The organism is Streptomyces sp. NPDC054047 (genome assembly GCF_055585065.1).
Genome location: NZ_JBVJKV010000007.1, coordinates 54,555 through 278,093 on the forward strand (window position 1 = coordinate 54,555; position 223,539 = coordinate 278,093).

At 71.1% G+C, this 223,539-nt stretch carries 203 protein-coding genes and 5 pseudogenes (2 of these 208 running past the window's edge); 106 read left to right on the forward strand and 102 right to left on the reverse strand.

Going from position 1 to position 223,539, the window contains the following annotated elements; genetic code table 11:
* The 4 genes from ACZ6ZP_RS24800 to ACZ6ZP_RS24815 form a co-directional block, all read left to right on the forward strand.
* Positions 1–217: the final stretch of an ATP-grasp domain-containing protein gene (locus ACZ6ZP_RS24800; protein ID WP_361467366.1), read on the forward strand. It extends 947 nt beyond the left edge of the window; only the last 217 of its 1,164 coding nucleotides appear in the window; the start codon falls outside the window, past its left edge; the stop codon is at positions 215–217.
* Between the two features lie 153 nt (positions 218–370).
* Positions 371–3,109 carry an alpha/beta fold hydrolase gene (locus tag ACZ6ZP_RS24805; RefSeq protein WP_469408426.1) on the forward strand — a complete coding sequence of 913 codons (2,739 nt, stop codon included), beginning with the start codon at positions 371–373 and terminating at the stop codon, positions 3,107–3,109.
* Between the two features lie 15 nt (positions 3,110–3,124).
* Positions 3,125–4,087 (forward strand): NAD-dependent epimerase/dehydratase family protein, encoded by a 963-nt coding sequence (locus tag ACZ6ZP_RS24810; RefSeq protein WP_469408428.1) that lies wholly within the window; start codon positions 3,125–3,127, stop codon positions 4,085–4,087.
* 1 nt (position 4,088) lies between these two features.
* Positions 4,089–6,056 (forward strand): aminotransferase class I/II-fold pyridoxal phosphate-dependent enzyme, encoded by a 1,968-nt coding sequence (locus tag ACZ6ZP_RS24815; RefSeq protein ID WP_469408429.1) that lies wholly within the window; start codon positions 4,089–4,091, stop codon positions 6,054–6,056.
* A 6-nt stretch (positions 6,057–6,062) separates the two neighbouring features.
* Here the strand turns inward: ACZ6ZP_RS24815 and ACZ6ZP_RS24820 are convergent, their stop codons facing one another.
* The gene (locus tag ACZ6ZP_RS24820) at positions 6,063–6,512 is read right to left on the reverse strand and encodes a cupin domain-containing protein (protein WP_383826028.1); all 450 of its coding nucleotides are present in this window, start codon (positions 6,510–6,512) and stop codon (positions 6,063–6,065) included.
* A gap of 131 nt (positions 6,513–6,643) precedes the next feature.
* Between ACZ6ZP_RS24820 and ACZ6ZP_RS24825 the strand changes: the two genes are divergently transcribed.
* The 3 genes from ACZ6ZP_RS24825 (at position 6,644) to ACZ6ZP_RS24835 (ending at position 11,009) form a co-directional block, all read left to right on the forward strand.
* On the forward strand, positions 6,644–8,425 hold the full coding sequence (locus tag ACZ6ZP_RS24825) for a carbamoyltransferase family protein (protein WP_351169500.1): 1,782 nt from the start codon (positions 6,644–6,646) through the stop codon (positions 8,423–8,425).
* Positions 8,426–8,592: 167 nt separating this feature from the next.
* On the forward strand, positions 8,593–10,071 hold the full coding sequence (locus ACZ6ZP_RS24830; protein ID WP_469408432.1) for an esterase: 1,479 nt from the start codon (positions 8,593–8,595) through the stop codon (positions 10,069–10,071).
* Positions 10,072–10,199: 128 nt separating this feature from the next.
* Positions 10,200–11,009, forward strand: coding sequence for an SDR family NAD(P)-dependent oxidoreductase (locus ACZ6ZP_RS24835; protein WP_351169494.1), 810 nt, complete (start codon positions 10,200–10,202; stop codon positions 11,007–11,009).
* Between the two features lie 27 nt (positions 11,010–11,036).
* Here ACZ6ZP_RS24835 and ACZ6ZP_RS24840 read toward each other — a convergent pair whose 3' ends face one another.
* Positions 11,037–12,149 carry a hypothetical protein gene (locus ACZ6ZP_RS24840; RefSeq protein ID WP_469408433.1) on the reverse strand — a complete coding sequence of 371 codons (1,113 nt, stop codon included), beginning with the start codon at positions 12,147–12,149 and terminating at the stop codon, positions 11,037–11,039.
* A 100-nt stretch (positions 12,150–12,249) separates the two neighbouring features.
* Here ACZ6ZP_RS24840 and ACZ6ZP_RS24845 point away from each other — a divergent pair, with 100 nt between their 5' ends.
* Genes ACZ6ZP_RS24845 through ACZ6ZP_RS24855 form a run of 3 tightly spaced genes read left to right on the forward strand, consistent with a single transcriptional unit; the run spans position 12,250 to position 13,672 of the window.
* Entirely contained in the window at positions 12,250–12,444 is a 195-nt protein-coding gene (locus ACZ6ZP_RS24845; RefSeq protein ID WP_361467386.1) for a hypothetical protein, read from the forward strand.
* Positions 12,441–12,833 (forward strand): winged helix-turn-helix transcriptional regulator, encoded by a 393-nt coding sequence (locus ACZ6ZP_RS24850; RefSeq protein WP_351169485.1) that lies wholly within the window; start codon positions 12,441–12,443, stop codon positions 12,831–12,833. The genes ACZ6ZP_RS24845 and ACZ6ZP_RS24850 overlap by 4 nt, the downstream gene beginning before the upstream one ends.
* Positions 12,833–13,672 (forward strand): aldo/keto reductase, encoded by an 840-nt coding sequence (locus ACZ6ZP_RS24855; RefSeq protein ID WP_351169482.1) that lies wholly within the window; start codon positions 12,833–12,835, stop codon positions 13,670–13,672. Before ACZ6ZP_RS24850 ends, ACZ6ZP_RS24855 begins: the two co-directional genes overlap by 1 nt.
* Here ACZ6ZP_RS24855 and cynR read toward each other — a convergent pair.
* The gene (gene cynR / locus ACZ6ZP_RS24860; protein WP_351169479.1) at positions 13,650–14,540 is read right to left on the reverse strand and encodes a transcriptional regulator CynR; all 891 of its coding nucleotides are present in this window, start codon (positions 14,538–14,540) and stop codon (positions 13,650–13,652) included. The genes ACZ6ZP_RS24855 and cynR overlap by 23 nt on opposite strands.
* 124 nt (positions 14,541–14,664) lie before the next feature.
* Here cynR and ACZ6ZP_RS24865 point away from each other — a divergent pair, with 124 nt between their 5' ends.
* A complete protein-coding gene (locus ACZ6ZP_RS24865) occupies positions 14,665–15,255 on the forward strand; it encodes a carbonic anhydrase (RefSeq protein ID WP_361467394.1) in 591 nt (196 codons plus the stop codon).
* 58 nt (positions 15,256–15,313) lie between these two features.
* Positions 15,314–15,784, forward strand: a complete 471-nt coding sequence (gene cynS, locus ACZ6ZP_RS24870; protein WP_469408435.1) for a cyanase — start codon at positions 15,314–15,316, stop codon at positions 15,782–15,784.
* Positions 15,785–15,801: 17 nt separating this feature from the next.
* Here the strand turns inward: cynS and ACZ6ZP_RS24875 are convergent, their stop codons facing one another.
* The gene (locus tag ACZ6ZP_RS24875) at positions 15,802–16,338 is read right to left on the reverse strand and encodes a GNAT family N-acetyltransferase (protein WP_469408436.1); all 537 of its coding nucleotides are present in this window, start codon (positions 16,336–16,338) and stop codon (positions 15,802–15,804) included.
* Positions 16,339–16,434: 96 nt separating this feature from the next.
* On the reverse strand, positions 16,435–17,754 hold the full coding sequence (locus ACZ6ZP_RS24880; protein ID WP_361467401.1) for an aminotransferase class I/II-fold pyridoxal phosphate-dependent enzyme: 1,320 nt from the start codon (positions 17,752–17,754) through the stop codon (positions 16,435–16,437).
* Positions 17,755–17,851: 97 nt separating this feature from the next.
* Between ACZ6ZP_RS24880 and ACZ6ZP_RS24885 the strand changes: the two genes are divergently transcribed.
* Entirely contained in the window at positions 17,852–19,141 is a 1,290-nt protein-coding gene (locus ACZ6ZP_RS24885) for an MFS transporter (protein WP_351169464.1), read from the forward strand.
* Between the two features lie 123 nt (positions 19,142–19,264).
* Here ACZ6ZP_RS24885 and ACZ6ZP_RS24890 read toward each other — a convergent pair whose 3' ends face one another.
* On the reverse strand, positions 19,265–20,332 hold the full coding sequence (locus ACZ6ZP_RS24890) for a YncE family protein (protein ID WP_351169461.1): 1,068 nt from the start codon (positions 20,330–20,332) through the stop codon (positions 19,265–19,267).
* Between the two features lie 210 nt (positions 20,333–20,542).
* Between ACZ6ZP_RS24890 and ACZ6ZP_RS24895 the strand changes: the two genes are divergently transcribed.
* Positions 20,543–22,048: an alpha/beta hydrolase gene (locus ACZ6ZP_RS24895; protein WP_351169458.1), complete on the forward strand. Its 1,506-nt coding sequence runs from the start codon at positions 20,543–20,545 to the stop codon at positions 22,046–22,048.
* Here the strand turns inward: ACZ6ZP_RS24895 and ACZ6ZP_RS24900 are convergent.
* From ACZ6ZP_RS24900 to ACZ6ZP_RS24925, 6 genes and pseudogenes are all read right to left on the reverse strand, one after another.
* Complete coding sequence (locus tag ACZ6ZP_RS24900; RefSeq protein ID WP_469408683.1) at positions 22,036–22,263, reverse strand: hypothetical protein; 228 nt, start codon at positions 22,261–22,263, stop codon at positions 22,036–22,038. The two genes, ACZ6ZP_RS24895 and ACZ6ZP_RS24900, sit on opposite strands and share 13 nt — an antisense overlap.
* 47 nt (positions 22,264–22,310) lie before the next feature.
* Positions 22,311–22,880: pseudogene (locus ACZ6ZP_RS24905) on the reverse strand (phosphotransferase); the annotation flags it as partial.
* Positions 22,881–22,969: 89 nt separating this feature from the next.
* Positions 22,970–23,914 carry an aldo/keto reductase gene (locus ACZ6ZP_RS24910; RefSeq protein WP_361467414.1) on the reverse strand — a complete coding sequence of 315 codons (945 nt, stop codon included), beginning with the start codon at positions 23,912–23,914 and terminating at the stop codon, positions 22,970–22,972.
* Positions 23,915–23,959: 45 nt separating this feature from the next.
* Entirely contained in the window at positions 23,960–25,456 is a 1,497-nt protein-coding gene (locus ACZ6ZP_RS24915; protein WP_361467417.1) for a GMC family oxidoreductase, read from the reverse strand.
* On the reverse strand, positions 25,453–26,409 hold the full coding sequence (locus ACZ6ZP_RS24920) for an adenosine kinase (RefSeq protein ID WP_366464073.1): 957 nt from the start codon (positions 26,407–26,409) through the stop codon (positions 25,453–25,455). The genes ACZ6ZP_RS24915 and ACZ6ZP_RS24920 overlap by 4 nt, the downstream gene beginning before the upstream one ends.
* A complete protein-coding gene (locus ACZ6ZP_RS24925) occupies positions 26,399–28,471 on the reverse strand; it encodes a radical SAM protein (RefSeq protein ID WP_366464074.1) in 2,073 nt (690 codons plus the stop codon). The genes ACZ6ZP_RS24920 and ACZ6ZP_RS24925 overlap by 11 nt, the downstream gene beginning before the upstream one ends.
* Positions 28,472–28,876: 405 nt before the next feature.
* On the opposite strand from ACZ6ZP_RS24925, the pseudogene ACZ6ZP_RS24930 reads away from it, so the two are divergent.
* Positions 28,877–30,340: pseudogene (locus ACZ6ZP_RS24930) on the forward strand (alpha-amylase); the annotation flags it as partial.
* Positions 30,341–30,475: 135 nt separating this feature from the next.
* Positions 30,476–33,625: pseudogene (locus ACZ6ZP_RS24935) on the forward strand (alpha-amylase family glycosyl hydrolase); the annotation flags it as partial.
* A gap of 57 nt (positions 33,626–33,682) precedes the next feature.
* Here the strand turns inward: ACZ6ZP_RS24935 and ACZ6ZP_RS24940 are convergent.
* The 13 genes from ACZ6ZP_RS24940 to ACZ6ZP_RS25000 are packed head-to-tail and all read right to left on the reverse strand — an operon-like array spanning position 33,683 to position 51,085.
* On the reverse strand, positions 33,683–34,603 hold the full coding sequence (locus ACZ6ZP_RS24940; protein ID WP_351169440.1) for a sugar nucleotide-binding protein: 921 nt from the start codon (positions 34,601–34,603) through the stop codon (positions 33,683–33,685).
* Positions 34,600–35,640 carry an ROK family protein gene (locus ACZ6ZP_RS24945; protein WP_351169437.1) on the reverse strand — a complete coding sequence of 347 codons (1,041 nt, stop codon included), beginning with the start codon at positions 35,638–35,640 and terminating at the stop codon, positions 34,600–34,602. The genes ACZ6ZP_RS24940 and ACZ6ZP_RS24945 overlap by 4 nt, the downstream gene beginning before the upstream one ends.
* Positions 35,621–35,992, reverse strand: a complete 372-nt coding sequence (locus tag ACZ6ZP_RS24950; protein WP_351169434.1) for a cupin domain-containing protein — start codon at positions 35,990–35,992, stop codon at positions 35,621–35,623. Before ACZ6ZP_RS24950 ends, ACZ6ZP_RS24945 begins: the two co-directional genes overlap by 20 nt.
* Positions 35,989–37,173 carry a sedoheptulose 7-phosphate cyclase gene (locus tag ACZ6ZP_RS24955; protein WP_361467430.1) on the reverse strand — a complete coding sequence of 395 codons (1,185 nt, stop codon included), beginning with the start codon at positions 37,171–37,173 and terminating at the stop codon, positions 35,989–35,991. The genes ACZ6ZP_RS24950 and ACZ6ZP_RS24955 overlap by 4 nt, the downstream gene beginning before the upstream one ends.
* Positions 37,133–39,262 carry a 4-alpha-glucanotransferase gene (gene malQ / locus ACZ6ZP_RS24960; protein WP_469408440.1) on the reverse strand — a complete coding sequence of 710 codons (2,130 nt, stop codon included), beginning with the start codon at positions 39,260–39,262 and terminating at the stop codon, positions 37,133–37,135. The genes ACZ6ZP_RS24955 and malQ overlap by 41 nt, the downstream gene beginning before the upstream one ends.
* The gene (locus ACZ6ZP_RS24965) at positions 39,259–42,372 is read right to left on the reverse strand and encodes an HAD-IIB family hydrolase (protein ID WP_469408442.1); all 3,114 of its coding nucleotides are present in this window, start codon (positions 42,370–42,372) and stop codon (positions 39,259–39,261) included. Before ACZ6ZP_RS24965 ends, malQ begins: the two co-directional genes overlap by 4 nt.
* The gene (locus ACZ6ZP_RS24970; protein ID WP_469408443.1) at positions 42,369–43,481 is read right to left on the reverse strand and encodes a sugar phosphate nucleotidyltransferase; all 1,113 of its coding nucleotides are present in this window, start codon (positions 43,479–43,481) and stop codon (positions 42,369–42,371) included. Before ACZ6ZP_RS24970 ends, ACZ6ZP_RS24965 begins: the two co-directional genes overlap by 4 nt.
* On the reverse strand, positions 43,474–45,576 hold the full coding sequence (locus ACZ6ZP_RS24975) for a glycosyltransferase (protein WP_469408445.1): 2,103 nt from the start codon (positions 45,574–45,576) through the stop codon (positions 43,474–43,476). Before ACZ6ZP_RS24975 ends, ACZ6ZP_RS24970 begins: the two co-directional genes overlap by 8 nt.
* Positions 45,577–45,578: 2 nt before the next feature.
* Positions 45,579–47,060, reverse strand: a complete 1,482-nt coding sequence (locus tag ACZ6ZP_RS24980; RefSeq protein ID WP_469408447.1) for a hypothetical protein — start codon at positions 47,058–47,060, stop codon at positions 45,579–45,581.
* A gap of 8 nt (positions 47,061–47,068) precedes the next feature.
* Complete coding sequence (locus ACZ6ZP_RS24985) at positions 47,069–47,890, reverse strand: ABC transporter permease (RefSeq protein WP_361467446.1); 822 nt, start codon at positions 47,888–47,890, stop codon at positions 47,069–47,071.
* Entirely contained in the window at positions 47,887–48,702 is an 816-nt protein-coding gene (locus ACZ6ZP_RS24990) for an ABC transporter permease (protein WP_351169411.1), read from the reverse strand. The genes ACZ6ZP_RS24985 and ACZ6ZP_RS24990 overlap by 4 nt, the downstream gene beginning before the upstream one ends.
* A complete protein-coding gene (locus ACZ6ZP_RS24995; RefSeq protein WP_383825984.1) occupies positions 48,699–49,796 on the reverse strand; it encodes an ABC transporter ATP-binding protein in 1,098 nt (365 codons plus the stop codon). The genes ACZ6ZP_RS24990 and ACZ6ZP_RS24995 overlap by 4 nt, the downstream gene beginning before the upstream one ends.
* Complete coding sequence (locus ACZ6ZP_RS25000; RefSeq protein WP_469408450.1) at positions 49,793–51,085, reverse strand: aspartate aminotransferase family protein; 1,293 nt, start codon at positions 51,083–51,085, stop codon at positions 49,793–49,795. Before ACZ6ZP_RS25000 ends, ACZ6ZP_RS24995 begins: the two co-directional genes overlap by 4 nt.
* Positions 51,086–51,340: 255 nt before the next feature.
* On the opposite strand from ACZ6ZP_RS25000, the gene ACZ6ZP_RS25005 reads away from it, so the two are divergent.
* The gene (locus ACZ6ZP_RS25005; RefSeq protein ID WP_351169402.1) at positions 51,341–52,411 is read left to right on the forward strand and encodes a glucose-1-phosphate thymidylyltransferase; all 1,071 of its coding nucleotides are present in this window, start codon (positions 51,341–51,343) and stop codon (positions 52,409–52,411) included.
* Between the two features lie 47 nt (positions 52,412–52,458).
* Positions 52,459–53,469, forward strand: coding sequence for a dTDP-glucose 4,6-dehydratase (gene rfbB / locus ACZ6ZP_RS25010; RefSeq protein ID WP_399981841.1), 1,011 nt, complete (start codon positions 52,459–52,461; stop codon positions 53,467–53,469).
* On the opposite strand, the gene ACZ6ZP_RS25015 is transcribed toward rfbB, so the two are convergent.
* Entirely contained in the window at positions 53,466–54,500 is a 1,035-nt protein-coding gene (locus ACZ6ZP_RS25015; protein ID WP_351169397.1) for a LacI family DNA-binding transcriptional regulator, read from the reverse strand. The two genes, rfbB and ACZ6ZP_RS25015, sit on opposite strands and share 4 nt — an antisense overlap.
* Positions 54,501–54,833: 333 nt before the next feature.
* On the opposite strand from ACZ6ZP_RS25015, the gene ACZ6ZP_RS25020 reads away from it, so the two are divergent.
* The 8 genes and pseudogenes from ACZ6ZP_RS25020 to ACZ6ZP_RS25055 all read left to right on the forward strand — a co-directional run.
* On the forward strand, positions 54,834–56,105 hold the full coding sequence (locus tag ACZ6ZP_RS25020; RefSeq protein WP_351169394.1) for an extracellular solute-binding protein: 1,272 nt from the start codon (positions 54,834–54,836) through the stop codon (positions 56,103–56,105).
* A complete protein-coding gene (locus ACZ6ZP_RS25025) occupies positions 56,106–57,116 on the forward strand; it encodes a carbohydrate ABC transporter permease (protein WP_351169391.1) in 1,011 nt (336 codons plus the stop codon).
* Between the two features lie 5 nt (positions 57,117–57,121).
* Entirely contained in the window at positions 57,122–58,000 is an 879-nt protein-coding gene (locus tag ACZ6ZP_RS25030) for a sugar ABC transporter permease (RefSeq protein WP_351169675.1), read from the forward strand.
* Between the two features lie 46 nt (positions 58,001–58,046).
* Entirely contained in the window at positions 58,047–59,696 is a 1,650-nt protein-coding gene (locus ACZ6ZP_RS25035) for a glycoside hydrolase family 13 protein (protein WP_469408452.1), read from the forward strand.
* Positions 59,684–60,742: a LacI family DNA-binding transcriptional regulator gene (locus ACZ6ZP_RS25040; RefSeq protein WP_351169385.1), complete on the forward strand. Its 1,059-nt coding sequence runs from the start codon at positions 59,684–59,686 to the stop codon at positions 60,740–60,742. The genes ACZ6ZP_RS25035 and ACZ6ZP_RS25040 overlap by 13 nt, the downstream gene beginning before the upstream one ends.
* A 417-nt stretch (positions 60,743–61,159) precedes the next feature.
* Positions 61,160–62,557, forward strand: a pseudogene (locus ACZ6ZP_RS25045) (alpha-amylase); the annotation flags it as partial.
* Positions 62,558–62,719: 162 nt separating this feature from the next.
* Positions 62,720–65,425: a pullulanase-type alpha-1,6-glucosidase gene (pulA, locus tag ACZ6ZP_RS25050; protein WP_469408455.1), complete on the forward strand. Its 2,706-nt coding sequence runs from the start codon at positions 62,720–62,722 to the stop codon at positions 65,423–65,425.
* Positions 65,426–65,585: 160 nt separating this feature from the next.
* Positions 65,586–67,568 (forward strand): annotated as a pseudogene (locus ACZ6ZP_RS25055) (alpha-amylase family glycosyl hydrolase); the annotation flags it as partial.
* On the opposite strand, the gene ACZ6ZP_RS25060 reads toward ACZ6ZP_RS25055, so the two are convergent.
* The gene (locus tag ACZ6ZP_RS25060) at positions 67,561–67,992 is read right to left on the reverse strand and encodes a GNAT family N-acetyltransferase (RefSeq protein WP_468615813.1); all 432 of its coding nucleotides are present in this window, start codon (positions 67,990–67,992) and stop codon (positions 67,561–67,563) included. The pseudogene ACZ6ZP_RS25055 and the gene ACZ6ZP_RS25060 sit on opposite strands and share 8 nt — an antisense overlap.
* A 56-nt stretch (positions 67,993–68,048) precedes the next feature.
* Positions 68,049–69,044, reverse strand: a complete 996-nt coding sequence (locus ACZ6ZP_RS25065) for a helix-turn-helix transcriptional regulator (protein WP_469408457.1) — start codon at positions 69,042–69,044, stop codon at positions 68,049–68,051.
* A 96-nt stretch (positions 69,045–69,140) separates the two neighbouring features.
* Here ACZ6ZP_RS25065 and ACZ6ZP_RS25070 point away from each other — a divergent pair, with 96 nt between their 5' ends.
* Positions 69,141–69,539, forward strand: a complete 399-nt coding sequence (locus ACZ6ZP_RS25070; protein ID WP_469408458.1) for a VOC family protein — start codon at positions 69,141–69,143, stop codon at positions 69,537–69,539.
* A gap of 13 nt (positions 69,540–69,552) precedes the next feature.
* Here ACZ6ZP_RS25070 and ACZ6ZP_RS25075 read toward each other — a convergent pair whose 3' ends face one another.
* Entirely contained in the window at positions 69,553–70,449 is an 897-nt protein-coding gene (locus tag ACZ6ZP_RS25075) for an MBL fold metallo-hydrolase (RefSeq protein ID WP_469408460.1), read from the reverse strand.
* Between the two features lie 202 nt (positions 70,450–70,651).
* Between ACZ6ZP_RS25075 and ACZ6ZP_RS25080 the strand changes: the two genes are divergently transcribed.
* The 6 genes from ACZ6ZP_RS25080 to ACZ6ZP_RS25105 all read left to right on the forward strand — a co-directional run bounded on the left by ACZ6ZP_RS25080 (position 70,652) and on the right by ACZ6ZP_RS25105 (position 76,926).
* Complete coding sequence (locus tag ACZ6ZP_RS25080) at positions 70,652–70,861, forward strand: hypothetical protein (RefSeq protein WP_469408461.1); 210 nt, start codon at positions 70,652–70,654, stop codon at positions 70,859–70,861.
* Positions 70,848–72,233: an amidase gene (locus ACZ6ZP_RS25085; protein WP_469408463.1), complete on the forward strand. Its 1,386-nt coding sequence runs from the start codon at positions 70,848–70,850 to the stop codon at positions 72,231–72,233. Before ACZ6ZP_RS25080 ends, ACZ6ZP_RS25085 begins: the two co-directional genes overlap by 14 nt.
* A 72-nt stretch (positions 72,234–72,305) precedes the next feature.
* A complete protein-coding gene (locus tag ACZ6ZP_RS25090; protein ID WP_383825961.1) occupies positions 72,306–72,866 on the forward strand; it encodes a TetR/AcrR family transcriptional regulator in 561 nt (186 codons plus the stop codon).
* 275 nt (positions 72,867–73,141) lie between these two features.
* Entirely contained in the window at positions 73,142–74,020 is an 879-nt protein-coding gene (locus tag ACZ6ZP_RS25095; RefSeq protein WP_351169361.1) for an MEDS domain-containing protein, read from the forward strand.
* A complete protein-coding gene (locus tag ACZ6ZP_RS25100; RefSeq protein ID WP_469408465.1) occupies positions 74,020–74,442 on the forward strand; it encodes an ATP-binding protein in 423 nt (140 codons plus the stop codon). The genes ACZ6ZP_RS25095 and ACZ6ZP_RS25100 overlap by 1 nt, the downstream gene beginning before the upstream one ends.
* Before the next feature lie 156 nt (positions 74,443–74,598).
* Positions 74,599–76,926, forward strand: a complete 2,328-nt coding sequence (locus ACZ6ZP_RS25105; RefSeq protein WP_469408466.1) for an FdhF/YdeP family oxidoreductase — start codon at positions 74,599–74,601, stop codon at positions 76,924–76,926.
* Here the strand turns inward: ACZ6ZP_RS25105 and ACZ6ZP_RS25110 are convergent.
* On the reverse strand, positions 76,895–77,575 hold the full coding sequence (locus ACZ6ZP_RS25110; protein ID WP_399981810.1) for a class I SAM-dependent methyltransferase: 681 nt from the start codon (positions 77,573–77,575) through the stop codon (positions 76,895–76,897). The genes ACZ6ZP_RS25105 and ACZ6ZP_RS25110 overlap by 32 nt on opposite strands.
* 83 nt (positions 77,576–77,658) lie before the next feature.
* On the opposite strand from ACZ6ZP_RS25110, the gene ACZ6ZP_RS25115 reads away from it, so the two are divergent.
* Positions 77,659–78,279, forward strand: coding sequence for a helix-turn-helix domain-containing protein (locus ACZ6ZP_RS25115; RefSeq protein WP_351169349.1), 621 nt, complete (start codon positions 77,659–77,661; stop codon positions 78,277–78,279).
* 9 nt (positions 78,280–78,288) lie between these two features.
* Here the strand turns inward: ACZ6ZP_RS25115 and ACZ6ZP_RS25120 are convergent, their stop codons facing one another.
* On the reverse strand, positions 78,289–80,346 hold the full coding sequence (locus tag ACZ6ZP_RS25120) for a phosphocholine-specific phospholipase C (protein WP_469408467.1): 2,058 nt from the start codon (positions 80,344–80,346) through the stop codon (positions 78,289–78,291).
* Between the two features lie 215 nt (positions 80,347–80,561).
* Here ACZ6ZP_RS25120 and ACZ6ZP_RS25125 point away from each other — a divergent pair, with 215 nt between their 5' ends.
* Both ACZ6ZP_RS25125 and ACZ6ZP_RS25130 read left to right on the forward strand, forming a co-directional pair.
* On the forward strand, positions 80,562–81,731 hold the full coding sequence (locus ACZ6ZP_RS25125; RefSeq protein WP_469408469.1) for a damage-control phosphatase ARMT1 family protein: 1,170 nt from the start codon (positions 80,562–80,564) through the stop codon (positions 81,729–81,731).
* Between the two features lie 349 nt (positions 81,732–82,080).
* Positions 82,081–83,760, forward strand: coding sequence for an ABC-F family ATP-binding cassette domain-containing protein (locus ACZ6ZP_RS25130; protein ID WP_469408471.1), 1,680 nt, complete (start codon positions 82,081–82,083; stop codon positions 83,758–83,760).
* Between the two features lie 18 nt (positions 83,761–83,778).
* On the opposite strand, the gene ACZ6ZP_RS25135 is transcribed toward ACZ6ZP_RS25130, so the two are convergent.
* The 4 genes from ACZ6ZP_RS25135 to ACZ6ZP_RS25150 all read right to left on the reverse strand — a co-directional run bounded on the left by ACZ6ZP_RS25135 (position 83,779) and on the right by ACZ6ZP_RS25150 (position 88,307).
* Positions 83,779–85,020: a DUF6545 domain-containing protein gene (locus ACZ6ZP_RS25135; RefSeq protein WP_469408472.1), complete on the reverse strand. Its 1,242-nt coding sequence runs from the start codon at positions 85,018–85,020 to the stop codon at positions 83,779–83,781.
* A complete protein-coding gene (locus ACZ6ZP_RS25140; protein WP_361467507.1) occupies positions 85,020–85,625 on the reverse strand; it encodes an ImmA/IrrE family metallo-endopeptidase in 606 nt (201 codons plus the stop codon). The genes ACZ6ZP_RS25135 and ACZ6ZP_RS25140 overlap by 1 nt, the downstream gene beginning before the upstream one ends.
* Positions 85,626–85,783: 158 nt before the next feature.
* On the reverse strand, positions 85,784–87,001 hold the full coding sequence (locus ACZ6ZP_RS25145) for a cytochrome P450 family protein (RefSeq protein ID WP_469408474.1): 1,218 nt from the start codon (positions 86,999–87,001) through the stop codon (positions 85,784–85,786).
* On the reverse strand, positions 86,994–88,307 hold the full coding sequence (locus ACZ6ZP_RS25150; RefSeq protein WP_469408475.1) for a cytochrome P450 family protein: 1,314 nt from the start codon (positions 88,305–88,307) through the stop codon (positions 86,994–86,996). Before ACZ6ZP_RS25150 ends, ACZ6ZP_RS25145 begins: the two co-directional genes overlap by 8 nt.
* 205 nt (positions 88,308–88,512) lie before the next feature.
* Here ACZ6ZP_RS25150 and ACZ6ZP_RS25155 point away from each other — a divergent pair, with 205 nt between their 5' ends.
* Complete coding sequence (locus ACZ6ZP_RS25155) at positions 88,513–89,265, forward strand: hypothetical protein (RefSeq protein ID WP_383825937.1); 753 nt, start codon at positions 88,513–88,515, stop codon at positions 89,263–89,265.
* A gap of 159 nt (positions 89,266–89,424) precedes the next feature.
* Entirely contained in the window at positions 89,425–90,714 is a 1,290-nt protein-coding gene (locus ACZ6ZP_RS25160; protein ID WP_469408477.1) for a hypothetical protein, read from the forward strand.
* Positions 90,715–90,755: 41 nt separating this feature from the next.
* Here the strand turns inward: ACZ6ZP_RS25160 and ACZ6ZP_RS25165 are convergent, their stop codons facing one another.
* The 3 genes from ACZ6ZP_RS25165 to ACZ6ZP_RS25175 all read right to left on the reverse strand — a co-directional run bounded on the left by ACZ6ZP_RS25165 (position 90,756) and on the right by ACZ6ZP_RS25175 (position 92,423).
* Positions 90,756–91,211, reverse strand: a complete 456-nt coding sequence (locus tag ACZ6ZP_RS25165; protein WP_361467518.1) for an RDD family protein — start codon at positions 91,209–91,211, stop codon at positions 90,756–90,758.
* Positions 91,212–91,363: 152 nt separating this feature from the next.
* Positions 91,364–91,924 (reverse strand): DoxX family protein, encoded by a 561-nt coding sequence (locus tag ACZ6ZP_RS25170; RefSeq protein WP_351169316.1) that lies wholly within the window; start codon positions 91,922–91,924, stop codon positions 91,364–91,366.
* Between the two features lie 82 nt (positions 91,925–92,006).
* Positions 92,007–92,423 (reverse strand): hypothetical protein, encoded by a 417-nt coding sequence (locus ACZ6ZP_RS25175; RefSeq protein WP_469408479.1) that lies wholly within the window; start codon positions 92,421–92,423, stop codon positions 92,007–92,009.
* 242 nt (positions 92,424–92,665) lie between these two features.
* Between ACZ6ZP_RS25175 and ACZ6ZP_RS25180 the strand changes: the two genes are divergently transcribed.
* Positions 92,666–93,034: a hypothetical protein gene (locus tag ACZ6ZP_RS25180; RefSeq protein WP_351169310.1), complete on the forward strand. Its 369-nt coding sequence runs from the start codon at positions 92,666–92,668 to the stop codon at positions 93,032–93,034.
* 29 nt (positions 93,035–93,063) lie between these two features.
* Here ACZ6ZP_RS25180 and ACZ6ZP_RS25185 read toward each other — a convergent pair whose 3' ends face one another.
* On the reverse strand, positions 93,064–94,626 hold the full coding sequence (locus ACZ6ZP_RS25185) for an alpha/beta hydrolase (RefSeq protein WP_469408481.1): 1,563 nt from the start codon (positions 94,624–94,626) through the stop codon (positions 93,064–93,066).
* Between the two features lie 306 nt (positions 94,627–94,932).
* Between ACZ6ZP_RS25185 and ACZ6ZP_RS25190 the strand changes: the two genes are divergently transcribed.
* A complete protein-coding gene (locus ACZ6ZP_RS25190; RefSeq protein ID WP_366463545.1) occupies positions 94,933–95,304 on the forward strand; it encodes a cupin domain-containing protein in 372 nt (123 codons plus the stop codon).
* On the opposite strand, the gene ACZ6ZP_RS25195 is transcribed toward ACZ6ZP_RS25190, so the two are convergent.
* Both ACZ6ZP_RS25195 and ACZ6ZP_RS25200 read right to left on the reverse strand, forming a co-directional pair.
* Complete coding sequence (locus ACZ6ZP_RS25195) at positions 95,301–96,383, reverse strand: oxidoreductase (RefSeq protein WP_351169304.1); 1,083 nt, start codon at positions 96,381–96,383, stop codon at positions 95,301–95,303. The genes ACZ6ZP_RS25190 and ACZ6ZP_RS25195 overlap by 4 nt on opposite strands.
* A 151-nt stretch (positions 96,384–96,534) precedes the next feature.
* Positions 96,535–96,963 carry a MarR family winged helix-turn-helix transcriptional regulator gene (locus tag ACZ6ZP_RS25200; RefSeq protein WP_351169301.1) on the reverse strand — a complete coding sequence of 143 codons (429 nt, stop codon included), beginning with the start codon at positions 96,961–96,963 and terminating at the stop codon, positions 96,535–96,537.
* 223 nt (positions 96,964–97,186) lie between these two features.
* On the opposite strand from ACZ6ZP_RS25200, the gene ACZ6ZP_RS25205 reads away from it, so the two are divergent.
* From ACZ6ZP_RS25205 to ACZ6ZP_RS25215, 3 genes are all read left to right on the forward strand, one after another.
* Complete coding sequence (locus tag ACZ6ZP_RS25205; protein ID WP_351169298.1) at positions 97,187–97,531, forward strand: hypothetical protein; 345 nt, start codon at positions 97,187–97,189, stop codon at positions 97,529–97,531.
* Between the two features lie 146 nt (positions 97,532–97,677).
* The gene (locus ACZ6ZP_RS25210) at positions 97,678–98,946 is read left to right on the forward strand and encodes an aspartate aminotransferase type Ic (RefSeq protein WP_399981780.1); all 1,269 of its coding nucleotides are present in this window, start codon (positions 97,678–97,680) and stop codon (positions 98,944–98,946) included.
* Positions 98,947–99,212: 266 nt separating this feature from the next.
* Entirely contained in the window at positions 99,213–100,127 is a 915-nt protein-coding gene (locus ACZ6ZP_RS25215; RefSeq protein WP_469408483.1) for a hypothetical protein, read from the forward strand.
* Between the two features lie 57 nt (positions 100,128–100,184).
* Here the strand turns inward: ACZ6ZP_RS25215 and ACZ6ZP_RS25220 are convergent, their stop codons facing one another.
* The 3 genes from ACZ6ZP_RS25220 to ACZ6ZP_RS25230 form a co-directional block, all read right to left on the reverse strand.
* On the reverse strand, positions 100,185–100,676 hold the full coding sequence (locus ACZ6ZP_RS25220; protein WP_469408484.1) for a hypothetical protein: 492 nt from the start codon (positions 100,674–100,676) through the stop codon (positions 100,185–100,187).
* Between the two features lie 87 nt (positions 100,677–100,763).
* Positions 100,764–101,363 (reverse strand): GNAT family N-acetyltransferase, encoded by a 600-nt coding sequence (locus tag ACZ6ZP_RS25225; protein WP_366465191.1) that lies wholly within the window; start codon positions 101,361–101,363, stop codon positions 100,764–100,766.
* Positions 101,364–101,398: 35 nt separating this feature from the next.
* Positions 101,399–101,728 carry an ArsR/SmtB family transcription factor gene (locus tag ACZ6ZP_RS25230; RefSeq protein ID WP_351169283.1) on the reverse strand — a complete coding sequence of 110 codons (330 nt, stop codon included), beginning with the start codon at positions 101,726–101,728 and terminating at the stop codon, positions 101,399–101,401.
* 138 nt (positions 101,729–101,866) lie between these two features.
* On the opposite strand from ACZ6ZP_RS25230, the gene ACZ6ZP_RS25235 reads away from it, so the two are divergent.
* The gene (locus ACZ6ZP_RS25235) at positions 101,867–102,193 is read left to right on the forward strand and encodes a putative quinol monooxygenase (protein ID WP_366465192.1); all 327 of its coding nucleotides are present in this window, start codon (positions 101,867–101,869) and stop codon (positions 102,191–102,193) included.
* On the opposite strand, the gene ACZ6ZP_RS25240 is transcribed toward ACZ6ZP_RS25235, so the two are convergent.
* Positions 102,163–103,185, reverse strand: coding sequence for an NAD(P)-dependent oxidoreductase (locus ACZ6ZP_RS25240; RefSeq protein WP_383825912.1), 1,023 nt, complete (start codon positions 103,183–103,185; stop codon positions 102,163–102,165). The genes ACZ6ZP_RS25235 and ACZ6ZP_RS25240 overlap by 31 nt on opposite strands.
* 69 nt (positions 103,186–103,254) lie before the next feature.
* Between ACZ6ZP_RS25240 and ACZ6ZP_RS25245 the strand changes: the two genes are divergently transcribed.
* Positions 103,255–103,851, forward strand: a complete 597-nt coding sequence (locus tag ACZ6ZP_RS25245; RefSeq protein ID WP_351169274.1) for a TetR/AcrR family transcriptional regulator — start codon at positions 103,255–103,257, stop codon at positions 103,849–103,851.
* Between the two features lie 31 nt (positions 103,852–103,882).
* On the opposite strand, the gene ACZ6ZP_RS25250 is transcribed toward ACZ6ZP_RS25245, so the two are convergent.
* Together ACZ6ZP_RS25250 and ACZ6ZP_RS25255 are read right to left on the reverse strand one after the other, a co-directional pair.
* Complete coding sequence (locus ACZ6ZP_RS25250; protein ID WP_351169271.1) at positions 103,883–104,317, reverse strand: STAS domain-containing protein; 435 nt, start codon at positions 104,315–104,317, stop codon at positions 103,883–103,885.
* Positions 104,318–104,404: 87 nt separating this feature from the next.
* The gene (locus tag ACZ6ZP_RS25255) at positions 104,405–104,986 is read right to left on the reverse strand and encodes a dihydrofolate reductase family protein (protein WP_469408487.1); all 582 of its coding nucleotides are present in this window, start codon (positions 104,984–104,986) and stop codon (positions 104,405–104,407) included.
* Positions 104,987–105,362: 376 nt separating this feature from the next.
* Here ACZ6ZP_RS25255 and ACZ6ZP_RS25260 point away from each other — a divergent pair, with 376 nt between their 5' ends.
* Together ACZ6ZP_RS25260 and ACZ6ZP_RS25265 are read left to right on the forward strand one after the other, a co-directional pair.
* The gene (locus ACZ6ZP_RS25260) at positions 105,363–105,872 is read left to right on the forward strand and encodes a GNAT family N-acetyltransferase (protein ID WP_469408671.1); all 510 of its coding nucleotides are present in this window, start codon (positions 105,363–105,365) and stop codon (positions 105,870–105,872) included.
* A gap of 94 nt (positions 105,873–105,966) precedes the next feature.
* Entirely contained in the window at positions 105,967–106,926 is a 960-nt protein-coding gene (locus ACZ6ZP_RS25265) for a GNAT family N-acetyltransferase (RefSeq protein WP_366464448.1), read from the forward strand.
* A 10-nt stretch (positions 106,927–106,936) separates the two neighbouring features.
* Here ACZ6ZP_RS25265 and ACZ6ZP_RS25270 read toward each other — a convergent pair whose 3' ends face one another.
* A complete protein-coding gene (locus ACZ6ZP_RS25270; protein WP_469408489.1) occupies positions 106,937–107,875 on the reverse strand; it encodes an oxidoreductase in 939 nt (312 codons plus the stop codon).
* 73 nt (positions 107,876–107,948) lie between these two features.
* On the opposite strand from ACZ6ZP_RS25270, the gene ACZ6ZP_RS25275 reads away from it, so the two are divergent.
* Together ACZ6ZP_RS25275 and ACZ6ZP_RS25280 are read left to right on the forward strand one after the other, a co-directional pair.
* Complete coding sequence (locus ACZ6ZP_RS25275; RefSeq protein WP_361467609.1) at positions 107,949–108,569, forward strand: acyl-CoA-like ligand-binding transcription factor; 621 nt, start codon at positions 107,949–107,951, stop codon at positions 108,567–108,569.
* 67 nt (positions 108,570–108,636) lie between these two features.
* A complete protein-coding gene (locus tag ACZ6ZP_RS25280; protein ID WP_351165730.1) occupies positions 108,637–109,323 on the forward strand; it encodes a ribonuclease H family protein in 687 nt (228 codons plus the stop codon).
* Positions 109,324–109,354: 31 nt separating this feature from the next.
* On the opposite strand, the gene ACZ6ZP_RS25285 is transcribed toward ACZ6ZP_RS25280, so the two are convergent.
* Both ACZ6ZP_RS25285 and bla read right to left on the reverse strand, forming a co-directional pair.
* Positions 109,355–110,986 carry a penicillin-binding transpeptidase domain-containing protein gene (locus ACZ6ZP_RS25285; RefSeq protein WP_383821691.1) on the reverse strand — a complete coding sequence of 544 codons (1,632 nt, stop codon included), beginning with the start codon at positions 110,984–110,986 and terminating at the stop codon, positions 109,355–109,357.
* Between the two features lie 180 nt (positions 110,987–111,166).
* Entirely contained in the window at positions 111,167–112,111 is a 945-nt protein-coding gene (bla, locus tag ACZ6ZP_RS25290; RefSeq protein WP_469408491.1) for a class A beta-lactamase, read from the reverse strand.
* A 168-nt stretch (positions 112,112–112,279) separates the two neighbouring features.
* On the opposite strand from bla, the gene ACZ6ZP_RS25295 reads away from it, so the two are divergent.
* The 3 genes from ACZ6ZP_RS25295 (at position 112,280) to ACZ6ZP_RS25305 (ending at position 115,065) form a co-directional block, all read left to right on the forward strand.
* A complete protein-coding gene (locus ACZ6ZP_RS25295; RefSeq protein ID WP_361467565.1) occupies positions 112,280–113,182 on the forward strand; it encodes a LysR family transcriptional regulator in 903 nt (300 codons plus the stop codon).
* 53 nt (positions 113,183–113,235) lie between these two features.
* Positions 113,236–114,138, forward strand: coding sequence for a serine hydrolase (locus ACZ6ZP_RS25300; protein ID WP_351166248.1), 903 nt, complete (start codon positions 113,236–113,238; stop codon positions 114,136–114,138).
* 141 nt (positions 114,139–114,279) lie between these two features.
* Positions 114,280–115,065 carry an SAM-dependent methyltransferase gene (locus ACZ6ZP_RS25305; RefSeq protein WP_469408492.1) on the forward strand — a complete coding sequence of 262 codons (786 nt, stop codon included), beginning with the start codon at positions 114,280–114,282 and terminating at the stop codon, positions 115,063–115,065.
* 80 nt (positions 115,066–115,145) lie between these two features.
* On the opposite strand, the gene ACZ6ZP_RS25310 is transcribed toward ACZ6ZP_RS25305, so the two are convergent.
* Complete coding sequence (locus ACZ6ZP_RS25310; protein WP_351165742.1) at positions 115,146–115,493, reverse strand: hypothetical protein; 348 nt, start codon at positions 115,491–115,493, stop codon at positions 115,146–115,148.
* A gap of 264 nt (positions 115,494–115,757) precedes the next feature.
* Between ACZ6ZP_RS25310 and ACZ6ZP_RS25315 the strand changes: the two genes are divergently transcribed.
* The 7 genes from ACZ6ZP_RS25315 (at position 115,758) to ACZ6ZP_RS25345 (ending at position 126,185) form a co-directional block, all read left to right on the forward strand.
* The gene (locus ACZ6ZP_RS25315; protein WP_351165745.1) at positions 115,758–116,780 is read left to right on the forward strand and encodes a LacI family DNA-binding transcriptional regulator; all 1,023 of its coding nucleotides are present in this window, start codon (positions 115,758–115,760) and stop codon (positions 116,778–116,780) included.
* A 222-nt stretch (positions 116,781–117,002) separates the two neighbouring features.
* Positions 117,003–118,448, forward strand: a complete 1,446-nt coding sequence (locus tag ACZ6ZP_RS25320; protein WP_361467613.1) for an extracellular solute-binding protein — start codon at positions 117,003–117,005, stop codon at positions 118,446–118,448.
* On the forward strand, positions 118,448–119,404 hold the full coding sequence (locus tag ACZ6ZP_RS25325) for a carbohydrate ABC transporter permease (protein ID WP_361467568.1): 957 nt from the start codon (positions 118,448–118,450) through the stop codon (positions 119,402–119,404). The genes ACZ6ZP_RS25320 and ACZ6ZP_RS25325 overlap by 1 nt, the downstream gene beginning before the upstream one ends.
* An 18-nt stretch (positions 119,405–119,422) precedes the next feature.
* Positions 119,423–120,298, forward strand: a complete 876-nt coding sequence (locus tag ACZ6ZP_RS25330; protein WP_469408495.1) for a carbohydrate ABC transporter permease — start codon at positions 119,423–119,425, stop codon at positions 120,296–120,298.
* A gap of 79 nt (positions 120,299–120,377) precedes the next feature.
* Entirely contained in the window at positions 120,378–121,985 is a 1,608-nt protein-coding gene (locus ACZ6ZP_RS25335; protein ID WP_469408497.1) for a glycoside hydrolase family 13 protein, read from the forward strand.
* A gap of 49 nt (positions 121,986–122,034) precedes the next feature.
* Positions 122,035–123,951: a glycosyl hydrolase family 28-related protein gene (locus ACZ6ZP_RS25340; protein ID WP_469408498.1), complete on the forward strand. Its 1,917-nt coding sequence runs from the start codon at positions 122,035–122,037 to the stop codon at positions 123,949–123,951.
* Between the two features lie 32 nt (positions 123,952–123,983).
* Entirely contained in the window at positions 123,984–126,185 is a 2,202-nt protein-coding gene (locus tag ACZ6ZP_RS25345) for a discoidin domain-containing protein (protein ID WP_469408501.1), read from the forward strand.
* A gap of 60 nt (positions 126,186–126,245) precedes the next feature.
* On the opposite strand, the gene ACZ6ZP_RS25350 is transcribed toward ACZ6ZP_RS25345, so the two are convergent.
* Positions 126,246–128,501, reverse strand: a complete 2,256-nt coding sequence (locus tag ACZ6ZP_RS25350) for an MMPL family transporter (RefSeq protein WP_469408502.1) — start codon at positions 128,499–128,501, stop codon at positions 126,246–126,248.
* A gap of 216 nt (positions 128,502–128,717) precedes the next feature.
* Between ACZ6ZP_RS25350 and ACZ6ZP_RS25355 the strand changes: the two genes are divergently transcribed.
* On the forward strand, positions 128,718–129,482 hold the full coding sequence (locus ACZ6ZP_RS25355) for a TetR/AcrR family transcriptional regulator (protein ID WP_366464442.1): 765 nt from the start codon (positions 128,718–128,720) through the stop codon (positions 129,480–129,482).
* Between the two features lie 9 nt (positions 129,483–129,491).
* Here the strand turns inward: ACZ6ZP_RS25355 and ACZ6ZP_RS25360 are convergent, their stop codons facing one another.
* A complete protein-coding gene (locus ACZ6ZP_RS25360; protein WP_469408503.1) occupies positions 129,492–130,673 on the reverse strand; it encodes an MFS transporter in 1,182 nt (393 codons plus the stop codon).
* Positions 130,674–130,746: 73 nt separating this feature from the next.
* On the opposite strand from ACZ6ZP_RS25360, the gene ACZ6ZP_RS25365 reads away from it, so the two are divergent.
* The 6 genes from ACZ6ZP_RS25365 (at position 130,747) to ACZ6ZP_RS25390 (ending at position 137,938) form a co-directional block, all read left to right on the forward strand.
* Positions 130,747–131,505 carry a DeoR/GlpR family DNA-binding transcription regulator gene (locus ACZ6ZP_RS25365; protein ID WP_366464444.1) on the forward strand — a complete coding sequence of 253 codons (759 nt, stop codon included), beginning with the start codon at positions 130,747–130,749 and terminating at the stop codon, positions 131,503–131,505.
* 4 nt (positions 131,506–131,509) lie between these two features.
* A complete protein-coding gene (locus ACZ6ZP_RS25370) occupies positions 131,510–132,154 on the forward strand; it encodes an HAD family hydrolase (RefSeq protein WP_351165763.1) in 645 nt (214 codons plus the stop codon).
* 579 nt (positions 132,155–132,733) lie between these two features.
* Positions 132,734–134,143: a family 2B encapsulin nanocompartment shell protein gene (locus ACZ6ZP_RS25375; RefSeq protein ID WP_351165765.1), complete on the forward strand. Its 1,410-nt coding sequence runs from the start codon at positions 132,734–132,736 to the stop codon at positions 134,141–134,143.
* A gap of 97 nt (positions 134,144–134,240) precedes the next feature.
* Entirely contained in the window at positions 134,241–135,518 is a 1,278-nt protein-coding gene (locus ACZ6ZP_RS25380; protein ID WP_468615764.1) for a family 2 encapsulin nanocompartment cargo protein terpene cyclase, read from the forward strand.
* Between the two features lie 14 nt (positions 135,519–135,532).
* Entirely contained in the window at positions 135,533–136,417 is an 885-nt protein-coding gene (locus ACZ6ZP_RS25385; RefSeq protein ID WP_351165769.1) for a geranyl diphosphate 2-C-methyltransferase, read from the forward strand.
* A gap of 198 nt (positions 136,418–136,615) precedes the next feature.
* Positions 136,616–137,938, forward strand: coding sequence for a cytochrome P450 (locus ACZ6ZP_RS25390; RefSeq protein WP_351165771.1), 1,323 nt, complete (start codon positions 136,616–136,618; stop codon positions 137,936–137,938).
* Here ACZ6ZP_RS25390 and ACZ6ZP_RS25395 read toward each other — a convergent pair.
* Entirely contained in the window at positions 137,935–138,321 is a 387-nt protein-coding gene (locus ACZ6ZP_RS25395; protein WP_469408504.1) for a tautomerase family protein, read from the reverse strand. The genes ACZ6ZP_RS25390 and ACZ6ZP_RS25395 overlap by 4 nt on opposite strands.
* Before the next feature lie 129 nt (positions 138,322–138,450).
* Between ACZ6ZP_RS25395 and ACZ6ZP_RS25400 the strand changes: the two genes are divergently transcribed.
* The gene (locus ACZ6ZP_RS25400) at positions 138,451–139,368 is read left to right on the forward strand and encodes a LysR family transcriptional regulator (protein ID WP_469408506.1); all 918 of its coding nucleotides are present in this window, start codon (positions 138,451–138,453) and stop codon (positions 139,366–139,368) included.
* A 329-nt stretch (positions 139,369–139,697) separates the two neighbouring features.
* On the opposite strand, the gene ACZ6ZP_RS25405 is transcribed toward ACZ6ZP_RS25400, so the two are convergent.
* From ACZ6ZP_RS25405 to ACZ6ZP_RS25420, 4 genes are all read right to left on the reverse strand, one after another.
* Positions 139,698–140,327, reverse strand: a complete 630-nt coding sequence (locus tag ACZ6ZP_RS25405) for an alpha-ketoglutarate-dependent dioxygenase AlkB (RefSeq protein WP_399981722.1) — start codon at positions 140,325–140,327, stop codon at positions 139,698–139,700.
* A 91-nt stretch (positions 140,328–140,418) separates the two neighbouring features.
* On the reverse strand, positions 140,419–140,685 hold the full coding sequence (locus ACZ6ZP_RS25410; protein WP_351165781.1) for a GlsB/YeaQ/YmgE family stress response membrane protein: 267 nt from the start codon (positions 140,683–140,685) through the stop codon (positions 140,419–140,421).
* A 545-nt stretch (positions 140,686–141,230) separates the two neighbouring features.
* A complete protein-coding gene (locus ACZ6ZP_RS25415; RefSeq protein ID WP_351165783.1) occupies positions 141,231–141,653 on the reverse strand; it encodes an SRPBCC family protein in 423 nt (140 codons plus the stop codon).
* A gap of 115 nt (positions 141,654–141,768) precedes the next feature.
* The gene (locus ACZ6ZP_RS25420; RefSeq protein WP_361474652.1) at positions 141,769–142,521 is read right to left on the reverse strand and encodes a hypothetical protein; all 753 of its coding nucleotides are present in this window, start codon (positions 142,519–142,521) and stop codon (positions 141,769–141,771) included.
* A gap of 221 nt (positions 142,522–142,742) precedes the next feature.
* On the opposite strand from ACZ6ZP_RS25420, the gene ACZ6ZP_RS25425 reads away from it, so the two are divergent.
* On the forward strand, positions 142,743–144,788 hold the full coding sequence (locus ACZ6ZP_RS25425) for a SpoIIE family protein phosphatase (protein ID WP_469408509.1): 2,046 nt from the start codon (positions 142,743–142,745) through the stop codon (positions 144,786–144,788).
* 82 nt (positions 144,789–144,870) lie between these two features.
* Here the strand turns inward: ACZ6ZP_RS25425 and ACZ6ZP_RS25430 are convergent, their stop codons facing one another.
* The 4 genes from ACZ6ZP_RS25430 to ACZ6ZP_RS25445 form a co-directional block, all read right to left on the reverse strand.
* Positions 144,871–146,391 (reverse strand): catalase, encoded by a 1,521-nt coding sequence (locus tag ACZ6ZP_RS25430; protein WP_351165790.1) that lies wholly within the window; start codon positions 146,389–146,391, stop codon positions 144,871–144,873.
* Positions 146,392–146,699: 308 nt separating this feature from the next.
* Entirely contained in the window at positions 146,700–148,430 is a 1,731-nt protein-coding gene (locus ACZ6ZP_RS25435; protein WP_469408511.1) for a thiamine pyrophosphate-dependent enzyme, read from the reverse strand.
* A 49-nt stretch (positions 148,431–148,479) separates the two neighbouring features.
* Positions 148,480–150,063, reverse strand: a complete 1,584-nt coding sequence (locus tag ACZ6ZP_RS25440; protein ID WP_366462851.1) for an FMN-binding glutamate synthase family protein — start codon at positions 150,061–150,063, stop codon at positions 148,480–148,482.
* A 114-nt stretch (positions 150,064–150,177) separates the two neighbouring features.
* A complete protein-coding gene (locus ACZ6ZP_RS25445) occupies positions 150,178–151,005 on the reverse strand; it encodes an alpha/beta fold hydrolase (protein ID WP_383821733.1) in 828 nt (275 codons plus the stop codon).
* A gap of 78 nt (positions 151,006–151,083) precedes the next feature.
* On the opposite strand from ACZ6ZP_RS25445, the gene ACZ6ZP_RS25450 reads away from it, so the two are divergent.
* The 4 genes from ACZ6ZP_RS25450 (at position 151,084) to ACZ6ZP_RS25465 (ending at position 155,747) form a co-directional block, all read left to right on the forward strand.
* Entirely contained in the window at positions 151,084–151,686 is a 603-nt protein-coding gene (locus ACZ6ZP_RS25450; protein WP_351165800.1) for a sigma-70 family RNA polymerase sigma factor, read from the forward strand.
* A gap of 127 nt (positions 151,687–151,813) precedes the next feature.
* Positions 151,814–152,311, forward strand: a complete 498-nt coding sequence (locus ACZ6ZP_RS25455; RefSeq protein WP_351165803.1) for a cupin domain-containing protein — start codon at positions 151,814–151,816, stop codon at positions 152,309–152,311.
* Between the two features lie 656 nt (positions 152,312–152,967).
* On the forward strand, positions 152,968–155,001 hold the full coding sequence (locus ACZ6ZP_RS25460; protein ID WP_383821737.1) for an RICIN domain-containing protein: 2,034 nt from the start codon (positions 152,968–152,970) through the stop codon (positions 154,999–155,001).
* Positions 155,002–155,114: 113 nt separating this feature from the next.
* Positions 155,115–155,747, forward strand: coding sequence for a hypothetical protein (locus tag ACZ6ZP_RS25465; protein ID WP_469408674.1), 633 nt, complete (start codon positions 155,115–155,117; stop codon positions 155,745–155,747).
* 75 nt (positions 155,748–155,822) lie between these two features.
* Here ACZ6ZP_RS25465 and ACZ6ZP_RS25470 read toward each other — a convergent pair whose 3' ends face one another.
* Positions 155,823–156,653: a hypothetical protein gene (locus ACZ6ZP_RS25470; RefSeq protein WP_469408514.1), complete on the reverse strand. Its 831-nt coding sequence runs from the start codon at positions 156,651–156,653 to the stop codon at positions 155,823–155,825.
* Between the two features lie 166 nt (positions 156,654–156,819).
* On the opposite strand from ACZ6ZP_RS25470, the gene ACZ6ZP_RS25475 reads away from it, so the two are divergent.
* Positions 156,820–157,500: a DNA alkylation repair protein gene (locus ACZ6ZP_RS25475; protein ID WP_469408516.1), complete on the forward strand. Its 681-nt coding sequence runs from the start codon at positions 156,820–156,822 to the stop codon at positions 157,498–157,500.
* On the opposite strand, the gene ACZ6ZP_RS25480 is transcribed toward ACZ6ZP_RS25475, so the two are convergent.
* The gene (locus ACZ6ZP_RS25480) at positions 157,410–157,868 is read right to left on the reverse strand and encodes a hypothetical protein (RefSeq protein WP_469408519.1); all 459 of its coding nucleotides are present in this window, start codon (positions 157,866–157,868) and stop codon (positions 157,410–157,412) included. The two genes, ACZ6ZP_RS25475 and ACZ6ZP_RS25480, sit on opposite strands and share 91 nt — an antisense overlap.
* A gap of 327 nt (positions 157,869–158,195) precedes the next feature.
* On the opposite strand from ACZ6ZP_RS25480, the gene ACZ6ZP_RS25485 reads away from it, so the two are divergent.
* From ACZ6ZP_RS25485 to ACZ6ZP_RS25495, 3 genes are all read left to right on the forward strand, one after another.
* On the forward strand, positions 158,196–158,924 hold the full coding sequence (locus tag ACZ6ZP_RS25485) for an SDR family NAD(P)-dependent oxidoreductase (protein ID WP_351166256.1): 729 nt from the start codon (positions 158,196–158,198) through the stop codon (positions 158,922–158,924).
* A 98-nt stretch (positions 158,925–159,022) separates the two neighbouring features.
* Positions 159,023–160,168, forward strand: coding sequence for a galactonate dehydratase (dgoD, locus tag ACZ6ZP_RS25490; RefSeq protein ID WP_399978929.1), 1,146 nt, complete (start codon positions 159,023–159,025; stop codon positions 160,166–160,168).
* A 97-nt stretch (positions 160,169–160,265) separates the two neighbouring features.
* Positions 160,266–161,087 carry a helix-turn-helix domain-containing protein gene (locus ACZ6ZP_RS25495; RefSeq protein ID WP_469408521.1) on the forward strand — a complete coding sequence of 274 codons (822 nt, stop codon included), beginning with the start codon at positions 160,266–160,268 and terminating at the stop codon, positions 161,085–161,087.
* A 38-nt stretch (positions 161,088–161,125) separates the two neighbouring features.
* On the opposite strand, the gene ACZ6ZP_RS25500 is transcribed toward ACZ6ZP_RS25495, so the two are convergent.
* Both ACZ6ZP_RS25500 and ACZ6ZP_RS25505 read right to left on the reverse strand, forming a co-directional pair.
* Entirely contained in the window at positions 161,126–161,254 is a 129-nt protein-coding gene (locus ACZ6ZP_RS25500) for a hypothetical protein (protein WP_361466052.1), read from the reverse strand.
* A gap of 38 nt (positions 161,255–161,292) precedes the next feature.
* Positions 161,293–161,745 (reverse strand): Lrp/AsnC family transcriptional regulator, encoded by a 453-nt coding sequence (locus ACZ6ZP_RS25505; RefSeq protein WP_469408522.1) that lies wholly within the window; start codon positions 161,743–161,745, stop codon positions 161,293–161,295.
* A gap of 111 nt (positions 161,746–161,856) precedes the next feature.
* On the opposite strand from ACZ6ZP_RS25505, the gene ACZ6ZP_RS25510 reads away from it, so the two are divergent.
* Positions 161,857–162,477: a LysE family translocator gene (locus tag ACZ6ZP_RS25510; RefSeq protein WP_351165818.1), complete on the forward strand. Its 621-nt coding sequence runs from the start codon at positions 161,857–161,859 to the stop codon at positions 162,475–162,477.
* Between the two features lie 10 nt (positions 162,478–162,487).
* Here the strand turns inward: ACZ6ZP_RS25510 and ACZ6ZP_RS25515 are convergent, their stop codons facing one another.
* Complete coding sequence (locus ACZ6ZP_RS25515) at positions 162,488–163,045, reverse strand: GNAT family N-acetyltransferase (RefSeq protein WP_351165820.1); 558 nt, start codon at positions 163,043–163,045, stop codon at positions 162,488–162,490.
* Between the two features lie 95 nt (positions 163,046–163,140).
* Here ACZ6ZP_RS25515 and ACZ6ZP_RS25520 point away from each other — a divergent pair, with 95 nt between their 5' ends.
* From ACZ6ZP_RS25520 to ACZ6ZP_RS25530, 3 genes are all read left to right on the forward strand, one after another.
* Positions 163,141–163,782, forward strand: coding sequence for a TetR/AcrR family transcriptional regulator (locus ACZ6ZP_RS25520; protein WP_351165822.1), 642 nt, complete (start codon positions 163,141–163,143; stop codon positions 163,780–163,782).
* 112 nt (positions 163,783–163,894) lie between these two features.
* Positions 163,895–164,269, forward strand: coding sequence for a PadR family transcriptional regulator (locus tag ACZ6ZP_RS25525; protein WP_366462858.1), 375 nt, complete (start codon positions 163,895–163,897; stop codon positions 164,267–164,269).
* Entirely contained in the window at positions 164,266–164,874 is a 609-nt protein-coding gene (locus ACZ6ZP_RS25530) for an HAAS signaling domain-containing protein (RefSeq protein ID WP_366462859.1), read from the forward strand. The genes ACZ6ZP_RS25525 and ACZ6ZP_RS25530 overlap by 4 nt, the downstream gene beginning before the upstream one ends.
* A 177-nt stretch (positions 164,875–165,051) precedes the next feature.
* On the opposite strand, the gene ACZ6ZP_RS25535 is transcribed toward ACZ6ZP_RS25530, so the two are convergent.
* Together ACZ6ZP_RS25535 and ACZ6ZP_RS25540 are read right to left on the reverse strand one after the other, a co-directional pair.
* A complete protein-coding gene (locus ACZ6ZP_RS25535; RefSeq protein ID WP_351165829.1) occupies positions 165,052–165,654 on the reverse strand; it encodes a response regulator transcription factor in 603 nt (200 codons plus the stop codon).
* Positions 165,651–166,784, reverse strand: coding sequence for a sensor histidine kinase (locus tag ACZ6ZP_RS25540; RefSeq protein WP_469408526.1), 1,134 nt, complete (start codon positions 166,782–166,784; stop codon positions 165,651–165,653). The genes ACZ6ZP_RS25535 and ACZ6ZP_RS25540 overlap by 4 nt, the downstream gene beginning before the upstream one ends.
* A gap of 207 nt (positions 166,785–166,991) precedes the next feature.
* Between ACZ6ZP_RS25540 and ACZ6ZP_RS25545 the strand changes: the two genes are divergently transcribed.
* On the forward strand, positions 166,992–167,876 hold the full coding sequence (locus tag ACZ6ZP_RS25545; protein ID WP_469408528.1) for an ABC transporter ATP-binding protein: 885 nt from the start codon (positions 166,992–166,994) through the stop codon (positions 167,874–167,876).
* A gap of 78 nt (positions 167,877–167,954) precedes the next feature.
* Complete coding sequence (locus ACZ6ZP_RS25550; protein ID WP_468615729.1) at positions 167,955–168,674, forward strand: ABC transporter permease; 720 nt, start codon at positions 167,955–167,957, stop codon at positions 168,672–168,674.
* 23 nt (positions 168,675–168,697) lie between these two features.
* On the opposite strand, the gene ACZ6ZP_RS25555 is transcribed toward ACZ6ZP_RS25550, so the two are convergent.
* The 3 genes from ACZ6ZP_RS25555 to ACZ6ZP_RS25565 all read right to left on the reverse strand — a co-directional run bounded on the left by ACZ6ZP_RS25555 (position 168,698) and on the right by ACZ6ZP_RS25565 (position 171,565).
* Positions 168,698–169,477, reverse strand: coding sequence for an NAD(P)H-dependent oxidoreductase (locus ACZ6ZP_RS25555; protein ID WP_351165836.1), 780 nt, complete (start codon positions 169,475–169,477; stop codon positions 168,698–168,700).
* 118 nt (positions 169,478–169,595) lie between these two features.
* Positions 169,596–170,213 carry a DUF6817 domain-containing protein gene (locus ACZ6ZP_RS25560; protein WP_361466030.1) on the reverse strand — a complete coding sequence of 206 codons (618 nt, stop codon included), beginning with the start codon at positions 170,211–170,213 and terminating at the stop codon, positions 169,596–169,598.
* Between the two features lie 335 nt (positions 170,214–170,548).
* The gene (locus ACZ6ZP_RS25565; RefSeq protein WP_351165840.1) at positions 170,549–171,565 is read right to left on the reverse strand and encodes a LacI family DNA-binding transcriptional regulator; all 1,017 of its coding nucleotides are present in this window, start codon (positions 171,563–171,565) and stop codon (positions 170,549–170,551) included.
* Positions 171,566–171,816: 251 nt separating this feature from the next.
* Here ACZ6ZP_RS25565 and ACZ6ZP_RS25570 point away from each other — a divergent pair, with 251 nt between their 5' ends.
* The 5 genes from ACZ6ZP_RS25570 (at position 171,817) to ACZ6ZP_RS25590 (ending at position 177,899) form a co-directional block, all read left to right on the forward strand.
* Positions 171,817–173,184 carry an extracellular solute-binding protein gene (locus ACZ6ZP_RS25570; RefSeq protein ID WP_351165843.1) on the forward strand — a complete coding sequence of 456 codons (1,368 nt, stop codon included), beginning with the start codon at positions 171,817–171,819 and terminating at the stop codon, positions 173,182–173,184.
* Between the two features lie 83 nt (positions 173,185–173,267).
* The gene (locus ACZ6ZP_RS25575; protein WP_351165845.1) at positions 173,268–174,176 is read left to right on the forward strand and encodes a carbohydrate ABC transporter permease; all 909 of its coding nucleotides are present in this window, start codon (positions 173,268–173,270) and stop codon (positions 174,174–174,176) included.
* 2 nt (positions 174,177–174,178) lie between these two features.
* A complete protein-coding gene (locus ACZ6ZP_RS25580; RefSeq protein ID WP_351165847.1) occupies positions 174,179–175,066 on the forward strand; it encodes a carbohydrate ABC transporter permease in 888 nt (295 codons plus the stop codon).
* A 57-nt stretch (positions 175,067–175,123) separates the two neighbouring features.
* A complete protein-coding gene (arfA, locus tag ACZ6ZP_RS25585) occupies positions 175,124–176,644 on the forward strand; it encodes an arabinosylfuranosidase ArfA (RefSeq protein ID WP_366462867.1) in 1,521 nt (506 codons plus the stop codon).
* Between the two features lie 55 nt (positions 176,645–176,699).
* Positions 176,700–177,899 (forward strand): sialidase family protein, encoded by a 1,200-nt coding sequence (locus ACZ6ZP_RS25590; protein WP_469408531.1) that lies wholly within the window; start codon positions 176,700–176,702, stop codon positions 177,897–177,899.
* 55 nt (positions 177,900–177,954) lie between these two features.
* Here the strand turns inward: ACZ6ZP_RS25590 and ACZ6ZP_RS25595 are convergent, their stop codons facing one another.
* Complete coding sequence (locus tag ACZ6ZP_RS25595) at positions 177,955–179,532, reverse strand: carbohydrate-binding protein (RefSeq protein WP_469408533.1); 1,578 nt, start codon at positions 179,530–179,532, stop codon at positions 177,955–177,957.
* Positions 179,533–179,816: 284 nt separating this feature from the next.
* Between ACZ6ZP_RS25595 and ACZ6ZP_RS25600 the strand changes: the two genes are divergently transcribed.
* Positions 179,817–180,275, forward strand: coding sequence for a hypothetical protein (locus ACZ6ZP_RS25600; protein ID WP_351165854.1), 459 nt, complete (start codon positions 179,817–179,819; stop codon positions 180,273–180,275).
* A 21-nt stretch (positions 180,276–180,296) separates the two neighbouring features.
* The gene (locus ACZ6ZP_RS25605; RefSeq protein WP_366462870.1) at positions 180,297–180,809 is read left to right on the forward strand and encodes a hypothetical protein; all 513 of its coding nucleotides are present in this window, start codon (positions 180,297–180,299) and stop codon (positions 180,807–180,809) included.
* Between the two features lie 49 nt (positions 180,810–180,858).
* Here the strand turns inward: ACZ6ZP_RS25605 and ACZ6ZP_RS25610 are convergent, their stop codons facing one another.
* The 5 genes from ACZ6ZP_RS25610 to ACZ6ZP_RS25630 all read right to left on the reverse strand — a co-directional run bounded on the left by ACZ6ZP_RS25610 (position 180,859) and on the right by ACZ6ZP_RS25630 (position 184,404).
* The gene (locus ACZ6ZP_RS25610; RefSeq protein ID WP_361466008.1) at positions 180,859–181,269 is read right to left on the reverse strand and encodes a VOC family protein; all 411 of its coding nucleotides are present in this window, start codon (positions 181,267–181,269) and stop codon (positions 180,859–180,861) included.
* Between the two features lie 76 nt (positions 181,270–181,345).
* Positions 181,346–181,738 (reverse strand): AraC family transcriptional regulator, encoded by a 393-nt coding sequence (locus ACZ6ZP_RS25615; RefSeq protein ID WP_351165860.1) that lies wholly within the window; start codon positions 181,736–181,738, stop codon positions 181,346–181,348.
* Positions 181,739–181,883: 145 nt separating this feature from the next.
* A complete protein-coding gene (locus ACZ6ZP_RS25620; RefSeq protein ID WP_351165863.1) occupies positions 181,884–182,780 on the reverse strand; it encodes a PRC and DUF2382 domain-containing protein in 897 nt (298 codons plus the stop codon).
* 329 nt (positions 182,781–183,109) lie between these two features.
* Entirely contained in the window at positions 183,110–183,523 is a 414-nt protein-coding gene (locus ACZ6ZP_RS25625; protein ID WP_351165865.1) for a hypothetical protein, read from the reverse strand.
* Positions 183,524–183,741: 218 nt separating this feature from the next.
* On the reverse strand, positions 183,742–184,404 hold the full coding sequence (locus tag ACZ6ZP_RS25630; protein ID WP_361466000.1) for a hypothetical protein: 663 nt from the start codon (positions 184,402–184,404) through the stop codon (positions 183,742–183,744).
* A gap of 220 nt (positions 184,405–184,624) precedes the next feature.
* On the opposite strand from ACZ6ZP_RS25630, the gene ACZ6ZP_RS25635 reads away from it, so the two are divergent.
* Positions 184,625–185,092 carry a hypothetical protein gene (locus ACZ6ZP_RS25635; RefSeq protein ID WP_469408538.1) on the forward strand — a complete coding sequence of 156 codons (468 nt, stop codon included), beginning with the start codon at positions 184,625–184,627 and terminating at the stop codon, positions 185,090–185,092.
* Positions 185,093–185,095: 3 nt separating this feature from the next.
* On the opposite strand, the gene ACZ6ZP_RS25640 is transcribed toward ACZ6ZP_RS25635, so the two are convergent.
* The gene (locus tag ACZ6ZP_RS25640) at positions 185,096–186,037 is read right to left on the reverse strand and encodes a YihY/virulence factor BrkB family protein (RefSeq protein ID WP_351165871.1); all 942 of its coding nucleotides are present in this window, start codon (positions 186,035–186,037) and stop codon (positions 185,096–185,098) included.
* Between the two features lie 360 nt (positions 186,038–186,397).
* Here ACZ6ZP_RS25640 and ACZ6ZP_RS25645 point away from each other — a divergent pair, with 360 nt between their 5' ends.
* The 4 genes from ACZ6ZP_RS25645 (at position 186,398) to ACZ6ZP_RS25660 (ending at position 191,156) form a co-directional block, all read left to right on the forward strand.
* Positions 186,398–186,991 carry a hypothetical protein gene (locus ACZ6ZP_RS25645; RefSeq protein WP_351165873.1) on the forward strand — a complete coding sequence of 198 codons (594 nt, stop codon included), beginning with the start codon at positions 186,398–186,400 and terminating at the stop codon, positions 186,989–186,991.
* A 310-nt stretch (positions 186,992–187,301) separates the two neighbouring features.
* Positions 187,302–188,108: an ABC transporter ATP-binding protein gene (locus tag ACZ6ZP_RS25650; protein WP_469408676.1), complete on the forward strand. Its 807-nt coding sequence runs from the start codon at positions 187,302–187,304 to the stop codon at positions 188,106–188,108.
* Positions 188,105–189,085 carry an iron-siderophore ABC transporter substrate-binding protein gene (locus tag ACZ6ZP_RS25655; protein ID WP_351165877.1) on the forward strand — a complete coding sequence of 327 codons (981 nt, stop codon included), beginning with the start codon at positions 188,105–188,107 and terminating at the stop codon, positions 189,083–189,085. The genes ACZ6ZP_RS25650 and ACZ6ZP_RS25655 overlap by 4 nt, the downstream gene beginning before the upstream one ends.
* A 4-nt stretch (positions 189,086–189,089) precedes the next feature.
* Entirely contained in the window at positions 189,090–191,156 is a 2,067-nt protein-coding gene (locus ACZ6ZP_RS25660; protein WP_469408540.1) for an iron ABC transporter permease, read from the forward strand.
* Between the two features lie 23 nt (positions 191,157–191,179).
* Here the strand turns inward: ACZ6ZP_RS25660 and ACZ6ZP_RS25665 are convergent, their stop codons facing one another.
* Positions 191,180–191,623 (reverse strand): NUDIX hydrolase, encoded by a 444-nt coding sequence (locus tag ACZ6ZP_RS25665; RefSeq protein ID WP_469408543.1) that lies wholly within the window; start codon positions 191,621–191,623, stop codon positions 191,180–191,182.
* A gap of 157 nt (positions 191,624–191,780) precedes the next feature.
* Here ACZ6ZP_RS25665 and ACZ6ZP_RS25670 point away from each other — a divergent pair, with 157 nt between their 5' ends.
* Positions 191,781–192,530 (forward strand): SDR family NAD(P)-dependent oxidoreductase, encoded by a 750-nt coding sequence (locus tag ACZ6ZP_RS25670; RefSeq protein ID WP_361466073.1) that lies wholly within the window; start codon positions 191,781–191,783, stop codon positions 192,528–192,530.
* 56 nt (positions 192,531–192,586) lie between these two features.
* Here the strand turns inward: ACZ6ZP_RS25670 and ACZ6ZP_RS25675 are convergent, their stop codons facing one another.
* The 5 genes from ACZ6ZP_RS25675 to ACZ6ZP_RS25695 all read right to left on the reverse strand — a co-directional run bounded on the left by ACZ6ZP_RS25675 (position 192,587) and on the right by ACZ6ZP_RS25695 (position 196,974).
* A complete protein-coding gene (locus ACZ6ZP_RS25675; protein WP_351165885.1) occupies positions 192,587–193,021 on the reverse strand; it encodes a VOC family protein in 435 nt (144 codons plus the stop codon).
* A gap of 208 nt (positions 193,022–193,229) precedes the next feature.
* The gene (locus tag ACZ6ZP_RS25680) at positions 193,230–194,777 is read right to left on the reverse strand and encodes a SulP family inorganic anion transporter (RefSeq protein ID WP_361465990.1); all 1,548 of its coding nucleotides are present in this window, start codon (positions 194,775–194,777) and stop codon (positions 193,230–193,232) included.
* Positions 194,778–194,831: 54 nt separating this feature from the next.
* Positions 194,832–195,473, reverse strand: coding sequence for a carbonic anhydrase (locus ACZ6ZP_RS25685; RefSeq protein ID WP_351165890.1), 642 nt, complete (start codon positions 195,471–195,473; stop codon positions 194,832–194,834).
* Between the two features lie 275 nt (positions 195,474–195,748).
* On the reverse strand, positions 195,749–196,438 hold the full coding sequence (locus ACZ6ZP_RS25690; RefSeq protein WP_469408544.1) for a 2-phosphosulfolactate phosphatase: 690 nt from the start codon (positions 196,436–196,438) through the stop codon (positions 195,749–195,751).
* 95 nt (positions 196,439–196,533) lie between these two features.
* On the reverse strand, positions 196,534–196,974 hold the full coding sequence (locus ACZ6ZP_RS25695) for a hypothetical protein (RefSeq protein WP_469408545.1): 441 nt from the start codon (positions 196,972–196,974) through the stop codon (positions 196,534–196,536).
* Positions 196,975–197,111: 137 nt separating this feature from the next.
* Between ACZ6ZP_RS25695 and ACZ6ZP_RS25700 the strand changes: the two genes are divergently transcribed.
* Complete coding sequence (locus ACZ6ZP_RS25700) at positions 197,112–197,684, forward strand: GNAT family N-acetyltransferase (protein ID WP_351165896.1); 573 nt, start codon at positions 197,112–197,114, stop codon at positions 197,682–197,684.
* A gap of 38 nt (positions 197,685–197,722) precedes the next feature.
* On the opposite strand, the gene ACZ6ZP_RS25705 is transcribed toward ACZ6ZP_RS25700, so the two are convergent.
* Positions 197,723–198,220, reverse strand: coding sequence for a DUF5709 domain-containing protein (locus ACZ6ZP_RS25705; RefSeq protein ID WP_351166262.1), 498 nt, complete (start codon positions 198,218–198,220; stop codon positions 197,723–197,725).
* A 134-nt stretch (positions 198,221–198,354) separates the two neighbouring features.
* Positions 198,355–199,665 carry a PP2C family protein-serine/threonine phosphatase gene (locus tag ACZ6ZP_RS25710; RefSeq protein ID WP_351165898.1) on the reverse strand — a complete coding sequence of 437 codons (1,311 nt, stop codon included), beginning with the start codon at positions 199,663–199,665 and terminating at the stop codon, positions 198,355–198,357.
* A 250-nt stretch (positions 199,666–199,915) separates the two neighbouring features.
* Here ACZ6ZP_RS25710 and ACZ6ZP_RS25715 point away from each other — a divergent pair, with 250 nt between their 5' ends.
* Complete coding sequence (locus ACZ6ZP_RS25715; RefSeq protein ID WP_351165900.1) at positions 199,916–200,098, forward strand: hypothetical protein; 183 nt, start codon at positions 199,916–199,918, stop codon at positions 200,096–200,098.
* Positions 200,099–200,222: 124 nt separating this feature from the next.
* Complete coding sequence (locus tag ACZ6ZP_RS25720; protein WP_469408547.1) at positions 200,223–201,245, forward strand: PHP domain-containing protein; 1,023 nt, start codon at positions 200,223–200,225, stop codon at positions 201,243–201,245.
* Positions 201,246–201,336: 91 nt separating this feature from the next.
* Here the strand turns inward: ACZ6ZP_RS25720 and ACZ6ZP_RS25725 are convergent, their stop codons facing one another.
* The 4 genes from ACZ6ZP_RS25725 to ACZ6ZP_RS25740 all read right to left on the reverse strand — a co-directional run bounded on the left by ACZ6ZP_RS25725 (position 201,337) and on the right by ACZ6ZP_RS25740 (position 205,919).
* Positions 201,337–203,433 carry a xanthine dehydrogenase family protein molybdopterin-binding subunit gene (locus ACZ6ZP_RS25725; RefSeq protein WP_469408548.1) on the reverse strand — a complete coding sequence of 699 codons (2,097 nt, stop codon included), beginning with the start codon at positions 203,431–203,433 and terminating at the stop codon, positions 201,337–201,339.
* 32 nt (positions 203,434–203,465) lie between these two features.
* The gene (locus ACZ6ZP_RS25730) at positions 203,466–204,461 is read right to left on the reverse strand and encodes an FAD binding domain-containing protein (protein ID WP_399978874.1); all 996 of its coding nucleotides are present in this window, start codon (positions 204,459–204,461) and stop codon (positions 203,466–203,468) included.
* Positions 204,458–204,991 (reverse strand): 2Fe-2S iron-sulfur cluster-binding protein, encoded by a 534-nt coding sequence (locus ACZ6ZP_RS25735; protein ID WP_383821779.1) that lies wholly within the window; start codon positions 204,989–204,991, stop codon positions 204,458–204,460. The genes ACZ6ZP_RS25730 and ACZ6ZP_RS25735 overlap by 4 nt, the downstream gene beginning before the upstream one ends.
* A gap of 112 nt (positions 204,992–205,103) precedes the next feature.
* Complete coding sequence (locus tag ACZ6ZP_RS25740) at positions 205,104–205,919, reverse strand: SAM-dependent methyltransferase (protein WP_351165912.1); 816 nt, start codon at positions 205,917–205,919, stop codon at positions 205,104–205,106.
* A gap of 234 nt (positions 205,920–206,153) precedes the next feature.
* On the opposite strand from ACZ6ZP_RS25740, the gene ACZ6ZP_RS25745 reads away from it, so the two are divergent.
* The 3 genes from ACZ6ZP_RS25745 (at position 206,154) to ACZ6ZP_RS25755 (ending at position 208,673) form a co-directional block, all read left to right on the forward strand.
* The gene (locus ACZ6ZP_RS25745) at positions 206,154–207,059 is read left to right on the forward strand and encodes a glycoside hydrolase family 16 protein (protein ID WP_361465970.1); all 906 of its coding nucleotides are present in this window, start codon (positions 206,154–206,156) and stop codon (positions 207,057–207,059) included.
* Positions 207,060–207,161: 102 nt separating this feature from the next.
* Positions 207,162–208,127: an LLM class F420-dependent oxidoreductase gene (locus ACZ6ZP_RS25750; protein WP_366462882.1), complete on the forward strand. Its 966-nt coding sequence runs from the start codon at positions 207,162–207,164 to the stop codon at positions 208,125–208,127.
* Between the two features lie 123 nt (positions 208,128–208,250).
* The gene (locus tag ACZ6ZP_RS25755) at positions 208,251–208,673 is read left to right on the forward strand and encodes a hypothetical protein (RefSeq protein ID WP_351165920.1); all 423 of its coding nucleotides are present in this window, start codon (positions 208,251–208,253) and stop codon (positions 208,671–208,673) included.
* Positions 208,674–208,682: 9 nt separating this feature from the next.
* On the opposite strand, the gene ACZ6ZP_RS25760 is transcribed toward ACZ6ZP_RS25755, so the two are convergent.
* The gene (locus tag ACZ6ZP_RS25760) at positions 208,683–209,294 is read right to left on the reverse strand and encodes a TetR/AcrR family transcriptional regulator (RefSeq protein ID WP_469408550.1); all 612 of its coding nucleotides are present in this window, start codon (positions 209,292–209,294) and stop codon (positions 208,683–208,685) included.
* Positions 209,295–209,419: 125 nt separating this feature from the next.
* Here ACZ6ZP_RS25760 and ACZ6ZP_RS25765 point away from each other — a divergent pair, with 125 nt between their 5' ends.
* On the forward strand, positions 209,420–210,871 hold the full coding sequence (locus ACZ6ZP_RS25765; RefSeq protein WP_469408551.1) for an amidase: 1,452 nt from the start codon (positions 209,420–209,422) through the stop codon (positions 210,869–210,871).
* On the opposite strand, the gene ACZ6ZP_RS25770 is transcribed toward ACZ6ZP_RS25765, so the two are convergent.
* The 7 genes from ACZ6ZP_RS25770 to ACZ6ZP_RS25800 form a co-directional block, all read right to left on the reverse strand.
* Entirely contained in the window at positions 210,865–211,308 is a 444-nt protein-coding gene (locus ACZ6ZP_RS25770) for a hypothetical protein (protein WP_469408552.1), read from the reverse strand. The two genes, ACZ6ZP_RS25765 and ACZ6ZP_RS25770, sit on opposite strands and share 7 nt — an antisense overlap.
* 46 nt (positions 211,309–211,354) lie before the next feature.
* Positions 211,355–212,767: an NADP-dependent succinic semialdehyde dehydrogenase gene (locus ACZ6ZP_RS25775; protein WP_351165927.1), complete on the reverse strand. Its 1,413-nt coding sequence runs from the start codon at positions 212,765–212,767 to the stop codon at positions 211,355–211,357.
* A gap of 20 nt (positions 212,768–212,787) precedes the next feature.
* Positions 212,788–212,976 (reverse strand): DUF6479 family protein, encoded by a 189-nt coding sequence (locus tag ACZ6ZP_RS25780; RefSeq protein ID WP_351165929.1) that lies wholly within the window; start codon positions 212,974–212,976, stop codon positions 212,788–212,790.
* A 166-nt stretch (positions 212,977–213,142) separates the two neighbouring features.
* A complete protein-coding gene (locus ACZ6ZP_RS25785; protein ID WP_468615900.1) occupies positions 213,143–213,976 on the reverse strand; it encodes an aldo/keto reductase in 834 nt (277 codons plus the stop codon).
* A gap of 137 nt (positions 213,977–214,113) precedes the next feature.
* Complete coding sequence (locus ACZ6ZP_RS25790; RefSeq protein ID WP_351165935.1) at positions 214,114–214,686, reverse strand: HPP family protein; 573 nt, start codon at positions 214,684–214,686, stop codon at positions 214,114–214,116.
* Positions 214,687–214,919: 233 nt separating this feature from the next.
* A complete protein-coding gene (locus ACZ6ZP_RS25795) occupies positions 214,920–215,438 on the reverse strand; it encodes a GtrA domain-containing protein (protein ID WP_469408553.1) in 519 nt (172 codons plus the stop codon).
* A gap of 144 nt (positions 215,439–215,582) precedes the next feature.
* Positions 215,583–217,163 (reverse strand): MFS transporter, encoded by a 1,581-nt coding sequence (locus ACZ6ZP_RS25800; RefSeq protein ID WP_469408555.1) that lies wholly within the window; start codon positions 217,161–217,163, stop codon positions 215,583–215,585.
* A gap of 115 nt (positions 217,164–217,278) precedes the next feature.
* On the opposite strand from ACZ6ZP_RS25800, the gene ACZ6ZP_RS25805 reads away from it, so the two are divergent.
* Positions 217,279–218,193 carry a TetR/AcrR family transcriptional regulator gene (locus ACZ6ZP_RS25805; protein WP_469408556.1) on the forward strand — a complete coding sequence of 305 codons (915 nt, stop codon included), beginning with the start codon at positions 217,279–217,281 and terminating at the stop codon, positions 218,191–218,193.
* 4 nt (positions 218,194–218,197) lie between these two features.
* On the opposite strand, the gene ACZ6ZP_RS25810 is transcribed toward ACZ6ZP_RS25805, so the two are convergent.
* From ACZ6ZP_RS25810 to ACZ6ZP_RS25820, 3 genes are read right to left on the reverse strand one after another with little or no spacing between them, the layout of a single operon-like run.
* Positions 218,198–219,529 (reverse strand): enolase C-terminal domain-like protein, encoded by a 1,332-nt coding sequence (locus tag ACZ6ZP_RS25810; RefSeq protein ID WP_469408558.1) that lies wholly within the window; start codon positions 219,527–219,529, stop codon positions 218,198–218,200.
* Positions 219,530–219,587: 58 nt separating this feature from the next.
* Positions 219,588–220,925, reverse strand: coding sequence for a gluconate:H+ symporter (locus ACZ6ZP_RS25815; protein WP_469408559.1), 1,338 nt, complete (start codon positions 220,923–220,925; stop codon positions 219,588–219,590).
* A gap of 48 nt (positions 220,926–220,973) precedes the next feature.
* Positions 220,974–221,942 (reverse strand): 5-dehydro-4-deoxyglucarate dehydratase, encoded by a 969-nt coding sequence (locus ACZ6ZP_RS25820; protein ID WP_469408560.1) that lies wholly within the window; start codon positions 221,940–221,942, stop codon positions 220,974–220,976.
* 104 nt (positions 221,943–222,046) lie between these two features.
* Between ACZ6ZP_RS25820 and ACZ6ZP_RS25825 the strand changes: the two genes are divergently transcribed.
* The 3 genes from ACZ6ZP_RS25825 to ACZ6ZP_RS25835 form a co-directional block, all read left to right on the forward strand.
* A complete protein-coding gene (locus ACZ6ZP_RS25825) occupies positions 222,047–222,856 on the forward strand; it encodes an IclR family transcriptional regulator (RefSeq protein WP_469408561.1) in 810 nt (269 codons plus the stop codon).
* A 74-nt stretch (positions 222,857–222,930) separates the two neighbouring features.
* Positions 222,931–223,224 carry an ArsR/SmtB family transcription factor gene (locus ACZ6ZP_RS25830; protein WP_351165952.1) on the forward strand — a complete coding sequence of 98 codons (294 nt, stop codon included), beginning with the start codon at positions 222,931–222,933 and terminating at the stop codon, positions 223,222–223,224.
* Positions 223,221–223,539: the 5' portion of a VOC family protein gene (locus ACZ6ZP_RS25835; protein WP_469408678.1), read on the forward strand. The gene runs 71 nt beyond the window's last position; 319 of the gene's 390 nt are visible here — the first part of the coding sequence; its start codon is at positions 223,221–223,223; the stop codon falls past the right edge of the window. The genes ACZ6ZP_RS25830 and ACZ6ZP_RS25835 overlap by 4 nt, the downstream gene beginning before the upstream one ends.

A 223,539-nucleotide genomic window follows, 5' to 3' on the forward strand; every position in this document is an offset into this window, starting at 1 on the left:
CGGATACCTGCTCCTGCGCCGCTCCAGCGACGGCACGCTGACCCAGCAGGATTTCGAGCGCAACTTCACCTTCGACGAGATCGAATATCCTCTCTCGCCCGACGGGGCCATCGGGCCCTACGGTCGCTTCGGACAGGCGATCGTTTCCGACCCGGACGAACTGAAGCTGCAGAAGACGATCGACGAAATCGTGCGCTTCAACGAGGTCGGCGGCTGACCCAAGTCCCGCACCCGCGGGCGGTTTCTGCGAGAAATTCTGGATCTGCGAGAAATCCCGAGCTCGGCACGTCATATCGGGCGCCGCGGCGCGCCCAGGCCTGAGCCGGTTCTCAGCCATGGTGCTTTTCTCTGATCGGAGGTCGTCATCCCTATGCCGGACCAACGTCATGTCTCGACGCTCCCGCAGCTGCTCGAGCGAGCGGCGCGGGACACATCGCGAGGCATCACCTTCATCGGCGGCTCGTTCCTCTCGTACGCGGAATTGCGGGAGTGCGCCTGCCGGATTTCCCAAGGGCTGCGCGACAACGGCACTTCCCCGGGCGAGCGGGTGCTCATTTCCGCCCATGACCCCGAGAACTTCTTCCGGGCCTTCTGGGGATGCGTCCTGGCCGGTGTCGTGCCCTGCCCGGTCGCGCCGCCGGCCGACCCCGCCCGGTGGCGTGCGCAGCTGGAACACCTGCGCACACTCCTGGGCGACCCCCTGGTGATCACGTCCAAGGAGTCCCACGGCGACCTGCCCGACATCGGCCTGCGGGCCGTGACGGTCGAGGAGTTGAGCCACGCCTCCGCCGAGCCCAGTCAGCCGCATGCGCCCGCCCCGGACGATCTCGCCGTCCTGATGCTCACCTCCGGGTCCACCGGAGCGAGCAAGGCGGTCAGGCTCACCCACGCCAACCTCCTCGCCGCGCAGGCCGGGAAGGCGGGTGCGCTGGACCTGGGGCCCGACGACACCTCGCTGAACTGGATATCGGCCGACCACATCGCCGCGATCGAGGCGAACCTGCTGCCGATGTTCAACGGGGCCGACCAGGTCATGGCGACCCCGGCCACGGTCCTCGCCGACCCGGTGGAATTCCTCCGGCTGCTCGCGGCCCACCGGGTGAGGGTGACGTTCACGCCCAACTTCCTGTTCGGGCAGATCAACCAGGCTCTCGCCCAACGTCCCGTACCACTGGACGAGTTGGACCTCTCGCAGGTGCGGCACATCATCTCCGGCGGCGAGGCCACCGTGACCGGCACCGTCCGGGCATTCCTCGACGCCCTTTCCCCCTACGGACTGCGCCGCGACGTGATCGTGCCCGCGTTCGGGATGACCGAGACGTGCGCGGGCAGCGTCTTCAACCGTGAATTCGCCACCCGCGACCTGGAGACGGAGTTCCCTCCGCTGGGCCGTCCCGTGCGGGGACTGCGCATCCGCATCGTCGACGGCAACGGCACGGTGCTGGCCTCCACCGACGGTCCCACGGCGGGCGACCCGGGTGAGGTGCAGCTGAGCGGCACGATGGTCACCGACGGGTACTTCGGCAACGACCGGGCCACCGCCCAGGCGTTCACCCCCGACGGCTGGTTCCGCACCGGCGACCTGGGGTGCCTGGACGCCGGGGGCCGGCTGACGCTGGTCGGCCGGACCAAGGACTCCGTCATCGTCAACGGCGTCAACTACTACAGCCACGACCTGGAAGCGGTCCTCGACGAGCTGGACGGGGTCGGGCGCGGGCAGGTCGCGGCCTTCCCGATCCGGCCCGAGGGCGCCGACTCCGAACAGCTCGCCGTCGCGTTCGTCCCCGCGGGCGACCCGGCCGACGACTCGGCCGTCTACCGGGCCCTCGTGGCGATCCGCAGCTCCACGGTGATGCACTGGGGCTTTCGGCCCCAGCTGATCCTGCCCGTCGCCGAGGCGGAGATACCCCGCGGCAACCTCGGCAAGATCCAACGCTCGCGGCTGCGCGCGGCCGTCGAGGAGGGCGCCCTGGACGAGGCCGCCCGCCGGTCGGACGCGGTGAGCACCCGCTTCCTGGGCGGCTACGTGGCGCCGGAAGGCGACGTCGAGATCGCCCTGGCCGATGTCTACGCGCGCGTACTGAACAGCGAGAAAGTCCCGGCGACCGCCAGCTTCTTCGACCTGGGCGGCACCTCGCTGGACGTGCTGCGGCTCAAACTGGAGATACAGACCGAGTTCGGCATCGACGACGTGCCGATGTCCACGCTCCTTCAGGCCCCCAGCGTGCGCGCCCTGGCCGGCCGCCTGACCGCCGCGCAGGGCGCCGGCGGGGACGGTGCCTACGACCCGCTGGTGCCCCTGCAGGTCACCGGGGACGGAACGCCGCTGTTCTGCGTCCATCCCGGCCTGGGGGAGGTGCTGGTTTTCGTCAATCTCGCCAAGTACTTCACCGGCGAGCGGCCGTTCTACGCGCTGCGGGCGCGCGGGTTCGGGCAGGGCGAGAGCCACTTCACGTCGTTCGACGAGATGGTCACCACCTATGTGGACGCGATCCGGCGGGCCCAGCCGAGCGGCCCGTACGCCGTGGCGGGCTACTCCTACGGCGGCGCCGTCGCCTTCGAGATCGCCAAACGGCTGGAGGCCGACGGCGACGAGGTCAAGTTCGTGGGCGTGTTCAACCTGCCGCCGAGCATCTCCGGCCGCATGAACGAGATCACCTTCACCGACGGTGCGATCAACCTGGCGCTGTTCCTCGAACTGATCGCCGCCGCCGACATCGAAGGGCTGACCGCCACCCTGCGCCCCCTGCCCGAAGCCGACCAGCTGGCCCACCTCGTCGACCACGCGCCGAAACGGCGCCTGATCGAACTCGACCTCACCGTCGAGCGGTTCACCACTTGGGTGCACCTGGCGCAGAACATGGTGCACCTGGGCCGCACCTACGAACCCTCGGGGACGGTCGACGACGTACGCGTCTTCTACTGCACCCCGCTCAAGGGCACCAAACAGGCATGGCTGGACGGCCAGTTGCGGCACTGGGACGACTTCACCCGCAACCCCAACCAGTACATCGAGGTCGACGGCGAGCACTACACCCTGATGAGCCCGCAGCACGTACAGACCTTCCAGGCAACCTTGCGGCATGAACTGACCCGAGCGCTCGGCTAAGGACGGACACCGGAAATGCAAGGCAAGAAGATTCTCGTCACGGGCGGCACCGGACAGGTCGCGATGCCCGTCGCCGAAGCGCTCGCCCCGGACAACGAGGTGTGGTGCCTGGGCCGGTTCGGCGACCCGGCCGCCCGCAAGGCCCTGGAGAAGATGGGCGCCCGCACCTTCACCTGGGACATGGCAGCCGACGAACTGACCGACCTGCCACGGGACTTCACCCACGTCCTGCACTCGGCGGTGCACCGGGGCGACGGCAAGGACTTCGCGGAGACCGCGCGCGTCAACGCCGCGGGCACCGCACGCCTGATGACCCACTGCTCCGGCGCCGCGGCGTTCTTGTACGTCTCCTCCGGAGTGGTCTACAACCGCGCCGACAGCACCCACCGCTACGGCGAGAACGACGCCGTGGGCGGGGCGGTGCCCTGGCTGCCGACCTACCCCGTCGGCAAGCTCGCCGCCGAGGGGGTGGCGCGGGGCCTGGCCGAAGCGCTCGGCCTGCCGACGGTGATCGCCCGGCTCAACATCGCCTACGGCCCGTACGGCCACGGCGGCGTACCCATGATCTTGTTCAAGGAGATGCGCAGGGGACAGCCGTGCGCGGTGCCCCGGCAGGGCCAGAACTACTGCAACCTGCTGCACACCGACGACCTCGTCCGGCAGGTGCCGCTGCTGTGGGGCGCGGCGCACACCCCCGCGCGGGTGGTGAACTGGGGCGGGGACGAGGAGGTCGGCATGACCGACCTGCTGGAGTACATGTCCGCGCTCACCGGTGTGCCTCTCCAGCTGGACCGCAGCGACTACAGCCGCGAGACGGCCATCTTCGACCACGACGTGCGCCGGGGCCTGATCGGCGACTGCTCCGTCGGCTGGAAGGCGGGCATCGCCCGCACCCTGGCCGAGCTGTTCGAGGAGTACCGCGACCGCATCGACGCGTACGCCGGCGAGCAGGCGGCGGAGCAGGGAGGGGAGCGCTAGTATGCGCAGGCCCACAGACGCAGAGGCGCTCCAGCAGGTGCTGAGCGCCGCCCTCGGGTCCCCCGAACCGGTGGGCTTCCTGCCCCAACTAGGCGCAGGGCAAGGCGCGTTCAGCTCCCTGGACCCCGCCGTGCTGGAGCGCCCCACCCTGGTCGGCGGAGCGGCCCTGTACAGCCCCGCCGCCCCAACTCCCACCGTATCCACGGTCGATGAGCTGGTGCGCCGCGCCAAAGCACTGGACGTGCCCCAGATCCTGGTGCCCCACGTGCGCCGCACGGACGATCCCAGCGCGCTGCGGGCGGCCGGGTTCGTTCCCGTCGCCGCCGGTGCCGAGTGCGTCGTGCGGCTGACTGGGGAAGTGGACGAACTCCTGCGCGCCCGCGTCGGGGGCGCCCGGCAGCGCGCCCTGCGCCGCTGTCACGAATCGCTCTCCCGCGACCTCACCTGGGAGCGGATACCTCTGAGCGAAGTGGGCGGGGCGCCGTGGGCGCGCGATGCGTTCGTGGAGCTCCACTGGCGCCGGGCGGAGCGCCTCGGACAGGGCCACGACCCGTACAACGCGAAGGCCCTCGACGCACTGGCGGACGGCGCGCTGGGTGACCGTACGCAGCTGCTCGTGCGCCGCCGAGGGGACAGCGTCGTCCAGGCCGTGCTCACGGCCACCTCCTACAACGGCCGGGGGCTCTACCACCTGACGCAGGCCGTCGACCCCGACGACCCCGCCGGGGGCGCCGACCTCCACGCGGCGGCTCTGTACGGGCTCTACCTCGACGCCCGGCGCTCCGGGCTGCACTGGGTCCACCTCGGCCCGGGGGAGAGGCACGGCAAGCGCGACCTGGGAGCCGACCTGTTCGTCCCCCTCGACCACTGGCTGCGCGCCGACGGCCTGACGGTTCCACAAGAGGCGGAAGCGGGGCCGGCGCTGTCGCGTTTCGCGGCCGACCCCGTCACGACCGTGCCGGTCCCGGGTCCGGCACGCTCCCGCCACCAGCCGCGCTTCGACACCATCGACCTGTCGAGCAACACCAACCCGTTCCTGGGCACCGCGAGCCAGTACCCCCACCTCGACACGGCGGAGCTCGCCGACACCTACCTGTCCACGATCGCGAAGCTGCCCGGCCACGAGGGCGCCGGCGCGCTGACCGCGGACCATCTGCTCTTCTCCAGCGGCTCGGTCGACGGCGTCATGCTGCTCCTGGCGGCGCTGGCCTCGCCCGGTGAGGCCGTGTGCGTCACACCGCCCACCTTCCCGCTCTACGCCCACTTCGCCCGCCTGCTGCGGCTGCCGCTCCTCGAAGTGCCCCTGCGCGGCGAGGACCTGTCCGAGCTCGACACCGAGCGGATCCTGGTGGGCGACCCGCGGGTGACCATCCTGTGCGATCCGAACAACCCCGTGGGGACCAGGCTCGATCCGGCGCAGGTGCGGGCGCTTGTCACCGGCGCGCGGGGGCTTGTCGTGATCGACGAGGCGTACGTCGAGTTCAGCGAGAAGCCCTCGTACGCCGGTCTTGTCGCCGAGCACGACAACCTCATCGTGCTCAGGACCCTCTCCAAGGCGTGGGGGCTGGCCAGTGCGCGCTGCGGGATCGCGCTTGCGCAGCCCGGCATCATCGACGCGCTGCGCAGGGTGCAGGTGCCCTTTGGGTTCACCGACGCGTCGCAGAGTGCCGTGCGGGAGCGGCTGACCGACGCGCGGCGGGCGCTGGCCAGCGTCCGGCACATCCGGGCCGAGCGCGACCGGATGGCCCGGACCCTGGCCGAGCACCCCGCGGTGGAACGGGTGTTCCCCTCGGAGGCCAACTTCCTGCTGGTCCGTCTCCACAAGCACGAGCGCGTCATGGAGGAGCTGCACAACGCGGGGATCACGGTCGCCGACGTCGGCTTCCTGATCCCCGGCACCTGCCGGATCTCCATCGGCAACCGGCGCGCGAACGAAGCGGTACTCGCCGCGCTGTCCGCCGCGGTGTGAGAGGGATCAGGAGCCGGCGAGGTCACCCGGCAATTGAAGGGGTTTGTTCGCTCCGTCTTTCATCTCGACCACCAAGTACGACAGGACTTCGTCGCCAATGTTCTTCAGGTCGTGGAGGTGGTAACGCTCTTCGGTGAAAGCGAAGTGCTGGGTCTGTCCACGGACGTACGAAATCTCTCGGCTGCTGCCGTCACTCGCGTGCTGGCGCGCTCGGCCGTCGGTGAGGGCTATCCACGTGTAGTCAAGTACGTGCCGGTGAACGGGAATGCGTTCTCCCGGCTGGAGGTGGGTCTCCCAGATGCGCACCGAATCCGTCTCTTTGACCAGAGACTGGCCGATGCGGCCGTTGTGGGAATTGGTCTCGAAATCCTTGTGCAGCGGAGGGCTCCAGCGATCGAAGCCGTCGGCGACGATTGTGCTGGTCAGAGGGGAGTCAGTGGACGAAGTGTTACCCACGAAGCGGATCCTTTCGGTCACCTGTGCACGTCGACGGCACTCTATCTGAAGGGTGCGCGAGTCAAGTAGCTTTCCCTGCACCGCCATTGTCCGATGAGAAGCAATTGTCCCGATGAGAAGGATGAACGCCTGTGATCGTGCTCGGTTACAACGGATTCACCAAGGGTGCGGAACTTTTCGGACGTCTTTACGGTGCGACCGGCGTCGGCCGCAATCTTCTGGTGGGTCACGACGCCGCGGCCGCTCTGACCATCGACGGAGAAGTGGTCGCCGCCGTCGAGGAGGAACAGCTGAGCCGGGTCAAGAAGACCTCCGATTTCCCCGCCAACGCGATCAAGTGGTGCCTGGAATCCGCCGGAGTCGCACTCGACCAGGTCGACGTCTTCGCATTCCCCTGGCGCTTTTCACCGGCCGTGGGCGAGGAGATGATCGAGCGGATATCCGGCGCAGACATGCCGGTCGCGGCGAAGTTCGACGCACTGCGGCGCACGGGTGAGCTCTACACCGGCATGCTCAGCCGCGAGGCGGTGTACGGCGACTTCGTCCAGCGCACCGGCTACGCGCTCGACCCCAACAAGCTCGCCCTGGTGCCCCACCACCTGGCCCACCTCATGTGCGGCGCCTACCTGTCCGGCGGGGGAGACGCGGCCTTCCTGGTGAGCGACGGCCGGGCCGAGACCCTCTCCTCCGTCATGGGTGAACTGCGCGACGGCGTGGTCCGCCTCTTCGACGAGGGCACCGTCGACATGGCCAGCTCGCTCGGCGTGGCCTACGGCAGGATCACCCGCTATCTGGGGTTCGTCCCCAACAACGACGAGTACAAGGTGATGGGCCTGGCCGCCTACGGCCCGCCCCCGCAGCACAACCCCCTGCTGGACCACGTCGTGCGGCTGCACGAGAACGGCTCCTACACCCTGTCCGTCCCCAGCGACATCGGCGCCTACTACGCGCTGTTCGACACCCTGTTCGGCGGCGACAGCGAGAAGCGCGAGGAGTTCGACTTCCGCGTCAAGGTCGCCGGTCTGGCCCAGCACATGGTCGAGGCCGTCACCGCCCATCAGCTGCGGGCGCTCAGCGCCGCGTCCAGCCTGGACACGCTGCTCTTCGAGGGCGGTCTGGCCCTCAACTGCGTGGCCAACACGAAGATGTTGGAGCGGTCCTCGTTCACCGGCATGGAGGTCAGTTTCGGGGCCAGCGACCCGGGCGTCGCCATCGGCGCGGCCGTGTACACCTCCGGCCTCAGGAACCGGCCCGCGGAGGCGGTCACCACCCCGTACCTGGGTCCCTCGTACGACGAGCGGCAGATCCTGGACACCCTGGCGCAGTACGCGGACCGCGTCACGTGGCAGGAGGAGCCCGACGCCCCCGCGGTCGCCGAGAGGACCGCGGAACTGCTGGCCGAGAAGAACGTGGTGGGCTGGTTCCAGGGCCGCGCCGAGTTCGGCCCGCGCGCCCTGGGCAACCGCAGCATCCTGGCCAACCCGGCCTTCCCCGACATCAAGGACATCATCAATGTGCGGGTGAAACACCGGGAGCCCTTCCGTCCGTTCGCGCCCGTCGTCATCGAATCCGAGGCGCCCCGGGTCTTCGAGATGGGCAAGAAGACCTCGTCCCCGTACATGACGTTCGTCTTCCCGGTGCGCAAGGAGTACCAGGAGCGGATTCCCGGCGCCTGTCACGTGGACGGCACGGCGCGGGTCCAGACGGTCGACGAGCGGCAGAACCCCGCGCTCACCCGGTTGTTGCGCGCCTTCACGGCACGGACGGATGTGCCCTGCCTCCTCAACACCTCGTTCAACGTGGCCGGTGAGCCCATCGTCTGCTCACCGCGCGACGCGCTGGAGTGCTTCCTGGCCACCGAGATCGACTACCTGGTGATCGACCGGTTCGTGGTCACCAAGAAGGGGCGCTGAGCCGGGGGCCGCTCGGCACGTCTCCTGTCGAGGTGCGAAACCATGGAAACGAAGGTCGCGTACAACCCTTCTGCCCCATGCGGTGTCGAACAGGGCGCCGGACAAGGAACGGGCCCTTTCCGGACACCCTCGCGCCTGCCCGGCCACTTCCTTCACAGGAGCCGCTCGTGCGCAAGAACCGTTCGGCCGCCCTCGCCGCGGCCTCATTCCTCCTTCTCACCGGGGCATGCATCGCCGCCGCCCCGTCCGCTGTCGCCGGCACCCCCGGGGGTACGCGCGCCAGCGACCGCAACAGCGACTTCAACGGCGACGGATACGAGGACGTGCTGGTCGGAGCCCCCGGGGCCACGGTCAGCGGCCAGAAGGGCGCCGGTCTCGTCACCGCCCAGTACGGCTCATCCAGAGGCATAGGCACCACCTCCGTCGCCCGGTTCAGCCAGTCGACGGCCGGTGTCGCCGGCGCCGCGGAGGCGGCCGACGGCTTCGGGACGGCCGTCGCCACCGGCGACCTGGACGGGGACGGCTTCGACGACGCGATCGTCGGCATCCCCGGCGAGGACATCGGTGACACGGCGGACGCCGGTGGCGTCGCGATCCTGTGGGGCTCGAAGGACGGCCTCAGCGGGGAGAACAGCGACTGGCTGGAGACCCAGGAGCCCACCAAGGGTGAGCAGTTCGGCCTGAGCCTCGCCGCGGCGCACCTGACCGGCGAGACGCCGGGCGACGTGCTGGCCGTACTGGACCGTGACGACCTGGAGCTCTTCGCGTACGACGCCGCACCGCAGACCGAGGGGCAGGCGCCGCTGCGGCGCCAGGCGACCGAGCGCCTCTCCGCTGCGGCCGACGGACGCGACATCCTGCCGGAGTCGCTGACCACCGGCGACTACGACGACAACGGCTACGCGGATCTCGTCGTGTCCGGCGTGAGCGTGGGCGACGAGCCGGGGCACGGCTGGTCCGCGTACTTCTCGGGGAACGCCGACGGCCTCGCCTACGAGCACGATCTGCGCGGCGGGCCCGTGGCCGCGTCCGGCGACATCAACCACGACGGCTACGACGACCTGGTGACCGGCGAGCCCAACTCCCCGAACGACGGCGGCGAGACGATGACCGGCGGCCTGGTCGGCGTCCGCTACGGCGACGCGAACGGCCTCAAGGACGAGGCCAAGTGGTGGACCCAGGACAGCCAGGGTGTGCCCGGCACCGCCGAGCGCGGTGACGGCTGGGGCGCCGATCTGTCCGTGGCGGACACGAACGGCGACGGCTACGCGGACGTCGCCATCGGCGCACCGGGCGAGGACATCGGCACCGTCGCGGACGCGGGGGCGGCCTGGGTGCTGCGCGGCTCGGACGTCGGCCTGACGTCGAACGGCGCCAAGTCGTGGGACCAGAACTCGGCGGACATCCCCGGTGTGGCCGAGAAGGGCGACAAGTGGGGCGCCCAGGTGCGCCTGACGGACCCGAACCGCGACGGCCGCTTCGGTCTGCTCGCCGCCGCGCCCGGTGAGAACGCCGGCGACGGAGTGGTGTGGGTCCTGTCGGCCGGAACCGGCGGCATCACCGCGGCGGGCTCCTGGACGTACGGGGCGGAGTCGCTGGGCGCGCCGGGCACGGGAGCGGCGTTCGGCGCGGCGATCGACGAGTAGGCGTCGGCGGCCCGGGCGGCGCGACCGCCCCGAACGGGCCATCCGGCAGGCCATCCGAACGTGGTCGTGAGCGGCCTACGTATGATCACGGTCATGTGCTCACGACTGCGTTCGGAGGCTGAACAGGCATGACAGAGAGCCGAGTTGTCGTCGTCACGGGCGGCGGAACGGGCATCGGCGCCGCCACGGCCCGGCAGTTGCGCGCGGCCGGGCACCGCGTCGTCGTCTCCGGGCGGCGCCCCGAGCCGCTGCGCCGCGTCGCCGAGGAGACCGGGGCGCTGGCCCACCCCGCCGACACGGGCGACCCCGCGGAGGTGGCCGGGCTCGTCGCTGCGGCCACGGAGGCCTACGGCCGTATCGACGGGCTGGTGCTCAACGCCGGGGTCGGGCGCAGCGGAGCGGTCGGCGACCTCTCGGACGAGGACTGGGAGGCCGTACTGCGCACCAACCTCACGGGGCCCTTCCTCCTGCTGCGGGCCGCGCTTCCCCACCTCGTCGAGGCGCGCGGCTCGGTGGTCGCCGTCGCCTCGGTCGCAGCCCTGCGCAACGGCGTGGCCAACGCGGCGTACGCCACGTCCAAGGCGGCGCTCCTCCAGCTGTGCCGCTCCCTGGCCGTCGACTACGGCAAGGCCGGGCTGCGCGCCAACACCGTGTGCCCCAGCTGGGTGCGGACCGAGATGGCCGACCGGCGGATGACCCGGTTCGCCGAGGAGGCCCACCTGGGGGACGGCGGCGCGGACGCGGCGTACGAGGAAGCGACGCGGCTCGTCCCGGCGGGCCGGCCGGGAGAGCCGGCGGAGGTCGCCGAGGCGATCACCTGGCTGCTCTCGCCCGCCGCGTCCTTCGTCAACGGCGCGACCCTGACCGTCGACGGCGGGGTGACGGCGGTGGACCCCGGAACCTCCGCGTTCGACTTCAGCATCGCGCCGCGCGCCTAGGAGCCCGGACGGGGTCGGGCCCGTGGGTCAGACGAAGCGCTCCACGCGGAGCTGCGCGGGTGGGTACGGCGAGAACGAGGTCGTGCCCACCGACCAGTAGCCGCCGTCCGTTCCGGGGATCGGGGCGATGGCCTGGGGCAGATAGGTGGACGGCGTCTCCGGGCCGCGCTCACTGACCCAGGCCGTGCCGTCCCAGCGCAGGTAGTGGGCGCGCTTCTGGTCCCAGAAGTCCCAGCCGGAGATCCGGTCGGGCCGCCCGGTGGCGTCGGCCGTGATGCCGCTCAACAGGCCCACGGTGAAGGGGGACTTGACGTTGGTCCACCGGGCGCCGTCCCAGTGCTCCAGGGTGACGCCCGGCGGTTTGCCGGGCGGTCCGCCCACGCCGTACGCGAATCCGGTGAGCCAGATGTCGTCGTGCGCGACCGGGAGCAGTCCGGTCACCGCGGCGCGGATGCCCAGCGTGCGGGGCAGCACCGTCCAGGCGCCGTCCCAGCGGGCGATGATGTCGCCGTGGACCCACACCTCACCGCCGGATGTCACCTGGACGCCGGACGGCGTGGGCGCGGCCTCGTCCGGCAGTGGCCGGCACCAGCGCCACGTCGTGCCGTCGCCGCGCATCAGTCCGGCGCGGTCACCATGCCGCCCCGACACCCAGAACCGGCCGCCGGGAGCGGACGTGACATCGGTCAGCCGCGTCCCCGGCTCGCCACGGCCGGGGAAGTCCGTCTCGCGCCAGGTCGTGCCGTCCCAGGCGAGGAGCTGGTCGTGGCCCGCGGTATTCGTGCCGATGGCGAAGGCGGCGCCGCCCGGATCAGCGGCGACCGCGCGCAGGCCGCCGCGGTGGGCCAGGTGGGAGAGGTCGGTCGGCGACCAGGCGGAGCCGTTCCAGCTGAGGGCGAGCGGGGTGCCGAGGGTGCTTCCGTTGCGCCCCTGCTCGCCCACGGCCCAGGCGCGTCCGGGCCCCGTGGCGGCGACGGCGAGCAGGTGGGCGGCTTCCCGCCCGCCCGGGGCGGCGACCTGCTGCCAGGCCTGGGCGGCAGCGGTGGCGGGCCGGGCGGTGGCGGCGCCGGATAAGGGCACGGGCAGGGTCAATCCCGCGCCGGTGACGGCCAGTCCACGGACAAAGAGGCGTCTTCGCATGAAGGGGGCCCTTCTTGAGGTCGTCTCGGGGGCAACACCCTGAACCGGGTGGGCTGAGCCGTCAATGCACGAGGATGCGCAATTCGTGGCAGGCTCTGGCATGGAACAAGAACCGTCCGTGTGGGAACTGCTCCTGCTGTTCGTCGTCATCGGTGGCTCCGTCACCCTCGCGGGAGGGGCCGTGGTGCTGTCCGTGGTCGGGCTCACCGTCTGGGGGCGCCACCTTCTGCGCAGGCGGCGGGAGGCCGCGTCGACGTCCGGAGAACCACCCACTTCCCTGAAGGGGGACTCATGAGTGCCAACTCGGCCCCGGCGCGGCTCGCGACGCCCGTCGGCGCGCAGGTCTGCCCGGTCGGTCCGGTCGTCGACATCGTGTTCAGCCGCTGGACCACGCCGATCCTCTGGACGCTCCACGAGTACGGCCGGATGCGGTTCGTGGAGCTGCAGCGCGGTATCGCCGGCATCACGCCCAAGGTGCTGACGCAGCGGCTGCGGCAGCTGGAACGGGACGGCCTGGTGGTGCGCACGTACTACCCCGAGGTGCCGCCGCGCGCGGAGTACGAGATCAGTGAACTGGGGCGCAGCCTGGGGCCGTTGTTCGCCACGCTCGCCCAGTGGTCCACGGAGAACCTGGACAAGGTGGAGCGGGCCCGGACGGACTTCGACGACGGCGGGGAGCGTTGATGAGCACCTTCCGCATCGGCGGCGAGATCGAGGTGCGCCGGATCGGGTTCGGGGCGATGCGCCTGGCGACCGAGGCCGGGGCGGCCAGGGAGGCCTCCATCGCGGTGGCCCGGCGGGCCGTCGAGCTGGGCGTCACGCTGATCGACACGGCGTACATGTACGGATGGGGCGCCAACGAGGAGCTGCTGGTCGAGGCGCTGCATCCCTACCCGGACGACCTGCTCATCGCGACCAAGGTCGCCATCGAGCGGACGAACCCGGGCGAGGAAGCAGCGGTCAACGGGCGGCCGGAGTTCCTGCGCGAGCAGGTCGAGCAGGCCCTGCGCAGGCTTCGCGTCGAGCGGATCGGGCTGCTCCAGATGCACCGCCTCGACCCGAAGGTGCCGCTCGCCGACCAGCTCGGCACCCTGCGGGAGTTCCAACTCGACGGCAGGATCGGCCACATCGGACTGTCCGAGGTCACCGTCGACGAACTCGACGAGGCGCGGCGGATCGTCGACGTGGCGAGCGTGCAGAACCGCTACAGCCTGCTCGACCGTGAGCACGAGGCCGTGCTCGACGCCTGTGACGCGGCGGGGATCGCCTTCCTGCCCTGGCGGCCGGTCCATCCGGCGGCCTCGACCGCGACCGCCGAGATCGCGGCCGTGGCGGCCGAACTCGACGCCACCGCCGCGCAGGTCGCCCTGGCCTGGCTGCTCGAGCGCTCACCGGTCGTGCTGCCGATCCCGGGCACCGCCTCGCTCGACCACCTGGCGGAGAACGTCGCCGCGGCGAGCCTGCGGCTGAGCGCCGAGCAGCGCGAGCGTCTGGACCGGTTCACGCCTCCCACTGCCGGATGAGCCGGGTCAGCGCCTGCGCCGCGGCACTGGTGTAGGCGCTGTCGCGGCGCAGGAGCACCACCGTGCGGGCGGGCAGTGCGGGGGTGAGCGGGACGGGGTGCAGGTGAGTGTTGTCGCGGGTGAGGGCGTCGGGCAGGACCGTGGCAAGGTCGGTGCGGTGGACGATCTCCGTCAGGGCGTTGATCGAGTTGGCCTCCACGGTGATGCGCGGCTGGATGTGGTGGGCTTTGAGGTAGGCGTCGATGTGGCCGCGGGTGGCGAAGTCGCCGCTGAGCAGGGCCAGCTCGAGCCCATCTGCCATCTCCCGCACCGGCAGCGCCCGGTCGCGTCCGGTGTGCGGATGGCTCGGGCCGACGACGAGGCCGAGGGTCTCGGTGAACAGGGCCGTCGCGGTGATGCCGGGCAGGTGGTGGTCCGCGCCGAAGGCGATCCCCAGGTCGAGTTCGTCGGCGAGCAGCGCGGCTTCGATGCCGTCCTGGTTCATCTCGCGTACGTCGAGGCTGATCGCGGGATGGCGGGCGTGGAACTGGGCGACGAGCGGCCCGATGAGGTAGGCGGTGAACGTCGGGGTCATCGCCAGACGCAGATGACCGCGGGTCAGGTCCTGTACGTCGAGCACGGCACGCTCGGCTGCGGCGAGGTCGCGCAGGGCGCGGCGCGCGTAGGGGACGTAGGCCTCACCGGCGTCGGTCAGGCGCACGCCGCGGCCGGTGCGGTCCAGGAGCTGGACGCCCAGTGACTTCTCCAGCTGCTTGATCTGCTGGGAGAGGGTCGGCTGGGAGATGCGCAGGTCTTCGGCGGCGCGGGTGAAGTTGCCGTGTTCGGAGACGGCGAGCAGATAGCGCAGGTGGCGCAGTTCCAGGGCCATGCCCCCAACTATAGATGGCATCGATGACAGGCATGGCAAATACGTCTTGGACACTATAGATCCAGGTCATGCAGGGTGGATCTCGTCAGCCCCACCGGGGCCGACGCCACCGAAGGGAGTGACCATGCAGGACCTCACCGAGGGGGTCGCGCGATTCCGGCGCGACGTCTTTCCGGCGAAGGCGGACCTCTTCACCCACCTCGCGGACAGCCACCGGCCGACGACGCTCTTCATCAGCTGCTCCGACGCCCGCGTGGTGCCGGAGCTGCTCACCCAGAGCGAGCCGGGCGAGCTGTTCGTCGTCCGGACCGCCGGCAATCTCGTGCCCGCCCACACGCCGGGGCCGGACGGCGTCGCGGCGAGCATCGAGTACGCCGTCGCCGTCCTGGGAGTGTCGGACGTCGTCGTCTGCGGGCACTCCGCCTGCGGGGCGATGACCGCCCTCGCTCAGCGGCACGACCTGGACGCCCTGCCGGCCGTCGCCGACTGGCTGCGCCACGCGGACGCCTCCTTGGCCCGTGCCACCGGTGAGGGCGGTACGGAAGAGCTGGACGTCCTCGTACGTGAGAACGTGCGCGCCCAGCTGGCGAACCTCGCCACCCACCCCTCGGTGGCCCACGCCCTGCGCAGGGGCACGCTCACGCTGCACGGCTGGGTCTACGACATCCCCACCGGCACGGTCGAGGTGCTCGACTCCGCCGCCCGCGCCGCCTGAGCACCACGCGACATCCCACCCCAACCCCACCCCACCCTTCACGTAAGGAAGTCTTCTCATGCCGCACGCCCAGTTCGCCCCCGCCGCCCGCCAGGCCCTGGCCGTCACCGCCGTCGAGGCCAAGGTGCGAAAGGACCTGTCCTGGCAGCGGATAGCCGACGTCACCGGCTACTCGGTCGCCTTCGTCACCGCCGCCGTACTCGGTCAGCACGCCCTGCCGGAGCCGGCCGCGCAGGCCGTCGCGGAGCTCCTGGGGCTGGACGCCGACGCGGCGACGCTCCTCCAGACCATTCCCACGCGCGGCACCATCCCCGGCTCCGTCCCCACCGACCCGACCATCTACCGCTTCTACGAGATGCTCCAGGTCTACGGAACCACCCTCAAGGCCCTGGTCCACGAGGAGTTCGGCGACGGCATCATCAGCGCGATCAACTTCAAGCTGGACGTGAAGAAGGTCGCCGACCCCGAGGGCGGCGAGCGCGCCGTCATCACCCTGGACGGCAAGTACCTGCCGACCAAGCCCTTCTGATCCGCCCCGCCCTCGGCTCAGGCTGTCGGGCGGTCGATCCGGTAGAGGTAGTGGGCGCGGTCGTCGATGGGGTTGTCGGGTTCCAGCGACACCTCGGCGACCCGCCGCAGGCCCGCCTTCTCCAGGGTGCGCCAGGACGCGCGATTGTCCGCATGCACGGGGACGATGACCGCACTGGCCTCGGGGTGATCGGTCCAGGTGGCTCGGATGATCGACTGGATCATGCGCGTGCCGAGCCCCTGGCCGACGCGCGACGGATCTCCGATGAGGTAGTCGATGGACATGGCCCCCCGGGGAATCTCCGCCTGGTCGGCCAACTGGTCGACGTCCTCGGGATAGTCGGCGAAGCGGTAGCGCTGCACGAGGCCGAACGGTTCGCCGTCGAGCAGCATGAGCAGATCCTGCGACGCCTCCTCCCCGCGGGCCGCCGGGCCGAAGTCGCGTACCACCGCCTCGGGTGAGGTCTCGTGGTTCCACCAGCGCGCGACGTGCGGCTGCTCCAGCCACCGCCGCAGCAGGGGGAAGTCCGTTTCGGCGAGTCGACGCCAACTCATCATCGGGGCACCTCGGTCAGCGGAACCAGGGGGAGCGGAGGGACGGCAAGCTGCGTCCATTGTCCCTCTCGCCGCGGATTCGACCTCGCCGCGGACTCAACCCCCGTACGTGGCCTCGGACTCGCCGAGCACCGCGGCGAAGTCGGCGGCGAGCGGCGCCGTGTCCGCCACCTGAAGCATGGCCGTGGTGATCCGCACGGCGGTGGGTGCGGCGATGCGGAAGCGCGAGCCCGCGGCCACCCACCAGCCCCGCGAGCGCAGCCCGTTGACCACCGCGGACTCGTCGTGCACCGGCACCCACACGTTCATCCCGCTCGCCCCGCGCGCCGCGATCCCGCGCCGCGCCAGCTCGCCGATCAGCGCCTGACGCCGCTCGGTATAGGCATCCTCGGCCCGCGCCACCAGCGCCCGCGCGGCGGGATCGGTCATCGTGCGCTCGACCGTCTCCTGCAGTACGTGACTGACCCACCCCGACGTGAGCAGCATCCGCCCCTCGTGCCGGGCCAGCGTGGTGGCGTCGCACGCCAGGGCCGCCCACCGCAGGTCGATGCCCAGATGCTTGGACACGGTCCGCACCTGGGCCCAGCGTTCGAGCCCGCCGGCGGCCAGCGTGTGCGAGGGCGCCCCCGCGATGTCCGCGTTGTGATCGTCCTCGACGACCAGCACCTCCGGGTAGCCGCCGAGGACTTCGAGCAGGGCGTCGCGCCGCGCCTCGGAGAAGCAGCCGCCCACGGGGTTCTGCCCCCGCGGGCTGCACACCACGGCCCTGGCCCCGGCCCGCAGCGCACCGCGCAGCGCCTCCGGTCGGATGCCCTCGTCGTCCACCGCCACCGGCACCATGCGCAGCCCCAACGCCGGTACCAGGTCCAGGAGATGGTGGAACCCCGGGTCCTCCACGGCCACCGCGTCGCCCGGTTTCAGCTCCACGGACAGCAGCCGCGCCATGCAGTCCAGCGCCCCGTGCGCGAAGGTCACCCGGGCGTCCGGCACCCCGTCCCGCGCGAACCACCGCCTGGCCAGTTCCTCAAGCCCCGCCCGGCGCGGCGAACCGCGGTGCGAACCGCTGACGGGGTCAACCCGCCCGGGCGGCAGGAGCACCGGAAGCAGCGCCGGGTCCGGATGCCCGCCCGCCAGGTCGCGCACCCCCTGCGGCACCTTGGGCGGTCGGCGCGCGCCGACCGCCGGGGCCTGTGCCACCACCGTCCCGCCGCGCCCGCGCGTCACCACGATGCCGCGCTGCCGGAGCTCCTTGTAGGCCGTCGCGACCGTCCCCGCGCTGATCCCGAGATCGTCGGCGAGCCTGCGCACCGGGGGCAGCGCGTCGCCCGGCGCCAAGCCGCCCTCGGCCACGGCCTGTTCGACCGAGGAGGTAATGCCCTTGGCGGTCGTACCACTGATCGCATATTGTGCTGCCACGTAAGCAAGTCTGTACCAGTACAAATGCGGGAGTCAAGCCGGACGTCGCCAAGTCCCGCCGCAAGCCAGCAGTCACATCGCAAGCCAAGGGGGAGTGGTGAGCCTCAGTCGTGGGCGGGCCGCGCTGTACGCACGCATACCAGGGGGCATCGACGGCCGCCGCATGCTCTGGATCGCTCTGATCAACAAGGCGGGCACCGGCCTCTGGATGGGGGCGGCGGCCCTCTACTTCACCTTGGTCACCGGGCTCTCCGTCACCGAGGTCGGCGTGCTCATGGGTGTCTCGGGGGCCGTCGGCATCGCCGGCGCCCCGCTCGCGGGCCACCTCGCCGACCGCTTCCCCGTCACGCGCGTCCTCATCGGCGCCCAACTCCAGCAGGCCGTCGCCCTGTTGGCGCTGCTGACCACGGACAACTTCTCGCTGCTCCTGCTGTACTCGGCCGTCAGCAGCCTCGCCGACCGCGGCGCCAACGTCCTCACCAAGCTGTACGCCGCCCGCATCGCGGGCCCGGACCGCACCAAGTACCAAGCCGTGCAGCGCTCCGTCTCCAACGCGGGCTGGGCCATCGGCGGTCTGGCCGGAGCTTCGGCCCTGGCCGTCGGCACCACCCACGCCTACCAGGCCCTGCTCGTCGGCAACGTGATCAGCTTCCTCGTCGCCGCGGTGTTCACCCTGCGCTGCACCGAACCGCCGTCCCCCTCCCGGGTGGTCACCGGTTCCACGGGCCCCGCCGTCCCCGCCCGGTCGTCCAGCCCCTGGCGCGACCGCCCCTATCTGCTGTTCACCGCCACCGAGGCGGCGCTCTTCCTCGACGACGCGGTCCTCCAGGTCGGCATGCCCCTGTGGATCGTCCACGCCACCGACGCCCCGCACGGTCTCGCGCCGCTGCTCATGGTCCTCAACTGCGTGCTCGTCGTCTGCTGCCAGGTCCCGCTCTCCCGCTTCGGGAGTACGCCGAGCAAGGCCCGCGGGCTCCTGGTGCCCCTGGCCGCCTGCTTCGTCGTCGGCTGCGCCGCCATGACCGCCTCGGTGGCGGGCGGCACCTGGACTGCCGTGGCCGCCCTCAGCTGCGCGGCGATCGCGTTCACCTTCGCGGAGATACTGCACGCCATCGTGTCCTGGGAGCTGTCCATCGCGCTGGCCCCCGACGACGCCCAGGGGGCCTATCTCGGGGTGCACGGTCTGTCCTCGTCCGCCCAGCGCAGCGGAGGGCCGCTCCTGGTCACCGCCGTGATCGCCGCCGGACCCCTCGCCTGGCCGCTGCTCGGCGCGGGCGTCATCGCGACGGTCGCGGCGCAGAGCCGACTCGTACGCAGGAGGCTGCACCGGCCGGACGGCTCCGCGCAGGCACGCGGTGCGCTGAGCGGGCGCGGCGGGCGTGCGTGAACCCGTCCGTGACGGCGTCCGGCCCGCCACGGTCGTGTGGCGGGCCGGACTTTGTGGCGGGCCGGACTTGAGGAGGCCTTCGGTTCGCCGGTCCGGGGGTCCGGGCGTCCGGTTCCTCGGGTCTCAGCGGCCGATGCGGATGCGGTGCGCCTTGTCCTGGCCCTCGGGGCCGGTGCCGGACTTGTCGACCACGAAGGCCGTGCCGCCCGTCACCTGGACGTGGTTGGGGTTGGCGCCGGTGGCCAGGGTCTCCACGACGGTGCCCTTGGCGGGGTCGACGACCGTGACGGTGCCGGGGGTCCGGTTGGCGACCAGGACGTTGCCCGAGCGCCGGTCGGTGGCGACGGACAGGGCGCCCGCGCCGGTCGGCACGGACTTCGTCACGACGCCCTTTTTGAGGTCGACGACCGAGAGGCCGCCTGCGGCCTGGTCGGCGGTGTAGGCGGTGCGGCCGTTCTTGGACAGCGCGATGGAGATCGGGCCGTCGCCGGTCGGGATCAGGCGGGGGCTCTCGCTTTTCCGGGTGATCTCGATGATCCGGTCGCCGTTGAGGTCGGCGGCGTAGGCGGTGCCGGTCCGCTCGTTCACGGCGAGGCCGGTCGGGCTCGATCCCTCGACCGTGACGCGCTTCTTCTCCTTGAAGGTGCGGGTGTCGAAGGCGACGACGGTGCCGTCGCCGAAGCTGCTGGCCCACGCCGTGTTGTGCTTGGCGTCCACGATGACCTCACGGGCGTGGTTCACGCCGGGCAGCGAGGCGAGGTGCTTGCCGGTGCGCTGGTCGTAGACGGCGACGGAGTTGTCGCGGGTGTTCGTCGTCCAGACGGTGTTGTGCTCGTCGTCGACGGCGACCCCGTAGACGGCCTCGACGGCGCCGGTCTCGGCGTTGGTGACCGGAGGCGTGTACGTGTCCTTCACCTTCAGCGTGCGGGGGTCGACCTTCAGCAGGCTGGAGTTGGTGACGGGCGGCCGGCCCACCGCCGCGGTGGCCCACAGCACGTTGTTCCGCTCGGAGTACGCGGACTGGTAGAGCCCCTTCACGAGCGGCGCGGACTCGACGGTCGAGCCGGACGCTTTGCCGGTGGTCTGGCCGGGCTGCGCGGAAGCGGTACCGGTCAGGGCCAGCGCGCTGCCCGCGGCGAGGGCCACGGCGACTGCGGCGGTACGGCGGATGCGGCAGGTGAGTGAGGTCATGCTGCGTCAATCTCCTTGACTGAGGCGCCTCCAGGAGAGGCGATCACTCGATAACTTAGCTTAGCCTAACCTAAGTCACACGCCTTTCATTGTGTGGCGCCCGCCACATGCGACCCCGCATCACCTAGGGGAAACGCTAGGGCAAACCCCCATCTCCATAGGTCAGTTGGGAGGATGCGGCGGCCGTACGCGATCGGCGAGGCTCTTCCCATGACGAAGATCAAGCGAAACGCGGCCCTGCTCGCCGCCTCCGCGGCCGTCCTCAGCCTCACCGCGCCACTGGCCGCGACGGCCTCGACTCCAGCCGCCTCCGACACTCCTCCCGCCAAGGCCGAGCCCCTCGACTGGCAGCCGTGCGAGGGCGGCGGCATCGACCCCCGTCAGGAGTGCGCGACCGTCAAAGTCCCCCTGGACTACGCCGACCCGCGGGGCAAGCAGATCGGCATCGCCGTCTCGCGCATCCCCAGTGAGAACCCCGCGGCACGCCGCGGCGCACTGCTCCTGATCCCCGGCGGTCCCGGCGGCTCCGGCATCGACAACCCTTCGGGCAAGGGCCAGAAGCTCCCGCAGGCGGTCCGTGACGCCTACGACCTGATCGGCTTCGACCCCCGCGGTCTCGGCCGCTCGACGCCGGTCAGCTGCGGCCTCGACCACGCAGACCTCGCCACTTCGAGGCTGCGTCCCTGGCCCGCCGCCGACGGTTCCATCACCGAGAACATGAGCGCCGCCCAGCGGTTGTCGGACGCCTGCGCACGCAACGGCGGCGAGCTCCTCCGCCACATCAGCACCGCCAACGAGGCCCGCGACCTGGACCGTGTCCGGGCGGCGCTGGGCGAGCGGAAGATCTCCGCTTGGGGCGTCTCCTACGGAACGTACGTCGGGGCCGTCTACAGCCAGCTCTTCCCGCACCGCACCGACCGCGTGGTCCTGGACAGCAATGACGACCCCGACCCCACGCGCGTCTCGCGGGCCTGGCTCGCCGGGCACGAGCAGGGGGTCGAGGACACCTTCCCGGAGTTCGCCAAGTGGGCCTCGAAGCCCGGCAATCCGAACCGCCTGGCCAAGACGGCGGCCGAGGTGCGCCCACTCTTCCTGCGCCTGGCCGCCGAACTCGACCGCGAGCCGATCCCGTGGCCCGGCGCCAACCCCGAGGAGCTCAACGGCAACGTCCTGCGCCAGACCATGCTGAACGCGCTCGACGACCCCGACGACTTCACCGGCCTGGCCGAACTGATGCGGGCCGCCCGGAAGGGCACGGTCCCGCCCGTGCCGCAGGCACCGCCCGCGCAGGTGCTGCAGAACGCCGTCGCGGTGGGCTCCGCGGTCCTCTGCAACGACATCGAGTGGCCCAGGTCGGCCGGCGCGTACGCGAAGGAGGTCGCAGCGAGCCGCTCCAAGTACCCCCTGACCGCCGGGATGCCGAGGAACGCGATGCTGTGCGCGGCCTGGCCGTACCGGCCGAAGGAGGCTCCGGTGCGGATCACCGACAGCGGCCCGTCCAACATCCTCCTCGTCCAGAACGAGCGTGACCCGGTGGCCCCGATCGCCGGCGCCCTCAACCTCCGCAAGGCCCTGGGCAAGCGGGCCATCATGGTGACGCTCGACTCGACCGGCCACGACGCGTATCTCGACAACGGCAACGCGTGCGGCGACCGGACCGTCTCGCACTACCTGGCGACGGGGGAGCGGCCCGCTCGGGACACCTACTGCGCGTAGGGGCGGCAGGCCAGGAGCTCGGCGGTGTCGAGAAAGGGCCGTCCGAGCTCCTCCGCCCCGAAGTCGAGCACATAGAGCCCGGTGGACACCCGCTCAAGGAAGCCCCACTCCCAGATCGCCTCCTCGTCCACCCCGGTCCGGTCCGCGAGCAGAGCGCAGTACGAGCGGACCAGCCCGCCGGCCGCGGCCCCGTCCCCCCCTTCAACTCCGCGCACCAGTCACGGAGTACGACCCCCAGGTCGTACGCGCGCTCGGCGAGGAACCCGTCGGGATCCACGAAGACGAAGCCCGCTTCCGCACCTTCGCGCGGGGTGGGGGCCCGCAACGTGTTGCCGGGATGCGGGTCACCGTGCGCGACGACGCAACGGTCGGGGTCGAACGCGGCGGCACGACGCCCGGCAAACACCAGCGCCAGGCTCACGACCCGCTCCGAACAGGGCCGCCCAAGGCTCTCCCACAGCCGCCCGACCGTCTCACCCAGGACGCTGGCCTTCTCCGGTCCCGGATCGACGGCACGGGGCACCGACCAGGCCCGCCGGAGCATGGCGCACAGCGTCTCGATCTGCTGCCGAGGGGCCGGCCCCGGCCGGTCCATCGAAGGCCCGAGCGCCTCCTGAAGCATCGCGTGACGTCCGAGATCGTAGGCGAACAGCTGCGCATAGCCCCGCCCCCGCGCGAGGCGAAGGGTCCGCACCTGCCCCGCGAAGTCCGCTGCGGGCAGCGAGAGCTTGAGCACCGCGTCCCGACCGTCGCGGGTCCGCGCCCGCGCCACGTAGGAGGAGGTACCACCGGGCAGCGGCTGCCCGACGGTGATGGACCAGCGCCGCTCCATTTCGCCGATGCGGGCGGGTAGTTCGGCCAGCCACTCTTGCCCTGCCGGTCCGAGGCTGTGGGCCTTCTGGCGTACGAGGGCGTTGGCGGCTACGGCAGCGGGTTCCCCCGGGCGGTGATCCACAGGTCGTACCACTCCTCGTGGGTGAGTTCCGGTTCGCGGGTTACGGCGTCGCGGCAGGCGAGGATGCGGGCGGGGCGGCTGGTGCCGATGACCGGGGTGATGGCTGCGGGGTGGCGTTGGAGCCACCACAGCAGGATGGTCTCCGGTGTCGTCCGCTTGCGGGCGGCGAGCGCGGTGACCAGCTGGGCGGTCGGGGAGTCGCCGCCGCCGGTGTAGCGGCCCCGGGCGAGGGCTCCCCAGGCCTGCAGTTGGATGCCGTTGGTCGTGCAGTATTCGAGCGTTCCGTGCGGGAAGCCGCTGCCGGCCGCGGCGGGTGTGTTCACCAGCACGCCGCCCTCGACCCAGTCACGCCTCTCCAGGCTCATCTCCAGCTGGTTGGCCACCAGCGGTACGTCGAGGTGCGTCTGTAGGTGCGCGATCTGCGCGGCGCTCATGTTCGACACGCCGAACCGGCGGACCAGGCCCTGTCCGTGCAGCGATGCCAGCGCCTTCGCGATCTCCTCCGGGCCGGTCAGCGGATCGGGCCGGTGCAGGAGCAGTACGTCGATCACGTCGGTGCGCAGGCGGGTGAGGCTCTCCTCGACGCGCTGGACGATGCTCGGCCCCCGCAGGTCGTACAGACCGGGCCGCTCACCGTCGGCGAGACGGATACCGCACTTGGTCTGCAGGACGATGCGCTCGCGCAGGCCCGGCGCCCTGGCGAGCACTTCGCCGAAGACCGCCTCGGACTTGCCGTGCCGGTAGATGTCGGCGTGGTCGAAGACCGTGATGCCGGCCTCCAGCGCGGCGTCCACCGCGGCCTCGGCCCCGGCGATGTCCTCGGCGGCGTACGGCCGGGTGTCCCAGGTGCCGCCGAGCCCCATGCACCCGTACAGCACACGGCTGGTGCGCACGTCGGTCTGCGATGCCATGTCTCCTCCTCCGTGTCGCTCCGTGATGGACTCGGCCATCGTCGCTCAGTTCCGCAGGGAATCGGCCAGCATTTCCGCGACGGCGAGCACGGGAAGCTGGGTGTTCGCCGCCGGGACCGTCGGCAGGACGGAGGCGTCCACGACCCGCAGGTTCGCCACGCCGCGCACGCGCGCCTCCCCGTCGACCACGGCGAGAGGGTCCTCGGGCCTCCCCATGGCGCAGGTGCCGACGGGGTGCCAGTACGTGCCCGCCCGGGCGCGGAGCTCCTCGTCCGGAAGGCTACGAGGGGAGTGCCCGTCGGCCGGGCCCGCCAGGGACTTCAGGGCTGTGGAGGCCGCCAGCTCCTCGACGATCGCCAGGCCTGCCCGCATGACCGCGATGTCGTGCCCCTCCGGATCGGTGAGGAACGCGGGGTCGATGTCCAGATCCTCGGTGGGATCGGCCGACCGCAGCCGGACCCGGCCGCGGGACGCGGGCTTCATGAGGAGTGCGGAGATGCCCGCCTCGTACTGGCCTAGCGGCAGCCTGCCGAACAGGGGCGGGCCCGCGGAGGGGTTGATGTGCAGGTCCCAGGAGCCTTCGGGGCAGCGCGGGCTCGCCGCCCTGATCAGCATCCGGTTGACGTACAGCTCGCCCGCTTCCTCCTTGGCGGCCAGGCTCGCGTTCAGGCCCCTCGTCGGGGTCAGCGGCACGAAGACGCCGGGCTGGTCGATCAGATGCGCGCCGACGCCGGGCAGGTCGATCTCGGGCCGGATGCCGGTCTCCGTGAGGTGGTCGGCGGGTCCGATGCCGCTGCGCATCAGCACGGCGGGCGACCCGAACGTGCCACTCGCCAACAGGTACGTGTCGCCGTGCACGGTCGTCCGGCGTCCGTCCACGGCGACGTCCACGCCGTGCACCCGGCCCGCCCGCACGGTCATCCGGTCCACGACGGCGCCGCCGATGATCGTGAGGTTCGGCCGCGGACGTGCCGCGTGCAGATAGGCGAAGGCCGCGTTCCAGCGCAGCCCGCCCACCGCGTTGAGCAGCGGGGTTCCGTAGCCGGGGCCGCCGCCCCGCGCGGCCATGTCCACTTCCCCGTAACCGAGTTCGCGGGCGCCGCTCAGCGCGGCACGGCTCCAGACGGAATGCTCATGGTCGGGCACCGGCCGCAGCTCCATCTGCTCCACGGCCCTGCGGCGGAAGGGCTCCATCGCGGAGGCCGTCCACCGCGGGCCGCCCGCCCCGGCCCATTCCGCGTGGTCGGCCTCCGACCCCCAGGTGTTCCAGCAGCCGTTGATGCACGAGGAGCCGCCGAGGATGCGGGCGCGGATGCGGTGGACGGGGGCGTGGCGCTCCCACACGTCGTCGCGCGGCAGCGCGCGGGCGTTCAGCACCTTCTGCGGCCAGGCCTGCCGTTCCGGTCCGTAGTCCTGGCCCGCCTCCAGCAGGCAGACCGTCCGCCCGGGGTCCTCGCTGAGGCGGGCCGCGAGGACGCAGCCCGCCACGCCGCCGCCGAGGATGACCACGTCGTAGCCTGCCCGGGCCGCCGCGCCGCTCATGCGCGTTCCTCGGTGCCGCCGTGCGACTTGGCGTCCTGAGCGAGGAGTTGCTCCCGGGAGATGACGTCGGCCCGCGTGGCCGGGACGGTGCACGCGTACGCGCCCGCGATCGCGCCGTAGCGGGCGCACCGCAGGGGTGACTCGCCCGCCAGCCAGCCGAAGAGGTAGCCCGACGCGAAGGCGTCACCGGCGCCGTTGGAGTCCACCACCGGTGCCGGGGGCGTGACGGTCGGTACGTGGGACAGCTCGCCGTCGACCAGGAGATGGGCCCCCTCGGCCCCGGCCGTCGCGACGACCACCTGCGCCCGGCCCCGCGCGGCGATCTGCCGCATGGTCTTCTCCGGGTCCGCCAGGGCCGCGGTCGACAGGAAGACGAGGTCGGCCTCGTAGGCGAAGGCCTCGTGGTACGGCTCGACTCCGTCCCAGTTGTGCAGGTCGGTCGAGACGCTCACCCCCGCCGCGCGCAGCGTGGGCAGGGTGAAGGCGCACGGGTAGGTGAGGGAGACATGGGCGTGCCTGCTCACCGCGGCGAGGGCCTCGACCGTCGCCGGAGGCAGCCGGTCCGCCTCCTGGGAGCGGCTGTCGTCGTACAGTGAGAGGCGCCGTCCGTCGGGGCCGACGAGGTTCACCGCGCGCTTGGTGCCGCCGGGCTGGAGCACCTCGGTGAGCGGGATGCCCCGCTCGCGGTGCAGTGCGCGTACGAGGTCGCCTTCGTGGTCGGCGCCGATCATGTCGAGGTGATGCGTGCGCAGGCCCAGGGCCTGCACGCCCATCGCCACGAAGTCACCGGTCTGCCCGGCCCGCATGTCGATCGCGGGCACCATGTAGCTGTCGGCGAAGGGGAGCGGCAGTTCGGGGACGTAGACGATCGAGTCGACACCCGCGCCGCCGAGCACCAGGACGTCGATCCCGCTCTCGGAGATCTCGTTCGCGGACTGGTTCTCAGGGGGCACAGGCGCTCCTCGGCCGGGTCTCTTCGCGGTGACGGATGGATTCCCCGCGCCTGCGGATCGCGTGCGGATCGCGCAGTTCGTGGGCGAGCAGCAGGCGGGCGAGCTCGGCGCGTCGCTGCTCGGGGGCGCCGCGCAGGGACGTGGCGAGCCGTTCGGCGGTGGCCTGGTCGATCGTGTCCTCGTGGGCGAGGAGCCGGGCCATGTCCGCATCGTTCTCGGCGGCAGGGGCGGCAGGAGTCGCCGGCTGCGGGGGGCTCGTGGCCCGGAGCAGCGGCTCGGCGGCCTCGGCCGGCAGGAGCGCCGCGTACCGGGGCAGGTCGGCATCGGCCGCGATCAGCAGCAGGTGCTTGGCCGTCAGTGCCGCCTCCGGGAAGGGCTCGCCGCCCGCGAGCGGGGCAAGGGTGTCGGGGGCGAGGCCGAGGACGCAGCCCGCGTACAGCAGTATCTGCCGGACGCGCGTGCTCTGGGGCGCGTCCGGCAGCAGCGTGGCCGTCCGCTCCAGGAACCCGGCGATCAGCGCGACGGACCCGGTGGTGTCCAGGGTCTGGCCGCCGCGGAAATAGCGCCCCAAGTACGCCTGCCACCAGGCGAGATGCACCTCGTAGAGCTGCGCGACGGTCTGTTCGTACGTGCTGCGGGGCAGCAGTCCCTGCGCGGTGAGTTCGTCGAGCAGGGGCACCAGCTCGCGGTAGACCAGGCGCATCCAGGTGTGCGGGGAGCGCTGGATCCCCCAGCAGTACTCGCCGGTGTGGTCGGCGAGCAGTTCGGCCAGGCTCAGCTCTCCGGCGATCAGTTCGGAGCTGATGCCGGAGGGGGTGACGTCGAAGCGGTAGAAGAGGTCGGAGGACGCGGGCGGCCGTGGGTCGGGCAGCTCGCGGTCGATGAACCGCTCAAGGTCCTCGAAGCCGTGCAGGAGTTCGCCGGAGGCGGGCGTGAGGCGGGGGTGCAGGGGGTTGACGAAGCGCGTCTTGATCTTGGAGATCTCCTCCGAGAGCGCCTGGTAGAGGAAGATCTTGTCGAAGCGGTAGCTGAAGGAGAGCCCGATGTAGGGGAAGACCGTGCAGCTGCGGCATTCGCTGCGCTGCCCCACCTCTTCGTCGCGTACGCGGCGGAACTCCTCGTCCTGCACCAGTTCCAGCAGATCGCGGTCCCAGGCCAGGGAGTTGTCGAAGGCGTGGTAGCAGGGCAGGACCAGGCGGCCGTCGGGACCGACGGTGAGGATGCGCTTGTTGGCGTAGCAGTCGGTGGGCGCGAGCGGGTCCAGGGCCTCCATGTACTTGCGGAAGTGCAGGTTGATCACCGTGAACGGCTGGTAGAGCAGGCGCATCAGCTCGGCGGTGATCGACTCGGAGCCGGTGGCCGGGGCTGGGACGGCGCGCGGCGCCGGTCCCGCGGTGAGCGGCTTGCCGTTCTGCTCGATCAGGGCGATCTTGAGCTTGCGCGCGGTCCGGTTGGTGTCGCGGACGGTGTCCTGCTCGTCGAAGTACTCGAACATCGTGGAGAAGTAGATGGTGACCCGGTTCTCCTGCGCGAAGCGCAGCAGGTCCGCCACCTCGTCCACGTTCTCCCGGGTGACCACGCAGATGAGCTTGAGGTTGCCCGCGTTGGTGGCGGCCACGCGCTGGATCACGTCGAGGGCGCGGTCCAGGGTGGGCACGCCGCGGATGGCGCGGTACCGGTCGGGCTTGAGGGTGTCCAGCGAGACGTTCATGGTGTCGACGTACGGCACGATCGCGTCGATGTGCTTGGCGAAGCGGATGCCGTTGCTGGTGATCTCGACCGCCATGCCGAGCGACTTGGCGTACTGGACGATCTCGTCGATGTGCGGGTGCAGGACGGGCTCGCCGCCGGTGAAGTCCACGTAGCGCACGCCGAGTTGGTGCAACTGGTCCAGGATCTCGCGGGCCCGGTCGGGGGTGAGCTCGTCGTAGCCCTTGAACTTGTCGTCCTGCCAGACGTTGCAGTACCCGCAGAGCGAGTTGCAGCGGAAGGTGATGTAGAAGCGGGCCGACTGCAGGGAGCTGGGCGGGGCTGTGGTGGCTGGTGCCGGGGTGGCTGTCACGGCCGTCTCTCCATCCATGCGGTGGGGTCGAGCGGGGGGCGGCTGCCGTGCCGCCCTGTCCTGGCCGGGATGCAGTCAAACACGTCCGTTGATCGCGATGGAAGAGTTTGTGCAATCTTTCATCGAGCTTGCGGTCCTTGTGGAGCGGGAGGATGCGGGCTTCCGCCTGGTCGCCGTTCAACTCGTGCTTCCCGTGGGGTAGTTCGTGCCCTTGGGGTGGGGTTGACCCTTCAAAGGGCGGCCTCTAGGGTCCGGTTGCAATTGCTTGCTGCAAGACGGCAAAGCGATGCAGGGGCGGTCCCGGGTGGTGCCGTGCGCGAGAGAACCGCACCCGCGCTCGCGTCGGCACCGACACCGGCACCTCGCCCCGGACCCTCATCCCCCCACTCCCCGAGGAGGACTTCGATGCACGGCCGTATGTCGAGATCCCGCAGGACCGTCGCCCTGACCGCCGCTCTGGTGGCCGGCGCGGCGGGCAGTCTCTACGTCGGAGCGCAGCAGCCGACGCAGGCGGCGCCCGCCCCGGTGACGGCGGAGAAGACCGCGGAGGCGAAGAAGCCGCCGAAGAAGCCGGGGAAGACGCCGCCCGGTGCGAAGGACGTCACGGCGGTGATGTTCGAGTGGAACTTCGACTCGATCGCCCGGGCCTGCACGGACACGCTGGGGCCGGCCGGCTACGGCTATGTGCAGACCTCGCCCCCGCAGGAGCGCCTCACCGGCCCGGCCTGGTGGACCGCCTATCAGCCCGTCAGCTACAAGATCTCCTCCCGCCTCGGCGACCGGAGCTCCTTCAAGAGCATGGTGGACACCTGTCACGACGCGGGCGTCAAGGTCGTCGCCGACTCGGTCATCAACCACATGACGAACGCCAAGGGCACCGGCTCGGGCGGCACGGAGTTCACCAAGTACGACTACCCCGGTGTGTACGCCAACGAGGACATGGACAACTGCCAGAGGGAGGTCAAGGACTACACGAAGCGCGAGGAGAGCCAGAACTGCGAACTCGGCGGCCTCGCGGATCTGGACACCGGCGAGGAGCACGTCCGCACGACCATCGCCGGATACCTCAACGACCTCCTGACCCTCGGCGTCGACGGCTTCCGCATCGACGCCGCCAAGCACATGCCCGAGGACGACCTCAAGGCGATCAAGTCGAAGCTCACCGACCCCGGCGTCTACTGGAAGCAGGAGACGCTGCCCGGCCCGGGAGAAGAGGTCCAGCCCGGCGAGTACGTCGGCACCGGCGACGTCCAGGAGTTCACCTACGCCTACCAGCTGAAGGGAGCCTTCGAGAGCGGCAACCTGGCCGGGCTGAAGAACGTCGCGGACGGCAAGCTGCCCTCCGCGTCCGCCGGGGTCTTCGTCGCCAACCACGACACCGAGCGGCAGGGCAACGTCCTCACCTACAAGCAGGGCGCCCCCTACACCCTGGCCCACGTCTTCATGCTGGCCTTCCCCTACGGCTCTCCGGACGTCCACTCCGGCTACGCGTTCACCAACAAGGACGACGGTCCGCCGAACAACAGCGAGGCCGACTGCTCCGGCGACGCCTGGGTGTGCCAGCACGCGCAGAAGAAGATCAGCGGCATGGTCGGCCTCCGCAACGCCGCGGGCGACGCCCAGGTCACCGACTGGTGGGACAACGGCGGCAGCGCCCTCGCCTTCGGACGGGGCAAGAAGGCCTTCGTCGCCATCAACGCGGGCGACGGCGAACTCAAGCAGGCCTTCCAGACCTCCCTGCCCGCCGGCAAGTACTGCGACGTGCAGTCCGGCAAGCGCGTCACCGTCGACGGCAGCGGCCGGGTGGCGGCGGCCGTCGCCGCGAAGAGCGCTCTGGCCCTCCACGTGAACGCCAAGAACTGCTCCGGCAAGAAGCACTGACCAACCATCAGGAGTACGGGGCCACAGCCCTGTTCCCATCCATCCGGTTGCCCGGCGCGTGCGGTGTCCTCCGTGCGCGCCGGGCAACCGGTGTTGTCCGCAACGACCCGAGGAGGACATACCGTGACACGCGCACGATTAAGATCCGTCGCCGCGCTGGCCCTGGCACCGCTGGCGGGGCTCCTGCCCGCTACCCCGGCGACGTCCGCGACGCACCATCCCGCGGCCACCGCGTCGTACCAGACCGCGACGCACACGGCCGCGCCCCCCGGCCTCCCGGCCCCGCCCTCCGACGCCGCACTGGCCGCCCAGCCGTCCCGGCACGACCTGACCCGCGAGCAGTTCTACCTGGTCATGCCCGACCGGTTCGCCAACGGTGACCCCGGCAACGACCGGGGAGGCCTGACCGGAGGACGTGACCGCACCGGTTTCGACCCCTCCGACCCGGCCTTCTTCCAAGGCGGTGACCTCAAGGGCCTCACCGGGAAGCTGGACTACATCAAGGGCCTGGGCACCACGGCGATCTGGATGACCCCGGTCTTCCAGAACATGCCGGCCCAGGAACGGGGCGGGAACACCGTCGGCAACTACCACGGCTACGCGATCACCGACTTCACCCGCGTCGACCCCCACTTCGGCACCGAGGAGGAGCTGGCCACCCTCATCGACAAGGCCCACGCCAAGGGCATGAAGGTCTTCTTCGACGTGGTGACCAACCACACCGCGGACACCATCGGCTTCGCCGAGAAGGAGACCGGCTACCGGTCCGAGGGCGCGCACCCCTATCTGGACACCGAGGGCCGCCCCTTCGACGACGACGCGGGCATGCGTCCGGTGGACGTCGACAGCTTCCCCTACACGCCGTACGTCGCGGACGCCGACCGGGACGCCAAGACGCCAGCCTGGCTCAACGACCCCACGATGTACCACAACCGCGGCGACTCCACCTTCGCCGGGGAGAGCGGCCTGAACGGCGACTTCATGGGCAACGACGACCTGTGGACCGAGCGCCCCGAAGTCGTCGAGGGCATGAAGCGCATCTACGAACGCTGGGTGAAGGACTTCGGCGTCGACGGATTCCGCGTGGACACCGCGAAGAACGTCAACATGGAGTTCTGGACCCAGTGGGCCCGGGCGCTCGACGCCTACGCGGCCGCACACGGCAAAAAGGACTTCTTCATCTTCGCCGAGGCCTTCTCCGCTGACCCCGCCATCACCGCGCCGTACATGACGCGGGGCGGACTCGACGCCACCCTGGACTTCCCCTTCCAGGCCATCGCCCGCAACTCCGCCTCGCGCGAGGGCGCCCCGCGCGACCTGTCGCGTCTCTTCGCACAGGACTACCGCTACACGACCGGCACGGCCAACGCCTATGAGCAGGTGACCTTCCTGGGCAGCCACGACATGGGCCGCATCGGCGGGTTCCTGGCCCGCGACAACCCCGGGGCGAGCGAGGCGGAACTGCTGCGCCGGCACCGCTTCGCCCAGGAGCTGATGATGTTCGCCCGTGGCAACCCCGTCGTGTACGCGGGCGACGAGCAGGGCTTCACCGGCAAGGGCGGCGACAACGCCGCACGCCAGCCCCTGTTCGCCTCCGACGCCGCGGCCTACCGGGACGACGACCAGCTCGGCACCGACCGCACCCATGCCGACGACGCGTACGACACGCGCCATCCGCTGTACCGCGCCATCGCCCGCCTCTCCAAGCTCACCCAGCGCCACCCCGCCCTGCGCGACGGTGTCTTCACCGAACGCCACGCCGGCCCGGCCGACGGGCCCGGGGTGTACGCCTACTCGCGCACCGACGCGCGAAAGCGCATCGAATACGTCGTCGCGCACAACAACGCCGACCGGGCCCGGACCGTACGGATCAAGACGGACTCCGCCCGCATGCACTTCGAGCCGCTGTACGGAACGGCCACCGCTGTCCGCAGTACGGTGGACAAGACGATCACGGTGACCGTTCCCGCGCTCTCGTCCCTGGTCCTGAAGGCCGGCGCACCCCTGCGCAAGCCCGGTTCGCCGCCCGTGGTCGCGCTGAGCGCCCCGGGAGAGGGCGCCACCGGCACGGTCGAGGTCTCCGCCACGCCCAGCGGCGGCGGCCTGAACCGCGTGGTCTTCGCCGCGCAGGTGGGGGACGCCCCCTGGCAGGTGCTCGGCACCGCCGACCACGCCCCCTACAAGGTCACCCAGCAGCTCGCGCCCACCGTGCCCGCGGGTACCGCGCTGCGCTACAAGGCGGTGGTCGTGGACAGCCGGGGCCGCACCGCGCACGCCCTGGCCACCAGCGGCGCGGGCCGCACACCGCCGCCCGTCCCGCCCGCCGTCGAACGCGCCTTCGCCGTCGTGCACTACCAACGGCCCGACGGCGACTACGACGGCTGGCGGCTGAGGACCGGCGCGGGCGGACAGGGCCCGGCCTTCACCGGCCGTGACGCCTTCGGGGCCTTCGCCTGGGTGAAGCTCGACCAGGACGCCGACTCCCTGTCGTACACCGTCGAGAAGGACGGCACCCCCGACGGACCCGAGCGCTCCGTCGACCTGACCCGCACCGGCGAGGTCTGGGTCACGCAGGGGCAGGAAGGCCAGAGCGAACAGCGGCCCGATGGGGCCTATCCGCCGGCGGACGACTCCACGGCGGTCCTGCACTACCACCGCCCGGACGGGAACTACGACGGCTGGGGCCTGCACGTGTGGGACGGGGCGGCCGACCCCTCCGACTGGGACGTACCCGTCGCACCGGTCCGCACCGACGCCTTCGGGCTCGTCTTCGAGGTGCCGCTGAAGCCCGGTGCGAAGAACTTGAGTTACGTCTTCCACAAGCGGGACGAGAAGGACGTCCCCGGCGACGAGTCCCTCGACCTCAAGCTCTTCGGCAGCGAGATCTGGCGGGTGGCGGGCGAGCCGGACCGTCTGACGCCCGCGCTCGGCGGCTCGCTGGGACTCGACCTGTCGGCGTCGCGGGTCCGGTGGCTCGACGAGCACACCGTCGCCTGGCCCAAGGGCGGCGCGGGCATCGCCGGCAGGCAGCTGGTCTACGCCCCCGAGGGCGGCATCACGCTGCGGGACGGGGCACTCTCCGACGAGGGCCACTGGCTGCGTCTGCGGCCCGCCGGGCCCGGCTCCGCGCAGCGGTACCGGGTGGCGGACGGCGAGGTCGTCCTCACCGTCGACCCCCGCGACCGCGACCGGATTCCCGACGCCCGGCGCGCCCGGCAGCTCCTGGCCACCGAGCGCGCCGACGGCGGAGCCCTGCTGGGCGCCGCGGGCGTGGACTGAGCGTCACCGGCCGAGAGCCACCTGGCCGGGAGGCACTCGGCTGACGGGGGCTCAGGGGGAGGCGAACGCGGCGGCCAGGTCGCGGGCGCCTTCCCCCACCCCCCGGACCGCGATGCCCCGCGTGGCGGGGAGCACCGGCAGGAGACCGCTGGACAGGCAGGCGTTTTTCGGCCGCGAGGCATAGCGGCTGCGGGCCTTGGGCACGGGGACCACCAGGCCGGGCGGGACGTCCAGGGCACCGGCGATCACCGTGGCCCACGCGGCGCGGGTGACCCGGTCGGGGCCGCCCAGGTGCAGCACCGGCGGGAGCGGCTCCGGGGAGGTGAGCAGCGCGGCCGTCACCTCGGCCACGTCGTCGACATGGACCGGTGTCGTCCACTGGTCGTCGGGGGCCTCGACCCGCGCGCCGGAGCGCAGCCGGTGGGCGCAGGCGGCGAAGTAGTTGAGCCACTTGCCCGCGTCCGCCGGCTCATGTCCGTAGACGAGGCTGACGCGCAGGGCGACGGCGTCCGCCGCCCTGGCCAGGAGGATTTCCTCCGCGTGGCGCTTCGCGCGGCCGTAGGCGTTCGCCGGGGAGACCGGCGTGTGCTCGTCGTGACCGGGCGAACGGCCGTCGAAGACGTTGTCCGTGGAGATCAGGACGACGCGTGAACGCCCGCCCAGCGAGGAGAAGTTGGCCGCGACGGCGGCGTGCGCGGCGTCCGCTGCCGCGGCGTGCTCCTCGCACCAGGTGACGTCCGAGGGGCCGTGCACCAGGACGACCCGCCGCGGCCGCAGCCGGGACACGAGCCGCCCGCAGGCCTCCGGGTCGGTGGCATCGAGGGCGGCCCAGCGCGCCCCGTACCGCTCGGGCGGCTGGGCCGGACGGCCGCGCGAGACGAGCGTCACCGCGTGCCCCGCCGAGGCCAGGCGGCGGGCGATGCCCGTCCCGACGAAACCGCTGCCGACGACGAGCGTGGCCGCCCGGATCACCGGGCGGCCCGCTCGGTCGGCACGGCGCCCTGGGCGGCCAGCAGACGGCCCGCGCCGATCAGACCGTGGTCGTCGTCGGCCACGCCGAGCGCGACCATCGCGTCGATGCGGTCCGCGGTCAGACCGAAACAGCCCTGCCGGACCAACTCCTCCACCAGGAGCCGGCGATAGCGTTCCCCGACGGCCAGCGCGAAACCGCCGACCACGATGTACCGGCACACCCCCACCGCGGTGAAGACGGCACAGATCGCCTGGGCGAGGTGCACCAGGGCGGCCCGCAGGATGCCGGTGGAGAACGCGTCGCCCTCGGCCAGCGCCCTGGCCAGGGCCGGGTTCTCGATGCGGTCGGCGCGGCCTTCGCACAGCGCCGCGAGCCGTGACGCGGCGAAGCCGGCGGGGTCGGCGGCCGCCGTGCGCCGCGCCGCGGCCAGGACCCCGCGGCCGGAGGCGATGGCGCCCAGATGGCCGCGTCCGCCGCAGTCGCAGAGCGGCGCGCCGGGGGAGGGGTCGCAGACCCAGTGGCCGAGTTCACCGCCGTGGCCCCCGGCGTCCAGGAGCACGTCCCCGCCGCGGAAGACCTTGTTCCCGATGCCCGAGCTGACGGTCAGCAGACAGAACGGCTCCGGCTCCGTGGCCGCGTAGCGCCAGGCCGCCGCCGTCAGGTCGTTGACGACGGAGACCGGCGTACCGAGCCGCAGGGTGAGCAGCTCGGCCAGCGGCAGCGGTTCGCCGCGCCGCCCCCACACCGTCGGCGCCGCCAGGACCAGCCCGTCGGCCGTGACCGGCCCGGCGAAGGCGACCCCGACCGGGGCCGCAGCCAGGTCGGCCGTGTGGCGGGCGACTTCGCGCACGATCTGGTCGACCACCCGCTCCTGGAGCACCGGAACCGGGGCCCCCGGATAGCGTGCCATGCCGTCGACGGGCACTCTGCGCACGCGGGAGACCTCCCCGCTCGCGGGGGCGTAACGCCCCACCCGGAGCGTGGTGCCGCCCACGTCGACCACCGTGAACGCGTCGTCAGTCATGGTGATGGGCACGGAGTTCCTCCTCGAAGACCAGCAGGTGCAGAGCGGTGTCGCGGTCGTTGAGCAGCCCGTGCTCGCCGTGCGGGCGGTTGACGACGACGTCGCCGGGACCGACCCGGAACTCCTCGCCGTCCCGGTACATCAGGCCGCTGCCGCTGAGGACGATGTAGGTCTCGCGGTCGGCGCCGTGCCGGTGGCGGCCGATGGAGGTGCCGGGCGGCAGCACGGCGAGGTCGATGAACTCCGCGCCGGGGCCGCCGGGTTCGCGGGCGAACACACGGTGGGCCAGGATCGTCCCGAGGCCGCCGTGGTCGTGCTGCTTGCCGGACAGGAGCGCGTTCAGGTTCGGCAGGGGCCCGGTCACCGTCCCGCTCCCTTCGCGGCCCGCGCGGCCAGGGCGTCGAGGGCGGCCCGCAGTGTCTCCAGCGGGATGTCCTCCAGGTCGTCGACGAAGGCCGCCTTGCCGATCGCCGTGGGCACCACCAGGTGGAGCCTGCGGCCCCGGCGCTGCCAGGTGGCCCGCAGGGCCTGGGTCATCTGATCGGGGGTGCAGGTCGCGGCGTCGAACACGGGAAGTCCGATCCGCTCCAGGAGCGCGACGACCCGTTCGCAGGTCTCGGCGTCGGTGAGCCCCAGCAGCCGCGCCAGATGGGCGGAGAGCGCCATGTCGACGGCGACCGCCTCGCCGTGTTCGAGACGATGGCCGCCCGCGGTCTCGATCACGGGGCTGAAGGTGTGGCCGAAGTCCACCAGGCGGGCCAGCTCGTGCTCGCGCAGGTTGGGGCAGAGCTCCTCCATCATCAGCCGCATGGAGGTGCGGACCACGTAGGTCTCCAGCTCGGCGTCGGGTCGGTGCCCGGACCGCAGGAAGACGTCGGGGTGCCGCTCCAGGGCGCGGAACAGGTCGCCGTCGAGGATCACCGCCATCTTCACGATCTCGGCGAGACCGCAGCGGATCTCACGGGCGGGCAGGGTGCCCAGGAGCGCCGGGTCGTTCAAGGAGGCGTGGGCCGGGTGATAGGCGCCGAACATGTTCTTCGTGTGCAGGCCGTTGACCCCGGTCTTGACGCCGACCCCGACGTCGACCTGGCCCACCAGCGTGGTGTTGACCTTGATGTAGCGGATGCCGCGGGCGTACATGGACGCGGCGAAGCCGACGATGTCCGCGACGATGCCGCCGCCCACCGCGAGCATCACCCCGTGCCGGTCGAGACCGGCCGCCTTGGCGGTCGCGCACACCTTCTCGGCCGAAGCGAGCGACTTGTTGTGCTCGCCGGACGGGATGGGATGCACGCTCCAGTGTCCCGGGTCCAGGTGCGCGCCGAGATAGGCGCGCAGCTGCCGTCCGTAGAGGCGGTCCACCGTGGGGCCGACGAAGGCCACCACGCGGCGCCCTTCGACGTAGCGGGCGAGGAGCGGATTGTCCGGGGAGAAGACCCCGTCGGTGACGTCGACCCGGTAACCGGTGCCGTCCGGTGCGTGCAGGTCGAAGCCCCCGGCGTCCTCACGGACGCCCTCGGCCTCGGCCAGGGCCAGGCTTGCCATGTCTCTCCTCGGTCTTCGTTCGAGTCTCGGTGCGGTGTGGTTCCGGATCCGGGCGTGGCGCCAGATCCGCGAATACGCGGGCGATCTTCCGTACGAGGGGTACGTCGGGCAGCTCCTCCAGGGCCACCGGCCGGCCGTGCTGATCCGCCACCGGGAGCCGCCAGTTGGGGTGCACGGTCGCGGTGCCGGGAAGGTTCTGCGGGCGGCGGTCACCGGTCGCGTCCGGGAGCCAGACACCGAGCATCCGGGCCGGGGTGAGCAGCAGGAACCGGTGCAGGGCGGCCACCTCGCCCTCCGGCGCCGGCAGCAGCCCGAGCCGCTCCAGTTCGGCCAGCCAGCCGTCGCGTTCCGCGGCGGCCTCCGCCTTCTCCTCGGCCGCGGGGCGGGTCAGCAGGCCGAGCCGCTCGCGGAGTTCCACGTGCTCGCCGGTGAGCCAGGCCGCGGTGCTCGGCAGGTCATGGGTGGTGAGCGTGGCCAGGCAGTTCTCGCGCCATTCGGCGGGCGGCAACGGGCCGTGCCGGCCGGCGCTGCCGCCGAGGTACTCGAAGCGCTGCACCGAAGTGCCCAGGATGCCCCGCGCGGTGAGCTCCTCGCGCACGCCGTCCTCGACGGTGCCCAGATCCTCGCCGATCACGCTCGCCCCCGCCCGGTGGGCCTCCAGGGCGAGCACCCCCAGCATGGCCTGCGCGTCGTAGCGGACGTACGTGCCCTCCGAGGGCGGGCGCCCCTCGGGAATCCACCAGAGCCGGAACAGGCCCATGACATGGTCCACGCGGAGCGCTCCCGCGTGCCGCAGGCCCGCGCGCAGCAGTTCGGCGAAGGGCCGGTAGCCCTCGGCGGCCAGCGCGTCGGGGCGCCAGGGCGGCTGCCCCCAGTCCTGGCCGTGCGGATTGAAGTCGTCGGGCGGCGCGCCCACGCTCATCCCGGCGGCCAGACAGTGCCGCAGGGCCCAGGCGTCGGCGCCCTCGGGCGCGACACCGACCGCGAGGTCGTGCACCAGCCCCACGGCCATGCCCGCGTCCAGCGCCGCCGCCTGCGCGGCGGCGAGCTGCTGATCGGTGATCCACGCCAGCCAGCGGTGGAAACCGACGGCCCCCACGAGCTCCTCGCGGGCCCGTGCCACGGCCGGGGAGCGCGGATCGCGCAGCTCGCCCGGCCAGGTCCGCCAGTCGGCGCCGTGCACCTGGGCCAGGGCGCACCAGGTGGCGAAGTCGGTGAGCCCCTCGCCCTCGCGGGCGACGAAGGCGGCGAACTCCGCGGCGCGGCCGGGGGAGAGCGGCACCTCGTGCACCGACCGCAGGGCCCGGTGCTTGAGGTCACGCACCGTCTCGCGGTCGATGAGCGAACTGCCCTCCAGCACCGCTTCGTTGAGCGCGCGGGCGCGGGCGGCGAGACCGTCGACGCTGGAGCGCGCCAGCGGCCCGAGTAGCCCGTACTCCGGCACCGCCTCCACCCGGACGTGCATCGGGTCCGGGAACCGGCGCGAACTGGGGCGGTACGGCGACGGGTCGGGCAGCGGCCCCGGAGTGGCGGCGTGCAGCGGTCCGAGCTGGACGAAGCCGGCGCCCAGCGAGCGCCCCGACCACGCGGCCAGTTCGGCGAGGTCCGCCAGGTCGCCCATGCCCCAGGAGCGGCGCGAGAGCACGGAGTAGAGCTGGACGAGGAAGCCCCAGGTGCGGTGCTCGGGCAGGGCGAGGCGGTCGGGGACCGCCAGGAGCGGCGCGCGGGCGCCGCGCTGCCCCACGCGCACGTGCAGGGTGTGGTGGCCGGGCGGCAGAGGAGCGTCCGGGGACACCAGGCGACCGTCCGCCAGCTCCACCTCGGCGTCCCCGGGCAAAGGCCCCGGCAGGAGCACCCCACCGCCGTGGGCGCGGGTCACGACGCAGGGAGGCAGCAGCCGTGCCGCCTCCACGCCACGGTGGGCGTCCAGGGCGCCGCGCGCCGCCCGCGGGGTGGAGGCGTCCACTCCACAGGCGGCGAGCACGGCGACCAGGGTCTCGGGGGACACGACGGCCCGCTGCCCCCGGTCGGTGGTGTAGCCGGTGGCCACGCCGTGCGCGCGGGCGAGCGCGGTGAGGGCGTCGGTCACGGGCGGGCCTCGGCGCTCTCGGTGCCTGCTGCTTGCGGGGTGTCCCCGGCGTGTCCGCCACCGAGGGGAGCAGGCGAAGCAGACTCGAAGAGCCGCTCCAGGACGACCGCGACCCCGTCCTCGTCGTTGCCGGGTGCGATCTCGTCGGCCATGGCGCGCAGCTCGGCGTGTGCGTTGGCGACGGCCACCCCGTGTCCGGCCCAGGCCAGCAGCGGAACGTCGTTGGGCATGTCCCCGAAGGCGATGGTGTCGGCGCCCGTGAACCCCAGGAGCCGCGCGGCCCGTGCCACGCCCGCGCCCTTGGTGACGCCGGGCGGCAGCACCTCCACCATGCCCTTCACCGAATGCACCACGGAGACCGCGTCGCCGAACAAGGCCCGCACGGTGGCGGTCAGTTCGTCCTCGGGCACGGCGGGGTGGTGCAGGACCAGCTTGTCGATGGGCGAGGCCCACAGCAGCGCCCGGTCGGTCGTGACGTCCCAGCCGTGCCGCACGCGCTCGCCGAAACCGGGAGTGACCTTGAAGCGGCTCTCGGGCGGGGCGGTGACGACGCCGAGTTCGAGACGGCCGAGCGCCGCCTCCACCCGCTCGACCACCTCGCGGGCGAGGTCGCGGTCGAGCGCCGCCGAGTCGATCAGCCGGTCGGCGGCCGCGTCGTAGAGCTGGGCGCCCTGCCCGCAGACGGCGAGCCCCCGATAGCCGAGAGCGGCCAGGAACTCCTTGCAGGCCGTGGCGGGGCGTCCGGTGACGACCAGGTGGTGCGCACCGGCCTCCTGGACGAGGGCGAGCGCCCGTCGTGTGCGCTCCGACACCGACAGATCGCCGCGCAGCAATGTGCCGTCCAGATCCGTGGCGACCACCCGGAAGGGGGGTTCGGTCACCGGGACGGTGTCCCAGGTGACCCGCCCCGATGCGAGCGTCAGCATCAGGACGAGCTCGGGGCCGACCGGCGGCCCGTCGAGCCTCCCGCGAAAGACGTCGTCACCGGCCGGTTCGAGCGCCACCAGCGCGGCACCGTATCCCGACGGAACCGCCTCGTCGGAGGCCAGGGCCTCGGCGGCGGACTCCAGCGCCGCGGCGGGCGCCGGGGCTCCGCCCGCACCGGCCGCGACCTCCACCCGTTCGAGTCCCGGATGGCGGTAGGTCACCGTCAGGGCGCCGTCCGGCGTGCGGGTCACCCGGCAGCGCTCACGGACCCGGTCCAGCAGGTCGGGGCGGTCCGCGGCGCGGGCCACCTCCGCGCAGCGGACGAAGTCGGCCCGCCCGTGGGCGGCCTCGAAGAGCCGCTCGTACGCGGTCCCGTCCAGCGGCGCGACCCGGCCGTAGGCCACGGCGTCCCCCAGGGCGGCCGCGGTGTCGGCGATGAGGTCGCGATGCTCGCGCCAGGACGCGTCGGGCAGCTGATCGAACCAGCCGTGGCGGATGACCTCCTCGGCCGGCAGGCGGGGCCGCTCGCCCCGGACCAGGCCGGTGAAGGCCGCCAGGTGCAGCTCGGCGGCGCGTGCCCAGGTGAACTCCCGGGCCGTGCGGCGGGAGTTGGCCGACAGACGGGCATAGCCGTCGGGGTCCTCGCGGAACAGCGCGGCGGCCTCCCGGATGCGTACGGCGAGCTCCCGGGCGAGCGCCCGGTCGTCGTCGCGGAACGAGCCGCGCACCCGGAAGCCGGTCGCCGCCGGGTCCGTGAGCGGCAGGGTGTGCAGGAAGTGCCCGGTGACCTGCTGGGCCGTGGCGATCGGCACGGCCCCGCAGGCCATGGCCTCGGCCTGGGCGATGAGGAAGCCGTCCAGCTCGTACTTGGAGGGGTAGACGCAGAAGTCGGCGACGGCGGCGTGGGCGAAGAGGGTGTCCTCGTCGGCGAGCCGCCAGTCCAGGTGGACCTGGCCCGGGTGGCGGTCGGCGATCTGCTGGAAGTACGCGTTGGCCGCGGTCGGCGCGTCCTGGCCGCCCCCGCCGGTCGAGCAGCGGATGACGAAGCTGAGGTCGGGGTCGGTGGCGAGGACCTCCTCGATCGCCCGCATCAGCTCCAACTGCCCCTTGTGGTGCACCGCGTAGCGGGCCGCGTGGTAGAAGACGGGCCGTGCCGGATCGAGCCCGAGGGAGCCGAGCACGTGCTCCCGGTCGATGGCGCCGGGGTCCCGTGCCAGCCAGCTGTCCGAGATGCCGCAGCCGCCGAGGAAGAGCTTGTCCGGCTGCTCACGCACCTGCCGGGCGATCGGCAGTGTGTGGAAGAGAGCCTCGAAGGGAGTGTCGCGGAAGGTGCTGTAGTAGGCGCGCTGACCGGGCGACACGAAGCCGACCAGATCGGCGTGTGCGGCGATCAGCGGGAACAGGCCCACGTAGTCGGGGCCGTACTCGACGTGCATCCGGGTGCCCGCCAGGGCCTTGGACATCACCGCCGCCGCGCTGCCCTCGGCGGGCGGTGGCGCGTCGAGGGCGTCGAGGTCCACCGTGTCGCGGACCCCGAACAGGTCGAGGAGACGTTCGACCTGCGGTCGGTAGATCTTCTGCGCGACGGGCGCGTTGGCGGCGACCGTGCCTGCGGTGTGGCGCGACGGATCGGCGGCGAGCACCGGTGGCAGGAGGTAGTGGTAGTACGGCTCGAAGCCGTGCACCACGGCGGGCTCGGCGCCACCGCACTCCTCGATGAAGTGCAGGGCGTCCACCTGGAAGACCAGCGGTTTGAAGTGGGACAGGTCCCGGCCCTCCATGCTGGGCGGAGGGTAGAGGCGGTCCGGGAGCAGATCGAGGTACGAGTTGGAGAGGAAGTAGACGTCCACGCCGTCGAGGCGCAGCCGGTGCGCGCGCGTGGTCAGGTCGAGCGTGAGCTCGGCCGGATGGTCGGGCCACACCTTGGGATCGAGGACCAGCGGCACGGCGTGCCGGTGGACGTACTGCGTCTCCTCGATCTCGAAGCGGTCCCGCAGCGCGTCGAGCAGGCCGTGCGCCGGGGTGACGACCGAGACGCGGTGGCCGCGCGCCGCGTAGGCCCGCGAGAGGTTCCAGACGAGCGGCGAGAGGCCGCCGCGCATCAGCCGGCCGTCGAAGCCGCCGCACTCGAAGGAGACCTGGATGACGTGCACCGGACGGTCGGTGGCTGTGCTGGGGGTCATGCCGCTGCTCCCTCGGTCACCTGCTGGACCGTGCCGTCCTCGAGGACCACCGCCGAGTCGATGTCGGCGTCCGGGGGGATCGCGGCGCCGGGCAGGACGACACTGCGCCGCACCCGCGCGCCCGCTCCGACGCGTACGCCGGGGAAGAGCACGCTCTGCTCCACCAGACCGTCGTTGAGCAGGTCCGCGGGCACCACCGAGTCGCGCACCCCGGGGCCCTCGGCCACCCGCTCGCGCCGCACCTCGGGAGCGAGGGTCCACGGCATCCGCCCGACGGGCAGACCGGGCGCGGGCGTCCGGGCCAGGGCGAGATGCGCCCGGTGGTAGCGCTCGACCGTGCCGATGTCCTCCCAGTGGCCGACGACCTCATGGCCGCGGATGTGCTCACCGGCCGCGAGCATCGACGGGATCACGTCGCGGCTGATGTCGTGCTGCCAGTCCGTGCCGTCGAGGAGTTCCAGATGGCGTCGCAGCACGCGCGCGTCGAAGACGCAGAAGGCCGCGAACACCAGGTCGCTGGTGGGTTTCTCGGGCTTCTCGACGAACGCGGTCAGATGCCCGGCGGCATCGAACTCGACCATGCCGAACAGATGCACCCAGCGCGGTTCGATGCGCTGGTACGCCAGGGTCAGCGCCGCGCCCGAGGTCCGGTGCTCCTCGATCAGTGGCCCGTGGTCGAAGCGGTAGACGTGGTCGGCGTGCAGCACCAGGACGTGCTCGGCGCCGCCCCCGAAGACGTAGTCGCTCTTGCGGATGAGCGCGTCGGCCGTGCCACGCTCCAACGGCCAGGTACGGGAAGGCAGTTCGGGCGGCAGGCGGTGCGCGGCCCGCCGGTAGGCGTCGTCGTACGGGCCGAAGTGCACCCGGAAGTCCGGCGTCGTGTTCCACACCCGGTGCAGGTCGTCCATGAGCTGCCGCTCCTCGTACTGGGAGAGCAGCAGCACCTCGCCGAGACCGGAGGCCCGTGCGTTGGCGAGGCTGAAGTCGATCAGGCGGCAGGCTCCTCCGTACGGCACGAGCGGCTTGAGCCGTCCGGCGCCGAGGGGACCCATGCGTCTGCCCTCGCCGCCCGCGAGGAGGACCGCGCGGACCGCGTTCGTGTCAGCCATGCCGCACCTCGTCCCAGGTCACGCGACCGGAGGACAGCGTCAGGAGCAGCCAGGCGCCGGGGCGGTCCGGCGCGGGGCCGGTGAACTCCCCGCCGCCCACGGAAGTCAGCGGCCGGACGTCGGGCAGGGCGCGGGCCCCGGCGCCGCGCGGCGCGGGCACGACCAGTTCGACGCGGTCGGCGTGCGGCAGCCGGTAGGTGAGGCGCCCGTCGTCGAGAGCGGTGCACCGGGTGCGCAGGCGCGCCACGTCCTCCTCGGGCACGGCGTCGGGCAGGCGTTCCACCACCCGCTCGCAGGCGGCGAAGTCGGCGCGCTGCCAGGCGGCGTGGAAGAGGCGGCGCGCCGCGGCGCCGTCCAGCGGGGCACACCGTTCGTAGGCCGCGAGGTCGCCGTGCTCGACCGCCGCGTCCGGGGTGAGCCGCTCCTCGGGCAGCAGGTCCCACCAGCCGTGGAGCAGGGCGCGTTCGGCGGGCAGCTGGGCCGGTTCGCCCCGCCACAGCCGGGTGAAGGCGGCCAGGTGCAGGTCCGCGCAGTGCTGCCAGGTGAAGACGCGGGCGACGGCGGCGGCCCGGCGTGCCAGTTCGCGGTAGCGGTCCGGGTCCTCGGCCCACAGCGTGACCGCTTCGCGGATCCGGTCGGCGAGCGCGGCGGTCAGCAGTCTGTCGTCCTCGGCGAACGACCGGTTCACCGCGAAGCCGGTCGTCGTGGCGGGCCCGTCCGCGTGCCGGAAGTGGGCCATGCCCCGCTGGTCCGTGGCGATGGGCACCGCGCCGACGGCCATCGCCTCGCCCTGCGCGATGAGGAAGGTGTCCATCTCGAACTTGGACGGGAAGAGGCAGAAGTCGGATGCGGCGGCGTAGTCGAAGACCCGCCGCTCGTCCACGCGCTCCCACTCCAGGTGCAGCCGTCCCGCGTGCCGCCGGGCGATCTCGTGGAAGAAGGGGTCGTCGATGCCGTTGCCGGAGATGCAGCGCACCACGAAGTTGGCCGCGAGTCCCTCGGTGAGGACGCGGTCCACGGCGCGCACCAACTCCACCTGGCCCTTGTGGTGCACGGCGTAGCGGGCGTTGTGGAAGAAGGTGGGCAGGGCTGGATCGAGGCCGAGGCCGCCGAGCACCTTCTCGCGGTCGACGTCCGCCGGGTCCATGCCGAGCCACTCGTCGGAGATGGCGCAGCCGCCCACGAACATCTTGTGCGCGTTGCGCCGTACGACCCCGGAGATCGGGAGCCGGGCGAAGAGCTGCTCGAAGGGGGTGTCGCGGAAGGAGGCGTAGAAGTCCAGCTGTCCTTCGGAGAGGAAGTCGATCAAGTCGGCGTGCTCGGCGGTCAGTTCGTAGATCGCCACATGGTCCGGCGGGTAGTCGTAGTGCAGATGGGTCAGCTGCTGGTACTGCCGCGGTGCCTCCGGGAGTCCGTCGGCGGCGTCGGGCGCGGGCAGCGCGCGGTCCACGCCGAGCACCTCGAACAGCCGGCGCACCTTGGGCGCGTACACCTTCTTGGTGATCGGCATGTTGCTCTGCACGTTGCTGACGACCAGCTTCGTCGGGTCGTCGCGCAGCGCGGCGGGCAGCAGGTAGTGGTAGTACGGCTCATGGGTGTGGACCAGGGCCTTCTCGTCGCCGAACCAGCTGCGCAGGAAGCGCACGCTGTCCATCTGGAAGACGAGGGGCTTGAAGAAGACCAGGTCGCTGCCCTTGGCGGAGTACGGCGGGTAGAAGGTGTCGGGCAGCTGGTTCAGGTACGCGTCGGCGAGGAAGTACAGGTCGACGCCGTCGAGCCGGATGCGGTGCGCGGTGGTGCGCAGCTCCAGGGAGACCTCGGCGGGGAATCCCCGCCACACCTGCGGGTCGAGCACGATCGGCACCGTGTGGACGTCCTCGTAGGGCAGGTCCTCGACCTCGTACCGCGCACGCAGGTCGTCGAGCCTGCCGTGGGCGGGGGTGACGATGGAGACCCGGTGGCCGCGCGCGGCGAACTCCCGGGAGAGGTTCCACAGGTACACCGAGGTGCCGCCCTGCAGAAAGGTGTGGTCGAAGCCGCAGCACTCGAAGTAGGTCTCGATGATGTGCAGGCGCGGATCGGTCGGCTCGGTCACGGTCACGTCCTCGCGGAGGTCGAAGCGGCGGTGGGAAGGGGGGCCGGGACGCGCGCGTCACCGAGCGCGAGGGCATGCCGCAGGTCGATCGCGGCGTGATACGGGCGGGCGTGCGCGTAGTTGTAGGCGAGCTCGTGCAGCAGGCGGCGCAGATACAGCAGGCGGCGCAGCGGGCTGTCGGCGGTCGGGCCGAGCAGCAGCCGCAGCACGCGCTCGCGCCACACATCGGCCGTACGGAACACCTGGCGCAGTACGGCGCGGTCCGCGGGCGCCCACCCGGGGGCGCCGTCCAGGGCCCCGCGCATCGTCTCCAGCGAGTCGACCCCGAGGCGCCGGGCGCTCTCGAACGCCGCCTCGTCGGCCGCGAAGTACTCCAGGGCGCGTTCCACGGCGACCAGGTCCTGAAGCGGCGACTGCGCCGCCCAGCCGGGCTCGTCGGGCCCGAGCGCGGGCGTGGAGAGGTCGATCACGGTCATCTGCCAGGTGTCATCGCCGCCGGGATCGCACAGCAGATGGGACAGGTGCAGATCACCGTGGCACGGCCCGGCACCGGGTACGACGCCCTGCCGGGCGAACGCCGCCCGCAGGGAGCGGACTTCGGAGTCCAGGGCGGCGAAGGCGGCGTCGCGCGCGGCCGTGGGCAGGGCCACCTCGGCCCCGGCCAGCGCGGCACACCGGGCGGAGGCCCGGTCCAGGGCGCGGTCGGCGGGGTACTCCGCGGCGGACCGTCCGCCGAGGCGGGCGGCCAGGTCGTCGTGGAAGGCGTGCAGGAAGGCACCGGCTGCCCGCAACCGGCCCTCCAGCGGGAGCAGATGGGGCCGCACGACGTCGGCGGGCGACTGCCCGGCGCCGGTGAGGCGTGGCCACAGGGAGCGCAGGTTCTCGCGCAGCGGAAGGTCGATGCCGTCGCCCGGCGCATAGCGGTAGATCACCCCCAGTGGGTGCCGGATGCCGGTGGCGGGGTCCGTGTAGCTGTAGTCACCGGCCCATTCAGGGGTGTGCCCGGTGCCGCTGAGGCGCCGCAGCAACTCCGGTTCGTGCACGGCCCCGTCGAGCCTGCGGTACGTCTTGTGGATGTGCGGCACGCCGCCGATGTCCATCAGGGACAGGGCGTTGGAGGACCAGCCCTGCTCGAAGGGCAGCCGACGGACCTCACCGGCCGCCGCGCCCGCCCCGCGGAAGTCCACGGTGCCGCCGCGCGCCGTGTGCAACAGCCCGGCGGAGAAGGCGCGGGTGACCACGGCCGCGTTGAACTCCTCGGTGCCGTGCGCCTCTTCGAGCCCGCGCGAGCTGCGCGGGCGGCGTACGGGAACGAAGAACCGCTGCCCGTCCGCGGGGCCGCCGACCGCGGCGACCACGAGAAGGATCGCGGCGGAGCCGAGCACCGCGTGGTCGACGCGTTCGTAACGCTCGGCGCCGCGGCCGTCCTCGGACATCCAGGGGGCGGTGCGCAGCAGTGGTTCGAGCTCGTCGTTGCGGATCATACGGCGTCTCAACTCCCGGTCATGTCGAATCTGTTGATGCCGCGCCGCCACACGGCGAGGGCGAGCAGGACGGCTGTGGCCGTCACCACGGGCAGCCACACCAGCAGGCCCGGATCGCCGGTCAGCAGATAGGCGGCCGGTACGTAGGAGGTGAAGGCGAAGGGCAGCACCCAGGTCAGCAGCGCGCGCAGCGAGGAGTGGTAGATGTCCAGCGGGTAGCCGACGAACTCCGACACCTGGTTGGCCGCGTACATGGCGGGCAGGCTGGTCACGGTCCAGAAGGACAGCGAGGCGAAGAAGAGCTTCACCGCGGTGTGGATCAGTGCCCCGCACAGCACGAGGAGCGGGGCGAGCGCCCACTGGGTGGCGGTCGGGTCCAGGTCGAGCTCGGAACCCGCCCAGGTCACGAGGACCGCGCCGACGATCAATTCGCCCAGACCGTCGGGGTGGAAGAAGCGCTCGGACAGGAGCGAGAAGAGCGGGTTCACCGGCCGGATCAGATAGCGGTAGAACTCGCCGCGCTGCACCAGCTTGCGGCCCAGCTCCCACAGCTGGTCGGTGAAGAGGTGGTCCAGGCCGCGCGGCAGCAGCGAGAAGCCGAGCAGGAACAGCACCTGGTGGTACGACCAGCCGCCCACCGCGGGCACCTGGCGGAACACCAGGCCCACCACCGCCGTCTGGACGCCGACCCGCACCAGGAACGCCCCGGCGCCGAGCACGAAGTCCAGGCGGTAGGCGGCGAGCCGGTGCAGGCCCACGCCGCCGAGGAACCAGGACAGGCGCAGGTACCGCAGGGCCGTGTGCGCGGGTCCGCCGGGTGGCACTCTCATCCGCCGAGCACCTCGAGACGGCCGATGGCGGCGCGCCACAGCGCCGCGCAGAGCACGGCGAGGGCGATGGTCCAGCCCAGCTGCTGGGCCAGCACGCCCGCCGCCCCGGCCACGCCCTCGTACCGCCCGAGCAGCAGCGTCAGCGGCCCGTCGACCATCCCCCGGAAGGGCAGCGCCAGGGCGACGGCGGCCAGCGGCCCGGGCATCAGCGCGATCGGCACGAGCTGCCCGGCGAAGAAGGCGACCACGCTCTGCTTGACCATCCGCACACCCCAGGTGTTGGTGGTGAGGAATCCGGTCATGCCGGTCAGCAGGTTCACGCAGAAGGCGATGAGCACCGACAGGACGGTGGAGAGGGCGAACAGCGCGGCGTCCTGGGGGCGCGGGGCGGCCATCGGCACCAGGAGCGAGAACAGGAGCAGGACGGGCACGCCCACCAGCAGACCGTTGGCGGCGACCACCGGCAGGCAGGCGGCGAAGCGCATCAGCGGATAGCTGACGGGGCGCACCAGCATCACCGCGACGTCGCCGCGGTAGACCTCGGCGGCCACCTCGTCGTCGACGCGGTTGGCGTGCAGCACCTGGAGCACCTGCGCGACCAGCAAGTATGTGGTGATGCCGGCCGAGGTGAAGCCGCCGGGCCCGACGCCGTCCGCGTCCGCGTACACCGCCCGCCACAGGAAGACGGTGACGGCGGCGCCCGCCGCCGCGGTCACCCCGGTGACGAGGAACATCGAGCGGTACTGGAGCAGCGACTGGAGACCGCCGGTGGCGAACGGCAGATAGCGGCGGACCCGCGAGGCCGTGTTCATCGCACACCGCTCCCGCCGCTGAGGGCACGCGCCGTGCCTTCGGCGTCTGCTTGTTCCTGGGCCTTGTCGCCGCGCCCGTAGATCCGGCGCAGCACGTCCTCCAGGTCCGGCTCGGGGGCGTAGCAGTCCGTGAGGTCGAAGCGCTCCAGGAGGAAGGCGAGCACCTGCCGGGAGGTGAAGAGGCCGGCCGGGTAGTCGACCCGGATCCGCCCGCCGCCGTCCTCGCTCGCCCGCACCCCGGGCAGGCCCCGTTCGATCAGATCGAGGGCGGCGCGGGCGGGCAGCGGGTCGCGGTGGTCGAAGGTGACGCAGCGCCGGTCGGCGGTGCGCAGCAGGTCGTGGATGGAGCCCTGGTGGACCACCCGGCCGCGGTCCACGACCAGCGCGCTGTCGCAGATCGCCGCGATGTCGCCGATGTCGTGGCTGGTGAGCACCACGGTGGTGCCCAGCTCGTGGTTGGCGCGGTTGACCAGGACCCGCACCGCCTCCTTGAGGACCATGTCGAGGCCGATGGTCGGCTCGTCCCAGAAGACGACGGCCGGATCGTGCAGCAGGCTCGCCGCGATCTCCGCGCGCATCCGCTGCCCGAGGCTCAACTGCCGTACGGGTGTGGTGCCCAGGGCGTCGATGTCCAGGAGCTCCCGGTAGAGCGCGAGGTTGCGGCGGTAGACCGGCTCGGGGATGTCGTAGATGCGGCGCAGGATGCGGAAGGAGTCGGGCACCGAGAGGTCCCACCACAGCTGGCTGCGCTGTCCGAAGACGACCCCGATGGAGCGGGCGTTGAGCTGCCGCTTGCGGTAGGGCTCGATCCCGGCGACCAGGCAGCGCCCGGAAGTGGGCGTCATGATGCCGGTGAGCATTTTGATGGTGGTGGACTTCCCGGCTCCGTTGGCGCCGATGTAGGCGGTCTTGGCCCCGGCGGGAATCGCGAAGGAGACCCCGTCCACGGCGCGGACGATCCGGTGTTCGCGGGTGAAGAGGGTGGCGAGGGAGCCGAGGAGGCCGGGCTTGCGTTCGGCGACACGGAATTCCTTGGTCAGGTTCTCCGCGACGATCACGTGCCGTGCGGCGTCCGTGCGGGGGGCACCGCTCACGCCGTCACCTGCTCGATGGCCTTCTCCAGGATCCGGACGCCTTCGTCCAGGAGCGCCTCGTCCAGCGTGAACGGCGGGGCGAGGCGCAGGATGTGGCCGCCCATCGCGGTGCGCAGGCCTTGGTCGAGGGCGGTGGTGTACACCGCGCGGGCGATCTCGGGCGCGGGGGTGCGGCTGTGCCGGTCGGTGACGAACTCCAGCCCGTACAGCAGCCCGAGCCCGCGGACGTCACCGAGGTGTTCGAAGCGCGCGTGCAGGGCGCGGAGCCGCTCGCCGAGCAACTCGCCCAGTCGCTTGGCGCGTTCGGCAAGGCGGTCGCGTTCGATGACGGTGAGCGTGGCGCGGGCGGCGGCGATGCCGAGGGGGTTGCTCGCGTAGGTGGAGGCGTACGAGCCGGCGCTCGCGGCGGCCGGAGAGCGCAGCAGCTCGGCGCGTCCGGCGAGTACCGCGAAGGGGAAGCCGTTGGCCATGCCCTTGGACAGGACCACCAAGTCCGCCTCGACACCGAGGAGATCGGAGGCGAGGAAGGCCCCGGTGCGTCCGCCGCCGGTCAGCACCTCGTCGGCGACGAGCAGCACCCCGTTGGCCGCGCAGGCCTCCGCGATCTGCTCCCAGTAGCCGGGCGGCGGGACGATCACTCCGGCGGCGCCGAGCACCGGTTCGAAGACGAGTGCGGAGACGTTCGGCTTCTCGGCGATGTGCTTGCGGACCAGTGCGGCGCAACGCACCCCGCACGAGGGGTACTCCAGATCGAGGGGGCAGCGGTAGCAGTTGGGGGAGTAGCCAAGGACGCTGTTCCCGGCGAAGGCCTGGTGGCCGATGTCCCAGTGCACCAGCATCCGGGCGCCCATCGTCTTGCCGTGGAAGCCGTGGCGCAGCGCCCCGATCCGGTTGCGTCCCGGCGGGGCGGTCGCCTGCACCACGCGCAGCGCGGCCTCGACGGCCTCGGCGCCGGTGGAGAAGAACGCGTAGGTGTCGAGGTGCTCCGGCAGCAACCGGGCCAGCAGCGACAGGAGTTCGTCGCGATCCTCGGTCGCGGCGTCGTGCACGTTCCACAGCCGGGCGGCCTGGGCGGTGAGGGCCTCGACGACCTCCGGGTGGCAGTGGCCGAGCGACTGGGTGAGGGTGCCGGCGGCGAAGTCGATGTATTCGTTTCCGTCGAGGTCCGTCAGCACGGCCCCTTGGCCGTGCGCGAAGACGCGCCCGCCGACGGCGGTCTCCTCGGAGGCGCCTGGCGCCAGGTGCAGGGCCTCCCTGTCCAGCTGCGCGCGCTGCCGGTGACCTGTCACTGCTGCCCCCAGTCGTTGTCCGAACCGCGTGCCAACTGCGCCGTGCGGAACCGCAGTTGAACGGCGGGACCGGCGATGCGGAGCGAGTCAAACAAAGCAGCCGTGGTCCTGGCAAGAGTTTTCAGAAAATTTCAGCCACGTCTTGCGACGGTGTGGCGCGCTCTGCTTGAGTCGGGGGACCGCTTCGAGCTTCGAGTACGAGGAGGGACCCGTGAGAGCACATCCCCTTTCCACCCCGCTGGACGGACGGCTTCCTTGAAGGCTCTTGTCCTGGCGGGTGGAACGGGCAGCAGGCTGTGGCCCTTCACCTTCACCGGCGCCAAGCAACTGCTGCCCATCGCCAACAAACCCGTGCTCTTCCACGGCCTGGAAGCCATCGCCGCCGCCGGCGTCCAGGACGTCGCGATCGTCGTCGGCCGGCACGGCGCGGAGATCCGCGAGGCCGTGGCCGACGGCGCGGCCTTCGGGCTGCGGGTCACCTATCTGCACCAGGAGCAGCCGCTGGGCCTTGCCCACGCGGTGCTGATCGCCCGGGAGTTCCTCGGCGACGACGACTTCCTGCTCTACCTGGGCGACAACTACCTCCAGGAAGGCCTCACCGGATTCCTGGAGCGAGCCTCGGACCATCCCGGAGCGGCGGCCCGCCTGCTGCTCGCGGCGGTCGCGGACCCCACGTCCTTCGGCGTCGCCGAACTCGACGGGAGCGGCCGTGTGCTGCGCCTGGAGGAGAAGCCGGAACGGCCGCGCAGCGACCTCGCCCTCATCGGCGTGTACGCCTTCGGCCCGGCGGTCCACGAGGCGGTACGGGCGATCCGGCCCTCCGCCCGCGGCGAGCTGGAGATCACCGACGCCGTGCAGTGGATGATCGAGCGGGGGCTGTACGTGGCGGCCGAGACCACCGTGCAGCCGTGGCGGGACACCGGCAGCGTCGAGGACCTCCTGGAGGTCAACCGGCAGGTGCTCGACGGCCTGCCGGGCCGCATCGACGGCAAGGTCGACGCGGACAGCACTCTCGTCGGCCGGGTACGCGTGGCCGAGGGCGCCGTCGTCCGCGGCTCCCGCGTCGTCGGGCCCGTGGTGATCGGCGCGGGCACCGTCGTCAACAACTCCAGCATCGGCCCCTACACGTCCGTGGCCGAGGACTGCCGGATCGAGGACAGCGCCATCGCGCACTCCGTGCTGCTGCGCGGCGCGAGCGTCGAGGGCGCGTCCCGCATCGAGGCGTCCCTCATCGGCCGCGGCGCCGTCGTGTCTCCCGCGCCCCGGCTGCCCGGGGCCCACCGGCTGGTCATCGGCGACCACAGCCGGGTGCAGCTGACCCCGTGATCCTCGTCCGCCGGCGCATCCGGCGCTCTCACCTGTGAGCTGACCGCATGAACACACGCATTCTCGTCACCGGCGGCGCCGGCTTCATCGGCTCCGCCTACGTCCGCACCCTGCTCGGCCCCGACGGCCCGAAGGACCTCGCCGACGGCGCGGGCGCGGTGACCGTCCTGGACAGCCTCACCTACGCCGGCAGTCTCGAACGCCTGCGAGCGGTGCACGGCCATCCCGGCTACACCTTCGTCCGCGGCAGTGTCTGCGACGCCGACCTGGTCGACGCCCTGGCCGCCGACCACGGGCAGATCGTGCACTTCGCGGCGGAGTCCCACGTGGACCGCTCCATCGAGGCCGCGTCCGACTTCACCCGCACCAACGTGCTCGGCACCCAGACACTGCTCGACGCCGCGCTCCGGCGCGGGGTGCGCACCTTCCTCCAGGTCTCCACCGACGAGGTGTACGGCTCGCTCCCGCACGGAGCCGCCACCGAGGAATCCCCGCTGGCCCCCAACTCCCCCTACGCGGCGTCGAAGGCCGCCGCCGACCTGATCGCCCTCGCCCACCACCGCACCCACGGCCTCGACGTCCGCGTCACCCGCTGCTCCAACAACTTCGGCCCCCATCAGCACCCGGAGAAACTCATCCCGCGCTTCCTGACCGCCCTGCTGCGCGGGGAGAGCGTTCCGGTCTACGGCGACGGACTCCAGGTGCGGGACTGGCTGCACACGCAGGACCACGTGCGCGGCCTGGAACTGGTGCGCACCGCGGGGCGGGCCGGCGAGATCTACAACATCGGAGGCGGCACCTCCCTGACGAACCTGGAGCTGACCCACCGGCTGCTCGCCCTGTGCGGCGCGGACCCGGCGCGCATCGCCCACGTCACGGACCGCAAGGGACACGACCGCCGCTACGCGGTGGACCACACGAAGATCAGCACCGAGCTGGGCTACCGCCCGGCCGCCGACTTCGGCGCGGCGCTGGCCGAGACCGCGCGGTGGTACCGCGGCAACCGCGCCTGGTGGCAGCCGCTGCTGTCTGCCCCGGCCCAGGGCCGCCGGCCTTAGGCCGAGCGCCGCTCCTGCCGGCCGGAGGCGGTCGATTCCCGGACCACCAGTTCCGGCATGAAGACGAATTCGTTGTGCGGGGCCGGGGTCCCGCCGATCTCCTCGAGGAGGGTGCGGACCGCGGCCTGGCCCATCGCCTGGACCGGCTGGCGGATGGTGGTCAGCGGGGGATCGGTGAACGCGATGAGCGGGGAGTCGTCGTAGCCGACCACCGAGATGTCACCCGGTACCTCCAGGCCGCGTTCCCGGGCGGCCCGGACGGCACCGAGCGCCATCATGTCGCTGGCGCACACGATCGCGGTGCAGCCCCGGCCGATCAGCGTGCCCGCCGCGGCCTGGCCGCCCTCCAGCGAGTACAGGGAGTGCTCGATCAACTCCTCGGAGTCCGCGGTCGACATCCCGAGGCGCTCGCGCATTCCGATCTGGAAGCCCTCGATCTTGCGCAGGACGGGCACGAAGCGCTTGGGGCCCACCGCGAGCCCGATGCGCGTGTGGCCCAGCGAGGCGAGGTGGGTGACGGCGAGGCGGGCCGCGGCCCGGTCGTCCGTGGAGACGAAGGGGGCCTTCACCTTGGCCGAGAAGCCGTTGACGAGGACGAAGGGCACGCCCTTGCCGCGCAGCAGTTCGTAGCGCTCCATGTCGGCGGTGGTGTCGGCGTGCAGACCGGAGACGAAGATGATCCCGGAGACGCTGCGGTCCACCAGCATGTCGGTGAGCTCGTCCTCGGTGGAGCCGCCCGGCGTCTGGGTGGCAAGGACCGGCGTGTAGCCCTGGCGGGTCAGGGCCTGGGCGATGACCTGGGCCAGCGCGGGGAAGATCGGGTTGTCCAGCTCGGGCGTGATCAGGCCGATCAGTCCGGCGCTGCTGCGCTGCCGCAGCCGGGAGGGACGCTCGAAGCCGAGCATGTCCAGGGCGGCCAGGACGGATTCGCGGGTGGCCGCAGCTACACCGGGCTTGCCGTTGAGTACACGGCTGACGGTGGCTTCGCTCACCCCCGCCTGCGCTGCGATGTCGACGAGCCGTGCGGTCATGCAGGGACTGTACCGGTGATCGGCCGGATTGCCCACCAGCTGGAAAGACTTGCAGAAACTCCGGTGATGCCCGGTTCTTGCGGGGCCCAGTGGCACGTCCCGGCACACAGACGCCACCTCAGGGGCCTGTCAAGCGCAGCAAGGGCAACCGTAAGGACACACAGGGGTAACGATCAGCAGACCTTGCAGAAATTTCTCGCAAGGTCTTTCGGGCGCTTTTCAATCCTGTTACGTTCCCTGGCAACCCGGCGCCGCGTCGAGTGCGGCTCGTAGGTGGCAGCCCCGCTGGGGCTTCGCCTCCCCCTTGTTCCGGGATCAGTTGAAGGAGTTCACATGCGACGTGGCATTGCGGCCACCGCGCTGGTCGCCACCCTGGCTTTGACGGCAACAGCATGCGGTGGCGACGACGGTGACAGTGGCAAGAAGGGTTCGGGCAAGCTCTCCGGAACCGTCACTTTCTGGGACACCTCGAACGATGCCGAGAAGGGGACCTACAAGGAGCTGGCCAAGGGCTTCGAGAAGCTCCACCCGGACGTCAAGGTCAACTACGTGAGCGTCGCGTTCGGCGAGGCCAACGCCAAGTTCAAGAACGCGGCGGGCGGAAACTCCGGCGCCCCCGACGTGATGCGTACCGAGGTCGCCTGGGTCGCGGACTTCGCCAACCTCGGCTACCTCGCCCCGCTGGAGGGCACCCCCGCCCTGGACAAGGCGGACGACTACCTCCCGCAGGCCGCGGCCAGCACCAAGTTCAAGGGCAAGACCTACGCCGCCCCGCAGACCATCGACACCTTGGCGCTCTTCTACAACAAGAAGATGCTCAAGGAGGCCGGTGTCGAGGCGCCCAAGACCTTCGACGAGGTCAAGACCGCCGCGAAGAAGATCAAGTCGAAGTCCGGCAAGACCGGTCTCTACCTCCGCGGCGACGACCCGTACTACTACCTCCCGTACCTGTACGGCGAGGGCGGCGACCTCCTCGACACCAAGAACAAGAAGATCACCGTCGACGACCCCTCGGGCGCCGCGGGCTTCGAGGTCATGAAGGATCTGGTCGACTCCAAGGCCGCCACCACGGACGCCAGTGACGGCTACAACAACCAGCTGAACTCCTTCAAGGACGGCGACGTCGCCATGGCGATCGACGGACCCTGGTCCATCGAGGGCGCCATGCAGGGCAAGGAGTTCAAGAGCGACAAGGACAACCTCGGCATCGCCCCGGTGCCCGGCGGCAGCGACCGCCAGGCCTCCCCGCAGGGCGGCTGGAACCTCGCGGCCTACGCCGGCTCCAAGAACCTCGACGCGAGCTACGAGTTCATCAAGTACATGAGTTCGGCCAAGGTGCAGCAGCAGACCACCGAGAAGCTGAGCCTGCTGCCCACCCGTACCTCGGTGTACGAGGTGAAGTCCGTCAAGGACAACCAGATGGTGCAGTTCTTCAAGCCGGCCGTGGACAAGTCCGTGGAGCGGCCGTGGATCCCGGAGGCCAACGCACTGTTCGAGCCGATCCGCCTGAACATGGGCAAGGTGCTCAGCGGCAAGACCTCGCCCGAGGACGGGGCGAAGGGTGTCGGCGACGCCTACCGCAAGCTGCTGAAGGACTACAAGTAAATGGCTGTTGACAGCAGCCAGTCGGTGGCCAAGGCCGTGGACGCCCAGCGCGTCCACGGCCGCGGCCGGCCGGCCGGCAAGACACCCGGACGCCTGCGCAGGTCGCTGTCCACCCACTGGTACGCCTGGAGCATGGTCGCCCCCGTGGTGGCCGTGATCGGCGTGATCATCGGATACCCGCTGGTGCGGGGTCTGTACCTGTCGACGACCGACGCCAACGAGGCGAACGTCGAGCGCACCATCGGCGTCAACCACATCCCCGCGACCTACAAGTCCGTCGGCCTGGACAACTACACCGCCGTCCTCTCCGACGGCGTCTTCTGGGACCGGCTGACCTGGACCATCATCTGGACCGTCTCCTGCGTCGCGCTCTCCTTCGCCCTCGGCCTGGTCCTGGCGAACATGCTCAACCGCAAGCTGGCGGGGCGCTCCTTCTACCGCATGGCGCTGATCCTGCCGTGGGCGGTGCCGGCCTTCGTCTCGGTGTTCACCTGGCGCCTGCTCTTCAACGAGAAGAACGGCATCCTCAACAAGATCCTCGCCGGCGGCGGCATCGACGCGATCCCGTGGCTCAACGACCCCACCTGGGCCAAGCTCTCGGTGATCACGGTCAATGTCTGGCTCGGCGTCCCGTTCATGCTGGTCGCCATGCTCGGCGGGCTCCAGTCCATCCCCGGCGAGCTGTACGAAGCCGCGGAGATGGACGGCGCGAACGCCTGGCAGCGCTTCCGGCACATCACACTGCCGGGTCTGCGGACCGTCAGCAGCACCGTGATCCTCATCAGCAGCATCTGGACCTTCAACATGTTCCCGGTGATCTTCCTGCTCACCCGGGGCGGTCCGGGTGACGCCACCGAGATCCTGGTGACGTACGCCTACCGGCTCTCGTTCGTCGTGAGCCCGCGCGACTTCGCGGGGTCCGCGGCCTGGGGCGTCATCATCCTGCTGCTCCTTTCGCTCTTCGCGGTGGTCTACCGCCGCGCGCTCCGCAAGCAGGGAGAAGTGTGGTGACCACCGTGACCGACGAGAAGACCTCGTCCCCGAGCCGGCCCCAGGCCAAGGTCAGGGAGCGCGGCGAACGCGGGCCGCTGGCCTCGGTCGCGCTCCACGCGACCCTGCTGATCGCCTCCGCCGTCGCGGTCCTCCCACCGCTGTGGCTGCTGATCACCTCGTTCAAGCCGACGAGCGAGGCGTTCTCCACCGCCCTGGTCAAGGACTTCACGCTCGGCAACTACGATCACGTCGTCAACGACACCGAGTTCGTGAGCTGGGTCGGCAACTCCCTGCTCGTGGTGGGCCTGACCACGGTCATCGGCGTCTTCATCTCCGCGACCACCGGCTACGCCGTCAGCCGCTTCAGGTTCCCCGGCATGCGGCCGCTGATGTGGCTGCTGCTGATCACCCAGATGTTCCCCGTCGCGGTGCTCATCGTGCCGCTCTACAACCTCCTCGCCAGCCTGGGCCTGCTGAACCAGCCCATCGGTCTGGTCGTCACGTATCTGACGATCGCCGTGCCGTTCTGCGCCTGGATGATGAAGGGGTACTTCGACACCATCCCGGTGGAGATCGACGAAGCCGGGCGAGTGGACGGGCTCAACCCGTTCGGCACCTTCTGGCGGCTCATCGTGCCGCTGGCCAAGCCAGGTCTCGCCGTCACCGGCTTCTACAGCTTCATCACCGGCTGGGCCGAGGTCGCCTACGCCTCCGCCTTCATGACCGGCGAGGAGAACCTCACCCTGGCGGGCGGTCTGCAGACCTTCGTCAATCAGTACACCAGCGACTGGGGTTCGTTGACGGCCGCGGCCGTGATCGTGGCGGTGCCCGCCGCGGTGATCTTCGGCTTCGTGCAGCGCCACCTCGTCTCGGGCCTCACGGCCGGTGCCACGAAGTCCTGACGCGCCCCACCCCCCCCGCACTCGACCTCTCGATCTCAGGGAAGACATGACCCAGCATCTCGCTGCCCCTGCAGCCCCCGCCTCCGGCACCCACACGGACTGGTGGCGTGGCGCGGTGATCTACCAGGTCTATCCGCGCAGCTTCGCCGACGGCAACGGTGACGGAATGGGCGACCTGGACGGCATCCGCGCCCGCCTTCCCTACCTCAGGGACCTCGGCGTCGACGCCGTCTGGCTCAGCCCCTTCTACTCGTCACCGCAGGCCGACGCCGGCTATGACGTCGCCGACTACCGCGCGATCGACCCGATGTTCGGCACCCTGCTCGACGCCGACGCGCTGCTGCGCGAGGCTCACGACCTGGGCCTGCGCATCATCGTCGACCTGGTGCCCAACCACTCCTCCGACCGGCACGACTGGTTCCAGCGCGCCCTGCGCGAGGGCCAGGGCTCGCCTCTTCGTGAGCGCTACCACTTCCGCCCCGGCCGGGGCGAGAACGGTGAACTCCCGCCCAACGACTGGGAGTCCGTCTTCGGCGGGCCCGCCTGGACCCGGGTCTCGGACGGCGAGTGGTACCTCCACCTGTTCGCGCCCGAGCAGCCGGACTTCAACTGGGAACACCCGGCGGTGCACGACGAGTTCCGCTCGATCCTGCGCTTCTGGCTCGACATGGGCGTCGACGGCTTCCGTGTCGACGTCGCCCACGGTCTGGTCAAGGCCGAGGGGCTGCCCGACATCGGCCGCAAGGACCAGCTCAAGCTGCTCGGCAACGACGTCATGCCGTTCTTCGACCAGGACGGCGTGCACGAGATCTACCGCAGCTGGCGCAAGGTCCTCACCGAGTACGCGGGCGAGAGGATCCTCGTCGCCGAGGCATGGACCCCCACCGTCGAGCGTGCGGCGGCCTATGTGCGCCCGGACGAGATGCACCAGGCCTTCAACTTCCAGTACCTGGGCACCCATTGGGACGCGGCCGAGCTGCGCGAGGTCATCGACGTCTCGCTGGCCGCGATGCGGCCCGTCGGCGCCCCGGCCACCTGGGTGCTCTCCAACCATGACGTCACCCGCCACGCCACGCGGTTCGCCAACCCGCCCGGGCTCGGCACCCAGCTGCGCACCGCGGGGGACCGCGCGCTCGGACTGCGCCGCGCTCGTGCCGCGACGCTGCTGATGCTGGCGCTGCCGGGTTCCGCCTACGTCTACCAGGGCGAGGAGCTGGGCCTGCCGGACGTCACCGACCTGCCGGACGAGGTGCGCCAGGACCCGTCGTTCATCCGGGCGAACGGCCAGGACGGATTCCGGGACGGGTGCCGCGTGCCCATCCCGTGGACCGTCGAAGGCTCCAGCCACGGATTCGGCGCGGGCGGCAGCTGGCTTCCGCAGCCCGAAGGCTGGGGCGGGCTCAGCGTCGAGGCGCAGTTGGGCGACCCCGCGTCGACCCTGGAGATGTACCGCAGCGCTCTGGCCGTACGCCGGGAGCAGCCCGGGCTCGGCGCGGGGGACTCGCTGGAGTGGCTGGAGGCTCCCGAGGGGGTCCTCGCCTTCCGTCGCGAGGGCTTCGTCTGCACCGCGAACACCACCGGCGAGAGCGTGCGGATCCCGGCCCCCGGCCGGATCCTGCTGGCCAACGCCGAGGTGGAGACGGTGGACGGCAAGGTCCAGCTGCCCGCCGACACCACCGTCTGGTGGGCGGTGTGACCCTTTCCCTGCCGCGGGACGCCGACCGGGGCGCCCCGCGGCTCGCGGACATCGCGGCCCAGGCCGACGTCAGCGAGGCCACCGCGAGCCGGGTGCTCAACGGCAAGCCGGGGGTCGCTGCCGGCACCCGGCGCCGGGTGCTCGCCGCCCTTGACGTGCTCGGCTACGAACGTCCGATGCGGCTCAAGCGGCACAGCGCCGGTCTGGTCGGCCTGGTCATCCCCGAGCTCAGCAACCCGATCTTCCCCGCCTTCGCGCAGGTCGTCGAGCAGGTCCTGTCCGGGCACGGCTACACACCGATGCTGTGCACGCAGATGCCGGACGGGGCGAGCGAGGACGAGCTGGTCGAGCAGTTGGAGGAGCGCCGGGTCAGCGGCATCGTCTTCCTCTCCGGGCTGCACGCCGACACGACGGCCGACCCCACCCGGTACCTCGAACTGCACGCCCGCGGTGTGCCGTTCGTCCTGATCAACGGATACAACGAGCACATCCCGGTGTCCTTCGTCTCGCCCGACGACCGCGCGGCCGCGCGGATGGCGGTGCGGCACCTGGTCGACCTGGGGCACGAACGGATCGGTCTGGCCATCGGCCCGACGCGGTACGTCCCCTCGCTGCGCAAGGCGGAGGGGTTCACGGCGGCGCTGCACGGTCTGCTCGGCCTGGAACAGGGGGAGGCCGAAGGGCTCGTGCAGCGCACGCTGTTCACGGTGGAGGGCGGCCACGCGGCGGCGAGCGCTCTGCTCGACCGGGGGTGCACGGCGATGGTCTGCGGCAGCGACATGATGGCGCTCGGCGCCGTCCGTGCGGCTCGCGAACGCGGTCTTTCGGTGCCCGGTGACGTCTCCGTGGTCGGTTTCGACGACTCGCCCCTGATCGCGTTCACGGACCCGCCGCTGACGACGGTGCGCCAGCCGGTCCAGGCGATGGCGAGCGCCGCGGTGGGCGCCCTGCTCGAGGAAATACACGGAAACCCCGTGCAGCAGACGGAGTTCGTCTTCCAGCCCGAGCTCGTGGTGCGCGGGTCGACGGCACAGCCGCGACGCTGACGCCGCGCTGAGAGCCCGCGCCTGCACGGCGGGGTCGGTGCTGAGAGGGAGGTCCCCGGCGCCGGCCCGGTCGGGGCAGCGGGGTCACGATGTGGCTCCGGGGCCTCCCCGTCTCATGCCTCCGGTCCGAACGGCCGGGCGCGTGGGGCCCGTGGTACGGGTCCCCCGGCCGTCCGGACCGGAGTCGTGGTTGAACGTAACACCGCCGCAAGGTCTTGCGAAAGGTTTTGCGTCGTACGAAACCCCGGTGCCGCCCATCTGGCGCGAGAGTGTGCGCAGAGGGTTGACCGGGGTTTCCGAGGGTCGTACGGTCTCGACCGAAAACGGCGTTGAAATGTTTCTGCAACATCCTTCAGCGGCCTTACGGGCATGGCGCGTTGCCGGACAAGGTCACACTCACTCCCGCAGGAGGCCCTCATGGCTGGCCGAAAGACCAAAGTCCGCAGACCCGTCGCCGCAGCACTCGCCCTGGTCGCGGGAGCGGCAGGTGGCATCGTCGCCGGCGCCCCGCAGGCGCAGGCCGCCCCGCCCGGCACCAAGGACGTCACCGCCGTGCTCTTCGAGTGGAAGTTCTCCTCGGTCGCCAAGGAGTGCACCCAGCGCCTCGGCCCCGACGGTTACGGCTACGTCCAGGTCTCCCCGCCCCAGGAACGTCTCCAGGGCGAGGCGTGGTGGGCCGCCTACCAGCCCGTCAGCTACAAGATCGGCACCCGGCTCGGCGACCGGGCCGCGTTCAAGAACATGGTCGACACCTGCCACGCGGCCGGCGTCAAGGTCGTCGCCGACGCGGTGATCAACCACATGACCAACGCCTCCGGCACCGGCTCGGCCGGCTCCGCCTTCACCAAGTACGACTACCCGGGCACCTACTCGGTCAACGACATGGACAGCTGCAAGGCGCCCATCAGCAACTACCAGGACCGCTGGAACACCCAGAACTGCGAACTGGGCGGGCTGGCCGACCTGGACACCGGCGAGGAGTACGTGCGGGGCAGGATCGCCGGCTACCTGAACGACCTGCTGTCGCTGGGTGTCGACGGCTTCCGCATCGACGCGGCCAAGCACATGCCCGCCGACGACCTGAAGAACATCAAGTCCCGGCTGACCGACCCCGGCGTCTACTGGAAGCAGGAGACGCTGTACGGCGCGGGCGAGGCGGTCTCCCCGAGCGAGTACACCGGTACGGGCGACGCCCAGGAGTTCCGCTACGGCTGGGACCTCAAGCGCGTCTTCAACAACGAGAAGCTCGCGTACCTGAAGAACTTCGGCGAGGGCTGGGGCTACCTGCCCAGCGGCTCGGCCGCCGTCTTCGTCGCCAACCACGACACCGAACGGCACGGCCAGACGCTCAACTACAAGGACGGCGCGAACTACACCCTCGCGCACGTCTTCATGCTGGCCCTGCCCTACGGCGCCCCGGACGTGCACTCCGGCTACGAGTTCAGCGGCAACGACGCGGGTTCCCCCGACGGCGGCCAGGTCAAAGCCTGCTACAGCGACGGCTGGAAGTGCCAGCACGCCTGGCCCGAGATCAAGAGCATGGTCAAGTTCCGCAACACCGCCCGCGGGACCGGCATGACCAACTGGTGGGACAACGGCAACAACGCCATCGCGTTCGGCCGCGGCGACAAGGCCTACGTGGCCATCAACCACGAGGGCTCCACGGTCAACCGGACCTTCCAGACCTCCCTCGCCGCGGGCAGTTACTGCGACGTCCAGAGCGGCAGGAGCGTCACCGTCAACGGCTCGGGCCAGTTCACCGCCGCCGTCGCGCCCAACACCGCGCTCGCCCTGCACACCGGGGCCAGGAGCTGCTGACCGCGGCCCGCCCCGCACGACCGGCCGCCCGGCTCCCGCTTCCCCGCCGCCGGGCGGCCCGCCCCGATCCGGGTCCCATCGCCGGGCCGGCTCACGTCCCCGCTGGCGCCCTCACGTTCCGTACCGCCCCCTGCCGCACCACACAAGGAGAAGTTTCCCTTGACCGGCTCCCCTCGCCGCACCCTCGTCGCCACGGCCATCGCCCTGCTCGCCGCGGTCGCTCCCCTGACGTCATCGGCCACCGCGGCACCCCGGGCACCGGCCGCGGCCGACGCGCCCGCCGCGCTCGACCTGTCCACCTCCCGGGCCCAGTGGATCGACGAGAACACCGTCGCCTGGGACGTCCAGGGAGACGCCGCCTCCCAGGAGTTGGTGTACGCACGTGACGGGCAGCTCACCGTCAAGGACGGCGAACTCGCGGGCACGGGGCAGCGCATCCGCCTGACCCCGGCGGCGGGCGGCCTCACCGCGGCCCAGCGTGAGAAGTACCCGCATCTGAAGAGTTACGCGGCCTTCACCGTCGACCCGCGCGACCGCGACCGGGTCCGCCACGCGCTGACCGGCCAGCTCGTCGCCACCCGCAGCAGCGCCGACGGCACCCTGATCAGCGCCACCGGCGTCCAGACCCAGGGCGTCCTCGACGACCTCTACAGCGCTGCGGCCACCAAGGCCGCCCTCGGCCCGCAGTTCAAGGGCGGCCGCCCCACCCTGGCCCTGTGGGCTCCCACCGCCCAGTCCGTCAGCCTCGAACTCGACGGCAAGCGCGTGGCGATGCGGCGCGACGACGCCAGCGGCGTATGGTCCGTCGCCGGCGCCAGGAGCTGGTCGGGCAAGCAGTACCGGTACGTGGTGAAGGTGTGGGCGCCCAGCGTCCAGAAGGTCGTCACCAACAAGGTCACCGACCCCTACTCCACCGCGCTCACCGCAGACTCCGAGCGCAGCATCGCCGTCGACCTCGACGACCCGAAGCTCGCCCCCAAGGGATGGGCCCAGCTGAAGAAGCCGAAGGCCACGCCGCTGCGCGACGCGCAGATCCAGGAACTGCACGTCCGTGACTTCTCCGTCGAGGACCGCACGGCCAAGCACCCCGGCCGGTACCTGGCCTTCACCGACACGGCCTCCGACGGCATGAAGCACCTGCGCAAGCTGGCCGAGGCGGGGACTTCCTACGTCCACCTGCTGCCCGCCTTCGACATCGGCACCATCCCCGAGCGCGCCGCCGACCAGGCCGAGCCCGACTGCGACCTGACGGCGCCCGCCCCGGACTCCGACGCGCAGCAGGCCTGCGTCACCAAGACCGCGGCCAAGGACGCCTACAACTGGGGATACGACCCGCTGCACTTCACGGTGCCGGAAGGCAGCTACGCGAGCGACCCCGCCGGGACCCGCCGCACGGTCGAGTTCCGGCGGATGGTGCAGGGCCTCAACGGCTCAGGGCTGCGGACCGTGATGGACGTCGTCTACAACCACACGGTGGCCAGCGGCCAGGCGGACAAGTCCGTCCTCGACAAGATCGTGCCCGGCTACTACCAGCGGCTGATGGCCGACGGAACGGTCGCCACCTCCACCTGCTGCGCCAACACCGCCCCCGAGAACGCCATGATGGGCAAGCTCGTGGTCGACTCGCTGGTCACCTGGGCCAAGGAGTACAAGGTCGACGGCTTCCGCTTCGACCTGATGGGTCACCACCCCAAGGCCAACATCCTGGCCGTGCGCAAGGCGCTCGACGCACTGACCGTCAAGAAGGACGGCGTCGACGGCAAGAAGATCGTCCTGTACGGCGAGGGCTGGAACTTCGGCGAGATCGCCGACGACGCCCGCTTCGTCCAGGCCACGCAGAAGAACATGGCGGGCACGGGCGTCGCCACCTTCTCCGACCGCGGCCGCGACGCGGTGCGCGGCGGCGGCCCCTTCGACGGTGACCCCGGCGTCCAGGGCTTCGCCAGCGGCCTGTTCACCGACCCCAACGCCTCGAAGGCCAACGGCACCCCGGCCGAGCAGAAGGCCCGGCTCCTGCACTACCAGGACCTGCTCAAGGTCGCCCTCACCGGCAATCTCGCCGGCTACACGTTCACCGACTCCGCCGGAAAGCGCGTCAAGGGCTCCGAGGTCGACTACAACGGCGCCCCGGCCGGCTACGCGGCCGCCCCCGGCGACGCCCTCTCCTACGCCGACGCCCACGACAACGAATCGCTGTACGACGCTCTCGCCTTCAAGCTGCCCGCGGACACCACGGCCGCCGAACGCGCCCGCATGCAGGTGCTCGCGATGGCGACCGCCACCCTGGCCCAGGGCCCGTCCCTGTCCCAGGCGGGCAGCGACCTGCTGCGCTCGAAGTCCCTGGACCGCAACTCCTTCGACAGCGGCGACTGGTTCAACGCCCTGCACTGGAACTGCCGGGACGGCAACGGCTTCGGGCGCGGCCTGCCCCCGGCCGCCGACAACAAGGACAAGTGGGCCTTCGGGAAGCCCCTGCTCACCTCCCCGACCCTGACGCCGGGGTGCGCCGAGATCAACGGAACGTCGGCCGCCTACCAGGACCTCGTGAAGCTGCGCGCGACCGAGCCCGCCTTCTCCCTGGCCACCGCGGGCCAGGTCCAGTCGCGGCTCGCCTTCCCTCTCTCGGGCACCGCAGCCGAGATCCCCGGCGTCATCACCATGGAGCTCGGGAACCTCGTGGTCGTCTTCAACGCGACCCCGGAGGCACAGCGGCAGCACGTCACGGCCCTGAAGGACACCGCGTACGCCCTGCACCCCATCCAGGCGAAGGGCGCCGACCCCGTGGTCAAGTCGGCTGCGTACGACCGGAGTTCGGGCACCTTCGACGTCCCCGCACGCAGCGTCGCCGTCTTCGAGCGAGGCTGAACCAGGGGCCTGACCCGGCCCCGCGAGACATCCCATCCGGGCTGATGGCGCGTCGGCCCTCCCACGTACCCCACTGCGTACAGGAGGCTGCATGTCGCACCACAGAACACGCCTGCTCGTGGCCGCCGTCCTGGGCGGTCTGCTCCTGACCCTGTTGCCAGGGTCGGGGAGCGCCGCCCAGGGCACGGTCGCGGCCACCGCGGCGGAGCCCGCGACCATGCTCGGCGGGGACCCGCGCAAGGACGCGATCTACTTTGCGATGACCGCGCGCTTCAACGACGGCGACGCGACCAACAACCGGGGCGGCAACCAGCACACGTCGTCCGGGAACGCGGCCAACGAAGACCCCATGACCCGGGGCGACTTCAAGGGCCTCGCCGAGAAGCTGGACTACATCAAGGGCCTCGGCTTCTCGGCGGTCTGGATCACCCCGGTGGTCATGAACCGGTCGGACTACGACTACCACGGCTACCACGGATACGACTTCTACGAGATCGACCCGCGCCTGGAGTCGGACGGCGTCTCCTACCAGCAGCTCATCGACCGGGCGCACGCCAAGGGCATGAAGATCTATCAGGACGTCGTCTACAACCACAGCTCGCGCTGGGGCGCCAAGGGCCTGTTCACCCCGACCGCCTTCGGCGTCCAGGACGCGGAGTGGGGCGACTACTACGACGACAAGGTGGAGGGCAAGGAGTACGACCCGCTCGACGAGGACGCCCAGGGCAACCCCTACAACGGCGACCGCTGGTCCACCGCGGAGCCGGCGGGCAACACCTGCAAGGACTGGGGCAAGCAGTCGGGCACCGGCGCCGACGGCCGGAAGATCTACAACTGCCAGTGGCCGAGCCCCACATCGGGCATGTTCCCGAAGTCCGCGTACCACCAGTGCTGGATCGGCAACTGGGAGGGCGAGGACTCGCGCAGCTGCTGGTTGCACGACGACCTGGCGGACTTCAACACCGAGAACACCGATGTGCAGCAGTACCTGATCGACGCCTACAACAAGTACATCGACATGGGCGTGGACGGCTTCCGCGTCGACACCGCCGTGCACATCCCGCGCACCACCTGGAACCGCCGCTTCCTGCCCGCGCTGCACGACAAGCTGGTGGCCAAGTACGGCGCGGACAAGGCCGACGACTTCTACGTCTTCGGCGAGGTCGCGGCCTTCGTGCACGACAAGTGGAACCGCGGCTCGGTCAACCACTCCGCGCAGTTCTACACGTGGAAGGAGCGCAAGGAGTACAGCGCGGATGACGCGGCGGCGTCCTTGGAGATGTACGCGTACGAACAGGCGCAGGGCACGGGCAACCAGCCGACCAGCACCAACGCGTTCCTGGAGGGGAACAGTTACCACGCCCCGGACCGCACGAAGTTCTCCGGCATGAACGTCATCGACATGCGGATGCACATGAACTTCGGTGAGGCCTCGAACGCGTACAACAACGGCAAGGACTCCGACGACTCCGTCAACGACGCGACGTACAACGCCGTGTACGTCGACAGCCACGACTACGGCCCGAACAAGTCCTCCACCCGCTATGCGGGCGGCACCGACGCCTGGGCCGAGAACATGGCCCTGATGTGGACCTTCCGCGGCATCCCGACGCTCTACTACGGCTCGGAGATCGAGTTCCAGAAGGGCAAGCAGATCGACTGCGGTCCCAAGTGCCCACTGGCGACGACGGGCCGTGCCTACTACGGCGACCGCCTCCAAGGAACGGTCACCGCATCGGACTTCGGCACGTTCGACAGCGCGAGCGGCGAGGTGGCCAAGACCCTGGACCAGCCCCTGGTCAAGCATGTGCAGCGGCTCAACCAGATCCGCCGGGCCGTGCCCGCGCTCCAGTCGGGCCAGTACTCGACCGAGGGCATCAGCGGCCAGATGGCGTACAAGCGCCGCTACACCTCGGGGTCCGTCGACAGCTTCGCCCTCGTCACCGTCTCCGGCGACGCGAGCTACAGCGGCATCCCCAACGGCACCTACACCGACGCCGTCACCGGTGACAAGAAGACCGTGACCGACGGCAAGCTCTCCGTCGCGGCCCCCGGCAAGGGCAACCTGCGCGCCTACGTGCTCGACCTGCCGGGCAACCCGGCACCGGGCAAGGTAGGCACGGACGGCCCCTACCTCAAGTAGCCTCGCCCCTCGCGGACGGCAGATGGATCAACCCCGCCTCCGTCGGACGGAAGCCGCAGGCGGCGAAGTAGAAGTCCCGTAGCCCGGGTTCGAAGTCGACGTGCAGCCACTCGCAGCCCGATTCCCGCGCATGCGCTGCGGCCAGGCGGACGACTGACGTGCCGATACCGCGACGCTGGTGCGAGCCCCGGGTCTTCGTGTCGAGCAAGAAGGCGTGGTCTCCGCCGTCCCATGCCACGTTCACGAATCCGACGAGGAGGTGCTCAGGGTCACGTGCCGCCACCCAGCCGAGGCTGTGCTTCTGGATCTTGTTCCACCAGCCGGCCACGGCGTTGCCGCCGTGCGACCGGACCAGGTCGGTCAACTCCTCGTCGGTGATGGGGTCGCGCCATGTGTAGTCGATCGCTCCGCTCGCTTTGTTCATCCTGTGAGCGTCGGCGACCGGGCCCGGCGGGACAACTGCCTTAGTTGCCTCAGTCGTCAGTCCCTGCGTGCGCTGCCCGCGAGACGGTCGGCGAACGCGGCGACCATCTCGCGCAGTTCGGCGGGGCGTTCGATCTTGAACGGCAGGTCGAGGGAGGCGAGGGCCGGGGGCAGCCAGTCGAGGTGTTCGGCCCGCAGCTCGACGCGCGGCCAGTGCTCGGGCCCGGCGGCGAGATCCGCGTCCGCCGCGGGTGTCGGCTCGTGAAGGGTGGCGACACTGGCGGGGAGCCGCGCGCGGATCTGCTCGGCCGTTCCGTTGATCCGCAGGGTCACCTCATGCCGGTACGGCGCCGCGGCGAGGCCCGACAGGAGGCGTTGCGCCGCGTCCGGTCCATCGGGTGCCTCGAACGTTCCGGGCTGGGTCCGCGCGTCCGCGACGCGATCGAGTCGAAAGGTCCGGTCCTCGCCGATCCCGGGGTCATGACCGGTGAGATACCACCGGCCCGAGTGGGCGACGATCCCGTACGGGTGCAGCGTGCGCCTGCTGCTGCGTCCTTCGCGGTCGGTGTACCGCATCGAGACCGGCCGGCGGTGCCGCACGGCGTCGGCGACGGCGAGCAGCGCCGCGCCGTCCGGGGTGCCGGACCCGGCGGACGGCTGGGTGAAGGCGAGCGACTCCGTGACCGCGTCCAGCCGCCGGGCGACATGCGGGGGCAGCGCCCGCCGGATCTTGGCCGCCGCCGTTTCGCTCGCTGTGTCCGTCGCGGTGGCAAGCCCCGTCCGCTGGCCCGCGATCAGGCCGAGGAGCACGGCGAGCGCCTCGTCGTCGCTGAGCATGAGGGGAGGCAGCCGGTAGCTGGGCGCCAGACGGTAGCCGCCGTACCGGCCGCGCACCGATTCGACGGGCACGTCGAGGTCGTTCAGGTGCTCCACGTACCGCCGCACCGTGCGCTTGTCGACGTCGAGCCGGTCGGCGAGTTCGGCGATGGTCCGCAGGCCGCCCGACTGGAGCAGCTCCAGGAGGGTGAGGACGCGGCTGGTGGGTCGGGACATGATCCGAGTCTAGGGCTGATAGAGGGCGGATTCTGTCCCCTATTGGTCCTAGCGTGGGGAGCGCAACCGCACCACATCACCTGCAGGGAGAACGCCGTGGACTTCGTCTCGATCCGCATCATCACCGACGACGTGGAGCGCCTCGCCGCGTTCTACGAGAAGGCCACCGGGCTCCCGGCGACCCGGTACACCGAGGACTTCGCCGAGCTCCAGGCCGCCAGTTCCACGCTCGCCATCGGCAGCACCCGCACCGTCCCGCTGTTCGCGCCGGGATCCTCCCGGCCGGCGGACAACCACTCCGTGATCCTCGAGTTCCTGGTGGACGACGTGGACCGCGTGCACCAGAACCTGATCGGCTTCATCGACGAGTTCGTCAATGAACCCACCACCATGCCCTGGGGCAACCGGTCCCTGCTCTTCCGCGATCCCGACGGCAACCTCGTCAACTTCTTCACTCCGGTGACCCCGGCCGCCAGGGAGAAGTTCGCGGCGTAGGAGGCCTCGGCCCTCAGGCGGGAACCAGTCGGTAGGAGTCGCCCTCGGGGATCACGTGGCCTGCGGTGGGCGGCGGGAAGTGGCTGCCGAGCAGCAGGGTCCGGGTGCCGGAGAGCGAGCCGAGGAGCTCCCGGCGGGTCCTGGTCGCGGCCGCGGCGTCGATGTCCACGCAGCTGCCCAGATCGGGGTGGACCAGCTGGACGGGGTGGTGGACGCAGTCACCGGTGATGAGCGCGCTCTCGCCCTGACTGCTCAGCTCCACCGCCACCTGGCCCGGCGTATGACCCGGGGTGGGACGCAGACGGACGCCCGGCGCGATGTCGGCGCCTTCAAGAGGTACGTCGACGAGGTCGAGCAGTCCGGCGTCCTTGATGGGGTCCACGGAGTCGCGGAACATCTGGCGCCGGGCCTCTTCCATGTCGACACCGGCCCAGTAGTCGTCCTCGGCACGGCTCGTGAGGTAGCGGGCATTGGGGAAGGTGGGCACCCAACTGTCTCCGTCCGCCCGGGTGTTCCAGCCGTCGTGGTCGGTGTGCAGGTGGGTGAGGACGACGAGATCCACTGTCTCGGGTGCGAAGCCGGCCCGTTTCAGCCGCGCCAGGTAGTCGCTGTTCAGGTTGTTCCACGCGGGGTTGGCCCGCTGCTTGCCGTTGCCGATGCCGGTGTCGACGAGCACGCGCAGCCCGTTCGTGTCGATCGCGAAGCTGTGGCTCGCCAGCCGCAGGACGCGCTGGTCGTCGGCGAAGTCCGGCTGCAGCCAGGGGGCTTGGGCCACCACCTCGGGCGTGGCTCCGGGCAGCAGCCAGGGGCCCGTCTGCGGGGGCAGGGCTACTTCGTCGACGCGGTGGACGGTGAGGTCTCCCACGGTCCAGGCCGGCAGGTCGGTGGCGTGGTGGGCGGGGGTGGGCATGGGAGGTGCTCCTCTGCGTGGCGCGAGTGCCTGGTATTTGCGTGGCGCGAGCGGCTGGTGTGAGTTCGCCGCTAAAAGCAATCTGTTTGCGTTAAGTCAACGTAAGCCCTACTGTCTCGCTAACGCAAACCATTAGCTTTTGAGTGCTGCCGGGCGGACCGCCGCCCCGCGCGGCGCGACGAGCCGAGCCGAGAGGGCCCGCATGGACACCACCGGACTCACCCCGCAGGAGACCGCCCGATGGGCGCTCCGCGCGGGCCTGCCGCTGGCGAGCGACCGCCACGAGGAGGTAGCGGCGACCGCAAACCACATCCGCTCCGTCATCGCCACGCTGCGCGAACTGGACTTCGGGGACACGCCGCCCGCGATGACCTACACGGCCGGACTGGAGGACCTCGATGCATCCGTATGAGCTGTCACTGACCGACGCCGCCCGAGCCATCGGTGCGGGGGAGCTGTCCCCGGTCGAGCTGACCGATTCGGTGCTGGATCGCATCGGCGCGGTGGAAGCGCGCCTCCAGGCCTACGTCACCGTCGCCGCGGACTCCGCCCGGAGTGCGGCGGCCGAGGCCGAGCGCGAGATCGCCGAGGGCCGCTCGCGCGGCCCGCTGCACGGCATCCCCATGGGTCTGAAGGACCTGATCGACGCCGAGGGCATGCCCACCACGGCGAGCTCCCGCGTGCGGGCGGACCATGTCGCCGAAGGCGACAGCGCCGTCGCCGCGCGCCTGGCCGCGGCCGGAGCGGTGCTGCTCGGCAAGACCCACACCCACGAGTTCGCCTACGGGCTGACCACCCCGCAGACCCGCAACGCCTGGGACCACAGCCGGGTCGCCGGCGGGTCGAGCGGCGGCTCGGCCGTCGCCGTCGCGGCCGGAGAGGCCACCTTCGCGCTGGGGACCGACACCGGCGGATCGATCCGCGTGCCCGCGGCGCTCAACGGCGTGGTGGGCCTCAAGCCGACGTACGGCCTGATCCCCCGCCACGGAGTGACCTCCCTGTCCTGGTCCCTGGACCACGTCGGGCCCCTCACCCGCACGGTGCGGGACGCGGAACTCGTCCTCGCCGCACTGGTCGGGTGGGATTCGGGCGGCCCGGCGGCGTCGGGCGGCCGGACCTCCCCGGAGGCCGGTGACCTGTCAGGACTGCGGGTGGGCGTGCCGCGCAACTACTACTTCGAGCGCATCAGCCCCGAGGTCGAGGAGAGCGTGCGCCGGGCCATCGGGCAGCTGGAGCACCTGGGAGCCGAACTCGTCGAGGTCGAGATCCCCATGACGCGCTACATCCAGGCCACCCTGTGGGGGTTGATGGTCCCCGAGGCGACCGCGTACCACGAGGGGACGCTGCGCTCGACGCCTGACCTGTACGCGCCGGACGTCCGCGTCCTCCTGGAGGCGGGCGAGTTCGTGACCGCGGGCGACTACCTCCGGGCCCAGCGCGCGCGGACGTTGATGCGCGAGGCCTGGGCGCGGCTGTTCGGCCGCGTCGACGTGATCGCGGCCCCGGCGGTGCCGATGACGGCGGCCAAGTCCGGCCAGGACAGCGTGCGGTGGGCGGACGGCACGGTGGAGGCCGTCTCCGACAGCTACGTCCGGCTCTCGTCACCGGCCAACGTCACGGGGGTGCCGGCGCTGACCCTGCCCGTCGGCCAGGATCGCGCGGGCATGCCGATCGGCATGCAGCTGATGGGGCGCCCCCTGGGTGAGGCGACCGTGCTGCGGGTCGGGCGGGCCTATGAGGCGGCCGGCGCCGGAGCCGGGCGGCTTGCGCCGACGGCGGCCTGAGCTGGTGGGGCGGTCGTGGCGGCGGCACCACCTAGAAGCTACGATTTTGCATTAAGGCGGTAAGGTGGAGTCATGAGTCCCAAGCCCATGGTTCGGCCCGGAGGGCGCAGCGCCCGGGTCCAGGAATCGGTCCACGCGGCAGTCCGTGAGCTACAGGCCGAGCTGGGCCGCGAGGCGCTGACCGTCCCTCTGGTCGCCGCCCGCGCGGGCGTGACGCCGTCGACCGTCTACCGCCGGTGGGGGGACCTGCAGGAGCTCTTGTCGGACGTCGCGGTCGAACACCTGCGCCCTGAAGAGCTGCCGGCCGACCTCGGCAGCCTGCGGGCGGACCTCGGCGCGTGGGCGGAGCAGTTCCTCGACGAGATGGCCTCCCCTGCGGGCCGCGCGTACATCAGGGACGCCCTCCTGGGGAACCCGGACGGCAGCAACGCCGGCCAGTGTTCTGCCTTCGCGGCGGACCAGATCGACGTCGTTCTGGCCCGTGCCTCGGAGCGGGGCGAGGCCGCCCCGGACGCCGAACAGGTCATCGACCAGGTCGTGGCGCCGATGATGTACCGCATCCTCTTCCGCCCCAGCCGGCTGGACGCCGCCTATGCGCGCGCACTCGTGGAGCACACCCTCGCGCAGCCCTGACTTCGGCGGCGCCGGAGAGGGGCAGGGTGCGGCTGGTGATGGGCACCGCCCATGCCACGCGCTCATGCCAGCCGCCCCATGCAGCCCGTTGAACGTCCTCTGGCGAACAGAATCAGCCCGGAACGGAGCATCTTCGCGCACTTGCGATCGTCATGAGAGACGGCGGCACCAGCTATTTGTCGCTTTGCTCGGGGATGCGCTGCCGTGCGCTACGGACCGCTAGCGTGTGGCCCGCACTTGTTCCCGTCGGGCCCTGTGGGCCCCGGAGGTGAGAGATGGCGGTTGCCGGCTCGGCGTCGGTCGGAACGATCCCGGTCCAGCACCTCCGGGCGGGCGATCATGCTTTCGTCAGTTACGCCGACGACGATGCGGGCCGCGACGTGGTGTCCGCCTTCGCGTGGGCGGGGCTCGTGAAGCGCGAGAAGGTGATGGTCTTCGCGGCTCCGCACCTGCACGAGGAACAGGTGTGGAACCGGCTCGACGCGCCGGGGGCCCTGCTGGGAGCCGCTCGCGAGAACGGGCAGCTGGTGCTCAGCAGCATGCGCGCCCTCATCCACCCCCAGGACGCGTTCACTCCCCACCGGCAGTGGGACCGCATCACCGAGGAGACCGACCAGGCCTTGGCCGAGGGCTACAGCGGGCTGCGCACCTATATCGACATGCACTGGGTGGGGGATCTGGGCGCCGATGTCCAGGTGATGATGCACCGTGAGTCCCACGCCCAGCATCTGTTCACCGGCCGCCCCTATACCGAGATCTGTGCCTACGACAGCCGCTGGTTCGACCCCGGTGTCCTGACGGCCATGCATGAGGCACACCCCTGCCGACTGCTGCCCCGCCTGGGTGCCCTGCACGTGGAACACGCGGAGGGGCTGGTGCAGTTGACCGGCGAGGCGGACATCGCCACCCGGGAGGACTTCATCGGCGCCGTGCGCGAGGGGCTCAGGCGCAGCGAGAATGCCCAGCCCCTGACCGTGGACCTGGGCGGCCTGGTCTTCCTCGGCGTCGCCTGTGCGGTGGACCTGCTGCGGCTGGTTCTGGAGCATGCGCACGGACCGGTCCGGGTCCACTGTCCACCGACACCGGCCCGCATACTGCGCCGAGCAGGCGCCGACCAGGTGCCGCACATGGTGATCAGTGAGGTGGACCGCTGATGACGACCACGCCAGGCCCCCGCGAGGTCCCTCCCGTCACCCTGTTGGAATCACGCTTCACCCAGGACGACCTGCCCCGGCTGCGGATGCTCGTCGACCAGTACGCGGACCACCTAGGTCTTGCCGAGCCGCGCCGCAGCGAATTCATCGTGGCCCTGGACGCCGTGGCGGTCAACGCGGTCGAGCACGCGGGCGGCGGCGGCACCCTGGTCCTCCAGCGCAGCAACGGCCATCTCGCCTGCCACATCCACGACTTGGGCCCCGGCTTCAGCGCCGACGTCATCCCCGTGCTGGCTCCCGGCCTCGACGGCCACGCGGGCGGGCGGGGCCTGTGGCTCGCCGGCCTGCTCACCGACGAGCTCACCATTTCCGGGGGCCCCGGCGGGTCGATGGTGACCCTGACCGTGAACCTGTCCCGGTAGCGGGCCGCCGGAGCGCCTGGGCGCTTCGGTGATCAGGCGGCGCAGGGGTGGCGGCCACCCCTGCGGGCCAGCCGTGGCGCGGACGGCGCGGCAGGCCTAGCCTGGGCGGAAAGTCCCGTTATGGGGCCATGTCCGCGTGCCGGAAGGTTGACACTCTTGAGCGCGTCCCACGAGCAGCAGGACCCGCCGGAGCCCAGCGTGGGACCCGCCCCCACCGGTGCTCCGGAGTCCCGCCCCTACCACCATCCGGCCGCCGGCTGGGGAGCCGCCAAGGGCGTGACCCAATTCCTCGTGCGCGAGCGCGCGTTGGTGGACGGGCCGCGGGCGATCAAGCGGATGAACCACGAGGACGGCGGTTTCGACTGCCCGGGCTGCGCCTGGCCGGACGACACCAAGGGGCTGCACCTCGACATCTGCGAGAACGGCATCAAGCACGTCACCTGGGAGATGACCCGCAAGCGGGTCGGCCGGGAGTTCTTCGCCGCGCACTCGGTGACCGAGCTGTACGGCTGGAGCGACTACGACCTGGAGAACCAGGGCCGGTTGACGGAGCCGATGGTCTACGACCCCGAGAGCGACCACTACGTACCGATCAGCTGGCAGGACGCCTTCGAGGTGGTCGGCGGCGCACTGCGCGGCCTGGACGACCCGAACCGGGCCGCGTTCTACACCTCGGGCCGGCTGGGCAACGAGGCCACGTTCCTCTACCAGCTGATGGCCCGCGAACTGGGCACGAACAATCTGCCGGACTGCTCCAACATGTGCCACGAGGCCAGCGGCCGCGCGCTCAAGGCATCGCTGGGCACCGGCAAGGGGACCGTCGACCTCAAGGACTGGGAAGCCACCGACGCGCTGTTCATCCTGGGCGTCAACGCGGCCTCCAACGCGCCCCGGATGCTCACGGCCCTCGCCGACGCCCACGACCGCGGTGCCCAGATCGTGCACATCAACCCGCTGGTCGAGGCCGCCGCCACCCGCACCATCGTCCCGCACGAGTTCACGGACATGGCGCTCAACAAGGCGACGCGGACCAGCACCCTGAACCTGCAGCCGCGCATCGGCGGCGACATGGCCCTCCTGCGCGGCATGGCGAAGGCGATCCTGGAACAGTCCGGGCACGACCCGAAGGCACTGGACCGGGAGTTCATCGACCGGCACACCACCGGCTTCGACGCGTACCGCGCCCTGTGCGAGGCCACGCCGTGGGAGGAGATCGAGAAGCAGTCCGGGGTGAGCCGCGCCGACGTCCTCGACGCGGCCCGCGTCTACCGCGACGCCGACCGCAGCATCGTCAGCTGGTGCCTGGGCGTCACCCAGCACGAGCACGGCGTCGACACGGTCCGGGAGATCGCCAACCTGCTGCTCCTGCGCGGCAACGTGGGACGGGAAGGGGCGGGGCCGTCCCCGGTGCGCGGGCACAGCAACGTCCAGGGCAACCGCACCTGCGGCATCGACCACCGCCCCACCGAGGAGTTCCTGAGCCGCCTGGCCGAGGTCTGCGACATCGACCCGCCCCGCGAGCACGGCCTGGACACCGTCGCCACCATCAAGGCGATGCACCGGGGCGAGGTGAAGGTGTTCGTCGCCATGGGCGGCAACTTCGCCCTCGCGGCGCCCGACACCCCCTACACCTACGAGGCGCTGCGCAGCTGCGACCTCACCGTCCAGGTGAGCACCAAGCTGAACCGCAGCCATCTCGTCCACGGCCGCCGGGCCCTGATCCTGCCGTGCCTGGGCCGCACCGAGAAGGACCATCAGCGCAGGGGCGTCCAGAGCTCGTCGGTCGAGGACTCGATGAGCATGGTGCACCTGTCCATCGGCATGAAGCGCCCCGCGTCCCCGCACCTGTTGTCCGAGCCCGCGATCGTCGCCGGCCTGGCCCGGGCGGCGCTGCCCGACAGCGCCACCCCCTGGGAGTGGTACATCGAGGACTACGACCGTATCCGCGACACCATGGCCCAGGCCCTCGACGGCTTCGAGGACTTCAACCGCCGGGTACGGCTGCCGCTCGGCTTCCGCATCAAGCAGCCCGCCCGCGAGCTGGTCTTCCTCACCCCGTCGGGGCGCGCCGAGTTCTCCGCCGCCGCCCTGCCCGACGTCGTCCCCGCCCCCGGCACCCTGGCGCTCGGCACCATGCGGTCGCACGACCAGTGGAACACCACCATCTACTCGGACAACGACCGCTACCGGGGCATCAAGAACCTGCGCACCCTCGTCTTCATGAACCGCGACGACATGCGCGAGCGCGGCATCGCCCACTCCGCCCCGGTCGACATCACCAGCACGGCCAAGGACGGCAGCAGGCGCCACCTCAACGGCTTCCTCGCCATCCCCTACGACATCCCCCGGGGCTGCGCGGCCGGCTACATGCCCGAGATGAACGTGCTGTGCGCACTCGGCGACTTCAGTACCCAGAGCGACCAGCCGATCATGAAACACGTCAAGGTCACGGTCAGGCCTTCGGGGTGTGGCGCCGCAGTTTGACGGTGTAGTTGGTCCGCGTCGAGGGCTCCCCGTCGGGGCCCGTCAGGGCGTGCTCATGGGTGTCGCAGACGAGTACGTCCCACTGCTCGGCCGGCAGGTCGAGAGAGGCCAGGACCTTCTGGGGGCCGGGGAAGTCCACGCCGGGGTGCGGTTCGGTCTCCCAGGCGGGAAAGCCCATGTGGCCGACGATCAGGAGGATGCCGCCCGGCGCCACGGCCGCGGCGGCGTTCCGCAGGATCTCCTCGCGCGGCATCTCGTGCAGGGAGTGCAGGAACTGGGCGGAGACCAGGTCGTGGCGGCCGGCCGGGAAGGACGTGCCGAGATCGTGGTGCTGCCAGTCGACGCGGTCGGCGACCTGCGCCTGGGCCGCGTGCTCGGCCGCGCGGCCCAGGGCGACGCGGGAGATGTCGGTGGCGGTGACGCGCCAGCCCTGCCGCGCCAGCCAGATCGCGTCGCCGCCCTCCCCGCAGCCCAGGTCCAGGGCGCTGCCCGGGGTCAGGCCCTCGGTCTCGCGGACGAGTGCGGCATTGGGCTCGCCGCTCCACAGACGGCCGCTCTGGTTGTAGCGCTCGTCCCAGAACGCTGCGGCCGATCCGGCGGCGGAAGCGGTGGGGGAGTCGGTGGGGGTGTGGGTGTGCTGCTCGCTCATGGGTGCTCCTTCTGCTCTCCGGCAACCCTGCGCGTGGCCATGACGGCTTGACAAAGATATTTGCCACGTCGGCAAATGGAGGGATGAGCGACGAGGCCGAACTCACGGATGTGCTGACCGCCGTCGGACCGCGGCTGCGGGCACTGCGCAAGGCGCGGGGCGCCACGCTGGCCCGGCTGAGCGAGGAGACGGGGATCTCCCTGAGCACGCTCTCGCGGCTGGAGGCCGGGCAGCGCGAGCCGACCCTGAAGCTCCTGCTGCCGCTGGCCAAGGCGTACGGCGTACCGCTGGACGAGCTGGTCGGCGCGCCCCAGACGGGCGACCCGCGCATCCACCCCAGGCCGTTCATGCGCCACGGCAACACCTGGGTCCCGCTGACCCGCTACCTCGGCGGCATGCATGCCTACAAGCAGGTCATGCCGGTCGCCAAGCACGGCACCCGGCAGGCCGCGCGCCCCGAGCAGGGCACGCACGAGGGCCACGAGTGGCTTTATGTCCTCTCCGGCCGCCTGCTGCTGGCCCTGGGTGAGCACGACCTCGTGCTCACCGCGGGCGAAGCCGCCGAGTTCGACACCCGCACCCCGCACGGCCTCGCCAACGCCGGTGACATCCCCGTGGAATTCCTCGCCCTGTACGGGGCTCAGGGCGAGCGCATGCACCTTCGCGTCCGGCCGGGTGGTGACGGCGAGGGCGAGGGGGCCTAGCGGACGGGGTCAGGCGGTGCGCAGCGCCGGGTCGCTGGTGCCCGGCTCGCCGGTCTCCACGTGCCCGGCGAACCGGCGCAGGTAGGCGCTGTCGCTGTCGGACCGTACGCGCAGGTCGTACCAGCGCTTGCTGTGGCCGAGGTCGACCCAGCGGCTCTGACGGCCGCCCGGCGCAATGGTGATCTTGGTGCTCTTGCCGCCGTAGGCGTTGGTGATCGTGATGTCGCAGGAGTTCTCGGCGGGGTTGGTGAAGGTGAGCTTGACGCGGCCGCTGTCCCGGTCGTGGTGGGCGGTGACCTCCGGGCTCGCGGTCGCGGCGGTGCCCTCGTAGGTGCGCAGGTAGCCGCCTGGGCCGTGCACGGTCAGTTCGTACGTCCCCTCGGAGGGGCCGGTGCTCCAGGTGTCGGAGATCTTCTTGCCGGACTCGGCGGTGTAGGTCCAGGGCCCGTCGTCGCGGTTGCCGGAGGTGACCAGGAAGCAGGCGCCGGTCTCGTCACCCGGGGTGAAGGTGAGCTCGATGCTCTCCTTGGAGGGCTTGACGGCCGCGGTGACCAGGGGAGCGTAGGGCAGCGGCCGGGTGGGCCGTGCGCCCTTTTCCTGCTTGGGCAGGGCCGGGGCGGCCGGCGGGGAGTGGGTGTAGCTGTCGTGCCGCTCGTGGTCCGGCGGCTCATAGCCGTCGGTGCTCGGCAGGGACGCGGGCTTGGTGTGCTTGAGGCTGAAGTCGAAGGCGGAGGTGAGATCGCCGCAGATGGCGCGGCGCCAGGGGGAGATGTGCGGTTCGTGGACGCCGAAGCGGCGCTCCATGAACTGGATGACCGAGGTGTGGTCGAAGACCTCGGAGCAGACGTAGCCGCCGGTGGACCACGGGGAGACGACGAGCGTGGGCACCCGCATGCCGAGCCCGTAGGGGCCCGCGCTGTAGTCGCTGTCGCCGGGGAAGACATCGAGCTCGGTCTCGACGGTGGACGCGCCCCAGGAGGAGTCGGCCGGCGGGTAGGGCGGCGGCACGTGGTCGAAGTAGCCGTCGTTCTCGTCGTACGTGATGAACAGGGCGGTCTTGCTCCACACCTCGGGGTCGGACGTCAGCGCGTCCAGGACCTGGGAGATGTACCAGGCGCCGTAATTCGCGGGCCAGTTGGGATGCTCGCTGAATGCTTCGGGAGCGGCGATCCAGGATATCTTCGGGAGTTTCCCTGCCTTCACGTCCGCCCGGAGGTCGTCGAGAAGATCGCCGCCTTCCTTGACGTTCGTTCCCTTGCACGCCTTTTCGTAAAGGGCGTCGCCGGGCTTGGCGTCGCGGAACTTGTTGAAGAACATCAGCGAGTTGTCGGCGTAGTTCCCGCGGTAGGCGTCCTCCAGACAGCCCCACAGCCCGTCCTTCGTGAGTCCGTCGCCGATGTCCTGGTAGATCTTCCACGACACCCCGGCCTTCTCCAGGCGCTCGGGATAGGTGGTCCAGTCGTAGCCGACCTCTTCGTTGCCGAGGACCGGTCCGCCGCCCTTGCCGTCATTGCCGCAGTGCCCGGAGTAGAGGTAATAGCGGTTGGGGTCGGTCGCTCCCATGAAGGACGAATGATAGGAGTCGCAGACCGTGAAGGCGTCGGCCAGCGCGTAGTGGAACGGTATGTCGTCCCTGGTCAGATGGGCCATCGAGCCCGATGTCTTGGCCGCTGTCCAGTCGTCGTACTTGCCCTTGTTCCATGCCTGGTGTCCGGTCTCCCAGTCGTGGCTCAACCCGGCGATGAACTGCATTCCCAGGTCGTCGGCGTCCGGGTGGTAGGGCAGGACCTCCTCGCCGCCGCCGGACTGGTGCCACACGGACTTGCCGCTCTCCAGGACCATCGGCCGGGGATCACCGAATCCGCGGACGCCGTTGAGCGTGCCGAAGTAGTGGTCGAAGGAGCGGTTCTCCTGCATGAGCACCACGATGTGCTCGACGTCGTCGATCGACCCCGAGCGGGCGGAGGGGGGAATGTCGACGGCACGCATGATGCTGGCGGACAGAGCCGCGACGCCGGCGGTGCCACCCGCTGCCTGGAGGAAGCGTCGGCGGTTGAATGCGGGCATGGAGCTGAACCTCTGAACTGTGGGGGATAGAGGGCCGGTCACCGTAGACCGGCCCGCCCTCAAGACGTCAAATAGTGAGAAGAAAAGGTGAAGGACCGGGGATATTTCACCTCCGGACGCAACGGGGCGGTCCTTCGGGACATCGCCCGGTCGGTGAGACCCTGTGGCTGGCTCCTCGTGAGAGGGCGAGCACCGAACCGGAGGATCAGCAGGCCATGCCAGAAGCAGTCGACGCCCCCGTCATCCTGAGCAACGCACCCGGCTCCTTCCCCCGGAGCGTGCTCGCCGAGCGGCACCCGGCCCTCATCAAGAAGGTGCGCGACGCCTTCCCCTACGGCCCGCGACAGCATCGCGCCCTCGACGCCCTGCTGACACAGGCCACGCAGGGCGTGATCGAACCGCTGGGGCCCGAGGCGCACGACCGCGACCTGTGGGAGGCCTGGGGGAGCAAGTACTTCGGTCTGTCCTGGTTCGACGTCCCCTTCCTGTGGTCCGAGAGCTACTTCTACCGCCAACTGCTGACCGCCGTCGGGTACTTCGAGGACGGCCCCTGGCGGGGCATCGACCCGTTCCGTCCGTTCAAGCAGGCCGAACTGCACACCGGGGAGGCCGACGCGGAACTGGCCGCGCTCGATGCGCTGGCCCCGCGGCCCCTCGACGAGCAGCGTCAGGCGCTGCTCCTGGGCTCGCTGTGGGGCAACCGCGCGGACCTGGGGTTCGCCGTGGGGGGTGGCGCGGCCGGGGCCGCCGACTCAAAGCTCGTCGCCGACGACTCCGCGCTCCTGTGGTCCCTGCTGCCCGAGGGCGGCGCGGGCACGCTGTGCCTGGTCGCGGACAACGCCGGACGCGAGCTCCTGCCCGACCTGATCCTCGTCGACCACCTGCTGCGGCATCGGCGCGCCGAGCGGGTCGTGCTGCACGTCAAGCCCTACCCGTACTACGTCTCGGACGCCATGACCGCCGACGTGATCGACTGCCTGCGCCACCTGACCGGCGCGCGGGGCGCCGCGGCGGAGGTGGGCGAGCGCCTGTGGTCGGCCATGGGTACAGGGCTGCTCACCGTCCGCAGCCACACTTTCTCCTGCGCCCCGCTGCCGTACGCCGACATGCCCGACGACCTCCGCCAGGAGTTCGCCGATGCCGACGTGACCGTCCTGAAGGGCGACCTGAACTACCGGCGCCTGGTCGATGACCGGCTGTGGCCCGCCACCACACCGTTCGCGGAGCGCACCGCGTACTTCCCCGGCCCGGTGGCCGCCCTGCGGACACTGAAGTCCGACGTGATCGTCGGCCTCGACGCGCGGACCGAGGCGGCGCTGACCGCCGAGCACGGCCAGGGGTGGCGCACCAGCGGCACCCACGCCCTGATCCAGGCGCGGCGGTGACCCGCAGGGGTGAGGGGAAGCGGGGACCCGCAGAGGTGAGGTGACCTCAAAGGCTTTGCCTTTCCCCCTCGCGGTCGTTATCGTTCGAACGGTCCTGTTGTCTCCGATAGAGGTGGACGTTGCGCATCTGAGGTTCGCGAACATCGCGCCGTACGGCACTCGCCGTACGCCCGTCACGCCGCCGCCGGCCCTGCCGTGCCGCCCGTGACCCCGCGTGGATGCGACCTCGGTGCATGAGCCGTCCCTCGATCTACGGGACCGCCACACCTCCCTCTTTCCCGGTCGGTCGCCGCGTGGTGCTCGCATACGACGCCCCCTGCCCGCCGCGCCTGCGACTGCGAGATTCCCCATGTCTGTACCCACCACGCCCAGCGCCTCCCTGACCGCCTCCGCCCTGTCGTTCCAGTGGCCGGACGGCACGAGCGTCTTCGACGGGCTCTCCCTGAGCATCGGCCGGGGCCGCACCGGCCTCGTCGGCACCAACGGCACGGGCAAGTCCACCCTGCTGCGGCTGCTGGCCGGTCAACTGCGTCCCTCCCAGGGGTCGGTGACCGTCGGCGGCAGCCTCGCCTACCTGCCGCAGAACATCACCCTCGACACGACCCTGCGCGTCGACCAGGCTCTTGGCATCGCCGAGCGGCGTGACGCGCTGCGCTCCATCGAGGCCGGTGACGTACGCGAGGAGCACTTCGAGACGGTCGGCGACGACTGGGACGTCGAGGAACGGGCCCTGGCCACCCTGGGTTCGCTCGGGCTCGGCGACGTCGAACTCGACCGCACCGTCGGCCAGTTGTCCGGCGGGGAGACCGTCCTGCTGCGCCTTGCCGCGCTGCTCCTGGAGCGCCCGGACGTCCTCCTGCTCGACGAGCCGACCAACAACCTTGACCTGTTCGCGCGCCGCCGGCTCTACGAGGCAGTCGACTCCTGGCGCACCGGTGTCCTGGTCGTGGTCAGCCACGATCTCGACCTGCTCGAACGCGTGGACCACATCGCCGAACTGCGCTCCGGGGCGGTGAGTTGGTACGGCGGCGGCTGGTCCGCCTACGAGGAGGCGCTGGCCACCGAGCAGGAAGCGGCCGGGCGGATGCTGCGGTCCGCCGAGGCCGACGTACGCCGCCAGAAGCGCGAACTGGAGGAGGCCCAGATCAAGGTGGCCCGCCGCCAGCGGCACAGCAAGAAGATGGACGCCCAGCGGCGCGCCCCGCGCATCGTCGCGGGCGAGAAGAAGCGCTCCGCCCAGGAGTCGGGGGACAAGCTGCGGGGCCTGCACGAGGAGCGGCTCAGCGAGGCACGCGAGCGGCGTGAGGAGGCCGCGGACGCGATCCGCAACGATGCCGAGATCCGCGTCAGCCTGCCGCACACCGCTGTACCGGCGGGTCGCACGGTGCTGACCGTGCGCGAACTGCGGCCCCAGTACGGCAAGTTGCGGGAGGGCAGCCTTCAGGTGCGGGGGCCCGAACGCATCGCCCTCGTCGGGCGCAACGGCGCCGGCAAGACGACGCTGCTGCGCACCCTCACGGGGGAGTTGGCCCCGCTGTCCGGCGAGGTCGACACGTCCGTGCCGTTGCGGTTCCTGCCGCAGCGCCTGGACGTCCTGGACGACGGGTTGAGCGTCGCGGCGAACGTGTCCCGGCTGGCTCCCGGGCTCACCGACAACCACATCCGCTCCCAGCTGGCACGCTTCCTGTTCAAGGGGGCGCGCGCCGAACAGCTGGCGGGCACCCTCTCGGGCGGCGAGCGCTTCCGCGCGGCGCTCGCGGCGATGATGCTCGCCGCCCCGGCACCGCAGCTCCTGATGCTGGACGAGCCGACCAACAACCTCGACCTGGCCAGCGTGCGCCAACTGACCGGCGCACTCGCGTCGTACGAGGGAGCGCTCCTGATCGCCAGCCACGACCTGACCTTCCTGGAGTCGGTCGGCGTCACCCGCTGGGTGCTGGTCGCGGAGGAGCTCCAGGAGACATCCGCGGAGGAGGTCCGCGACGTCCTCGCGGCGCCGCACGGGGACCGGCAGGACCCGGGCGCCTGAGCTGCCCCGCAGGGGCAGTTATCCGGCCTCTTCGCTCAGTGGCCGGAGTCTGGAGGCCGTGACGGCCGCGGAGACGAGTGGGAGGTCCAAGTGCCGTGCCACCAGGACGAGATGGTCCCGCTCCTGTTCTTCGGGGACCCTGCCGCCGGGCATGGCCTTCAGGCGCGCGTGGTCCGGCAGCGGCGGCCGGCCCTGGCCGCGCGCGTGCGCCGCGTGCAGCACGACGGCGGCTGCCTGGGCCGCGACCAGGTCGAAGTCCGCGGGCAGGTCGGCCTCCTGGTCGGCCAGGTCGGCCACCGCCTGGGCCGGTGCGTCGCTCCACCACGGGCTCAGGACGCGCTCGCCCTCGCGGATCTCGGCCAGCCGACGCAGCAGCTCCACCCGCCAGTTGCGCCACCAGAACAGCGGCTGCGGGGCGAGGACGAGCTGTCCGTCGTCCTCGCCGTGGAGTGTCGCCACCTTCCACAGCCGTTCCATCGTCCGGCAGTCGCGGCGCTCCGCGCGCCGGGAGCTGAACACCAGCCGGGCCAGCGCGAAACTGGCGGCCACGCCGCTGGCGATGGTGGCGAGCCAAGCCCCCTCGGCGAGGAAGTCGAGTCGGTGGTCGCCCGTGCCGACGGCGGAGATCACCGCGGTCAGGGTCAGGGCGATGTTGGCGATGTCCAGGGCCACGGCGGTGGCGAACGCCGTCAGGCTCTTCTGCAGGGCCAGGTCGAGGTCGGGGCGCCCCGGCATGACGACGCCGCGGCACTGCCGCATGGTGACCAGCGCGGTGGCGACGATGCCGGCCGAGTAGACGAACTGGAAGGCGACGACCTGCCAGGTGTCGGCGTAGGCCGCGGCGTAGCGCAGGGGGCGTGCGGGGCCCTGCACGTCGGCCCAGGCGTAGAGGACGGCCATCAGGAGGATGGCGCTGCCGTACACCGGCGCCCAGGTCGCGATGGTGCGCCGCAGGACGGCCGGCTCCTTGCGCGCCGGGTGCCAGAGCTGGGTCATCAGATGGGCGTGGCCCAGGCACAGCAGGGTGGCGGAGTTGACGACGAGCGCCGCGATGTTGGGGGAGCCCGTGGTCGCTCCCACGGCCCGGTAGACGTCGGGCGTGCAGAGCAGGAAGATCACGCCGCAGTGGATCAGGACCGAGGCCGTCAGCTTGAGGGTGAGGTCCGGATTGCCCCGGGCGGCCTGCGCCTTGGCCACCCCCAGGGTCAGGGCGAAGGCGGCGATCGCCAGGTTGACCGTGGTGAGGATCAGGTGCCACATCAGTGGAACCGCCGGTTGGCGAAGGCGGACGTGAGTGACCCCGCACCCTTCTTGCCGGTCAGCTGGAGCGCCGCGACCGTCCCGAACGCCTCCGCGCGCCACTCCGCCTTGCGCTCGAACGTCGTACGGAAGAAGACGGGGCCGCTGAGCACTTCGTCGGCCAACCCCGGCGGCAGGGAGGACAGTTCGCTCTCCAAAGCGTCGGAGCCCTGGAAGTGGTGCCCGCTGACGCAGTCGTCCTCCTCGCCCTCGAGCAGATGGAAGAGCTCGTGGCCCAGGATGAAACGCTGGTGGTGCGGGCTGGTGTTGGTGGTGATGACGATGCGGTCCCCGTCCTTGCCCGGCAGGCACATGCCCGTCGCCTGCGGGCTCAGCGAGCGCTGGACGATCTCGATGGGGCGGCCGCGCTTCTTCCCGACGGCCTCGACCAGGTCCATCAGTCCGGCGTCGGGTTCCAGTCCGAGTTCCTTGTAGATGAGGCGGGCGGCGCGCCGCTCTTCCATGCTCCAGGCGAGGCGTTTGCTCAGGGCCGTCGAGACCCGGCCGGGGATCAGGCGGCTGGGGCCGGTGCGGTGCCCGGGTTCGGGGGTGCCGGTGGAATGCATGGGGTCAGCCCTCCCAAGGCGCGTCCCGCGCTGGGTGTCGGCTGCCCAGCGTGCGACGGTCATCCGGAGAGACATGGCACTGAAGGATGCGGGCGTCGCCCGCGTTCACGCTCCCCGTTCGTGACAGGCAGTCTCCGCTGGCCTGCGCTGGGACACTATCAGCCCCTCTTTCGGTTCCTCAGGAGGACCGGCAGGGCCCCGGCGGCGTTGGACGAGTAGGACGCCACCGGCTCGGGCTCGCCGACGAGTTCGACGTCGAACCGGCCGTGCAGGGACCGCAGAGCGGTCGTGCCCATCATCTTCGCCAGCGGAGCACCGATGCAGTAGTGGACGCCGTGGGAGAACCCGAGATGGGAGGCGGCGGCCTGGCGCAGGATGTCGAACTCCTCGGCGGTCGGGCCGAAATGGCGCGCGTCGCGGCCGGTGGCGGCGACATGGATCACCACGGCATCCCCGGCCTTGATCTCCGTGCCGGAGAGGGTCACGTCCTTGGCGGCGTAGTAGAACATCACCGTGCGGACCGGGCTGTCGCGGCGCAACGTCTCGTCCACCACGGCCGACCATGCGTCCGACTCGCGTGCCAGGGCGAGCTGTTGGGGATGGCCGGCCAGGTTCACCACCGCGTTCCCGATGAGGTTGGCGGTGGTCTCGTGCCCCGCGAAGAGGAACAGGAGCAGGGTCTCCATCAACTCCTTCTCGCTGAGGCTTCCTTGCCCGTCACCCTGGGCGGCGATCAGCGCCGAGGTCAGATCGTCGCCCGGCGCGGCGGTCTTCTCCGCGATCAGCTCACCGATCACGGAGACGAGGCCTGCCTTGGCCGCCGGCGCCTCCTGGGCGCGGCCCTCGTCGTGCAGCGCCGCGAAGTTGTCGGCGAGCTGCTCGCTCTTGTCCAGACCGAGCCCGAACAGACGGCAGATGATGGCCATGGGCAGCGGGAGGGCGAAGGCCTGCCGCAGGTCGACGGGGCCGGACGCGGCCGCCAGGCCGTCGATCAGACCCTGGACGATCTCCTCTACGCGCGGGCGCAGTGCCTCGATCCGGCGCGGCGTGAAGGCCTTGCCCACCAGTTTGCGCAGCCGGGTGTGGTCCGCGCCGTCCGCGTTCAGCATGCCCGCGAGGGTGATGAGCTCCAACAGGGGCCAGCTGTCGGGCACTTCACCGTCGGCGTACGCCCGCCAGTGCGCCGGGTTCTTGCGGAAGTCCGGGTGGGTGAGGACCTCGCGTGCGGTGGCGTGGTCCCCGGTGGCCCACACCTCCACGTCGCCGGTCAGCCGCACCCGTACGACGGCGCCCTGGTCCCGCAGGCCGCGTCCCTCGGCCACGACGAGGTCGCGCGGGTCGAGCAAGGTCACTTGAGGCGGCGTCAGGTCAAGCATGCTGAGGAACCTCCGAGGCCGAGACTGAGCGAGCGGTCGGGGTGAAGCGGACGGGCAGGGCCTCCAGGGCGCGCACGATGACCGACGGGCGCCACGTCAGGGCCGCGCCGTCGGCGAGGCGGACGTCGGGCAGCCGTTGCAGCAGGCAGTCGACCGCCGTCACCGCGATCGCCTCCGCCAGGTCGGGGAACGGGCACTCGTGTTCCCCCGCGCCGTAGGGGAGGTTGGCCTCGCTGTGGGCGGCCGTCGCGGCGCGCTCGGCGTCCGATCCCATGCACGGGTCCTGATTGACGGCGGCCAGGTCGAGTACGAGCATGTCGCCGGCCGCGATGTCCTGCTCTCCCAGGCGGGTGTCCCGCGTGGCCCAGCGGCCGATGACGCGCTGGAGGGGAGGCTGCTCCCACAGCGTGGCCCGCATGACGCCCTCGATGTCGGCGAGGCCGTGGTTCATGTCGTTGCGCAGCTGCGCGCTGTTGACCTGCCGCTCGAGACCGTTCGAGATCCAGTTGCCCATGGCGCCCATGGCGGAGGCCAGCGTGAGCCACACCTGTTCGCGGATCTCGTCGTTGCTGCGGGCGATCTCCGCCGCGCTCCGGGCGGTGTCCTCTTCGATGAGCCAGGCGATCGCGTCGGCGCCGAGCTCGCGCCGCCGGTGGGCGATGTGGCTCTCGATGACGTCCATGATCTGCTGGTTGGCCCGCTGCGCCGCGTCCCCGCCGTCGAGCAGTGCGGGCAGGGCCGTCACCAGCCGCAGCGCCGAGCGCTCCGAGAAGCCGAAGATCCGCATCAGGACCATGAGGGGCAGCTGCGCGGCGTAGTGGGCGACGAGGTCCGCGCCGCCGGTCTCACAGAACTCGTCGATCAGGCGGTTCGCACGGTCGCGGGTGTAGCGGCGCACGGTCCCCGGCCGGGTGCGGCCCAGGCTGCGGGTGAGGGCCCCGCGCAGCCGCGTGTGTTCCTCGCCCGTGGCGAACAGGGCGTTGGGGCGCTCCTGCGTGTGCAGCGCCAGCGACCAGTCGGCGGGTATCGGGCCGCGCGGCCGCCAGTGCCGCGGACTGCGGCTGTAGAGCACCCCCTCGCGCATCACCCGCTTCGTCGCGTCGAAGCCGATGACCAGCCAGCCGAACACGCCGTCCAGGGCGACGGGAACGACGGGGCCGTGCTCGGCCCGCATCTGGCGGTACAACTCCCTCGGGTCCGGGTGCGCGTCGATCTCCGCCAGCGGAAGTGCCGCGTCGTGGGCGGGGCACCCGGCGGGAGGTAAGAGCGTGCTGGCACCAGCGGGAAAATCAGGATATGAAGTCATGACACCGATCCCGTCGTCAACAAGTGGGGAATTTCGCAGCTCACGGCTGGCATGAACGGCCCGAACACGGCCCTGATCTGGCCTGTGATCTTCCTTTACCCCGCAGCGGGGTGTCAACGATTGGGGAAGCTCGCCGGTGAGGATGGTGGCGTCAGTGGCTATCCTCGAACGACCATCGTGTCCCGTGGCCCTTGGAGACCTACAGGTGAACGCAGACGCCGACCCCAGAGGAGGCGACATCGACCGCCTGCTGGCCGGTACCCGCCCGGACGCCCGTCGGGAAGACCCGGACGTCCATCGGGAGGATGCGCCCCGGGAGTACCTCCTGAGGTTCGCCATCGACCGCTTCCTGGTCGACGTCGACGCCTATGCCGCCCGGTTGGGGAAGACCCGCGGGGACCTGCTGCCTCCCCCGCACGTCTCCTACATGACGGGCATCGCCGCCGAGCGCGCCCAGGCCCTGCTCGACGGAGCGCCTCTCACCGACGAGGAACCGGCTCAGGCCAAGGAGCGGGAAGGCTTCCGCCTGGCGCTGCTCCTGCCGCGCCTGACCTTCCTCAGGGCCACCCGACTCAACCCGGCGACCCAGAAGCCGTACAAGGACGCCGACATCGCCGCCCGGACCGGCATCACGCGACAGACCGTCTGGAACATCTTCAACGGCGAGCGCAAACCGCGGCACGACATGGTCGGCACCCTGGAGACCTTCTTCCACGCTCCCCTCGGCTTCTGCTTCCGCAGCGAGGGCGAGGCGCTCACCGAGCACTTGAGGCGCATGGTCAACGAGGATCTGCCCAAGCTGGCAACGAAGGTGGCCCTCAAGCGACTTGGGGCCGACAGCCTCGCCCTGCGCAGCAACGGCGAGGTCGACGTGTTGCGGGACATCCTCCCCGCGCTCGACACGCTCGCACTCCAGGAGCGCGCGCGGCGGGCGACGCCGGAGACGCGGGACGAGTAGGCGTTCCGGCGGCCTCACGCGTCGGGCCGCGCCACCGGTGCCCCAATTGTTGACAGTCTGACGGGCATACACAAAGATCTACGTGACCCCAGGCTCGGTCGACATGCCGGGCTCGGGCCCCCTTGACCTTGCCCAGGCAGCCCGAGGAGCACCTCCGTCATGGCACTCCAGCCGGCCGAGCCCGCCGCTCCCCAGGCCGCCCAGCCTTCCGACCGCGTGGCCGTGGTCGTGGCTCCCTACGGCGACGACGGCGCGTACGCCGGCGAGTTCACCGCGCGCGGATGGCCCTGCGTCGCGATCGAGCTGGCCCCGGACGCTCTCCCGCCGGAGGTCGCGGGTTCCACGCTCAGCGGGGAGTACCGCCACCGGATCGTGCACACCGGCTCCCTGCGCGAGACCGTCAAGTTATTGGCGCCGCACCAGGTGGGTGCCGTGGTCGCCGGGAGCTCCCTGGGCGTCGACCTCGCCGACCAGTTGGCCGAGCGGCTGCGGCGCACGGGCAACGACCCCTCCAGCTCGCTGCTGCGCCACGACATCGGGCTCCAGGCCGAGACGCTTGAGGCCGCGGGCGTGGCTGCCCCGCGCGGCATCCGCACGGCGAGCCTGGCCGCCGCGCTCGACTGGGCCGCCTTCCACGACCTTCCGGAGTACGTCGTCGCCGCGGCCGATACGGCGCTCGACGCCCCCGTCTGGCGCTGCCGGTCGGGTTACGACCTCGCCGTGGCCTGGCGCGCGATGCGCCGGACCACCCACCAGCAGGGCCTCGACCCCCACTTGGTCCTCCAGGAACATCTCTCCGGCACCGTCTACGACCTCGACACCGTCAGCGGGCGCGGTCCGCACGACGTGGTGGAGCACCGCGTCACCCGCATCTGGGCCGAGACCCGAACGCCCGCCGGACTGCACGACCGGTCCGACCTGGTCGATCCGCGTGGTCTCGTACCCCGGCTCCTGACCCTCTACATGCTGCGGGTCCTGGACATCCTCGGGGTGACCACCGGGGTACTCCGCAGCCGACTCGTCGTCGTGGACGGACAGAGCCCGGTCCTGGTGCGCGCCGAGCCCGGGCCGCCGACCGGCGCCGCCGACCCCGTCCTGCGCGAAGTGACCGGAAGCAACCTCGTGCAGGACGCGGTACGGGCCGCGCTCCCCGAGTCGCCCCACGCCCCGACAGGCCCCCTGCCCCGGCCGCACGTCGCACGCGTCTCCCTGATCGCTCCGCGGGACGGAGCGCTCGACGAGGAGCTGCTGCGCGCGATCACCACACTGCCGACCGTCCGGCAGACGGTGGGCGACCTGCGCCCCGGCGCCCGCGTGCGGCGCACAGTGGGCCGGACCAGCTCCCCGGGCGAACTGATCCTGGCCGCCGGCAGCCGCAGCGAGGTGGACAGGGACCACCGGGCCATCAGGACAGCGGAGCGCCATGGCCTCTACGGGCCAGGCGCCTGAACCGCATGCCCACGGTCTCTACAGGACGCGCCTGAACCGGATCAAGTGCGGAGTGCCCGACGCACGATGCGCAGCCCGACCGCGTCCTGCTGCTCCACGTCGCTGTCCGTCGCGAGATGGAGAGGGACGAAGAGGACCGTCCAGTAGAAGCCGAACAGCCAGCGGCCGATGAGCCGGAAGAGCCCGGGGCGTCGGCCGTCGCAGGCGCGGACCACGCGCAGCCCCGTGATCGCCTTGCCGAGGCTGGTCCGGGTCGCCAGGGTGAGCAGGACGTGGTTGACGAAGGAGACACCGACGGCCACGCCGAGCGCCAGCCCCCACACCGTGGGGGACTGCGGCCGGAGTTCGACCACTCCGTCACTCACCTTCACCCCGACCGCGGCGCCGGCCGCGAGCCCGCAGACCAGAGCGGCGAGCGCGTCGACGACCGCCGCGGTGACCCGGCGCACCTGAGTGGGGGCGACGTCACGGGCGGGGGCACACTGCTGGTTGACCACGGCTGCACGTTACTGGCCGGGGCCGGTCGACCGCCCAGGGGGTGGGCCCATCGGCGGTCACCGGGACGGGCCCGAGGGGGCGAACGCCGTGCGGCGAACGCCCCGTTGAACGGACCCGGTCCGGTGAGCTGGCTGTACGCGGCTCGGTGCGGTCAGTCGTGCAGGGCCACCAGGACGACGGCGGCCGCGACCGCGCCGAGTGCCAGTGCGGCGATGCCGTGCGTGAGCCGGTGGGTGCGCGGGACGGGCAGGAAGTGGTCGACGGCGTACCTGCCCGGGCCCGCCAGGGCCAGGCTCACGGCGGCTGTGAGCAGGACCAGGTCGTACTCGAAGCCGGCCGGGTTGAAGAAGCCGTTGCCCCACTTCATGGCGATGGTGTTGAGCATGATCCCGAGGATGCCCGCACCGGCGAGCGGGGTGAGCAGGCCGATGGCGAGGCCGAGGCCGCAGAACGTCTCGGTCAGACCGGCCACCGTGGCCATGGTCTTCGGGGCGGAGTAGCCGTCGCTCGCGAAGAACCCGGCGGTGCCGTCGAGGCCGCCGCCGTTGAACCAGCCGAAGAGCTTCTGGCTGCCGTGCACGGCCATGGTCAGACCGACCGCGCAGCGCAGCAGCAGGAGCCCGATGTCGGTGCCGGACCGCGAGGAGGCGAGCGAGGAGCCGGTGCCGCCCGGAGCGGCGGGGTGCGTGCTGGTGGAAGTGGAAAAGGGCATGCGGATCTCTCCTGTTGATCGGTGAGGGTGACGCGGTGATGCCGACCGGTCCCGTCGGCGGGTGCGGGTGGAGAGATCCCGTCTACGTTCTGATGACCTGGGTTCTGTAGAGGTCGACGGACGTCGCGTCCGGGGGAGACGTTCCGAGCAGCGCGGGGGCGTCGTCCCGCGGCACGTACGACGCGGGTGCGGCCTCGAACGTGGGCGAGCTGGTCCGCTCGGGAGCGGGCAACGCCCCACGCGGTGTCCTGTTCTCGCCCTCGTGGCAGCCGCGGCCGCCGTCGCGGCCTCGGTCACGGCTGTCGGCGTACGGGCCGAAAACCGCTGCGGCGGTGGCCGCGGCGCGGTCATCGGTCACCGACGCGGCGGCGGTGCCCGACGGCCCGTCGACTCCGAGCAGGGGGACGAGGAAGAGGAAGGCCATGACGAGCAGGGCGGTGTAGGCGGCGTTGCTCTGGTGTGCCGCTCCGCCCTGGGGTCGTATCTCCCGTGTGGCCATGTCCGACTGATGGTAAGCCAGGGGCGAGGGTGTGCGCAGGAGGGGAACGAGGCAACTGACGCGACGCCTGCCGGGCGTCCGCGCTCGCCGTCACGGACGCCGTCGCGCGGTGCCGAACCGGCCGGTGCACATCAAGGCCCGGATGTCAGGGAGTTGGCGCAGGGTACTCAGGAAGGTCGAGGTTGGTTCCGGGTGCGGGCGGAGTCGGCGTAAATCCCTGGTGCGTGCGCAATGCTGGTCGCATGCTGTTGCCGTCGCGTGAGAAGACCGAGCTGATCGAGGTCGTCCGCCTCGCCGACCCCGTGGTGAACACCGCGTCCGCCGACCTGATAGGCGAAGACGTCGCGCTGTGGGCGGCCGACGAGGCACGCGAGGCACTGGCTCTGATGGCCGGGATTCCCGACGACGAACTGCACCGCTGCTTCTTGCCGGGCTGGGGGATCAGGGCCCACAGCTCCACGGGACTGCTGTTCCGCATGGCCTTCTGCTACCGCTGCCACGGCGTCCGCCTGTGGGGACCGAGCGTCCCGCCGGAGCAGGAGGGACTCCAGGGCTTCGCCTCGGAGAGCCCCGCCGCCCTCGATCTGCTCCGGCGCTTTCGGGCGGGCTGAGCGCTCGTCCGCCGACGACGGCGACGGTTCTACCGCCGAGGACACGTGATGTCGTGGGCGGGCAGATCTCCGGTGCGCAGATAGGAGTTGACCGCGCGGTCGGCGCAGGGGACGGGGCGGTGGCCCTCGAGGGCGCGGCCGTAGACGCCGTGGGAGCGGATGTCCGCGGTGACCAGACGTGAGCCGGTGAGCTTGCGGTGCAGGGCCAGGGCTCCGGCGTAGGGCACGTTGTTGTCGTGGCGGGCCTGGAGCATCAGGACGGGTACGTCGTTGGCGATCACCGTGCCCGGTTCGCGGGGCTCGGTGGCCCAGAACGCACACGGGGCGATCATGCCGTTGACGTACGGCCCGAACACCGGCTGGTCGGCACGGCTGCGCACACTGTTCTTCCAGTACGTCTCCGGGTCCTTCGGCCAGCCGCCCGCGGGCCAGCCGCCGTCGCCGCACATGAAGATCGCCCCGCCCACCATGCTGTCCGCCAGATCGGGCGAAGCCAGCAGCTCCAGCATGGCGGCGAGCTCGGGGCCCGGTTCGACCGGCCTGCCCGCGGCGGCGTCGACCAGGTCCCGCACGATCGAGGCCAGCGCCGGATCGTTCTCCTCGTGCTGAACGGGTTGCTTCAACAGCAGCCGCAGGACAGGGGCGTTGAGGCGCTGCCCGCCGACGCCGATCGGCCGGCGCTCGGCCTGCGCGAGCAACCGCTCGACGCGGATGCGTACGTCGGAGGCCGTGCGGCCGAGGCGGTAGGTGGCGTGGTGCCGGGCGGCCCATGCGGCCCATGCGTCCAGTGCCGCCTCGGCCGGTTCGCCGGAGCTCTGGAACAGTTCGTACTGCGTGGACGCCGGGTCCGTCGAGGAGTCGATGACCATGCGGTCGGTGCGCCGGGGGAACATCTGGGTGTAGACGGCGCCCAGGTCGGCGCCGTAGGAGATGCCGTAGTACGACAGCTTCCGCTCGCCGAGGGCCGCCCGGATCACGTCCATGTCCCGGGCCACGTTGCGGGAGGACGCGTGCGGCAGCAGCTCCGCGTTGTCCCCGTACTCCTGGCAGCGCCGTGCCGTGCTCCGCGCGTCCCGCACCGATGCGTCGAAGTCCGCACGGGGTGATGTCGAAGGCGCGGGCGGGGTCGGCGGCCCGGCCGGCGCGCAAGCGATCGGGGAACTCTCGCCGAGGAACCGCGGATCGAAGCCGATGAGGTCATACCGGTCGGCCGCCTGCTTCAACGCGGGCCGCAGAGCGAGGGTGTTGGCCAGGCCGCTGCCGCCCGGACCGCCGGGGTTGGACAGCAGGATGCCGCGCCGATGGGAGGCGGAGGTGGCCTTGACGCGCGAGACCGCGATCTGGAGGGTGCGGCCGCCGGGAGCGTCGTAGTCGAGGGGAACCGTCACCTTCGCGCACCGCGCCCCCGCGGCGTTCAGCTCCGTCTGCGCCTTCGAGCAGGGACCCCAGGTGAGCCGCTGCTGCTCGTAGGCCGCCAACGGCCGAGCGGCGCCGAGGGGGTCCTTGGCGGCAGTGGCCGTCGCAGGCACGGCTCCGGCGAGCAGTCCGGCCAGGCTCAGGCCGATCGCGAGTGAGGGGGTGAGGCCGCGCATCATGCTCCTTGGGTTCGACTGGCTCGAGAAGCCGACGCTAGGAGCACGGGCGGCGGCAGACCATCAGGTCACCTGGCCGATGCCTACGGGTGCTGTCCCCCGCCCCGTCCATGGCGTCCCATCCTCGACGCGTCGCGGCCCCGCGCGCCGGGCCGCGAGGCCAACCGTCTCGCGGCCGGCGCCGCGTGAACTGACGTGCGGGGGCGCTCCGCGGTCACGTCAGGAACGTACAAGACCGGCGGCGTCCGGGCACGGCAGGCTCAGGGTGTCCGCCGACCATGAAGGACCACGAAGAAGGAATACCCCATGTCCCAGAAGTCCGTTCCGGTCAACATCGCCGACAAGCTCGCGGGGTTCAGCGAGCTGTGGTCGCAGAAGACCGTGGCCGTCCTCAACGACTACGAGGTCAAGCTGGCCAAACTGCAAGGGGAGTTCGTCTGGCACAGCCACGAGGACACCGATGAACTGTTCCTGGTGATCAGCGGGCGCCTGACCATCCAGCTCCGGGACGGCGATGTGGTCCTGGGTCCGGGGGAGTTGTTCGTCGTGCCCCGCGGCGTCGAGCACTGTCCCGTGGCGGACGAGGAAACCGCCATCCTGCTCTTCGAGCCCGCGGGCACGATGAACACCGGCGACGCCGGAGGGCCGATGACCAAGGCGGCCGAGCTCGCCCCCTAAAGACTGGCTGAACTCCCTTCCAGGACGGGGTAGTCCACGTACCCCTCCCCGCCGCCCCCGTACATGCCGCTCTCGCGCTGCGGGTTGAGCGGGGCGTCGGCGGCGATGCGTCGGGGCAGGTCCGGGTTGGCCAGGAAGAGCCGGCCGAACGAGTAGACGTCGGCGAGGCCTGTGCGCAGCGCCCGCTCGGCCTGTTCCCGGCTGCCGGGCTCGGGGCCGTCGTAGGTGGCCACCAAGGTGCCGTGCCAGCGGGGGCGCAGGTCTTCCAGGGCGGCGTACTTTCCGGACTGCACCACGTGCAGGTACGCCAGGCCCTTGCCGCCCAGTGCACCGAGCAGCCGGTGGTAGCGAGGGCCCGGGTCGGTCTCGACGGTGTCGAGGAGCGGGTTGCCGGGGGAGACGCGCAGGGCGGTGCGGTCCGCTCCGATCGCTGCGGCGACCGCTTCGACCACCTCGACGACGAAGCGGACGCGGTCGGCGTATCCGTCGGTGCGCAGGTTGGCGTTGTCGGAGAGGAACTGGGCCAGGAGGTAGCCGTAGGCGCCGCTGATCTCGACCCCGTCGAAACCGGCGTCGATCGCGTTGCGGGCGGCCGCGGCATGGGCCTCGACGGTCTCGGCGACCTCGGCCGTGGACAGGGCGCGCGGGAGGACGTAGTCCTTCGGACCGGATGCGGTGTAGATCTGGCCGTGGCCGGGTGAGACGGCCACGGCGGAGGGGGCGACCGGCTGCTCGCCGCCGAGGATGTCGGGGTGGCTGACGCGCCCCACGTGCCACAGCTGGGCGAAGACGCGGCCGCCGGCGGCGTGCACGGCCCCCGTCACCTGCCGCCAGCCCTCGACGTGGGCCTGCTCGGTCAGGCCGGGGACACCGGGGCCGCCCTTGCCGATGCGGTGCGGCCAGATGCCCTCGCTGACGATGAGGCCGGCGGTGGCGCGCTGGGCGTAGTACTCGGCCATGAGCGGGGTGGGGACCCCGGTGGCGTCGTCGGCGCGGGCGCGGGTCATCGCGGCCATGGCCGTCCGGTTGGGCAGGTGGAGGGCGGGCCCGCGGTACGGATCGAGCAGGGGCGAGTTCACGGTTCTCCTTCTGGACGGCAGCTGTGTTCATGGCTGCGCGCATGACTGTTTGCATGCACCTACAAAGAATGTAGGTGCATGCAAATACTAGTCAGGCTGCCGGTGATCTGTCAGCAGGGGAGGGAGTGTGGCGGGAGGGGCTCGGGTCAGGTCAGGCGGAGGCGCGCAGGCTGCTGGTCAGCGTGGCCAGGGCGGGGTCGGTGGCGGAGGCCGCCTCGTCCAGGGCCTCGCTCAAGGCGGCCTCGTAGATCGGCTGCGTCTGGGCCTGGCGCTCCCGTCCGGACTTGGTGATCCCCAGGAAGACGCCGCGGCGGTCGCCGGGGCAGTGGCAGCGTTCGGCGAGCTCGGCCCGTTCGAGCCGGCCGGCGAGGCGGGACGCCGAGCTCTGGTCCAGGCCGACCGCGTCGGCGAGCTCCTGCATCCGCAGCTCGCCCTCGGGGGCCGCGGTCAGGAGGCTGAGGGTGCGGTACTCCCGCAGGCTCAGCGCGCAGCGACGGTGCAGGACCTCGGTCAGGTGCTGCTCGACGCGGCCGTGCAGGGTCACCAGGTGGGACCAGCGTTCAGAGTCGCTGTGGGCCATGTCTCAACTCCGCGTCTCGGTTCGACGGATCCATGATAGATGCACGTACAGCCCTTGCTCGTGCATGAATGTAGGGCGACGCGGAACCAGGAGCGCGCCGCTGGTCGGCGGCTACTCACCCGCATACGAGCGGCGGCTACTCACCCGCATATGAGTAGCCCCCGACCAGCCGCTGAGTAGCGGCCCCCACGCAGGGGCCGCCGCCCGCCCTTAGCCTCCGACCATGATCCCCACGCGGCAGACCACGACACCGGTGCCCCAGGTGATGACGCCCCAGCCCTGGAGGAGGCGCCCGGGCACGGCGTCGCTGGTCCTCGGGGCCGTCGCCGTCGCACTGTTCGGATGCCCCTGGCTGCCGTCGTCCGTCTCGCCCTGGATCCGCTTCTTCCCCGTGTACGCCATCGTTCCCGCGGGGGTCTGCGCGATCGTCTCCGGCGTCGGTGTCCTGCGCGACATGCGGGGCGACGAGACGGCCGATCGCCGCCCGGCGTGGGCCGGGGTCACGCTCGGCGCGGTGGCCGTCCTGGTGCCGGCGGTGTTGGTCGTGTGGGCGTGGTCGGTCCTGTAGGTCGTTCTTGCCAAGGGTGACGAGCGCCACCTGCCCGGCCATGGGCAGGCCATCGCTTTGTATCCTCGGCAGGCAGTGCCGATGCCCCCGTCGCCGGCCGAGGCAGCTCACAGGCCCCGGCAGCGCCGACAACGTAAGGACACACCATGACCACCGAGCTGAGCCCCGACTCCTCGACCGGGCTCCTTGAGCGGGCCCGCCAGGACTACCAGGACCTCGCAGGGCGCGGGCTCTCGCTCGACCTCACGCGCGGCAAGCCGTCGCCGGAGCAGCTCGACCTCTCCGAGGACCTGCTGAGCCTGCCGGGCGGGCGGCACACCTCCGCCGACGGCACGGACGTACGCAACTACGGCGGCCTGCAGGGTCTGGTGGAGCTCCGGGAGATCTTCGCGGACGTGCTCCAGGTGCCTGCCGGGCAGCTCCTCGCGCTCGGCAACTCCAGCCTCGAGCTGATGCACGACTGCCTGGTGCACGCGCTGCTGAGCGTGGTGCCGGGTGCCGAGTCGCGCTGGGTGGACCAGGAGCGGATCGCGTTCCTGTGCCCCGTCCCCGGATACGACCGGCATTTCGGGCTCTGTGAGCGCTTCGGGATCGACATGATCCCGGTGCCGATGACCGCCGACGGCCCGGACATGGACGTCGTGGAGCGGCTCATCGCCGAGGACCCGACGGTCAAGGGCATCTGGTGCGTCCCGAAGTACAGCAACCCCGACGGCGTCTCCTACAGCGATGAGACCGTCGCCCGCCTCGCCTCGATGCAGGCCGCCGCGCCCGACTTCCGGATCTTCTGGGACAACGCGTACGCCGCCCACCACCTCACCGACGAGCCCGTCGAGATCGCCGACCTGCTGACCGCCTGCGCGGACGCCGGGAACGCGGACCGCGTCTTCGTCTTCGGCTCCACCTCGAAGATCACCGCGGCGGGCGCGGGCGTCGCCTTCTTCGGCTCGTCGCCCGCGAACCTGAAGTGGCTGCTCGCCAAGAACGCCAAGCGGTCGATCGGCCCGGACAAGATCAACCAGCTGCGGCACGTGATGTTCCTGCGGGACGCCGACGGGGTGCGCGCCCACATGGAGCGCCAGCGTGCCCTGCTGCAGCCGAAGTTCGAGGCGGTGGCCCGGATTCTGGAGGCGGAGCTCGGCGGCACCGGCCTCGCCCGCTGGACCGACCCCAAGGGCGGCTACTTCGTCACCCTCGAACTGACCGACGGCGGCGCCAAGGAGGTCGTGCGCCGTGCCGCCGAGGCGGGCATCGTCCTGACCCCGGCAGGCGCCACTCACCCGCACGGTGACGACCCGCGCGACGCCACCATCCGCATCGCGCCCAGCTACCCGAGCCTGGCCGAGCTGGAGCAGGCCATCGCGGGACTCGCCGCGTGCGTACGGCTCGTGGGGTACGAGCAGCGGGTCGGCTAGGTCGTCCGACGTCGGGGCGACCGGGGATGACTCCCCGGTCGCCCCGACGGACTGCGGGCGGACGGAAGCAGGGGCTGGAAGTCGAACTGGCCGTCCGCGGCGGCGACCGACGCCACCCCCCATTTCCGCCTATGCCGCGCATCAGAGCAACTGACCGACCTCTGCCACACGTTCACGCTCCCGCGCTTCCGCGCAGGTGACGGCCTTCCCGCTCCGGCTTGTAAACTGCGCGCGCTCGGAAGCGTCGCAGGAGGCAAGGGGGAGCCGTGGCACACGGGGGATATCAGGGCTGGGGACCAGGCAACGGCTCACCGCAGGGAGGCGGCCCACAGCCGTACGGCCCGCCGCAGCCAGGCCCGTACCCGCCTCCGGCCCCCCAGCCGTATCCGTACCCGCATCCGCCGCAGCCCGTCCGGCGGCGGCGTTCCCTCGTCGCGTTCCTCTTCGTCTCGCCGCTCATCCCGCTGATCCGCTCCGCCCGCCGCCGCGCCGAGGCGATCTTCAACCAGCCCGGCGCCGGCCGCGTCGCGGACCCCCTCGTGACGAAGGTGCAGCTGGGGCGCGCGATGGCCGGAGCGATCGCCACGCTCCTCCTGATCTACACCTACGGTGCGGAGGACGGCTGGAGCGGAGTCGCCAACGACGGAGTGGTGAAGCTGATCCTCGCCCCGCTGCTGCTCATCTTCACCGGGCCACTGGTCGTCCTCGGCTTCATCCGCTACGCGCCCGCCGAGCAGCGGCGCGTACTGCGCTCCCGGCTGCGCGCGCCGCTCAAGGCCGTGGGCTGGTACGTCGGCATCCTGGTGGGCGTGGGACTCGTACTCGCAGGCAGTGCCGTGCTCCTGAAGCAGAACTACGGCACGCTCGCCAACGGCCTGATGGCGCTCGCGCTGCTCATCGGCCTCCTCTGGCTGCTGCCTTTCCTTCTCTTCGCCTCCGCCTACGCGGCCCGCTACGCGTTCAACACGTCCAACGTGCACGCCGCGCTCCCGGCCGCGCTCACCGTCGTACTCGTCTGGGAACTGTTGCTGTGCAGCGTCGCGCTGGAAGGCGGTCTGCCGTACGGCCCGCCGGCCGCGCAGTGGTGCGCGGTGCTCGGCGGCCCGGTGTCCGTAACGGCGGTGGCCCTGTGGGAACTTCACCGCATGCGCACCCGCCACGGCGTCCGCATCCGCAACTGAACCAACGGCGGACGGCGGGCGGCGAACCCGAGGCTTGCCCTCCGCTGCTCAGACCCGTCAGCGGAGCTGACGCGGGGGCGGCTCCGGCGACCGGTCGCTGCGCTCGACGGCGCCGGGCCGCAGCCGCAGCTCCTGCACTTGGTAGCAGTCCGCATAGAGGGTGGCGATGACCGCGCCGCATGTGCACACCAGATTGGGACCGTACTCGCCGTCCATCCCGCAGCAGAACCCGCGACGCAGGGTGATGTCGGGGTGTTCTTCCAGCCCGAGACCGTCACTGGAGTTGAGGACGACGGTGCCGCTCGGTCCTGACTCCACCAGCAGGCCGAGCGACTCATCCATGACGTACGGCGGGCCGGACGGATCGGGGTCGACCGCGAAGGTTCCCGGCGCCATCCGCACGACGGGTCGAGCGACGTGACCACCGGCGTCCGCGGCTGAAGCCTCCGGCCGGTACCACTCCGCGTCCACATCCGGGTTCGGCAGGGCCCGCTCACTGACCGCACCCGTCACCGCACGGCGGCAGCCACGGCACCGGAAGACGGTCATCAGGGCATCTCATCTCTCGCGCGGCCTCGGCCTATGCGCTCTTCCACGACCGCCTCAAAACCCTGCGCGCCGGCGCACGCGAGCGAACTAGGGCCTGGCCGGGGAGTTCTGGGTCGTGTCGGGCCGTGCCTCGGGCGTCGTGAGGATCATCTCGTGCTCGATCTTGGAGGGGTCGCCCTTCATGGGGGCGGTTACGCCGGAGCGCACGAATCCGTAGCGTCGGTAGAAGCTCTGCGCCCGCGCGTTGTCCTCGTGCACGTACAGGCGCACCCGCGCCACGTCCGTCACCGACCACGCCCATCCGACGGCCGCCTGGAAGAGCGCGTCGATCACACCGCTTCCTCGGTACTCGGGGCGTACGAAGACACCGACCACGTGGGCCTGGCGCTGCTCGATCGGTCCGCCGAACACGTCGTCGCTGCCCGGCTCTTCGATCAGCACGGTCACCGAGCCGGTCCAGGTCCCGTCCCGGTCCTCGGCCACGAACTGGCGTACCCGATCTCCGTCGGCCGCCCCCTTGGCCCGGCCTTGCCAGAAGGAGTCCGGCTCCGCGGCGGCCTTCTCGTACGTCTCGAGAAACGCGATCGAAGCTGAGGGGTCCTGCAGTGCCGAGAGCCGCAGCTCCTTCACCTTGGGCCACTCGTCGGCACGTATCGGACGGACGGCGGCGCGGGAATCCTGGTTCATGAAGCGGCACCTTACGGGACCGTCGTTCCGGGGCACTACGGCATTTCCCCAGGTCCCGGCTCTGCCGCCACGATCCCCAGGAGCCCGGGGAACCGCCGCTCCAGATCTGCCCGGCGCAGGGTGGCCATCCGGCTGTTGCCGCGGGCGACCTGCTGGATCAGTCCGGCCTCGCGCAGCGCGCGGAAGTGGTGCGTGACGGTCGCCTTGGAGACCGGCAGCTCGAACGAGCTGCACGTGCGCGCGGTGCCGTCGGGTGCGGTCGCCAGCTCGCGCACCACGCGGCGGCGCAGCGGATCCGCCAGTGCGGCGAGCACCGGTCCGAGCCGCATCTCTTCGACGGTCGGGTGTCCTTCGTCGTCGGGCATTCCGGACGCCTCCCTTCAGGTATGACTTGCATCGTACCTCCGGGCTCGCTAGCGTCCCGCATATAGGTACGAGATTCGTCGTACCTAGTGACCGGGGTGCCGCCCCGGTCGAGACATCCGTCTGAGGAGAGAGCCTTCATGGATCAGCCGTTCACGCTCGTCGGCACCGCCCGCCCCAAGCCCGAACGCGCCGCCGAACTGAAAAAGCTCCTGCTGTCGTTCGTCGAGCCGACGCGGCGGGAGTCCGGCTGCCTGGAGTACCACTTTCACGAAGACCGGGACGAGCCCGGCGTCTTCGTCTTCTACGAGGCCTGGCGCTCCCAGGCCGACCTCGACGCCCACCTGGCCCTCCCGCACATGCGGGCCTTCTGGGAGCGGCGGATGGACTACCTGGAGTCCGACCTCGATATTCGGTTCCTGACCATGCACAGCCCCTATCGGTTCCGGTCGGCCGTCGGCGCCTGAGTGCGGGCCGGGGCCTGGCGGTGTGCGCCGTCGGTGCGGGCCTCCAGTGCGCGCAGTACGGCCACCATGTCCTCGCCGCCGTGGCCCCGCGTCACCGTCTCGTCGAAGAGGGTGTGGCAGATGTCGAGGAGCGGGGACGCGAGCCCCGCCTTGCGGGCGGCTTCCGCGATCAACTGGTTGTTCTTCAGTACGTCCTTGGCCGCCGCCTGGACGGCGAAGTCGCGGGCGAGCAGCTTCGGCGCCTTGACGCGGGATACGGAGCTGGCCATCGGCCCCGCGTCCAGGACGTCGAGGAACCGGCTTCGGTCGAGCCCGTGCCGGTCGGCGAAATGGAAGGCCTCGGTCAGGCCGGTGACCAGCGTGATCAGGAACAGGTTCACCGAGAGCTTCATCAGCAGGGCGTCGGGGACGGGGCCGCAGTCGAACGTCTCCCGGCACATGGGGGAGAGCAGGGGCCGCGCGGCCTCCACGGCATCCGCGTCACCGGCCAGCATCGCCACCAACTGCCCCTGCTCCGCCGGGACTCGGGAGCCGGACACGGGTGCCTCGGCGTAGCGCCCGCCCGCGGCCCGGATGTCGTCCTGAAGGCCGGCCGAGTACTCCGGTGAGGTCGTGCCCATGTGGACGACGACGTGTCCGGCGACGCGCCCCGCGAAGTCCGGGGTCCCGCGCCCCAGGACCGTGTCGACGGCGGTCTCGTCGGCCAGCATGAGGATCACGACGTCGGCCCGCTCGAAGACCTCCGCGGGGCTCGCCGCGACGTCGGCTCCTGCGGCGCGCAGGGGTTCGCAGCGGGCCGGGGTGCGGTTCCAGACGAGGAGGGGTGTCCCGCCGCGGGCCAGGTTGAGCGCCATGGGTTGGCCCATGACGCCGAGGCCGACGAAGCCTGTGTGCATCGCGCACCGCCCTTTTCCGGCCCGCGCGGAGGTGCCCGCTTGTCTCCGCCGAGGTCGCCGTCGTCGCTGACTATGACGGCGGTCATAGTAGTGCACTCTATGACCGCCGTCATAGAGTGAGTGTCAGTGCTTGCTGGAAGCCTGACGGGACGCTGGAGGACGGACATGGCGGCATCCGGGCGAGGGCCGCGCGAGCGCATGGTCTTCAGCGGGGCCCAGCTCATCCGGCGCGACGGCGTCGCCGCCACCGGTATGCGTGACGTCGCCGCCCACGCGCAGGCGCCGCGCGGCTCGCTCCAGCACCACTTCCCCGGCGGCAAGGAGGAGTTGGTCAACGAGGCCGTGGGCTGGGCGGGCCGCTACGCGAGCAGGCGTGTCGGTCGCATCGTCGCCGCCCTGCCCGAGCCGACGCCCGGCGGGCTGTTCGCCGAGATGGTGCGCCAGTGGACCGACGAGTATCGGGCCGCCGGGTTCGCGGGCGGCTGCCCCGTCGCCGCCGCCACGGTGGACTGCGCGGAGTCCACCGTCTCCACACGAGAAGCCGCGTCCGCCGCTTTCACCACCTGGAGCGGCTCGGTGGCCCGAGCCCTGGCGGACATGGGCGTCCCGGAGGCACGGGCCGAAGCGCTCGCCACGCTCATGATCAGCGCCCTGGAGGGAGCGATCCTGATGGCCCGCGCCGAGCGGGACGTCCGGCCCCTGACGGCCGTGGCCCAGGAGCTCGGCCCCCTGCTCGACGCCGCGGTGCGCGCGGCCGACTGACCGCCCCCGGCGGGCCGAACCGAGGCCGCCGTCATCCTGACGGGGCGTCGCTCGGTGCGCCGTCCGGGACGGGCGAAGACACGGGTGGCCAGATGGGGCGATGGGACGGCGGCAGGGCCAGCAGGGCCTGACCCACGGTGAGGTAGCGGGGGAAGATCTCCGTGCTGCCGGTCAGGGTCAGGAGTTCGACGAGATGGCGGCCGGCCCCCGCCAGCAGGAGCTGACCCTCGCGGCGCCGCAGCAACCACCGCACCCCGAGCAGGCAGTTGAGCCCACGGGAATCGCAGAACACCAGCGCCGTCACATCGAGCACGAGATGTCGGTGACCCGCCATGACGGAAGCGCCCAGCATGCGCAGAAAGAACTTCTCGCCCGCCCGGTCGAGTTCACCGCTCACACGCAGTACGGCACACTCCTCGCACCGCGTGAGCTCGTGGATGATGAGGCGATGGGTCGGCGTCGACATCGCGCCTCCATGTGGTCGTCGTACGGAAGCCCGTGGGCAAGTCGGAGCACGCATTGCCCGGCTCCCGGGTCCCCCGTCCATCTCTCCCTACGCCTCTGTGCCCCCATCGCGGAGAGGGACATAGCGCTGCAGCGTGATCCCGCTGCGGAAGGCCTTCGATTCGACGAGCCGCAGTCGCGGAATGGCGTAGCCCTGGGGGAAGGGGCAGCGGCCGCGGCCCTGGACCACGGGGTAGACGAAGAAGCGGTACTCGTCCACCAGTCCCGCCGCGATCAGCGTGTGCGCCAACGTGATGCTCCCGGTGAGCACGATGTCCTTGCCGCTCCGCGCCTTGAGCGCGGACACCTCCTCGATGGCGTCGCCCGCGAGCACGGTCGAGTTGGCCCACCGCGGGTCCGTCAGGGTGGTGGACACCACGTACTTGTGCACCTTGTTGAGGTAGTCGGTGATGCCGGTGGTGTCGTCGGTCTGCTGCGGCCAGTAGCCGCGAAAGTCCTCGAAGGTCTGCCGGCCGAGCAGCAGGGCATCGGCCCGGCTGTCCTGCCGGTGGTTCTCCTCCAGGAGGTCGGCCATGTCCACGTCGCCCTGGCCCTGCGGATCGAACCAGTCGGTGAGCATCTCGATGGAACCGTCGACGGTGATGTTCTCGGTGATCGCGAGCGTGCGCATGCCGTGCCTCCGATGAGTGGGCGTCCCACCCTTGGTGACCGAGGTGCGCGTCGAGAATCATCGGTGGCTGTCGTCGGCGTGCCGCGGGCGGCCTCCGTCGGGTCGGCTACGGGCCCGAAGCGGTCGACCAGGCCCGGATGGTAAGATCATTGGCGTTCGTGTGTGATCCCGTGTCGAGGATGTAGGGAGTTGGGGCTGATGACCGCGCTCAAGGCCACTGCCATGCGCACCGCCCGGACCACCCTCACGTCCCGGGTCGTGGCCTGACCTCAGCCGGATCGCCCTCGCTGGGAGCGTGAGCTCGCGGGGCACCGTCCACACGAACCCACCATGAAACGGATCTCCGTCCATCATGAGCGACACCAAGAGCAACGCCATGAGCAACACCTGGATGACGCGCGCCGAGACCGGCGCCGACATCCCCGCCATCCGTGACATCGTCGTCGCCGCGTTCGACACGCCCTCGGAGGCCGACCTCGTCGACGCCCTGCGCGCCGACACCGCGTGGATCGACGGGCTGTCCGTCGTCACCACCGACCAGGACGGCAAGCTCGTCGGCCACGCGCTGCTGACCCGCTGCCACATCGGGGACACCCCGGCGCTGTGCCTGGCCCCCGTCGCCGTACTGCCCGCGTACCAGAAGACCGGTGTGGGCTCCGCGGCCATCCGGGCCGCGCTGGACGCCGCCAAGGACAGGGGCGAGCGCTTCGTCACCGTCCTCGGGCACCCGGCGTACTACCCGCGATTCGGCTTCACCCGGGCCTCGACGTACGGCATCGGCATCAGCATCGACGTCCCGGACGAGGCCATGATGGCCCTCGCCCTCGACGCCGGTCATCCGCTGCCCAGCGGCATGGTGCGCTACGCCGCGCCGTTCGGGATCTAAGGCCGCGGACCGCCGTGCCGGGGCCGCCACGGCCCCGGCACGGCCCGCGAAAAAGTCCGTTGCGGCCGGACTCCAGGCACCGGAGAGTGGGTTCATGACCACCCACGCCACTCTCCCGCCGGGCCTGACCGTGCGCCCTGCGACGTTCGACGACGCGGCGGCGGTGTGCGCGCTGCTCAACGAGATCGACCTGTTGGAGATCGGTCGCGCCGACACCGAACTCTCCGAGATCCAGGCCGACTTGAAACATCCTGAAGTGGACCTGGAGCACGACTCCTGGCTGCTGTTCGAGGACGGGCGGTTGATCGCGTACGGCCTGGTGTGGGACGAGTCAGGCGGTGAGCGGATCGACATGGAGTACTACGCGCTGCCCGATCGGCCCCAGGCCTCGCAGTATCTGTTCGACCTGTCGGAGGCGCGCACCGCGGAGCGGGCCGCCGCCAACGGGGCGGACCGGGCGGTGGTGCACCTGCACCTGAACATCGCCCCCACCGTGGACCTGCGCGCGCTGCGCGGACGGGGCTGGACGCCGGTCCGCCGCTACAACTCGATGGCCCGTGACCTGTCCGCCGACGCGGACCGGCTGCCGGAGCCGCCGGCCGGTGTGACGCTGCGTCCCTGTCTGGCCGAGTCGGACCGCCGTCGCGCCCACGCCCTGTTGCAGGACAGCTTCGTCGACCACTTCGACTTCCACCCGCGGACGTACGAGCAGTGGCTGGACGACCTCGACGCCGAGCGTGTCGACTGGTCGCTGATGTGGATCGCCCAGGTCGAGGGTCTGGGGGACGTGGCGGTGCTGCACACCCAGAACGACCGCACCTCGATGGCCTGGATCGGACATCTCGGGGTGCTGCGCCAGGCCCGGAACAAGGGCCTGGGCAGCTACCTCCTGCGCCATGCCTTCGGTCACTACGCGGCGCTGGGCCGCGACCGGATCGGCCTCGGCGTGGACACCGACAACAGCACCGGCGCCCTCGCCCTGTACGAACGCCATGGCCTGTCCCTGGACTTCGCCGTCGACACCTGGGAGTTGACCCGCCCCGTCGCGCGCTGACGGAGCGCCGTCAGACGGCCGCCGGGAACGCGAACCGTACGTCGGTGAGGCGCTCCGACAGCTCCCACAGGCGGCGGCCCGTCGCGGGGTCCGCCGCCGAGGGGGCCGGCTGTACGCGCGTGGGCGCGCCGCGCAGCTCGGCCAGGCCGCCCGGACCGATGAACTGGCCGCTCTCCACCGTCGGATCGGTCGCCGCGTACAGCTGGGGCAGCGCGCCTTCGGCGGGGCGCTGGGCGAACAGCGGGTTGCCGATGCGGCCGAACAGCACCTGATACAGGCCGATCGGGGCGCTCGTCTGGAGGTTGGTGGCGGTGTAGCCGGGGTGGGCCAGCACGCTGCGCACCGGGCTCGTGGACTCGCTCAGCCGGCGGTGGAGCTCCTGGCCGAAGACGGCGTTGGCGAGCTTGGACTGGTTGTAGAAGCCCATGGGCTTGTAGGCGCGCTCGCCGGTCAGGTCGTCGAAGCGGATGCGCCCCTGCCGGTGGTTGATCGAACTCACCGTCACCACCCGGGGGTTGCTCCCTGCCGCCAGCAGATCGAGCAGCAGGCCGGTGAGCGCGAAGTGGCCGAGGTGGTTGCAGGCGAACTGGAGCTCGTGGCCCTGCGCGCTGAGCGTGCGCGGCGGTGCCATCACGCCCGCGTTGTTGATGAGCACGTCGAGGCGTGGACGGTCGGCGTGCAGTCGATCGGCGAAGTCGCGGACCGAGTCGAGGTCGGCCAGGTCGAGACGGCGCACTTCCAGGCTCGCGTCCGGGTGGTGGGCGGTGATCTCCGCGACCGCCCGGTGGCCCCTCTCCTCGTCGCGCACCGCGAGGATCACGTGCCCGCCCCGCCGGGCGAGGGCCCGGGTGGTCGCCAGACCGAGGCCGCTGTTGGCTCCGGTGACGACGAACACCCGGTCGGTCTGGTCCGGTATCTGCTCGGCTGTCCAGCGCTGTTGCTGCGTCATGCGGCACATGTTGTCGTTCGTGGCACTCAGTGTCAAGAGGGTCCTGAGTGCCATCAAGGGCATCGCGTGTACCATGGGCCGGGTGAGTTCCCACCCCGCAGTGAGCATGGCCGAGCGCAAACGGCAGCTCGTCTCGAACGAGTTGACCGAAGCGGCGCTGCAACTCCTGGCCCGGAAGGGGTTCGACGCGGTCACCATCGACGAGATCGTGACCTCCGCCGGGGTCTCCCGGCGGACGTTCTTCCGGTACTTCGCGTCCAAGGAGGACGTGGTCGTCCAGTTCCTGGCCGACATGGGCGTCGGCATCCATACGGAGCTGGCCGCTCGCCCCGCCGACGAGTCGCCCTCCGTGGCGCTGCGGCACGCCGTATGGGTTCCCCTGGCCGCCTGCGGCGACCACTCCGAGCGGGTGCTGCCCGTGGTGCGGCTGATTCTGCGCACCCCGGCCCTGCGCGCACGCTTCCTGGAGCGCCAGGCCCAGTGGAGCGACGACCTGACGGGGGAGGTGGCACGGCGCCTGGGGCGCGACGCGGGCGTGGACCTCTACCCGCGGCTGGCCGCCGGGATGGCGTTGGCCGCCTTCGATTCCGTGCTGCAGCGGTGGAGCGACAGCGACGGCGCCGAGGACCCCGCCGAGCTGGCCGACCGGGCCTTCGCGGTCATCGCCCCGGCGCTCGACGCCGACGGATCGTAGGCCCCGGGGGGACGGTGCCGGAGGGGCGGTGGCCTGCGAGGCGCCCGCGGACTGGCATCATCGAGGGATGTCTGACTTGATCATCGCCGCCTGTGACGGAGCCGCGAAGAAGAACCCCGGGCCTGCCGCCTGGGCCTGGGTGGTCGCCGATTCCGACGAGCGCCCGCAGCGGTGGGAGGCGGGACCGCTGGGCCACGCCACGAACAACGTGGCCGAACTGACCGCGCTGGCCGAGCTGTTGGAGTCCACCGACCCGGCGGTGCCGCTGGAGGTCCGCATGGACAGCCAGTACGCGATGAACGCGGTCACCAAGTGGATCGCGTCCTGGAAGCGCAACGGATGGATGACCGCTTCGAAGAAGCCGGTCGCCAACAAGGAACTCGTCGTACGCATCGACGCGCTCCTGCAAGGCCGTCCGGTGACCTTCCGGCACGTCGCCGCCCACCAGGTGGACGGCGATCACCTCAACGCGATCGCCGATGTCGCGGCCAGTGACGCCGCGACGACGCAGGAGCCCGCCGGAACCGTCCACGGGGCGTCCGTGATCCCCGAGCCGCGGCCCGAGCGCATGACGTCCTCTCCCGCCGCCAAGTCGCGCAAGACCCCCGCGGCGCGGACGGGCAAGAGCACTTCGGGCGCCGTCATCAAGGCCAAGTTCCCCGGCCGCTGCCACTGCCAGAAGCCCTACGCGGCCGGAGAGAAGATCGCGAAGAACCCGCACGGCTGGGGTCACGTGGAGTGCCGCGAGGCCTGAGACCCCGCCCGGCTGTCGGGTCGGCGGCCGGTCAGGAGGGATCGTCGGGTACGGCGTCCAGGAGGCTGCGGACGACGGGACCGGCGGAGGCGCCACCGGTGACGCCCTTCTCGACGACGCAGGCCACGGCGACATTGCCGCGGTGGGCGACGAACCAGCCGTTGTTGGGGGCGTCCTCGGAGACCTCGGCGGTGCCGGTCTTCGCCCCGACCTCGCCGGGCAGATCGGACAGGACCGTGGCCGTGCCCTCGGTGACCGTGGCGCGCATCAACTCGCGCAGCTGCTCGACGACTTCGCCCGGCAGCGGCGTGGTGGTGGTCGAGTCCTCGGCGGCGCCGGTGAGGGTGGGCTGGTGGAAGGTGCCGGACACCGCCGTCGCCGTGACGGACGCCATGATCAGCGGGTTGGCCTGCACCCGGCCCTGCCCGATCATCGAGGCGGCCTTCTCGGTCTGGTCGCGGGGGACCGGAACCGACCCGTCGTACGAGGGAATGCCGACGTTCCACTTCTGGCCGACCCCGAAGTACTTGCCGGCGACGTCACCCAGTTCCCGGTCGTCGACCTTGTCGCGCAGGCTGATGAACGCGGTGTTGCACGAGGCGGTGAAGTCCTTGCGGAAGGTGGCACCCCGGTACTCGGAGGTCTCGACGTTCTGGAACCGCTTGCCGACGGTGAGGTACTGGGGGCAGTCCACGACGTCACCGGGTGCGACCGCGTCCTTGAGCAGCAGCGCGCTGGTGGTGACGATCTTCCAGGTGGAGCCTGGCGCGTAGGTGCCCGAGACGGCGCGGTTGAACCCGGAGGAGGGGGAGTTGGCCACCGCCAGGATCTCCCCGTCGTCGATCCGCAGGGCCACGAGCGCGGCGTCCTTGCCGTCGGCCTCGGCGGCAAGGGCCTTCTCCGCGGCGGACTGCCAGGTGGCGTCGAGGGTGGTGGCCACGGGCCGGTCGGCGGGACGGTCGGACTTCTTGCCGAAGGAGGCCTCCGTGCCCTTGATGTCACCGGTGGCCCGGTCGACGCGCCGGACCGCGCCGCGCGGACCGGCGCCGCTGCCCCCGGCGATCTGAGGGAGGAGCGGGCCGAGGGAGGGGTGCTTCTCGGCCGACAGGTCGCTCCCGTCGCGGTCCGTGATCGTGGGCCCGGCCGAGTCCTCCCGCTCCAGACGGAACTTCTCCGTGCTGCTCAGCTTCGGGTGCACCAGGGACAGCGCCCAGTCCACCTTCCAGGCACCGTCGTCCTGCTTGCGCAGCGGCACGGCGGAGCCGTACGTCCAGGTGCCCAGATCGGTCACCGGCATCTTGGCGGTGAAGGCCACCGTCACGGTGCCGTCCTCACCGGCCTTCGTCGCCCCCGGCGTCAGGGTCGGCTTACGGATGTCGAGCCCGGCGGTGAAGCTGTTCAGAACACGCTCCGCCTGCTCGGGACTTGAGGTCAGCGCCGCCGCCTGCGCCATGCGGCCCGCCTCCCAGTCGGCCAGGAAGGCGCGCGCCTGCTTCGCCGCCTCCGGGTCGGGTGTCGAGGGCCCGGGGTCGAAGGGGCCCAGCTCCGCGGCGTAGCCGATGCCCGCGGCGAGCGCGAGCGTCAGCCCCGCCGCGATCACCACGCGGGGTCCCTTCCTGGCGGGTCTGTGGCCGGGTCTGGTCAGCGGTGCGACATCCGTCATCAAGGGCTCCTTGGGCTGGCTTCTCGCTGCGGGCAGCGGGAGCGTTCGGGAAAGGGGTGCGATGGGCGCGGCGAGGACCGCTGCGGCTCTGCGCGGCCGGTTCGGTACGCCGCCGGGGCGAGCCCCGGCGGCGTACCTCCTGGTCCGACTGCTTCAGCGGCCGCGCCAGATACGAACCCGCTACGACAGCGAGTCGACGGCCACGGAGGCCGCTTCCGCGATGAGCTTGTCGTCGGGCTCGGCGTTCTTCTTGGCGCGGTTCGACAAGATCGCCATGACGATGGGCGCACCGTCGGGCGGCCACACCACGGCGATGTCGTTGCGGGCGCCGTAGTAGTTGCCGGTTCCCGTCTTGTCGCCGACCACCCAGTTCTCGGGCACACCGGCCTTGATGGTGTGGTCCCCGGTGGTGTTGGTCTTGAGCCACCGGGTCAGCTGTGCGCGCTCGCCCTTGCCCAGGGCGTCCCCGAGGACGAAGGCGCGCAGGTCCTTGGCCAGCGCCCGCGGCGTGCTCGTGTCCCGCTTCTCGCCCGGGACCCAGCTGCTCAGGTCGGGCTCGCGGCGGTCCATCCGCGTGACGTGGTCGCCCATCTTCTCGAGCGCGGCGTCCAGCCCCTTGGGGCCGCCGAGCTGGTCGAAGAGCAGGTTGGCCGCGGTGTTGTCGCTGTAGCGGACGGCGGCATCGCACAGCGCGCCCAGGGTCATGCCGGTCTCGACGTGCTTCTCGGTCACGGGGGAGTTGGCGACCAGATCGTCCTTGGAGTACGTGATCTTCCGGTCGAGGCCGCTCAGGGAGTACTTGTCCAGCACGGCTCCGGCGGCCAGCGCCTTGAACGTGGAGTTGTAGGCGAAGCGCTCACCGGCGTTGTAGGCGACCTCGCGCCCGGTGCCGGTGTCGAGGGCGTAGACACCGAGACGCGCGTCGAACTTGCGCTCAAGCGCCTTGAAATCGCGGGCGAACGGCTTCGCCGCCTGTGCGGGCTTCGTGGTTCCCGCGTGCTTCGTGGTCGCCGTGGAGGGGGACGACGAGGCCGAGGAGTCGCCGTCCGCGCAGGCCACGAGCGGGACGACGCAGAGCGTGGCAAGCGCGCCGAGAACGGCGCGACGGGCACGGGTGTGGTGCATGGGCCAAACCTCCGGGCGCCCCAGCGGCAGGGCGCATAGGGGACGGGGCGGCACGGCTCCGTCCCGGTGCGTGGTCGTGAGTGCCAGGACCACCCTTGCCCTCGGGTGCGTATGCGGTCCAATACGCTCATGCGTGGTTCCATGCCGATCTGGCATAGGGTGCGGGGCGTGGATCTGGTGGGAGCGTGTCGCGCGTTCGTCAGCGTCAGCGAGTACGGCAGCTTCACCGACGGTGCGGCCGCGGCGCGGATGTCCCAGTCGGTGGCCAGCCGTCGTGTCGCCGCGCTGGAGGAACGCTTCGGTGAGCCGCTGTTCGAGCGGACGTCGAGGCGCGCCGTCCTGACCCCCTTCGGGCGGGACATGCTGCCGACCGCCCGGCAGCTGGTGCAGGCGGCCGACGTGCTCCTGGACGAGGCGGAGGCCGTCAAACGCAAGCCGTGGCGGCTCGCCGTGCCCGGCATCTGCTCCACGGTGGGTCTGGCCCGCCTGGTCGCCGAGGCGCGCGGCCACGGTGTCACGCTCGACCTGCGGGTCGCGGCGCCCACGCAGCGCAGGGAGCTCCTCCACGCGCAGCAGGTGCGCGCCGCCCTGCTCGCGGTGCCGGCGGACGAGGCGACGTGGTCCGTGCCGCTCGGGCTTGCCGGTGCCCAGGATCCCGGAGTGCGCCGCGTCTACCTGGAGACGCTGCGGGTCGGACGCGCCACCCCCGGGCCCGCCCGCCGCGTCTGGATCCAGCCGGAGGACGATGTGCCGCACATCCGCGATCCGCTGACGCGCCTGCGCGACGCGGTGGGCCTGCGGCCCGCGCAGCTGACCGCCGCGGCCGATCTGACGAGCGCCGCGGCCGAAGTCCTCTGCTCGGGCGACCTGTTGCTCTGCTCCCTCGCCCAGGCCGAGGAACTCGCCCTGACCTGGCGGCCCATCGGCGAGATCACGCTCGGCCGGGGGTTCGCCCTGGCCGCCGCCGCGGACGGCAATCCGCAGCACATCGAGGCGCGCCTGGGCGACGCCATCGCCCGCTGCCTGGGCGCGGGTGCGCAGGCAGGGATCAGGGGAGGGACGGCGCAATGACCGACGGCATGGACGGTGGCCCGGGCAGCGGCCTGGGCGGCATCGGCGGCGGCATGAGGACCGAGGCCCTGCTGCGCGACCTGCGTCAGCAGCTGCGCGACGGCGGCCTGCACGGCTGCCTGCTCGTGCGCGACCTGCACACGGGGGAGGAGCTGGGGATCGAGGCGGACACCCACCTGCCCTCCGCCTCCCTGGTCAAGGTCCCGCTCGCGCTCGCGACGGTCGAGCGGATCCGGCGCGGCGAGCTCGACGGGGCGACGGCGCTCGAGGTGGAGCCCGGACGGGTCACCACACCCGGCCCCACCGGACTGAGCCGCTTCCGCCACCCCGCCCGGATCGCGATCGACGACCTGCTCTACCTGAGCACGTGTCTGAGCGACGGAACGGCCGCCGACGCGTTGTTCGAGCTCACCCCGCCCGCCCAGGTCACCGGCATCCTGCACGAGCTCGGCATCCGCTCCATCGCCGTACGGCACACCGTGGGCGAGCTGTTCGACACCCCGGTGGAACGCTTCGACCCCGACCAGATCCATCTCGCCCACGCCCTGGCCATCGACGCCGGCACCAGCGGCCGCGGCCACCGGGTGCCGCAGCTGGACACCACCCGCGCCAACACCGGCAGCGCGCGCAGCTTCGTCGACCTGCTGCAAGCGCTGTGGACGCCGTCGAAGATCCACCCGGACGTGGCCGAGCGGCTGCGCGATCTGTTGGCCCACAACGTACTGCGGCACCGCCTCACCCCGGACTTCATCTCCGACGCCAGTACGTGGTCCTCCAAGACCGGCACCCTGCTCAACCTGCGGCACGAGATCGGCGTCGTCGAGCACTCCGACGGCCAGTCCTTCGCGATCGCCGTCCTGACCGAGTCGCTCGTCCCGGCCAGCGCACAGCCCGGCGCGGACGCCCTCATGGCACAGGCCGCCCGCAGCCTGCGTGATCACCTTCGGCAGCTGTAGCCGCCGCGCCGCGATGAACTCCCTCACCAGCCACAGCAGTTGACCTACCGACCCGTGACGTCGGAAGATCCTTCTCGGCCGGAGTGGGACGAACATCGCCTGCCGCGCACTGAACCGGTCGGACACGTAGGGGAGCCACGGATGACTGCAGACGACGCCAACGTCCACATCGACACCAGCAAGCCGCACCCCGCGCGTGTCTACGACTGGCTTCTGGGCGGCAAGGACAACTACCTCGTCGATCAGGAGCTGGGCGAGAAGCTGCCGCCCGAGGCACGCGCGAACGCGGCGCGGAACCGTGCGTTCATGCAGCGCGCCGCAGCCTGGCTCGCCGACAACGGTGTCAGGCAGTTCCTGGACATAGGCACCGGCATCCCCACCGCGCCCAATCTCCACCAGATCGTGCAGGCGATCGCTCCCAGCTCCCGGGTCGTGTACGCCGACAACGACCCGATCGTGCTGCGGCACGCCGAAGCCTTGCTGGTCAGCACTCCGGAAGGCGCCACGGACTATGTCCAGGCGGACGTGCGCAGGCCCGAGGCGATCCTCGACCGCGCCCGCGACCTGCTGGACTTCGAGCGGCCCATCGCGCTCTCCCTCATCGCCCTGCTGCACTTCATCACCGACGAAGAGGACCCCTACGGCCTCACGCGCACCCTGGTGGACGCGCTGCCCTCCGGCAGCTATCTGGTGCTGTCCCACGGCACCACCGACGAGCACCCCGCGCTCGCGGACTCCGTGACCGACACCTACAAGAAGGGGCAGGTGCCCTTGAGGATGCGGCGCCGCGCGGAGGTCGAGCGCTTCTTCGAGGGGCTGGAAATGGTCGAGCCGGGCCTGGTGACGGCGACGCACTGGTACAAGGAATCACCCGCGCCCAAGACCGAGTTGAGCGGCTTCTACGTCGCGGTCGCCCGCATTCCCTGAGGCGTGAGGCGTGAGGCGGGTCCCTGCCTGCCCGAGGGCATGGCCCCGTGCAGGCAGGGAGCGGGCGGCACTGCCGAGGGTCAGGAGAACAGGACCGACCGGAGCTTGAGCCGCTCGCTCGCGCCGCCGGTGTGGGGGCGCAGCGTGAAGTCGTCGCCGGAGCAGTCGGCGTTCGTGAAGACGATCGCGAAGGAGCCGGTGCGGTTCTTGGGGGAGTGGGCGGGCGGCTGGCTGTACTCCTGGGCCGCCTCGTCGAGCATGACGCACTCTCCGCTGGCCGGGTCGTGCAGGGTGGCCTGCTTTTCCTCACCGGCCCCGTTGACGTAGGTGTAGCTGAAGTCGCCCTCGGCCGCGTACGCGGAGCCGGGCACGGTCAGGATCAGCGCGGCGGCACCGGCCGCGGCGGCCAGTGAGTGACGAAGACGCATGGATCGTTTTCCTTTGCTGGGAACGGCACGTGAACGCATCCCGCATTCCCGTCCTGACCAGCAGGGATACCTGATTTCGAGCGGATGCGCCGCTGAAACGATCCGCCCTCACCCGTTCGGTCCCGCCAGGGATCGGGGAGCGGTGCTCGGCGCGCGTCACCGATGGCGGTACGGGCCGCGTGTGCGAGGGGCCCGCGGGGGCGATCCCGAACGGATTCAGCAAGCACGCAAACAGAACGCAAGAATTGCACTATTCTTGCGTGCATGACGCGACGACTTGCTCAGGTGGCGCGGAAGGTCGGGGTCAGCGAGGCCACGGTCAGCCGGGTGCTCAACAACAAGCCGGGAGTCTCCGAGGCGACCCGGCAGTCCGTGCTCTCGGCCCTGGACGTCCTGGGGTACGAGCGGCCCACCCAGCTGCGTGGCGAGCGGGCCCGGCTGGTGGGTCTGGTGCTGCCAGAGCTGCAGAACCCGATCTTTCCCGCGTTCGCGGAGGTGATCGGCGGAGCGCTCGCCCAGCAGGGGCTGACCCCGGTGCTGTGCACCCAGACCAAGGGTGGGGTCTCCGAGGCGGACTATGTCGAACTGCTGCTGCAACAGCAGGTGTCCGGTGTGGTGTTCGCCGGTGGGCTGTATGCGCAGGCGGACGCCCCGCACGGGCACTACAAGCGGCTCGCGGCGCGCAAGATCCCGGTCGTTCTCGTCAACGCGGCCATCGAGCGGCTCGGTTTTCCGGCGGTCTCCTGCGACGACGCGGTCGCGGTCGAACAGGCCTGGCGGCACCTCTCCTCGCTGGGCCACCGGCGCATCGGCCTTGTGCTCGGACCTGCTGATCACATGCCGTCGCAGCGCAAGCTCGTCGCCGCCCGCGCGATCGCCGAACGGGTCGGCGGGGCGCTGCCCGAGGAGCATGTCTCGCGGGGAATGTTCTCGATCGAGGGCGGCCAGGCCGCCGCCGTGAAGCTCCTGGACGCCGGGGTCACCGGCATCATCTGCGCGAGCGACCCCCTCGCGCTCGGGGCGGTGCGCGCCGCACGCCGCCGGGGGCTGGGCGTCCCGCACGACGTCTCCGTCGTCGGCTACGACGACTCGGCGTTCATGACCTGCACCGAACCCCCGCTGACCACGGTGCGTCAGCCCATCGAGGCCATGGGCCGCGCCGTGGTCGAGCTCCTCGCCCTGCAGATCGCGCAGAGCGCGGTGCCCACGGAGGAACTGCTCTTCGAGCCGGAGCTGGTGGTGCGCGGCTCGACGGGGCAGCCGCCGCAGGAGGAGGCGCAGGGGTAGCCGGGGGAGGAGCCCGTCGGCCGCCGGGCGGCTACCGCCTCTGAACTATCAATTTCTTTCAATCATCGCGCGAGATATTGCGTGGATCTGCTGGCAGTGCTTGAGTGGGCGCCGCCACACAGTCCGCGCAGCTGTGGGCTTCCCGCTCCTGCCATGCCGTCGTCCCCGCCCGCACGGGCGGGTGGCGCTGTCCAAAGGGGTCCACCGATGAGCAGCTCCGGAATGCCGTACCTCCGACGCATCCGCCGCCGCACCACTGGCACCACTCGCACCACCCACCGCCGTACCGCCACGGTCGCCGTCGCCTCCGCGCTCGCCCTCACCGCCCTCGCGGCCTGCGGCACCAGCAGCAGCGACGAGGGCGACTCCGACGGGGACAAAGGCGTGGACGCGGCCAACGCCGCCGCCCCGCTGGACCCGAAGACCAAGGTGACGCTCACCATCGACTGCATGCCGCCGGCCGCCGAGAAGGCCGAGCTCAAGCAGTGGAAGGAGGACGTCGCCGCGTTCAACAAGAAGTACCCGAACGTCACGATCAAGGGGAAGCAGACCGACCCGTGCCTGGAGCCTCCCCGCTTCACCGCGATGCTGAAGGCCAAGTCCCAACCGGACGTCTTCTACACCTACTTCACCGATCTCCAGCAGGTCCTGGACAACGACGGCGCCCAGGACATCAGCGCCTACGTCAACGACAAGTCCGTCCCGGCGCTGGGGGACATGGACCCGAACGTCCTGAACGTCCTGAAGAAGGACGACAAGCTCTACGGCCTGCCCTACAGCAACTACACGATGGGCCTGCTGATCAACCGCAAGCTCTTCGAGAAGGCCGGACTCGACCCCAACTCGCCCCCGACCACCTGGGCCGAGGTCCGCACGGCCGCCAAGAAGATCGCGGCGCTGGGCGACGGCGTCTCGGGCTTCGGCGAGTACAGCGCCGGCAACAACGGCGGCTGGCACTTCACCGCCACCACCTACGGCCTCGGCGGCGACATCGTGAGCGAGGACGGCACCAAGGCCGCCTTCAACAACGCCACCGGCAAACAGATCGTCGACAACCTCAAGGCCATGCGCTGGGACGACAACAGCATGGGCAAGACCCAGCTCCTGAAGTGGGGCGACCTGCAGAAGCAGATGGCCGCCGACAAGCTGGGCATGTTCCTCGCCGCGCCCGACGACATCACGTACATGGTGCAGAACCTCGGCGCGAAGTACGACGACTTCGGCATGGGCCCGATACCCGGCCAGAAGGCGACCCTCTTCGGCGGCAACGACTACATGATCAAGAAGGGCAGCTCGCCCGACCAGATCAAGGCCGCGATCGCCTGGATCAACTTCAAGTTCCTCAGCGTCGGCAAGGGCCAGTTCGACTGGGCCCGCACCAAGGCGGACGGGCTGCCCGTGGGCCTGCCGCAGCCGAACTTCTGGACCGGCGAGAGCAAGACCAAGGACGACAAGGCGCGCGCGGCCAGTTCGACCATGCCCGTCGAGAACTTCCAGGCCTTCACCGACAAGCCGGTCACCGGCAAGGCCGAGCCGCCCAAGGCCCAGGAGGTCTACAAGGTCCTCGACACGCTGATGTCGGCCGTCCTCACCAACAAGGACGCCGACGCGGACAAGCTCCTGAAGACCGCCGAACAACAGGTCAACCAGGTCCTGGCCAACCAGTGATGTCCGCTCCCACCCTCTCCGAGAACAAGGCCCGGCCGTCCTCACCGACGGGCAGCCGGGCCGCCCGCCCCGAACGCGGCGCGTTCCGCCAGGCGTTGAAGCGCAACCTCACCGCCCACGCCTTCCTCATCGGCGCCCTGCTGTGCTTCTCGGTCTTCTCCTGGTATCCGATGGTCAGGGAGTTCATCCTGGCCTTCCAGAAGACCGAGAACGGCGAGACGGTCTGGGCCGGCTGGTCCAACCTCAGCTACATCTTCAACGACCCGGCGTTCTGGCAGGCCTGGCGCAACACCCTGCTCTTCACCGCCCTCGCGCTGCTGCTCGGCTTCGCCGTGCCCTTCGCCATCGCCCTGATCCTCAATGAATTCCGGCACGGCCGCGGCTACTTGAGACTGCTGGTCTACCTCCCGGTGATGCTGCCGCCGGTGGCCTCCGTGCTGCTCTTCAAGTACTTCTACGACCCCGGATACGGCCTGTTCAACCGCATCCTGGAAGCCGTCGGCCTCCCGGGACAGGCCTGGCTGCAGGACACCGACACCGCGATGATCTCCGTGGTCGTCGCCGCCACCTGGATGAACATGGGCGGCGCGACCCTGATCTACCTGGCCGCGCTGCAGTCCATCCCCGGCGAGCTGTACGAGGCGGCCGAGCTGGACGGCGCGGGCGTCTTCCGCCGGATCTGGCACGTCACCATCCCGCAGACCCGGCTGATCCTCTCGCTGATGCTGCTCCTGCAGATCATCGCCACCATGCAGGTGTTCGTCGAGCCGTTCCTGCTCACCGGCGGCGCGGGCCCCGAGGGCGCGACCCTGACCGTCGTCCACCTCATCTACCAGTACGCGTTCACCTTCAACAACTACGGCAGCGCGGCGGCGCTCGGCCTGGTCCTGCTCGTACTGCTCGCCGGATTCTCGGCGGCGTACGCACGGCTGAGCCGCGCCGGCAGCGAAGACTAGCCGGGGGAGAGCACGGACATGAGCACACGCACCCTGATCTCCCCGGCCCAACTGGCCCGGCCCCGCGGCAAGGTCCTGTACTGGACCGCCTTCACCGTGGTGACCGTCGTCTTCACCCTGGTCTTCATCGGCCCGCTGTACTGGATGGTCACCAGCGGCCTCAAATCCCCGCAGGAGTTCGCCCAGACACCGCCCACCCTGGTCCCCGACGCCGTCTATCCGCAGAACTACGCGGACGCCTGGGGCGTGATGGACCTGGCCCGGCTCCTGTTCAACACCCTGTACTACGCGTTCGGCGCACTCGCCTTCCAGCTGATCTTCGACGTGGCCGCCGCCTACTCGCTCTCCAAGCTGCGGCCCGTGTTCGGCAAGGCGATCCTCGGGATGATGCTGCTCACCCTGATGATCCCGGCCACCGTCCTGGTCGTACCGCAGTACCTGACCGTCCTGGACGTGCCGGTCGTGGAGCGCAACCTCATCAACTCGCCCTGGGCGATCTGGCTCCCCTCGGTCACCAACGCCTTCAACATCTTTCTGCTCAAGCGGTTCTTCGACTCCATCCCGCGTGAGCTCCTGGACGCCGCCGCCATCGACGGAGCATCCCCGCTGCGCACCCTGCGCTCGGTGGTCCTGCCCCTGTCCCGGCCGATCCTCGGCGTCGTGTCGATCTTCGCGGTGGTCGCGGTCTGGAAGGACTTCCTCTGGCCGATGCTCACCCTGCCCGACCCCTCCAAGCAGACGGTCAACATCGGCATCTACTCGCTGGCCGCCAGCGTCTCCGAGAACTGGCTGCTCGCCGCCCTGGCCATCGCCTCGCTGCCGACCCTGATCATCTTCCTGATCTTCCAGCGCAACATCATGAGCGGCCTGACGGCCGGCAGCCTCAAGGGCTGACCCCCGGGCCCACCCGCGCACCCCGCCACCGGCCAAGCGCCGCGGCGGCGGGGTCCCACCTGCCCGAAAGGAACCTCACGTGGCAGCCACCTCCCCGACCGATGCCTCCTGGTGGCGTTCGGCCGTCATCTATCAGGTGTACGTACGCAGCTTCGCGGACGGTGACGGCGACGGCACCGGCGACCTCGCGGGCGTCCGTGCCAAGCTGCCCTACCTTGCCGAACTCGGCGTCGACGCCCTGTGGTTCAGCCCCTGGTACCTCTCGCCCATGGTCGACGGCGGATACGACGTCACCGACTACCGCGTGATCGACCCCGCGTTCGGCACCGTCGCCGAGGCCGAGAAACTGATCGCCGAAGCGCGCTCCCTCGGTATCCGCACCATCGTCGACATCGTCCCCAACCACGTCTCCGACCAGCACCCCTGGTTCAAGGCGGCCCTGGCCGCGGGACCCGGAGCCCCCGAGCGCGAGCTCTTCCACTTCCGCCCCGGCCGTGGCGCGCACGGTGAACTGCCGCCCAACGACTGGCCCTCTCAGTTCTCCGCGACCGCTTCGACCTGGACTCGCGTCGAGGACGGCGAGTGGTACCTCCACCTCTTCGCGCCCGAACAGCCCGACCTCAACTGGGCCCACCCGGCGGTCCGTCAGGAACACGAGGACGTCCTGCGGTTCTGGTTCGAGCGCGGCGTGTCCGGCGTACGGATCGACTCCGCAGCCCTGCCCGCCAAGGACCCCGCCCTGCCCGACTTCACCGAAGGAGTCGACCCGCACCCCTTCATCGACCGCGACGAACTCCACGACATCTACCGCTCCTGGCGGGCCGTCGCCGACGAGTACGGCGGCATCTTCGTCGGCGAGGTCTGGCTCCCCGACGCCGAACGCTTCGCCCGCTATCTGCGCCCCGACGAACTGCACACCGCCTTCAACTTCTCCTTCCTGTCCTGCCCGTGGGAGCCCGCGCGGCTGCGTACGTCCATCGAGGCCACCCTCGCCGAGCACGCCCCGGTCGGCGCCCCCGCCACCTGGGTGCTGTGCAACCACGACGTGACGCGCACGGTCACCCGCTACGGCCGCGAGGACACCGGCTTCGACTTCACCACCAAGGCCTTCGGCACCCCCACCGACCTGACCCTCGGCACCCGCCGCGCCCGCGCCGCGGCCCTGCTGGCCCTCGCCCTGCCCGGCGCGGTCTACATCTACCAGGGCGAAGAACTGGGCCTGCCCGAGGCCGACATCCCCCTGGACCGCATCCAGGACCCCATGCACGAGCGCTCCGGCGGCACCGACCCGGGCCGCGACGGCTGCCGGGTGCCCCTGCCCTGGACGGCCGCCGAACCGCACGCGGGCTTCGGGTCGATGACAGGACCCTGGCTGCCGCAGCCGGCGGGCTGGCCCGCGTACGCCGCCGACCTCCAGGCCACGGACCCGCGCTCCATGCTCACGCTCTACCGCGACGCCCTGCGGCTGCGCCGCGTCGAACCGGGTTTCGGCGACGGCCCGTTGACCTGGCTGCCTGCCGCCGACGGCGTCCTGGCCTTCGTCCGCGAGCCGGGCCTGGCCTGCGTCGTCAACCTCGCCCCCGAGCCCTGCGACCTCCCCGTCCACACCCGCCTCCTGCTGGCCAGCGGCCCCCTGGACGAAACGGGCCGGCTGCCGCAGGACACGGCGGTCTGGCTGCGCATCTGACGCACCGCATCCATGCGCCATCCCCCACCCCCCAGGAGAAGGGAATGTCATGCCCCCCACAAGAACTGGATCAGTCCCCTTAGTCAGACGAGTAGCGGCAACATGCGCCGCACTGGCCTGCGCCGCGGCCCTGGGTATCGCGGGCCGCACGGCCGACGCCGCCGAACCGCCCACCCCCGTCTCGCCGTTGGCCGTCGAGGGCCGTGGCGCGAGCGTCCCCTTCGCCGAACTGGAGGCGGAGGCCGCGGTCACGTCGGGCTCCGTCATCGGACCCGACCGCACCTACACCACCCTCCCCTCGGAGGCCTCCGGCCGCACCGCCGTACGGCTCGACGCGGCGGGGGAGTACGTCGACTTCACCCTCACCGCCCCCGCCAACGCGGTCTCCCTGCGCTACGCCCTGCCCGACAACGCCGAGGGGACCGGCATCAGCGCACCCCTGCGGCTCAGCGCGGACGGGAACCAACTCGCCGAGCTGACTCTGACCTCCAAGTACAGCTGGTTCTACGGCAGTTACCCCTTCAGCAACCGCCCGTCCGACGGCACCCCGCACCACTTCTACGACGAGACCCGGGCCCTCTTCGGCAAGACCCTCCCCGCCGGAACGAAGGTGCGTGTCCAGCTGCCCTCGACCGGTGCCACCGACTGGGCGGTCATCGACCTCGCCGACTTCGAACAGGTCGCGGCGCCGATCGCCCGCCCCACCGGCGCTCTCTCGGTGACCGACTACGGAGCCGATCCCACCGGCGGACAGGACTCCACCGCCGCCTTCCAGCGGGCGGTCGACGCCGGCAGCTCCCAGGGCAAGGACGTCTACATCCCCCAGGGCCGCTTCAAGCTCACCGACCACGTCGTCGTCGACCGGGTGACGCTGCGCGGCGCGGGCCCCTGGTACTCCGAGCTCACCGGCCGCCACCCGACCGACCGCAACCGCGCGGCCGGGATCTACGGCAAGTACGTCCAGGGCGGCGGCTACAAGGGCGAGATACGCCCCCACGAGGCGGGCGGGCCCAGTCGCGACGTCACCCTCAAGGACTTCGCGATCCTCGGTGAGATCACCGACCGGGTCGACGGCGACCAGGTCAACGCCATCGGCGGCGCCCTGAGCGACTCGACGGTGGACAACGTATGGCTTCAGCACACCAAGGTCGGCGCCTGGATGGACGGCCCGATGGACAACTTCACCCTCAAGAACAGCCGGATCCTCGACCAGACGGCTGACGGCGTCAACTTCCACTGGGGCGTGACGCGTTCGAAGGTCGAGAACACCTTCGTACGCAACACCGGCGACGACGGTCTCGCGATGTGGGCCGACACCAAGACCAATGCCGACAACGCCTTCACGTCCAACACGGTGGTCCTGCCGATCCTGGCGAACGCCGTCGCCGTCTACGGCGGCAAGGACATCTCCGTCACCGACAACGTCCTGGGCGAGAACCTCACCAACGGCGGCGGCCTGCACGTGGGCAACCGCTTCGACGGCGTCACCCCCGGCAACGGCACCGATGTCACCGGCACCTTCACCCTCGCCCGCAACACCCTGATCCGGGCGGGCAACACGGACACCGGCTGGAACTTCCCGATCGGCGCCCTGTGGTTCGACGCCCGCAACAGCCCCATCGACAAGGCCACCATCAACGTCACGGACACCGACATCCTCGACAGCTCCTACTCGGCGATCCAGTTCATCTCCGGGACCACCCGCGGCGTCCGCTTCGATGACGTCCGCATCGACGGAACCGGCACCTTCGCCCTCCAGCTCCAGGACCCCGGCGCCGCCTCCTTCACCCGCGTCACGGCCACCGGGCTCGGCTTCGGTGAACCCGTCTACAGCTGCCTGGGCGACCGCTTCACGATCACCCAGGGAGCGGGCAACTCCGGCTGGAACGAGAAGCTCCCCGCGACCTACTGCGACGCGTGGCCCAAGGCCCGATCCGCGACGCCCTCACCCAAGACCGAGCACTGACCTCCCCACTCACCAGGAAGGTGCACCATTCCATGACCAGACACGACAGGAGCACTACAAGATCCATCCGCAAGTGGTACGCCGCCGTGGCCACCGCGGGCCTCGTCGGCACCCTCGTCACCGGCCTGACGGCCACCGGCGCGCACGCCGCCGAGGCGGCCGCGGGCGCCACCCTGCCCTTCACCTCCGTCGAGGCGGAGAGCGCGACCACGAACGGCACCAAGATCGGACCCGACTACACCCAGGGCACGGTCGCCTCCGAGGCGTCGGGCCGTCAGGCCGTGCGTCTGGCGGCCGGCCAGAGCGTCGAGTTCACGCTCGCCAAGGCGGCGAACGCGCTCAACGTCGCCTACAACGTCCCCGACGGCCAGTCGGGTTCGATGGCCGTGTACGTCAACGGCCAGAAGATCTCCAGGACGCTGGCCGTCACGTCCAAGTACAGCTACGTCGACACCTCCTGGATCGCGGGCTCCAAGACCCATCACCTCTTCGACAACGCACGGCTGCAGCTCGGCCAGAACCTGCAGTCCGGCGACAAGGTGAAACTGGAGGCCACGTCCACCCAGGTCACGGTCGACGTCGCCGACTTCGAACAGGTCGCGGCGGCCGCGGCCAAGCCGTCCGGCGCGCTCTCGGTCACCGACAAGGGCGCCGACCCCTCCGGCCAGGGTGACTCCACCCAGGCCTTCCGCGAGACCATCGCGGCGGCCAAGGGCGGCACGGTGTGGATCCCGCCGGGCGAGTACAAGCTCACCCAGTCGCTCAACAACGTCGACAACGTCACGATCCGCGGCGCGGGCAACTGGCACTCGGTCGTGCGCAGTTCACGCTTCATCGACCAGTCGAGCGCACCCACCGGCAAGGTGGGCCTGCACGACTTCGCGGTGATCGGCGAGGTCACCGAACGGGTCGACAGCAGCCCGGACAACTTCGTCAACGGATCGCTCGGCCCGAACTCCAGCGTCTCCGGCATGTGGCTCCAGCACCTCAAGGTCGGCCTGTGGCTGATGGGCAACAACGACAACCTGGTCGTGGAGAAGAACCGCTTCCTCGACATGACCGCCGACGGCCTCAACCTCAACGGCACGGCGAGGGGTGTCGACGTACGCAACAACTTCCTGCGCAACACCGGTGACGACGCCCTGGCGATGTGGTCCCTGAACACCACCAACAGCGACTCGAGCTTCACCGGCAACACCATCTCGCAACCCAACCTCGCCAACGGCATCGCCGTCTACGGCGGGCGTGACATCACCGTCAAGGACAACCTGATCCTCGACACCAACGCCCTGGGCAGTGGCATCGCCATCTCCAACCAGAAGTTCATGGACCCGTTCTTCCCGCTGGCCGGCACCATCACCGTCTCGGGGAACACCCTCGTCCGCACCGGCGCCATGAACCCCAACTGGCAGCACCCGATGGGCGCCTTGCGCGTGGACGCGTACGACAGCGCCATCGAGGCCACGGTGAACATCACCGACACGACGATCACCGACAGCCCCTGGAGCGCGTACGAGTTCGTGTCGGGCGGCGGCACGGGCAAGGCGGTGAAGAACGTGACCATCGACCGCACGACCATCGACAAAGTGGGCACGGTCGTCGTCCAGGCCGAGACGCCCGGCGCGGTCAAGATGTCGAACGTCAAGGCCACCGGGGTGGGCGCGGCCGGCGTCTACAACTGCCCCTACCCGACCGGCTCCGGCACCTTCACCCTCACCGACGGCGGCGGCAACTCCGGCTGGGACAGCACCTGGGACAACTGCTCGACCTGGCCCACGCCCGGCGGCGGCAACCCCGACCCCGACCCGGACCGCAACCTCGCCAAGAGCCGCCCGGCCACCGCGACCGGCTCCGCCGACGTCTACACCCCGGCCAAGGCGGTCGACGGTGACGCGGCGACGTACTGGGAATCCACCAACAACGCCTTCCCCCAGTCGATCACCGTCGACCTCGGCAAGTCCGAAGCGGTGCGCAGGCTCGTCCTGAAGCTGCCGCCGCCCGCGGTCTGGGAGGCAAGGACGCAGACCCTGACCGTCCAGGGCAGCACCGACGGCGCCACCTACAGGACGCTGGCGGAGTCGAAGGGCTACCGCTTCGACCCGGCGAGCGGCAACAAGGTGACCATCACGCTGCCCGCCTCCGCTCCGGACGTCCGGCACCTGCGACTGCACGTCACGGCCAACACGGGGTGGCCGGCCGCGCAGTTCAGCGAAGTGGAGGCCTACCTGTCCTGACACGCCGCGCGCCCCGCTCGCTCCCGGTCGTGACCGGGGCGGGCGGGGTGCTCCGGCGGGTCAGACCTGCGTCGACCTCTTCTCGTCCGACGACTCCGTCGACGACTCGGTCACGAGTCGTGGCGCGGCGGCGGGCTCGGGCGTGGGGCCGCCTTCGCTGAGGCCGATGCGCCCGTGGAGCCTGCGCAGGAAGCCGGGCGCGTACCAGGCCGAGCGGCCCAGCAGGCGCATCGCGGCGGGTACGAGGATGCCGCGCACGGCGACGGCGTCGATGAGGATGGCGAGGCCGCTGCCCAGGCCGAACATCTGCATGAAGCTGAGCTTGGCCGTGCCGAAGGCGAAGAAGCTCACCGCGAGCAGGCAGGCGGCCGCGGTGACGATACGGCCGGTGTGCCCCAGGCCGTTGGTCACGGCGGACTCGTTGTCCTCGCCCAGGTCGTGCAGTTCCTTGATGCGGCTGGTGACGAACACCTCGTAGTCCATCGAGAGGCCGAAGGCGATGCAGAACATCAGCACCGTCATGGACACCTCCATGGGCTGCGCGGTGAAGCCGAGCAGGGAGGAGAGGTTGCCGTCCTGGAAGATCCAGGTCATGACGCCGAGGGTCGCGCCCAGGCTGATCAGGTTGAGGAGCAGCGCACGCAGGGGCTGCACGATGCTGCCGGTGAACAGGAAGAGCAGGAGGAACGTGGTCAGGGCGACCAGGGCCACGGCGATGGGCAGACGGCTGCCGATGGAGTCCTTGGAGTCGACCAGTTCGGCGTCGACGCCGCCCACCAGGGGCTGTGTCCCGGCGGGCGGAGTGAGCGCCCGCACCTTGCCGACCAGGTCCTGGGCCGCGTCCGACTTGGGCGGCAAGGTGCTCACCACGGTAATCTGCTGGGCGTCGGGGCGGCCGAGGGCCTTGTTGCCGGGGTCGGCCGCCGCGGACCGTCCGTCGGCGTGGGTGCCCGCGCTGGTCTCCACGCGGACCACGCCCTTGAGCCCCGACAGTTCATCCGCGTACGACTTCAAGGTCCCCTTGCTCACGGGGCTGTCGATGACGACGTGCAGGGCCGCGTCGTCGTTGCCGTTGAACTTCTCCTGAAGGACCGTCGAGACCTGGCGGCTCTTGGCGTCCTCGGGCAGTACGCGTTCGTCCGGTGTGCCGAAGGTGATGCCGAGGAGGGGGCTTGCCGCAAGGAGCAGCACCGCGAGGACGGGCAGCGCGGTGAGCGCGGGGCGCCGCATGACGGTGCCGGCCAGCCGTCCCCACAGGGGGGTTCGGGTGGCGGCGCGCCCGCGCTTGGCCCACGGCAGACGTCCGCTGTTGACACGGTGTCCCAGGACGACGAACAGGGCCGGCATGACGAACAGGGTGCTGATGGCCGCGACGGCGACGACACCGACCCCGGCATAGCCGAACGAGCGCAGGAAGTACTGCGGGAAGACCAGCAGGGCCGCCAGCGCGGCCGCCACGGTCGCGGCGGAGAAGGCGACGGTGCGGCCCGCGGTGCTCACCGTGCGGCGCACGGCGTCCTCCACGCTTGCCCCGGTGGCGAGTTGCTCCCGGAAGCGGCTGACCATGAGCAGGGCGTAGTCGATGCCGAGGCCGAGTCCCAGGGCCGTGGTCAGGTTGATCGCGAAGATGGAGACGTCGGTGACGCTGCCGAGGACGAAGAGCTCAGCGAACGTGCCCGCGATGGCGATGAGGCCGATCGCCAGCGGCAGCAGGGCCGCGACCAGGCTGCCGAAGACGAGCAGGAGCAGGATGAGGGTGAGGGGCACGGCGATGGCCTCGGCCAGGACGAGGTCCTTGCCCGACTGGGTGCCCATCTCGCTGGTGACGGCGGCGCCGCCGCCGGCCTCCACGGTGAGCCCGCCCTCGTTCGGTCCGGCGTAGGCGTCGATGACGCTCTTGGCGTTCTGGTCGCGTTCCAGGTCGTCGCCCCGCACATGGGCCAGCACCATGGCCTCGCGGCCGTCCTTGGAGCGCAGGTCGGGGCTTGCCGTGTCCCAGTACGAGATCACGTTCCGCAGGTGCTGTTCCTTCTTGAGGTCGGCCACCAGGGCCTTGCCGCCCTGTCGGGCGTCGGGGGTGTCGACGCGGCCTTCGTGGGCGCGGACCAGCAGGACCAGGTTGGTCTCCCCGCCGAACTTCTCGTCGATGACTTCTCCGGCCCGGGTGGACTGCGAGGCCGGGTTGTCGTAGCCGCCTCCCAGCAACTTGCCGAAGGCGCCTGCGCCCAGGGCGCCCATGAGGGCCAGGGCCACGACGGCGACGACGAGTATCAACCGGGCCCTGCGGATGGCCAGTTCGGCTATGCGTTCAAACACGCACGCTCTCCTTTGGTGTCCTTGCGGTGAAAACGGCGCGAAGCGGCCGGAGCCGGGTGATGAGGGTCCGGCGAGGTGCTTCGCGGAGCGTCTTTCGCTCCGTCAGAACAGGTGCGGTGCTGCACTCTTCGTCGCCGGGAACGACGTTAGTGAGGAGACGGTAAATTTGGCAGTGTTAGATTTTCTTCACACCCGGAAGCCGGAGGAAGTCGCCTCATGCCCGCAGAGGAACACGCCACAGCCCCGCCCTCCCTGCGCCAGCGACGCCGGGCCGCCGCCACGCAGGAGATCCTGGACGCCGCCGAGCGGCACATCGCCGAACACGGCCCCGTGGCGCTGTCCTTGCGTGCGGTCGCCCGCAGCCTCCAGATGACCGTGCAGGCGCTCTACCACTACTTCCCGAGCCGGGACGCCCTGGTCACGGCGCTCGTCGCCAAGGCGTACGACGACCTGGCCGATGCCGTGCGGGCCGCCGTCGACACCGCGGCGGACGACCCGGACCTGCCGGGCCTGGTGGTCGCGGCCGAGGGCTACCGGCAATGGGCCATCGTCCACCCCGAGCGTTTCCAGCTCCTCTACGGAACGCCGCTGCGGGATTACGAGGCACCCGCCGAAGGCCCGACCACCCAGGCGACGCGCCGGATGAGCGCCATCTTCGAGCGCGAACTGTTCGACGGGTTCAGCACGGCGCAACTGGCCGCGGCCGAGGCCCCCGCGCTCTCGTCCGAGCTGGCGGCGTACCTGGAGCAGCTGCCGCACTTCGGCCTGGGGCATCTGCCGCCTCCCGCGACCGCCCTCTTTTTGAGCGCGTGGGGGCACCTTCATGGCCTCGTGGTCCTGGAGGTGTTCGGGCACACGGCATTCCTCGGCGACCACCAGGCCGAGCTGTTCCGCATGGGGATGCGGAACCTGCTGGAGGACGTCCGCCGCCGGATTCCCGAGGCGGCGGTGCCGGAGCCGCGTCCTGGAGCCGGACCGTGACGCGGCCGGTCAGACGCTTGTGCTCTCCATGGGAGTGTCGGCGGTGGGCCGGGGGCGCAGAATCCCGGCGGTGCAGGCGGCGAGGACGCAGAACGCCACGGGCAGGAAGAACGTCAGGTTGAGCGGGACGGCGTGCGTGAGCGGTCCGATGACGGCGGGCCCGGCGAGCATGCCGAGGTAGCCGAGGCCCGCGACGCGCGAGACGTTGGCCCCGGCGGCGTCCTGGTCGGCGTGGCCCGCGGCGCTGAAGAGCTGGGGGATGCAGCCGGAGAGGCCGATGCCGAACACGGTCCAGCCGACCAGGGCCAGCGGTATCCAGGGGGACAGCGCGGCCACCGTCATGCCCACGGCGGCCACCGACGCTCCCTGGCGGAGCACGGCCACCGGGCCGTAGCGCGCGGACACGCGGTCGGCGAGCAGCCGGCCGACGGTCATCGCGGTGGCGAAGGCGCCGTAGGCCAGGGCGGCGGTGGCGGCGGGCGCGTCCAGGGTGTCGCGCAGGTGCAGCACGCTCCAGTCGTTGGCGACGCCCTCGCAGAGCATGAGCATCAGCGCGAGCGCGGCCAGCATCCAGATGCGCCTCGGCGTCCTGCGCCGGGTCACCGCCTCGGCGGCGGCTCGTTCGGGGTCGGCCTCGGGGCGCAGCAGTGAGGGCGCGGCCAGTGCGGCCACGGCCAGGCCGAAGAGCGCCACCGTGCCGAGGGTCAGTGCCGGGCTCAGCTCCCAGCTGAGGGTGCGGGCGCCGACCAGTGCGGCGAGGACTCCGCCGATGGAGAAGGTGGCGTGGAAGGCGGACATGACGGGGCGTTCGTAGCCGCGCTCGACCTGGACGGCGTGGGCGTTCATGCTGACGTCCAGGCAGCCGTTGCCGAAGCCGAGCACCAGCAGCGCCGCCCCCAGCGCCCAGGTGCTCGTGGCGAGCCCCGGCAGGATCACCGCGGCGCTGCACAGCGCCGCGCTGAGCGGTACGACGGTGCGGGCGCCGAAGCGGTCGGTGAGTCGGCCCACGAGCTGCATGCCGACGAAGGCACCCGCGCCGAGCAGCAGCAGGAGCCAGCCGAGCACGGCGTGGCTGATGCCGGCGCGGTGCTCGACGGCCGGGATGTGGACGATCCACATCCCCATGAGGAAGCCGTTGAGGGTGAAGTAGACGAAGGTGGCAAGGCGGCCCGAGCGCAGCGATCTTTCCATGTCCACGAACATAACGAACATGATGTCTGTTCGGAAGATTGCATATCGAACATTGGTGATGTTCAATTGCGGCATGGCGAGCACAGACCGACTGAGGCAGATCAGCGATGCCGTACGCGAGACCGGGCGGATGGGCGTCGCGGAGCTGGCGGAACTGACGGGCGCCTCGGAGATGACCATCCGCCGCGACCTGGAGGCCCTGGCGGACCAAGGCGTCCTGGAGCGCTACCGCGGCGGCGCCAGAAGCCTGCTGCTGCGCGGTGAGGAACCGCCCTTCGCGCTCCGGGCCCAGGAGGGGCTCGAGACCAAGCGGCGCATCGCCGCCGAGGTCGCGGGCCTGATCGCGGACGGCGAGTCCGTCGTCATCGACAGCGGCACCACCTGCCTGGAAGTGGCCCGCGCGCTGGAGCAGCGCCGGCTGACCGTGCTGCCGCTGTCCCTGCACGCGGTGAACGCGCTGACCGGGGCACCGCAGCTGACGCTCCTGGTCCCCGGCGGCCGCCCCCGCCCCGGCGAGCTGGCGCTGACCGGGCCGCTGACCGAGGCGTCCCTGGCCGCCCTGCGCTTCGACACCGCGGTCATCGGCTGCTGCGGACTGAGCGCGACTCACGGCCTGACCGCGTACGACCTGGACGACGCCGCGGTCAAACGTGCCGCGATCGCCTCGGCCCGCCGCGTCATCGCGGTCGCGGACGCCCCCAAGCTCTCCCGCACGGCCCTGGCCTTCGTCGCCCCCGCCGCCGCTCTTCACGCCGTCGTCACCGACGAGGCCGCCGCCCAGGACGAGACCGACGCGCTGGTGGCCGCCGGCGTCACCGTACGAAAGGTGTGACCCCATGCCGGACTCGCCTGAATCGCACGTCTCGTACGTCTCACACGCCTCGCCCGCCTCGCCGGACGTCGTGCTCTTCGACCTGTTCGGCGTCATCGCGCGCCACCAGTCCGCCGAAGGCAAGGGCCGCATCGCCCGGGCTGCGGGAGTGGCCGCCCCGGCATTCTGGGACGCCTACTGGGCGCGCCGACAGCCGTACGACCAAGGCGTGTTGACCGGCCCCGCCTACTGGCGCCAAGTGGCGGACACCCTCGCCACCCGCTTCGACGAACACCGCATCGCGGGGCTCATCGAAGCCGACGTCGCCAGCTGGAGCGCCGTGGACGAGGTCATGGTCGCCCTGGTCGAGGAGCTCGCGGCAGCCGGCCGCCGCATCGCGCTCCTGTCCAACATCCCCGATGAGCTGGCCACTTACTACGAGGAACACCACGCCTGGCTCAAGCACTTCTCCGTGCGCGCCTTCTCCTGCCGCATAGGCCACGCCAAACCCGATCCCGGCGCCTACGACTGGTGCCTGACCGCCCTGCGCACCGAACCGGACCGCATCCTCTTCGTCGACGACCGCGAGGAGAACATCCGCGCCGCCGAGACGGCTGGCATCCGCGGCCACCTGTTCACGACGCCTGAGCGTCTCCGGGGAGCTCTCTGACGGCGAGGGTGAGGGAGAGGGAGAGGTGAGGGAGAGGGCTGTGCGGTCCAGCGGCTTGGCGCTCAACTCGTCCCGGGCGAACCGCTCGTAGTCGACGGCACCGAGTGTCTCGATCACGTTTGCGAGAGACGTCCGTGCCGCTGCGCGGCCCCCTGCCGCCCCGCGGTCATGACGCGTATCGCGCCTGGCTGGATCCGACCGCCCGGCAGCGGGCTCGACGTTCCCGCCGGTGCGGACGGTCGGGGGGCGCCGCCCGAGGAGCGACAGCCCGCGGCGCCCTCCCAGATGTCCGCGAAGCCCTGACGCATCGTCACATCGTGTCCCTATCACGGAGAGCAGGCGAGGTGTGCGTCCTCTGGGGCAGGTGGCCAGAACGCCATCGGTCGTCGGGATAAACCCCGCGCGGAGCAAGATCACCGTTTCGTGTGCTGCCAACGGTCTTATCGGGCGAGCCAGGCGCAACGGCCGTTAAATGGTCACCGGATCTGGATGAAATCCCGGAGATTACACCGCTACTTCCGCTTTCGCCGGTTGGCGCGCCTGCACTGATCACCTCCCTCGTGAAGGAGAGCTCGACCGATGACCGTTGAGACCAGCCCGGAAGCGCGACTGGAGCCGCCGCGGCGGTCCTTGAGTACGGCGGCTGCCCGCAATCTCGCCACCACCACGAAGTCCGCCCCGCAGATGCAGGAGATCACCTCCCGCTGGCTGCTGCGGATGCTCCCCTGGGTGGAGACCAAGGGCGGCGCCTACCGCGTGAACCGCCGGCTGAGCTACACCGTCGGCGACGGGCGCATCGATTTCGTCCAGGACGGCGCGGACGTCCGGGTGATCCCCCGGGAACTCGGCGAACTGGCCCTGCTGCGCGGCTTCGAGGACGTGGAGGTCCTGACCGCGATCGCCGACCGGTGCGTCCAGCGCGAGTTTCGCGCCGGTGAGGTCCTTGCCGAGCGCGGCACTCCCGCCGGTCAGCTCCACCTGATCGCCCACGGCCGGATCAACCAGCACTCCGTGGGCAAGTACGGAGACGAGGTCGGCGTCGCGGTCCTCGCCGACGGAGACCGGTTCGGGGAAAGCGCCCTGCTGGACGCCGACGCCAGGTGGGACTCCACGGCGACCGCCGAGACCGCCGGCACCCTGCTCACCCTGTCCCGCGCCGACTTCGACTCCGTGCTGTCCTCGGCACCGAGCCTCCAGGCCCACCTCGACGAGCTCCGCCGACTGCCTCAGCAGCGCCAGAACAAGCACGGCGAGGCCGAGATCGCGATGTCGGCCGGACATGTCGGCGAAGTCGCCCTACCCGGTGCCTTCGTCGACTACGAGCTCAAGCCGCGCGAGTACGAACTCTCCGTCGCCCAGACCGTTCTGCGGGTCCACACCAGGGTCGCCGACCTCTACAACGGGCCGATGAACCAGACCGAGGAGCAGCTCAGGCTCACCATCGAGGCGCTGCGCGAGCGCCAGGAGCACGAGCTGATCAACAACCGGGAGTTCGGCCTGCTCCACAACGCCGACTTCAAGCAGCGCATCCAGCCGCACTCGGGCCCGCCCATCCCGGACGACCTCGACGAACTGCTCTGCCGCCGCCGCGGGACGAAGTTCTTCCTCGCCCACCCCAGGACCATCGCGGCGATCGGGCGCGAGCTCAACGCCCGCGGGATCTACCCCGATCACGTCGACCTCGGCGGGCAGCAGGTGCCGGCCTGGCGCGGGGTCCCGATCCTGCCCTGCAACAAGATCCCCATCACCAAGGAGCAGACCAGCTCGATCCTCGCCATGCGCATCGGCGAGGACAACCAGGGCGTCGTCGGTCTGCACCAGACCGGCCTGCCGGACGAGTACGAGCCTGGCCTGTCGGTGCGCTTCATGGGCATCGGCGAGCAGGCGATCATCTCGTACCTGGTCAGCACCTATTACTCCGCCGCCATCCTGGTGCCCAACGCACTCGGCGTGCTGGAGAACGTGCAGATCGCCCGCAGGCCCGCCTAGAGGATCCGTCGGACCGCCACGACAGCCCGGACCTTCCCGGGCCGGGCGAGTGTGCCCGGATCCGGCAGAGGCCGCCCACCCCACCAAGGAGCCACGGATGCCCGATCCTGGGTCTTCCCCGCCGCAGCCGAGCCTGCCTGCCGCCGCGGCCCGCTTCGGGGACCACGTCCCCACCCACGCCGCCGGCGTCCCGCCCACCACGCCCTCGGTTCCCCGTCCAGCCGCGGCGAGGGAACCGAGCCCTGCCCTGGAGCGGATCCTGCGCGGCCCCAGCGGTCTGGGCACGGCGGGCCTGCATCTGGCCCTGCCGCCGGAGTTGCCCGCGTCCTCGGCGTCCTCGGCGCCGTCGATGCCTCCGGAGCCCTCAGAGCCCCCGGCCGCCGAAGCGCCGGCGGACGCCCTGCACATCCCGGGTCTCTACTACCACCCGGTGCCCGAGCCCGACCCGGCGCGTGTGGAGGAGGTCAGCCGCCGGATCAAGGACTGGGCGGTGGACGAGGTCGAGCTGTTCCCCGACGAGTGGGAGGGCCAGTTCGACGGCTTCTCCGTCGGGCGCTACATGGTGGCCTGCCATCCCGACGCCCCGACCATCGACCACCTGATGATCGCCACCCGGCTCATGGTCGCCGAGAACGCGGTCGACGACTGCTACTGCGAGGACCACGGCGGCTCGCCCGTCGGCCTTGGCGGGCGCCTTCTGCTGGCGCACACCGCTCTGGACCCCTTGCACGCGCCGCAGGAGTACCAGCCGCAGTGGGCGAAGTCGCTGCACGAGGATGCCCCGCGGCGCGCCTACCGCTCCGCGATGGAGTACTTCGTCCGCCAGTCCACCGCCTCCCAGGCCGACCGCTTCCGGCACGACATGGCCCGGCTGCACCTGGGCTATCTCGCGGAGGGCGCCTGGGCCCAGACCGACCACACGCCCGAGGTGTGGGAGTACCTGGCGATGCGGCAGTTCAACAACTTCCGGCCCTGCCCCACCATCACCGACACCATCGGCGGCTACGAACTGCCGGCGGACCTGCATGCTCAGCCCGCCATGCAGCGGGTCCTCGCACTCGCCGGCAACGCCAGCACCATCGTGAACGACCTCTACTCGTACACCAAGGAACTCGCCAGCCCCGGACGGCACTTGAACCTGCCCGTGGTGATCGCCGAGCGCGAGGGCGTCTCCGACCAGGACGCCTATCTGAAGGCGATCGAGGTCCACAACGACCTCATGCGCGACTTCGAGGCCGAGGCCGCCGCCCTGGCCGCCTCGTGCGCGGTCCCGAGCGTGCTGCGCTTCCTGCGGGGCGTGGCCGTATGGGTCGACGGCAACCACTACTGGCACCAGACCAACACCTACCGCTACAGCCTGCCCGATTTCTGGTAAGGACGGAATCACCTGTGACCAGCACTGAGTTCACCACTGTCGACAGCGCCTCCGCGTTCGTGCCCGCACCGGCGACGCCCTACCAGGGCGACATCGCGCGCTACTGGAACAACGAGGCGCGTCCCGTTAATCTGCGCCTCGGCGACGTCGACGGGCTCTACCACCACCATTACGGCATCGGCGACGTCGACCACGCCGCCCTGGGGGATGCCGACGACAGCGAGCACGAGAAGAAGCTGATCACCGAGCTGCACCGCCTGGAGTCGGCGCAGGCCGAGGTCCTCCTGGACCACCTCGGCTCCATCGCCCCCGACGACACGCTCGTGGACGCGGGGTGCGGGCGGGGCGGATCGATGGTCATGGCCCACCAGCGGTTCGGGTGCACGGTGGAGGGCGTGACCCTGTCGGCCAAGCAGGCCGACTTCGCCAACCGGCGCGCCCAGGAACTGCGCCTCCAGGACCACGTCCGCGCCCGCGTGTGCAACATGCTCGACATGCCCTTCGAGACCGGGCAGGCCGCGGGCTCGTGGAACAACGAGTCGAGCATGTACGTCGACCTGCACGACCTGTTCTCCGAGCACAGCCGGGTCCTCGAGGTCGGCGGCCGCTATGTGACCATTACCGGCTGCTGGAACCCGCGGTACGGCCAGCCCTCGAAGTGGGTCTCCCAGATCAACGCGCACTTCGAGTGCAACATCCACTCCCGCCGGGAGTACCTGCGCGCCATGGCCGACAACCGCCTCGTCCCGCAGGCCATCGTGGACCTGACGCCCGCGACCCTGCCCTACTGGGAGCTGCGGGCCACGTCGTCCCTGGTCACCGGCATCGAAGAGGCGTTCATCAACTCGTACAAGGACGGCTCCTTCCAGTACGTCCTGATCGCGGCCGACCGCGTCTGACCGACCGCCGGTCCAAGGGGCCGGGCCCGCCGACCGGCGGGCCCGGCCCTTCCGGCGCTGTGCGTGAGGATCGGGTGCCGCTCGCGAGGAGGGGACGCGCACTGTCGCGTACCGCTCCCGCTCCCCTACAGTGCGTGACGCCCACCTCCGTCCGTGACGACCCGTGACGACGCACCGCCGTCGAACAGGAGCAGCCCCGTGGCCACCCATGCCCGCCCCGGCTCCGTCCCGAGCCCGACCCCTCCCGCTCGCCGGGTCCCCGAGCTCGATCCTGCCCTCGTCGCCGAGTGGCAGGCCGGGGGAGGGGAGCTCGTCGACCTCTTCGGCCAGGCGCGCGAACAGCTCGGCGGCATCGCCGCCGTCCGGCTCGGTCCGCGCCCGACCGTCCTGGTCACCGCCCCCGAGGCCGTGCAGCATGTGCTCGCGCTCCATCCCGGCCGGTACGTGAAGCGTTCGCACCGCGCCCGGCTGCTGATCGGCGACGGAGTCCTGGCCGCGACGGGCGAGGCATGGCAGCGCCAACGGCGGCTGCTGCAGTCCCAGTTCACCGGCCGGGGCATGCGCCGCTACGAGCAGCGCATCACCGAGGCCGCCCGGACCGCGGCGGCGCGCTGGGCCGGGTACGCACGCTCCGGGCAGGTCTTCGACGTCGGCGACGAGATGCGGCGCTTCGCCCTGGACACCATCTGGCGTTCCCTGACCGGACATCCCCTCGCGCCCGCGACGGAGCGCGAACTGGCCGCCGTGCCCGCGGTGGTGGCCGCGCTGCCCAGTCTGCCCGCCGACGGCACGGCCGCCCAGGGGGCGGTCGCCGCCGACCTGGCCAGGATCGACGCGGTGTCGAGCCTGGCCATCGCCGCCGCGCGCGACGGCGCGGCCGGACCCGACGGGCCGGGCCTGCTGCACGTCCTGCTCGATGCGGCCACGACGCGCCCCGAGTACACCGACCGGCTGATCCGCGACGAGCTGGTCACCCTGCTGGTCGCCGGGCACGAGACCACCGCATCGACCCTGACCTGGCTCTACCTCCTGCTGGACCAGAATCCGCAGGCGCGGGAGCAGGCCCTCGCCGCGGGCCCCGAGGGCTCGCCCGAGCGCCGGCAGGCCCTCCAGGCACTCGTCCACGAAGCGCTGCGGTTCTATCCGTCGGCCTGGATCCTGCCGCGCTGCGCGGTGCAGGACGACCATCTCGCCGGGTACGAGATCGAGGCGGACACCGACGTACTGGTCTGCCCCTACCTCACCCACCGGGACCCCGAACTCTGGCACGACCCGGGGCGCTTCGACCCGACGCGCTTCTCGACCCCCGGCCGGCGCCCCACCCACCCGGGAAGCTACTTCCCGTTCGGCCTCGGCCCCCGGGCCTGCCTTGGCCTGCAATTCGCCCTCCGCGAATCGACCACCCTCCTGGAACACCTGCTGCCCGCCCACACCCCCCGTTTCCACTCCATCCCGGAGAAGGCCGCCTACAGCATCACGGTCCGCCCCGACGGCCCGACACCGGCGGTGCTGGGCGGCTAGGTCCGGCGGTAGTAGGCGAACTGGGTCTCTCCGTTGTAGCCGTAGCTCTCGGGGGGCAGTTCGTGCAGGGCGACTCCGCCGCGGGTGAGGGGGCCGAGGGCGTTCGTCAGCAGTTCGTTGGCTCCGGCGATGAAGGCGGCCTTTTCCTCGGCGCTGTTCGTGCCCAGAGTGATGCTGACTTCGACGTGTGCGTCGAGACCGCCGGTCAGTGGCTTGCCCGCGACGTAGTAGCGGGTGGGCGGAACCATGTCGACGTGGACGATGGTGCGCGCGCCGGACTTGCCGAGGGCCGTGACCGCGAGCGCGGTGAGCCTCTCGGCCAGGGTGCGCTGAGTGGTGGTGGGGAGGTCGGGGTCGGTGATGGTGGCGCGGATGTAGGGCATGGCTCTCCTCGGTGCGCGTTCGGGATGCGTTCGGTGGGTGCCGGCCGCAGGCGGCGGCTGTGGGCAAGCCTGGCCGACCTGGAACGATGGATCCAACGCACCGACGTCATAGCTCTATGAGGCCGCCGCATGACCGTGAACCTTGCCCAGCTGAGGGCCTTCCTCGCCGTCGCCGAAGCAGGCGGCTTCAGCGCGGCCGCCGCCGAGTTGGGCATGAGCCAATCCGCGGTCTCGCACGCCGTGGCCTCCCTCGAACGCGAGCTGGCGGCGCCGCTGCTGGTCCGCGCCACACCGGTGCGGACCACGGCGCTGGGGGAGCGGATCCTGCCGCACGCGCGCACCGCGCTGTCGGCGGCCCGGTCCGTGGAGGAGATCGCGGCCGACGCCGCCGAGACGATGACCGGCACCGTACGGCTGGCCTGCACGCCGACCATCTGCCAGGGGCTGGTCCCGGACCTGCTCCGGCACTGGAGCGAGGAACAACCCCGGCTGACCGTCCAAGTCTTCGAAGGCGACAGCACCGAGATCGCCGCCTGGCTGGCGGACGGCGTGGCGGATGCCGCCATCCTGATCGACCCGCCCACGGGGACCGGCGTCCACCTGGCAGAGGACCACTACCGGGCCGTGCTGCCCCGGGACCACCCCTTGGGGGACGAACCGCTCGTCGACATCGGGGACTTGGCGGACGACCCGTTCCTGATATCGCCCGACAACTGCGAAGCCCGCGTCCGCACGATCCACATGCGGGCCGGGCTGCCCTTCACCCCTGCCCGCCGGGTGCGGGACCTGACGACGCTGATCGGCATGGTGCAGGCGGGCATCGGCGTGACGGTCCTGTCCGAGGCCTCCCGCTCCCTGCTCCCGTCCGACCTGGTCCTGCTGCCGCTGAAGCCGGTGATGTCCCGCAGGCTCGTACTGACCGGCCCCCATGAGCGTCCCTGGCACCCGGCGGTCCGCACGCTGGCCGAGTCGGCCGCCGTGCACCTGTCCGGACTCAGTTCTGGGCCCGCTCCAGTTCGTCCTGGTGGTGGCGCAGCCGGATGCTGACCGCTCCCGCGGTGAACAGCGCGCCGCCTATCGCCGCCGTAGCGTCGGCGCGGCCTCGATCTCGTCGGCTCGGTCGGGGGCGGTGCGCCCCCCGGGGCAGAGCCACTCCCAACGCAGAAAAAAGCCCCGGTCTCGTGAGAGACCGGGGCTTGTCGCGAGCGCTGGGCAGGCCTTGCACCTACATTTCCCCGCAGGAAGCGGGGCGTCTTTCCTTGGACGACCAACGCAGGGCCCGCTTGCAGGAGTTCCGGCTGCGGGCTCAAGATCCACTATAGCGTACGGAGCCGGGCTCGCCGACCTACGTGTGTCTCGCCGGGCGGGACATCAGGTCACTGCACGCCGTGCGGCCGGAACTGGATGCTGATGCGTCCCCCGGCGGCGCGGGTGGACTTGGGGATGGCGTGTTCCCAGGTGCGCTGGCAGGAGCCGCCCATCACGATCAGGTCGCCGTGGCCGAGCGGGCGCCGGACGGTCTCGCCGCCGTGGCGCGGGCGCAGCAGCAGGTCGCGGGGTGCTCCCACGGAGAGGATGGCGACCATCGTGTCCTCGCGGGCGCCCCGGCCGATGCGGTCGCCGTGCCAGGCTACGCTGTCGCGCCCGTCGCGGTAGTGGCACAGGCCGGCTGTCGTGAAGGCCTCGCCGAGCTCGGTGGCGTAGTGATCGGAGAGGGCTTGTCGGGCCTCGTCGAGCACGGCGTGGGGGAGTGGTTCACCGGCGCGGTAGAAGGCGAGCAGGCGCGGCACGTCCACGACCCTCTCGTACATCTGCCGGCGCTCGGCCTTCCAGGGGACGTCCGCGGCCAGCCGCTCGAACAGGACGTCGGCGCCGCTGAGCCAGCCCGGCAGGAGGTCTATCCACGCTCCGTCGCCCAGAACCGTCCGGCGGATGGTGTTCAGGGGCCCCAGGCGCACGTCGTCGCTCTGGTCGAAGAGGGATCCCTGGAGCTGGTGCGTCGCCATGCGGCCAGTGTACCCAATGATTCGAACATGCGAGCTAATTCGAATGCCGGTCACCGCGAGCCCCGGGGCGCGCGGTGACCGGCGGCCGGGGTCAGCGGGAGCGCTGCCCCGAGACCAGGCGGTAGACGAACAGGACGAGCACGGAGCCGACGATGGCGGCGATCCACGTCGACAGATGGAAGAACCCGTTGATCGAGTGGACGCCGAAGATCACCTTGCCCAGCCAGCCGCCGAGCAGCCCGCCCACGATGCCGATCAACATCGTCACCAGGCAGCCTCCCGGGTCCTTGCCAGGAGTGAGGGCCTTGGCGATGGCCCCCGCGATGAGACCGATCAGGATCCAGGCGATGATGCCCACGAGCGTGTTCCCTTCCCTTGTGTACGTGTGTGTACGTGCCGACGCTTGATCTGCTGTCCGGCACTGGGACAACTGTCCGGCCCAGGGCGCCTCACGCGGGACCAAGGTCCCCGGTCGCGGGCCAAAGGTCATTCCTCTGCCAGCCGACCGGGTGAGGTTCGCGCGGCAGATGTGAAGGGAGCGTTGCAGGCTCTCCATGTCTTCGTCGCCGTGAGCATGCCGGCAAGGGGCAGGCGAGAAGAGAAGCCGCGAGGAGGACGCTGCCGATGTTAGTTGTCGCTCTTTTGCTCCTGCCGGCCATGGGACTCCTGATGATCGCCATGGACCGCATCGAGGACGGGATGAACGGGGAAGCGTGGCCGAGAGCCGGTCGGCGGGTACGTCACCTTCGTCTCATCCACGGCGCAGGGCCCGGGGGACGTCATCGAGCGCCCGTGGCCGAGCAGCACAGCGACGCCGCCTGACGCACGAGGAAACGGCGCCGCGCCCGCTTCGGCAGAAGCGGGCGCGGCGCCGTCGCGTCATTGGTCCCCGGCTTCCGGGGGCTATCGTGCCGTCTTCTCGGCGATCTTCTGGAACTCACCCAGGTCGTAGTTGGCCAGGGTGGAGTCGAGGTTCGTGAGGGCACCGAGGCGCTCGACGAAACCCTTGGGGTCGTACTCGATCTGGAGTGTCACCCGGCTCGTGGTGTCGCTCAGGCGGTGGAAGGTCACCACACCGGCGTGGTCCACGCCCTCGATGGTGTGCCAGGCGATCCGGTTCTCGGGCACCACTTCGGTCAGTTCGGCGACGAAGTTCTTCTCCGCTCCGGGCAGTTCCAGCTGCCATGCGAAGCGACGCTCGTCCATCGGCTCGACCAGACGTACGTGGCTGAGGAAGGAGGGCCAGCGTGTCACGTCGCTCCACAGCTCCCAGGCGACGGAAACCGGCGCGTTGAGATCGACGGACTCGAGCAGGGACGCGGACATACGCACCTCTTTCTGGACGGGGAGTGGCCGCGGACTCTCCGGGCCGGTGAAGCATGGGCTCCGGTACCCCTTCGGGAACGGACCATGCAAGGACGTCACTCCGCGGGGGCGGGCGTCAGGACTTCTGGCCGCCTGAGGCAAGCTCCTTGAGGTCGACGGTCTCGCCGGGCGCGGGCTGCTCAGGACTGACCGCCTTGCCGTAGTCGCTGAAGGTGGCGGTGTTGGGCTGCTCGCCGCCGCTCGACGTGGAGCGCAGGATGTACGGCTTGCCCTCGGTGGCCACGTACAGCGTGAGGGTCTCGCCGCCGGAGGTCTTCTTCGTCAGGCGGATGGCCTCGGCGCCCCCGACGGTCGTCGTCGCGCCCTTCTTCATGCCCTTGCGTTCCGACTTGTCCTTGTCCATGGAAGCCGTGAGCGCCGTCTTGTCGCACAGGTTCTTCGTCGTGGCGTCGTCCGTGGGGGCCTTCACCCACTTGCCCGCCACCTTCGGCACGATCTTGTCGGTTCCGGGCTGGCCCTTGAGGGACGTCTCCCAGTACTTCTCGTCGCCCTTCAGATAGAAGGTGCCCTTTGTGTTGCGCACCTCCGCGGACGCGCCCTCCGACTTGATGGTGCCGTCACAGTTCTTGCGCTGGTCCACCGCCAGATCGACGGACATCGAGGAACCCGCGGACTGCTGCACGGTCCCCTTCATGCGCATCGAGTCGGCCTGCTGAGTGGCCTTGACCGCGTCGGCGGCGATCTGGTCGGCGCTCTTGCCCTCGAACGGCTTGCTCTTGTCGTCCGAGTCGTCGCCACCGCCGCACCCGGCCAGGGCCACGATCGCCGCTCCGGCCACCACGGCCGCCATGCTTCTGCTGCCCCTCACCACGTCTGCTCCTTTTCCGAGGGCGGCTGCGCCCTCCGGTCGTGCCGCGGCCGTCGGGGCCGCGGAACACCCGGTTACCCCATTGCTCCGATAGATCACCGGAAGGGTGATCTCCACTTTCTGCGCCGTTTCCGGACGGGGCGCCGACCCCCGAGCACATGACGGCCGCGCGCCTGGGACGCCGGGCGCTTATGGTGACCGAGCGGCATACGGAGACAGCCATGACGTCAGCCAAGAAGTCACACATCGACCTGGAACAGCGCCTGCTCCTGACCGGCATGGGCAGCTTCGACTGGGACCTGGACAGCGGTGAGCTCAGTCTGGACGCCAGCGCCCTGGCGGTGCTCGACCTGCGTCCCGACGAGTTCCACGGCCTGGTCACCTCCCTGCAGCGACGCGTGCCTCCCGAGGAGGCCGTGCGCATCAGCTTCGCCGTCACCGAGGCGGCCACCACGGGCGCCGATCTCTACGGCGTCTACTTCCGTGTCCGCCACCGCGACGGCACACGGCACCTCAGCCACGCCCGTGGCCGCATCCTGCGCGACGACGAGGGCCGGGCCGCGCGCGTCGTGGGAATCCTGCGGACGGCCGCGCAGGACGGGACGGAGCTCGCGGCCACCGACCCCCGGGAGGAGCGCCGCCAGGGCATCGCCCTGATGGTGCAGGGCACCACGGAAGCCCTCTCGCGGGCCGTCACGGTCGACGACGTGGTGGCCGTGCTGTCCGGCGCCAGCGGCCTCGACCGGTTCGCCGCCGACGGCCTGGTCCTGGGCCTGGTCGAGGGGGAGAACCTGAAGCTGATCGCTCTGGTGGGTCACACGATGCAGGTCCTCGACGAACTCAAGCTGCACAAGGTCGACGAATCGCTGCCGCTGGCCGAGGCCGTCCTGACCCGCCAGCCCCGCTTCGTGGGTTCACTGCCCGATCTGGGGCGGCGCTTCACCCGCCTGGGGCCCTACATCGAGGACATGGAGCTCGACTCGGCGGCGTTCTTGCCCCTGGTGGCCCAGGACCGCGCCATCGGCGGCCTCGCGCTCTTCTACCGCGGCCGCAAGGATTTCACCGACGCGGACCGGAACCTGTGCATCGGCCTTTCGGGCATCGTCGCCCAGTCGCTGCAGCGCGCCATGCTCTTCGACGAGGAACGGGACCTGGCCAAGAGCCTGCAGGCCACGATGTTGCCGCGCGGCATCCCCGCTGTGCCGGACTCCGAGGTCGCCGTGCGCTATCACGCCGCCTGGGGCGGTCGTGACGTCGGAGGCGACTTCTACGACGTCATCACCCTGCCCCGCGGACGCATCGGCGTGGTCGTGGGCGACGTACAGGGACACGACACCCACGCCGCGGCCATCATGGGGCAGCTGCGCATCGCCCTGCGGGCCTTCGCCGGCGAGGGACATCCGCCCGCGACGGTGCTCTCGCGCACCTCCCGCTTCCTGGCCGAGCTGGACACCGAGCGGTTCGCCACCTGCACCTACGCCCAGTTCGACCCCGCCACCGGCATCGTGCGCGCCGTACGGGCCGGACATCTGCCTCCTCTGGTGCGGCATGTGGACGGCCGGGTGGGCGTGCCGCGGGTGCGGGGCGGGCTGCCGCTGGGCCTCGCCACCGAGTTCGGCATGGAGGACTACCCCGAGGTGCGGCTCGACCTCGTACCGGGCGAGACCATGGTGCTGTGCACGGACGGCCTCGTGGAGGACGCCGGTCTCGATCTCGACACCGGGATCCAGAACCTCGCCGAGGTGTTGTCCGCGGGCCCCGAGTCGGCCGAGGACCTGGCCGACCACCTGTCGCGCGCGCTGTGGGAGAGATGGGGCAGCAGCGACGACGTGGCGCTCCTGGTCCTGCGCCGGCTCCCCGACCCCGGCACGCTCCAGGAGCCGCGCATCCATCGCTACGTCCACCAGGCCGACCCCGAAGGGCTCGCCGACGCGCGTGCGGCGCTGCGCGAACACCTCGCCTCGTGGGGGCTGGGGGCGGTCGCCGACGACGTCGAGGTGGCGGCGGGCGAACTCCTGGCCAACGCCCTGGTCCACACCGACGGCGGAGCCATCCTCACGCTGGAGGTGCTCACCGGCCCGCCGCGCCGTGTCCGCCTCTGGGTCAAGGACCGCTCCAGCACCCGCCCGCGCAAGAGGTCCCCGGTGGAGACCGCCACCTCCGGCCGTGGACTGCTCCTGGTGGAGGCGGTCGCGTCGCGCTGGGGAATCGAGCCACGCGGCGAGGGCAAGGCGGTCTGGTGCGACTTCGCCGCGCCGGACGCGTGAACCAGCCCGCGGCCGGCCGCGGGGCCCAGCACGCGCGTCGGCCGCTGCCCCGAGGGGGCAGCGGCCGACGCGCGCAGTGGGGTCAGGCCTTGTCCTGCATGCTGCTGCGAGCCGGGTTCGCCTGCTCCGCGGCCTTGGGGTCCTTCTCGTTCGCCTTGGCGCGCACGCCCTGCTGGATGCGCTCGCCGATGGACTTGTCGATGTTCGACCAGTACTCGAAGGCCCTGGCGAGCACGGGCTCGCTCACGCCGTTGAGCAGGTGTCCGACGACGTTGTCGACGAGGCGGTCACGTGCGGCGTCGTCCAGGACCTCGCGCACCATGGTGCCCGGCTGGCCCCAGTCGTCGTCCTCGGCGTGATCGACGTAGGCGGCGCGGGTGATGTCGCCGTCCGCGTGCCAGCTGGGCGGGGCGTAGCGGCTGGTGTCGGCCGCCGGGCCGCCCTTGGAGTTCGGTGCGTAGACCGGGTCCTGCGTCTTGTTGTACGCCATGGCCCCGTCTTTGGAGTACGTACGCAAAGGCGCGACGGGAGCGTTGACCGGCAGCTGCTGGTAGTTGCCGCCGATGCGGTGGCGGTGCGCGTCGGCGTAGGAGAACAACCGCGCGAGCAGCATCCGGTCGGGGCTCGGGCCGATGCCCGGGACCAGGTTGTTCGGCTGGAAGGCCGCCTGCTCGATCTCGGCGTGGTTGTCCGTGGGGTTGCGGTCCAGGGTCATCCTGCCGACCTCGATCAGCGGGTAGTCGCCGTGCGGCCACACCTTGGTCAGGTCGAACGGGTTGAAGCGGTAGGTGGCCGCGTCCTCGTACGGCATGACCTGCACGTGCAGCGTCCAGCTGGGGTACTCGCCGTCCCGGATGTGCTCGAAGAGATCCCGGGTGTGATAGTCCGTGTCGGCCGCGGCCATCTGGTCGGCCTCGTGCTGCGTGAAGTGCTCGATGCCCTGGTCGGTCTTGAAGTGGTACTTCACCCAGAACCGCTCGCCCTGCGCGTTGATCCACATGTAGGTGTGCGAGGTGTAGCCGTTCATGTGGCGCCAGGTGCGCGGGATGCCGCGGTCGCCCATCAGCCAGGTGACCTGGTGGGCGGACTCGGGGGACAGCGTCCAGAAGTCCCACTGCATGTCGTGGTCGCGGAGGTTGTTGTCCGCCCGGCGTTTCTGGGACCGGATGAAGTGCTGGAACTTCATCGGGTCCTTCACGAAGAAGACGGGGGTGTTGTTCCCCACCATGTCGTAGTTGCCCTCGGTGGTGTAGAACTTCACCGCGAATCCGCGCGGGTCACGCCAGGTGTCCGGGCTCCCGCGCTCGCCGGCGACGGTGGAGAAGCGGGCCACCAGGTCGGTGCGGGTGCCGGGCTGGAAGAGGGCGGCCTTCGTGTAGGCGCTGACGTCCTGGGTGACTTCGAAGTGGCCGAAGGCGCCGCTGCCCTTGGCGTGCGGCTGCCGCTCAGGGATCCGCTCCCGGTTGAACTGCGCCATCTGCTCGATCAGATAGGAGTCCTGCAGGAGGATCGGCCCACCGGCGCCGACGGTGAGCGAGTGCTCATCGCTCTCGACCGGAACGCCGGCGTCCGTGGTGGTCGCCTTACCTGTGACGTCGCTCATGGGTTACGAGTGCCTTTCGGTGGGTGGTGTTCTCTGCGCCGCAAGGGTCTGGCTCCGCGGCTGCGAAGGGCTGTCCGGGAGGACCGGTCTCTGGCGTGGCGGATTCGGCGGTCCGTCGACGTCGAGTCCATCTTGCGGCTTTTCTCCCGGTGTGGCCATTTGTTGTCGACCTCCTGGAGGGGTCTGACCCTGCCGGTACGGGTGGATCTTTCGTCGGACCCCCTCCGAGTGCCCGCCTCGGCGCCGCCGATACGTGGCGAGCCCTTCCGTTTCCTGACGCGGCACGAGGGGGCACGGCGGGCGACCGTTCAGCGGCCGCCGGGGCTGGTGAGGTTCTCGCGGACCTTGGCGATGGCGAAGCCCCAGCCCTGCTGGACGGTCGGCTTGCCCGGCACCGCGATCTCCTCGGGGTTGGTGAGGACGTCCAGGAGGACCGGCCCCGGTGTGGCGAAGGCCCGGCCGACCCCCTCGGCGAGGTCCTCGGCCCGGGTCACCCGGATGCCGGTGATGCCGAGCGCCTCGGCGACCGCGGCGAAGTCCGGGTTGTCGAGTTCGGTGCCGAACTCCGGCAGGCCCGCCTGCTCCTGCTCCAGCTTCACCATCCCGAGCCGCTGATTGTCGAAGACGACGAGCTTGATGGGCAGGCGCCGGCTGCGGATGGTCATGAGGTCGCCCAACAGCATCCCCAGACCGCCGTCGCCGCAGAAGGCGACCACCTGCCGGTCGTCGTCCAGGAGCTGCGCGCCGATGGCCTGCGGCATCGCGTTGGCCATCGAGCCGAGGTTGTACGAGCCGAGCAGACGCCGGGATCCGCGCATCTCGACGAACCGCGAGAGCCATACGGTGGCCATGCCGGTGTCCGAGGTGAACACGGCGTCGTCGGCCGCGATGGCGTCCACCGCCGCGGCCAGCGCCTCCGGGCGCACCAGGTGATCGCGGTTGTCGAAGGCGGAGCGCACCTTGCCGATCAGCCCGCGGTCGTGCCCGGGCGCGGCAAGCCGCTGCTGGCCCTCCTGCCACTTGGTGAACTTCTCGCGCGCCTCCTCCAGGTGCTTTCGCTCCGTGGTCCGCCCCAGCCGCTCCAGAAGTCCCCGCACCGTGGGGCCGACGTCGGCGGCGAGCGCCACGTCGACCGGGACACGCCGGCCGATGTGCTCGGCGACCCGGTCGACCTGAACGACCTTCTTGCCCTGGGGATACCACTCCCGGTAGGGAAAGTCGGTGCCGAGCAGCAGCAGGGTGTCGGCGTGGTCCATCGCGTGCGCGGCGGCCGGATTGCCGATCAGCCCCGTCTGGCCGACCTGGTAGGGGTTGTCGCCCTCGAACCCCTCCTTGGCCTTGAGCGTGAGCACCATGGGCGCGGCCAGCTGCTCCGCCAGGGCCAGGACGTCCTCGCGGGCGCCGCGCGCTCCGCGCCCGACCAGCATGGTGACCTTGCCGCCGTCGGAGAGGGCGGCGGCCGCCTCGTCCAGGATCGGGTCGTCGGGCCGGTTGGCGGACTGTGCGACCGAGAGCCGGGTCGGCCGGTCCTTGGGCAGTTCCTGGTCGCCGACGTCCCCGGGGACCGTGAGGACGGCCACGCCGCGGCGCCCGATCGCGCTGCGTACGGCGATCTCCAGCAGGCCGGGCATCTGCTCGGGGGAGGTGACGGTGGCCCGGAAGACGGCGACGTCACGGAAGAGGAGATCGTTGTCGACCTCCTGGAAGTAGTCGGTGCCCACCTCGGCGAGCGGCACCTGGCCGGCGATGGCCAGCACCGGGGTCCCGCTCTTGGCGGCGTCGTAAAGGCCGTTGAGCAGGTGCACCGAGCCCGGTCCCACGGTGCCCATGCACACCCCGAGGGTGTCGGTGAGCTGGGACTGGGCGCCGGCGGCGAACGCGGCGGCCTCCTCGTGGCGGCAGCCCACCCACTCGACGGACTCCGACTCGCGGATGGCGTCGGTGAAGGGGTTCAGGGCATCCCCCACCACGCCGAAGACATGGCGCACCCCGAGTTCTTCCAAGGCGTCGATCGTGACGCGGGCGACATTGCGGGTCATCGTGTTCCTCTCAAAGGGTCGGTGCGTTCGCCGTCCGGGGCCGTGGCCGTCAGACGGCGAAGGTGTCCGGATCGGCGGCCTGCCAGTCGACGGACCAGCTCTCGGGCGGCGCGGCGAGCAGTTCGCCGGGGGACAGCCACTCGTACAGCTCGGCGTAGGACCGGAAGCGGCCGTGGTCCTCGCGGCGCCGCAGCAGGTGCGGGCCCAGATCCGCGGCGTCGCGCACGCCCATCGCGGCCATGATCTGCAGCGCGCTGTGGACGGTGGCCTGCTGGTAGCGCGTGACGCGCGCGGATTTGTCGACGACGTCCAGGGCGCGGGCCCGGTGCGGATCCTGCGTGGTGACGCCGGTCGGGCAGCGGTTGGTGTGACAGCGCTGGGCCTGGATGCAGCCGACGGCGAACATCATCGCGCGGGCCGCGTTGGTGTAGTCGGCGCCCATGACCAGGCGCTTGACGATGTCGGAGCCCGTCGCCACCTTGCCGCTCGCGCCGATGCGGATGCGGTCGCGCAGTCCCGTACCCGTCAGGGCGCTGTGCACGGTGTAGAGGCCTTCGGTCAGCGGCATGCCGAGGTTGTCGGCGAATTCCAGCGGCGCCGCCCCCGTGCCGCCCTCCGCCCCGTCCACCACGATGAAGTCCGGGGTGATCCCTTCCGCCCTCATGGCTTTGCACACGGCGAGGAACTGGGCCCGGGACCCGGGGCAGAGCTTGAAGCCCACCGGCTTGCCGTCCGTCAGTTCCCGCATCCGGGCCAGGAACTGGACGAGCTCGCGCGGGGTGGAGAAGACGCGGTGGTACGGCGGCGAGACGACGGTCTCACCTTCGGGAACGCCCCGCACCGAGGCGATCTCGGCGTTGACCTTGCTGCCGGGAAGGACGCCTCCGATCCCCGGCTTCGCGCCCTGCGACAGCTTGAGCGACACGCAGCGCACGGACGGATGGGCGGCCTTCTCGGCGAACTGCTCGGCGTCGAACGCTCCGTCACGGGTGCGGCAGCCGAAGTAGCCGGTACCGATCTCCCACACGAGGTCGCCGCCGGGCCGCAGATGGTGGTCGGACAGGCCGCCCTCGCCGGTGTCGTGCGCGAACCCGCCGCGTGCCGCGCCCGTGTTCAGGGCCACGACTGCGTTGGAGGACAGCGAGCCGAAACTCATCGCCGAGACATTGAGGAGGGCCATGTCGTACGGCTGGGTGCAGTCGGGTCCGCCGACCCGGACGCGGGGCGGCTCCTCGGGCACCTTTGACGGTGCCATGGACGGCACGAGGAACTCGTAGCCGCGGGCGTCCATGTCGCGCTCGGTGCCGAACGGTTCCTCGGCGTCGACGCCCTTGGCCCGCTCGTAGACGATGCTGCGGGTGTCGCGGTCGTAGGGCCTGCCGTCGTAGTTGCGCTCCACGAAGTACTGCTGCAGCTCGGGGCGCAGCGTCTCCATGAGGAACCGCAGGTGGCCGAGCACGGGGTAGTTCCGTAGTACGGAGTGCCGCCGCTGGACCAGGTCGTACGTCCCGGTCAGCGCCAGGGCCAGGAAGGGAGCAGCGGCGAGCCACCACCACGGGGAGGCCAGGAGGGCAAGCAGCACCCCGGCCACTGCGCAGACCATCAACAGGCCCACCGTTGCGTAACGCGTCATGGGGCCCATCTGACCCGAATTCGACCGGTCACACGTACTCGGGTACATCGATCGGTGGGGTGTACATGGGATGGGCGGCGGGCTTCGGGGGGCCCGTCCGACGGCAGGAGTCCGCTATCCCAGGAACGCCGCGGTGGTCGCCACGAACTGCTCGGCGTCGTCGAGCCAGGGATAGTGCCCCGCCGACGGCTGCACCACGTACGTCGCGTCCGGGAACAGTGCCGCGAACTCGGCCACCGGCCGAGGGGGGCTGTTCACGTCGTACTCCCCGGTGAGCAGCAGGACCGGCAGCTTGTGGTGCGCGAGCCGCGCACGCGTGGTCGGCGGGTCGAAGGCGCCCTCCGCCGCGAAGCCGGCGACAGCGTCGTCGTTGGTCGGCCGACTGGCCGCACAGTGCTCCTGTGCGGCGGCGTCCCAGCGGCCGTAGAAGAAGGGGCTGATGGCGTCCCAGTCCGTGCCGGTGCCCCCGGTGATCGCCTCCAGGGCGGCGAACGCGTGCGGGAACCACGGCTCGTCCTTCCGCAGCTGTGTGACCGCACGCCGGGTCTCTCCCGGGATCGCGATGCCGACGGCCCGGGTCCCGGGGCCGATCAGGGCGAGCTTGCCGACGTGCTGCGGGTACCGGGCCGCGTACTGCGTCGCGATGTTCGCTCCGGCTGAGTGGCCGAGAAGGTCCGTCCGGGGGAGTGCGAGGTGCTCGCGCAGCGCCTCGACGTCCTCGACGAGGCGGTCGCACCGGTAGGAGGCGGGGTCCTCGGGAAGGGCGGACCGGCCGGTGCCGCGCGTGTCCAGGACGATCAGCTGCCGGTGCGCGGACAGGCCGCCGAGGTCGCCGAGGTAGCGGGAGTCCGCGGGGCCGCCGGGGACGCAGACGACCGGGTCGCCTTCTCCGTGTACGTGGTAGGCGAGCTGGGTTCCGTCGGGTGCGCGATAGGTGGGCATGCCGCAGATCCTGACAGTCATAACCAGGTTATACAACCCGGTTATGGCGGCGAGGGTGCGGAGCTGTATAACCGAGCCATGGCAGGTAGCGAGGACTCTCACCAGAACCCCGGGGCGCTGACCGAGGGGCAGGCCGAGCGGATGCTCGCCGGCATGAACGAGGTCATCCGTGCGGGCGAGGAGATGCGGAAGCTGCGCGCGGAGATGATCCAGCTGTTCGCCGGGTTCGGCTGGACGCAGGACAAGATCGCCGAGCTCGCGGACATGAGTCAGCCGGCCGTGTCCAAGCAGATGGCCAAGTCCAGGACGGGCGAGCGGCAGCCGCCGATGGAGCTCCACCTCGACCAGCGCGACCTCCCCTGGCTGGAGGGGCGCCTGTGGGGCCTTGCCGAGGAAGTCTCCGAGGCCCTGGACGACCGTGCCCACTGCGCCCGCTGCGTCAACGCCCTGGCCCGCGGGAAGAAGCGCTTCACGCCCCAGAACGTCGACGAGCTGCGGCGGCTGCTCGAAGAGGACCTGAGGCAGCATCAGGCACAGCTGCCGGGCAGCCACCGGCGCGCGTACGACGAGATCAGCCGCCGCCTCGACATCCCCGCGAAAGTCACCGCCACCGGCTCGCCCTCCGTGCGGCGCACCCTCGCCCGTGAGATCCAGCGCGATCGGCTCGGCGACGGGACCTGAGCCGGAAGCGGTCAAGATTGACCCTTGTTTCTATCACTGAATTGCACTCCGTCATGGGTCTTTCAGCTCCATAGAGTGGTGATCACAGCAGCGGCGAGGCCGCTGCGGAACCGAAGGGGACACCACCATGAGCAGCACGAACGCCGACTTCGCCGCCCTCCTCACCCGCGCCGCGGAGGCCGAGACCTCCGCCGACCCGAGCAGCGTGATGACCCTGCTGGCGGACACGGACGGGCCGGACGGCGGGTTCACCACCTACCGCTCGACGTTCTCCGAAGGGGCCGTCGGTGCTCCCGCGCACTTCCACACCAAGGCCACGGAGCTGTTCTTCGTCATCAGTGGCTCCCTCCGGGTCCTGGTGGGTGAGGAGATCACCGTCCTGAACGCCGGCGACTTCCTCGCCGTGCCTCCCCACACCCCGCACGCCTTCGCCGCGGCCCCGGGCTGCACGGCCGACGTGCTGTTCGTCTTCACCCCCGGCATGGGCCGCTTCGACTACCTGCGCCTGCTCGGCAGCGTGATGCGCGGCGAGACCGACCCGAAGAAGATCGCGGAGTCCTCCGAGCGCTACGACAACCACTACGTCGACAGCCCCGTCTGGCGCGAGGCACTCGCCGCCTCATGAAAGGACGGCGGCGTCCGGGGTGTGGGCGCCGCAGTGGACGGATTCTCCGGGGAGCTCCGGATGCAGAGGGCCCCTCCGCGTACGCGACGGGCGCCGATGGCTGGGCTCCTTCCGGGAGTCCGCGTACTGGAGCTCGCACCGCGACACCCCGTCAAAGACACCACCAGGAAACGCACTTGGCGGGTAAGTGTGGGGGGAGTGGGCGTCCCCGCCCGGTCGCGGTTGGTGATTCTGGCGGGGGCGATCCGTGGCAGGTTTCGAAAGCGGGTGCGAGTACTGGCGGTAACGTCGGCGTTCCTCTCCCTTCTTCACCGGATGTCGCTCGAACTTCTTGTTCCCTGTGAGTCGGCTGTGCCAAGGTGAGCGTCCTCGCGCCGAGGCAATGATCACGCCCGCTTTTTCTTGTCCGCTATTGCGTGCCGGTTGACCCAAAAGGTCTTTAGTCGGCCGTATGCGGGCAGTCCCGTGGCTCGTTGATCCGTTTTCCCGCCTTGGCGAGTTCCAGGTATGCACCAATCAGACGCCCGCTTTCTTGGATGGGCGCCTTTTCCCGTGTGCCGTCCTTCGACTTGGAAGGAAATGGTTCTGTGCAACCCGCCCACCCCCCACGCCCGACCCACCCCCCTCGCCCCGGTGTGAGCCCCGGAGAATCCGACATGGACCTCGCGGCCCGACTGCGAGGACGGCCGGAGAGTGAGGCGGACCGGCCCGTCGCCCTGCTGCTCGCGCGGCACTGGCAGTCGGCGTCCGACTACTCGGCCATCTGCCTTGCCACGCGCGCGAGTTCGGCCTCGATGGTCGCCACGGCAGCCTTCCACCAGGTGCTCGGGGACATGGCGCGTGGCGAGCCGGGCGGGGCCCTGCGTCCGTATCTCCTGGTGACCGTCCGGGAGACGGTCAGAGGATGGTCCGTCGACGACCGCATATCCGCCTTCATGCCCGAACTCCGCAAGCCGACCGGTGGTCGCGGCATGCGGGCGGCGACCTCCGTGACCCTCGAAAAGCGGCAACTCGCCGCGCGCTCCTTCTGGGCTCTGCCGGCAGTCGCCCAGTGCCTGCTGTGGCACACCGCGGTCGAGGCCGAGCACATATCCATACCCGCCGGTTTGTCGGGCCTGAGTGCCGATCTCGCGGCCGACTCCCTCGATCAGGCGCGTGAACAATTCCGGGCGGGCATCGTGCGCGCTCACCGGGAACTCGCGCCGACCGAGGAATGCCCCCGCTACAACCGACTCCTCGACGTCACGATGCGCCGCGGCAGCGCCTTGCTGTCCGATGTCCAGCAGCATCTGTCGGGCTGCCGCCACTGCCGTGACACGGCCGACCAACTCTCCGACATCGAGAGCGAGTTGGGCATTCTCCTCGCCGAAGCGGTCCTCGGTTGGGGCGCCCGCCGTTATCTGGAGTCGAGGCCGGGGCGCGCGGCCTTCGCGAGGGGCGGGGCAGCGGCCACCGGACGTGGAGGAAGGCGCTCGGGCGGTGGCGGACGCCATCGCCCCTCCCCGCGCACCCCCCTGCCGGGCGGCGGCCCGCCGGGGCAGGCACGCACGTACTCCAGGGCGCTGCGCACCGGAGCGGCCCTCGGGGCCGCCGCGCTGCTCGCGGCGGTGCTCATCGCCACTCTCTCGTCGGGTGACGGCGGCAGCGGCGGGTCCGTGTCCCCGACCGGCATGGCGGGAAGCCATGACGACCGACCGAGCGCGGATCCCGATGAGCCGCCCGTCGGCTCCTCCGCCCCCACCTCCGCGGGATACCCCGACAGCTCCGACCAGGGCAGGCTCCGCAATGTGGCGGCGGACCTGTGCCTCGACGTCCGGGGCCGGAAGCTGAAGCCGGGTGTCCGGACGAAGCTGGCCGAGTGTTCGGCCGAGGCGAGTCAGCAGTGGTCGTACGACGACAACGGTCTGCTGAGCAGTGTTCCCCGGCCCGACCTCTGCCTCGACTCGCACGCGGACGACGGCGTGATCGCCCTGGGCAGGTGTGCGGCACCCTCGGCGGCGCGTGGTGACGAGGTGCGCTACGACCTGACCGTGCTGGGGGAGTTGCTGCCCCGGTGGCACGAACGGCTGGCGGTCGCGCCCTCCTCCTTGCGCAAGGGCGCCGATGTCGTGGTCAAGGTCCGTGACGGGGCCGCGAAGCAGCGATGGACGCTCGGCTCCTCGACGACCGCCCCGGACACCCGGTCGATCGACGGTGGGGCCGGCCCCTCCGCGAAGAGCGGCCCTGACGCGCTGCGGCGGTACGGCGACGACTGCACCGAATCGCCGCCCTGCGAGCCGTCCTCGCCCGGAGAGCGGAAGTCCGGTCCCAAGGGCGGCGACGGGACGAAGGGCAAGGAGCGGCAGCCTTCGCCGGACTCGCCCCGGCGCGGCGAAGTCGAAAAGCGGTATGCCGAGGTCGGTTGCTGTGACGGACCCGAGCGGTTCGGCCCGAAGAACGGCCCGAAGAGCGGCCCGAAGAACGGTCCGCAGGCCGGTCCGAAGGGGCCTGGTGACCGCCTCCGTTCTCCCGCAGTACGAGGGGGAGGACGTGACGGGGTCGGGGGTGGAGCCTCCTCGCGTGAGGGGCCGACGGGTCGTGAGGCGCCTGCCGCCGAGCGGGGCCGTGGTTACGACCGCGATCACTACCGGGATGGAGGGCCGTCGTCGGTGCGGCGAGTCGAGGAGGCGGCACCCGCCTCGCGGGAATGAGGAACGGCTCGACGTTCCGGGGTCGCACGTGTGCGTACGTGAGGCTCCGGTTGGGCCAGGAAAAGGGGAGGTGTTCGCAGCGACAGGCGCGAGACACTGGGGCCGTGCTGATCATGGATGCTGTGCTGGAGACCTACCAGGCCAAGGAGTTCACTCTGTGGCCCGTCGCCGACTTCCCCCCAGACGGTCTCCTGAGCCTGTCCGGCCCCCTGACACCACGTCAGGTCGGTACGGCGATGGCGGTCCTGACCGACTACAACAAGGGGCAGCGCAAGCGCGGACAGCGCTGCGCCGAGGACCCTGCGGAGCAAATGCGCGCTCTGGTGGCGGCCGAGACCGTCGCCGCTCCCGGCGGCCTGAGGGTCCGGGACACCGCCACCGGAGTCACGGCATCGCCCGGATGCTGCTTCGGGCTGGAGAACTGGCGGGACTGGCTCGACCTGACGAAGGGCGAAGAGCCGTGGCTGGGCCACGATCCCACACCACGAACCGAGCACGTCGGAACGAGCATCCGGCTGTGGCCCGATGAGAACCGCCGGACGGGGCCCCACATCGACATCCCCCGGGCAGAGCTGCCGGAACTCCTGGAATCCGTTCGGGACAACCTCGTCGGCTTCCTGGGTTCCGTGGACCGGTGGACCGCCGCCCTCGTTCCACCGCTGCCCCCTGCCCTGCCCACGGCCCTGATGGCGCAGCTCGACGCGGGCCTGGCCGTATCCGCACCGCTGCTGCACGGGCAGACCTGAGCGGCGCCGGTGCTCCCTCGACTGTCAGTGCTTGCTGTCATCGTGTGGGCCATGAGCGAGTCGCAGGCAGGTGGGTCACCCCTGGCCGGCGCCGTACAACGCGCTGCCCGTCTCCCGGGCGAGCTGCGCGGCCCACCGGACGGTGTCCTCGCGGTCCGCCATGCCCGCGACCCCTATGACGGATGCGAGTACTCCACCGATGCGGATGTGGGCGGAGTACTCGGTGCGGACATCGCCCTCGTACCTGATTTTGTGGATGACCAGGTATGCCTCGTCGCCCAGCTCCTCCAGCGGCTCCACGGCGTACTCCTCCTGGGCCGACCCCGCCTCCATGTCGGAGGAGAAGGACGGACAGTGCCGCATGATGTCCTGTTCGACCCGCATGTGGTCGCGGGCCGAGGCCACGGGCAGCGACACGAGGCGCTGTACGGCCACCGCCTCCCCCTCGTTGCCGATCACGCGCAGGGTGTGGGCCACTGCCTCCGCGCCGCGGTAGGTGGCCGGGCCCAGCCAGGCCGGGTCCTCGTCCCCGCCGAGGCAGAACTGCCAACGCTGCCTCCGCTGTTCGTGGGTGCTCTCGAACGGCATCGCGTGCTCGTCGCCGCGCTGCAGACGACGGCCGAAGGTGGAGTCGGGCAGCAGCACCTTCTCCAACTCCTTCCCGCTGAAGACCTGTTGAGGGTGCGTGACGGTGTCACGGCCGGGCGCGGTCGCCGGCCCGGTGGGCGCGACGACCTCAGGAGCGGGGCTCTCCCGCGTACGAGAGGGCGAAGGGCGCGGGGACGCCGCCGCGGACGCGGACGCCTCGCCCTCTCCCGCCCGGCTCGCCTCGTTGCCGCAGCCCGCCAGGCCCGTGACCATCACCAAGGCCGCCGCCAGCGCCGGAGCCACTCGTCGTCCGTCCATCGTTTCCCCCCCCAAGCCAACTGATCATCGGCCGCGTCAACCTAGCCGACGGCGACGGCGAGGACCAGGGGTTTCCACTGGTCAGGCGCGCGTGACCAGCCGTGCCCGGCGGGCGGCCCGCTTCCCTCGTAGGGTGAGTCCCGCACGTGACGGAAGGGAGGCCGAGGTGGCCGAGACGACGGTGGCCGAGGTGTTGGCCGAGCTGGCCGGGCTCGAGGACCCGAAGGCGCGCCAGGTCAACGAGAGACACGGCGACGATCACGGCGTGAACCTCGGCAAGCTGCGCGCGATCGCGAAGCGGCTGAAGACGCAGCAGGACCTCGCGCGCGGGCTCTGGGAGACGGATGACACCGCGGCGAGACTGCTGGCGCTCCTGATCTGCCGCCCGAAGGCGTTCGAGCGCGACGAGCTGGACGCCATGTTGCGCCAGGCGCGCGCATCCAAGGTGCACGACTGGCTCGTGAACTACGTGGTGAAGAAGAACCCGCATGCCGAGGAGCTGCGCGTCGCCTGGTCCGCCGATGCGGATCCGGTGGTCGCGAGCGCCGGCTGGGCGCTGACCACCGAGAGGGTGGCGAAGAAGCCCGATGGCCTCGATCTGCCGGGGCTGCTCGACGTCATCGAGGCGCAGATGAAGGACGCCCCGGATCGCCTCCAGTGGGCGATGAACCACTGCCTGGCGCAGATCGGGATCGAGCACCCCGAGCACCGCGCCCGTGCCATCGGCATCGGTGAGCGCCTGGGAGTGCTCAAGGACTACCCGACCTCCCCGGGGTGCACGTCTCCGTTCGCGCCCACCTGGATCTCGGAGATGGTGCGCCGCCGGCACGACAAGGCGGGGGCCTGACCGAAGGCCCGGGATACGTAGCCGTCGAGGAGTTCCCCGAAGGACCGGGCTGAACCGATGTCCGGGGCCTCGCTCACGACTTCCTCCGCGAGGCTCGCGAGGAAGTCCACGTCGGCCCAGCCGCCCCGGAACACAACCACCAAGAGCTCAGAGTCTCCGGGACCGGTGACGTGGACGCCGACGGAATCCGGGTCCTCCACCTGTGCACGGCTCTGTTCCAGCTGCTGCGGCCAAGCCGCGGCACCGTCCCGCCAGGTGAGCGGCCCGACCACGAGGCCGGTGGCCGTCCACTGAGGCCGACGGCTGCTGATCTGGGCGGCTGCCTGGTCGAGATCGACGAGATGTTCCACCGGCAGATCGTCGGTCACGCCACACGGTCACGTCCACCAACTTCTGCTCGGCGGACCGGGGAGAGGGGGAGGGGGAGGGGGAGGCGAGCTTCATCCGGGGATGGAGAGGGTGTTGGCGGCAGGGGGCCCGGTGATGGTTAATGGCAGGGTGCAGGGGTGGGGGATGCCTGCTGCTGCCGTGCGTGCCGGTGCGAAGGGCGGGAGTTGCCTGTGAGTGCTGAATCGTCGGGGTTACCTGAATCGTTGGGGTCACCTGAGTCGTCGGGGTCACCTGCGTCATCAGGGGCGCAGGGCTCCACCGGTGGCGTGCCAGCCGGCTCCGGCCGGCGCTTCGTCGATCGTTGCGTGGTGGTGAGCGGGGGAGCCCAGGGGATCGGTGGGGCCACGGCCCGGCGGCTCGCCGCCGAGGGGGCCGGCGTGGTGATCGCCGATGTGGACGTCGAGGAGGGCGAGCGCACCGCGCAGGCCATCCGCAAGGACGGCGGGCGTGCGGTGTTCGAGGCGTGTGATGTGGCCGAGGAAGAATCGTGGGCGCGGGCGGTGGCGGTCGCCCGCGCCCACTTCGGCCCGGTGGCCGGTCTGGTCAGCAACGCGTACACGGTGCGCGGCGGTGCGGCCGACGCCATCGAAGTGTCCGACTGGAACCTGCAGTTGTCGGTCATGCTGACCGGCACGTTCCTCGGGGTACGGGCCTGCCTGGACGACCTGCGGGCCACCCGGGGCGCGGTGGTCTTCGTCTCGTCCGTGCACGCCGTCATGGGTCTGCCCGGACGCCCCGCCTACGCGGCGGCGAAGGCGGGCCTGACCGGTCTGGCGCGCCAGCTCGCGGTGGAGTACGCGCCTGCCGTACGGGTCAACGCCGTCCTGCCGGGGCCCATCCTGACCCGCGCCTGGGACACGATCGGCGCTGACGACCGGGCCCGCAGCATCGAGCAGACTCCCGCGGGCCGCCTGGGCCGCCCGGACGAGGTCGCGGCGAGCGCGGCGTTCCTGCTGAGCGGCGAGGCCTCCTTCGTCACCGGGGCCAGCCTCGTGGTGGACGGCGGATGGAGCGTGTTCAAGACGTCCGCCTGAGCCGATCCCGCTGCTTGCCCGCTTGCCCGCTTGCCTGTCTGCCTGTCTGCCCCGCCCCGCCCCCGCCATCTGCCTTGCCGTACAAGGAGGTTGACCCGATGAAGATCACCCGTGTCGAGACGTTCTCCGTGCCGCCCCGCTGGCTGCTGTGCCGTGTGGAGACCGACGAGGGAGTGGTCGGCTGGGGCGAGCCGGTGGTCGAGGGGCGCGCGGCCACGGTCCGCGCGGCCGTGGGCGAGCTCGCCGAACTCCTCGTCGGCAAGGACCCGTCGGGCATCGAGGACCATTGGCAGGTGATGACGAAGGGGTCCTTCTACCGGGGCGGCCCCGTCCTCTCCAGCGCGGTGGCCGGCCTTGACCAGGCGCTGTGGGACATCGCGGGCAAGCGCCTCGGCGTGCCGGTGCACGTGCTGCTCGGCGGCCCGGTCCGCGAGCGGGTCCGCGCCTACAGCTGGGTGGGCGGTGACAGCCCCGCCCACATCACCGAGCAGGTGACGGCCCAGGTGGAGGCGGGCTTCACCGCGGTCAAGATGAACGCGAGCGGTCGCATGAACCGCCTCGCCACTGTCGCCGACGTCGACGCGATCGTCACCCGTGCCGCCGCGGCCCGCGAAGTCCTGGGCCCCGAGCGGGACTTCGCGCTCGACTTCCACGGCCGTTTCCACGCCGCGAACGCCCGCCGGTTGCTGCCGCATCTGGCGCCGCTCGCCCCCATGTTCGTCGAGGAACCGATCCTGCCGGAGTACGACCACCTGCTGCCCGCCCTGGTCGCCTCCTCGCCCGTGCCGATCGCCACCGGGGAGCGCCTGTACTCGCGGCAGGACGTGCTGCCGGTCCTCCAGGCCGGCGTCGCGGTCCTCCAGCCCGACCTGTCGCACGCGGGCGGCATCTCCGAGGTCCGCCGCATCGCCTCGCTGGCCGAGACCTTCGACACCCTCATCGCCCCGCACTGCCCGCTGGGCCCCGTCGCGCTGGCCGCCAGCCTGCAGATCGCCGTCAGCGTGCCCAACTTCCTCATCCAGGAACAGTCGATCGGCATCCACTACAACACCGGCGCCGACGTCCTGTCCTACCTCGCCGACACCGAGGTCTTCCGCTTCCACCAGGGTCATCTGCTGCGCCCGACCGGACCGGGGCTCGGCATCGAGATCGACGAGAAGGCGGTACGCGCGGCCGACGACAGCCAGGCGGACTGGCACAACCCGGTGTGGCGGCACGAGGACGGTTCGTTCGCCGAGTGGTGAGCGCGGCCGGGGAAGAGGGCTGCGGGAAGAGGACTGCGGGACGAGGGCGGCGGTGGCACCGGCCGCGTCGCGGCGGGCGAGCCGGTAGTTTGGGGGCGTGGACCCGGTTCCGTACGAGGACGACCGCCTGCGCGGGTGGGAGGTCGCCTGCCCGCGCCGCCCGTCGCCGTTCACCGGCGTGGAGATGGCCGGATTCCGCGACAGGGCGGCGACCGGACTGGACACGCGGGTCATTCCGCAGCCGCTCGTGACGGTCGTGATCGAGCTCGGTGACGACGCCCTGGCCGTCGACAACACCGGCGGCAGCCGGGAGTTGAGGAGCCTTGCCGCCGGGCTCTCGCCCGGCGAGACCCGTATCCGCGGGGAGCGTGTGGACTGCGTCGAGGTACGCATGTCGCCGGTGAGCGCCTACTCGCTGCTGGGCGTGTCCCTCTCCGATCTGAACGGCCTCGTGGTCGGCCTGGACGAGCTCTGGCGCCATGAGCCCCGACTGCGCGAGCAGTTGAGCGGCATCAGCGAGTGGGAGGGCCGCTTCGCGCTGGTGGACGAGTTCCTGGCGCGGCGCCACGCCTCGGCGCGGTCGATGGACCCGGAGGTCGTCGCCAGCTGGGAGCACATCGTCGCCCGCCGGGGCCAGGTGCGGGTCGACGAGCTGGCGGTGTCGTGCGGGTGGAGTCGCAAGCGGCTGTGGTCGAGGTTCACCGCCCAGGTCGGCCTGACGCCCAAGCGGGCCGCGATGCTCGTGCGCTTCGACCGCGCCGTCCGAGGCCTGTCGGCGGGCCGGGGCGCCGCCGAGGTCGCCGTGGCGTGCGGGTACGTCGACCAGTCCCACCTGCATCGCGACGTGTTGGCCTTCGCCGGCTGCACGCCGGGCGCGCTGGGGCAGCCGTCGCAGCCGGAACATTCGTCCAAGACGTGAGGTGCCGCGGCCGGTGAGGGTGGGCCCATGCCCAGCCATCACCCCGCGGGGACCGCCAGGAGCAGGCCGCCGTTCGACGGATCGCCGAACGCACCGGCCCTGGTGCTGATCCACGGATACGCCGCCCCGACGGCTTGGTGGAACCCGCTGGTTCTGCTCCTGGCCACGACGCGCGGCGTCCTCGCCGCGGAACCGCTCCTGGCGTTCACAGGGGCAGGGCGCGCTCGTTCACCACGTGCTTCATGACGAGGGTGGAGCTCAGACGCTGGACGCCGGGCAGCGTGGCGAGCTTGTCGTCGTAGAGCCGCTGGAAGGCGGGCAGGTCCTTGCTGACGATGCGTACGAGATAGTCGGGATCCCCGAAGAGGCGCTCGGCCTGCTGGATCTCGGGAATCTCGGTGAGGGCCTGCTCGAAGGCGGCGACGGTGTCACGGTCCTCCTGGCGCATGGTGACGAAGACCAGCGCCTCGAAGCTCAGGCCCACGGCGCGCGCGTCCAGGATCGCGCGGTAGCCGCGGATGGCTCCGCCGCGTTCGAGTTCGCGCAGTCGGCGGTGGCAGGGCGAGAGGCTCAGCCGCACGCGGGCCGCCAGCTCCGTGACCGTCAGACGGCCGTCCTTCTGGAGCTCGGCAAGAATCTTCCGGTCCACATCATCCATGGGGGAGATCCTGCCACTGAAGCTGCCCTGGCTGGCAATACTTGGAAACACCTTTGGTCATATCGGAACTAATCTCCTACTCAGAACCAGTTTGAGAGGGAGAAGTACGTCGTGGCAGTCAGCTCCATCACCGCCTTCTGGGCGGTCTCAGTCCTGCTCATCCTCGTACCGGGGGCGGACTGGGCCTATGCGATCAACGCGGGGCTCCGGGACCGGTCCGTGGTGCCGGCCGTCGGCGGCCTGCTGCTCGGCTATGTCGCGCTGACCGCCGTGGTCGCCGCCGGAGTGGCGGCGGTCGTGGCGAGCACGCCCTCCGTCCTCACCGCCCTGACCGTCCTCGGCGCCCTCTACCTGGTGTGGCTCGGCGCCACGACGCTGGCCCGGCCCGCCGTCGCCGGGACCGCGTCGCAGGACACGGGGAGCGAGGCGGTGCGGTCCCGGATACTCAAGGGAGTGGGTATCAGCGGCCTCAACCCCAAGGCGCTCCTGCTCTTCCTGGCCCTGCTGCCGCAGTTCACCGCCCCGCACGGCAGCTGGCCGCTCGCGGCCCAGATCGGCACGCTCGGAATGGTCCACACGCTCAGCTGCGCCGCGATCTACCTGTGCGTGGGCGTCCTGTCCCGCACCATCCTGCGGGCACGCCCCAAGGCCGCGCGCATGGTCACCCGCATCTCGGGCGCCGCCATGATCGTGATCGGCGTCCTGCTGCTCGCGGAGCGCCTCGCGGCCTGAGGCGGGTGCCTCACGCGGCGTCGGGCCGGCCGCTCCACTCGTGCGCGAGCAGGGACCAGATCTCCATGTCGTGTCGGACGCCCTTGTAGAGGGACTGCTCGCGCAACGTGCCGTCCAGACGCATGCCCATCCGCTGGGCGACGGCGCGGCTGCGTGAGTTCCCGGCGCTGTTCCACCACTCGATGCGGTGCATGCCGCGCTCGCCGAACGCGTACGCGATCAAGTGCCGGACCGAGGCGCTGATCAGGCCGTGACCCTCACCCGCCGGCTCGGCCCAGACGCCGATCTCGCAGGTTCCGGCCTCCGCGTCGAACCGCACGAACATGACCCCGCCGATCAAGGTGCCGTCCCGCCAGATCCCGTAGATCCGTCCGGAGTCGGATGCCTGCTTGTCCGCGTAGCTCTGGAGGGTGGCGCGGGCGGATGCCAGATCGGTGGAGCGGGAGGCCCACGGAATCCAGGGGTCGGTGTTGGAGCGGGCCCGGTCGATGTGGGCCAGGAACTCGGCGTCCTGCCAGGGCTCCAGCATGCGGAGCTCGGCATTCTCGGTCAGCGGTATGGCATACATGGCTGGTCCTATGCGGTTGTCCGGCTGGGCGTGCGCGGTGTCGGGCCCGGCGCACCCAGGTACGTAACGAACGTTGGGTATGTACTCTAGCGGTCATGACGCCGCCAGCCCGTACCGACCATGACGCCCGCCGGACCGAGGTCTCCCAGGCGGTGTGGCGGGTCCTGGCCGCGCACGGCTTCGGCGGTCTCACCCTGCGCGCGGTCGCCGCGGAGATGGGCGCCACCACCGGCCTGTTGACGCACTACTTCCCCAGCAAGCGAGCCCTGCTGCGGCACGCCCTGGAGGTGCTCGACCGGCGCTCGGCCGAGCGCCCGCGCCCGGCGGCGGAGCGGGCCGGGGCGGCGTCGGGCCTGGTGATGCTGCGGGCCACGCTGCTGGACATCCTCCCGCTGGACGCCGAGAGCGCGGCGAGCAACCGGATCTGGGTGGCTTCCTGGGACGTGGCGCTCGCCGACCCGGAGCTGTCCCAGGAGCACGCCGAGCGCTACCGCCGCGCGCGCGAGCGGATGGCCGGACACGTCGCGGAAGCCCAGCGCCGGGGCGAACTGCCGCTCGCCCCGCGGCCCGAGGACACCGCCGCGGCGGCGCAGAGCTTCGTACTGGGCCTGGTCGTCCAGGCGCTGTTCGCACCCGGGGAGTTTCCTGCCGAGCGGCAGGTCGCGCTGGTGGACGAGTACTTGGCGCGGATGGGCGACGGGAGTGACGGGTGCGACGGGACCGCAGCGGGGGAATGAGCCGCTGGTCGACCACCCGCCGGGTCACGGCCTGCTTGCGACCCGGCAGGTCGTAGTCGCCCGCGCCACCCCCCTTCCCCTGCTGTTTGCCTCGCCAGGTATCTTGCATCGCATGGAACCAGGTGATTCGACCAAGCAGGCCCGGGCAGCCGCCCAACTGCGCAAGGGCGTCCTGGAGTACTGCGTACTCGCCCTGATGCGGGACCGCCCCCGCTACGGCGTGGAACTCCTCCAGGCCCTGGAGGACTCCGGTGCCCTGGCCACCAGCCAGGGCACGGTCTACCCGCTGCTCTCCCGGCTCCGCCGCGACGACCTGGTCACCACCACCTGGCAGGAGTCCGCCTCCGGCCCACCCCGTCGCTACTACGCGCTCACCGACAGCGGCCGCGCCGCACTCGACGAGTTCACCCGCGTCTGGCCCGGCTTCCGCAACGCCGTCGACGCCTTCCTGACCACCCCGCATCCCCCCACCGGAGACCTCGCATGAAGACCTCTGCCGATCCCGTACGCGACTATCTCTGCGCCGTCGAGCGCGAGGCCTCCGCGCTCCCCGCCGACCGGCGCCAGGAACTCCTCGCCGATCTCGCCGAACACATCGAGGTGACGCGCGCCGAACGTCCCGATGCGGTGATCGGTGAGGTTCTGGCGGAGCTGGGGGACCCTCGGACGATAGCGGCGACGGCGCTGGCCGAGGCGGGGAACGGAACCGCCTGGGCCGCCGGGGCCCCGGCCCGCGGCGGTGCCGGTGCGCCCGCCCGGCGCGGCAAGGTGCACCCCCTGGCCCCGCTCCTGATGCTCACCCTCCCGTTCCTCCTGGCGGCGGTCCTTCCCGACGTCCCCGCCGCACAGCTCTGCAGCACCCTGTTCCGCGTCGCCGGCGCGGTGCTGCTCTGCACCTCGGTGCACTGGACCTCGGTGCAGAAGACCACCGGCGTGCTGCTCACCGCCGTCCTGCCGACGGTCGCCATCAGCATCTGGATCTCGTCCGACGGCGCCCCGTCGGGAGACGGCCCGGCTCTCTTCGCCAACCTGGTGACGTTCGCCCTGCTGGCCGGCACGACAGCGTGGCTGTGGCGGGTCCGCCGCGCCTGAGGCGGGGCCTGGGCCGCGATGTCGGTGCGCCATGACACGCTGACGGTGCCCGGCGGTGCCCATCACCTCGAAGCCGATGCTGCCGCCGGGCAACTCCTGCTCGTCATCGCGCCCATCGACGAACCACAGGACGTCGGCCAGGCCTCGGCCAGGGCGCGGGAGAGAGCCCGCCCGCCGTCAAAGCCAGTCGTGCTCACGCGCGTAGCGCGCCGCGTCGTGGCGGGTCCGGGTCTGGGTCTTCTGCATGGCGTTCGAGAGGTAGTTGCGTACGGTGCCCTGGGCCAGGTGGAGGCGGGTGGCGATCTCGGCGACGGAGTAGCCGTCGCCGGTCACGCGCAGGACGTCGATCTCCCGGTCGGTCAGCGGGCAGTCGTCGACGACGGCGAGCGCGGAGACGTCCGGGTCGATCCAACGCCTGCCCTCGTGCAGCGTGTTGATGACCGACGTGATGTGCGCGGGCTCCGCCGACTTGCTGACGAAGCCCTGGACGCCGAGTTTCAGGGCCTTGCGGAGCACACCGGGCCGGGCATGGCGGGTCAGCATGAGGATCACCTGGTCCGGCCGCGCACGGCGGATCTCCGCGACGGCGTCGAGGCCGTCCATGCCGGGCATCTCCAGGTCGATGACCAGTACGTCGGGCCGGTGTCGAAGTGTGGCCCGGACAGCCGATGCGCCGTCCTGTGCTTCGGCGAGCACGGTGATCTCACCTTCGAGAGGCAGCAGCGCCGCCAGCGCCTTGCGGAGGAGGGCCTCGTCGTCGGCGAGCACCACGGTGGTCATCGGTCGTCCTTCGGCGCGGGGGAGGGCGGTGCGGTCGAGGGAGGAGAGGCGAACACCGCAGCCGTGCGAAAGCGCCCGTCCTGCTGCTCCACCGTCAGCTCGCCTCCGCTGTCGCCCACGCGTTCCTTGAGGGTGGCGAGGCCGCCGAGGACGGGGAGGGGAGCCTTTGGCGCGCCGTCGTTGACGATGGTGATGCCCGATTCCGAGAGAGTGATCCGCACCCGGGTGGCCTGCGCGTGGCGCAGGATGTTGGTCGTCGTCTCGCGGAGGACCTGACCGAGGAGCCCGTTGACGCTCTCGTCGACGTCGGCCTCGCGGTTGACGCGTACATGGATGCCCGCGGCTTCGAAGAGGTTCTTCGCGTTCTCCAGCTCCACGGACAGATTGAGCCGCCGCTGTGCGTAGGCGAGTTCCTTGGTCCGGGCGATGGTGTCGCCGACCAGGGCGTGCACCTCCCGCAGTTCCTCCGCCACGCGCTCGATGTCGCTGCGCAGCAGCTTCTCGGCCAGCGTGATCTTCAGTTTCACCACGTGCAGCGTATGGCCCTGGATGTCGTGCAGATCGCCGGCGAAGCGGATGCGTTCGCGGATGACGGCCAGCTCCGCCTCACGTTCCCGTGACTGCTCGATGACCTTGTAGAAGCGCTGGTTGAAGAACATGAGGCCGGTCGCCGCCACGGTGATGCCCGTGGGCAGGAGGACGTAGAGGACCAGCACACGGGCAGCGTCGTCCGGCGACTCCAGGAGCCTCGTCGCGCCTACGGCGGCGATGAACGAGGCCAGTGCCAAGGTGGCCGCCCCGCGGTGGCGCGGCAGCTGCGAGATGAAGTAGGGGCCCACGATCGTGATGCCGTAGCACGCCGTGTGGCTGTCGGTCACCAGCACGCCGACCGTCCACACGGCAGCGGTGACGATCAGGCAGGGGAGTACGAGGCGGGAGGTGTCGCCCGTCGTCCACCGCTCGACGACCACCAGGCCCGCCACCACCCCCAGGGTCAGGAGGGCGGCCTCCCACCAGCTCCGGGCATCGACCGCCACAAGGACCGCGCCCACGACGGCGAGCGGCGGGAGGAACGCGGTGAGGTTGACGTTGCGCAGCCGCCCCCGCGTCGTGCGGGCGTACTCGGGCATCGTGTGGGCCGTTCGTGGGGTCGGTCTCACCGGTCGTCACCAGGGTAGGGGCCGGGGTCGGGATGGAAAGTCTGTGCCTCAGTATTCTTCCGGCTCCGCGGGCGTCACCAGTGACACCACGTCATGCCTTCACCCCGAGGAATGTCATGGCGCGGTGATGACACCACGCCCCTGCCGGACGGGCGTGGCGGCGGCTGAAATCGATGCATGACCTCGACACCCGTCATCGACGTTGAACGTCTCAACCTCAGCTACGGCGACTTCCACGCCGTGAAGGACCTGTCCTTCCAGGTGGAGAAGGGGGAGCTCTACGCGCTGCTCGGCACGAACGGGGCCGGCAAGACCTCGACCCTGGAGACCATCGAAGGCCACCGTACGGCCACCTCGGGCACCGTGCGGGTCTTCGGGCAGAGCCCGCGCGACCGGCGCGCCGTGCGGCCCCGGATGGGCATCATGCTGCAGGAGAGCGGATTCTCCCCGGATCTGACCGTGCGGGAATCGGTCCGCCTGATCGGGAACCTCTCCCGGCGCAGGGACCGGGTCGAGCGCGTGCTGGGCGTCGTCGACCTCACGCACAAGGCCGGAACCCAGGTCTCCCAGCTCTCCGGCGGTGAGAAGCGGCGTCTGGACTTCGCCACCGCCGTCTACGGCAGCCCCGAACTGGTCTTTCTGGACGAGCCGACCACGGGCCTGGACATCCGGTCCCGGGACGCCCTGTGGGACGCCGTGGACAAACTGCGCGAAGACGGCTCCACCATCGTGCTCACCACGCACTACCTGGAAGAGGCCCAGCAGCGCGCCGACCGCGTCGGGCTCATGCATCAGGGCGCCTTCCATCAGGAAGGAACCGTCGCCGAGCTGACGCGGACCCTGCCGGCCGCCATCCGCTTCTTCCTGCCCACGCCCGCGCCGGCGCTGCCGCTGCGGGCCACGCGCGAGAGCGACGGGAAGGTCCTCATCGAGACCTTCGGCCTGCAGAAGGACCTCCACACCCTGCTCGGCTGGGCACACGACAACGCGGTGGAACTGCGGGAGCTCGAAGCCGGACCGACGCGGCTCGACGACGTCTTCCGCGCCATCGGCAGCGCATAGACCGCGTCCGCTCTCACACCCGTTCCCGCGCACCCAAAGCCAGTCCGCTCCCGGAACTTCCCGAGAAGAGGCCCCACCATGCTCTCCATCGCCCTGAGCGAGCTCACCCAGATCTTCCGGAACCGGCTGGTGCTGCTCAACAGCTTCATCATCCCCGTAGCGGTCTGCGTGTTCTTCGTCTACAAGCACGAGACCTTCGAGGAGTTGCGCAGCCTCGGGTACATCGCGGCGGTGGTGATGTTCACCGTGGCCGCCTTCGGTCTCTACGCCACCACGGTGACCACGCTGGCATCGCGCCGCCAGACCCTCTTCCTCAAGCGGCTGCGCTCCACCCCGGCGGGCGACGCCGGCATCCTCTCCGGGCTCGTTCTCCCGGTCACCGTCCTCGCCCTGGTCCAGGTGACCGCGATCCTCGCGGTGCTGGCCGCGGTGGCCGGCGAGCCGGACAACGTCCTTCTCCTGGTGGCCGCGGTCCTCTCGACAGTGATCATGATGCTCGCCCTGGGACTGGCCACGGCGGGTGTGACGAACTCTCCCGAACACGCCCAGGTGACCACCCTGCCCATCAGCCTCGGCGCCATCGCCGTCGCCAACTGGGTGGCCATCACCGGCACCCAGGAGCTCACCCTGCTCAAGCGGCTGCTCCCCGGCGGCTCGGCAACCGAACTGGTCCTCAACGCCTGGAACGGCGGCGTCCCCGTGGCCGAGTCCCTGCCCCTGCTGCTGCCCACCCTGGCCTGGGTCGTCGTCTCCGCCACCCTGGCCGCCCGGCTCTTCCGCTGGGAACCGCGCCGGTGACCGTGCGGCGCTCAGGGCCGCCGTCAGCGCCCCGGTGTTCGGGAGCGGTGCGCCGCGACGCCGGTGAGGGCCGGCTCGATCTCGGGACGCAGGACGAGTGCGTCGTCGTAGTCGCCGCGGTGTTCGTGGCGGTAGGGCAGTGGCTCGGTGACCGGCAGTGTGCGCAGGCGCTCGCGCAGTTCGGCGGCGCGGGTGCGGTAGCCGGCGGCGTCCAGGCGGTCGGCGCCGTAGACGACGTACGGCGGGAGTGCGTCCATCCCCGTGTACCAGAACGTGCCGTGCAGCACCGGGAACAGCACCTCGTCCAGCTGCCCGTGGATTCCGCGCGGGCCGAAGCCCGACTCCCGTGCGCCGACCGAGGTGATGACCATGGCGCGTTTGCCGGAGAGGCCGCCGTCTCCGTAGCGCAGGGTTCGCCCCGCGTCGTCCTGGAGTCCGAAGGCGAAGCCCTGGACGAGGACCCGGTCGAACCAGCCCTTGAGGATGGCGGGCGGTCCGAACCACCACAGCGGGAACTGGAACACCAGTGTGTCGGCCCAGGCGATCTTCTCCTGCTCGGCCGTGATGTCGTCGGTCAGCTTGCCCGCGCTGTAGGCGTGTTCCTGCTCGGCGCCGACCAGGAGCCGGTCGACCGCTTCGCGGTGGAAGTCGCCGGAGTCCACCACGGGTTTCCAGTCCATGGCGTAGAGATCGGACTCGCGGACCTCGTGCCCGAGGTCGCGCAGTTCCTGTATCCCGTCGTCGCGCAGGGAGCCGTTGAGGGAGTGCGGTTCGGGGTGGGCGAATATCCAAAGAATCTTCATGCCATCGATCCTCCGCCGCTGTTCGGCGGGGGACGAGTGGCCAGATGGCCAGGGAGTGCAAGGATCTGGCCACGGGTGAAGTCCGGGGGTGTTGCGCGCATCGAGTGGTGTCTCACCCTCAGGGGGAGGGTGAGGGTCGAGGCGCCGGGGCCGTGCGCGGTTGCCCGGCGGCGCCGCCCAGGACGGTTTCGCAGTCCTGTCGGGCCGCGGGGCTCAGCAGGGGGCGGAGCCTGGTGAGGAGCCGCAGCAGATCGGCGCCCGACCGGGCTCGGAAGTCGCTGTCGACGCGCGCGATGTCGAGTTCATTGGCCGCGGTGAGTTCGGCGAAGTCCTCCAGTCGGCGGCGGGAGGGTACGAAGGCGCGGCCGGTGAAGCGGTCCCGGAAGCGTGGGGACCGGCCGGTCAGTGTGGGGTAGGAGGCCCGCCGGTCGCAGCTCGCGTAGAAGTACACGAGTGACTCGGCTTCGGGGCCGAGGGCCGCGGTGGCCTGCGCGCGCCGGTCGAGCGGCAGCAGCGCCGGGGCGAAGCCGTCGGTGCCGTACAGCGCGTGGCACAGTCCGGCCAGCCGCAGGGCCGGCCGCGCGTTCCAGTGGGCCAGTTGTCGGTGTACGCGTTCGAGGTGGGCCAGGAGTGTGCCGCCGGGGTGGTCGAGGGTCTCGGCGCCGAGGTCGAGGAGGAGTTGCCGTGCGGCACGGGCGGCGTCGGCGGTGTCGGTGGCATCGGTGGCGTCCAGCATGGACTCGGGTTCCTTTCCGGACGGCGGCTGCCGGTTGCTGATGAACCGGGTCGCGGCGACGGAGGAGGCGGGGTCGGCACCCGGTCACCCCGCGACGCCGTCCGGAACAGCACTGCGGACGTGGCCGGGTTGCCGCCCTGGGCCCGCGAAGAGCGTCCCGCCCCCGCCGTATCCAAGTCAATCCTCGGGTTTCCTTGCAGGCACCCAAGCTTCAGCTTCGGTGGCCGACGCAAGCCGCGCACGCAAGGCCCGGCGCGTGCCCCCACGGCCGGTCCGAAGCCCCCTGCGCAGTGGCCTCGCCGGGGCCGAGTCGCCCCCGGAGCAACGCGGCCCGGTCAGGCGTCGGCGCGCGTGCTCTCCCGTACCACCAGCTCGTAGTCCGCGGTGAGCCGCGTGTGCGGGGCCATCGCGCCCGCGTCGATCCTGCGCAGCAGCGCGTCCACGGCCAGTTCCGCGATGCCCCGCTTGTCGGGGGAGACGGTGGTCAGACTCGGCACGCTGTAGCGGGACTCCTCCACGTCGTCGAAGCCGACCACGGCCAGGTCCTGCGGGACCCGCAGCCCGTGCTCGTGCGCCACCCGCAGCGCGCCGGAGGCCAGCAGGTCGTTGAAGCAGAAGACGGCGTCCGGTGGATCTCCCAGCGCCAGGAGCGCGCGCATCGCGCTGGCCCCCTCGGCGCGGGTGAACGCCCGGGTGTCCGGGGCCAGTTGGGGGTCGTGCGGGACGCGCGCCGCGTGCAGTGCGGTCAGATAGCCGTGCATGCGCTGGACCGTCGTGGCGTGGGCGGGGCCCGAGGGCTGTCCGATGACGGCGATGCGGCGCCGGCCCAGGGACAGCAGATGGTCGGTGGCCTCGCGCGCCGCCGCCGAGTTGTCGATCAGGACGTGGTCGGCGGGGATCTCGTACGACTGCTCGCCCAGGAGCACGAGCGGTACGCGGCGTTCGCGGGCGGCCAGGACCTGTTCGTCCAGGCGCAGCGGGCTGAGCAGGACGCCGTCGATGAGCGGGTCGCTGAGCCCGCAGGCGATGCGCAGTTCCTCGTCCGCGCTGCCTCCGGTGTCCTCGATGAGCACGGTGCAGCCGCGCTTCTTCGCGGCCGCGATGACCTGCGCGGCCAGTTCGGCGAAGTACGGCGCGACGAGTTCGGGGACGGCGAGCGCGATGATGCCGCTGCGTCCGGTGCGCAAGTGGCGTGCCGAGGCGTTGGGTTGGTAGTCGAGGTCCGCGATGGCGCGCAGGACGCGTTCGCGTGTCCGGTCGGCGACCTTGGTCTCGCCGCGGACGACGTTCGACACCGTCTTGATCGATACCCCGGCGCGCTCCGCGACGTCCTTCAGGCGGGTGCCTGCCACGGTGTTCTCCCTCCCCCGACAGCAGCAGCGTACGTCATGGTCCAACGTTGTAACCGGTGAGGACGGCAAGGATGCGCCAGATCCATGAGCAGGTACGTGAACAGGTAATGCATGCCTAGGTGTTGACGCCGTATTGCCACCTGAGTACAACGTTGTAAACACAGCGGGCGGCCACGAGACGCGGTTGCCGTTGCTGCACATTCCAACGTTGCACTGCGTATTGCTCGTCTGCCGTGGAAGGACGCATGCCCATGCGGGACCGCATACCGACCCCGTCGCCGCCCGCCCCGTCCCGCCGCCGTGTGCTGCGCACAGGGCTCGCGCTCGGAGCCTCCGGCGCCACCGCGCTCACCGCCGGAGGCTGCGGCAGCACCCTGGCGCAGGGCTTCACCGGCGGCGCGCCCTCGCCCTCGCGGCTGAACTTCTGGAACCCCTTCACCGGCGGCGACGGCGAGCGGATGCTGGCGATGCAGGACGCCTACCGGACCGCGCACCGCTCGACCGAACTGAAATCGGCGACGTTCCTGTGGGGCAACCCGTATTACACGAAGCTCACCCTTGCCACGCTCGGCGACCGGCCCCCGCAGGTCGCCGTGATCCACCTGTCGAAGCTGCCCACGCTCGCCCAGGCCGGTCTGCTCACCGAACTGCACACCGAGGACCTGGCCCGGCACGGTCTGACCGAGGACAAGTTCGACGCACGGCCGTGGCGCACGTCCCAGGTCGGCGGGCAGCCGCACGCCGTGCCGCTCGACACCCACCCCTTCGTCCTCTACTTCCGCACGGACATCGCCGAGAAGGCCGGACTGCTCGACGGGCAGGGTCAGTTGGTGGACGTGGACGGGCCCGACGCCTTCATCGACGCGCTGCGCGCGGCGAAGGAGGTGACCGGCGCCTGGGGCGGTTCGGTCGCCTCGGTGAAGGAGGCCTCCATGCAGTTCCGGCTGTTCTGGTCGCTCTACCGGCAGGTCGGCGGCGGGGACCTGGTCGCCGACCAGGGCAAGCGGGTGGTCATCGACACCGCCGCCGCGGCCGAGGCGCTCGCGTACGTCCGCCGCCTCAGCCAGGAGAAGGTGATCCCGGCCAACACCGACGGGAAGGCCGCCATCACGCTGCTGACCACGGGCAAGGCCGGGTTCCTGATGGACGGCGTCTGGCAGGCCCTCGCGGTCCAGTCCGCGAAGGTGAAGTTCGACATGCGCCCGCTGCCGCGCATCTTCAAGGACGCGCCCTACGCCTGCGCCGCCGACTCGCACGCCCTGGTGCTGCCGAAGGCCCCCACCGAGTCGGCCCAACGCCTCGATCTCTCCCTGGGGTTCATCGCCTCGATGCTGCACTCCAGCAAGCTGTGGGCGGAGGGCGGGCACGTGCCGGCCTGGCTGCCGACCCAGCGTTCACGCGCGTACGAGGAACTGGTGCCGCAGTCGCACTACGCCGCGGCCGCCGACGGCGCGGTCTACGACCCGGCCGCCTGGTACGGCGGCGCGGGCAGCACCCTGCAGAACGTGGTGGGCGACGCGGTGACCTCCGTGTTCACCGGTGACACCAGCCCCACGGCGGGCGCCGCGCGCCTGCGCCGCGACCTGCGCACCCTGGCGGCGCGCCCCGCTCCCGTATGACCGGGCCCGCCCCCGACCGCCGCTCGACGCCCCTTGCTCCACCCTCCCCCGGATCCCGTACGCCTTGACCGAAAGGCCGAACCGTGGCCACGACGACCGCCCCCTCCCCGACGTCCAGCAGAGGCGACCGCTGGGCAGGACCGGGGATGCTGCTGCCCTTCGCCCTCTTCTACCTGGTGTTCCTGGTGGGTCCGCTCATCTACACCGTGATCGCCGGGTTCTTCGAGACGAGCCTGCTCAAGAGCGGCCTCGGTGACTTCGCGGGCCTGTCGAACTACACGGCGGTGCTGAGCGACGCGGAGTTCTGGCGGACCCTGCGCAACACGCTGTGGTTCACGGCCTTGACGACCGTGCCGCTGGTGCTGCTCAGCCTGGTCCTCGCGGTGCTCGCCGACCGGTTCGTGCGCGGCCGCTGGTTCTTCCGGTTCGCGTTCTTCGCGCCGTTCGTGCTGCCCTCCGCGGTCATCTCGCTACTCTTCATGTTCATCTACGCCGATCAACTGGGCCTGGCCCAGGAGGCGGTGAAGTGGGTGGGCGTGGACACCCCGCCGTCCTGGCTCGGTGACCCGGACTGGGCGATGCTCTCCATCGCGGCGGCCACCGTGTGGTGGACCATCGGCTTCAACTTCGTGCTCTACCTGGCCGGCCTGCAGGACGTGCCGCGCGAGGTCCACGAGGCGGCCGCCATCGACGGGGCAGGACCCTGGCAGCGCATCCGGCACGTGGTCGTGCCGATGCTGGGCCGCACGACGACGCTGGTGACGGTGTTGCAGGTCATCGCCTCGCTGAAGGTCTTCGACCAGATCTACATGATGACCGGCGGCGGCCCCGACGGCAGCACCCGCTCCTCGCTCCAGCTCATCTACGACACCGGGTTCGTCGAGGGCCGCGTGGGCTACGCCTCGACCGTGTCGCTGCTGCTGTTCGTGGTGATCCTGTTCGTCTCCCTCGTCTGGTTCGCCCTCGTACGCCGTGCCGAGAAGGAGAACTGACCATGACCGCGATCGCCACGCGCCCCGAGACCGGACAGCGCGGCACCACCGCCCCGCCGGCCCGCCGCCGCGACTCGGAGCGCCTGTTCAACCGGGTGGCCCTCGGCACGCTCATCGCCCTCGCGCTGCTGTGGCTCGTTCCCCTGGCGTGGGCGCTGGCCACCTCGATCCGGCCCGCGCAGGAGGTCGTCACCAATCCGACCGGATGGTTCACCGCGCATCCGACCCTGGACGCGTACGGGGAGATCTTCGACGCGGGCAAGCTGCCCTACTGGTACGCCAACAGCTTCATCACCTCGATCCTCACCACCGTCCTCACGGTGGTCATGGCGTCCCTGGCCGCGTTCGCCCTGTCGCAGACCCGCTTCCGGATGCGCCGGGCCGCGTTCGTGATGCTGCTCGCCGGCATCATGATCCCGGGGCAGGTCCTGATGATCCCGCAGTTCCTCGCGCTCCAGTCGGCCGGTCTGCTGAACACGTACTGGGGCGTCGTCCTGCCCCAAGTCCCCAACGTGGTCGCCGTGTTCGTCTTCAAGCAGTTCTTCGACGGGATCCCGCGCGAGCTGATCGACGCGGCGCGCGCGGACGGCGCGGGCTGGCTGCGCACCTACTGGCAGATCGTGATGCCGATCTCCCGTCCGGCCGTCTCCGCCGTCACGATCTTCGTGTTCGTCGGCGTCTGGAACAACTTCCTGTGGCCGCTGCTCGTGGTCACCGACCCGGAAATGATGACGCTGCCCGTCGGACTCACCTCCGTCCAGGACGTGTTCGGCGTGCCCTACGCCCAGCTCATGGCATCCGCCGTGCTCGGCGCGATCCCGCTGCTCGCCGTGTTCGCGCTGTTCCAGCGCCGCATCGTCGAGGGCATCGCCGGCACCGGCCTCAAATAGCCCACCCTCTGCCCGACCCGAGCCAGCACACCGCACCACAGAGAGAGGCACCCGAACATGCCGCACACCGCACGGTTCGTCATCGACCCCGAGTTCAGCGTCGGCGACGTCGACCCGCGCCTGTACGGAACCTTCGTCGAGCACATGGGACGTTGCGTCTACACCGGCATCCACGACCCCGAGCACCCCACCGCCGATGCCGACGGCTTCCGCGGCGACGTCGCCGAGCTGGTCCGCGAACTGGGCACCGGCCTCGTGCGCTACCCCGGCGGCAACTTCGTCTCCGGCTACCACTGGGAAGACGGCGTCGGACCGGTATCCGAGCGCCCGCGCCGCCTCGACCTGGCATGGCGCTCCATCGAGACCAATCACGTCGGCACCAACGAGTTCCTCGGCTGGGCACGCCGGTTGGGCCTCGACCCCATGATGGCCGTGAACCTCGGAACGCGCGGCATCGACGCCGCCCGCGCCTTGGTCGAGTACTGCAACCACCCGGGCGGCACCGCCTGGTCGGACCTGCGCATCAAGCACGGCGTGAGCGATCCGCACGGCGTGAAGCTGTGGTGCCTGGGCAACGAGATGGACGGACCCTGGCAGACGGGCCACAAGTCGGCCGTCGAGTACGGACGCCTCGCGGCGGAGGCCGGCAAGGCGATGCGTCAGGTCGACCCCTCCATCGAGCTCGTCGCGTGCGGCAGCTCCAACTCGCGGATGCCCACGTTCGGCACCTGGGAGCGGGAAGTCCTCGAGCAGACCTACGACGAGGTCGACTACCTCTCCCTGCACGCCTACTACGAGGAGTTCGACGGCGACCGCGCCAGCTTCCTCGCATCGGGCGCGCACATGGACCAGTACATCCGCGACGTGGTGTCGACCGCCGACCACGTGCGGGCGGTGCGCGGCGCCAAGAAGCACATCAAGCTCTCCTTCGACGAGTGGAACGTCTGGTACGCGGCCCGTTTCGTCGGCGAGCGCAACCTGGAGACCGCCGAGACGCCCCGGCTCATCGAGGACACCTACAGCGTGACCGACGCCGCCGTGGTCGGCTCGCTGCTCATCACGCTGCTGCGCAACGCCGACCGCGTGGCCATCGCCTGCCTGGCCCAGCTGGTCAACGTCATCGCACCCATCCGCACCGAGCCTGGCGGCGCCAGCTGGCGCCAGACCATCTTCCACCCCTTCGCCCAGGCGGCCCGCTTCGCGACCGGCCGCGTCCTGCGCACCGACGCCACCGGCCCTCGCATCGACACGCCTCAGTACGGTGACGTGTCCGCCCTGGACACCGTGGTCACGCACGACGAGCAGACCGGCGCGCTCACCGTCCTGGCCGTCAACCGTGACCAGGAGCAGCCGCTGCGTCTTGAGGCCGCGCTGCGCGGGGCGGCCGGCGGATACCGCGTCGTGGAGCACCTGGTCCTCGCCGACCAGGACCCCGACGCGGTCAACACCGAGGCGGACCCGGACCGGGTCGTGCCGCGCCACGCGTCCGGCACGCACATCACCGCCGAGGGGACGCTGGCGGCCGAACTGCCGCCGGTCTCCTGGAACGTCATCCGCCTCGCGCCCCAACAGGGCTGATAGCCGGGCCCAGTTCACCGATTCACCCCCATCCCCGCAGAGTCAGGAGAGGCCCATGTCAGCGCACGACCCCGCACGACCACGTCTCCTCCGCCCCACCGTCCTGTTCCCCCTGTTGCTCGCCTTCCTGGCGGCGCTGTTCGTCACGCAGTCCGGATCGTCGGCCGACGCCGCGACCGGCACCCTGCTGCGCGACGGCACCGGCCTGTACCCACGTGCGGTCAGACTCGCCCACAGTGGCGACGCCAACGGCCGGGTCCTGGCCTCCGTGGTCACGTTCTCCGGGAACAACGGGCTCGGCGCCATCCACGAGAGCACGGACGGGGGCGCGTCGTTCCGCGAGGTCGGCACCGTGCGCGACCCCGAGGCGGCCGGCGGGCAGGGGCTGTGCTGCTCGACGCTGTACGAACTGCCGCAGCGCATCGGCAAACTGCCCGCGGGCACGCTGCTGTGGGCGGCGTCGGTCGGGCAGGACGAGCCGAACCGGCGCATGGCCCTGCGCGTCTTCAAGAGCAATGACGTGGGCCGCAGTTGGAGCTATCTGTCCACCATCGCCACCGCGTCCAACGACAAGGGACTGTGGGAGCCGGAGTTCTCCGTCGACGCCTCCGGGCGACTGGTGGCGCACTACTCCGACGAGACCGACGGCGTGCACAGCCAGAAGCTGGTGGCCGCCCGCACCGCGAACGGGGTGACCTGGACCGGGCACCACGACACCGTCGCCAGCACGCTCGCCTCGGACCGGCCCGGCATGGCGGTGGTGCGCAAGATGGGCGACGGGACCTACTTCATGTCGTTCGAGATCTGCGCGGCCGCGGGCCAGTTCCAGTGCGTCGTGCACTACCGGACCTCGTCCGACGGCTGGAACTGGGGCGCCGCCACCTCCCTGGGCATCCGCCCGGAGACCGCCGACGGCAAGTACTTCAAGCACGCGCCGAACCTGGGGTGGGCGCCCGAGGCGGGCAACCCGAAGGGCAGGCTCTTCCTCGTCGGCCAGGTCATGTACAACCGCGACGGCAGCAAGGCGGCCGGCAGCGGGCGCACCGTCTGGGTCAACGGCAACGGCGGTGCGGGCAGTTGGCGGGAGATCCCCGCCCCGGTCGCCGTCGAGTCGACGACCGTCGACTACTGCCCCAACTACAGTTCCAGCCTGCTGCCGTCGGCCGACGGCAACCGGCTCCTCGAAATCGCCACGGACTGGTCCGGCTCGGTCTGCAAGCCGTACTTCGCCACCGGGGCGGTGCCCGCGGCCTGAGCGAGAGCTGCCGGCCGGGGTGTCACCCCGGCCGGCAGCGGCGTCCATGGAGCGATTACGGAGCAATCGCATTGCCGCCGAAGGTGACCACGAGGCGCCCGTCCACCGCGTAGGTCCACTTCAAGGCCCCGGCGTACGAGGAGCAGCGAGAGCCGTTCGAGCCGGACCAGAACTGGTTCGAGCTGTCGGAGTTGCCGACGATCTTGTCGTTCGTGCCACTGCCGCCGCGGCACGAGGTGTTGTTCCGGAACACCGAAGTGCCGCCGTCGAAGGAGTAGTTGCGCTCGTCGTTGTCGATGCTGACGTTGTCCGACACCGACATCGTGCCGAGGTTCCTGTTGTAGGTGAATCCGTGCTTGCCGTTGTTGTAGGCGATGTTGCGCCGGATCACGTGGTTGACGCCGATGTCCTCGCCGCCGAGCTTGTAGCCGTTGCGATCCCCGTTGCCGGCCTGGGAGCCGTCGCTGAGGGTGCCGTTGTCGTGGGCGAGGGAGTCCTCGATGGTGACCGCGCCGATGGGGCCCGTGTCCGACTTGGTGTACAAGTCCCAGCCGTCGTCGATGTTGTTGTGGGCCACGGCGTGGCGGAAGACGTTCCCGGGCCCGGAGGTGAGCTTGGCGGCGAAGCCGTCGGCGTCCTCACCGTCGGAGTCGGCGTTGTCGTGCGACTCCGCGCTCAGGACGAGGTTGTTGGACGGCCACTGGCTGCTGGGGGTGCTGGAGAGCATCCGCGAGAGCTGGAGTCCGGTGTCACGGTTGTAGCGCGTCACCGTGCGCTCGAAGACGTTGTTGCTGCCGCCGACGAAGATGCCGTTGTCACCGGCGCGTTCGACGACGATGCCCTTGACGTGCCAGTACGACCCGTTGACCGCGAGCCCGCGGTTCGAGGTGGCCTCGCTCTGGGCGGAGAAGTTCAGGACCGGCGTCTCGCCCGGGTAAGCGGACAGTTCGGTGCGATCGCTCGCGGTGCCGTTGTTCCCCTGGGGGATCGTGATCGTCTGCGCGTGGCGGTAGGTCCCGCCGCGCAGGTAGATCGTGCCGCCGGGAGTGATGCGGGTGATGGCCGAGGTGAGCGTCGTGGGATCGGACTGTGTCCCGGTCGCGCCGTCGGTGCCGGTCGGTGACACGTACAGCGCGGAGGCCGATGGTGGCGGGGTGGTGTCGTCGCCCACCTCGGCATCGAGATAGTCGATGTTGGGCAGGCCGGCGGAGGCGGTGGGGCTGAGCCGGACGGTGTTGCTGCCCGACCTCACCGGCACCGTGAGCGTCTTGGTCGCCCAGGTGCCCCACGTGCCGGTGCCCTCGAACGACGCCGAGGTGACCGCCGAGCCGTTCACCGTGACGTCCGCGGGCCGCGCGGTGGTGGTGCCGTTGGCGAAGCGGACCTTCAGCGTCGCGGTGCCCGCGGCGGAGGCGTTCACGGTGAACTGCACGTGGGCGCCGGTCGCGTTGGTGCCGTTGCAGAACCCGCTGCCGGAGTAGCCGGCCCAGTCGGAGTCGACGGTGCCGGTGCAGACCGCGGGGGAGTTCTCGGCCTCGTAGAGGGTGGCCGCGGCCTGCGCCGGGTTGCCGGACAGCGCGACGAGTGTGCCGGCGAGTAATCCGACGCACGCGGTGATGGGTCGTGTTCGCATCGAGGGTCTCCAGGTTGGCGGGCGGGGCGGGGTGACGGGGCTGGGTGCGATGACGCAGGGGCATTCGGCAGCATGAATGGCCGCGGGAACACCCCTTGCACCTGCTGCTGGAAAGCGCTTTCCTGGAAGCTATTGCTACGCCATGGACGCGTCAATGGTCATGTACATGATTCTTATTCATGGATACGAACGGCAGTCCGCGGAACGGGCCGGTGTGCGGCCACACGGGGGAGCCCGCAGCGAGCCTTCGTCGCCCCGACGCCGGCAGCGGCTACCGATCGATCATGACCTACGACCCCCTCGACGAGATGTTCCGGCGGATCGACCTGACGCGGGCCATGGAAGGGCAGTTCGGCACCTGCCGGGACTGGCCGCTGCACCTTCGTGCCGCGCACGCCCAGCTCGAGCAACTGCGCAGACTGCTCGGTGACACCCACTACGAGACGTTCACCGAAAGCGCGGTGGAGGCCATCCGGCGCCGCGCGGAGAGCCAGGACTCCAGGGACCTGCACGGCGAGCACCTCGGTCGGCAACTGCACCAGCGCGTCCAGGCCCTCGGTGGAGAGGCCGCTCACGTCGCGTGGGCGATCGGCTGCGGGCTCACCGTCCTACTCGACGACGAGCAGTACGAGAAGGTCATCACCGCATCGGCGGCGGCGTGCCGGACCGGCGGCTCGGCGGCCGGGCCGGGCAGCGGCGGCGTGCCGACGGACGCCTTCGCGGGTATCGCCCCTGACGCGTGACCTGGCGGGGACAATGGAGGCATGACCGAGCCTGCACCCGCGCAGAACGCAGAGCAGCTTCAGGCTTTCGCCCATGCCCTCAGGCGGGCGATGGTGCCCGCCGTGCAAGGAATGGCCGATCACGTCCAGGCCCTGCACAGGGAGATGGCCCCGATCGTCGACGAGCAGGCGGGCAACCCGTTTCCGCTCACCGCCCAGCACCCCGAACTCGGCTCCTGCCACTGTCCGTGCGACACCCACCCCGAGTTCCCCGGGACGTGCAGGGGCTACGCCGAACCAGGCTTCACCGTCGTCTTCAACGCGCCCGCCACCGGCCCGCGGCGCATGCCGCTGTGCCGGAACTGCCACGACATCCGCATGGGCCTGGCCCCTCAACGCGACTCCGACCTCGAAGCGGTGACCGACACCTGCACCTGCCACTGCCAGGCCAATCACCCCGGCCGCCCCGGCATCTGCGAAGCCGCCTCCGAGGCGGGGGCGACGATCGACGGCGAGCCGGTCTGCCTCGAGTGCGCGGAAGCCGGCCGCGGCTAGCGCCCGGTCGTGCCACGGGTACGGACGGACGGGCTGCGGCGGGCCGCTCTCAGACCTTCGGCTGGGTGAAGCGGATGCTGTTGCCGAAGGGGTCGCGCAGGCCGCAGTCGATTCCGTACGGGCGGTCGGTGGGTTCTTCGGTGAACTCGACGCCGCGGCCCCGCAGCGTCTCGTACGTCTTGCGGCAGTCGTCCGTGCTGAAGATGAGCGAGCCGCCCGTGGCGCCCTTGGTCACCAGCTCACGGACCTGCTGCGCCGTCTCGTCGGACATGGCCGGAGGCCCCGGCTTCTCCAGCAGGATCTGGCGATCAGGGTGTCCGGGGATGCTGACGGTCAGCCAGCGCATGAAGCCCAGGTCGACGTCGGCGCTGACCTCCAGGCCCAGCTTGCCGACGTAGAACTCGAGGGCCTCGTCCTGGTCGAGTACGTAGATCTGCGAGTGCGTGATGGCGTTGAACATGTCCGTCACGCTACTGGGCACGCCGGACGGAAACTTATCCAGAACTGCTCAGCGGCGAGGAGTCGGAACGTGTCGGTCAGGCCCTTGGGCGCGTCCATGCCTTCGTGAAGCACGTCGGTACGTTCGTGGGTGCCGCTTCCTTGCGGTACTGCCGCGGTGACCGGCCGACGATGTCGCGGAAGGTGCGGCTGAAGGTTCCCGGGCTGCCGAAGCCGACCAGGAAACAGATGTCCGTCACGCTGCGGTCGGTCTCGCGCAGCAGGGACATCGCGCGCTCGACGCGGCGGCGTTGCAGATAGCGGTGCGGGGTCTCGCCGAACGTGGCCCGGAAGGTGCGCGTGAAGTGCGCCTGCGACACATGGGCGATACGGGCCAGGGCGGGGACGTCCAGCGGCTGCGCGTAGGAGCGGTCCATCGCGTCCCGCGCCCGGAGCATGCGGCGGTTGGTCTCTTCGGCGGCGCGGGTCACGGTGGACCAGCAAACCAGCTTTTCCTCCGCCGCTCCAGAGCGGCCGCTCCGTCGCCAGCACCGAACGTGGAGGGAGGGAGCACTCCCGCCGAGTGCTCCCTCCCTCCGCCGTCAGCTGCCCTCGATCAGGGCGCCCTGACGGGCGTCAGTGCCGCGGGCCCTGCTTGCGGTCGCGCCAGCCCTCGCCCTTCGCGCCGCGTTCACCCTTGGCGTCGTCGAACTCGATCTGCTCCTTGCGCACCGTGTCGGAGACCTCCTGCGTCTCGGTGACCTTCTCGGTCTCCAGACGCACGCGCTCGACCGGCACGGACTCCTTGCTGACCACCGCCTTCTCGGCGTGCAGGGTCACCTCGGTCTGCTCCTCGCCGATGTTGGCGCGCGTGCGGTCGCCCTCGCGGATGGGCTCGCGGACGACGCGAACTTCCTCGTGGGAGATGGGGACGGAGGTCTTCACGTCTTCGGTGACGACCACCTTGCGCAGTCGGGCCTGCCCGACCTCAGTCTCTTCCGTCCCGACGCGCAGCCGCTCCTCCGAGCGGATCATTTCGTCCGCCTTGCTGTCGTCGCCCGCGGCGGAGCGGGTCGCGAACTCGCGCGAGCCCGTGTTGCGGCCCTCGCCCATGCCCATCCCGGCACCCGCTCCTGCTCCGGCCATGCCCGCGGCACCGGCGCGGTCGCGACCACCTGCCGCCGGGGCGGTACGGGGCTTCGCGCCGTCGGGCCGGGTGAGGCCGTAGTGGGTGTAGAGGTCCTGCTCCTGTCCCGGCTCGAGGTGCTGGTCGGCGTCCACGCGCGGAGCCTCCTTCACGGCCTCCTTCGTGGCCGCCACGTGCAGCTGGTCCTCCTGGCGGCGGGCTCCGGAGAGCGGCACGAAGCTCTGCTTCATGCCGAAGAGACCGGTCTTGACGGTCACCCACTCGGGACGCCCAGTTCGGTCGTCGAGATACACCTGCTCGACGCTGCCGATCTTCTCGCCGGTCCGGTCGTAGGCCGTCAGGCCCGCGAGCCCATCGGCGCTGGTGAAGGCCTCGCCCTGAGTCATGGGTGATCACTCCCTCGCAGCGCGCGACGGGCAGAATCGAATCTCGCCACGGACGTCGCACGCGTCCCCTCCATCGCGCGCCCCACGGGTGCGCGACGCAACCAGGAGAGTCACGGAGCGTGTGCGGACGGCTCGACGGAAGCTCTTCGGCGGGGTGTTTGCGGCGATCGGGCCGATCTGGGGCGCCGCACCGCCAACTAGTCCATACGAGTGAGCGTCCTGCCGGACCATTCGTGGAGACGCGGACACGTGGAGACGCGGACACGTGGAGACGCGGACACGTGGAGACGCGGACACACGGAGACGCGGAGACGCGGAGACGGTGCCGGCTAGGGGAGGCCCGCCCGCACCAGGACCTGTTCCGTTTCCGACGGGAAGAAGTTGCTGATCCCCTGCATCAGCCGCAGCGCCGTGGCCACGCGCCGGGGGAGGGGGCGGGGCAGCCCCGCTGGAGTGAGGGCCGCCCCGCACGGCTGGGTGCGTGCTCGGTCCAGTTCGTGCTGGGCGCGCTGGACCTCACCGTTGCCGATGTGGACGAGGGCGCGCCGGACACTGCCCGATGCCTGTTCCGAGACGCTCAGGAGCGCGGTGATGCCGGACGCGGTGGGTTCCGCGGCCGGCCGGGCCACGGCTGTCGAGGGGCCGGCGGGCGCACACTCGCGGGCAGCCAGCCGAAGGTGGATGCTTGCCTGGTCCAGGATTTTGACGATCGCGCACAACCGTCCCGTGTCGAACGAGGCCATGGGATGACTCCTCTTCGATACCGCTCGGGTTCGATGCCGCTCGGGCGAACACGCGCACGAGTAGTTTGTCCTTCAGGCGTATCACCGGTGTGTGCCCGACCCGAACCCCTGCGGGGGGAGCGCACGCGGCGCGCAGGGAAGGGCGAGGGCGGGCGCACCGACCGGTCTTTCCGCCCGGGGGCGCACGGACCGGGGTTCGCCGTGGTGGGGGCGGGGCTCTACCCGGTGGCTGTCTGCGCGTCGGTGCTGCCCATCGGGTAGCACTCCTGGATCAGACGCTTCATGTCATCCCGTACGGCCACCAGCTCCCGGGTGGTGCGCGTCGTGTTCTGGATCATGCGCACCAGGTCCTCGGGCTGCAGCCCGTGCTTGAGAGCGCGGTCCATGTCGTCGCGATAGCACTCCACCCAGTCGACGCGACCCTCCACCGCACGATCGAAGTCGTCGAGAAGCTCGGCGCAGTAGATGCTCATCAGGCTGCGCAGCGAACGCCGGGCCGCTTGGCGGCGCTTGGTCGTGCTCCAGCGCTGTATCAGGGGCGCGGGAGGCGCCAGGACCGCATCGATGTCGCGCTGGGCGATCTCGATGTACCCGCGCCTCAACGGGATCCCGATGAAGGTGACCGGGCGCGGCCCCGCGCCGTTTCCGCCACCCCCGATGTGCGCGATGAACCGGCGGGTGAGGTGGTGCGTTCTGAGCTGCTCCAGCGCTTCGCTGGTCTTGCGCGCCGCCTCGCACCAGTCGTTCAGGATCTCGTGGAGCTCCATGAGCGCCTCGTGCATGTTCGGCCATGCCGGTGTGCTGGTGGCCCGGTCGGACACACCGCGCAGCACGTTGCCCGCCGCCTTCGCCACGACCGTGGCTTCTGGGCCTACCACCATGAGGACGTGACCTGCCTTCTCCCGGAGGTTGAGGAGCCTGCCAGCCTACGGCGATCCAGGAACTCCCGTAGGGCGATTGACGGACGTGGCGGGTGGGGTTGCGTGAACGCCACACGGAAGTGGTAGAAGAGGTGGTCCGGGGAGCGTAACTCGCCGATGGTTAGGGGCAGTTGATCTGTCCGTGGGTGGGTCTGGGCGGTGTCATCCAGCGTAGGGGGATGTGCGTGGCGGGTGCGGCCGCAATCAGCGGCCCCGGTCGTACACCGACCCGGTCGACATGCCGGAGATCGTCTCGCGGCCCTGCCCGGGGTCCGGCTGCGACGGCGTGCTGACGACGCCGGTGCTTCCGACCGGACGTCATGACGTGGAGCCGACGGACCCCGAAAGCGTCGAGGGTGTGGTCGTCGCCCGCGACGGCCGCATTCCTCCCACCATGGAGGAAGCACTCCGGGTCGTGACCAAGTTCGTCCCCTTCACGGTGGACGACGCCCCTCTCGTCCACCGCCGCCCCAGCGTTCCCGGCCTGATGGGCGAGGCGTCCACCCGGGACGAACTGGCGGCGACGCTCGTCCGTGATCTGGAGCGCCAGGTCGCGTTCACGTCCGGGGCGTGGGCACGCTCGCGTCGGCTGTTCATCCTGATGGAGTCCCTGACGGCGGCGAAACGTGCCGGGCGTGTCCCCTGGTAGGCCTCAGGACCCGGGTGCGGCGGCCGGGGCGCGGGCCATCTCCACCGTGAACTGCGCTCCGGCGAGCAGCGCCAGGTTGGACATCCAGAGCCACACCAGGAAGACGACCACGCCCGCGAGGGAGCCGTAGAGCTTGCCGTAGGTGCCGAACCCCGAGGCGTACAGGGTGAACAGGCCCGAGGACACCAGCCAGAGCAGGGCGGCGAGCAGACCGCCCGGCAGGCTGCGGCGCCAACCGCGCTCCGAGGGCGGCGCGTTGCGAAAGAGCACGAGGACGAGCAGGACCACCAGGCAGACCAGAGCGGGCCAGCGCAGGACGGTCCAGACGGTCTGGCCCGCGTCGCCGACCCCGGCGCGCCGCCCGACCGCCTGGACGAGGGAGCCGCTGAGGACGAGTACGAGCGCGCTGGTCGCCAGCAGCGCGAGCAGGGCGAGGGCGGTCATGAGCACCCGGTGCGCCTTGCGCCACACGGGCCGCGTGTCCTTCACGCCGTGCATCGCGTGCAGCGCCCGGCGGAAGACGGCCGCGTAACTGGAGGCGGACCACAGGGCGCTGACGGCGCCGCCGACCACGACGGTCACGGCGGCGGAACGCGCGCCGGCCATCTCGGTCAGTACGTCGTTCAAGGCGCTGCCCGACTGCGCCGGAGCCCAGTCGGTGACCTCGGCGATGAGCGTCTGGGTCGTGTCGGGACTGACCAGGCTGATCAGGCTGACCGTGACCAGGAGGGCGGGCAGCAGGGCGAGGATCGCGTAGTAGGTCAGGGCCGCGGCCCAGTCCGACACGTCGTCGTTCCACATCGCCACCGGGGTGCGGCGCAGCGCGGCGCCCCGCCGCGCCCACGGGGACGGGGCCCCGGCCGGTCCCGCGGGCGCGGCGAGCGCGCCGGACCCGTCCACGACGCGGGCAGACGTCGCACGGGCAGGCGTTGCGGAACTGTCCATGGGCTACTCCTCGTTGTCCGTTGCCGACGGTGTACGCACCGCCGTCCACGCTCCGCCCCTTGGACGCCGGTCGCCCGGGTCCGTTACGCGGGAGCATCCGGAACGTAATCTTCCCCTGCCCCCGGATGCCGATCGCAGCCGCCCTGGGCGCTCGTGCGCGGGGAGGTTCACGCCCTGACCATGCGTCTTCCCCGTGGCGGGCGGATGAAGAGCCGCGGACGTTACCGTTCGGTGATATATCGGACAGGGCTGTGACGCGAGCGAGGGCAACGGACGCAGGGTGTCGCGGGTCGTATGTGGCGTGGGGGTCGGGCAAGCCGGCCCTCCGTGAACGGGGAGTTGACGATCATGAGTGTTCGTATGAGCCGAGGACTGTGTGCGCTGGGTGCGGCAGTGGCCGTGGCGGGGGTGGTCGCCAGTACGGGTCCGGCGGCCGCCGCCGGCTCGCCCCGGTTCCTGGCCGCGTCCGAACTGCCGCCGCACGCGTCGTCGGCGTGGACGGCCGGTCCGGTGACCGCCGGGCAGCCCGACCCGCTGCCGATGTGCGTGGGTGAGGCCCTGCCGTCGATCTCCGTGCACCGCGCCTACCGCACGGACCTCGACACCGGCGCCCTCCAGGTGACGGTGGTGGAGCGCAGCGAGCAGCGCGCCAAGGACTTCGCGGCCCTGCTGCGCAAGAACCTCGCCGGCTGCGCCGAGAAGGTCATGCAGCAGGATCCCGAGATCACCGCGACGCAGAAGTACTACGGCAAGCTGAACGTCGAGGAGGGCGCCCACGTCTACGGCGTCCACACCGAGGCCACGTGGGGAGCCTCCGACATCAACATGTTCTCGGTCGGCCGCGACGGCAACACGGTGACGCTCGTCCAGTGGGGGCAAATGGGCGATTTCGCCAACGCGCAGGTGGCCGACTTCAAGACCACGACCCTCAAGGCCGTCAACAAGCTGTACTGACGAACCGTGTGCTCCGGTGCCGCCCGTCATATCGACCGATGGGCGGCATCGGTGCGTTCGGGCCCTCGCCCGGGCCGGGCGCACCGCTGCTCAAGGCGTTTCAACTGGGCTGCCGTGCGGCCTTGTTGAACAGAAGACAGACTGGTTCGGTGGTGGCGTCGGCGGGGGAGTGAGGCTCGTGCCGTTCGCCCCGATTCCGACCCCCTACTTCCAGCCAGACTAAGGTTAGGCTAACCTGCACGCCGTGAGATCAGGTGAACGCGCAGGTAGCGCCACACGTCCGCGCGGTCACGAATTGTCCGCCGAGCACATGACCGTGTCGTACGACGGCGTCGATGTCGTGCACGACGCTGCCATCCAGCTCAGGCCCGGCGAAGTGACTGCTCTCGTCGGCCCCAACGGGAGCGGCAAGTCGACACTGCTGCGTACCGTCGCCCGCCTGCAGGGCGCACGGCACGGCACGCTGACCCTCGATTCCGGGACGGCCGAGGCCGCCGACGGCTTCGACCTCACCGCCCGCCAGTTCGCCCGCCGCGTCGCCCTCCTGACCCAAGGACGCCCCACGCCGGGCGGCCTGACCGTCCGTGACGTCGTCGAGTTCGGCCGCTACCCCTACCGGGGCCGCTGGGGCCAGGCCGACGCGGGCGGCGCCGCCGTGGTGGAGCGCGTGCTCCTCCTGACCGGCGTCGACAACCTGGCCGACCGCGCCGTCGACCAGCTCTCGGGCGGGCAGTTGCAGCGGGTGTGGCTCGCCAGCTGCCTGGCCCAGGAGACCGGCGTACTGCTGCTCGACGAGCCGACCACCTACCTGGACCTGGGCTACCAGATCGAACTCCTCGACCTGATGCGTGACCTCGCGGACGACGGCGGCATCGCCGTCGGCGTCGTCCTGCACGACCTCGACCAGGCCGCCGCCGTCGCCGACCGGATCGCCCTGCTCGACGCCGGGCGCATCGTCGCCGACGGCGCCCCCGAGGACGTACTGCAACCGGAGCGCCTCTCCGAGACGTACGGCATCCGCATCGAGGTCGACACCGACCCCCTCACCGGCCGGCTGCGCACCCGCGCGATAGGCCGCCACCACAGCAGAAGCGAAAGGCTCCACACCTCCTCATGAGACGCCCCCTCCTCGCCGCGGCGGCCGCCACCGCCGTGGCCCTCGTCCTGTCCGGCTGCGGCACCTCCGAGCCCGCCAAGACCAGTGCGGACAAGAAGTCCGAGCCGATCACCCTCACCGACGCCAACGGCAAGACGGTGAAGCTCGACGGTCCGGCCAAGAAGGTCGTCGGCACCGAGTGGAACGTCGTCGAGTCCCTGGTCACGCTCGGCGTGGACCCCGTCGGTGTCGCCGACGTCAAGGGCTACAAGGCGTGGGACTCCGCCGTTCCGCTCAAGAACGACCCCAAGGACATCGGCACCCGCGGCGAGCCGAGCATGGACACCCTCGCCGGTCTCACCCCCGACCTCATCGTCACCACGACCGACATGTCGGCCTCCGCGGTGAAGCAGATGCAGAAGGTCGGCACCGTCCTCCAGGTCAAGGCCGCCGACGGCTCCGACCAGGTGGGCCAGATGTTCGACACCCTGGACGTCATCGCCAAGGCCACCGGCACGACCGGCGAGGCCAAGAAGGCGAAGGAGTCGTACGAGGCCAAGGTCGCCGAAGGCAAGAAGGCGCTGAAGGAGGCCAAGCTCGACGGTTCGAAGGTCGCCTTCGCCGACGGCTACGCCGCCTCCAACCAGGTCTCCCTGCGCGGCTACACGAGCAACTCCCTGCTCGGCGCCGTCAACGAGGAGCTCGGCCTGAAGAACGCCTGGAAGATCAAGGGCGACAAGGACTACGGACTCGCCACCACCGACGTCGAGGGCCTCACGGCGCTCGGTGACGACGTGAAGTTCGTCTACATCGGCAACAAGGGCGACGACAGCTCGGACGTGTTCACCGACGAACTCGCCGACAACTCCGTCTGGAAGTCGCTGCCGTTCGTCAAGGACGACGAGGTGCACCGGCTGCCCGACGGCATCTGGATGTTCGGCGGCCCCGGGGCGATGGAGGCGTACATCGACGCCCTCGTCGACACCCTGAAGAAGTAGCGCCGTGGCCGTCACCGCAACGCACTCAGCCACGCCCGAGCGCGCGGTCGCCTCCCCCTTGGGCGCGGTCGCGGTGACGGCCGGTCTCGTTCTTCTGGTCGCCGCTCTCGCGGTCGTCGACATCACGCAGGGCACCGCGTCCGTCGGTCCCGGCCAGGTGTGGCGGGCCCTCACCGGTCAGGCCGAGCAGGGCGACTCCTCCGTCGTCATCGCCTCACGCCTGCCGCGGATGGCCGCGGGGATACTCGTCGGCGTCGCGCTCGGCGCGGCGGGCGCCGCCCTCCAGGCGGTCAGCCGCAATGTGCTCGCCGCACCCGACACCCTCGCCGTCAACGCCGGTTCATACCTCGCGATCACCCTCATGGTCGCCAGCGGTGCGACGGCGCCGCTGCTGGCCTCATCGGGAGTGGCGTTCGTCGGCGGCCTCGCGGCTGCCGCCGTCGTCCTCGTGCTCGCCGGACGCGGCGCCGGAACCGTCCGCCTCGTCCTCGCGGGCAGCGCGCTGGCCCTGGGGCTCAACGCCATCACCGAGGCGCTGCTCCTGCTGGCGCCCGAACAGACCCAGGGCCTCTACCAGTGGGGCCAGGGAAGCATCAGCCAGAACGGCTTCGACGGAGTGGCCGACATGGCGCCCGTCGTCCTGGCCGCGCTGGTGGGCCTGGTGCTCATCGCCCGCCGCATCGACGCCCTGGCTCTGGGCGACGACGCCGCGCGGGGCCTGGGCATCCCGGTCCGCGGCACCCGCGTCACGGCCGTCGTCCTCGCCTCGCTGCTCTCGGCCGGCGCGGTGACGCTGGCCGGGCCCATCGCCTTCGTCGGCCTGTGCGCGCCGGCCCTGGTGCGGCCACTCGCGGGCCGCGTCCGTGGCCTGCTGCGCCACCGGACCCGCATCCCCGTCGCCGGTCTGGTGGGCGCCGCCCTCGTGTTGGGCTCCGACGTGCTCCTGCGCGCCGTGACGTCCTCGCAGACCGCGGTCACCGTGCCCACGGGCGTCATCACCAGCGTCGTCGGCGCCGTGTTCCTCGTCGTCATGGCGATGCGCACGCGCGACGGCGCCGGTGCCTCGGCGCCGGACCGGCTGCGCATCCCGAGCAGGACCGCCTACCTCGTCACCGTGGTGGTCCTCGTGGCCGCGCTGGCCGGCGTCATGACCGCCGCGGTGCTCGTCGGCGACAGCACGCTCCTGCTCGGCGACGTGGTCAACTGGGTGCGGGGACAGTCGGGACAGGCCATCACCTTCGTCCTGGACACCCGGGTGCCACGGGTTTTCGCCGCACTCTGCGCGGGTGCCGCGCTCGCCCTGTCCGGCACGCTCGTGCAGTCCGTGACCCGCAATCCGCTCGCGGAACCCGGTGTCCTCGGCGTCTCGGGCGGAGCGGCGCTCGGCGCCGTCATCCTCGTCACCTCGGCGCCGGGCGCCGGGCCGTGGAGCATCGCGGGCGCGGCGTTCGCCGGCGCCGCGGTCAGCTCCCTGGTCGTCTTCGGCCTCGCGGCGAAGGGCGGCTTCCAGAACAGCAGGCTCGTCCTGGTCGGCATCGGTGTGTCCTCGGGAACGATGGCGCTGATCAGCCTGCTGATCGTGCTCACCGACCGGTTCAGCGCGACCAAGGCGCTGATCTGGCTCTCGGGCTCCACCTACGGACGGTCCGGCACCGACATCCTGCCGGTCGCGGCCGTGCTCGTGGCCGGGACGGTCGTGGCCATCGCCCGCCGCAAGGAACTCGACCTCGTGTCGCTCGACGAGGACACCCCGCGGCTCCTGGGCCTGGACCTGGCACGCGGACGTCTCGGCTTCCTCGTCGTGAGCGTGCTGCTCAGCGCCACCGCGGTGGCCGCGGCGGGCACGATCGGCTTCGTGGGACTGGTGGCGCCGCACGCGGCACGCGCGCTGGTGGGCCGACGCCACGCACGGGTCGTTCCGGTCGCGATGCTGCTGGGCGCTTCTCTGGTCTGCCTCGCGGACCTGCTGGGCCGGACCGTCATCGCCCCGGCCCAGCTGGGCGCGGGACTCATGACGGCGGTCGTGGGGACGCCGTACTTCGTGTACTTGCTGGTGCGCAGCCGCCGCTAGTGGGGCGGCGGCCGCGTGCCGCGCTATGAGGCGATGCTGCCGCGCTGCCTGAGCAGCGGCAGGACGTGGTCCCTGACCGCGGGGGAGAGCTGAACGTCCCCTTCCCGCCCGGAGATCCACCGCAGGGCGGCCAGCTCGGCGGCGGGCTCGGGCTCCTTGCTGATGCGTGCCTCGAAGACCGACAGCCTCATGGGCGCCCGCTCCAGGGCGGCCATGGCCTCGACGTCGGCCAGGAACCGCGGCTCCAGGGGCTGCACGCCGAGCTCTTCGTCCAGTTCGCGGACCAGGGTCTCCAGTCGGGCCTCACCCGCATCGGGCTTGCCGCCCGGCAGATAGAAGACGTCGGGAGCCGCCTGCTTGCTGACGACCAGCAGGCGGCTCTCCTGAACGATCGCGGCGGCCACCACGGCCAGCGGCTCTTCCGCGCCGATGCCGTGGGCGACGCCCGTCTCACTGTCGTATGTCATAGGGGCCGTCTTCCCCACGCACCCCAGCAGCACCCATCGCCCGTCACGCATCAGCCGGAAAGCGGGCCGACGTGTCGAATTCCGGTGGGCCGCTCCGACGTATCTCATGGAAGCCGGAGGAATCCGGAGAGGTCCGTTTCGCAAGGGCGTGGTGGAGATGCTGCTGGAGAACAAGATCGCTGTGGTGTACGGGGCCGGCGGGGCGATCGGTGGAGCGGCGGCCCGAGCCTTCGCCGAGGAAGGAGCCCGGGTGTTCGTCGCCGGACGCACCCGGGCCACCCTCGACGCGCTCGCCGGGACGATCCGCTCGGGCGGCGGCCTGGCGCAGCCCGTGGTCGTCGACGCCTTGGACGAACGGGCGGTGGCGGAGTGCGTGGACGGCATCGTCGCCCAGGCCGGGCGGATCGACATCTCGTTCAACGCCATCGGAGCCGCCGATGTCCAGGAACCGCTCCAGAAGATCTCGGTGGACGACTTCCTGCAGCCCGTGACGACGGTGCTGCGCTCGCAGTTCCTGACCACCCGGGCCGCGGCCCGGCACATGGTGCCCCGCGGGACGGGCGTCATCCTGGCCTTCGGCGGGGGCGGGCCGCAGACCCTGCCGGGTCTGGGCGGCTTCAAGGTCGCCCTCGACGCGCTGGAAGGGCTGCGCCGCCAGTGGGCGTGCGAACTCGGGCCGCACGGCGTCCGCGTGGTCACGCTGAAGTCGGGCGGCGTGCCCCAGGCCATCCCCGAGGGCTTCCCGGGAGGCGACGAGATCACCGCCGCGCTCGAGGAGGCGACGCTGCTGGGGCGGACCGCCGAGCTGAGGGACGTCGGCCAAGTGGCCGCGTTCGTGGCCTCGGACCGGGCCCGCACGCTGACGTCGACCGACGTGAACATCTCCTGCGGGGCCATCGTCGACTAGGAGTTCAGCATGGGGATGCCGAACCGGACGCCGCGGCAGGTGGCGCCGCTGGAGGCTCAGTCGAGACAGAACTCGTTGCCCTCGATGTCCTGCATCAGGACGCACGACTCGTTGTCGTCGTCGGCAAGCAGCGTGCGCACGTGTACGGCGCCGAGCGCGACCAGCCGTGCGCATTCGGCCTCCAGCGTGGCGAGGCGCTCATCACCGACGAGTCCTGTACCGGCTCGCACGTCGAGATGCACCCGATTCTTGACGATCTTCCCTTCGGGAACGCGTTGGAAGAGCAGGCGCGGGCCCGCACCCGAGGGATCACTGCACGCGAAGTAGGTGACCTGCTCCTCAGGCGGCAGCGAGCGGTGGTACTCCTCCCAACTGGCGAACCCCTTCGGGACCGGCGGAAGGACGTACCCCAACACCTCGCACCAGAAGCCGGCCAGGCGCGCGGGCTCAGCGCAGTCGAAGGTGACTTGGAACTGCTTGATCGATGACATCGGCGCACCGTAGCAAAACGGTGCCCCGTGGCAAGGGGGCAGAGCACAGCGACCCCGCCGCGACGGGGGGACGCGGCGGGGCCATAGAGGCGGGTGCCCGGAGAAGTCGGCGTCATGCCTGCTTCGGCGGATGGATTTCGCGGGACACCGCGACGCCCGCCACCGGGGCGGGTGGCGGGCGTCGCGGCGGGCAGGTGGGGCGGACGCGTCAGCGCCGCATCGGTGCCTCCACGGGTTCCTCGGTCCCGGCATCGGAAACCGGGAACGTCTTCATGCGTACGGCCTCCGTACCGCTGTCGTTGTGCCGCATCGCCCAGTTCTCCAGGGTCGTGCGGCAGGCGTGGTCCAGATGGCGCAGCGCGGTCAGGTCCAGTTCGATGGGCCGGTCCTTGGGCAGGGCCTCCAGCGTCTCCAGGATGCGCGGCAGCCGCAGGAACGTGGCGTTGCCCGTGAGGGTGACCACCATCCGCCCGCCGGTCAACTCCCGTACGTCCAGGTGGACATGGGAGGTGTCCCAGGCGGACTTGACCACGGCGAGCACCAATCCGAGGACGACGCCCTCGAACATGTTGGTCACCACGATGGCGATCGCGGTGGTGGCAAGGACCAGGGCCTCGCCCCGGTGGGCGCGGGCCAGCGGGACGATCTCCTTGACGGGGATCAGCTTGCAGCCCGCATGGACCAGTACACCCGCGAGCGCCGCCAGCGGGATGATGCCGAGCGCGGCCGGAAGGAGCACGGCGAACAGCAGCAGCCAGGCGCCGTGCAGGACGCGGGAGAGCGGTGTGCGGGCGCCGGCCTCGACGTTGGCCGAGCTGCGCACGATGACCGCCGTCATCGGCAGTGCGCCGAGCACGCCGCACACCGTGTTGCCGACGCCCTGGGCGACGAGCTCCTTGTCGTACTGCGTGCGCGGTCCGTCGTGCATGCGGTCCACCGCGGCGGCGCTGAACAGCGATTCGGCCGAGGCGATGAGGGTGAAGGCCAGGACCGTGCCGAGCACGGCCACGCCGCCCAGGGCCGTCAGGTCGCCGAAGCCCGGCGGCTGAATGGCGTCGAACAGACCGCGCACCGTCACGTTGGCCACGTCCAGGCTCAGCCCGGCGGACACGGCGGTGGCCAGGGCGACGGCGGCCAGCGGGGCGGGCACCACGCGCACGGCCGCGGGCAGCTTCGGCCACAGGACCAGCACGGCGATGGTGCCAAGACCCAATGCCACGGCGGTCAGTGAGGTGGTGTCACCCAGCACGTCGGCAAGGAGTCCGGGCAGCCCGGCTATCTTCTCGAGCCCGGAGCGCGGCTGTTCGGCGCCGGCCATCGTGTACAGCTGACCGAGGATCAGGACGAGTCCGATGCCTGCCAGCATGCCCTGTACGACGGACACGGAGATGGCGCGGAACCACCGGCCGCAGCGCAGCAGGCCGAGGACGATCTGCAGGGCGCCGGTGAGCAGCACGATCGCGCCGAGCATGCCGAGCCCGAACTCCTGCACCGCCTCGAAGACGAGCACGGTCAGTCCGGCGGCGGGCCCGCTCACCTGAAGGGCGCTGCCCGGCAGGAAGCCGACGACCAGGCCGCCGACGATGCCGGTGACCAGGCCCAGTTCGGCCGGGACGCCGGAGGCGACCGCCACGCCGACGCACAGCGGCAGGGCGACCAGGAAGACGACGAGTGAGGCGAGGAAGTCCTGGCGCAGGACGCCCGGTTCACGCAGTGGGCGGAAGGGGGAGCGAAGGGAGGAGAGGAAGGAGGGCATGAGGGTGGGGGGTCCTGTCGTGGGAGCGGTCCGGTCGGTGGGGCGCGGCGGCTCTCACAGCGGACCGAACGCCGGCCGGTCGTCGAACGACGGACGATGGGCGGTGACGGTGCCGGTGTGTACTTCGTAGTACCAGGCGTGCAGGGTGAGCGAGCCCTCGTCGATCCGCTCTCTCACGCAGGGGTACGCGCGCAACCTCTCCACCTGTGCGAGCACGTGTGTCTGCACGGCCTCGGCCACGTCGGCGGAGGCCGGGACGAGAGCGCGCACGGCGGCGTCGGGGGCGACGGAGTGGTCCAGCCAGTCGCGCACGGCCGGCACGGCCGACAGGTCTTCGCCCCGCACCAGGGCGCCCACCGCGCCGCAGTGCGAGTGTCCGCAGACGACGATGTCGCGGACTCCGAGTACGCACACCGCGTACTCGATGGTGGCTGCCTCGCTCAGGGGGCGGCCCTCCCGGCCGGCGTCGTTGCCGGAGGGGTAGGGCGGTACGACGTTGCCCGCGGTGCGGAGTTCGAAGAGTTCACCGGGGCGTGCGCCGGTGATCAGGGCCGGTACGACGCGTGAGTCGGAGCACGTGACGAACAGGGCTTCGGGCGATTGGCCGGCCCCGAGGGCCTGGAAGGCCGCGGCGTTTTGAGGGGCCGCGACGTGGGTCGCGGCGAAGGAACGGGCGTTGTCGATCAGGGACTTCATGATGGCCTGCCTCCTGCGTCACTGCGGCGGAGCCGGGACGCGGTGTGGTCGGGTCGATGGTGACAGTGAGGCGGCGCGGGCCGCTGAGTGACAGCGGGCTCCACGTCGCCCCGGTGACAGCCTGTACTTCAGCTGTGTCTCTCACTTTGCCATTGCATTAACCTCTGATGACAGAGCAAAAATCTGCCAAAGATTGAGTAATAAACGCCCCTGAGCTGGGAGTTGATCCAACCCTCAACCGTTGGTCAAGGGTTCACGTGGAGATCATGTGGAGCTCATGAGGCCGTTCCGTTAACGACAACGGGACGGAGCGCCGTCAGCGACTCTTCCTGGCGGGCCACCATCGCGAAGGGGAACCGGTCGATCTCCAGGCAGAGGTCCACATCGTCGGGGTGGTACCCGCTCCGCAGCCCGCCGGCGAGCTCCGCCGCGGCACGAGAAGCCCTCGCCCGGTGGAGATACGGGGCCGCCTCGACATCGCCTCCGTCCATGCACTGCCCGATGTATTCGGCGCAGGCCAGGTCCTCGTCGGCCCGCCCACCCTCGCCGGTGACGACGAACGTCACCGGACCGGCATCCTTCGCCCGCAGGAACCGCGCGGTCGGGCCGGCCACCACGAAGCTCGCGCACAGGACCAGCGGCGCGTTGGCGACGGCCAGCGCGCCCACGGTCCCCGCCGTCGTCTTCTGCACCAGCGTGCGACCGGTGAAGTCCCGCGACCTGAGCAGGCCGGGCGAGTTCACCGCGTCGAAGCCCGCTGCCGGAGCTCCGTCCTTCAAGGCCAGCCACCCCGGCCGGCCCTCCTTCAAAGCCAGCGCCTCACTCTCCGTCGAGGCCAGGACGATCCTCTCGACACCACGAGAGAAGGCCCAGGCGGCCACGGTGAAGGCGCGCATGACGTCGACGACGACGGCGACACGGGGAACGTCGGTCAACTCGGGTATGCCTACAAAGCGATGATCCATCGCGCCATTCTGACGCTCCGGATCATCCGAAGGGCATGATTTTCCGGCTGGCTGCAACCGCTGGACGGCAGGAGGCTACTGGGGACTTGGGGGGATCAGCGGCCCGGTGCCGGTGCGGCGAGTTCGTCTTCCAGTCCGTCTCCTCGGCCGTACCGTGACCGCGCCGCCGTTCGTCGATTCGTCTGCACCAAAGCGCCCGCCGTGAAGGCGAGCGAGCCTGCGAAGGCGGTCGTCAGGGCGGGGTTGAGCCAGGAGGGGACGACCGGGCTGGTGAACACGTGCCCGTCGGTCGTACGGCACATGACGTTCAGCGGAAGGAACCGCACCTCATGGGCCGACACCTGTGCGTCCCGCGGACGCTGGGACGCGTCGCGGCACTCGCGCGGGGGTGTGGAATCCGCGCCCCCTCCCACCTCGCCGACAGCGAGGCCGACGGCCGCGAGGCCGAGGAGGTAAAGGGCGGCGGTGGCGATGGCGGAGAAGACAGCCATGCCCCGGACGAACGTCGAGTCGCTGCCTGCGGCAGTTCCGACCATGGCACACCCCGTATCGGCGCGGCGGACAGAGACTTCTCAGCTGCCCGCCTTTGCTCGGAAGAACCGCATCACCGAGGAATTGGGCTCCGCCGCGCCACTGCCACGATCACTGCCGCTACGCGTGCCACTGTGGGGCCATGTCCATCGACGTACGCCCCGCTTCGGTCTTCGAGGATGTCCGTGCCGTGGTCGGCCCGAAGTCACCCGACGCCAATGTCTGCTGGTGCCTGAGCTACCGGATCCCGTCCAAGCTCAACAACGAGCTCCGCGGTCCTGCCCGCGGTGAGTACGTCGCCGAGCTGTGCCGTGCGAATCCCCCGCCGGGAGTGCTGGCCTACGACGGCGACGAGCCGGTGGGCTGGGCGGCCGTGGCGCCCCGCTCGGAGACGTCCTTCGCGCGGAACCGGAAGATCCCGCACGTCGACGATCTGCCGGTCTGGTCGCTGTGGTGCGTCCGCGTACGGCCCGGCCATCGCAAGCAGGGGATCTCGCACGCCCTGATCGAAGGCGCTGTCGAGTTCGCCCGCGCCCACGGCGCACCCGCCGTCGAGGCGTACCCACTCGACAACGGAGCCGCCAAGGTCGACCTGACGATGGCGTACGCCGGTCTCCGCAAGAACTTCGAGCGCGCCGGATTCACCCACGCCGCCGACACGACCTCCGTGCTGGCCGGTCATCCCCGCATCCTGATGCGGCTCGACCTGCGCTGAGACGCCGGCAGCCGCGGGCCACGCCCTGGGCTGCCACGTCAGCCCGCGGAGTCCGGCCGGCCGGCGGCGTCGGGGTCGATGACGTGCACCGCGGCCTCCTCGGCGGAGGCCGCCCCGCCGTCGATGCCCATGTCCTCGCCGATCATGTCCTGTTCGGCGTCGTCCTCCGCGTCCACGCTGGCCCCCTCGTCGGGGGCGAACAGGCGCCCGGCGCGGGCGTCCCCGACCTGCGTCTCGTCGATCGGCTCGCCGTCGGTGTCGGTCGTGTCCCCGATGCCGTCGTCGTCCTCGGCCGGATCGGGGACTTCGAGCGCGGGGTCGGGCCGCTCCTCGGAGAGGCGTTCGGCCAGGCTCTCGCCGTCCTGCTGCTCCTGAGCGGTGGTGCCGGTGTGGGCCACGCCGAGGGGCCGCTCGGGCGGCGACCAGCCCTCGTCGTAGGGATCAGCCCCGCGGTCGCTGAGCGTGTCCTCCGCGTCGAGGATGCCCTCGTCCTCGCGGACCTCCTCGGCATCGGGCTGGTAGACCTCGTCGCCCATGACCTCGTCGTTTCCCACGGTGCTCGTCCTCCTTCACGCGCGACTGATGCTGCTGTTGTCCCGTGTATCCACCCTGATCCAGAACACACGTTCCGGCATGCGGGGGAGCGGGGGCCACGCGACCGGTCGGCAGGTCACCGCGTTCCCGGCGGACGCCATTCGAGGAGCAACAGCGTCGCGTCGTCGCGCAGTTGGTTGTCCTGGCGGTCGAGGATGGAGTGAATGAGCTGGCGCAGGGCCTCGGGCGCCGGTTCGCCCGCCGCGGTGGCACGGATGATGCTGTCCGTGAACCGCTCCAGGCCGAATTCGGCGCCGCCCCCGGTCCGCAGCTCGGTGACGCCGTCGGTGTACATCAGCACGCGGTCACCCGGCTGGAGCGCCTCCTCGTGGACCTCCCACTCCACGTCGGCCAGCAGGGCGGGGGTGCCCATGGGCGGCTGGGCCGGCCGCTCCAGCGCCCGGTCCAGTACGCGGTGGTCCCGGATCAGCAGCGGTGGCGGATGGCCGCAGTTGCACCACCGCAGCAGGCCGGAGGCCAGGTCGAGCTGGGCGAGGATGCCGGTGCAGAACTGCTCGGGCAGCCACCCGGCCAGCGCGTGCTGGACGGTGTCGACGAGCTCGGTCAGCGTGGCCTCGGCCCGGCGGGCGTTGCGGCAGCCGGCCATGGCCACGGCGGTGGTGAGACCCGAGGCGAGGTTGTGGCCCATGGCGTCCAGGATCGCCACGTGCAGGGTCGAGGGGGTCAGGGAGTGATCGAAGGCGTCGCCGCCGATCTCGTACGCCGGTTCGAGCACGGCGGTGGAGATCACGTGGGAGTTGCCGATGGTCCTGGGCGGCAGGAAGGCCCGCAGCATCTCGGCGGGCAGCTGCATGGTCTCGGACCGTGTCCGGCGCGCGAAGCTGTCGCTCGACGCCCGCTTGGAGGTGATCGTCATGGCCAGGACGGAGGCCAGCATGCGGCAGCGGCGCAGCAGCGCGACGTCGATGACCGACGCCGTGGCACCGATCACGCCGAGCCGCTCGGCGCCGTCGATCAGCGGCAGCCAGGCGACGATCCGGCCCTGGGCCAGCTCCTCGACGCGCAGCGCGTGCGCCCGGTAGGCCGAACCGGCGACGGTGGTGTCCACCGTGAGCGGGTCCGGTCCCGCAGCCAGCGGCACCAGGCACCGCTGCTGGATGTCCACGAGGTACACGTCGATCCGGTCGAGCCCGACGGCGTCGGCGAAGCGCTGGGCCAGGGCGGGCAGCTCCATGGGCGCCGCCGCGTGCGCCGAGGCGAGCAGCTGCTCGAACAGCTGCTCCCCGGGGCCGGGCTGCCGGGGGCCGGGGCCCGAGCGCGCGGGTCCGGAGCTGTCGGGCCCGTAGCTGTCGGGCCCGGCGTTTCCTGATCCGGCGTCTCCCGGTCCGGCGTTTCCGGCTCCGGGCTCCCTGGGCTGGCTCGACATCTGTGATCACCGCCTCATGAGCAGTCTCACACCGGGTCCCGGATCGCGCCCGGCTTGGGGCGGGCGGGGCACGTTCTGCGCCTGCGCCCGCCCGATTTCCGGCTCCTAGGCGCCTGCCCCGGTCCACCGGGCCGGCCGTCTCAGCGGTTGACCCCGGTCCGCGGAGGCCCGCAAGCGCAGCGTAAGGTCGCGGACCGGCCGCATGCGGCCGAACCGACCAATACAGTCACCGAACAAGGAGCCGCTGGTCATGCCAGCCAATGACGCCGCTGAGGCGCCGATCTACGACACCCTCGTCCAGGAGCACGGCGACGTCCTCGCGACAGCCCGCAAGGCCGCCGAGGAGACCCAGCAGAGAGCCGAAGCCGTGCTGGACTTCAGGGGGCCGATCACGGTCGCCCCGGACGCCCCGTCCGCCGAACCCGCGGCGTAGGCCTCGACGGGGCAGGGAAGGCCCCGGCCTCACAGCCCCGCGGCCCTCACATGCCCCGCCGCCCGTTGTGGGCGACGCTGGAAGCACACGTACGCCGTCGCAGTCCCGATGGCCGGAGGTGCCGATGGATCCCGTGCGGGCGCTGGAACGGATCGCCTTTCTGCTGGAGCGTGGCCGCGCCCCGACCTACCGCGTGAAGGCCTTTCGCACCGCGGCCGCGGTGATCGGTGACCTGGCCGACGGCGAGGCGGCGCGGCGCGTCGCCGACGGGTCCCTGGAGTCGCTCAAGGGCATCGGGCCCAAGACCGCCGGTGTGGTCCGCGAGGCGCTGGCCGGCGACGTGCCGGGGTACCTGGAGCGGCTCGAGGGCGAGGCGGACGCCCCGCTCGTCGAGGGCGGTACCCGGCTGCGGGCGCTGCTGCGCGGCGACTGCCACCTGCACTCCGACTGGTCCGACGGCGGCAGTCCGATCGAGGAGATGGGCCGGGCGGCGCGGGCGCTGGGCCATGAGTGGGCCGTGCTCACCGACCACTCGCCGAGGCTGACCATCGCGCGCGGTCTGTCGCCGGAGCGGCTGCGCGAGCAGCTGGCGGTGGTGGCCGACCTCAACGAGCGCTGGGCGCCCTTCCGGCTGCTCACGGGCATCGAGTGCGACATCCTCGACGACGGCTCGCTCGACCAGGAACCCGAGCTGCTCGACCAGCTCGACGTGGTGGTCGCCTCGGTGCACTCCAAGCTGCGCATGGACGCCGCCGCGATGACCCGGCGCATGGTCGCCGCCGTCAGCGATCCGCGGGCCGACGTGCTCGGGCACTGCACCGGCCGGCTCGTCACCGGGCGCGGCAGGCCGGAGTCGCAGTTCGACGCGGACGCGGTGTTCGCCGCGTGCGCGGACCACGGCACGGCCGTGGAGATCAACAGCCGTCCGGAGCGGCTCGACCCGCCGCGCCGGCTGCTGCGCCGGGCGGTGGACGCCGGAGTGCTGTTCTCCGTGGACACCGACGCGCACGCACCGGGTCAGCTGGACTGGCAGGTGATCGGGTGCGCGCGGGCCGAGGAGTGCGGGGTGCCCGCCGAGCGCGTGGTGACGACCTGGACGGCGGAGAGACTGCTGGCGTGGACGGCGCAGAGCCGGGCGGCTGCCTGAGAGGGCTCGGCGTCGGGGGTCTGCGGTTGTGTCGGGGGGCCTGGGGTGCGGAGCCCGCTCGGAGAACGCTCGGAGCGGGCTCGGAGATCGCTCAGAGACCGCCCGCCAGCAGCCGGTCGGGCGTCAGGGGCAGCTCGCGCAGCCGCAGTCCGGTCGCGTGGTGCACCGCGTTGCCGATGGCCGCCGCCGTTCCGACGATGCCGATCTCGCCGATGCCCTTGCTGCCCATGGGGTTGAGGTGGGGGTCCTCCTCGTCGATCCAGTGCGCCTCGATCGCGGGCACGTCCGCGTGCGCCGGTACGTGATAGGCGGCGAGGTCGGCCTCCGTGAAGTCGCCGAAGGCCGCGTCCATGGTGCTGCCCTCGGTCAGCGCCATGCCCAGGCCCATCGTCATCGCGCCGATGAACTGCGAGCGTGCGGTACGGGAGTTGAGGATGTGCCCGGCCGCGTAGACGCCGAGCAGGCGGCGCACCCGGACCTCGCCGGAGACCGTGTCCACGCCGACTTCGGCGAAGTGGGCGCCGAAGGAGTGGCGGGAGTAGGCGCTGTCCGCGTCGGCCTTGCCGGCCGTGTCGGCGGTGGCGCCCACGCCCTCCGGGGGCAGCTGCTGCCCCTGCTGTCCCGCCAGGCGGGCGGCCAGCCGCGTACAGGCCTCGTGGACGGCCCAGCCCCAGGAGGCCGTCCCGGAGGAACCGCCCGCCAGCGGCGCGGCCGGCAGGTCGCTGTTGCCGATGTCCGTGCGCACGGAGTCCAGCGGGACGCCCAGCGCGTCGGCGGCGACCTGGGCGAGCACGGTGCGGGCGCCGGTGCCGATGTCGGTGGCGTTGACGCGGACCACGAAGCTGCCGTCCGGGTAGGCGTGGGCGCTGGCCCGGGAGGGCGCGACGACCACCGGGTAGGTGGCCGCGGCGACTCCGCTGCCCACCAGAACGGGCCCCTCGGCGCGCGAGCGGGGGCGCGGGTCGCGCTCGGACCAGCCGAAGCGGCGGGCTCCCTCGCGCAGACACTCGGCGAGGTGGCGGCTGCTGAAGGGCTTGGAGCTGTCGGGCTCCCGCTGGGTGTCGTTGCGCAGCCGCAGCTCGATGGGGTCGATGCCGAGCGTCTGGGCGAGTTCGTCCATCGCCGACTCCAGCGCGTACATGCCCGGCGCCTCGCCCGGAGCCCGCATCCACGAAGGGCTCGGCACGTCGAGCGGCACCACGCGGTGGGTGGTGCGGGCGTGCGGCGAGGGATACATGATGCGCGTGGCGGCGGCGGCCGTCTCGACGAACTCCTTGATGCGTGAGGTGTGCGCGGTCACCTCATGGATCACCGAGGTCAGCGTGCCGTCCCGGTCCGCTCCCAGTTGCACCCGGTGCAGGGTCGGCGAGCGATGGCCCACCACGGCCGGCAACTGGCGCCGCGGCAGGACGAGTTTGACGGGCCTGCCGGTCATGCGGGCCGCCATGGAGGCGAGCACCACCTGGGGGCGGGGCGTGCCCTTGGAGCCGAAGCCGCCGCCGACGTGCTCGGAGACGACCGTGATCCGCTCCTTGGGCAGCGCGAACAGGCCGGCCAGGACATCGCGGACGGTGCTGGCGCCCTGGCTGGAGTCGTGGACGGTCAGCCGCTCGTCCTGCCAGTGGGCGGTGGAGGCGTGCGGCTCCATGGGGTGGTTGTGCAGCGGCGCCACCCGGTAGGTGACATCGACGCGGGAGGGCGCGGAGGCGAACGCCCCCTCCGCGTCCCCGCGCACGTGCTCGCCCGAGGTGCCGTCCTCGTCCTCCGGCACACGGGCGTCGGGGTGATCGGCCTTCAGGGTGACGTCGTGCTTCTCCTCGGCGTAGCTGACCCGGACGGCTGCGGCGCCCTCGCGGGCGGCCTCCAGACTGTCGGCGACGACGAGCGCGACGTACCAGCCCCGGTGCGGAACGCGCGCGTTCTGGAGTACGGCCAGCGTGGCGTCGTCCGGCTTCTCCAGGCGCGGCGCGTTGAGGTGGGTGAGGACTTCGACGACACCGGGCAGCGCCAGGGCCGCCGAGGCGTCGACGGCGCTGACCGTGCCGCGCGCCACCGTGGCGGGCACCGGCCAGGCGTAGGCGCAGCCTTCCGGCGTGTGCTCGGCGGCGTAGCGGGCGGTCCCGGTCACCTTCTGGGGGCCCTCCCTGCGCTCGGCGGGCGCTCCGAGTGCGCTGACGGTGTCCGGCATGGGGTTCTCCCTGAGGGCGGGCGGGGTCTTGGTCAGGTGGCGGAGGGTGAGTCGGCGAGCCGGCTCAGGACGTCACAGGCGAGGTTGCGGGCGAGACGCACCTTGAACACGTTGTCCCGCAGCGGCTCGGCCGCCGACAGCTCGGCGTCCACGGCCCGCCGGAACGCCTCGTCGCTCGGCGCGCCGCCCACCAGCTCCCGCTCGGCACGCACGGCACGCCAGGGCCGGTGGGCCAGCCCGCCGAACGCGATCCGCACCTCGCGTACGACGGAGTCCTCGACGTCCAGGACCACGGCCACCGAGGCGAGCGCGAAGGCGTAGGAGGCGCGGTCGCGGGCCTTGCGGTAGGCGGACGGCAGCCGCGCGGCCGCGGCCGGGAGCACCACTCCGGTGATCAGTTCGCCGGGTGCGATCTCGGTGTCCAGGTCCGGACGGTCGCCGGGCAGGCGGTGGAACTCGGTGACGGGCAGGGTGCGCCGTCCCCGTACGCCGTGCAGCTCCACCTGGGCGTCCAGTGCGGCGAGCGCGACGGCCATGTCGGAGGGGTGGGTGGCGATGCACTGCGTCGAGTGGCCCAGGACCGCGTGGTCGCGGTGGACGCCGTCGCGCGCGCCGCAGCCGGTGCCGGGCTCGCGCTTGTTGCACGGCTTGCTCAGGTCCTGGAAGTAGGGGCAGCGGGTGCGCTGGAGCAGGTTGCCGCCGGTCGTGGCCACATTGCGCAGCTGGCCCGAGGCTCCCGCGAGCAGCGCCTGGGACAGAACGGGGTAGCGCTCGCGCACCAGCGGATGGGCGGCCAGGTCGCTGTTGCGCACCGTCGCACCGGCGCGGACGGAGCCGTCCGGCAGTTCCTCGACGGCGTCCAGCGGCAGCCTGCTGACGTCGATCAGCGTGCCGGGCCGCTCCACGCCCAGCTTCATCAGGTCGACGAGATTGGTGCCGCCGCCCAGATAGCGGGAGCCGGGCCGGCCCGCGTGGGCCGCGGCCGCCTCTTCGACGCTGTAGGCGCGTACGTACCGGAAGGGCTTCACCGGGTCACGTCCTCGACGGCCTCGACGATGTGCGGATAGGCGCCGCAACGGCACAGGTTGCCGCTGAGCCGCTCACGGATCTCGTCCCGGGTCAGCTCCACGGGCGCGCCGGTGTCGGCGCCCGGATCCGTCACGTGCGAGGCGTGGCCCGCCGCGGCCTCCTCCAGGGCGCCGACGGCCGAACAGATCTGTCCGGGGGTGCAGTAGCCGCACTGGAAGGCGTCGCGCTCCAGGAAGGCCTGCTGCAGGGGGTGCAGCCGCTCACCATCGGTGCCGCGCAGCCCCTCGACGGTGGTGACGGCGCACCCGTCGTGAGCGACGGCCAGCAGCAGACAGCTGTTCGCGCGGCGACCGTCGACCAGCACGGTGCAGGCACCGCACTGGCCGTGATCGCAGCCCTTCTTGGCGCCGGTGAGACCCAGCTGCTCGCGCAGGACGTCCAGCAGCGTCGAACGGTGGTCGACGGTGACGCGGCAGGGCTCGCCGTTCACCGTCAGGGGCACTTCCGAGCGGAACACATCGGTCCCCATGGCGCTCTGCTCCCTCGTCGAAGTCTGGTCTGCGTGACGTCCGCGGTGTCACCGCGTAACCAGCCTGAGTCAGGACACACGTTCCGGCATGCCGGGCGCCGTCAGGGTGTCGTCACGGTTTGCGGGCCAGGCCGCCGTGTTCGCCGATGGGCTCCGGGGCGGGGGTGTCGGTGTCCGGGCGCCAGAAGGGGACCGAGACGACTCCGGGGGCCAGCAGGTCCAGGCCGTCGAAGAACGCGGTGATCTGGTCGACGGGGCGCAGGAAGTAGGGGACGGCGCCGGTTTCGTTGTAGGCGTCCTGGGCCTGTTCGTAGTCCGTGTCGGTGCCCCGCGAACCGTCGTTGATGGAGAGGTAGCTGCCGGAGGGCAGGCCTTCCATCAGACGGGTGACGATGGAGCGCGCCTGGTCGTAGTCGGCGACGTGGCCCAGGATGTTGCTGAGGATCAGGGCGGTGGGGCGGGTGAGGTCGAGCGTCTCGGCTGCGGCCGCCAGGATGCGGTCGGGGTCGGACAGATCGGCGTCGACGTACGCGGTGGCTCCCTCGGGAGTGGAGGTGAGCAGGGCGCGGGCGTGCGCGAGGACCATCGGGTCGTGGTCGACGTACACGATCTTGGTGCGGGGATCGAGCCGCTGGGCGACCTCGTGGGTGTTGTCCACGGTCGGCAGGCCGGTGCCGATGTCCAGGAACTGCCCGATGCCCGCCTCGGTGACCAGGTGGGTGATGTTGCGGCGCAGGAAGGCGCGGCTGCTGCGGGCGACGGTGACGATGCCGGGGAAGACGGCGCTGTAGGCGTCGCCCGCCGCCTCGTCGACGGGATAGTTGTCCTTCCCGCCCAGCCAGTAGTTCCAGATCCGGGCCGAGTGCGGCACCGATGTGTCGATCTTCTGATGCGCCGCAGGTCCGGGCGTCGTGGCGTGGTCGGTCATGGGTAGCGTCCGTCTTTCCACCGAGGCGTGAACTGTTCAACGCACAACCTATGTCCCAACCGCGCCGACGCGTACACCAGTTCACGTTCTCGGCGAGTTCTGTGACCGGCGCGCCATGAAGAGGTCGTGTCAGCGGTCTGGCGGCGCCCTGCTGCCTCCGCGAGGATGACCCCTTCGCCTGAGGTGTCCGCCGGTTCCTGTGGGGCGTGTGCGGCCGGGAGGAAGGGCAGCGCGATGGGATCACACGCGGCGGCCGGACGGCGCAGGCCGGTCGTGGTGGCGGCGCTCGGCGCGGGACTGCTGGCGGCCCTGTTGTCCATCCCGAGCGCCGGGGGAGCGCCGCAGTCGGCCGACGCCTGCGGCAGCGTCGGCACGGAGCTGCCGCGCGGCGACTGCGGCCCGTTCTGGCAGGTCGTCGCCGAGGACTTCAACGGCGACCGGGTGCCGCTCGGCGCGTTCAGCGACTGCGACCATCACGCCGACACGTCCGCCGCGTACTGCGAGGGCCTCAAGGGTTCCTACCGCGCCAACTGGTGGGCGTATCCCACCGGTTGGCGTGACACGGCCAACGACCGGGGCCGCGATGTCGTGGGCGTCTACCACCCGGAGGACACCGTGAGCGTGGGCCCTGCGGAGAACGGCGACGGCCGCATGCGTATCCGGATGTGGCGGCCTGACGACGGAGGGCCGGTCCATGCCGCCGCGGTCGTACCGCGTGCCGTCATGCAGATGAAGTACGGCAAGTACAGCGCCCGTATCAAGGTGACCAAGCCTGCCCCCGGATACAAGTCGGCGTGGCTGCACTACGGCGGCGGCTGCGAGATGGACCACCCCGAGGGCAACTGGGCCGGGGACCTCACCGCCTTCCACCATCCGTGCGGCGGCGGGGAGCAGGGCACGTACCGCGGCGCCGACAAGTGGACCGAGTGGCACACGGTGTCGACCGAATGGACTCCCGGGCGCGTGCGCTTCTTCGTGGACGGGCGGGAGACGGGACAGGACACCAGGGGTGTGCCGGACCATCCGCTGTCCTGGGTCCTGCAGAACGAGAGCGCGCTCGAAGGCCCGGGAGCGGCGCCCGGCAGCAGCGCGCAGCTGGAGATCACCTGGGTCGCCGCGTACGCGTACGACTGGAAGTAGGGACGCAGGGGACCCGAGTAGCCCCGCGGCGCGTGGGCAGCAGGCTCACACGCCCGCTGGTGGTGATGTTTCAGCGGGAGCCGTTCGGCAAAGCGTACAAATATGGTGCAAATTGGCTACACGATGATGACCGAGCAAGCGGGCCCCCGAGCCCTCGTCGACGATCTGGTCGCGGCGGAGCGGGCCGGGTTCGACTTCTCCGTCACGTCCGACCACTACTTCCCCTGGCTCGACTCGCAGGGGCACGCGCCCTACGCGTGGAGCGTGCTGGGCGCGGCGGCGCAGGCGACCTCGCGGATCCCGCTCATGACGTACGTGACCTGCCCGACGGTCCGCTATCACCCGGCCGTGGTGGCGCAGAAGGCCGCGACGATGCAGCTGCTCTCCGAGGGCCGCTTCCGGCTGGGCCTGGGCTCGGGCGAGAACCTCAACGAGCACGTGGTCGGCGCGGGCTGGCCCTCCCCGCAGGTCCGCCTGGAGATGCTGGAGGAAGCGGTGGAGATCATCCGCGCGCTGTTCACCGGCGACAACGTCAACCACCAGGGCGCCCACTTCGACGTGGCGAACGCCCGGCTGTGGGATGTCCCCGACGAGCTGCCCCCCATTGGAGTGGCGGTCTCCGGCGGACGTTCCTGCGCCCTGGCCGGACGCCTCGCCGACCTGGTCATCGCGACCGAGCCCAAGGCCGAGCTGCTCGCCTCGTTCGACGAGCACGGCGGCAGCGGCAAGCCGCGCGTGGGTCAGTTGCCCGTCTGCTTCGACACCGACAAGGACGCCGCCGTCGCCCGTGCGCACGACCAGTTCCGCTGGTCGGTCGGCGGCTGGCCCGTCAACGCGGAACTGCCCGGTCCGTCCGGCTTCGCGGGCGCCACCCAGTACGTCACCCGGCAGGACATCGCCGACCAGATCCCGTGCGGCGACGACGTCGACGCCTTCGTCGACGCCGTACGCCCCTACGCCGAGGCGGGCTTCACGGAGGTCGCCCTCGTCCAGGTGGGCGGCGAGCACCAACGCCCCTTCATCGACTGGGCGGAGAAGAAGCTGCTGCCTGCGCTGCGCGACCTCTGAACCCCTCACACGGCACCGTCGGCCACCACATCGGGCACCGGCAGTCGCCCCACCAGATACCTGCCCCCACATCGGGTACCCGTGACCCCACATCAGGTACCCGCGACCCCACTGGAGAACAGCGTGAACGACACATCCGGCCCGGCTTCCCCCACCGCCCCCTCCGACTCCCCCGACCTGGTGCAAGTGGTCCTGGGGGAGTGCTCCGCGGCCGACGCGGACGCCGTCTTCGGCGTGCTGCGGACCCACTTCTCCTCCGACCGCGGTGAGGAGGCGCCGCACCGCACGGAGCAGCCCCGCCCCGCCGTCTGGACCGGTGCCTTCGTCGCCGCCCACAGCCCGGGACCCGTCCGGGGCGTGCTGCTGGCGGACACGGTCACCGCCGACCTGCAGGGCAGCCCGGTCGCGGTGGACCGGCTGCGTGCCACGCTCGAATCGGCCTTCGTGGCCTCGGCCACCGGCACGGCCTCCGGCGACCAGGAGGTCCAGGTGCAGCTGCGCCTGACGGGCGCCGAGCACGGGGAGCCGCCGCTGCCGGGCCACTGAGGCCTGCCCTCAGCAGTGCAGATCAATGACTGCCTCGACGATGCGCATCAGGCGGTCCCCCGCCTGATCGATGCTTCCGTTCTGCGTGCTGACCTGCGCGCCTTCGAGTACGAAGGTGATCTCGGCCGTGGCCTGTTCGGGGTCGGGCAGCCCGGCCTCGACGCACAGGGCGAGCAGCCTGCGGGTCTGGCGGGCCTTGTGCTCCTCGATGACCTGCCGTGCGGGGTGGGCGCGGTCGGGCAGTTCGGCGAGGGAGTTGATGAAGGGGCAGCCCCGGTGCGAGATCGCCGGCAGACCCTCGGCGATGAACCGGGCCAGGCCCAGGATCTGCTCCCTGGGCCGGCCGGGGTACTGGGCCTCGACCCGGTCGAAGGCCGCCTGGTAGTCGGCGGCGACGATCCGCAGCCACTCCGCGACCAGTGCGTCCTTGGTCCCGAAGTGCCGGTAGATCGCCATCTTGGTCGTCTCGGCCCTGTCGGCGATCGCCTGGACGCCCACGCGCCGGATCCCCTCGCTCTGGAAGAGCTCTTCCGCCGCGTCGAGGATGCGCTCCCGGGGCGGCAGTTTCGCCACCCTGCTCGATCTGCTCGCTCTGCTCGGCCTTCCGGCGGTCGCTGCCATGACTGCTCCGTGACGTCCGGTCGAGGGGTCCTTTGACTTCGCTGTTACGGTACCAGTCCGTCCCGTGCGATACCGATCGGTATCGTCAGGGACTCGACGGTATCGTTCTTCCGCTGGGAGTGACAGTGAGAGTTGCCGAGTACGTGAGCTTCGACGCGGTCGGCCTTGCAGAGCTGGTGGCCCGGGGCGAAGTGACCCCCGCCGAACTGGAAGCAGCCGCGCGCGAGGCCGCGCAGGCGGTCGATCCGCAGATCAACGCGATCGTGGAGACCTGGCAGGCCGACGACGAACCCCGCCCCGCCGGCACACCTCTGGCGGGTGTCCCCTTCCTGATCAAGGACATCGGAGTCTCCATGGCCGGGCGGCGCATGGAGCTCGGCAGCCGTCTCGCGGCCGGCCACGTCGCCGCCGCCGACTCCGCCCTCATGCGGCGCTTCCGACGCGCCGGCCTCGTGACGTTCGGGCGTACCGCGACACCGGAGTTGGCCTACAGCATCACCACGGAACCGGCGCTGTACGGCCCGGTCCGCAATCCGTGGGACCTGGAGCGGAGCGCGGGCGGCTCCAGCGGCGGCGCGGGCGCGGCGGTGGCTGCCGGGGTGGTCCCGATCGCCCACGCCACCGACGCCGCGGGCTCGCTGCGCATACCCGCCGCCTACAACGGCCTGTTCGGGCTCAAGCCCACCCGTGGCCGGGTCTCCATGGGCCCCGGCGCCGACGAAGTCTTCAGCGGCCTGGCCGTGCAGGGCAGCGTCAGCCGCACCGTGCGCGACAGCGCGGCCCTGCTCGACCTGATCCGCGGCCCGGAACCGGGTGATCCCTACTTCGCCCACCAGCCGTCCCGGCCCTACGCGGAGGAAGTCACCCGCCCGCCGGGCTCGCTGCGGATCGGTGTCATCGCCCAGGCGTGGGGCGGACGCCGTACCACCGCACCGGTGGCCGACGCGCTGTCGCGCACGGTGCGGCTGCTCGCATCCCTCGGCCACCGGGTGGAGGAGGCCGAGGTCGACCTCGGGGCCCATTGGGAGGAGTTCGTGCTGGCCAGCGCCCGGCTGATGACGGCGCATCTCGCGGCCTCGGTCGACGAGCTGGCTGCCGCCTTCGACCGGCCCGTCGACTCCTCCACCCTCGAGCCGGGGACCCTGGCCGGCTACCACTACGGGCAGCGGGTCACGGGCGCCCAGTTCGTCACCGCGCTCGCCCTCCGCAACCGGGTCGCGCGAAGCCTGGCCCGGTACTTCGAGGCTTACGACGTCTTGCTCACCCCGACCGTGCCGGAGCTTCCGCTGCTCGCGGGCGCCTACACCGAGGGTGCGCAGACACTGGACGGCCTCGGCTGGATCGACCGCCTCAACGACCGCTCGCCGTTCACCATGGCGTCCAACGTGGCGGGCACACCCGCCATGTCCGTGCCGGTGACGGCGGACGCCGGGACAGGGCTCCCGATCGGTATGCAGTTCGCCGCCGGATACGGGCTCGAAGGCCGCCTCTTCCGCCTCGCGGGACAGCTCGAACAGGCAAGCCCGTGGTCGGGCCGGACCCCCACGGTGTGGGCGGGGAACCAGCCGGCCTACTGATGCGGGAGCACGAGGTGAGAAGGGTCGTCCTCGGGCCCGATCGTCCTGGAGCCCCTGGCGTACTGACAGCAGAACTCCACCGGCTCCTCGAAGTCGACCGCCAGCACGGGGTCGGCCCCCGGCAGCGGTACGGCCGGTTCGATGACGTAGCGGTGGCGCGTGACCTGGTCCATCGGCTCGACCAACTCCACGCGGGAGAACGGCGAGGCCCCTGGGCCGTCGCCCAGGGGCCCCTCCACGCTCCACTTCGCATGCAGCTCCACGACGCCCGGTTCCGGGCACCGCCACAACAGGCGGGTGACATACAGCGCGTCGGCGTTGAACCACGCGCTCCAGCCCCGGCCGTCGTCGAGAAGGCCGAGTTCGGAGGCCTCCATGACCCCGTAGGAGAAGGGGAGGCTGCTCCAGTGGCCCACCAGTGCGTCGTCCAGATCCATCCCTGGATCATCGCGCGGCAGGCACCCGGCCGTGCGGCCAGGTGTGTCAGCCCTTGCCGTCCGGGTCGGACGGGCCGTACCAGACCGTCGTGGCGTTGCAGAACTCGCGGATGCCGTGCCCGGCCAACTCCCGTCCGTACCCCGAGCGTTTGACGCCGCCGAAGGGCAGGCCGGGGTGGGAGGCGGTCATGCCGTTGAAGAAGACGCCGCCCGCCTGGAGGTCTTGGACGCAGCGTTCGACATCGGCGTCGTCGCGCGTCCACACATTGGAGCTGAGCCCGAACGGCGAGTCGTTGGCCAGCGTCACGGCCTCGTCCAGGTTCGCCACGCGATAGAGCGTGGCCACCGGGCCGAACGCCTCCTCCTTGTGGATGCGCATGTCCGGGGTCACGTCGGCCAGCACGGTGGGGGAGTAGTACCAGCCCCGCTCCTGCTCCTTGGGGCGCTGCCCGCCGCACAGCGCGGTGGCGCCCCGGGCGAGCGCGTCGTCGACGAGCTCCTCCAGGTCGCTGCGGCCCTGTTCGGTGGCGAGCGGGCCGACGTCGGTGTCCTCGCTCGCCGGGTCGCCGACGGTCAACTCTCGCATACCCGACACGAATCGGTCGCGGAAGTCGTCAAAGACGTCCGTGTGCACGATGAAGCGCTTGGCGGCGATGCAGGACTGTCCGTTGTTCTGCACCCGGGCGGTCACGGCGGTCGCCGCGGCCCGCTCGATGTCGGCGCTCGGCAGCACCAGGTAGGGGTCGCTGCCGCCCAGCTCCAGGACCGTCTTCTTGATCTCGTCGCCGGCGATGGACGCCACCGAGCGGCCGGCCGGTTCGCTGCCGGTGAGGGTCGCCGCGGCCACCCGCTCGTCGCGCAGGATGCCCTCGACGGCGCCCGAGCCGACGAGCAGCGTCTGGAAGCAGCCTTCGGGGAACCCGGCGCGCTGGAAGAGGTCCTGGAGGTACAGGGCCGTCTGGGGCACGTTCGACGCGTGCTTGAGCAGGCCTACGTTGCCCGCCATCAGGGCGGGCGCGGCGAACCGTACGACCTGCCAGAGCGGGAAGTTCCACGGCATCACGGCGAGCACGACGCCCAGCGGGCGGTAGCGGACGATGGCCCGGCTCGCGCCGGAATCCGCCACGTCGGCCTGCGCGGGGTGCTCGTCCGCGAGCAGGTCCTCGGCCCGCTCGGCGTACCAGCGCATGGCCTTGACGCACTTGGCCGCCTCGGCCCTTGCCGCCTTGATGGGCTTGCCCATCTCGGTGGTCATGGTCCGGGCGATGAACGCGTTGTCCTCCTCCAGCAGTTCGGCGGCCCGGTTCATCAGCCGGGCACGCTCGCTGAAGGCGCTGGTGCGGTACTGGCCGAACGCGGCGTGGGCGGACGCCAGACGGCGCTCGACCGTCGCGTCCTCCAGCGGCTCGAAGGTCTCGAGCGTCTCGCCGGTGGCGGGATCGACCGTGGCGATGGGCATGCCGTTCCTCCTGGAAACGCCTAGCGCGACTCGGGGGGACCCTGGTGGGGCTCCTCCCAGGAGTCCGCGCGCGGCTGGGGCTCCTGCGGTGGGTCGGGGCGTCGGGTGACCTGTCGCCGTCCGAACAGGAACAGGGCGAGCAGTACGGCGACGATCACCACGCCGATGATCAGCATCAGCGACGAGGTTCCGCTTGCGGCGAGGGGCATGCAGTGCCTCCTATAGGGCCCGAAGGCTGTGGCCCCGGGTGTTGCGGTCCCCGGGATTCACCCTAGAGCGACATGCTCGGGGAAGCATGCGCTGCGACGTGCCGGGTGCCCTGATATGGGGAACGCACACGTCCCCTGGCCGGTCGGATCTTCGGGGCGGGGCCCTTCAGAGGATCTCCAGGGGCTCCTTGCCCACCGGCGCGGGGAACGCGGCATCCAGCGCCTTGAGGTCCTCGTCGGTGAGGCGGAGATCGAGGGCGGCGTGGTTCTGCTCCACGTGCGCCGCGGTGGAGGCCTTGGGGATGGCGATGACGTCGTCGTGGCGCAGCACCCAGGCGAGCGCCACCTGTAGCGGTGTGCTCCCGTGCGCGGACGCCACCGCCTCCAGGGCCTGATGGCCGAGCAGCCGCCCCTGTTCCAGCGGCGAATAGGCCATCACGGGCACCGAGCGTTCGCGACACCAGGGGAACAGGTCGTACTCGGGGCCGCGGCGGGTGAGGTTGTAGAGCACCTGATCCGTCTGCGGGAGGGCGTCCCGGGGGAGATCCGCCAGGTCGTCGACATCGAGGTTGCTCACGCCCCAGGCGCCGATGCTGCCGCGGCTCACCAGGCCCTCGAGGGCCTCGACGGTCTCGGCGAGCGGCACACCGCCGCGCCAGTGCAGCAGATACAGGTCGATCCGGTCGGTGCCGAGGCGGCGCAGGCTCGCGTGGCAGGCATCCACCGTGCCGCGGGCGTCGGCGTTCGACGGCAGCACCTTGCTCACCAGAAAGACCTCGTCGCGGTGCCCGCGGACGGCCTCGCCGACCAGCTCCTCCGATGCGCCGCTCCCGTACATCTCCGCCGTGTCGATCAGCGTCATGCCCAGGTCCAGGCCCCTGCGCAGGGAGGCCAGTTCCTCGGCGCGGCGCGAAGGATCGTCGCCCATGCGCCAGGTGCCCTGGCCCAGGGCGGGCACGCTCACGCCGTTGGGGAACGTCACTGTCCTAGCCGCTGCCATCGCGTATCCCTTCTCGTCACTTCGCGGGTGCGGGCCGCGCACGACAGCGCCGGTGCCCGAAGTCATCGGACTCCCTTCCCGGCCGCCCGGCCCTCACGCAGAGAACTTCACACGGCCCGGCGCCGCCGCACAACCGATCACCACCAGTACGCGGGATAGCGCGGCGCGCTGGGACGGGCGCGCGAGGCGGCCCAGCCCGCCAGGACGACTACGAGGACCGATCCGGCCAGCAGGGGAACGAAGGTGGCGGGCCGGGGGTGGTGCAGGACGATGACGACGGCGGTGGCGCAGGCCGGCGAGTGCGGGGTGCGCGCCGCGGTCATCACGGCCAGGCCGATGCCCGCGGCCAGCGCCGCCGCCCACGGGGCGCTGCCCAGCGCGGCGAGGACCGCGTAGCCGACGCCGGCGCACAGCAGATGGCCCGCTATCACGCTGCGCGGCTGGGCGAGCGGCAGCCGGGGCGCGCTGTGCACGATCGCGGCGGATGCCGCCAGCGGGGGTATCAGGACCGGCTCGTGGACGACCGAGCCGACGGCGACCAGCGCCAGGAGCACGGCGGTGACGGCGCTGACGTTGTGCAGGGCGGTGCCCGCGGGCGGCGGGGCCGGGGCGCGGCCCACGAGGCGGGGCAGGACGCGGGGGAGTGCGCGGATCTGAGGGCGCGGTCGGGCAGGCGCGGGCGGCGCCTCGATGATTTCGTCGGTGCTCAAGAGAAGGACGTTCCGGACTTCAGCCGGCGGGAAACCCGGACGGCGAGGTGACAAAGGGCAGGAGTCGCCACGGCCGCCCGTGCGGTCGGCAGGGGGCGCGGGCAGCATCGGCGGCCCGGGGTCGGGGCGTCCGCGTACTCACCCAAGATCCTACGAAGCCCTGCCGCGCGGCCTGCGGCCAGGTCCGGTGATCACGGTGCTGACCAGGACCGCAAGGAGGGGGTGCCGTGCCGTCAGGCCGCGGGGCAGAGGGCTGCGGGGGTGGCCGGGGCCGTGGCCCGGGCCACGGTGGCGGGTACGGGCCGGGGGGCGTGGGCGGTGGCTTGCGAGCGGGTGCGTGCGAAGACGACCAGGCGCAGGACCGCGAACCGCGCGACACCGGTGAGCGCTGAGGCGGAGAGGTAGACGACCTGCTCGAGCAGCGCACCGGGCGCCGCCACCAGCTGCTGCAGGACGAACATCGCCATGCAGGTCACCGCGTACGCGATCGCCGCGGATCCGGCCGACTGCGCATGCTGACGCCAGGTCGCGCGCCCGCCCGCGCCGAAGGTGAAGCGGGCGTGCAGCTCGGTGGCCAGGAGTGTGGACGCCACGGTGATCACGGCGTTGGCCAGGGCCCAGGGAATCCAGGAGGCGAGGGCCGCCACGGCGAAGCTGGAGGCGAGTCCCACCCCGCCGCCGCAGAGCACGAAGCGGGCGAAGGCGGTGAACGCGCCGGGTGCCGCCTGCTGCTGTCTCTGTGCTGTTTCCATGATCGGCCCCCCTCGACGGCTGCTTCGCGAAGCGCGCGCCCCTCGGCCTGCGAGACGGAGGGGTGCGCGATCCGTGGTGCCATCATGGCACACGAATGACACCATGGCGAGCCATTAATGACGCCACTGGTGTCGCTCGTGGCGTCACGACGCGCGGGTGGCGCGAATGCGCAGGTCAGCGGCTGGCGGCTGCCCGGCGTGCGCGACACCGAGCGGCGTCGTGCCCGCGCCGCGCAGCAGGACGAGGCAGAAGAGCCCCGCTGCGGCCATGACGACGGCCGCGCCGATCGCGGCGAAGCCCATCCCGTGCGTGAAGGCGTCGCGCGCTGCCGTCAGTACGGTGTCCGCCGTACTGGACGGCAGTCGCTCGGCCACGGTGCTGGCGCCGCCCAGGGTTTCGCGTACCGCGCCCGCGTGCGGAACACCCGCCGGGAGGGCGTCGGCCATGTCGCGGCTGTAGACCGCCGCACCGATGGAGCCGAGGATCGCCATGCCCAGCGCTCCGCCCAGCTCCTGGCCCGACTCGAGGACGGCCGCGGCCGAGCCCGCACGCTCCGGCGGGGTGGCCCCCAGGGCGAGTTCAGTGGCCAGCGTCATGGCGGCGACCAGGCCGCCCGCATAGACCGAGGCGCCGGTCAGCGTGACCCATGGCGCCGTGTCGGCGTGCACCTGGGTCAGCCAGAGGAAGCCGCAGGCGGAGCCGAGGAAGCCGCCGCCCATGACGTACGCGCGGTCGACGCGCTGGGCGAGCGCGGCCGCGGTGGGCGCCATGACGGCCAGACCCGCGGCCGGCACCAGGCTCCACAGGGCGGCCTCGAACGGGCTCATGCCGAGGACGGACTGCAGGTACTGCGTGAGATAGACGGCCATGCCCACCGTGGCGAACATGGCGAGGAGGTTGGCGACCACCGGGCCGCCGAAGGCGCGCCGTCCCAGCAGGCCGAGGTCGATCATCGGGTGCGCCAGGCGCTTCTGACGGCGTACGAAGACGACGCCGAGCGCCAGCCCCGAACTGACACCGAGGGCGGGCAAAGGTGCGTATCCGTGCTGGGCCAGTTCCTTGATGCCGTAGATGACCGGAAGCAGGGCGCCGAGGGAGAGCGCCGCGCTCGGCAGGTCGAAGCGGCCCTGCTGCGGCGCCTTGAACTCCGGTACCAGGAAGGGGACCAGAGCCAGCAGGAGCGCCATCGCGGGCAGATTGATCAGGAAGACCGAACCCCACCAGAAGTGTTCCAGGAGCAGACCGCTGACCACCGGTCCCAGGGAGATGCCCGCGGTCATGACACCCGTCCACAGGGTCACCGCCTGGGCGCGCTGCTTCCGGTCGCGGAACAGATTGCGGATCAGGGCGAGCGTCGAGGGCATCAGGGCGGCGCCGCCGAGGCCCAGCAACGCCCGTACGGCGATGAGCAGTTCGGCCGTGTGCGCATACGCCGCGGCGACCGAGGCCGCACCGAAGACCGCGGCTCCCGCGAGCACCAGCGTGCGCCGGCCGATCCGGTCGCCGAGGGCGCCCATGGTGATGAGCAGGCCGGCGAGGACGAAGCCGTACATGTCGAGGATCCACAGCTGCTGGGTGGCGCCGGGTTCCAGGTCCTGGCTGATGTAGGGAATCGCGAAGTAGAGGATCGAGACGTCCATCGAGACCAGGAGCAGGGGCAGCATCAGGACGCCGAGGGCGGACCATTCCTTGCGGCCCGCGCGGGGGTGGGGTGAGTTCTCCATGCCCGGTACGGAATCGGCTCGGCGCGTACGCCGCAAACAACGACCTAGTGCACTTCCCCCTCCGCAGCTCCTGAACTGGAAGATGGCGCACCTGGTGCACTAGTACAGTGCGGCCATGGCTGCCGATCCGCCCTACCTCCGCATCGCGCGGGACATCCGCCGCAGGATCGACTCCGGCGCTCTCTCACCGGGCGACCGCGTGCCCTCCACCCGGCGCATCACCCAGGAGTGGGGGGTGGCGATGGCGACCGCGACGAAGGCGCTCGCCGCACTGAACCAGGAGGGCCTGGTGCGCGCCGTGCCCGGTGTCGGCACGGTGGTCGCGGAGCCGGGACGGGAACGCCGCACGGCCCCCGGCCAGGGCGGGCTGACCCGCGAGCGCATCATCCGCACCGCGATCGCGTTCGCCGACGCGGAGGGGCTCGCGGCGCTGTCCATGCGGCGCGTCGCCGCCGAGTTCGGCGCCTCCACCATGGCCCTGTACCGGCACGTCCCGAGCAAGGGCGAACTCGTCCGGCTGATGTCGGAGGCGGTGTTCAGCGAGGCGCCGGCAGGACCCAGGCCGCCGGGCTGGCGCGCGCAACTGGCCCAGGAGGCACGGTGGTTGTGGAGTCTGTACGAACGTCATCCCTGGCTGGGGCGGGCCATGGCAGGACTGACCCGGCCGATGGCCTCGCCCCACGCGATGCGCTACACCGAGCGGGTCCTGGCCGTTCTGCGCGGCGTGGGGCTCACGCCGTACCAGATGATCCATGTCCACCTGGCCGTCCTCGGGTACGCCCAAGGCGTCGCGCTGGCCATCGAGCTGGAATCCCAGGCACGCCAGGACACCGGCATGACCCCCGAGGAGTGGATGGCGTCCAACGAGCCGCGGATGGACGCCATCCAGACCGCCGAGGCGTACCCGGTCCTGTCCACGCTCTTCGGCGACGACGACTTCAGCCTGGAGCTGGGCACGCTCTTCGAGTTCGGGCTCGAACGGTTCCTGGACGGAATCGAGGCCCTCATCGCCAGGCCCGGGAACGCGTAGGCGCTCAGCGCACCAGGCAGGGGCGCTTGTTGTCGAACTGCCAGTCGGGGATGAGGTAGCGCATGCCGGTGGCGTCGTCGCGTGCGCCCAGGGCCTTACGCCGGTAGAGGTCGTGGGCCGCGAGCAGCCGGTCCATGTCGAGCTCGACGCCCAGGCCGGGGGCGTCCGGCACGGCGATCTCGCCGTCGACGATGCGGGGCGGGGCGGTGGTGAGGCGCTCCAGGCCTTCCTGCCAGATCCAGTGGGTGTCCAGGGCGTTGTAGTCCCCGGGGGCCGCGGCTCCGCAGTGGGTGACCATGGCCAGGGAGATGTCGAAGTGGTTGTTGGAGTGGCATCCCCAGGTCAGGCCCATCGCGTTGCACAGCTGCGCCACGCGGACCGAGCCCTGCATGGTCCAGAAGTGCGGGTCGGCGAGGGGGATGGAGACCGACTGGAGGGCCAGGGCGTGGGTCATCTGCCGCCAGTCGGTGGCGACCATGTTGGTGGCGGTCGGCAGCCCGGTGGCGCGGCGGAACTCGGCCAGGACCTCGCGGCCCGAGTATCCGCCCTCGGCGCCGCAGGGGTCCTCGGCGTAGGCGAGGGTGTCGGTCAGCGGGGTGCACAGCTCGATCGCCTCGCGCAGCGACCAGGCGCCGTTGGGGTCGAGGGTGATGCGGGCCTGCGGGAAGCGGTCCTTGAGCGCGCGGACGGCCGCGACCTCCTCGGCGCCCTCCAGGACACCGCCCTTGAGCTTGAAGTCCCGGAAGCCGTAGCGGTCGTAGGCGGCTTCGGCCTGCCGGACGATCGCCTCGGGGGACAGGGCCTGCTCGTGCCGGATGCGGTGCCAGTCCACGGGGGATTCGGGCTCGCGGACGTACTCCAGATCGGTGCGGTCGGGATCGCCGACGTAGAAGAGGTAGCCCAGGACGCGGACGGAGTCGCGCTGCTGGCCGTCGCCGAGCAGCGCAGCGACGGGCACCTCCAGGTGCTGGCCGAGCAGGTCGAGCAGGGCGGACTCCACGGCGGTCACCGCGTGGACGGCGGTGCGCAGGTCGAAGGTCTGGGCGCCGCGTCCACCGGCGTCACGGTCGGCGAAACGGTCGCCGATCTCGCGCAGGACGCGCTTGTGGTCACCGAGGCGGGCGCCGACGACGAGGGACTCGGCGTCGCGCAGGGTCTGGGTGATCTTCTCGCCGCCCGGTACCTCGCCCAGGCCGGTGCGGCCCTCGGAGTCCCGCAGGACCACGATGTTGCGGGTGAAGTAGGGGCCGTGCGCGCCGGAGAGGTTGAGCTCCATGCAGTCCCGGCCTGCGACCGGGTAGACGCTGAACGCGGTGACGGTCGGCTGCCTGTTCATGATCAGAGATTCCTCGGGTGAGAGATACGGGAAAGAAGCGGACGGGTCGCCGGGCGGGTCAGAGGCTGAGGACGTCCAGGGCCCACTCGACCGCGAGGACGCCGCCGAGGCCGAGGATCGCCAGCACCGTCGTATAGGTGGTGCGCACCTTGATCGCCTCGATGACCGAGAGGTTGAAGTACTCCTTGAACAGCCAGAATCCGGGGTCGTTGACGTGCGAGAAGGCGATCGATCCGCAGGAGACGGCGAGCACCAGGATCTCGGGGTGGACGCCGCTGTTCGCCAGGAGCGGCAGCACCACACCGGATGCGGTGACGACGGCGACAGTGGCGGAGCCGAGGGCGATGCGCAGGATCACCGCGATGAGCCACGCCAGGATGAGCGGCGAGATGGCCCAGCCGTCGGTGGTGTCCTTGATGTGGTCGGAGATGCCGCCCTCGACGAGGACGTTCTTGAAGGCGCCGCCCGCCCCGATCACCAGCAGGATCATGGCCATGGCCTGGGCGGCCGACGTACAGGAGGCGCTGACGTCGGAGAGGCTGCGGCCGATGCGCGGACCGAACGCCCAGATCGCCAGGAGGAGGGTCAGCAGCAGCGCGATCGGCGCCGAGCCGATGAAGGAGACGAAGTGCAGGAACGGGCTCTCGCCGGACGCGGCCATCTCGGTCACCGACGCACCGGCGATCAGGACGACGGGGAAGAGCGCCACGGTCAGGGACCAGCCCATGCCCGGCATCTCCTCGTCGGTGAACTCGCGCTCGCTGACCAGGCCCTTGGGGATGGAGGGGTTCATCGCCCTGACGAACGGAAGCCGCGGCCAGGCCAGCGCGATGAGCGCACCGGCGGGTACCGCGATGAACAGGCCGTAGACCAGGGTCAGGCCGACCGAGGCGTGGAACGTCGCGGCCACGGCGGTGGGGCCGGGGTGCGGCGGCAGGAAACTGTGCATCGTGGAGAGCGTGATGGACATCGGCAGGCCGATCCACAGCAGCTTCGCCCCGGTGACGCGTACGAGGGTGAACGCGATGGGCACGATGATGATGAAGGCGACCTCGTAGAACATGGTGACGCCGATGAGCATGGACGTGACCACCATGGCCACCTGGACCCATCGCGGTCCGAAGGCGTCCAGCATCTTGTTGGCGATGCGCTGTGCGGCACCGGAGTCCCCCATGACGCGGCCGACCATGGCGCCGAGCCCGATGACGAGCATCGTGTCGCCGATCTGGCCGCCGATGCCCTCCGAGAGGACGTCGGGGATCGAGGCCACCGGTATGCCCTGCACCAGCGCGACGGCGACCGCCACGAACAGGAGGGCGGCGAAACCGTTCAGCTTCAAGCGGGTCATGAGGAACAGCAGGATCAAGACGCTGACCCCGACTACGACGAGCGGCATGTATCAGTTCCCCTTTGAACTGTGGGACGAGGCTGTGCTGACGGCCGGTCAGGCCCGGTGCCGCGCGGCCGAGACGAGGTCGAGGCCGGCGTTGAGCACCTTCTCCAGGTCGGCGACGTCGTCCGGGCCGGGGTCGGTCAGGGGTGCGCGCACCGGTCCGACCGGGAGGCCGCGCAGCCGGGCGGCGGCCTTGACCAGCGAGACGGCGTAGCCCGGTGCCCGGTCGCGCAGCTCGACCAGCGGGACGTAGAACTCGCGCAGCAGCCGGTCCACCGCCGTGTCGTCCTGCTCCCGCAGCGCGGTGAAGAAGGCGGCGGCGATCTCGGGGGCGAAGGCGTGGACGGCGGACGAGTACGCGGGCACGCCGACGGTGGCGTACGCGCGGGCCTGGATCTCCGCGGTGGAGGCGCCGTTGAAGAAGAGGAAGTCCTCGGGGGCGGCCAGGGTGAGGCGCTGGAGCCGGTCGAGGTCGCTGTGCCCGTCCTTGAGGCCGATGACGGTGGGGATCTCGGCGATCCGGCGCAGGGACCGGGCGTTGAAGGTGACCTGGCCGCGCTGGTAGGCGATGAGGGGCAGCCGGGTACCGGCGGACAGCCGGCGCAGCTGCTCCACCAGGCCGTCCTGCCCCGCATCGACCAGGTAGTGGGGCAGCACCAACAGGGCGTCCGCGCCCTCCTCCTCGGCGATCCGGGCGAACCGCAGCGACTGGGCCCAGCCGTATCCGGTGCCCGCCACCACCGGCAGCCGGCCGTCGGCGACCTCGACCGTGACGCGGACGACGGCGCGGTACTCCTCCTCGTCGAGGGAGAAGAACTCGCCGGTTCCGCAGGCGGGGAACACGGCGCCGGGCTCCGTCGCCAACTGGGCCGTCAGATAGGAGCGGTAGGACTTCAGGTCGAGGCTGCCGTCGCTGCCCATGCTCGTGAGCGGGAAGGACAGGACACCGCGGGCCATGCCCTCCCGGAGTCGCTGGGCCACGTCCTGGGGCTGCTGGGGCGTCGTACTGGGCTTGTTCATGAATCTCATCTCTATATGCAGATGGCGTCCACGTATGAGAATGGAGGCTAGAGTCATGAACGATGGGGGTCAATGGGCAGGCGCCGCGGATCTACGATGGGCGCATGGCGGAGAGCGGAACGGACCACGGGGCGGGCGCGGGAGTCCGCGGGGTGAAGTCGGCCCTGCGCACCGTCGCGCTGCTGGAACTGCTGGCCGAGCGCGCCGACCGGCCGGCCCGCCTGGACGAGCTCGCCGAGGAGTTGGGCGTGCCGCGCAGCAGCATGTACCAACTGCTGCGGACCCTGATCGACTGCGGCTGGGTGCGCACGGACACCACCGGGTCCCTGTACGGCATCGGAATCCGCACGCTGCTCACCGGCACGAGCTACCTCGACGGCGACGTACGGGTGCGCGCCATCCGCCCGTACCTGGACGAGGCCTCCGACGCGTTGGGCGAGACGATCCACCTGGCGCGGCTCGACGGCCCGAACGTCGTGTACCTCGCGACCCGCGAGTCCCACGAGTACCTGCGCACCATCAGCCGGGTCGGCCGTCGCGTCCCGGCACACGCCGGAGCGCTCGGAAAGGCACTGCTCGCCGAGCGTCCGGACAATGAACTCCCGCTGGGTCAGGGCCCGTTGGCCGCGCTCGCGCACGGCACGCACACCGACCGCACCGCGCTCCTCGCCGACCTCGGGCGGGTGCGCGAGCGCGGGTACGCCATCGACCGCGAGGAGACGGTGGACGGCATCGCGGGCTTCGGCTTCGCCCTGCGCTACGACGCGCCGGCCGTCGACGCCATCAGCTGCTCAGTGCCGGTGGCCCGGCTGACCGACGCGCACCAGAGCCGCGTCGTGTCCGTGATGCGGGAGATCCAGACGAAGATCGAAAGCGCGCTGTCACCGGTCTCGGGCGCTCCCGACTGGCGCTGAGCCCCGCACCGAGCCGTCCGTGACGGCAGCTCCCCGCCTTGATAGGTAAGTCATGACTTGCCTATGGTGGAGTCATGACGGAGGATGTTTTCAAGGCGCTGGCCGACCCCACCCGTCGGCACATCCTCGATGAGCTGGTGGAACGGGACGGGCAGACCCTGTTCGAGATCTGCGCCCGGCTGGTGACCAAGCACGGTCTGGGGCTGTCCCGGCAGGCGATCAGCCAGCATTTGGCCGTCCTGGAATCCGCGGGCCTGGTCCATTCACGGCGCCAGGGCCGCTACAAGTTCCACGATCTGAACACCGAACCCCTTGAGGTCATCGTGACCCGATGGCTCAGGCCCGACGCACCGGAGAGCACCCCATGAAGATCCACCTGTCCAGCGTCTTCGTCGATGACCAGGAAAAGGCCCTGCGCTTCTACACCGACGTACTGGGCTTCGTGAAGAAGCACGACGTCCCGCTGGGCGGCGAGGACCGCTGGCTGACCGTGGTCTCGCCGGAAGACCCCGAGGGGACCGAACTGCTGCTGGAGCCCTCCGGTCACCCCGCGGTGCAGCCGTACAAGACGGCGCTGGTCGAGGACGGCATCCCGGTCACGTCCTTCGCCGTGGACGACGTGCAGGCGGAGTACGACCGGCTGCGGGCGCTCGAGGTGGTCTTCACCCAGGAGCCGCTGGCGA

Coding starts and splice junctions, on each gene's coding strand:
- ACZ6ZP_RS24990 (WP_351169411.1), bottom strand. CDS start 48,702: ATGAACACGGCCTCGCGGGTCCGCCGCTATCTGCCGTTCGCCACCGGC.
- ACZ6ZP_RS25180 (WP_351169310.1), top strand. CDS start 92,666: ATGCTGTTGCCGTCGCGTGAGAAGACCGAGCTGATCGAGGTCGTCCGC.
- ACZ6ZP_RS25235 (WP_366465192.1), top strand. CDS start 101,867: ATGGATCAGCCGTTCACGCTCGTCGGCACCGCCCGCCCCAAGCCCGAA.
- ACZ6ZP_RS25505 (WP_469408522.1), bottom strand. CDS start 161,745: ATGGATGATGTGGACCGGAAGATTCTTGCCGAGCTCCAGAAGGACGGC.
- ACZ6ZP_RS24850 (WP_351169485.1), top strand. CDS start 12,441: ATGAGTGCCAACTCGGCCCCGGCGCGGCTCGCGACGCCCGTCGGCGCG.
- ACZ6ZP_RS25545 (WP_469408528.1), top strand. CDS start 166,992: ATGACCTCGACACCCGTCATCGACGTTGAACGTCTCAACCTCAGCTAC.
- ACZ6ZP_RS25035 (WP_469408452.1), top strand. CDS start 58,047: ATGACCCAGCATCTCGCTGCCCCTGCAGCCCCCGCCTCCGGCACCCAC.
- ACZ6ZP_RS25400 (WP_469408506.1), top strand. CDS start 138,451: ATGACCGTGAACCTTGCCCAGCTGAGGGCCTTCCTCGCCGTCGCCGAA.
- ACZ6ZP_RS25075 (WP_469408460.1), bottom strand. CDS start 70,449: ATGCCCACCCCCGCCCACCACGCCACCGACCTGCCGGCCTGGACCGTG.
- ACZ6ZP_RS25185 (WP_469408481.1), bottom strand. CDS start 94,626: ATGCGCGGCCTCACCCCCTCACTCGCGATCGGCCTGAGCCTGGCCGGA.
- ACZ6ZP_RS25760 (WP_469408550.1), bottom strand. CDS start 209,294: ATGGCAGCGACCGCCGGAAGGCCGAGCAGAGCGAGCAGATCGAGCAGG.
- ACZ6ZP_RS25580 (WP_351165847.1), top strand. CDS start 174,179: ATGACCGCGATCGCCACGCGCCCCGAGACCGGACAGCGCGGCACCACC.
- ACZ6ZP_RS25305 (WP_469408492.1), top strand. CDS start 114,280: ATGACTGCAGACGACGCCAACGTCCACATCGACACCAGCAAGCCGCAC.
- ACZ6ZP_RS25555 (WP_351165836.1), bottom strand. CDS start 169,477: ATGAAGATTCTTTGGATATTCGCCCACCCCGAACCGCACTCCCTCAAC.
- ACZ6ZP_RS24985 (WP_361467446.1), bottom strand. CDS start 47,890: ATGAGAGTGCCACCCGGCGGACCCGCGCACACGGCCCTGCGGTACCTG.
- ACZ6ZP_RS25365 (WP_366464444.1), top strand. CDS start 130,747: ATGGCGAGCACAGACCGACTGAGGCAGATCAGCGATGCCGTACGCGAG.
- ACZ6ZP_RS25650 (WP_469408676.1), top strand. CDS start 187,302: ATGACCGTGTCGTACGACGGCGTCGATGTCGTGCACGACGCTGCCATC.
- ACZ6ZP_RS25140 (WP_361467507.1), bottom strand. CDS start 85,625: ATGCATTCCACCGGCACCCCCGAACCCGGGCACCGCACCGGCCCCAGC.
- ACZ6ZP_RS25415 (WP_351165783.1), bottom strand. CDS start 141,653: ATGTCCGCGTCCCTGCTCGAGTCCGTCGATCTCAACGCGCCGGTTTCC.
- ACZ6ZP_RS25745 (WP_361465970.1), top strand. CDS start 206,154: ATGGGATCACACGCGGCGGCCGGACGGCGCAGGCCGGTCGTGGTGGCG.
- ACZ6ZP_RS25135 (WP_469408472.1), bottom strand. CDS start 85,020: ATGTGGCACCTGATCCTCACCACGGTCAACCTGGCGATCGCCGCCTTC.
- ACZ6ZP_RS25680 (WP_361465990.1), bottom strand. CDS start 194,777: ATGCCCTCCTTCCTCTCCTCCCTTCGCTCCCCCTTCCGCCCACTGCGT.
- ACZ6ZP_RS24845 (WP_361467386.1), top strand. CDS start 12,250: ATGGAACAAGAACCGTCCGTGTGGGAACTGCTCCTGCTGTTCGTCGTC.
- ACZ6ZP_RS25405 (WP_399981722.1), bottom strand. CDS start 140,327: ATGGCGACGCACCAGCTCCAGGGATCCCTCTTCGACCAGAGCGACGAC.
- ACZ6ZP_RS24865 (WP_361467394.1), top strand. CDS start 14,665: ATGCAGGACCTCACCGAGGGGGTCGCGCGATTCCGGCGCGACGTCTTT.
- ACZ6ZP_RS24805 (WP_469408426.1), top strand. CDS start 371: ATGCCGGACCAACGTCATGTCTCGACGCTCCCGCAGCTGCTCGAGCGA.
- ACZ6ZP_RS24965 (WP_469408442.1), bottom strand. CDS start 42,372: ATGACCCCCAGCACAGCCACCGACCGTCCGGTGCACGTCATCCAGGTC.
- ACZ6ZP_RS25080 (WP_469408461.1), top strand. CDS start 70,652: ATGGACACCACCGGACTCACCCCGCAGGAGACCGCCCGATGGGCGCTC.
- ACZ6ZP_RS25340 (WP_469408498.1), top strand. CDS start 122,035: ATGCCCCCCACAAGAACTGGATCAGTCCCCTTAGTCAGACGAGTAGCG.
- ACZ6ZP_RS25360 (WP_469408503.1), bottom strand. CDS start 130,673: ATGGAAAGATCGCTGCGCTCGGGCCGCCTTGCCACCTTCGTCTACTTC.
- ACZ6ZP_RS25445 (WP_383821733.1), bottom strand. CDS start 151,005: ATGCCCACCTATCGCGCACCCGACGGAACCCAGCTCGCCTACCACGTA.
- ACZ6ZP_RS25230 (WP_351169283.1), bottom strand. CDS start 101,728: ATGCCCGACGACGAAGGACACCCGACCGTCGAAGAGATGCGGCTCGGA.
- ACZ6ZP_RS25200 (WP_351169301.1), bottom strand. CDS start 96,963: ATGGCCCACAGCGACTCTGAACGCTGGTCCCACCTGGTGACCCTGCAC.
- ACZ6ZP_RS25260 (WP_469408671.1), top strand. CDS start 105,363: ATGAGCAACACCTGGATGACGCGCGCCGAGACCGGCGCCGACATCCCC.
- ACZ6ZP_RS24955 (WP_361467430.1), bottom strand. CDS start 37,173: ATGGCAAGCCTGGCCCTGGCCGAGGCCGAGGGCGTCCGTGAGGACGCC.
- ACZ6ZP_RS25590 (WP_469408531.1), top strand. CDS start 176,700: ATGTCAGCGCACGACCCCGCACGACCACGTCTCCTCCGCCCCACCGTC.
- ACZ6ZP_RS25310 (WP_351165742.1), bottom strand. CDS start 115,493: ATGCGTCTTCGTCACTCACTGGCCGCCGCGGCCGGTGCCGCCGCGCTG.
- ACZ6ZP_RS25595 (WP_469408533.1), bottom strand. CDS start 179,532: ATGCGAACACGACCCATCACCGCGTGCGTCGGATTACTCGCCGGCACA.
- ACZ6ZP_RS25550 (WP_468615729.1), top strand. CDS start 167,955: ATGCTCTCCATCGCCCTGAGCGAGCTCACCCAGATCTTCCGGAACCGG.
- cynR (WP_351169479.1), bottom strand. CDS start 14,540: ATGGCCCTGGAACTGCGCCACCTGCGCTATCTGCTCGCCGTCTCCGAA.
- ACZ6ZP_RS25395 (WP_469408504.1), bottom strand. CDS start 138,321: ATGCCCTACATCCGCGCCACCATCACCGACCCCGACCTCCCCACCACC.
- ACZ6ZP_RS25330 (WP_469408495.1), top strand. CDS start 119,423: ATGAGCACACGCACCCTGATCTCCCCGGCCCAACTGGCCCGGCCCCGC.
- ACZ6ZP_RS25690 (WP_469408544.1), bottom strand. CDS start 196,438: ATGGATCATCGCTTTGTAGGCATACCCGAGTTGACCGACGTTCCCCGT.
- ACZ6ZP_RS25220 (WP_469408484.1), bottom strand. CDS start 100,676: ATGACCGTCTTCCGGTGCCGTGGCTGCCGCCGTGCGGTGACGGGTGCG.
- ACZ6ZP_RS25570 (WP_351165843.1), top strand. CDS start 171,817: ATGCGGGACCGCATACCGACCCCGTCGCCGCCCGCCCCGTCCCGCCGC.
- ACZ6ZP_RS25315 (WP_351165745.1), top strand. CDS start 115,758: ATGACGCGACGACTTGCTCAGGTGGCGCGGAAGGTCGGGGTCAGCGAG.
- ACZ6ZP_RS25530 (WP_366462859.1), top strand. CDS start 164,266: ATGAAGACCTCTGCCGATCCCGTACGCGACTATCTCTGCGCCGTCGAG.
- ACZ6ZP_RS25425 (WP_469408509.1), top strand. CDS start 142,743: ATGACGTCAGCCAAGAAGTCACACATCGACCTGGAACAGCGCCTGCTC.
- ACZ6ZP_RS25430 (WP_351165790.1), bottom strand. CDS start 146,391: ATGAGCGACGTCACAGGTAAGGCGACCACCACGGACGCCGGCGTTCCG.
- ACZ6ZP_RS25020 (WP_351169394.1), top strand. CDS start 54,834: ATGCGACGTGGCATTGCGGCCACCGCGCTGGTCGCCACCCTGGCTTTG.
- ACZ6ZP_RS24855 (WP_351169482.1), top strand. CDS start 12,833: ATGAGCACCTTCCGCATCGGCGGCGAGATCGAGGTGCGCCGGATCGGG.
- ACZ6ZP_RS25255 (WP_469408487.1), bottom strand. CDS start 104,986: ATGCGCACGCTCGCGATCACCGAGAACATCACCGTCGACGGTTCCATC.
- ACZ6ZP_RS25685 (WP_351165890.1), bottom strand. CDS start 195,473: ATGAAGTCCCTGATCGACAACGCCCGTTCCTTCGCCGCGACCCACGTC.
- ACZ6ZP_RS25640 (WP_351165871.1), bottom strand. CDS start 186,037: ATGGACAGTTCCGCAACGCCTGCCCGTGCGACGTCTGCCCGCGTCGTG.
- ACZ6ZP_RS25795 (WP_469408553.1), bottom strand. CDS start 215,438: ATGGAAACAGCACAGAGACAGCAGCAGGCGGCACCCGGCGCGTTCACC.
- ACZ6ZP_RS25830 (WP_351165952.1), top strand. CDS start 222,931: ATGACGGAGGATGTTTTCAAGGCGCTGGCCGACCCCACCCGTCGGCAC.
- ACZ6ZP_RS25130 (WP_469408471.1), top strand. CDS start 82,081: ATGTCTGTACCCACCACGCCCAGCGCCTCCCTGACCGCCTCCGCCCTG.
- ACZ6ZP_RS25820 (WP_469408560.1), bottom strand. CDS start 221,942: ATGAACAAGCCCAGTACGACGCCCCAGCAGCCCCAGGACGTGGCCCAG.
- ACZ6ZP_RS25630 (WP_361466000.1), bottom strand. CDS start 184,404: ATGGTGGTAGGCCCAGAAGCCACGGTCGTGGCGAAGGCGGCGGGCAAC.
- ACZ6ZP_RS25695 (WP_469408545.1), bottom strand. CDS start 196,974: ATGGTCGGAACTGCCGCAGGCAGCGACTCGACGTTCGTCCGGGGCATG.
- ACZ6ZP_RS25645 (WP_351165873.1), top strand. CDS start 186,398: ATGAGCCGAGGACTGTGTGCGCTGGGTGCGGCAGTGGCCGTGGCGGGG.
- ACZ6ZP_RS25665 (WP_469408543.1), bottom strand. CDS start 191,623: ATGACATACGACAGTGAGACGGGCGTCGCCCACGGCATCGGCGCGGAA.
- ACZ6ZP_RS25370 (WP_351165763.1), top strand. CDS start 131,510: ATGCCGGACTCGCCTGAATCGCACGTCTCGTACGTCTCACACGCCTCG.
- ACZ6ZP_RS24895 (WP_351169458.1), top strand. CDS start 20,543: ATGACGAAGATCAAGCGAAACGCGGCCCTGCTCGCCGCCTCCGCGGCC.
- ACZ6ZP_RS25470 (WP_469408514.1), bottom strand. CDS start 156,653: ATGGACGGACGACGAGTGGCTCCGGCGCTGGCGGCGGCCTTGGTGATG.
- ACZ6ZP_RS25525 (WP_366462858.1), top strand. CDS start 163,895: ATGGAACCAGGTGATTCGACCAAGCAGGCCCGGGCAGCCGCCCAACTG.
- ACZ6ZP_RS25015 (WP_351169397.1), bottom strand. CDS start 54,500: ATGACCGCACGGCTCGTCGACATCGCAGCGCAGGCGGGGGTGAGCGAA.
- ACZ6ZP_RS25770 (WP_469408552.1), bottom strand. CDS start 211,308: ATGGATCTGGACGACGCACTGGTGGGCCACTGGAGCAGCCTCCCCTTC.
- ACZ6ZP_RS25810 (WP_469408558.1), bottom strand. CDS start 219,529: ATGAACAGGCAGCCGACCGTCACCGCGTTCAGCGTCTACCCGGTCGCA.
- ACZ6ZP_RS25740 (WP_351165912.1), bottom strand. CDS start 205,919: ATGACCGACCACGCCACGACGCCCGGACCTGCGGCGCATCAGAAGATC.
- ACZ6ZP_RS25285 (WP_383821691.1), bottom strand. CDS start 110,986: ATGACGGATGTCGCACCGCTGACCAGACCCGGCCACAGACCCGCCAGG.
- ACZ6ZP_RS25780 (WP_351165929.1), bottom strand. CDS start 212,976: ATGCCCCTCGCCGCAAGCGGAACCTCGTCGCTGATGCTGATCATCGGC.
- ACZ6ZP_RS25325 (WP_361467568.1), top strand. CDS start 118,448: ATGTCCGCTCCCACCCTCTCCGAGAACAAGGCCCGGCCGTCCTCACCG.
- bla (WP_469408491.1), bottom strand. CDS start 112,111: ATGCACCACACCCGTGCCCGTCGCGCCGTTCTCGGCGCGCTTGCCACG.
- ACZ6ZP_RS24970 (WP_469408443.1), bottom strand. CDS start 43,481: ATGGCTGACACGAACGCGGTCCGCGCGGTCCTCCTCGCGGGCGGCGAG.
- ACZ6ZP_RS25160 (WP_469408477.1), top strand. CDS start 89,425: ATGGCACTCCAGCCGGCCGAGCCCGCCGCTCCCCAGGCCGCCCAGCCT.
- ACZ6ZP_RS25535 (WP_351165829.1), bottom strand. CDS start 165,654: ATGACCACCGTGGTGCTCGCCGACGACGAGGCCCTCCTCCGCAAGGCG.
- ACZ6ZP_RS25245 (WP_351169274.1), top strand. CDS start 103,255: ATGGCGGCATCCGGGCGAGGGCCGCGCGAGCGCATGGTCTTCAGCGGG.
- ACZ6ZP_RS25100 (WP_469408465.1), top strand. CDS start 74,020: ATGACGACCACGCCAGGCCCCCGCGAGGTCCCTCCCGTCACCCTGTTG.
- ACZ6ZP_RS24815 (WP_469408429.1), top strand. CDS start 4,089: ATGCGCAGGCCCACAGACGCAGAGGCGCTCCAGCAGGTGCTGAGCGCC.
- ACZ6ZP_RS25170 (WP_351169316.1), bottom strand. CDS start 91,924: ATGCCCTTTTCCACTTCCACCAGCACGCACCCCGCCGCTCCGGGCGGC.
- ACZ6ZP_RS25750 (WP_366462882.1), top strand. CDS start 207,162: ATGGTGCAAATTGGCTACACGATGATGACCGAGCAAGCGGGCCCCCGA.
- cynS (WP_469408435.1), top strand. CDS start 15,314: ATGCCGCACGCCCAGTTCGCCCCCGCCGCCCGCCAGGCCCTGGCCGTC.
- ACZ6ZP_RS25300 (WP_351166248.1), top strand. CDS start 113,236: ATGAGGACCGAGGCCCTGCTGCGCGACCTGCGTCAGCAGCTGCGCGAC.
- ACZ6ZP_RS25455 (WP_351165803.1), top strand. CDS start 151,814: ATGAGCAGCACGAACGCCGACTTCGCCGCCCTCCTCACCCGCGCCGCG.
- ACZ6ZP_RS25670 (WP_361466073.1), top strand. CDS start 191,781: ATGCTGCTGGAGAACAAGATCGCTGTGGTGTACGGGGCCGGCGGGGCG.
- ACZ6ZP_RS25610 (WP_361466008.1), bottom strand. CDS start 181,269: ATGTTCAACGCCATCACGCACTCGCAGATCTACGTACTCGACCAGGAC.
- ACZ6ZP_RS25115 (WP_351169349.1), top strand. CDS start 77,659: ATGAGCGACGAGGCCGAACTCACGGATGTGCTGACCGCCGTCGGACCG.
- ACZ6ZP_RS25710 (WP_351165898.1), bottom strand. CDS start 199,665: ATGTCGAGCCAGCCCAGGGAGCCCGGAGCCGGAAACGCCGGACCGGGA.
- ACZ6ZP_RS24810 (WP_469408428.1), top strand. CDS start 3,125: ATGCAAGGCAAGAAGATTCTCGTCACGGGCGGCACCGGACAGGTCGCG.
- ACZ6ZP_RS25205 (WP_351169298.1), top strand. CDS start 97,187: ATGATCCCCACGCGGCAGACCACGACACCGGTGCCCCAGGTGATGACG.
- ACZ6ZP_RS24915 (WP_361467417.1), bottom strand. CDS start 25,456: ATGAGCGGCGCGGCGGCCCGGGCAGGCTACGACGTGGTCATCCTCGGC.
- ACZ6ZP_RS25320 (WP_361467613.1), top strand. CDS start 117,003: ATGCCGTACCTCCGACGCATCCGCCGCCGCACCACTGGCACCACTCGC.
- ACZ6ZP_RS25060 (WP_468615813.1), bottom strand. CDS start 67,992: ATGAACAAAGCGAGCGGAGCGATCGACTACACATGGCGCGACCCCATC.
- ACZ6ZP_RS25775 (WP_351165927.1), bottom strand. CDS start 212,767: ATGCCCATCGCCACGGTCGATCCCGCCACCGGCGAGACGCTCGAGACC.
- ACZ6ZP_RS25440 (WP_366462851.1), bottom strand. CDS start 150,063: ATGACGCGTTACGCAACGGTGGGCCTGTTGATGGTCTGCGCAGTGGCC.
- ACZ6ZP_RS25675 (WP_351165885.1), bottom strand. CDS start 193,021: ATGTCATCGATCAAGCAGTTCCAAGTCACCTTCGACTGCGCTGAGCCC.
- ACZ6ZP_RS25515 (WP_351165820.1), bottom strand. CDS start 163,045: ATGTATGCCATACCGCTGACCGAGAATGCCGAGCTCCGCATGCTGGAG.
- ACZ6ZP_RS25275 (WP_361467609.1), top strand. CDS start 107,949: ATGGGCCGGGTGAGTTCCCACCCCGCAGTGAGCATGGCCGAGCGCAAA.
- ACZ6ZP_RS25600 (WP_351165854.1), top strand. CDS start 179,817: ATGACCTACGACCCCCTCGACGAGATGTTCCGGCGGATCGACCTGACG.
- ACZ6ZP_RS25700 (WP_351165896.1), top strand. CDS start 197,112: ATGTCCATCGACGTACGCCCCGCTTCGGTCTTCGAGGATGTCCGTGCC.
- ACZ6ZP_RS24910 (WP_361467414.1), bottom strand. CDS start 23,914: ATGGCATCGCAGACCGACGTGCGCACCAGCCGTGTGCTGTACGGGTGC.
- ACZ6ZP_RS25345 (WP_469408501.1), top strand. CDS start 123,984: ATGACCAGACACGACAGGAGCACTACAAGATCCATCCGCAAGTGGTAC.
- ACZ6ZP_RS25125 (WP_469408469.1), top strand. CDS start 80,562: ATGCCAGAAGCAGTCGACGCCCCCGTCATCCTGAGCAACGCACCCGGC.
- ACZ6ZP_RS25625 (WP_351165865.1), bottom strand. CDS start 183,523: ATGGCCTCGTTCGACACGGGACGGTTGTGCGCGATCGTCAAAATCCTG.
- ACZ6ZP_RS25225 (WP_366465191.1), bottom strand. CDS start 101,363: ATGAACCAGGATTCCCGCGCCGCCGTCCGTCCGATACGTGCCGACGAG.
- ACZ6ZP_RS25620 (WP_351165863.1), bottom strand. CDS start 182,780: ATGACTCAGGGCGAGGCCTTCACCAGCGCCGATGGGCTCGCGGGCCTG.
- ACZ6ZP_RS25735 (WP_383821779.1), bottom strand. CDS start 204,991: ATGGGGACCGATGTGTTCCGCTCGGAAGTGCCCCTGACGGTGAACGGC.
- ACZ6ZP_RS25375 (WP_351165765.1), top strand. CDS start 132,734: ATGACCGTTGAGACCAGCCCGGAAGCGCGACTGGAGCCGCCGCGGCGG.
- ACZ6ZP_RS25355 (WP_366464442.1), top strand. CDS start 128,718: ATGCCCGCAGAGGAACACGCCACAGCCCCGCCCTCCCTGCGCCAGCGA.
- ACZ6ZP_RS25460 (WP_383821737.1), top strand. CDS start 152,968: ATGGACCTCGCGGCCCGACTGCGAGGACGGCCGGAGAGTGAGGCGGAC.
- ACZ6ZP_RS25190 (WP_366463545.1), top strand. CDS start 94,933: ATGTCCCAGAAGTCCGTTCCGGTCAACATCGCCGACAAGCTCGCGGGG.
- ACZ6ZP_RS25520 (WP_351165822.1), top strand. CDS start 163,141: ATGACGCCGCCAGCCCGTACCGACCATGACGCCCGCCGGACCGAGGTC.
- ACZ6ZP_RS25210 (WP_399981780.1), top strand. CDS start 97,678: ATGACCACCGAGCTGAGCCCCGACTCCTCGACCGGGCTCCTTGAGCGG.
- ACZ6ZP_RS25465 (WP_469408674.1), top strand. CDS start 155,115: ATGGATGCTGTGCTGGAGACCTACCAGGCCAAGGAGTTCACTCTGTGG.
- ACZ6ZP_RS25110 (WP_399981810.1), bottom strand. CDS start 77,575: ATGAGCGAGCAGCACACCCACACCCCCACCGACTCCCCCACCGCTTCC.
- ACZ6ZP_RS25090 (WP_383825961.1), top strand. CDS start 72,306: ATGAGTCCCAAGCCCATGGTTCGGCCCGGAGGGCGCAGCGCCCGGGTC.
- ACZ6ZP_RS25605 (WP_366462870.1), top strand. CDS start 180,297: ATGACCGAGCCTGCACCCGCGCAGAACGCAGAGCAGCTTCAGGCTTTC.
- ACZ6ZP_RS25270 (WP_469408489.1), bottom strand. CDS start 107,875: ATGACGCAGCAACAGCGCTGGACAGCCGAGCAGATACCGGACCAGACC.
- ACZ6ZP_RS25265 (WP_366464448.1), top strand. CDS start 105,967: ATGACCACCCACGCCACTCTCCCGCCGGGCCTGACCGTGCGCCCTGCG.
- ACZ6ZP_RS25435 (WP_469408511.1), bottom strand. CDS start 148,430: ATGACCCGCAATGTCGCCCGCGTCACGATCGACGCCTTGGAAGAACTC.
- ACZ6ZP_RS25655 (WP_351165877.1), top strand. CDS start 188,105: ATGAGACGCCCCCTCCTCGCCGCGGCGGCCGCCACCGCCGTGGCCCTC.
- ACZ6ZP_RS25150 (WP_469408475.1), bottom strand. CDS start 88,307: ATGACTTCATATCCTGATTTTCCCGCTGGTGCCAGCACGCTCTTACCT.
- ACZ6ZP_RS25145 (WP_469408474.1), bottom strand. CDS start 87,001: ATGCTTGACCTGACGCCGCCTCAAGTGACCTTGCTCGACCCGCGCGAC.
- rfbB (WP_399981841.1), top strand. CDS start 52,459: ATGAACACACGCATTCTCGTCACCGGCGGCGCCGGCTTCATCGGCTCC.
- ACZ6ZP_RS25720 (WP_469408547.1), top strand. CDS start 200,223: ATGGATCCCGTGCGGGCGCTGGAACGGATCGCCTTTCTGCTGGAGCGT.
- ACZ6ZP_RS24890 (WP_351169461.1), bottom strand. CDS start 20,332: ATGACCTCACTCACCTGCCGCATCCGCCGTACCGCCGCAGTCGCCGTG.
- ACZ6ZP_RS25175 (WP_469408479.1), bottom strand. CDS start 92,423: ATGGCCACACGGGAGATACGACCCCAGGGCGGAGCGGCACACCAGAGC.
- ACZ6ZP_RS25250 (WP_351169271.1), bottom strand. CDS start 104,317: ATGTCGACGCCGACCCATCGCCTCATCATCCACGAGCTCACGCGGTGC.
- ACZ6ZP_RS24875 (WP_469408436.1), bottom strand. CDS start 16,338: ATGAGTTGGCGTCGACTCGCCGAAACGGACTTCCCCCTGCTGCGGCGG.
- ACZ6ZP_RS25785 (WP_468615900.1), bottom strand. CDS start 213,976: ATGGCAGCGGCTAGGACAGTGACGTTCCCCAACGGCGTGAGCGTGCCC.
- ACZ6ZP_RS24835 (WP_351169494.1), top strand. CDS start 10,200: ATGACAGAGAGCCGAGTTGTCGTCGTCACGGGCGGCGGAACGGGCATC.
- ACZ6ZP_RS25095 (WP_351169361.1), top strand. CDS start 73,142: ATGGCGGTTGCCGGCTCGGCGTCGGTCGGAACGATCCCGGTCCAGCAC.
- arfA (WP_366462867.1), top strand. CDS start 175,124: ATGCCGCACACCGCACGGTTCGTCATCGACCCCGAGTTCAGCGTCGGC.
- ACZ6ZP_RS25085 (WP_469408463.1), top strand. CDS start 70,848: ATGCATCCGTATGAGCTGTCACTGACCGACGCCGCCCGAGCCATCGGT.
- ACZ6ZP_RS25825 (WP_469408561.1), top strand. CDS start 222,047: ATGGCGGAGAGCGGAACGGACCACGGGGCGGGCGCGGGAGTCCGCGGG.
- ACZ6ZP_RS25815 (WP_469408559.1), bottom strand. CDS start 220,925: ATGCCGCTCGTCGTAGTCGGGGTCAGCGTCTTGATCCTGCTGTTCCTC.
- ACZ6ZP_RS25280 (WP_351165730.1), top strand. CDS start 108,637: ATGTCTGACTTGATCATCGCCGCCTGTGACGGAGCCGCGAAGAAGAAC.
- ACZ6ZP_RS25560 (WP_361466030.1), bottom strand. CDS start 170,213: ATGCTGGACGCCACCGATGCCACCGACACCGCCGACGCCGCCCGTGCC.
- ACZ6ZP_RS25540 (WP_469408526.1), bottom strand. CDS start 166,784: ATGCCCGAGTACGCCCGCACGACGCGGGGGCGGCTGCGCAACGTCAAC.
- ACZ6ZP_RS25065 (WP_469408457.1), bottom strand. CDS start 69,044: ATGTCCCGACCCACCAGCCGCGTCCTCACCCTCCTGGAGCTGCTCCAG.
- ACZ6ZP_RS24980 (WP_469408447.1), bottom strand. CDS start 47,060: ATGATCCGCAACGACGAGCTCGAACCACTGCTGCGCACCGCCCCCTGG.
- dgoD (WP_399978929.1), top strand. CDS start 159,023: ATGAAGATCACCCGTGTCGAGACGTTCTCCGTGCCGCCCCGCTGGCTG.
- ACZ6ZP_RS25025 (WP_351169391.1), top strand. CDS start 56,106: ATGGCTGTTGACAGCAGCCAGTCGGTGGCCAAGGCCGTGGACGCCCAG.
- ACZ6ZP_RS25450 (WP_351165800.1), top strand. CDS start 151,084: ATGGCAGGTAGCGAGGACTCTCACCAGAACCCCGGGGCGCTGACCGAG.
- ACZ6ZP_RS25725 (WP_469408548.1), bottom strand. CDS start 203,433: ATGCCGGACACCGTCAGCGCACTCGGAGCGCCCGCCGAGCGCAGGGAG.
- ACZ6ZP_RS25805 (WP_469408556.1), top strand. CDS start 217,279: ATGGCTGCCGATCCGCCCTACCTCCGCATCGCGCGGGACATCCGCCGC.
- ACZ6ZP_RS24840 (WP_469408433.1), bottom strand. CDS start 12,149: ATGCGAAGACGCCTCTTTGTCCGTGGACTGGCCGTCACCGGCGCGGGA.
- ACZ6ZP_RS25800 (WP_469408555.1), bottom strand. CDS start 217,163: ATGGAGAACTCACCCCACCCCCGCGCGGGCCGCAAGGAATGGTCCGCC.
- ACZ6ZP_RS25705 (WP_351166262.1), bottom strand. CDS start 198,220: ATGGGCGACGAGGTCTACCAGCCCGATGCCGAGGAGGTCCGCGAGGAC.
- ACZ6ZP_RS25715 (WP_351165900.1), top strand. CDS start 199,916: ATGCCAGCCAATGACGCCGCTGAGGCGCCGATCTACGACACCCTCGTC.
- ACZ6ZP_RS25120 (WP_469408467.1), bottom strand. CDS start 80,346: ATGCCCGCATTCAACCGCCGACGCTTCCTCCAGGCAGCGGGTGGCACC.
- ACZ6ZP_RS25380 (WP_468615764.1), top strand. CDS start 134,241: ATGCCCGATCCTGGGTCTTCCCCGCCGCAGCCGAGCCTGCCTGCCGCC.